Origin of the sequence: Wenzhouxiangella sp. AB-CW3, from assembly GCF_014725735.1 — a bacterium.
In the GTDB taxonomy this organism is placed as follows: Bacteria; Pseudomonadota; Gammaproteobacteria; order Xanthomonadales; family Wenzhouxiangellaceae; genus Wenzhouxiangella.
This window is the reverse complement of sequence record NZ_CP061368.1, coordinates 318,015-548,700: the sequence shown is the minus strand read 5'-3', so window position 1 is coordinate 548,700 and position 230,686 is coordinate 318,015. Positions and strand designations below refer to the sequence as shown.

The following is a 230,686-nucleotide window of genomic DNA, read 5'->3' as shown; positions in this document are numbered from 1 at the left end:
GTTGGCCGAGCGCGAGATCACGCCCTCGCGCCTGAACAGCGCCATGCGCGTGGCCAGACGGTCGCTGACCTTGTGCTCTCGACGCTCGTCCCAGAACGGCTCGCCATGGCGGCCATTGGCGTGATAGTGCAGCACGAGAAAGTCGCGGATGTATTCGAACTCCTCGCGGGTCTGGCGGTTGTATTCGTCGATCAGCGCCGGGGCAAAATCCTTGTCGGGGAACAGGGTCAACAAGCGGCTGATACCGGACTGAATCAGGTGGATGCTGGTCGACTCCAGCGGCTCCATGAAACCCGAGGCAAGACCCAGCGCGACACAGTTGCGATGCCAGAAACGCTTGCGATGGCCAGTGACGAAGCGCAGCGGGCGCGGCTCGGCCAGCGCCTCGCCTTCGAGATTGTCAAGCAGCACCCGGGTGGCCTCGTCCTCGCTCATGAAGCGACTGCAGTAGACATGGCCATTGCCGACACGATGTTGCAGTGGGATGCGCCACTGCCACCCGGCGGTTCTGGCCGTGGCCTGAGTGTAGGGGCGCATCGGTCCACCATGGGCGCAGGGCACCGCCACGGCACGGTCACAGGGCAGGTGTTCGGTCCAGTCCTCGTAACCGGCCTTCAATGCCTGTTCGATCAGCAGGCCCCGAAAGCCCGAGCAGTCGATGAACAGATCGGCGGAGACTTCCTGGCCACTATCCAGGCGCACCCGGTCGATATGCAGGCTTTCGCCATCGAGTTCGACAGCAATAATGCGTCCCTCGGTGCGTTGCACACCCTGGCGTTCGGCAAGTGTTCTGAGAAAGCATGCATACAACGAAGCATCGAAATGAAAGGCATAGTTGATACCACCCAGCGGCTCGGACTCGCCGGGACCAATGCGGGCAAAACAGTTGGCCATGGCCGCTCGCGTGTTGAGCGAGTAATCCCAGAGCTCGCCGGCCTGGCCTCCTTCCACTCCGCGCCGCCATATATGGTGGAAGGGCACGATACCCAGCCCGCGGCCGACATCGCCGAATGCATGCAGGTAGCTGCCTTCTCGATCGTGCCAACCGTTGAACTGGATGCCAAGTTTGAAACTGCCCTGGGTGGCGCGAATGAATTCATCTTCGTCGATACCCAGGTACTGGTTGATCAGGCGAATTTGCGGGATGGTGGCCTCGCCCACACCGACGATGCCGATCTGTTCCGACTCGACCAGCTCGATGTCCATCGAGCGGCCGAAGGTTCTGGCCAGCACCGCGGCAGCCATCCAGCCGGCAGTGCCGCCACCCACGATCAGAATCTTGCCAATAGATGTTTCAGTCATTGTCATGCATCCGGTCCATCACCCGGGACAAAAAAGCCCGCCCTGTTGCCGTTGAGCACCAAGGCGGGCACCGGGAGAGTCCACTTCGTGAACAAGATCTGATGGAGGTCAGAACCGGTATGAGGCACCCAGCATGAAGTTTCTTCCGAACCGCTGTCGATCAATCACCTGCCGCTGGTCGTCGCCTTCGAATGTGGTGAACGGCTCGTTGGTCAGGTTGTTACCCTGGAGAAAGACGCTCACCCCCTGGAAGGCGCCGCGATCGAACTCGTAGCTGACCTGTGCATCGAAGATGCTCTCCGACAGTGCGGAGCGGGTGACACGCGTTGCGCTCAGACCGAAGACTTCCGACAGGAACTCGTCGCGATAGCGATGTGATACGCGTGCCTCGAAACCGTTTCTTTCATAGAACAGGGTCGTGTTGACGACCCAGTCCGACAGGCCCGGCACGTCGATCGATTCCTCCGAGTCACCCAGGCGAACACTGGAATCGGTATAGGAGACGCTGAACACCGCGCCGAACCCATCCAGGGCCGGTGAGAACCTCGAAGCCTGCAATGCCGTGGTGAACTCTGCACCCCGGATGTAACCACTGCCACGGTTGGTCGGACCGGAGGTCAAACCGAGAGGAGTTCCAAGCTGTGCGGCCTGCTCGGGCGTCAGGAAGTCATCGATGAAGGCCGAGAAGTCGGTCATGAACGAATCATTCGGATTGATGAAATCGCTCAGGTCCTTGTAGTAGCCGGCCAGTGCGATGTACCCGGAGTCATCGGCAAAATACCGTTCCCAGGTCAAATCCAGCGTATCGGCCAGGGTCGGCCTGAGCGCAGGGTTACCGCCACCGGCACTGAAGAAGGATTGCTGTGGATCAGTGGACTCGAGGGCAGTGAAGTCGGTGTTGAGTGCCAAGCTGGCATTGAGCTGGTCCATGCGCGGACGGGCCATGACGCGGGAGGCACCGAGTCGGACAACCTGGTTGTCCGCCACATCAATACGCAGGTTGAGACTGGGCAGAATACGCCAGTAGTCATCGCCGTCCTCGACCGGAATGAACGAACCTTCGGCCACACCGGCACCGACCTCGGCGCCGGCAACACGAAAGCCGCTGGCGGTCTGGTCAGTATGCACCGCCTGCACGCCAACATTACCGGTCACCGGCATATCGCCCATCAGAGTATCGATGTTGAGCTTCAGGAAGGTCGTGAAGACGTCCTCGCGCACGTTCCAGTCCTGCGGCACGGCAAACGAGGACAACTCGACCGGTACTTGCTGGTAAACATTATCGACCAGATCACCCGGGTTCCAGGAGATCATTCCTGGAATACCGATGAAGTCGAGCGGAGTCGTGCCCACCATCGCGCCCTCCGGGATATCGGCGGAGTCCGCCCCACCCGGCGGCACCAGGAAGCTTTGCCCGATGGATCGCGACTTGTCGCGACGACCAAAGTCCACACCGACCAGGCCCTGGCTGAACGGCCCGGCATCAAAGGCGCGATCGAGCTGCAAACGTGCGCGGCCCAGCCAGTCGGTCGTGTCCGGGTTGTTGATAAAACCGGCCTGGGTCAGCGGATCCGGATCCGCCCCCGCGCCCCAACCCTGCGGATCGGTCAGCACGAACTGGTTGGGATCGGCGTAGTCGAGTGAGGGAGCGAACTGGACAACACCGCTGGGTGCAATGGAAAAGCCCAGCGTGTCCGGGGCGCCACTCAGGGTCGGCCCGGTGCCTGCGTACGACTCAAGCAACACGTCTTCGCGCTCGGCACGGGAGTAGCTGATGTCCGTTTCCATGCCCCAGCGCTGACCCAGCTCGTAGCGAACATTCCATCCGGCATTGAACAGCTCGGCCGAACGGTCATTGCGGTCGCTTCGCATGACGCCGTGAACGTCTTCGAATACACCATCGGTAATCAGGCCGTCGTCGACCGTGAAGCCGTCCTGAAGCTGAGCTGCCGACCAGAAGAGCGGGAACTCGATACCGCGCAGAATCTGTCTTTCCTTGAAATCGGAGTAAGAAACGTCAAGCGTGGTACTGAAAGCATCATTGGGCGCATACTCGAGCGTGCCCAACATCCCGAAGCGCTCCAGCTCATTGGATTGCACGAAGGGCTTCGCACCGCCCGGAACCAGGGTCTCACCATCACCGATATCGGGAAAACCCCAGGCCTCGAATCGCTCGACCTGGTTGGGGGTGGACTGAAAGGCAGCGCCGAATGTCACACCAAACGTGTTGTCGTCAAACTGGTCGATGTAGATCGCACTGGCACGATAGCCATCGCTGCTGCCGTCGGGATTGAAAGCGCTATCTTCGTTCCACTCGTAGCGGGCGTTGAGCGAGAACACACTCTCGCCGGCCGACAGCGGCCGGATGGTGCGCATGTCCACGGTGCCGGCCAGACCCTGGCCGATCAGGGTGGCATCCGGGGTCTTGTAAACCACCACCGAGCCGAGCAGCTCGGAAGGATACTGATCGAACTCAACCCCACGGTTGTCGCCCGTGGTGACCTGTTCACGACCGTTGAGCATGGCCGTCCCGAAGTCCGGGCCCAGGCCGCGAATGGAAATGGTCTGCGAACGTCCGTCGGTGCGTTGCGCCGTCAAGCCGGGCATTCGGGCAAGCGCCTCGGCGATACTGACATCGGGCAGCTTGCCGATGTCTTCGGCGTAAACAGCCTCGACTACCGAGGACTCCTGACGCTTGGTGGATATGGCACGCTCGACAGCGCTGCGAAAGCCGGTAACCACGATGACATCCTCGATGTCGGTGACTTCCTCTTCCGCATCCTCCTCTCCCTGCGAGAATGCCATTGGGGATGCGCTCAGGCCGGCTGCAAGCGCGAGATAGAGCGCACTGCGCCGCAATTGAAGTCTTGCCAGCTTTTCTTTCAACCCCTCGTTATCCCTGTTGCCGGACATCATCCGGGTAGCGTTGGTCTGGTTTGGTTTTCTCATGATTCGTGATCCCCGAAGGTTCGTGTAGTAGCTCTTTGTGACGCCCTGGCGCCAGGACGAGACTGCAGCATGACAGCCCTGAATTCCCTGCCGATGCTAGTCATTCGTCAGCCGAACCCACAATCTCTTGCAAACGTATACATAGCTGCATACGTTTGCAAAACGCCATGACCTGACGGAAACAACCACGCCCGAACGAGGAGCCTGAACATCTTCGATCTGAATACGTTTGCAAGGCATCGGCAACAGCATCGTTGGTGGTTAAGCTTTAGGCATGAATGACGAACCTGACCGGACAACGCTTGTCCGCAACGAATCCATGCAAGAGCAGGCAATGGGCAATAGTGACGACCAATGGTGGCGTGGCGGACTGTTCTATCAAGTCTACCCACGCAGTTTCCAGGACAGCAACGATGACGGCATTGGTGACCTTCCGGGTCTGATCTCGCGACTGGACTACATCGCCGATCTCGGTGTGGACGCGATCTGGATATCGCCCTTTTTCAAGTCGCCAATGATGGATTTCGGTTACGACGTGGCCGATTCGCGCGATGTCGATCCCATCTTCGGCACACTGCAGGATTTCGACGAACTGCTTGAGCAGGCCCACCAGCGCGGACTGAAAGTCATCATTGACCAGATTCCCAGCCATACTTCCAGTGAACACCCCTGGTTTATCGAAAGCCGGCAATCCCGAACCAACCCCAGGGCCGACTGGTATGTGTGGGCCGATCCGCGCGAAGACGGCACGCCACCGAACAACTGGCTATCGATCTTTGGCGGGGGTGCCTGGCAGTGGGACCCGCGACGCCGCCAATACTACCTGCACAACTTTCTTGCTTCGCAACCGGATCTAAATTTTCACAACCCCGAAGTAGTCGATGCCGTGCTCGACAATCTTCGCTTCTGGCTCGATCGCGGCGTGGATGGCTTCCGCCTGGATGCAATCAATTTCTGCTACCAGGACAGAAAGCTGCGCGACAATCCGGCCAAGCCGGCCCACCTGCGCACCGGGCGAGGTTTCTCGCCGGACAACCCCTACGCCTATCAGTTTCACTACTACAACAATACGCAGCCGGAGAACATCACTTTCATCGAACGCATCCGGCAGTTGCTCGATCAGTATCCCGGAGCCACCACGTTGGGAGAGATATCGTCGGAGGATTCGGTAGCCACCATGGCCGAGTACGCCGCGCCAGGGCGGCTGCACATGAGCTACAGTTTCGAACTGCTGACCGATGACTTCTCTGCATCGCATATCCGTGCAACCGTGGAACGGCTGGAAGCCGACATTGGCGACGGGTGGGCCTGCTGGGCCATTTCCAATCATGACGTGGAGCGTGTGATCAGCCGCTGGGGACGCCATGGCCAGTCAAAGGACTTCGCCCTCATGCTCACGGCCATGCTGTGCTCACTGCGCGGCTCGGCCTGCATCTACCAGGGCGAGGAACTGGGGCTGCCCGAAGCCGAGCTGCCCTACGAGGCACTGCAGGACCCCTACGGTCTCGCCTTCTGGCCGGACTTCAAGGGCCGCGACGGCTGTCGGACCCCCATTCCGTGGAATGCTTCGCCTCTGGCCGGTTTCAGCACGGCCGAACCGTGGCTGCCCATACCCGACAGTCACCGTCGGCTTGCCGTGGAGGATCAATCCAGCACCCCGGACTCCATACTCAACCGCTTTCGCAAACTGATTGCATGGCGACAACGCCAGCCTGCCCTGCGTGGCGGCAGCATCCGCTTTCTAGACACCCCCGAGCCAGTGCTGATGTTTCTGCGTGAATGCCGAGAACAACGGCTGCTGCTGGCCTTCAACCTCTCCGATCAGCCAGCCCTGATCAGGCAGCCCGGCACTCCAGAGCAACTCATCCAGCTTAACTGGCCGGGCCTGGCCAGGGGACGTCTGACAGGCGATGGCCGCATGGAACTGCCCGGACACAGCGCCGTCATCCTGGATGCGGCATTGCTCTGAGATCCGGCAGTCAAGTGCACCGCTTAAGGGTTGAGTAGAAGGCATATCAACCCGGTACTGTCCTTCCACCTTGCCGGCGCTTGTTAACAGGGAGTATGCTGATGGCATGAAGCCAGAACAAGCTGCCGATAGCCGGGTGGGGCTCTGGCGCGGGGGAGTGCTGCTTGCGCTGTTCGGCGTCTTCCTGCTGGATCTGCTGGTACCGCTTGGCATCGCCCACGCGGCGTTGTATGCACTGGTTGTGGTCCTGGCAGCACTTTCGGGGCGCACCGGGCTGATTCTCCTTGCCGCCGGAATCGCAACGATTCTCGGCCTGGCAGCGTTCTGGCTACAGTATCCACCGCAGCCAGGCATCCCCACCTCCTTCGTGGTTGTCAATCGCATCATCAGCATTGTGGCCGTCCTGGCCAGCGCCGGACTGGGCATGGCACTGGTCCGACGGGCCGAAGAATTACAGAAGACTCGGCATCGGGCCCACGAAGGCGAACATATGCGAGAAATGGCCGGGCGGGTGGCACGACTCGGCGCGTGGTCCATGGATCGATCAACGGGGCGAGTGTCCTGGACCCCGGAGGCTGCAGAAATTCACGACCAGTCCGTCGATGGCATGCCCGAGCTCGAACAGGGCATCGATTACTACGCTCCCGAGTTTCGCCATGACGTGCGGGAAACGCTGAGAAAATGTCTCGACGAGGGCGTTGGCTATGACCGTGAATGGCAGCTCCAGCTTGCTGACGGCCGCCGGCGCTGGGTGCGGGCCATTGGCGAACCCACTCGGGACTCGGAGGGGCGGATCGTGGGCGCACATGGCGCCCTTCAGGACATTGATCATCTCAAGCGTACCGAAGCCGAGGCTCAACTGACCCGAACCCGCTTGTGGCAGCTGGCCAATGCCATGCCAATGATGGTCTGGACCGCCGATACCGGCGGTCAACTGGAGTTTCAAAACCGATTCATCCTGGAGTACACCGGTGTCGGAAAAGCTGAGGCTCTCGTGGGGGATCGCTGGATCAAGCGCCTTCACCCGGACGACCGGCAGCCGGTGATTAAGTTATGGCAGCACTGCGTGGACACCGGATCACCCTACAGTACCGAGTTTCGCGTGCGGCGACATGATGGCCAGTACCGCTGGTTTCATGCCAGCGCATCTCCGATCAAGGGGCCCGATGGCGAGATTGATGCGTGGATCGGTGCCTGCATTGACGTCGAAGAGCAGCGGCGCCTGGCCGACCGGCTGGTTGAGACCCTGGAAACCATCAGTGATGTGTTCTACACCTTCGATCGGGATTGGCGATTTACCTACATCAATGCCAGTGGCGAGAGGCTCTCCGGCCTCAAGCGCGATCAACTGATTGGTGAAGTGCTATGGGATAAATTCCCCGATGTACAAGGCACGGATTTCGAGCATCGCTACCGCCACGCCATGGAGTCCGGAGAGGCAGTCCATTTCACCGAATACTATCCGGGGTTTGATGTCTGGCTCGAAACCAAGGCATTTCCGACCGAGGACGGCCTGGCCGTTTTCCTGCGTGACATCACCAGCCAGCGCCAGGCCGAAGACCGACTGCGTCAGGCCCAGCGACTGGAGGCTGTCGGCCAGTTGACGGGTGGGCTGGCACACGACTTCAACAACCTGTTGACCGTCATCGGCGGCAACGCCGAACTGGTCTCGGAGATGCTGGGAGAACACGATGATGCTCGTGAGCTGGTCAAGATGATCCTGGCCGCGGCAGAACGGGGTAGCGACCTGACCCGTCGACTGCTCGCCTTTGCCCGCAAACAGACGCTGGAGCCGGCAGCCACGGATATCAACCGCTTGATTGCCGATATGGAACCACTACTCAGACATACGCTGGGCGATCATATCGAGTCGGAATTCGCTCGCGCCGGGGGATTGTGGCGGGCACTGATCGACCCCGGACAGCTTGAGGATGCCTTGCTCAACCTGTGCCTGAATGCACGCGATGCCATGGTTGACGGTGGCCGCCTGACCATAGAAACCTACAACGCTCACCTCGACGCTGACTACTGCCGCAACCACGAGGAAGTCGACCCGGGTCAGTACGTCGCCATTGCCGTTTCTGACACCGGCCATGGCATGGACAAGGAAACCGCCAGCCGCGCGTTCGAACCCTTCTTTTCCGGCAAGACGGACAATCAGGGGACCGGACTGGGTCTTGCCATGGTGTTTGGCTTTGTCAAGCAATCAGGTGGTCACATCAAGATATACACCGAACCCGACCAGGGAACGACCGTCCGACTCTACCTGCCACGCACTCATCAGAACGTGCAACCGCATCAGGCCGACCCGATCGCAAAAGGTGGCGGGAAGGCCACCGTGATGCTGGTCGAGGACGATGAACTGGTGCGCGAGTATGCACGGCGTCAGCTCGAAGTACTGGGCTATGGCGTCATCGAGGCAGAAGATGGCCCGGATGCCCTTGAACGCCTTGAACAGGTCGAAAACGTCGATGTGCTTTTCACCGACGTTGTCATGCCGGGAGGAATGAGTGGACGCGACCTGGCCGAAGTGGCAATGGAAAAACACCCCGACGTAAAAGTACTGTATACATCCGGATACACCGAAAACGCCATCGTGCATCATGGCCGGCTCGACCCGGGCGTACACATGCTCTCGAAACCCTGGCGGCGAGATCAACTGGCTCGCGCCCTGCAGGAAGTGCTGTCAGACTAGCCCGAACGCTTTTCCATCTCGGCGGCAATCAGTCGGTCATTCTCCGCGCCCTGCCCCAGCTCCTTGATGATATTTCGAATGCTGTGGTCATCCTTGTCCTGGCTGAGCTTGAACACCGCATCCAGCCGGGTGACTTCAATCTCGAACCCGACAATGGCCTTGATGACCTTGTTCTTGAACGAAGCCGGCAGGTTGTCGTAGACGGTGGGAGACTGCTCGTTGCCTCCCTCGAAGTGAAGCGAACTTCTCTGCAGGATGGACTCGAGCCCGTCGCTGTCCACAAAGCGAATCACGCCGCGTGCGTGCACGCTCATGTAGTTCCAGGTCGAGGCAACGGCCGGGTTGCTGTACCAGGTCGCACTGACATAGGCGTGCGGACCGGTGAAAACAGCCAGTACATCACTGTTGAGGACAAAGGCCTCGTGGTGGTCGGTGTTTCTCATGAGGTGACCACTGAGCGTGGTGCGATCACCCTCCTGTTCCACCAGTAGCGGGACCTGGGTAGCAACAGGCACCCCGGCCGCACCGCAACCGGTCAGGAAAGCAAACGGATGACGCCTGACAAATGCCAGGACGGCACGCTCATCACGCTCTTTGTAGTGAGATACTGGGTACACGGTTCGGTTACCCCCGGGGCGGGCCAGAACAGGAGGGTCGAGCATAGCAGAGCCGTAGTCGTTGTCGACCGTCACACGCGGAAGGCCGAATCAGGGCTAGAATGCCGTTTGCCCATGGAACAGGAGCCCGAATTGTGACGAAACGCATTCTTTTGATGACTTTTCTTGCGCTTTTGCTGACATTTGCCACCAAGGTGTCCTCAGAAGCACGCCCCCTGGCCTACGACGATGTGTTCCTGCTCGAGGCCGTCAGCGACCCGCAGCCCGACCCGTCGGGCGAACGCGTGGCCTTCGTGCGTCACTGGCAGGACCGTCAGACAGATCGCGGCCGCTCCAGCCTCTGGCTGGCCGATGTCGAGACCGGCGAGATCCAGCCCCTGACCGATCGCGACAGCAACGCCGCCAGCCCGCGCTGGTCCCCCGACGGCAGTCGCATCGCCTACACAGCCGATGGCCAGGTGCGCATGCTGTGGCCTGAATCGGGGCGCGACTCGCGCATCAGCGAACTGCAACACACCCCCTCCAGCCTGGCCTGGTCGCCGGACGGACAGTGGCTGGCCTTCGTCATGTTCAAGCCCGCCGAAACTAGATCGCCGGTTCAACTGCCCGGCCGACCCGAGGGCGCCGACTGGGCCGAGCCGCCGATCTGGATTGAAGAGCCACAATACCGCGCGGATGGGCGCGGCTATCTCGACCCCGGCCATCGCCACGTCTACCTGCTTCCGGCCAGCGGCGGCAGCCCCATTCGCATCAGCGACGGCGACTACAACCACAATGCGCTTGCCTGGCACCCCGATGGCGACCGCCTGTTTGTCAGCGCCAATCGCCGTGACGAAGCGCATCGATTCCCGCGCAAGTCCAGCATCTACGAGATCGACATCGAAAGCCGTGAAATTACCGCCATCACCAGCGGCAACGATCCGGAAAACAATCCGCAGCCATCACCCGACGGTCGCCACCTGGCCTGGCTGGGATTTGAAGACAAGAAGCTCTCCCACCAGCCCAACCGTCTGTTTATCGCCGACATCGACGGCTCGAACGTTCGCAACCTGACCGAGGATCTCGACCGCGACATCGACCGCATCGCCTGGGACGGCGACAATGCCGTGCTCATCCAGTACGACCATCACGGCACCACCCGGCTGGCACGCCAGTCGCTCGACGGCAACCGCGAGGTACTCAGCGATCAACTGGGTGGCGAGTACTACAGCCGGCCCTACTCCTCCGGCCAGTTTGCGGTGGCCAACGGACTGATCGCCCATACCCATGCCAGCAGCTCACGGCCTTCCGAGCTGGCGGTACTGGCCGATGGAGAGACACGCGTAGTCACCGGCATCAACGATGATTTCCTCGCCAAGCGCACCATCGGCGAAGTCGAGAAATTCTGGTACACCTCGTCAGTCGACGGGCTGGACCTGCAGGGCTGGATCATCTACCCGCCAGGCTTCGACGCCGACAAGCAGTACCCGCTGATCCTCGAGATTCACGGTGGACCGTTTGCCACCTACGGTCACTGGTTTGCCATGGAACTGCAGCTAATGGCCGCGCAGGGTTACGTGGTGGTCTATCTCAATCCGCGTGGTTCGACCAGCTACGGCAAGGATTTCGCCAACGAGATTCACCACAACTATCCCAGCCACGACCACGACGACCTGATGGACGGCATCGACGAAGTCATCGCGCGCGGCTTCATCAACGAAGACGAGCAGTTCATCACCGGTGGCTCGGGTGGCGGTGTGCTCACCACCTGGGCGATCAGCCGCACCGACCGCTTCGCCGCGGCCGCCGCGGTCAACCCGGTGATCAACTGGTACAGCTTCGTGCTCAGCGCCGACTTCTACCACATGTTCACGCAGTACTGGTTCCCGGGCATGCCCTGGGAGATTCCCGAGCACTATCTGTCCTATTCGCCCATTCACCAGGTCGGCAACGTCAACACGCCCACCCTGCTGTTTACCGGCGAGGAAGACTGGCGCACGCCGATCTCGGAATCTGAGCAGTACTATCAGGCCCTGCAACTGCGCGGCGTGGACACCGCCAAGGTCAGGGTGCCCGGCGCCCCTCACAGCTTGCACGTGCGCCCAAGCTGGCTGATGGCCAAGCCCGCCCACGTGGTCTACTGGTTCGAGCGCTATCGCGAAGACTGAATCGCAGTCAGGCTTCTGCAAACCGGCCCGGATATCGGGCCGGTCCTGGCATCATCGCGCTTGCTTTCTCGAGGTTTTTCGAGAGGAGCGCCATATTGTTAACCCGGCAACCAAACAGGTTGCCGGGTTAATGCCCGGCCGGTACGGCCGGGGCCGAGAAGCGAAGGTATTTGCGGACATGCGCCGCAAATGCCGCGCAACGAATACCATAGGTATTTCGTTGCCGGTTTAATAATGAGGCCGGAACGGGAGCACCTGCAAATCTCATGACTTGCGGAAAGCTCCTCCCTAACCCTCTACAACGCAAGACCCGCCAATCCGCGACAGGCAGCGGCCCATCGCCGACCAACTTCGCAGCATTTCACCGAGGGAGTGCTGGCTGGCTCAGTCCTCGAACTCGCCAATCTGCTGGCGACGGCGGTTGACCCGTAGCTTGAACACGTCGGGCCGGGAGTAGTGACCGGACGGATCGAATTTCTGGCGTGCGCGACGCACGCGGGCATGATCGATTTCGGCGGTGAACACGCCGGATTGGTCGATTACAGGCTCGATCAACCAGTTGCCATCGGGACCGGCCAGGCAGGAACCGCCGCGCGCCCAGGGCATGTCCTCGGTGGCCTGCTTGAGTGTGGCGGCATGCGGCAGATCGTCCGGCCAGTCCTCGGCACGCATCAAGCCGGCCACGGACAGCACATAGCTGCGGCCCTCAAACGCCATGAAACGGGTGATCTCGCGGGTGTTGCGCGGGTTGCCCGGCCAGATCGCCACGTGCAGGTCTTCGCCCTGGGCCTGCAGCGAGGCGCGCGCCAGTGGCATCCAGTTTTCCCAGCAGTTGAGTGCGCCGACGGTGAAACGGCCGAGTGAATGGGTGCGAAGACCATGGCCATCGCCGGTGGCCCAGACCAGTCGTTCCTCGAAAGTGGGCATGAGCTTGCGCTGGGTGCTTTGAATACTGCCGTCCTTGCCGATGACCACGGCGCTGGCATAGACGCTTTCGCCGCGCGCGGCCGGCCGCTCGAGCACGCCCAGCACCACCATGACCGCGCAGCGGCGTGCCGCTTCGCAGACCCGGTCGAGATCGCCGGCCTGGATATCGACGGCCTGGTCGACGTAGTGGGCGTAGAGGTCGGCCTGCAACGTGCTGTCGAAGCGCGCCCCGTCGGTGCGATCGACCCAGAAAGGATAGCCGGGCACCAGGCATTCGCCGAACGCCACCAGCTCGGTGCCCGAAACGGCGGCCTGGTCGATCGCCTCGACCACCCGCTCGATCGTGGCCTTGCGGTCCAGCCAGACCGGCGCGATCTGCGCCGCTGCCACTATCAGTCGATCATTCATGTCCTGTCCTGACTAATGGGGAAAGCATTCACAGCGCTGGCATTCAATGCTATGCGCCAGTCTGCGCCATCTGAATGTGCAGTCCTCCGCGACGGTCCGTGCACAGGATCGAACGGGCCGCTCAAGCCGCCCGGCTGTCGAAACGGTAGACCATGATGACCGCATCCTCGCGGCCATCCCGAGCCGGGTAATATCCGGGCCTGCGCCCGATGACCCGAAATCCGTGCCGTCGATACAGATCCATGGCGGCCCGGTTCGACGGGCGCACCTCCAGGAACATGCGCGAGGCAGAAATCATGCGGGCATCGTCAACCATGTGCTCGAGCAGCTCACTGGCCAGGCCGGTGCGGCGCCGCTGCGGGTCGATGCAGAGATTCAGCAGATGCGCTTCATCAAGAGCGTGCGAAACAATGGCATACCCACGCACCACCTCATCCTCGGTCAGGACATGGCAGTGATAGCCAACCCGAAGGCAGTCGGAAAAAATGCCGCGGCTCCAGGGAAATGGATAGGAGGCCTGTTCAATGGTGTTTACCGCCGACAGGTCGGCACGGACCATGCGGCGTATTTCCCGGCGCGGTGACAGCACGGCAGCCATTTACCTGGCCAACCCGGGTGCGAGCACCTGCCAAAGGCGACGGCGCGCCGAAGCGCTTTCCGCCAGCTCAGCGAGCGCGGGTGCGACAATGATCTGCTCGGAGTCGACGGGACGTGGCGAGTCGCCAAACGCCAGCACATGGCGAATACCACGATCATCGAGCGCATGGATCGGGACACCGGCCGAGTCGGAAACCGCCCACTGACCGAAGCGCACCTGTTCCGGTCCGATGGTGGCGGTGATATCGGCCAGCAGTTTCTCGTGCGCGCCGGACCAGGGCTCACTCTGAACCAGCAACCACGGGCCACTGCCCGAAGACATGCGAATGCGCAGGTCCGCCCGCTGCCCGTCAGTTGTCGTGGCGACCTGACTGGCTGGCAACGGCCTATCGCGCCGTATCCACAGGTCGATGCCCATGGCGGCCAGACGTTGACGCGAATGTGGGCTACTGGCTCTCATCGGGACCCTCCCGGCGCCGCCGCCGTCGCTGCCGATAGCGTCCCCTGAACGTCACCACCGGCCCGGAGAACACGTAAACCAGGCCGATGGTCAGCAACACGGCGGGCAGATCGATAGCCAGCAGAACCAGCAGTACCAGCAGCACGAATATCCAGGCGATGGGAACCCGGTCGCGGGCCGGCCAGGCCTTGAAACTGAAATACCGCACCCGCGAGAACATCAGCGTGCCGAGCAGGATGGTGAGCACAAGAACGATCCAGGCCACCGTGTCCGGCTCGATTTCGCGACTGACCGAAAACCAGACCGCAGCCACGATGGTCCCGGCGGCCGCCGGGCTGGCCAACCCCTGGAAATAGGCCTTGTCGGCCACGCCGGCCTGGGTGTTGAACCGGGCCAGTCGAAGTGCGGCGCAGGCGCAGTAGAAAAAAGCCCCCAGCCAGCCGATGTTGGCGGCCATGGTGTCGACTTCGCCCAGGTCGGACAGGGCCCAGGTGTAGACCAGTACCGCGGGCGCCATGCCGAATGACACCATGTCGGACAGGCTGTCGTACTGCACCCCGAACTCGGACTGGGTGTTGGTCAGCCGCGCCACGCGACCATCCAGGCCATCAAGTACCCCGGCAATCAGGATGGCGATGCACGCCGCTACCGGCTGACCGTTAATGGCCGAGACGATGGCAAAAAAGCCTGCCATCAGGGCACCGGTTGTCAGTGCATTAGGCAGTAGAAAGGCGCCACGCGCGACACCATTGGGCGTTTTCTGTTCTTTCATCTGCGTGCCAGCGGTGTGGCCGGAAAAATCGACCTCAAAGCATATCACCCCACGCCCCGGACTTGCGGCAAGGACCGCCACAACAGCGCCGACCCCGAGTGGCGCGGGCTGGTATCATTCCCGGCTTCGTCCGTGCAAGCCGCTGAAGCCCATGAAAACCTCCGCCTTTCACATCGCCACCAAGCGTGAAGTCCCCGCCGACGCCGAAATCGTCAGCCATCAGCTGATGCTCAGGACCGGCATGATCCGCAAGCTGACCTCCGGCATCTACACCTGGACGCCGCTGGGGCTGAAGGTGCTGCGCCGGGTCGAGCAGGTGGTGCGCGAGGAGATGGATGCCTCCGGCTCGCTGGAAATGCTGATGCCGGCCATCCAGCCGGCCGAGCTGTGGCAGGAATCGGGGCGCTGGGACGACTTTGGCCCGCTGCTACTCAAGATCACCGACCGCGCCGGGCGCGAATTCGCCTATGGGCCGACCCATGAAGAGGTCATCACCGAGTTTGCCCGCGCCGATCTGCGCTCCTACAAGCAGTTGCCGATCTGTTTTTACCAGATCCAGAACAAGTTCCGCGACGAGATCCGTCCTCGCTTCGGCGTGATGCGCGCACGCGAATTCCTGATGAAGGACGGCTACTCCTTTCACATGGACGAGGAGTGTCTCGACCGCTTCTACCAGGTCATGTACGAGACTTACTCGAAGATCTTCAAGCGCCTGGGCCTGAAGTTCAAGGCGGTGGCGGCCGACTCCGGCGCCATCGGCGGCGCGGTCAGCCACGAGTTCCATGTGCTGGCCGATTCGGGTGAAGACCAGATCGCGCACGTGCCCGACGGCGAGTTCGCCGCCAACGTCGAACTGGCCGAGGCCGTGGCCACGGGCGAGCGCGCCGAACCGACCGAGGACATGCGCCTGGTCGATACGCCCGATGCGAAAACCATCGCCGACCTGGTCGACCAGTTTGATCTGCCGATCGAGAAGACCGTCAAGACACTGGTGGTCGAGGCCAGCGACGCCGTCGATGCCGATTTCGTCGCGCTGCTGGTGCGTGGCGACCACGAACTCAACGCCGTCAAAGCCGAGAAACTCGAGCAGGTGGCTGCGCCGCTACGCATGGCAACGGAAGAAGAAATCCGGGCCACCATCGGTGCCGGGCCCGGCAGCCTGGGACCGGTCAAGCTCCCCATCCCTTGCATTGTCGACCGCCAGGTCGCGGTGATGAGCGATTTCGGTGCCGGTGCCAATATCGACGACAAGCACTACTTCGGCATCAACTGGGGCCGTGACGTGGAATTGCCCGAAGTGGCCGATCTGAGAAACGTGGTTGCCGGCGATCCCTCGCCCGACGGCAAAGGCCGGCTCGAGCTGATCCGTGGTATCGAGGTCGGTCACATCTTCCAGCTCGGCCGCAAGTACTCCGAGGCCATGAACGCCGTGGTCATGGACCCCGACGGTCGCGGCACCCACCCGACCATGGGCTGCTACGGCATCGGCGTGTCACGCATCGTCGCCGCCGCCATCGAACAGAACCACGACGACAACGGCATCATCTGGCCCGAGTCCATGGCGCCGTTCGACGTGCTGATCCTGCCCCTGAATGCCCACAAGTCGCACCGCGTGCGCGAGCAGGCGGAAAAATACTATGACGAACTCCGCGCCAGCGGCCGGGAAGTACTGATGGACGACCGCCCGCTGCGCCCCGGCGTGATGTTCGCCGACGCCGAGCTGATCGGCATCCCGCACGTGCTGGTGGTCGGCGAACGCGGGCTGGACAACGGCACGGTGGAATATCGACAGCGCGGCGGTGAATCCCGCGATGTTGCGCTAAGCGAAGTGGGAGCGCTGTTTTCCGGGTGATGAACGATTTCGGGCCGGGGACGACCCCGGCCCGAAAGACTGCTTCCGGCAATCCGGACGCCACGATACCCGGCGTCACCTGAATGCCGTGGTCGGGCGCAATGATCAGAGACCACAGTCGGCCAGTCCGGCCGTGGCAGCAACACGCTCAAGCGCGTGAGTAGTCGAACCATCCTCACCGCTGACTTCCGCGGTTGCCTCGTCGCAGTCATCGAAAGTAAACGTCACTTCGCCCCAGTGCTGCAGATTGTCGGGAATGATGGGGGCGGAGAAATCGCCACCGTTGCCGTGCAACAGGTTGAACGTGACCGGTTCACCGGCACTGACATCCGCGATGACCTCCTCGGTCATCAGCCATAGCGGATTGCCGTCATTCCCGTAGCCGTAGAAGTAGCCGAACAGGCCATCGGGGGTGGCCACGAAGTTCCAGCCTTCACCGGCGGTGGCCGGGTCGTACCAGGCACCAGTCAGTCCGGCATGGGGCGTCACGCTGAACTCCACCAGCATGCTGATATCCGGATTTTCCGGGTCGGGCTGCATTGGGTTGGGCACCTCGGCCACCAGCGCGTAATCTCCCGGTGTCAGGTCGGCATGGAAGTAGGCAGTCAGTGGAAAGTCCTGCCCGGTCTCGGCATGCGGAAACAGGGACTGTGTACCCCCCAGGAAGGTCTGCGGGCCACGCTGACCACTGGCCGAGACCATCGCGCCGCGATCGGCGTAGTAGCCATCTTCGCCGACATCAAGGTAGTCCATCCAGTCATTGACCTCCTGGACAGTGGTGCCACCGTCGAGCCGGATCAGGTGAACGTCATGGCCAAGATTGTGGCCGTAGAGCATGTTGTCTTCGAATGTCACTTTAAATGTCGCCGGACCCGGCTGGATGTTTTCGCTTTCCAGCATCAAACCGTCGGTGGATGAAATGCTTACCTGGTAGTCGGCCTCGGGCTCAGACGACTCGCTTTCTTCATCAACGACGACGAAGCGCTTGAACATGCCGTGGCTGGTGTGGAAGACACCATCATCATCAAGAATGTAGCACTCGATGAAGTAGGTTCCGGGCTCCAGGTACACGGTTGTGCTGGAGGTGATTCCGCCAGCGGTCATTCCAGGCCCGCTGCTGTGCGTCGAGGCATAATCACCCCCATGCAAGGCGTCCATCAGGTTTGCAATGAATTCCTCAACATCGATTTCGCCGACAAAGTAGGGATCCCATTCTTGCTGAAAGGGCACGTACACGTTCTGGATGAACTCCTCAGCGGTCACATCGGACGTTTCTTCGGGCATGCGCAACAGCAACCCGAAATGCGTGGAGCTGGATTGATTCCGCAGATTGATCGTCGTCCAGCCCGCCGGGAGTTCCGTGTCGGAAAGCACGAACTCGTAGTGAGCTTCGGCATCGGCCAGGGGGGGATGGCGGGTGATCACTTCCAGCACGTTCGTATTAGTCGCACCGGGGTTTCCGTCCGACGCGGGATGGTGCCCGTCCGATGCACCAACCGGAGCACTTGCACCCCAGAACATGAGTGCCGCGAACAGCGAAAGACAGGTTGTACTACGAATTACTGTCATGGTCATTATCCTCCGTGGGATTGGCTCAAGCCGCTTACTCAGCGGTTGCCTTCAAGGCTAGGTCCGGGATATCGGTAAAGTCCTTACCAAAACGTCCCGAAGACATGAAACTTTTCGGAAAAGACCGTGCAGGCAGGCCTGGCAGCCCGCAACATGGCGGTTCCTGCCCGGTGTTACACTCGAATGCAGGATCCATCACGGTTGGGGTTTATGTGAGCGATCTGGAACGCGGTTTCCAACTGGAAGACTGGGAAGTTCATCCCCAGCAGAACCTGCTGACCGGGCCGGCCGGAGAAGCCCACCTGACCCCTCGCTGCATGGATGTTCTGGCATTGCTGGCCAAGCGTGCCGGCGAGGTGGTTGACCGCGACGAGTTCAGCGTAAGCATCTGGCACCCCGTCATCGTCAGCGACGCCACGCTGACCCGTCACATCTCGATGCTCCGAAAACTGCTCGGCGACGAGACCGATCAACCTAGGTTCATCGAGACCATTCCCAAGCGCGGCTATCGGCTGGTGGCGACGGTTCGGCCATTACCCGCGGCGCCCGATCAGGAGCAAGCAGAGCCGGCTGCGCCGCATGCTCCAGGCGATCGCACACTTCATGCCCAACGCCGCACCCGACTGCCCGCACTGCTCGTGCTGCTGCTAGCACTGGGTGTGGCGGGCATGCTGACTTTCCTGCCGCGCGAAGCCGAGATCGAAGCCCCGTTATCAATCGCGGTCCTGCCGTTCGAGGCGTTCGGCGTGGAGCACGAAGAAGTGCTGACCGACGGCCTGCACCACGACCTGCTCACGCGCCTGTCGCTCATCGACGAGCTGCGGGTCATTTCCAGGACCTCGGTCAAGCGCTACCGCGACTCCGTGCTCCCGATTACGGAGATTGCAGCCGAACTGGGGGTGCAGTGGGTCGTGGAAGGCGCGGTGCAGAGGGAAGGCGACGAGATCCAGGTCAATGCCCAGCTGATCGACGGAGCCAGCGATACCCACATCTGGGCAAGAACCTATCGACACGACCTGAATGCAGAGAACCTCTTTGCCATTCAAACCGACATCGTCGAGGACATCGCCGCATCCCTGGCCCCAAAACTCAGTACGGCCGAGAAGGAGCAGGACCATACGGCGCCGACCAGGAACCTGGCCGCCTACACCCTGACCCATCAGGGCCAGGCCTATCTCAGGGCCCAAGATGAAGAAGCGGCCGAACAGGCCCTGGCATTCTTTCGCAAGGCCATAGAACAGGATCCCGACTATGCACTGGCCTGGGTCGGCCTGGCCAATGCACTCGGCACACTGCATGACTATGGCTACCGCCCACTCGAGGAAGTCAAGCCCGAGGCCGAGGCCGCCATCCAGCGGGCAAAGGAACTGGACCCCAACCTTCCCGAAGTGCATGTGTCACTGGCCGGACTTTACGCTGCGCGCGGTAACAGGCCGAAGGCGAACCGATTCTTGCGGCGAGCCATCACGCTGGGTCCCAGCCATGCAAAAGCTCACAGTCACCTGAGCTGGAACTACCAGTTGACCGGCATGACTGTCGAGGCACTGGACAGCGCCCGTAAGGCCGTGGAACTCGACCCGTTTTCGCAGGAGGCACAGACCAACCTCGTCGGTGCCCTGATGGCCAATGGTCGCTACCCGGAAGCACTGCAACAGGCCCGTGACATGGAGGCACAAGCGCTGCCCTACCTCGACAATTTCTACAAGGGGCTGGTGCTCTACTTCAAGGGCCGATACCGCGACGCCATCGGCACACTGGAACCGATGGAGGTTGCCTGGGCCGGCGGCGGCACCCGGGCGGTCCGGGCACTGGCACATGTCGAGCTGGGAGAACGGCAACAGGCTCAAGCGCTGCATGATGAGCTGCTAGAACTCGACTACCATTTCTCCGCCGGACTGGTGCTGGCTGCCCTGGGCGAGATCGAGGCGGCGTTTGCCACCTTCGATCAGATCGAACAATGGGGCCACTGGCCTGCGCTGGCGATGAACCTCTACGGCGACGTGCTGATACCCGACGAACTGCTCGATGACGCGCGCTTCGAAGCACTGCAGTCCGATCTATGGCAACAGCAGGGCCTGGACGATGCGAGTCACCTCCCCGAAGCCTGACAGACATATGTGATCACTGGCGCGAGCAGGACCGGCTTGCTAGGATGCGTGATGCACATCACACCTTGAGGCTGGAGGGAGCATGGCCAGGCAACGGATCGTTTTCGAGAGGGACCGGCGTCGATTTCTCAAGCAGGCCACCATCGGGGCCGGGCTGGTCGCGGGCGGCCTGCTCCTGCCCGGCACGCTGGTGGCGAGCGGAAGAAATGGCAATGGTCAGGCACGTATCGTTGTCATCGGTGCCGGCATGGCCGGCCTGGCGGCGGCACGTGAACTGGAAGCCGCCGGGCACCGGGTCGATATCGTCGAGGCCCGCGACCGACCGGGCGGGCGCGTTCATACGCTGCGCGATCCCTTTTCCGATGGCCTGCATGCCGAAGCCGGCGCCGTTGCCCTGTCCTCCAGCTATACGGTGGCCAACCGCTATATCGACGAGCTGGGGCTGGAACGGGCCGACTGGGCCATGCCCGAGCTCAAGCCGCTCTTCCATCTGCGCGGAGAGCGGATCGTGCTCGATCCGTCCAATCCGCCCGAGTGGCCCTTTGAACTGACCGAAGAGGAGAGAAAGCTGGGGCCGCAGGGTGTCGTCGAGCGCTACATCCTCGAACACCTGCCCGAGGGCATCAGCGACGAGACCCGCTGGCGGGATGACCCCATGCTGGCACTCGACCAGATGACCCTGGCCGAGTTCATGCGTGAAAACGGGGCATCTGCAGGGGCCGTGGCGCTGGTCGGCGCCACGCAATGGTTCGGTGCTTTCATCGATTCCGGATCGATGCTGGCCTCTGCCATGTCCAGTTTCGGCCTGTTCGGCGCCGGCGCCCCGTTCCTGATCGCCGGCGGCAACGACCGCCTGCCGCGCGCCCTGGCCGAGCACATGCAGGGCAAGATTCACTACGGGCACGAGGCAATGGCCATCGAACAGGACGAATCCGGCGCAAGGGTCCATGCCCGGCACGGTGATGATGCCGTCACGTTCGAATGCGACCACATCGTGTGCACGGCGCCGGCACCGGTCGTTCGCGGATTCGATTTCAGCCCGGCCCTGCCCCGGGCCCAGCGCACGGCGATCGAGGGCATTGACTATGCCGACACCGTGCGCACCTATTTCGAGGTTGATCGGGGATTCTGGTATGACGAGGGCGTGGCGGGCACGGCGATGACCGACCTGCCGATCGAGGAAGTAGCCGTGCAGCCCTACTCGCGTGCCGGTAGTGCGGACACATCGGCCGTGCTCGAAAGTCACGTGCGAGGTGGCGGGTCGCAACCGCTCATCGACCGGGGAGACGGACTGGTCGACTACGTGCTCGGTCAGATCGAAAAGGTTCACCCGCAGGTTCGCGATCACGCCGGCGAGGGATTCCACCTGCACTGGGGCGGCGACCCCCATGCCCTTGGCGCCTACTCGGTACCCGCACCGGGCCAGATCAGCCGATACCTGCCGGCTCTTGGCCAGGCCCACGGACGGGTACACTTCGCCGGAGAGCACACCTCGATTCTCAGTGCCACCATCGAGGGCGCCCTGCGCTCGGGCGTTCGTGCAGCCGCCGAGGTGAACCAGGCCATGTCGCGCCAACATGCCCGGGCGTCCTGGTGAGCAGAGCCACGAGCAGGCAGGATGCTATTCTGAATGGCCCACGATCCCGGAAGCCGGGCCTACAACATGAACAGGCAAGATGACGATCACCGGACCCAGGTTACCCAGCTACTCGAGCGGCTGGGCAGTGGCTCCGGTTCGCTGGAGCGCCTGGCCGAGGTGGTCTACGAGGACATTCACCGGCTGGCCCATTTCCAACGCTACCAGATGCAGGCAGGCGAAACCCTGCGTACCACCGCGCTGGTCAATGAAGCTTTCCTGAAAGTCTTTCGAGAGGACGCCCAGTCATCCATCAGCAACCGTCAGCACCTGATGCGCCTGATGGCGATCGCCATTCGTCAGATTATCGTCGACCATGCCCGGCGCCACCTTGCACAGAAGCGCGGTGGCAATGCCATTCACATCGAGCTCGACGAGAGCCAGGTGGCGGCCAGCCACGAAGACGCGGCCCGCGTGCTGGACATGGAGGCTGCGATCGAGCGCCTGGGCGAGATGGATGAGCAGTTGAGCGTGCTGGTGTCCGCCCGCTTCTTTGCCGGCTATTCCACTGACGAACTGGCAGAACTGACCGGCGTGTCACGCAGAACGGTACAGCGTCAATTGCAACGCGCCAATGCCTGGCTCAGGTTTGAGCTCGATGGGGGTCGGTAGCTTCCACCGTGGCTGGTTGACCCGAATCGCGCATCCAGACATCGCGCTGCGGGAACGGGATCTCTATGCCTTCCCGGTTGAGCTCCTTGTATATCTGCATGTAGAGCTCGTGCGTAACCCGTCCGCGGTCGGCCGGGTGATCGACCCAGCAAAGCAGCTCGAAATCCAGGCTGGAATCGCCGAATCCTCGCATGCGAACTCGCGGGTCGGGGTCCTTGCAGACCGTGTCGTGTTCGCCAGCCACGCGCACCAGCAAGTCAACGACCTGATCGACGTCCGACCCATAGGCCACCCCAACTTTGAGCCGAATACGGAACTTGACCCAGCGCCCGCCCGACTCGTTGTAGATCTTGGCATTGGCCATCTCGGAGTTGGGCACGGTGATCTCGACATCATCGCGGGTGAGCAGGCGGGTCGAGCGAATGCCCACCTTGGTGATTTCGCCGCGGTCGCCGGTGTCCAGTACGATGTAGTCCCCCAGCTTGTAGGGTGCATCGGCAATGATGAAGAATCCGGCGAACAAGTTGGCCAGGGTGTCGCGGGCGGCAAAACCCACCGCAATGCCGATGACGCCGGCCGAGGCCAACCAGGCCGTGGCGTCGATATTCCACACCTGCAGCAGGGCATAGGCCGCGATGGCGATGATGATCACCGTCAGCACCAGGTCGAACAGCGGAATGGTGCGCTCCTCGACAATGGCGAAGCGGTCGCGCACCAGGCTGAGAATTTCCAGGCCGACGTGAGCCGCGCGCATGGCCGATTTCATCAACCGCAGAATCAGCAGGCTAAGCAGAATGCGAACAATGATCTGCTCGACACGCTCTGGCAGCCCCAGGACCTGGACGGCCAGGACCACGGCCAGGTAGGCCACTATCAAGGCGGCCACGTTGGCCGCAATACGCAGCAGCTTCTGATCCAGACTGGCACTGGTGCGAGAGGTCAGCCTGGCCCCGGAATGCAGCACGATGGCGCGGCCGATGATCGCCAGACCGACACCGACAATCACAATCGCCAGAGACAGCATCAAGGGGAACGCGGCCAGAAGATCCCAACTCCCCTCCAGCCATCCCGGCAGCCATTCCGGACTCTCGGTCAGCTGGATATCGTTTCCCTCGTTCATGCCTGCTCCCTCGGTCGGGCAATTGTTTTGCCGGATACGGATAAGTTAACGGAATTGGCGGGGGCTGCCAAATGGGGGGGGGTTAGTGTGAAGTGTGAAGGGGCGGGCTTGCGGATGGGGTGGGGGAGGTCCGGCCGGTCTGGCTTGCGGCGAGAGGAGGTGGTGTTGGGTGTTAGGTGTTAGGTGCCGACCCGACGCCAACTCACTGTTTCTTAACACTTAACACTTAACACTTAACACTTCACACTTCACACTTCACACTTCACACTTCACACTTCACTCTTCCCACTCACCCCCTTCCCCATTGCCCCAACCCTCCGATTTCCGGTACAATAGTCCGGATTTGCCCGCCAACCTTGGCGTGGCAAACCAAAAACACACGCTGGTCGGCACATGCGGCGGGGTTGTCCGGGCCTTGGGGTTGCGGATGGTCGCATGGGATCAGCGGAGGCCAAAACCCCGGACAATGCGCTTCTCCGATTCCACCCGTATTCGACGGGGTGGCGCTGCGTCCCTGGAAAAAGGAGCATTACCATGCCCAATGTCACCATGCGCCAGATGCTTGAAGCCGGCGTGCATTTCGGTCACCAGACCCGCTACTGGAACCCGAAGATGGAACCCTACATCTTTGGCGCCCGTGGCAAGATCCACATCATCAACCTCGAAGAAACCCTGCCGCTGCTCAAGGAATCGCTCGATTTCCTCAGCCGCATGGCCAGCCGTCGCGGCACGATCATGTTCGTCGGCACCAAGCGCGCAGCCAGCCAGTCAATTGCCGAGGAAGCCCAGCGCTGCGGCATGCCGTACGTTTCGCACCGCTGGCTTGGCGGCATGATGACCAACTTCCGTACCGTGCGTGGCTCCATCAACCGCCTCAAGGAACTGGAGGAGATGGAGACCGACGGCACCTTCGAGAAACTGGTCAAGAAGGAAGTTCTGGAACTGACGCGCGAGCGTGACAAGCTCGAGCGCAGCCTCGGCGGCATCAAGGACATGAATGCCCTGCCCGACGCGATGTTCGTCATCGATGTCGGCCACGAGGACATTGCCATCAAGGAAGCCCGCAAGCTGGGCATTCCCGTCGTGGCCGTGGTGGACACCAACCACAACCCCGACAAGATCGACTACGTGATCCCGGGCAACGACGATGCCATTCGCGCCATTCGTCTCTACGCCCAGTTGGCTGCCGATGCCATTCTGGAAGGCCGCGCCTCGGCCCCGCTGCCGGAAGACGGCAACGACGACGAGTTTGTCGAGCTCGACGAGGAAGGCAACCCGATCGAATCGAAGCCGGCCAGCAAGAAGACGGCCAAGAAGAAAACCACCAAGGCGACCAAGAAAACCGCCAAGAAGAAGGCTGCCGCCAAGCCGGCCGAGGGCAAGGATGAGGCCGAGGCCGAGCCCGCACCAGAAGCCGAAGCCGCTGCCGCCGACGAGACCGAAGCCAAGGCCGAGCCGGAAGCGGACGCTGCCCCCAAGAAGGTGAGCAAGAAGAAAGCCGCCAAAAAGAAGGCGACCAAGAAAAAAGCCGCCAAGAAAACCGCAGCCAAGTCCGATGACGGCGACGAGTCCTGATCCACCGAATCTGCAAGGAGCCCGAACAGCAATGAGCATTACTGCAGCACAAGTCAAGGAATTGCGTGAGCGCACCGGCGCCGGCATGATGGAGTGCAAGAAGGCGCTGGTCGAAACCGGCGGCGACATGGATGCCGCCATCGAACACCTGCGCAAGTCCGGCCTGGCCAAGGCCGACAAGAAGTCCGGACGGGTCGCGGCCGAGGGCGTTGTGGTCTCCGCATCGCGCGGTGACCAGGCCGTTCTGGTCGAGATCAACTGCGAAACCGACTTTGTCGCCAAGGACGACAACTTCCGCCGCTTCGCCGACCAGGTAGCCGAACTGGCGCTGGACCACGACGAGGTCGACGCGCTGCTCCAGGCCGACCTGGACGGCGGCCAGTCAGTGGAGGATACGCGTCAGCAGCTGGTGGCCAAGCTGGGTGAGAATATCCAGGTTCGTCGCATGGCCCACATGAAGTCCGATGGCGCCCTGGGTGCCTACATCCACGGTGGGCGCATCGGCGTGCTGGTCGGTGTTGAAGGTGCCGATGAAGCGCTGGCGCGCGACATTGCCATGCATGTCGCCGCGCTCAACCCGGCCTACCGCGACGCCGAGGATGTTCCGGCCGACGTGATCGAGAAAGAAAAGCAGGTCCTGGTGGCCCAGGCCGAAGACAGCGGCAAGCCCCCGGAAATCATCGAGAAGATGGTCACCGGACGGCTGAAGAAGCACCTGGCCGAAATCACCCTGACCGGACAGCCGTTCGTCAAGGACGGCGATGTCACGGTCGGCAAACTGCTCTCGGGCCAGGGCGCCAGCGTCTCCGGCTTTGTTCGCCTGGAGGTTGGTGAAGGCATCGAAAAGGAAGAAGCCGATTTTGCCGCCGAAGTGATGGAGCAGGCCCGCGGCAACTGAGCCGACAATGACTCCAACCACCCGGCACGCCTTGCAAGGAGACTGACAGTGAACGAGACCAACGGCTATAAACGCGTCCTCCTCAAGATCAGCGGCGAGGCCCTGCTGGGTGAACTCGACTACGGCATCGACCCCAAGGTCAGTTCGCGGATCGCCCGCGAAGTGGCCGAGGTGGTCGGTGCCGGCGTCCAGATCGGCGTAGTCATCGGGGGCGGCAACATCTTCCGAGGCAAGGGCCTGGCCGCTTCCGGCATCGATCGCATCACCGGCGATCACATGGGCATGCTGGCCACGGTCATGAATGCCCTGGGGCTTCAGGACGCACTGGAACGGGCCGGCGTAACCACCCGCGTCATGTCGGCCATTTCGGTGCGCGAGGTCTGCGAGGACTATATCCGCAGGCGCGCCGTGCGCCATCTTCAGAAAGGTCGCGCCGTCATCTTTGCTGCCGGCACCGGCAATCCGTTTTTCACCACCGACACGGCGGCCAGCCTGCGCGCCATCGAAATCGGCGCCGACCTGATGATCAAGGCCACCAAGGTTGACGGCATCTACACCGACGATCCGGTCAAGAATGCCGATGCCACGCGCTATGACCGCATTACCTACGACGAGGTCATCGAGCGCAAGCTCGAAGTCATGGACACGAACGCCATCGTGCTGTGCCGCGATCAGTCGATGCCGATTCGGATCGTCAACCTCAGTCGTGCCGGGGAGCTGGGCCGGGTCATTCGCGGCGAACACGTCGGCACGCTGGTCAGCTGAAGTCCGGGCCGGCTACAATCTGCGGCCAGTACCCGCTCCCAACTGACGCTGAACGCATATAACGAGGTGATTCATGCTCGATGACATCAAGAAAGACGCCGATGCACGCATGGGCAAAAGTGTGACCGCCCTGAAGTCGGAACTGGCCCGAATTCGCACCGGACGTGCTCATCCCAGCCTGCTGGAACATATCACCGTGGACTACTACGGGTCCGAGGTGCCACTCAACCAGGCTGCCAATGTCACTGTCGAGGATGCCCGCACCCTGAGCGTGGTGCCCTTCGACAGGTCCATGATCGGCAAGATCGAAAAGGCGATCATGACCTCCGATCTCGGCCTCAACCCCACTACCGCCGGCACCAATATTCGCGTGCCGCTGCCGGTGCTGACCGAGGAACGCCGCCAGGAGCTGGCCAAGGTCGTTCATGCCGAGGGGGAGCAGGCCAAGATCGCCATTCGCAACATCCGGCGTGACGCCAATACCCAGCTCAAGGACTTCCACAAGGACAAGGAGCTGACCGAGGACGATGTACGGCGCGGCGAGACTCTCATCCAGCAGATCACTGATCAGCACGTCGATGAAGTCGACAAGCTGGTTGCGGGCAAGGAACAGGAGTTGATGGAAATCTGATCGGTGAGCACTCCCGACCCATTGCCACATCACATCGCCATCATCATGGATGGCAACGGGCGCTGGGCGCTCCGCCAGGGGCGCCCGCGTACTGATGGGCACGAGGCCGGGAGTGATGCGCTGAAACGAACCATCGAATCAGCGCTCCGGCACGGCATTCCGTTGCTGACTGTATACGCTTTTTCCAGCGAGAACTGGCGGCGCCCGAGAAGCGAGGTTCGCAAACTGCTTGAGCTGTTCCTGCGCGCCCTGAACCGGGAGGTGCGGGAACTGAATGAAAACGGGGTGCGAATTCGCTTTGTAGGCAACCGGTCCGCCTTCAACCCGGCCTTGCGCGATGGCATGCTGCGGGCCGAAAAGCAGACCGCCGACAACCAGGCATTGTTGCTCAACGTGGCGGTGAACTACGGCGGCCATGATGACATCGCACGGGCCGCCCGCCACCTGGCCGCTGCCGTCGAGCGCGGAGAGCTGTCCAGCAGCCAGATCGATATAGAGCGCTTTGGTGCCGAGTTGGCCCTGGGCAAGCTGCCGGCGCCCGACCTGTTCATTCGCACTGGCGGCGAGCGTCGCCTGTCGAATTTCCTGCCCTGGGAACTGGCCTACACCGAACTGTATTTCACCGATGTACTCTGGCCCGACTTTGGCGTGGAACACTTCGAGGCAGCACTGGCCGACTTCGCCAACCGCGAACGCCGCTTCGGCGGACTGGGCCAGGTCCGCCATGCTTAAACAACGCATCGCCACCGCGTTGGTACTCGCGACGGTCGGTCTGGCCGCGCTGTTTTACCTGCCACCCGTCACCTTTGCCATTGCCGCCGCACTGCTTCTGGCTGGCGCAGGAGGCTGGGAGGCTGCCCGGCTAGCCGGACTGGATGGACCGGTTGCGCGCCTGGCCGTCGCCCTGGCCTTGTTGTCGGCATGCCTGGCCCTGTACCTGCTGCTGCCAGCCGAGCACACCCGGACCGTGCTGGCCATTGCAGCCTGCCTCTGGCTTGTCAACGCGGCCTGGCTGGCCAGACCCGCCCTGGCACGCGAAGGGGGCCGACCCGCCATCGCCGTCAAACTCATCGTTGTAGCCATCATGATGCCGGCGGCATGGCTGTCGCTGGCCTGGTTGCAGGCGAGCTCGCCCTGGCTGGTGGTCATGCTGCTGATCCTGATCGCCGCGGCCGATACCAGCGCCTATTTCACCGGTCGCCGGCTCGGTGGCCCCAAGCTGGCTCCCTCCATCAGCCCGGGCAAGACCTGGTCAGGCGCCATCGGCGGGCTGACCGGAGCCATGTTGCTGACGGCCGTCAGCGCGTGGCTGCTGCCCGACAACCCCTTCCATCCACTCACGGGCGCCTTGCTCGGCCTGGCACTCGGCGCCATCTCGATCGTCGGCGACCTGTTTGTCAGCCTGCTCAAGCGCCAGCGCGGCATCAAGGACACATCCAACCTGCTGCCGGGGCACGGTGGCATCCTGGACCGATTTGACAGCCTGACGGCTGCCCTTCCGTTTTTCGCCCTGGCCGTGATGCTCTGGGGCCACTGATTGACGACCTCATTGGCATCGCCCCCTTTTTCGAAGCGTCAGCCTTTAAAATACGCGACTGGCCGGGGAATTCCGGCCCAACCGCAGGAGTCTGAAACAACAGCATGATGGACATTCTCGGACCCATTCTGTGGCTGGTGGTCGCCCTTGGCATCCTGATCACCTTCCATGAATTCGGCCACTTCTGGGTGGCCCGGCGCTGCGGTGTGCGCGTACTGCGCTTTTCGGTCGGCTTTGGCCCGGCGCTGTGGTCGCGCACCGCCGGCAGCGGCACCGAGTATCGTATTGCCGCCATTCCCCTGGGTGGGTACGTCAAAATGCTTGACGAGCGCGAGGGGCCGGTGCCGGAACACGAGCGCCATCGGGCCTTCAACCGGCAATCTCTCGGTCAGCGTACCGCCATCGTCGCGGCGGGTCCGGTGTTCAACCTCATATTTGCCCTCGCCGCTTTCTGGCTGATGTTTGTCGTCGGCATTCCGGAGACACGGCCGGTGGTTGGACAGACCAGCGGCATTGCCGCTGAAGCCGGCCTGGAAGAGGGCGACCTGATCAAGCAGGTCGGCACCCGCAAGACCGAGACCTGGACCCACGTTCTGCTCGGCCTGATCCCGCCAGCGCTGGATCGTCGCCCGACCCCCTTATCGCTTGAGCGACCCGATGGTCAGCACCGTGATGTCATGCTGGAGCTGGGACAGCTCGGTGCGGATTTCGAGGAAGAGCGCGCGCTGGATCACATCGGCATTACCCCGTGGCAACCCGACCTCGCGCCGCTGATCGGCGAAGTGGCGCCCGACACGCCGGCCGAGCAGGCCGGCCTTCGGGCCGGCGACAGAATCGTCGCCATCGGGGGTGACAGCGTATCCGGGTGGCGCGACATTGCCCGACTCATTCCCGAACACGGCGTGGATGAATCCGGCCAGCCCCGCGAGATGACTGTGGACATCGAACGCAACGGCATTCGACTCGAGCACCGCATCCAGCCCGATATCAGCGGCGGGCGCCCGGTGATCGGCATTCAGGCCGGCGAACCGGATGCCGCGACCCAGGCCCTGATGGAGCGGGCCTTCACGATATTGCGTCACGACCCGGCCAGCGCCCTGGGAGAGGCTTTCGGCGAAACCTGGCGCCTGACCACGGCCACGCTGGGAATCCTGGGACGGATGATCACCGGCAACGCCAGCCTGTCGAATCTGGCCGGCCCGATCACCATCGCCCAGATGGCTCACTCCTCGGCCCTGCTGGGCTTTTCCAGATTCCTGTTTTTCCTGGGGTTAATCAGCCTGTCCCTGGCCATCATCAACCTGCTGCCCATCCCCATGCTGGATGGCGGCCACCTGATGTATTACCTTGTGGAGTTGATCAAGGGGTCGCCGGTATCCGAGCAAGCTCAGATAGCCGGTCAGTATATCGGCCTGATGCTGGTCATCGCGCTGATGAGTCTGGCGATATTTAACGACATCTTACGTCTGATCCCCTAAACTGCGCCATTTGGCCAGCCGCCCGTCATACCAACCAGAAGCACTTCCTACATTTATGAAACGATTGTTTCTCCTGCTACTGCTGATCGCCGTTTTCTCTGCCGCGCACGGCGAGAACTTTCAGATTTCCGACATTCGCGTCGAAGGACTGCAACGCATCTCCGAAGGCACGGTGTTCAGCTTCATCCCTGTCGAAGTAGGCGACACACTGACCTCGTCGCTGTCGCGCAGCACCATCCGCGACCTGTACCGGACCGGCTTTTTCGATGACATCAGCCTGAAGCGCGATGGCGAAGTGCTGGTCATCAGCGTCACCGAGCGACCCGCCATCACCCGGATCCAGATCGAGGGCAACCGCCAGATCAGCGACGACGACCTGATGCCAGCCCTGGCCAGCATCGGCATTGCCGAGGGCGAGATCTTCAACGAGATGGAGCTGGAGCGTGTTCGGCACGAGTTGATTCAACAGTATTTCAGCCGCGGCCACTATGCCGTGCGGGTCGAAACAAACGCCGAGCGCCTTGAACGCAACCGGGTGCGCCTGTCGATCGACATTCACGAAGGCAGCCAGGCTAGGATCCGGCACATCAACATCGTCGGCAACGAAACCTACAGCGAAAGTGAATTGCGCGAGGATTTCGAGTCACACACGACGCGTGGCCTGATGTTCTGGCGTGGACGCAACCAGTACACCCGCGAGAAGCTCTCTGGCGACATGGAAGTGCTGCGATCGTTCTATCTCGACCGCGGCTACATGGACTTTTCGATTGAATCCACCCAGGTCTCGGTCAGCCCGGACCGTCAGGACATCTTCGTCACTGCCAATATTCGCGAGGGCGAGGTCTACACCGTAAGCGACATCCAGGTCACCGGCGAGCTGGTGCTCGACGAGGAAATGCTGCGCCGCCTGATCACCCTGGAGGCCGGCGAAACCTTCTCGCGCCGCAAGATCGAACAGAGCATCGACAACATTACCGCCGTGCTGGCCAACATCGGTTACGCCTTCGCCGACGTCAACCCGGTGCCTTCCATCGACCGGGAGTCGCGGGAAGCGGAGATCAACTTCTACATCGATCCCGGCCATCGCGTATATGTCCGGCGCATCGAGTTTAGGGGCAACACCAACACCAAGGACGAGGTACTGCGGCGGGAAATGCGCCAGTTCGAAGGGGCATGGTTCTCGCAAAGCGCAGTGGACCGGTCGCGAATTCGCCTGCAGCGCCTGGGCTTCTTCGACAACGTCAACATCGAGACCCCGAAGGTCGAGGGCAGTGATGACGAGATCGACATTATCGTCAATGTCGAGGAAGTGCCTTCCGGAAGCTTCCAGATTGGACTCGGGTACTCTCAGTTGCAGGGCGTCATCGCCTCGATGTCTATCGAGCAGAACAACTTTCTCGGTACCGGCCGCCAGGTCGGTCTCAACCTGAGCCGTTCCAGCATTCTGACGCAGGTCGGCGTCAACTACACCAACCCCTACTACACCGACGACGGTGTTTCACGCGGCTTTTTCGCCCGCTACACCGAATTCGATCAGGGTCGCGCCAATATCTCGGCATTCAACACCAGCCAGGCCGCCGGCGGGGTGAACTTCGGATTTCCGGTCACCGAGATCGACTTTTTCCGTCTCGGCGCTTCGGCTTCGCGGGTGGAGATCAACATGCCGCGTCAGCTTGTGCCGGTCGACCCCGACGACCCCGACAGCCCGCTCGAGATGCGCATGCCGGCCACCCGCCCCCTGGGTATCACCCTGGACGAGGACGGCGACGGATTCCTGTCACGCAGCGAGCGCCGCCTGACCCTGTACCGTCTCGACGGCACATGGTCGCGCGACAGTCGCAATCATTTTCTCAATCCCACCCGCGGTTCGCTGCACCGGCTGGGTGCTGAAGTCAGCCTGCCGGGTAGTTCCCGGGAGTTCTACAAGCTCAACTATCGCTTCCGCCGTTACTGGCCCATCGGCAACCGGATGGCATTCAGCCTGCACGGCGATGTCGCCTATGGCGATGCCTACGACGACTGGGATGAACGCCTCGACATCGAGGAAATCGAACCGGAGCGTCACCCCAACGCGCGCGTCCAGTGTCAGGAAGACGAGATCGTGACTTCCGACCGCGGACTGCCGTTCTACGAGCACTTCTTCGGCGGCGGTGTGCGCGACATTCGTGGCTTCAATGACAACACCCTTGGTCCCAAGGACGAGTTCTGCCAGGCTGTCGGCGGCGACTTCAAGGTGACCGGCGGCCTCGAACTGGCGTTTCCGCTGCCCTTTGGCGATGCGGGCGGCACTCGCCTGGCCTGGTTCGTCGATGTCGGCAACGTCTATCGTGATTTCGACGATTTCGACGCCGACCGCTTGCGTGCCTCGACCGGTTTGTCCCTGAGCTGGCAAGCACCGGTCGGTCCGATTATCATCAACGTGGCCACGCCGCTGAAGCAACGTGACGGTGACGACACCCAGGTACTGCAGTTCGCCTTCGGCAGGACGTTCTGAAGCACCCTCGAAAAAGAGGCTGGACATGACCGGACCCGGACAGCAACAGCACCGGAAGAGCACAGCCGCCGGCCACCGGCCGGTGCGGCTGCTGGCCGGGCTGGTACTGTGCTGCTTGCTGTGGCTGCCTGCCATGGCCGACAGTGTGCGCATCGGTTATGTCGACATGAAACGCCTGTTCGACACCATGCCGCACCTGGTGGCCGCGCGCGAGGAGCTGGACCGGGAGTTCAGGCCACGCAACGAGGCGCTGCTCAGCGACGAGGCCGAACTCGAGCGCATGCAGCGTGAGCTGAGCGACAGTCCGGCGCTGGACGAGCAACAGCGCGTTCAGCGCGAACGCGAAATCAACAACATGCGCCGCTCCATCGAGCGCCGGCGCGAGGACCTGGTCGAGGAGATCCGTTTCCGGACCAACGCCAAGACCGAGGCCTTGCGCGAAACCATCGATGTTGCGGTGCGCGAAATCGCCCGCGAAGAGGGCTACGACCTGGTGCTGAGCAATCCGGTCGCCTACGCGTCCGACACAGTCGACATCACGAAGCAGGTACTCGAATGGCTGGAAGACGACTTCGGTTCCGGCGACAATCAGCGCGACCCCTAGTGGGCCATGCGGTTAATGAGGTAACACTCAGCCGTCGCACAAGTGTCGTGGGCAAGGCGCGCGAGCGCAGGACTGGCCGTCGCCAATTCAAGCGAGCGGAACACGTGCAGCGGCTCCACTCGCAAGGCTTCATTCGCTACGCGAAAGTCGCCATGCGGTTTCGCCTGCCCTGCCCACGGCACTTGTGCGACGGCTGAGTGTTACCTTATTAACCGCATGGCCCACTAGTCTGATCAGCTGCATGCCCACTTACTCCATCGCACAACTGGCCCGGCGTTTCGATCTGACGTTGCGCGGCGACCCCGACTACCGGATCAGCGGGCTGGCCACCCTGTCGGCCGCCGGCCCGGATGATGTCGGATTTCTCGCCAACGCAGCCTATGCCCGGGAACTGGGCAACTGCCGCGCCGGGGTTCTGATCCTGTCTGAACCCATGCTGGAGCGCTGGACGGGCAACGCATTGATCACCTCCAACCCCTATGCCGCCTGGGCCCGGATTGCCACGCTGATGTCGACACGGCCCAGCGAGCCTGCCGGCGTGCATGACAGCGCCTGGATCGACCCCGGGGCCGATATCCATACCGATGCCACCATCGGTCCGCAATGCAGTATCGGGCCGGGCTGTAGCATCGGCCCGGGAGCGGTTGTCGGACCGGGCTGCGTGCTCGAGGAAAATGTCAGGATGGGTGCGGGTTCGCGCCTGGTCGGGCGCGTCTTTCTGGGCCGGGACGTGAATCTGGGCGAACGCGTCATTGTCCACCCCGGCGCCGTCATTGGCGCCGACGGCTTCGGGCTGGCACTCGACAAGGGCCGGTGGCTGAAGGTGCCGCAAATGGGCAGCGTGCGCATTGGCGACGACTGCGAGATCGGCGCCAACACCACCATAGACCGGGGCGCCATCGAGGACACGGTTCTGGAAGAGGATGTCCGCCTGGATAACCAGGTCCAGATCGCGCACAATGTGCGCATCGGGGCGCATACCGCCATTGCCGGTTGCACGGGCATTGCCGGATCCACGCATATCGGTCGTCATTGCATGATTGCAGGAGCATGTGGCATTGGCGGCCACCTGAGCATCTGCGATCAGGTGATCGTCACCGCCATGAGCACCGTACTCGACTCGATTGATGAGCCGGGAGAGTACGGGTCCGGCATCCCGGCCCGCCCCCATTCAAAATGGAAGCGCATTCTCGTGCGCCTCGGTCAGCTCGACGACTGGGCGCGGCGCCTGCGCAAAATCGAAAACAACTGAATCAATCGCAGGGAAACCCCATGAACACAAGTAACGGCGTCGATGTCGAGAAGATTCTCGAACTGCTGCCTCATCGCTATCCCTTTCTCCTTGTCGACCGGGTACTGGATTACTCGCTGGATGACCCTCCCTCGATCAGGGCGCTGAAGAACGTCACCATCAACGAACCGTTCTTCCAAGGGCATTTTCCCGGTCATCCGGTCATGCCGGGCGTTTTGATTCTCGAGGCCATGGCCCAGGCCGCCGGCTGTCTTGCCCACATGGTTCGCGATGCCGGCAACCAAGAGAGCCAGCTCTACTACCTGGTCAAGATCGACAAGGCCCGCTTCAACCGCGTGGTGGTGCCCGGCGACCAGCTGGTATTCGAAGTGCGCCAGAAACGGCTGATGCGCAATATGGGGCTCTATGAAGCCATTGCGCTGGTCGATGGCCAGACGGCTTCCAGTGCCGAACTACTGTGTGCCGCCCGTCCCGATCCGACGCCATGATCCACGACACCGCCATCGTCGAGCAGGGTGCCCGGCTGGGCAGGAACGTGTCGATCGGCGCCTACAGCATCATCGGTTCACAGGTCGAGATCGGCGATGACTGCGAGATCGGCCCGCACGTGGTCATCTCCGGTCGCACACGTATCGGGCCTCGCAACCGTATCTACCAGTTTGCCTCTATTGGCGAGGCGCCCCAGGACAAGAAATACGCCGGTGAAGACACCTCGCTGGACATCGGCGCCGACAACACCATTCGCGAGTACGTGACCATCAACCGGGGAACGGCCAACGGCGGAGGCATCACCCGGGTCGGCGACGACAACCTGTTCATGGCCTACAGCCATATCGCCCACGACTGCCAGGTCGGATCACACATCGTCGGGGCCAACGGGGCCACCCTGGCCGGCCACGTCGAGGTCGGCGACTGGGTGATCTTCGCCGGTTTCTCCGGAGCCCACCAGTTCTGCCGCATCGGCGCGCATGCCTTTCTCGGCATGTATGGCGGCGTCAACCAGGATGTACCGGCCTATGTGATGGTGTCGGGCCAGCCGCCACGGCCAAGAGGCATCAATGCCGAAGGTCTGAAGCGCCGTGGGTTCGGAAAGCAGCAGATTCGTAACATTCGTGAAGCCTATCGCACACTTTACCGGCTGGGCCTGAGCCGGGATGAGGCCATCGAACGTCTGCAGGCACTGGTCGCCGAGCAACCCGAGCTGCAGCCGATGATCGATTCGGCACTCAACAGCCAGCGCGGACTGTTGCGCTGAGTCGCGTGACCATGGCCGAACGCCCCATCCGTCTCGTCCTTACGGCCGGCGAGTCCTCTGGCGATCAGCTGGGTGCTGACCTGGCCGACCATCTCAGGCGCCAGCATCCCGGCATTGAACTGGCCGGCATCGCCGGGCCTGCCATGCAGGCCGCCGGGGTCGAGCCCTGGCACGACCTCGATGTATTGGGGGTGATGGGACTGACCGAGGTACTCTCGCACCTGCCACGACTGATAAGGCTGCGGCGGAAATTGCGCCAGCGGATCCTGGACTGGCAACCCGATGCCTTTGTCGGCGTGGATGCTCCCGATTTCAATCTCGGACTGGCCCGCCAGCTTCGCAAGCGCGGGCTGAAGACCGTGCATTACGTATCCCCCACGGTGTGGGCCTGGCGCGCCGGACGCACCCGCGTGGTGGCCCGTTCGGTCGATCTGCTGCTCGCCCTGTTTCCGTTCGAGCCCGAGCTCTACGCACCCCATGGCCTCGATACCCGCTTTGTTGGTCACCCGGTGGCCGACCAGCTCAGCGACAGGCCCGGGCGCGAGGCCGCACGCAGCCAGCTCGGCCTGGCCCCGGACGATACCGTGGTGGCCCTGCTGCCCGGCAGCCGGCGCAGCGAGATCGAACGCCATGCCCGGCTCCTGAGCGATACCGCTGCCTGGATTCGCGCACGGCGCGAGTCGGCCCGGATCATCGTCTTCCTGGCCGATCGTCGACAGGAAGCCCTGTTTCGCGACCAGGCCGGAAACGACCTGGACCGCAACGGCATTGAGATCATTGCGGAACGCACCCGCACCGGCCTGATCGCCGCCGATGCCGCCTGCGTGGCATCGGGAACGGCCACCCTCGAGACCTTTCTGCTCGAATGTCCCGCCGTGGCCTATTACCGCCTGGCACCGGCCACCTACTGGATGATTCGTGGCCTGCGACTGATCCGGTCGCGCCACATCGCCATGCCCAACATTCTCTTCGGCGACGAGATCGTTCCCGAGTTCGTGCAGGCAGGCGCCTCTCCCGAAGCCCTCGGCAAGGCCGTCATCGACTGGCTGGACCAGCCACAACGGCGCGCGGGCTACCGCGACATCGCCCGCGGATTTCGCCACCAGCTGGCCGCGGGTGCCGGACAAAATGCCGCGCGCGCGGTGCTTGAGCTGGTGGGAGCCGGTCGTGGCCAGCTTGGCTGAGCCGTCAGGCCACCTGATTGCCGGAGTCGACGAGGCCGGGCGAGGCCCTCTGGCCGGACCGGTGGTGGCCGCTGCAGTCATGATCGACCCGGCCCGCCCCATCGAGGGCCTGGCCGATTCAAAGAAACTGACAGCCCGGCGCCGCGAGAAGCTGGCCGGAATCATCAGACAGAGTGCTGTGAGCGTGGGCATTGCCGTCATCGAGGCCGAAACCATCGACCGGCTCAACATCCTTCAGGCAACACTGGAAGGCATGCGTCAGGCGGTGGCCGCACTCTCGCCACAACCTGCCGGCATTCTGGTTGATGGCAACCAGGCACCCCGAGTCGACATGCCGGTCACCACCCTGGTCGGTGGCGACGGCATCGAGGACTGCATCGCCGCGGCCAGCATCATCGCCAAGGTCCATCGCGACGGCCTGATGCTGGCCTGGCATGAACGCTATCCGGAATATGGTTTTGCCCGCCACAAGGGCTACCCGACCGCCGCCCACCTCTCGGCCCTGCAACGCCTTGGGCCCTGCCCGGCCCATCGCCGCAGTTTCCGACCGGTCACGCAGCTTGCACTGCTGTAAGGTTCCGACGCGGTCCGATTCGGCGCGCTCAGCCGGTCCTGAATGCCCCGTTTGGGTTATCGCCATTGCCGGCGGCGACCGGTTCGACCGAATCCACCCGGGCCGCCGGCGGCCCCTGGTGCAGCCACTGCTCCAGCTCATCCAGGGCCGGGGGGCGGCCATGCGCCAGCACCTCGACCCGGCCATCGCTAAGGTTGACGGCATGGCCCGACAGTCCAAGGGGTTCGGCCTGTCTACGGGTCGATTCGCGAAAGAACACACCCTGGACCCGTCCCGAGATCAGCCAGCAGCGCGTTTCGGTATCAGCCATGATCCGCGATCCAGTCGGTAATCATCTCGCTGGTCACCGGTCCCAGCCAGGTATTGACGATCTCCCCGTCGGCATTGACAAGAAATGTCGTGGGCAAAGCGCGCGGCGCGCCCAGGTCCGAAGGCGGTTCGTAAGTATCCACGAGCAGAATGGGATAGCTAGCCGGGTAGTCTTCCAGGAAGCGCTCGAAGGTTTCCACCTCGGTATCCTCGTAGGCCAGCCCGAGTACGTAGATGTCATCACGACGGTCGTGCAGATTCGACAGATCGGGAATCTCCTTGCGGCAGGGCCGACACCAGGTCGCCCAGTAGTTCACCACGACCCAGTCGCCGCGGTAGTCCGACAGCTTGTGGGTGCTGCCATCCAGGGCCGGCAGTTCGAAATCGATGCCGGCAACGGCCACACCGGAAGCCATCAGGAGCAATCCGGCCAGGATCAGTGTCTTCATTGCTCATGTCCTCTCTCATAGGTCAGCAGAGACTTGATCGATCTCCGCATCAGGGGGCGACCGGCTTTATCCATGGGCAGCAGGCCCTCGATCAGGGCAAGATCCCAGTGGCTTTCCCGGGGCAAGCTGGACAGCTCGCCGACAGGCATTATGAACGATCCGGCCTGGTAGAGTTCCGCCAGGCTGATCTCATCGAGATCGGCCGACAGCAGCCAGTCGCCATCATCATCGCGGTGAATGAAGCCGGCCTCGTGAAAGTCCCCGAGAATCCGGCGCAACTGGTGGTCGGTGGCGGCCGGCTCGCGATTGAGCAGATCGCCGATCGACAGCGAGCGACCGCGACGCTGCGCCTGCCAGAAGTGCCCCAGCAGTCTGAGTGCCAGCAGCAATTCGTGGCGCGGGTTCCAGCGCCAGTCGGCCTTGCGGTAGTTGAAGGTGGTCAGCGCCGCGGCCACGCTGGCGCCGAGCAGCACCACGACCCAGGACAGGTAGATCCAGACCAGGAACAGCGGCACGGTGGCCAGGGCACCATAGAGGCGCTCATAGGTCGGGAAATTGGTGACATACCAGACAAACCCGCCCTTGGCGAACTCGAACAGCAGCGCAGATATCAGGGCACCGAACAGGGCATGGCGCCACAATACCCGCCGGTTGGGGACGACCGTGAAGATCAGGGTGAACCCGACCAGGGCAACGACAAACGGCATCATGCCCAGCACCATGTCCTGCATGGCTCCGCGCACGATCTCGGGGGCCAGTACCGGCAGCGCCGCCAGGTAGGAGGTCAGCACCAGGCTGCCGCCCATCAGCAGCGGCCCCAGCGTCAGGACCGCCCAGTAGATAATAAGCCTTGTGGCCGGACGACGGGGCGCACGCACCCGCCAGATGCGATTGAGGCTGCGCTCGATGGTCGACATCAGCAACACGGCCGTGGCGATGAGAAACACCGTACCGGCCCCGGTCAGGCCCGCGGTTCGCTGTACGAATTCGTTGAGATGCTCGCGCACGGTATCGCCGGCGGCCGGAACGAAATTGGCGAAGATGTAGGCCTCCAGTTCGTCGGCCCAGCGGTCGAAGACGGGAAAGGCGGAGATCACGCCGAGCATGACCGTCATCAGGGGCACCAGAGCGAGCAGGCTGGTGTAGCTGAGTGCGGCGGCCGATTCGAAGCTGCGATCTTCGCGAAAGTGCTGCCAGAGGTGCCGCGAAAACGCCCGATACCAGGCATGATCGAGCAGCGCACCAAGGAGACCTTGCGGTGACGACGTTGACACCCCCGCCGAACCCTTTAGGCTATTGTGCTGGTCCGATTGCGAGTGCGCCTGTTTCATGCCTGTCACCATCTTCCACAATCCACGCTGTTCCAAGAGCCGTCAGACCCTGGCGCTGCTGCGCGACCACGGTATCAAGCCCGACATCGTCGAGTACCTGAAAACACCACCCGAGCCGGCCGAACTCAAGCGTATCATTGATCGGCTCGGACTGACTGCCCGCCAGCTCCTGCGCACCGGCGAGCCCGAGTATCGTGACCAGGGCCTGGCCGACGAAACGCTTACCGAACAGTCAGTCATCGAGACCATGTGCCGGCATCCCCGCCTCATCCAGCGGCCCATCGTCATTGCCGGCGAACAGGCTCGCATCGGCCGCCCGCCCGAAGCAGTTGTCGATATCCTCCCATGATCGACATCCTGGTGCTGTTCCACTCCACCCACGGCAACACGCTGGCCATGGCCCGCGAGGTCTGCCGCGGCATCGATGGCGTCGATGGCTGCCAGGCGCGCCTGCGTACCGTGCCCCCGGTGACCTCGGCGATCGACCCCTCTCCCCGTCAGATCGACGAGCGCGCACCGGCCTTGGTCGAACGCAGCGATCTCGACGAATGTAGCGGACTGGTGCTGGGTAGCCCCACTCGCTTTGGCAACATGGCCGCCGCCCTCAAGCACTTCATCGATGGCACGGGCTCGGAATGGTTTTCCGGTACGCTGGCCGGCAAGCCGGCGGGTGTGTTCACCTCGACGGCAACGCTGCATGGCGGCCAGGAATCAACCCTGCTCAGCATGATGGTGCCGCTGCTGCATCACGGCATGATCCTGGTCGGCCTGCCCTACACCGAACCGGAGCTGACCACCACCCGATCGGGTGGCACGCCTTATGGCGCCAGCCATGTGGCCGGCCCGGATGCCGACCGGGCGCTCGATGATACCGAGCGGCACCTGTGCCGGGTACTGGGTCGGCGAGTGGCCAGCCTGGCCCGGAAGCTGAGGTCGACAATATGATGGCGCTATGGTGGTGCCGGGTCGCCCTGGTCGGCCTGATCGTGATTCAGCCGCTGTGGTTTGGCTGGATCGATCCCCCGGAGGTCATTGCGCCGATTGCAGCGGTCATCATCACCACGCTGCCCTTGCTGCTCGTTGCCCCTGGCGTCTGGCGGCTGAATCCACGCAGCCTGGTGATTGCCGGCGTGCTGCTGCTGTTTTATTTCTGCCTGGCCGTCATGGAGGCCTGGGTCAGCCCGGCCTCGCGCGCTCCGGCCATCGCCCAACTGCTGCTGATCGGCGTGTATTTCACTGCTCTTCCGGCTGTTCGACGTCGGCGGCGTCATAGCGACTGAGGCGGATCAGCGCATCCAGACGTTCCAGCCCCACATCCATCTCCGGGGCCTGCTGGCCCTGCTCGCGCAGCCCGGCCGGCAGCGTCATCCACTCCTCGCGCAAGTCGGCGAGGCGCTGCTTGCCGATACCGGGCACCTGCAGCATGCCGATGCCGCCGTCTCGCAACGAGCGCACGCGGTCGCGATTGATCAGGCCGGCATCGCCGGTGAGCTTGGCCCTTAGCGGCTGATGGTGACGAATCAGACGCGGATAGTGGATCTCGAGCAACCGGCGTAGCATGGCGGTGGAATCAGCCACCCGGGCCATGGCCAGCGCAAGCGGATCGGACTCTTCGGCCCTGACCGGTGCAGTCAGCGGCGCCGAAAGCTCGCGTTCCCTGCGGGCAGACAATGCAGTCAGTCGGGCCTGCACGCGGACTTCAAGGGCATCATCATCGACCTGTTCCAGTCGCTCGACGCGTTCACCGGTTACGAACCAGTCACGCCACTCCGCTCCCCGATCCCAGTTGGCAACCAGTTCCGACTCCGGCGTAGTGGGCGCGCTGACGAAGTAGGTCAGACGGTCGGGAATAAGACGGGGGCGTCGGTCAGGCAGCGAACTGGCAATCGACTCACCGATCAGCTCGCGCGGACAATCCTCATCCAGCAGGGCGGGGTCGGCGGCGGCAAACAGGTAGTGGCGACGCTCGGCAGCGGTCAGCCGATAGCGAAACACGGTCTCCGGGAGTTCGTCTTCATCGGCGGCAAACGTGCCATGCAGCTCGAAACTCAGGCGCCCGTCGTAGTTGGCCACCTGGCTGTCGCGCTGTCGTGCCGGACGCGAGGCGCGATCCACCCAGCGTACGGACTCGTAACAAAGCCCCATCTCCCCCATGCCGAGCTGATCGGCCAGCAGGTAGGCATTGGGGAAGAGGCCCAGCAGGGCACGGCTGACCGGCAGTTCGACACGCGCGCCACAGGTCATGGCGGTGTCGCAGGGTTCAACAACCAGGGTTTCCGGCCGGTAGGCCGTCGACTGAGTGGCTGTTCCGTCGAGATCGATATCGCCACCCGGACGGACCAGCTCTTGATAAAACTGCTCGTCCGCCTCGCTCAACAACTCATCAAGTGACTGCAGGGCGCTTTCATGCCGATCGAGCAGGCGTGTGACCGGATCGCGCCGCTCGGCGCCGTGACCGCTGAGACAATCCATCCACTCCTGGTGCATGGTGCCACGCTCGATCACGGCCTCGCGAACATCCGCCAGCGCCTCCTGCCAGCGGGAGGCAGCAAAGAAAACCGGCCGCTGCGGCACCCAGCGCAGCAGGTGCTCGACGACCAGTGACCACTCCAGCACATTGACCCACTCGGGGGGCTGGCACGGTGCCTCGAGCATCCAGCCCAGGTGACCATCCAGATAGGCAGCGCGCTGCCAACTCACCAGCCCGAGCTCGCGGCGCAGGAACTCCGGTGCGAAGGGGCCCTGGCGGCCGCCCGCCAGTTCCTCGGTTTGCAGACCGGCGTCCAGAAGATCGAGCAGGTCGCGCACACAGCGCTCGTAAGTCTCGCGCGGCATCGGCCCGATCAGCAGCGGATCCGGGTTGCAGGTCGAGGCCGTGGCGCGGATCTCGGCGCGCACGGGCTGATCCAGGTAAAAGCCCATGTCGGGCACAAACAAGGCCAACCGGGCATAGGCATCGGCCAGTTCATTCATGGCCCGGCTGGCTGCTGGTTCCGGGGGAACAAGGTACTCGGCGGCATCTTCCAGCAGGGCGAAGATCACCGGCAGGTCAGCGTCGATCTGGCGAAGCCCCCGCAGCTCCTCACTGCCCAGCGAGTCGAACCAGTCGCGCCAGCTCTCGGCCACATTACCGGGATCTTCGGCGGCCACCAGGCGGGCCAGGGCTTCGAAACTCAGCCAAGCCGTCTTCAGCGCATCGCCCTCGACCCAGGCATGGCGGGTACGGGTCAGGAGCATCCGGCTGATATGTCTATGACGCGCCGCTGCGTCCGCGATGTCACGAAGAGCTATGCTCTGGCCAGCCAGCTCCCGGGCCCGGCTGATGCTCTCTTCCGGGGCGTCATCGAGGCGGGAGGCGAGCTCATCCCAGAATGCATCAACCGCCGGCACCTGGCCATCGGATTCGACTTCATTCACGCGGCGGGCCAGCCGCCGCCAAGTCACCGGGGCGTTCAATGCCGCCACCTGCTCAAGCCGACCGATACGTCCCGATACCGGCTCGTCGAACCGGTGGGCCGTCGGCCGTCCCGGTTCGGGATCCGGAAACTCCCCGGTACTTCCACTCAGGTTGTGATCGCGCGACTGGACCAGCCAGGCAAATACTCCGTCGCCCAGTGGCGCCCAATGCCCCGGCACCTGCCGCGCCTGCCGGCCCAGCGACAGGGCACGGGCATCGATGTTGGAATCCCAATCCTGAAGCGCCTGCTCGTTGTCGCTGAGGGCAAGCCAGGCATCGGCGGCCACGGTCAGCCGTCGGGCTTCCGCAGCCGTGTCCGGGTGCCAGTGCAGCATGGCGATGCGCTCGATGTCAGGCGCCGAATGCGCCGCAACAGACAGCATCAGCAGACTCAATACCGGCAACAGGTGCCTGATCGGGGACAGGGTGATTTTCATGCCCGCTATACTACCCGAACGTTCTCGACCCACCACTTCGAACCTGAAGGCAGCCTACCTTGAATAAGCTCAATGTGCTGACCACCGGCGGCACCATCGACAAGATCTACTACGACGACAAGTCCGACTACCAGATCGGCGAGCCCGAGATCGGCCGCATCCTGCGAGCGATGAACGTGGCCTTTGACTGGGAGATCCGGGCCCTGCTCAGAAAGGACTCGCTGCATCTGAACGACAGTGATCGCGAGTTGATCCGTCAAGCCGTGCTGGCCAGCGAAGACCGCCACTTCCTGATCACGCATGGCACCGACAGCATGGTCGAGACAGCCGCCGCCCTGGGCGATGTCGGCGAGCGAGTGATCATCATGACCGGCGCCCTGAACCCGGCCCGTTTCATCGATTCCGACGCCGTGTTCAACATCGGCTGTGCCGTGGGGGCGGTACAGGCGCTGCCGCCCGGTGTGTGGATCGCCATGAACGGCCGGGTCTGGGATCCGCGGAAGGTGCGCAAGAATCGGTCGGCCAATCGGTTTGAGGCGGTTGATTGACGGGAGACCGGAGACGGGCCGACTTTGTCGGCCCTTTTTGGTTTCTGCGGGTATCCGCGTTGTCAGATTCTTACCTTTCCCATGCGGACGAAGGGCGGTTTGACCACGCGGGCCTTGAGGCGGCGGCCGCGTAGTTCGACTTCGACTTCCTCGAACTCGCCGGCCGGAATCCGTGCCAGAGCCACCGGGCACTCGGTGGTGGGGCCGAATGCTCCGCTGGTGACCTGACCTTCGCCGTTGTCGGTGTGCACCGTGCTGCCGGTTCTGGGGATGCCGCCGCGGCCCATGACCAGGCCCACCAGGCGACGCGGCACACCGTCGGCTTTCTGCTGCTCAAGCGCCTTGCGGCCAATGAACTGGCGATCGCCCGGGTCGAACGCCACCGTCCAGCCCAGGTTGGACTCCAGCGGCGTGGTCGAGGTATCCATGTCCTGGCCATACAGGTTGAGACCGGCTTCGAGGCGCAGGCTGTCACGCGCACCCAATCCGCAAGGCTGGACTCCAGCCTCGACGAGTTGTTGCCAGAAGCCTTCGGCTTCGGATTCCGGCATCAAGACCTCGAAGCCGTCCTCCCCGGTATAGCCGGTGCGGGCGACGAAGTAATCGCCATGACTGATGGCCCGAAATGGCTTGAGCGATTCGGCCGCCGCGGCATTGAGCACATCGATGACCCGTTCACGTGCTTCGGGCCCCTGCACCGCCACCATGGCCAGATCATCACGCTCGACGATGTCCACATCGAAGTCGCCAGCCTGCTCCCGCATCCAGGCGATATCCTGATCGCGCGTGGCGGCATTGACCACGGTCCGGTAGAAGTCGTCGGCGAGGTAATAGGTAATGAGGTCATCGAGCACCCCCCCCTGGTGATCGAGCATGCAGCCATACAGTGCCTGCCCGGTCTCACCCAGCTTGGCGATGTCGTTGGCCAGCAGATAACGGAGATAGTCGCGCGCACCCGCGCCCTGGATATCGACCACGGTCATGTGGGAAACATCGAACATGCCGGCAGCACGGCGCACGGCATGATGCTCCTCGATCTGCGAACCATAGTGAATCGGCAGTTCCCAGCCGGCGAAATCCACCATCTTGCCACCAGCGGCAACATGGGCATCATGAAGCGGAGTCTTGTTCGGCATGGCACTCTCGTTGTGTCGGAGGACGAATAGTCTAAAGGTTTAAGGCCACCAAATGCGCCACCTTTCACACCTAACACCTAACACCTAACACCTAACACGTCACACTTAACACTTTCCCCTTAAACGCCCCCTCACCTCAAAACCGACGCTCTTCGAATCAGCACCACAACGGGGATGGCGCCGAGGATGACCAGCACCAGCGATGGCACGGCCGCCATCTGCCATTGCCCTTCAGTGGTCAGCTCATAGATGCGAACGGCCAGGGTGTCCCAGCCGAACGGCCTGAGCAGCAGGGTGGCCGGCATTTCCTTGGCAATCTCGACCAGCGCCAGTAGAAAGGCGGTGACCAGCCCCGGCCACAACAGCGGCAGATTGACCCGAAGCAGGCGCTGGTAGCGGGGAACACCCAGGCTGCGCGCCACCTCGACATACTCGGGGCGGATGCGTGAGGCGACCCCGTCAAGTGGCCCCCAGGTCACGCGCAGGAAGCGAATCAGGTAGGCCAGGATCAGTGCCGTCAGCCCGCCGGCCAGGGCAGTACCCGCCCACTGGTCGAGATGAACGAAGGCCAGCATGATGGCCACGGCCAGCACGGTGCCGGGAATGGCATAGCCCACCGCTGCGACCTCGCCAAACAGGGTCTGGCGGCTGGATGTGCGATGCGTGGCAAACAGCAGGAGTATGCCGCCGAGCAGGACGGCCACGGCACCGACCAGCCCCAGGATCATGGTATTGCCGATGACCGTGAGCATGCCTGACGAAAGTATGCCGGGCAGGCCCGGCCAGGCCCAGACCAGCAACTGAATCAGGGGTACGATAACGGCCACCAGTACCACGCTGGCCTGAAACAGGGTGGCCGCCCATGCGCGTGCCCCACTGAGTCTGATTCGATGCCCGGTGGGACGGCGCTCGGGCTGTTCGCCGCCTGGCGATCGACTGAATCGCTCGGCCGCCAGCAACACCAGCACGAACAGCATCAGGATCGAGGCCAGTTGCACCGCGGCGGTGAGGTTGAACATGCCCAGCCAGGTGCGATAGATGGCCGTGGTGAAGCTATCGAAGCCATAGATGGCCACGGCACCGAAATCTGCCAGCGATTCCATCAGGGCCAGCGTCAGCCCGGCCACCAGCGCCGGTCTGGCCATGGGCAGGCTGATGCGAAGAAAGGTTCGCAAGGGTCCCTGGCCGAGGCTACGCGAGGCTTCGAACGCCGCCAGGCCACCACCGATGAACGAGGCCCGTGCCAGCAGGTAAACGTATGGATAAAAGGCCAGGATCAGAATGAGCAGCACACCGCCGGGCTCGCTCAGGGCTTTCAGCAGCCCGGGTGTGGCGTCAAACCAGGCGCGCCACTGGCTCTGCAGGGGGCCGCTGTAGTCGACCAGGCCAAGGTAGACAAAGGCCAGCACGTAGGTCGGAAACGCCAGCGGCAGCACCAGCAGCGGATCCAGAAGCCGGCGCAGCGGATACTCGCAACAGGCCGACAGCCAGGCCAGGGCAACGCCCAGTACGGCCACCCCGACACCCACCACCAGCAGCATCAGCACGGTATGACGCACCAGGGTGGGCATCAGGTGGGTTGACAGATGCGACCAGATATCCGGCTGCGGCTGCAGCCAGGCCGCCATCAGCATGAACAGCGGCAGCCCGACCAGGACCAGCAGGGGCCAGACCAGCCAGCGGCGATCGCCCTGAGGCCATCGCCATCGCGCTTGTGTTTCAGCGATAGCCGGCACGATCCATCAGACGCACGGCCTGGGCCTGACGCTCGCCGGCAACGGTCAGCGGCGTGTCATCGGCCTCGAAGCTGCCCCACTCGGCGACGACACCGCGCGGCGCGATGTCCGGACGGGCTGGAAACTCGAGATTGCGCTCGGCAAACTCCGCCTGGGCCTCTTCCGATGCCAGCCATTCCAGCAGGGCGCGTGCCTGATCCGGGCGTGGCGCATGGCGGGTAATGCCGGCACCCGAAACATTGACGTGAACGCCGGTGGACTCCTGGTTGGCCCAGAACAACGCCACCGGATAATCGGGATCGTCGACCAGCAACCGGCCCAGGTAATAGCTGTTGACGATGGCCACATCACACTGCCCGGCAGCCACCGCCTCGATGGTCTGGGTATCGGAAGAATAGGGATTGGTGGCCAGGTTGGCCACCCAGCCACGCACGATCTCCTCGGCACGCTCTTCGCCGTGGTGCTCGATCAGCAGCGCAACCAGCGACTGGTTGTAGACCTTGCGCGAGGTGCGCATGCACAGGCGACCGGCCCAGCGTTCGTCGGCCAGGTCTTCGAAGGTGGACAACTCGTCGCGATCCACGCGCTCGGGATGGTAGACAATAGTCCGAGCCCGCACCGACAGGCCGTACCAGCGACCCTGATCGTCGGCAAACATCGGTGGAATGCTGGATGCCAGCAGCTCGGACTCGGCCGGTTTGAGCAGGTCTCGCTGAGTCGCATGCCAGAGGTTACCAGCGTCAACGGTCATGAACACATCGGCCTGGGTGCGCGCGCCTTCTGCCGCCAGCCGCTCGATCAGCGAAGCTTCGTTATCGCTGGTGAAGTCCACCGAAACACCTGTTTGCGCGGTGTAGCGCTCGAACAGCGGCTCGATAAGGTACGGCTGCCTGGAGGTATAGACGACCACCCTGGCCTGCGATGTCTCAGACTCGCCAGGTGCGGAGGTGGAGGTATCGTTGCAAGCCACCACCAGCACGGTGCAAAGGGCCAGCAAAAGGGAAGAACGCATGGTGATCCGATCTGTGAGTAAAGTGATGATGAATTTTAACGATAACGATTTGCATTTGCAAATACTGTCGGGGAGCGAATCCGCAGACACTGCATCCGCTCGACAGACTTGGGTAGAATCCTGACCTAGACTCAGGGCCTTCTGCCGACTTGAAGCCAGACATGCGCTTGATGATTGCGACTTCCTCTCAGAGAACCGAATCCAGGCTGTTGCCAATCGCGCACCCGGGATTTGCAGCGCGGTGAGCGGCGATCCTGGCTCACCCGGCAGCAAGTTGTGGTCACAGTTTTTCGAGACCCTGATCCATTCGCTGCGCAATCTCCTGCCCATCGTGGTGGTGGTCTCGGTGTTTCAGTTTCTGGTGCTGCAACAGGTGCCCGAAGGACTGGGTACCATGGTGCTTGGCCTGGGTATCGTGGTGCTGGGCGTGGCCCTGTTTCTGCAGGGTCTGGAAATGGGTATCTTCCCGATCGGCCACAGCCTGTCGGATGAGTTCGCGGCCAAGGGTTCCCTGCCCTGGCTGATGATCTTCGGCTTCTTCATCGGCTTTTCGGCAGTCATCGCCGAACCGGCCCTGATTGCCGTGGCCGAGCAGGCCGAGTCCATCAGCGAAGGACGCATTGATCCGCTCGTCCTGCGCGTGCTGGTCGCCTCATCTGTCGGCGCGGTGGTTGCCGTCGGCGTGCTGCGCATCATCCTTGGCCTGCCATTGCACTGGATGATGATCGGCGGCTATCTGACTGTGGTGTTGGTGACCTTCTTTGCCCCGGAAGAGATCGTCGGCCTGGCCTACGATTCAGGCGGCGTGACCACCAATATCGTCACCGTGCCTCTGATTGCCGCGTTGGGCCTGGGCCTGGCCGCCTCGATTCGCGGCCGCAACCCGCTGACCGATGGATTCGGGCTGGTCGCCCTGGCCGTCATGGTGCCGATGATCACCGTGCAGCTCTACGGCGTGGTCGTGTTCACCTTCGGCGAGGGAGTGGCCGAGGTCGACAACGGCGTGGCGGGACTGGCCACGGAGGACGATGTCGATGTCCCGACTTCTGCAACCTCTCTGCTGGCCGACCTGGCCGGCATGGTGCGCGATGTCGTACCCATCATCCTGGTCATCCTGGTCTTTCAGTTTGCCGTGATACGCAAGCGCATTCCGCGCCTGCCCATGGTGGTGTTCGGATTTCTCCTGGTCATCGTCGGCCTGTATGCCTTTGTCGTCGGCCTCAAGCTCGGCCTGTTCCCGATCGGCGAGTCCATGGCCGAGCAGCTCATCGCCCATGACCGCATCATCTGGATCTATCTGTTCGCCTTTGCCATCGGCTTTGCCACCACCATGGCCGAACCTGCCCTGATCGCCGTGGGCAACAAGGCCGAGGAAGCCGCCAACGGGCGCATCCGCGGCAATATCATTCGCATCGTCGTCGCGCTGGGCGTGGCCGCCGGCATCACCATCGGCGTACACCGCATCATCAGCGGCGATTCGATTCACATGTACATCATCGCCGGCTACACGCTGGTCATCCTTCTCACGGCGCTGGCGCCGAAATACATCATTGCGCTGGCCTTCGACCTGGGCGGGGTCACGACCTCGGAGGTCACGGTCCCCCTGATTACCGCACTGGGTATCGGCCTGGCCACGCACATCGAAGGACGCAATATCCTGATTGACGGATTCGGGCTGATCGCATTTGCCTCGATCTTTCCGATCGTCAGTGTCATGCTCTACGCCATCTTTTCCGAACTCATCGCCAAGCGAGGTCGTTCATCATGAAATTCTCCGTACTGGTCGCCATTCTTGCCGAGGAAATGGAAGACAAGGCCATCGACATCGCCCGCGAAAGCGGCGCCGGTGCCGCCACCATTCTCAATGCCCGCGGCCTGACCGCCGACTCGAAAAAGACATTTTTCGGCCTCACCTACGAGGGTGCACAGTCGGTTGTGATGTTCGTGCTCGAGAAGAAACTCTCGGTAAGGGTGCTCAAGTGTCTGACGAAGGAACTGGATCTGGACAACGATGACCGCGGCATTGCCTTTACCATACCCCTTGAACATCTGGGCGGCATCGATACCCGCGAGGTGGAACAGTTTACTCAGAAGCTGGAAGACGAACTGTAAATTCTTTCAATCAGAGGCTTTCAACCATGAGCAATGAAGACTCCCGCCGGCTGGTCAATGAACTGATGATCAGCGACGTCATCACCATCGGCCCCATGGCCAACCTGCGCGAAGCCATGAAGATGATGCGCAAGCATCGCGTCAAGTCGCTGGTGGTCGAGAAACGCTCCGGCGGCGACGCCTGGGGCATTCTGACCTACACCACGCTGCTGAGAACCATCATTGCCGAGGAAGGCGATATCGACCTGCTCAATGTCTACGACATCGCCACCAAGCCGGCCCTGAGCGTCCCTGAATCACTGGAGGTACGTCACGCCGTCACTCTGATGCTTCAATTCGACATCAAGCGACTGCTCGTGACCTCCGACAATGAACTCAAGGGCATACTGACAATGAACGACATTGTCACGGCGATTCTGGAAAAACTGGACGAGGACCCGAGCTGATCAGTGCGCGCGGGCACCTGATCCGATCTCAAATTGCTTCACCCACGCCGGTAGCCGCCGCCCACACCGGCGTAGCGGCTGCGCTCGCCGAGACGGGCATGAATGCGCAGCAACTGATTGTACTTGGCGACCCGGTCGGACCGGCACAGAGAACCGGTCTTGATCTGGCCGGCGTCGGTGGCCACTGCCAGATCGGCAATCGTGACATCCTCGGTTTCGCCGGAGCGATGCGAAATGATGGTCCCGAAGCCCGCATCCCGGGCCATGTCAATGGCCTGCAACGTCTCGGTCAGTGTGCCGATCTGGTTGGGCTTGATGAGGATGGCGTTGCCGATCTTTTCGTCGATACCGCGCTTGAGAATGGAGGTGTTGGTCACGAAGAGGTCATCGCCGACCAGCTGTACCTGTCCACCAATGCGCTCGGTCAGGGCCCGCCAGCCTTCCCAGTCATCTTCGTCCATGCCGTCTTCGATGGAGATGATGGGGTAACGGCCAGCCAGCTCGGCCAGGTAGGCGGCAAAACCGGCCGAATCGAAGACCCGACCCTCGGCGTCGAGCACGTACTGACCTTCGCGGCAGAATTCGCTGGAAGCCACGTCCAGTGCCAGCGCAATCTCCTCGCCGGCCTTGTATCCAGCCTCGGCAATGGCGGTCATCAACAACTCCAGCGCGGCCTCGTTGGATGACAGATCGGGTGCAAAACCGCCCTCGTCACCCACGGCCGTGTTCAAGCCACGCTGACGCAGGATGGACTTGAGTGCATGAAAGACCTCCGTGCCCGCCTGCAAGGCCGATGGAAAGTCGGGCAGCCCCACCGGCATGATCATGAACTCCTGAATATCGACACGATTGTCGGCATGCGCGCCGCCATTGAGGATATTCATCATCGGCACCGGCAGGCTGGGCGTGTGCCCGGTCTGCTCGAGCAGGTGCTCCCACAACCACCGATTCTGGCCGTGGGCCGCAGCGTGGGCACAGGCCAGCGACACGCCCAGCAAGGCATTGGCACCCAGTTTCGACTTGTTGTCACTGCCATCAAGCTCGATGAGCCGCCGGTCAATGCCCTCCTGGTCGCTCACGTCGATGCCCAGGAGTGCATCGGCAATCGGACCGTTGACGTTGGCTACTGCCTGACTGACACCCTTGCCGAGGTAGCGATCCCCGCCGTCGCGCAGCTCGACGGCCTCGCGCGCGCCGGTCGAGGCACCGGACGGCACGGCCGCCCGCCCCAGGCAACCGCCGTCGGTATGCACTTCGGCCTCCAGTGTTGGGTTGCCGCGTGAGTCGAGAATTTCGATGGCTTGGATGTGGGTGATTTTCATGAGGTTCCTCACGTTGTTCGGAAAGTAAAGGAAAAAGGTGAAAGGTGAAAGGTGAAAGGATGACCGGAACCCAACTCCTTTCACCATTCACCTTTCACCTTTTACCGCATCGTCACTTGACGACCCTGTCTATCGCGACCAGGGTTTCCAGCAGCGCCTCCATCTCTGAAAGACGCATGGAGTTGGGACCATCGCACAAGGCTTCTTCCGGCTTCGGATGGGTTTCGCAGAAGATGCCGGCCACGCCCACTCCGACCGCGGCGCGGGCCAGCACCGGGATGAACTCGCGCGCCCCGCCCGAAGACTCGCCCTGTCCGCCCGGAAGCTGGACCGAGTGGGTGGCATCGAACACCACCGGGCATCCGGTCTCGCGCATGATCGCCAGTGAACGCATGTCGGCGACCAGGTTGTTGTAGCCGAACATGTAGCCGCGCTCGCAGACCATGAGCTGGTCATTGCCGGTCTCGCGCGCCTTCTCGACCACCTTGGTCATTTCCCAGGGTGACAGGAACTGGCCCTTCTTGAGATTGACCGGCTTGCCGCAACGCGCCACGTTCTGTATGAAGTTGGTCTGACGGCACAGAAACGCCGGCGTCTGGATCACGTCGACGACATCGGCAACCTCTCCCAGCGGCGTGTCTTCATGCACATCGGTGAGTACCGGCACGCCGACCTGCTCGCGCACCGCCTCAAGGATCTTCAGCCCGCCTTCAAGACCCGGGCCGCGGTAGCTCTTGACCGACGTACGGTTGGCCTTGTCGAACGAGCCCTTGAAGATGTAACAGACGCCCAGTCGGGCAGTGACCTCGGCAAGATGGCCGGCAACATCCAGGCAGAGTTGCTCCGATTCCAGCGTGTCCGGCCCGGCGATCAGAAACAGTGGGCGGTCCAGACCGACCTCGAAGTCGCACAACTTCATGCGCCCACCGCCCGGGCACCAGCCTTGCCTGCCTCATGCTGCGCCAGGGCGGCACGGATAAATCCGGTGAACAGTGGATGTCCTTCGCGCGGAGTCGAGGTGAACTCCGGGTGGAACTGGCAGGCCAGGAACCAGGGGTGATCAGGCAGCTCGACCATCTCGACGAGCATGCCGTCGACCGAGAAACCCGACAGCAGCATGCCGTTGTCGGTCAGTGCGTCGCGGTAGGCATTGTTGAACTCGTAGCGGTGGCGATGGCGTTCGAGAATCTCGTCCTTGCCATAGAGCTTGCGCGCTTGCGTGTTCGGTTGCAGCCGGCAACGCTGGGCACCCAGACGCATGGTCCCACCCAGATCGGCATTCTCGTCCCTGAGCTCGCGTTGCCCCTTCTCGTCCAGCCACTCGGTGATCAGGCCGATAATCGGATGCGGCGTTTCAGCATTGATCTCGGTTGAGCTGGCGCCCTCCAGGCCACACACGTTACGGGCAAATTCGACCACTGCGGCCTGCAGTCCGAGACAGATGCCCAAGTAGGGAATACCCTTCTCGCGGGCAAAGCGAATCGCTTCGATCTTGCCCTCGAAGCCGCGCTCGCCGAAACCACCCGGCACCAGGATGGCATCGACGTCTTCTAGCACGCCGGTGCCACTGCTTTCGATTTCCTCGGATTCAACCGGCTTGATACGCACCTTGACGCGATCGGCCAGGCCGCCGGAAGTCAGCGCTTCGTTGAGCGACTTGTAGGCATCGGCATGTTCGACGTACTTGCCGACCATGGCCACCGTGACTTCGTGCTCGGGGCGTGAAAGCGATTCGACCACTCGTTCCCAGTCCGAAAGATCTGGCGCGGAGGTCTTGAGCGCGAGCCGGTCGAGCACGATACGGTCCAGCCCCTGACGGTGATAGAACAGCGGGATCTTGTAGATCGAGTCGACATCCACCGCCGAGACCACAGCTTCCGGGGCGACGTTGGTAAACAGTGCGATCTTCTTGCGCTCCTCGTCGGAGAGCATGCGTTCGCAGCGACACAACAGCACATCGGGCTGGATACCGATGGATCGGAGCTCCTTGACCGAGTGCTGGGTGGGCTTGGTCTTGATCTCGTTGGCCGCGCGCAGGTACGGCACCAGCGTGAGGTGCATGTAAAGTGCCTGCTTGCCATACTCGAAACCAAGCTGACGGATGGCCTCGAGAAAGGGCAGCGATTCGATATCGCCGACCGTGCCGCCAATCTCGATCAGGGCCACGTCATAGCCCTCGACCGCCTGGTTGACCGAATCCTTGATTTCATCGGTGATATGCGGAATCACCTGCACGGTCGAGCCCAGGTAATCGCCGCGGCGCTCCTTGGCTATCACGTTGGCGTAGATGCGCCCGGTCGTGAAATTGTTGCGCTGGGTCATGCGCGTGCGCACATAGCGCTCGTAATGACCCAGATCGAGGTCGGTTTCGGCGCCGTCCTCGGTTACGAACACCTCGCCATGCTGAAACGGGCTCATGGTGCCCGGATCGACATTGATGTACGGGTCGAGTTTGAGCAGCGTGACCCTGAGGCCCCGGGCTTCGAGTATGGAGCCCAGCGATGCGGCCGCGATCCCCTTGCCCAGGGACGACACCACGCCGCCGGTAACGAAAATAAGAGAGGTCATGCCCGGAAGTCCAAGTTCAGTAAATCCGGGAGAGCATTCTACCCTATGCGTCCCTGTTCCAGCCAGATCAGGCTCGCGATTCGGCCGGTGACACCGTCACGACGAAACGAGTAGAAGGTTTCAGGCTCGCAGTGGGTACATCGGCCACAATCGTGCACCTGCACACTCTGGCGCCCCAGCCTTAGTGCCGCCAGTGCCTTGAGGTCGGCACGCCAGCGATCGCCGTCACCACGAAATCCCGCGGCCGCTGCCGGATCGCCGGCCAGCATGGCTGCACGAACCTCCTCGCCCACCTGGTAACAGTCAGCACAGATGGCCGGACCTATCCAGGCGTACAGCGTGTCTGACGGCACGGGCAGCATCGAGACCGCGCGTTCGAGCACACCGGCGGCCAGTCCACGCCAACCGGCATGAACGGCGGCCACGACGCTGCCGCCACGGTCGGCCATGAGCACCGGCAGGCAGTCGGCAGTCAGCACCGCCGCCACCTCGCCGGGCCGGTCGGTCCAGGCACCATCGGCCTCGATACCTTCATGCCAGTCGCCCACATGCACAACATCGGTGCCATGCACCTGTCTGAGCCAGGCCGGGGCGGCTGGCAATCGGCTTTGGAGCAAACTCCGATTCCTTTCCACACAGGCCGGGTCATCGCCGCTGTTGAAACCCAGATTGAGACTCGTCCAGGCGCCCGCGCTGAAACCGTCGCGGCGCGTCGTGGCACCCGCGACGACATGATCGACTACCGGCCAGTCAGGACGCAGCCATTCCATCCGAAGACTCCAGCAAGTCGACAAGGGCCTGCATGTCGGCCGGCAGTGGCGCGCTGGCATGCACGGTCTCTCCGCTGGCCGGATGCTCAAAGGCAATGGCGCAGGCATGCAGGGCCTGGCGCGAAAATTCACGCCACGCCTTGCGCTGCGCTTCATTCAGCCCCGCAGGCGCACCGCGCCGGCCATACATCGGATCGCCCACGATGGGGTGCTGAATATGCGCCATGTGCACGCGAATCTGGTGGGTACGGCCGGTCTCGAGCTCGACATCCAGCAGTGTGCCGCCCGCCAGCCGACGGGCGACGCGATAATGCGTAAGTGCACGGCGGCCATCATGGCGCACCACCTGCCGGCGCCGGTCGACCGGATGGCGGCCCAGGGGCTGGTCGACCGCCCCCCCCGCGACCATGTGGCCCCAGACCAGCGCCTGGTAGCGTCGTTTGATACTGCGCTTTTTCAGTGCAGCAACCAGGTACTTGTGCGCTCCGCTGGTGCGGGCAACCACCAGGCAACCGCTGGTGTCTTTGTCGAGCCGGTGCACGAGACCGGCGCGGGGCAATGGCGCCAGGGCCGGATCGAAATGCAGCAACGCATTGACCAGGGTGCCATCGGCATTGCCCGAACCGGGATGCACCACCAGCCCGGCCGGCTTGTTGACAACCAGGAACTCCGGGTCGTCAATGAGAATATCCAGCTCGATCTCCTCGGCCGCGATCTCGGCATGCGGCACCAGTTCGGCCGACAGGCTCACGACTTCGTGGCCGACCAGGGCATGGCGCGGCTTGACCTGCCGGCCATCGACGCGAATCTCGCCCGACTTGATCCAGCCGGCCAGTCGACTGCGGGAAAAATCCGACCACAACCCGGCCAGCGCCTGGTCCAGTCGCTGCCCGGCAACCTCTGGCGTCATGACGACCCGTCTCTCGATTCGTTCGGCTTGTTCGGTCATGGCCTTAACGTCCGCTTATCGGTCCAACTGGCATGATTTGCGCCCACGCGCCCTCCGGCATCCCGTATCATGCGCCCTATTATGCAGAATCAACCCGTCAAGACCCCTTCGATTCGCCTGGTCATTTTGGCCCTGATCGTGGCCACGGTGGCCCTGGCCGGCTGTGCCCGCGACACGCGCGACGACGACCGCGGCCCCGAGCAGATGTATGAGGAAGCCCACGAATTGCTGCAAAGGCGCAACTACACCCGGGCCATCCAGCATTACCGGCAACTGACCACACGCTACCCCTTTGGTCGACATGCCGAACAGGCCCAGCTCGACATGGCCTATGCCTTGTACCGTGCCCGCGAGCCCGAACATGCGATCGCCACGCTCAACCGTTTCATTCGCACCTACCCGACACACCCCAACGTTGATTATGCGTGGTATCTCCAGGGACTGGTGCACTACGACGAAACCATGGGCTTTTTGCGACGGGTATTCCCCGGCCAGGTGGTGGACCGCGACCAGACCAGTGCCCAGGAAGCATTTTCGATGTTCCAGGAACTGGTCCGACGCCACCCGCAGAGCCGGTACGTGGCCGACGCCCGCCAGCGCATGGTCTTTCTGAGAAACGTGATGGCCGAACATGACATCGTCGTCGGCGAGTATTATTTCCGGCGCGGTGCGTATATTGCCGCGCTCAACCGTGCCAAGTACGTCATCGAAAACTACCCGCAGGCGCCGGCCAACATCAATGCACTGGACCTGATGGCGCGTGCCTACAACCGGCTCGATCTGCCCGAGCTGGCCGCCGACACCCGCCGAACACTGGAACACAACTACGGCGATGTCGATATCGACGAAGAACACGAAAGCATGTGGCGACGAATCTGGCCCTTCGACTGAAATGAGTGCCGACAGGAACGGTCCGGGGGACAGCCCGGGCCGCTCACGGCACCAGCCCGACGCCATCGTCGCGCGGGTGAATTCGGTACTGGAGCAACACCTCAAGTGCCATGAGTGCAAAGCCACTCGCCTGCACCAGGCGCTGCAATACGCCGTTTTCAATGGCGGCAAGCGACTTCGCCCCCTGCTGGTCCACGCCGCCGGCCGGGCGCTGGACATTTCGCCGGAGCTGCTGGATGCGCCGGCCAGCGCTGTCGAGCTCATTCACTGTTATTCGCTGGTCCACGACGACCTGCCGGCCATGGATGACGATGACCTGCGGCGGGGCCGACCCACCCTGCACCTGGCATACGATGAAGCCACAGCCATCCTGACCGGTGACGCACTACAGGCCCTGGCTTTCCAGATACTGGGTGAACATCCCGCACTCGACCGGGCAGAAGCGGCGCGGGGGCGAATGATCGCCATCCTGTCGCGGGCCTGTGGCGTTGATGGCATGGCCGGCGGCCAGGCGCTGGACCTGTCCTACGAGGGGAAGCAGCCCGGCATTGCCGAACTGGAAGCCATGTATTGCCAGAAAACCGGTGCACTGATCCGGGCCGCCGTGACCATGCCGTGCGCGCTTCGCCCCGAACTGGAACAGACCGACGGCCGCACCCTGGCGCGGTTCGGCGACTGCATCGGGCTGGCATTCCAGATTCGCGATGATGTGCTCGATGTCGAGGGCAAGACAGAAGTCATCGGCAAACCCCAGGGGGCTGACCAGGCCCGAAACAAGCCCACCTGGCCGGCACTGAGAAGCGTGGAGGCGGCCAATCAACGCATTGATGAATTGGTCGACGAGGCGCGATCCTGCTTAGACCGGCTGGGTCACAACACCGATAGCCTGGCCTGGCTGGCCACACGCATGGTGAATCGGGAGTTTTGAGCTGCGGGTGAGGCGTCAGGCGTCGGACGTCAGACGACACACAATATCGAAGATCTCGTGCCCCTTGCGCTGGCCGCGTTGCTCGAAGTGCGTACTTGGTCGCCAGGACGGTCGCTGGCCGAAAGGTTCCCCTTCCAGCCGGAATACCGGAACGGCCGATAGTGCTTCCACCATCCACTCGGCATACGGCGCCCAGTCGGTGGCCAGATGCAGGATGCCGCCGTCGACCATGCGCGAGGCCAGCAACTCAAGAAACGGCGGCTGGATCAGGCGGCGCTTGTGGTGGCGTTTCTTGGGCCAGGGGTCCGGGAAGTAGATCCGCACCTCGTCCAGCGATTCCGGCAGGCACTGTTCGCGCAACACCTCCACGGCATCGCGCATGGCCACACGCACGTTGCCCAGCCCTTTCGATTCGACACTGCGCAACAAGCGCCCGACACCGGGCTCGTGCACCTCGATCCCGACGAAGTTCTTGTCCGGCTCATTGGCTGCCATCCAGGCCAGCGCCTGACCATTGCCGAATCCGATCTCGACGACCAGCGGCGCATCGCGTTCGAAAGCGGCGCGCAGATCCGCGCAGTCGGGTTCGATGCCATGGCTCGGCAGCAACTCTTCCAACGCACGCTGCTGACCCGGCGTCAATCGCCCGGGCCGGCGCACGAAACTGCGCACCCTGCGCCTGTGTTGCGACTCATTCACGACAAGATCACTCCGCCCGCGGCCCGTGACTCACCCTAGAAAAACGTCCCCTCAATCGGCGAAGAGGCCGAGGCAAAGCGCTTCTTGGGTATGCGCCCGGCAATATAAGCCTCTCGCCCGGCCTCGATGGCCAGTTTCATGGCGCGCGCCATGCGTACCGGATCAGTCGCGCCGGCGATGGCGGTATTCATCAAGACGCCATCACAACCCAGCTCCATGGCGATGGCCGCATCCGAAGCCGTGCCCACGCCGGCATCCACCAGGATCGGAACGCCGGCGTTCTCCACGATCTCGAGAATATTCCAGTGGTTCTGTATGCCCAGGCCCGAACCGATGGGCGCGGCCAGCGGCATGACCGCGACACAGCCCATGTCCTCGAAGCGACGTGCCAGAATCGGGTCGTCATTGGTGTAGACCATGACCTCGAAACCCTCGTCGATCAGGGTTTCGGCCGCCCGGATGGTTTCGACCACATCCGGAAACAGGGTGCGTTCGTCGCCCAGCACCTCCAGCTTGACCAGTGTGTGATCATCGAGCAGCTCACGCGCCAGCCGGCAAGTACGCACGGCATCGTCGGCATTGAAGCAGCCGGCGGTGTTGGGCAGGATGGTGTACTGATCCGGTGGCAGTACATCGAGCAGATTGGGCTCATCGGGGTCCTGCCCGATATTGCTTCTGCGGATCGCCACGGTGACGATCTCGGCCCCGGCCGCCTCTGTGGCCGCACGCGTCTGTTCGAGATCGGCGTACTTGCCGGTCCCGGTGAGAAGGCGCGAACGATACTCCCGGCCCGCAATCACCAGCGGTCGGTCCTGCTTCACTTCCGTCATTGCTTACTCAGCCTCCGCCAATGGCCTGAACGATTTCAATGTGATCCCCGTCGGCCAGCAACTCCTCGCCATGCCGGCTCTTGGGCACCAACTCCCCGTTGCGCTCGACCGCCACACGCTTTTCGCCGTAGCCCAGCTCCTCGAGCAACGCGGCCACGGTCAGGTTGTCAGCCGTTTCGCGGGGCTGTCCGTTGATTTGGATGTTCATGGGGGTATTGTAAGGAAATGGGGAGAGGGAAAGAGGGGAAGAGGGAAGACGGAAGACGGCAATGCGCGCACGCCCTACCGTCTCCCGTCTCCCGCTTTCCGTGCTTCGTCTATCCGGCGCGCAGCGCCCCAAACAGCCACTCGAAAACCGCCATGCGCATGAACACGCCCATGCGTACCTGATCGAGGATCAGTGAGCGGTTGCCGTCGGCGACTTCGGCGGCGATCTCGACACCGCGGTTGATCGGGCCCGGATGCATGACGACACAATTCCTTGCCGCCAGGTCGAGATGTTCGGTTCTCAGCCCCCATTCGGCGTGGTAGGCGGAAGGATCCGGCCACCCGGACTGGTCCATACGCTCATGTTGTATGCGCAGCATCATGATGACGTCGGCACCACGCACCGCCTCTGCCAGGCTGGCGCAATGAATGATGTCGGGTGCGCTGTCCGCATCGGGAAGAAGATCTGCAGGGCCGGCCAGGCGGATATCGTCGACACCCAGGCGCGGCCACAGCCGCAGGCCGGATGCGACCACACGCGAATGGCGCAGATCACCGACGATGGCCAGCCTGAGACCTTTCAGGTCGACTCCACGTGCCCGGAGCGTGGCGGCATCGAGCAGTGCCTGGGTGGGATGGGCGCGGCTGCCCTCGCCGGCGTTGACCAAATGCACGCCCGACGGCAATGTCGCGGCCAGCCGTGCATGCAAGCCCGCCTCGGCATGGCGCAACACCATGCAGTTCACGCCCATGGCGGCCAGCGTGGCCACCGTATCCTCCAGGCTTTCGCCCTTGGTAGTCGAGGCTTGCGCCATCTCGACATTGACCGGCTGCAACCCGACCCGGCCAGCGGCCAGCTCGAAAGAGACACGCGTGCGTGTGCTGGGCTCGAAGAACAGATGGGCCACGCTGCCCTTCAGGCGTTTGGCACCGGCACCGGCAGCCAGGGCACAGGCACGGTCGATCAGGACCTCGATATCCTGGTCTGTCAAGCGGTCGATATCGAGCAGGTGACGGGTTTGGTCATGCATGTTCGGCCATCCAGGACTCCAGGATCAAGGCTGCGGCCATGCTGTCTAGCAGGCGGGCATCGCGCTTGCGCGCACGGCCTTCCTTGCGCCGGCCGGCAAAGGCATCGGCCGCAGCCAGCGAGGTCATTCGTTCGTCGTGAAACTCGATTTGCAGGCCGGGCTGTCGTTCGGCCAGGTCGGCGGCGAAGTCGCGCACCTTCCGGGTCATGTCACTTTCGCCCCCCTCACCGGTCAGCGGGAGCCCGATCACCACGCACTCGGGGCGCCAGCGATTCAACACCGCTTCTATGCCGGCCAGCAGTGCCGATTGATCCGTATAGCGCACCGGCTCCAGGGGACGCGCCGAGCCGGTCAGGCTGTGGCCCAGCGCCACACCCACCTTGCGGGTTCCAAAATCAATGCCGATCAGCGCCCCCGATGCGCGTTCAGGCATGCCCGCCAACCGGTTGCAAGTTGGCGATGTCGATGCCCAGACTGGCCACGGCCTGCTCCCAACGATCATCAGGCGGGTGATCGAACAGAATATCGGCGCTGGCCATGACGTTGAGCCAGGCATTGTCGCGCATTTCGTCTTCCAGTTGCCCGGACCCCCAGCCGGCATACCCCAGGGCCACGAGGAATTTTTCAGGCCCCTCTCCTCGGGCAATGGACTCAAGCACATCTCTCGAAGTCGTGACCAGAATGCCCGATCCTACCGAGACGGTATTCTCCCACTGGCGATCCGCCGTGTGCAGGACAAAACCCCGTTCCGGATGCACCGGCCCGCCGCTGTAGACGGGAATGGCGCCCAGGGCCGGATCCTCGCAGGGAATATCGAGCTGCTCGAAGACATCCTCGAGCAGGAACTCCGAAAGCCGGTTGACCGTGATGCCCAGGGCGCCCTCTTCATTGTGCTGACACAAAAGGGTGACACCGTGGTTGAAGTTGGGATCTTCCAGCCCCGGCATCGCGATCAGGAATTGCTGTTCAAGATAGCTCACGGCCTTATTGTACCAAGCAAGGCGTGACCACAGCGGCGGCGCGAAGGCGGTCAGCGCCCGCCATGCAGGCGACCGGCCGGCGAGAACTGCCAGGTCCGCGTAATGGTCAGCACATCGACTTCCTGACGAATCGCTTCGGGCAAGGGCGCAAAAGGTGCCGACAGACGCACGATGCGCACCGCTGCTTCGTCGAGCACATCATGGCCGGAACTGCGCAGCACCCGAATCTGCTCGACGCTGCCGTCATGCAGCACGTCGACACTCAGCACCAGGCTGCCCGACAGGTTGTGCCGACGCGCCTGCTCAGGATAGTTCATATTGCCGATCCGTTCGACCTTGGCCACCCAGGAACGCATGTAGCCGGCGTAAAGATGCTCCTGGGTATTGGCAGAGATGAACTTGCGCCGCGGCCTTTCGGCGAAATCGCGCGCCTCGGCAAACCGGTCCGGCGTGGACCGCGCCATCGCGCGTGAAGCCTCGACCAGGCGCGTGGCATCGACCCGCTGGACATCCTCGAACTCTATTTCCTCGACCGGCGCGACCGTCTCTTCCGGCACCTCGACCTGGGCCACCTCCGGAAGCGAATCGGGCTCATCCTCCGGCGTGCTTTCCACCGCTTCCTGTTCCACGGCCTGTTCAGGCTCGTCGGCGCTGAATGGCAGCGGTTCGGCAGGCCGGTCGATCTCGGGCGCCTCACCGCCGCCGCGCTGCGTAGCCTGGGCCAGAAAGTCTGCCTCGTCCGGCGCTTCGTCCGTGGCCCAGTCCACCAGAATGACATCCAGGCTGGTCGGCACGCTGTCGGGGCGTGCGTCGAACACATCGAAGTGAACCAGCCCGATGACCGCGGCATGCAACGCCAGGGCCAGAGCAATGGCCATGGTCAGCGTGTCGGGGCCCGATGTGGACTGGCGGGCGGTCGTCATGGGTCGATCACATCGAAAAGGTCACTGATGATGTTGATATCGAAAGCCCGGTCCAGTTCCCGGACACAGGTCGGACTGGTGACATTGATCTCGGTCAGGCGTTCACCAATGATATCGAGTCCGGCGAACTCGATACCATGTTCGACAAGTACCGGCCCAACCCGTTCTGCAATCGCCCGATCGGAGGCAGCCAGCGGGCGACCCTCCCCGTGCCCGCCACGGGCCAGATTGCCGCGAAAGTCGCGCTCGCCGGGTATCCGTGCCAGCAGGTAGTCGACCGGCCGGCCATGAATCAGCAGGACGCGCTTGTCACCGTCTGCAATCTCCGGGAGATACTCCTGCGCCATGGCCAGACGCACACCCGCGGTCAGTGTTTCCACGATGACATTGAGATTGGGGTCCCCGGCTTCGACCAGGAAGATGCTGTGTCCGCCCATGCCGTCGAGCGGCTTGAGCACCGCCTTGCCTCGCCGCTCGACAAACGCCCGCAGGCTGGCCGGATCAAGCGACACCAGGGTTTCGGGAATCAGGTCGGGAAACCGGGCAATGGCCAGCTTCTCATTGAAATCGCGCAGCGCGGCCGGACGGTTGACCACCCGCGCACCGGCTCGTTCGGCATAGTCGAGCAGGTAGGTCGCATGCAGGTAGGCGGCGTCAACGGGTGGGTCAGCGCGCATCAGCACCAGGTCATCCGGACCCAGCGCCCGCTCCACCGGCCGGCCCAGCCGGTACCAGCCCTCGGCCTGATCGCGCACCGACACCGGCCACATGCGGGCCACGACCCGATCGCCTTCCAGGCCCAGGTGGTGCTCGTTGAGATACCACAGCTCATAGCCGCGCCGCTGACCTTCCAGCAGCATGGCAAAACTGGTGTCCTTGACCACGGAAATGGCAGCGATATCGTCCATGACGACGACGAGATTCTTGCGCATGCTGGCTCCCGGCTGATTCCGACCACGACCGCTTGCACCAGTGATGCCCCGTCCGGCCCGGAAAAATCCTTTTATCCCGATAACTTCTGTGGAACAATTCTACCGGATTGGCAAACACGCCAAAGATGGATTAACCTACGCTTACCACGACCAGACCAGCTATTTGCGGCAGGCAAGCATGAGTTCAGAAGAAAACACCGAAGGCGGCAAGGAAGGCGACATCGGCCTGGATGGACTGAAAGTGCTGTTGATCGACGACAGCCGCACCATCCGTCGTTCGGCCGAAACCATGCTCAGCCGCGAGGGTTGCGAGGTCATCACGGCCAACGATGGCTTCGAGGCCTTGTCACTGATTCACAAGCACGAGCCGAGCCTGATCTTCGTTGACATCATGATGCCGCGCCTGGATGGCTACCAGACCTGCGCCATTATCAAGAACAACGCACGTTTCAAGAGTGTCCCGGTGGTCATGCTGACCAGCAAGGACGGCCTGTTCGACAAGGCACGGGGCAGAATCGTCGGGTCCGACCACTACCTGACCAAGCCATTCACGCGCGATGAACTGCTGTCGGCGGTGCGCGAGCAGATCAGTCGCATGGAGGCGGCCTGATCCGTGGCCCAGCCAGGAGCACCAAGAGGGACGATGCAAGGGGAACAGGCACAACAAGCGGTAGCGGGAGACAACAGCCGACGACTGCTCGACCGGCTGTACGACTATGAGCAGCGCAGCCAGGCTCATGATGTCGGCGAAGCCTCTCGCAAACAGCAGATCAGCAACTGGGATGGCGTCGTGTTCCGACTCGGCGATCACTTTCTGACCTGCCGGATCGACCAGATCGAGGAAATCATCGCATTTCCGCACTACACCCAGATTCCAGGCGCCAAAGACTGGCTGCTCGGCCTGGCCAATGTGCGGGGCAACCTGGTTCCCATGTCGGACCTGGGCTGGTTTCTGTTTGGCAGCCGGACCCCGGTCACGGCCCGCACACGATTGATCGTGACCCGCATTCAAGGGCGGCTCGCCGGGCTCGTTGTCGACGAGGTGTTCGGTCAGCGCCATTTTCATACCGACGACCTGGAGCCCGAGACCAGCTGGAACGACACCCCGCTGGCCGGATTGGTGACCCACCAGTTCACCAGCAGCGAACGCACCTGGGGTGTACTCAAGCTCGGCGAACTACAGGCCAATAACGACTTTATCGACGGCGCAAGAAGGGACTGAATTTCACTCCGTCCGGTTGCAAACGGACGGCTCATCGGACAAGAAGGCAAGACGCGGCACGCCACCGGCCGGCTCCGAGCAGGATGGCGCCCGCAGCATTCAGAGGAAACAACGAGGTAACGGCATGAGTAGCGCGGCAACGCAATCGACCAGGCAGCGGGTATCAGGATTCCAGGTGCTGCTGTTCTTACTGCTGGTGCTCCTGCTGGGGCTGCTGGCTGGCAACTTCTACCTGCTCAACGAGCGCAACCAGCAGGAAACCCAGTACCTGGGGCTGACCACCGATATCCAGGTGCGCGCCCAGCAGCTGGCCAAGGCGGCCGGTGAAGCGGCCGTTGGCAACTTCGATGCATTCGATGAACTACGCGAAACGCGCGACATCATATCCGGCGCCATCCGCCAGCTGCGCCTCGGCGACCCCGACACCGCCCTGCCGCCCTCGCCGGAACCGGTCCACGAACCCCTGTCAACACTGGAAGAGCTGTGGTCAAGAATCGACGAGGACAGCAATCGCATCCTCGATCGTACCGACCTGGTCATTGAACTGGCTGACAGCGCTGCCGCCTTTTCCACGCTGATCCCGCAACTCCAGGCCCAGTCCGACGAAGTGGTCAGGCGCATGATCGAAACCGGGGCCCCCACGGTGCAGATCTACGTAGCTGGCCGGCAGCTGACACTGGCAGATCGCATGCTCCGCCGAGTTAACGACATTCTTGCCGGCGGCACCGGCGCCATTACCGCGGCCGATGCTTTCAGTCGCGATGCCGCGATGTTCGAACGCGTCCTGCAGGGACTGCTCGAAGGTGACGAAGAACTGAACCTGACGGCGGTACGCAGTCAGCGTATTCTCGAATCACTGGCAGAAGTTGTCCCGATCTTCGAGGAAGCCAGCTTTCACATTGACACCATTCTGGCCGCATCGACCGACCTGTTTGAAGTGCGCGAATCCGCCGACGAGATTTTCCTCGATTCCGAGGATCTGACCGAGCAGGCACGCAGCCTGGCCGACGAATACGCCACCCTGGGCGACGATGTACTGTGGCCTTCGCTGCTGGCCGGCCTGACGCTTGCTGCCGGTGCGCTGGCCGTGCTGATCCTGATCGGCTCCGGCGCCTACTTCAACCAGCGCCGCGCCGCGCGCCAGACCGCCCAGGTCAACCAGCGCAACCAGGAAGCCATTCTGCGACTGCTCGACGAAATGAGCTCGCTGGCCGAAGGTGACCTGACCGTGCAGGCCACGGTGACCGAAGACGTCACCGGGGCCATCGCCGACTCGGTCAACTACGCCGTCGAGGCCCTGCGCGACCTGGTTTCCGACGTCAACACAACAGCCCAGCAGGTGGCAGCCCAGGCCCAGGAAACACGGGCCACCACGACACAGCTGGCCGAAGCCAGCGAACACCAGGCCAAGGAAATCCGCTCGGCCACCGACACCATCAACGAAATGGCCCAGTCCTTTGACGACATGGCCAAGCGTTCCAGCGAGTCGGCCGACGTGGCCCAGAATTCGGTTGAAATCGCCAACCGCGGTGCCGACATGGTGCGCCAGACCATTTCCGGCATGGACAGCATTCGCGACCAGATCCAGGAGACCTCGAAGCGAATCAAGCGACTGGGTGAGTCCTCCCAGGAAATTGGCGATATCGTTGAACTGATTAACGGCATCTCCGAACAGACCAACGTACTGGCCCTGAATGCTGCCATTCAGGCGGCGTCGGCCGGTGGCGCCGGACGCGGTTTCGCGGTTGTGGCCGACGAAGTGCAGCGACTGGCCGAACGCGCCACCAACGCCACGCGCCGAATCGAGGCCCTGGTGCAAACCATTCAGGCCGACACCTCCGAGGCGGTCACCTCCATGGAACAGACCACCTCCCAGGTCGTTTCCGGTGCCCGACTGGCCGAGGACGCCGGTGATGCACTGGAATCGATCGAGAAGGTCTCGAACGACCTTGCCGGCCTGATTCAGGACATCTCCCGCCAGGCGCAGGAAGAGTCCAGCAATGCCACACGCATCGCCAAAATGATGAACAGCATTCGCGACATCTCGATCCAGACGACCGAAGGTACTGGCAAGACGGCCGAATCGGTCGCCAACCTTGCCGAGCTGGTACGTGAACTGCGTGACTCGGTGGCAGACTTCAAGCTGCCCGAAGAAGAAGAGAAGTGACCGCGACGCCCCGCTGAATGTGGCGGGGCGGCGGCACGACCTGAATCCATGAACACGGTAATTTCATGACCAGTTCGCACACCAGCCACCAGTCCCTGAAGTGGACCCGGCCGCTGATCGACGAGCTTTGCGGCGAAATCCAGCAAACGCTCGAACGATGGGCCGACGAAGACACCGACCGCTCCGATGTCGACCTGGCCGGTGCCGCTGACGCCGGTCGCAAGATTGCCGGCAGCCTGTCGGTACTGCAATACGACAGCGGCGAACTGCTCGGGGAGGCCCTGGCCCAGGTCATCGAGACCCTGGAACGCGGCGAGATTGCTTCCGATCAGGAAGAAGCCACCGTCACAGTGGTACTGGAAGCGACCGCCACCCTGCCAGACTATCTCGATTACCTCGAGAACACGCATCGCGATGCACCGACGGTGCTACTCCCCACGATCAATCGCCTGCGCGAACTGGTCGACATGCCGTTGCTTCAGGCCCAGGAGTTCTTCCAGCCGGACCTGGCCTCGGTCAGCCTGCCCGAGGGCGACCCGACCACGATCGAAGCCACCGATATCCGGCGCGCCTACCAGCATGCACTGCGTGGTTTTCTGGTCGACAATGAGAATCGGGAGGCGCTGGAAACCCTGCTTGCCGTTGGCCTGAAGATTCGCGACCAGGCCACACTACCCGACTCGCTGCGCCGGACCGGCTGGGCTTCAGCCGGACTGATCGCAAGCCTGCTGGCCGGGCGGGCCGAATCCGGGCCCGATAATGCACGCCTCTTTGCCCGCCTGGATGTGCTGCTCAAGCAGGCCGCCGAAGGAGAGCCGGTTGACACCGCGGCCGACCTGCTGACTCGCGACTTCCTCTACGAGGTCGCGCGTGCCGGGCGCGGCGAGGAAGACCTGGCCGCCGAGGTCCACGACGCATTTGCCCTGGACCAGCACGGCATTGGCGACGCCAGCCAAGACCCGCTGTTTCTTGCCGGTCAGAACCGGGCCCTGTTCGAAGCCGTTACCCAGGCGGCGCGGGAAGATCTGGCGCAGATCAAGGACACCCTGGGTTCCCAGCTTGAAGGGGCGACAGCCCCGGATGTGCTCGAACAACAGACGGTTCTGCTCGAATCCGTCGGCGAAAGCCTGTCCATGCTCGGGCTGGACAATCTGGCACGACGGATCAAGTCGCAGGCCAGCCGGCTGACGGAACTGAGCGCCGACCCCGATGACCCGGCCCTGCTCGCCGTGGCCCGTGAACTGCTGGTTGTCGAATCCCAGCTTGAAGACAGCGCCGGACTGGTGGCAACGGATGCTGAAGACGACACCGAAGCCGAAACGGCTACGACCTTGTTGCCCCCCTCGGAGCAGAAGCGCGTTCTGCGCCAGTTGCTGAGCGAGGCGCTTGAAGATCTCACGCACGCCAAGAGCCTGCTGGACGCCATCAATCGCGGCAAGGCCGATGCCGATGCAGCCAGCGAGGCCCATGACGCTCTCGAGCGCATTGGCGATGCCCTGCTGATGGCCGAACTCGACGACGGTGCACGCCTGGTGCATGCAGCACGACGGCTGGTCATGGAAGATTTCATCGACGGCGACGGCAGCCTCGATCAGCAACGCCTCGAGACCCTGGCCGAGGCGCTGACCGTTGCCGAGCTGTATCTGGAAAGCATGAGCGAGCTGGACCGCCAGGGCGGCGAGCATTTCGACAATGCCCGGCAGAGCCTGGCGGCGCTGGGATACTGGGACCCCGACGCATTGCCGATTTCCGATGAAGCGGACGTGACCGTCGAAGCGGCCGAACCCGACGAACCCGAGCAGGCCCCAGAAGCCCCTGAAGCACAGGAACAAGCTGCCGTCCCTGAGCCCACGGAACCGGCCGATCAGCCCGCTGCAAGCGAGTCAGAACCTGAGCCGGAGCCAGAACCCGAGCCGGCTTCGGAAGCCGCGCCGCCCAGCCTGCCAGCCGGCGAGTTCGACGACTTCGACATCGTCGAGATATTTCTCGAGGAATTCGACCAGGAATACGAAACCCTGCAGGAGATGCTCGAAAAGTGGCGCGGCGTGCCGCATGATGACGAAGTTCAGACCACCATTCGCCGCTCCTTCCATTCCCTCAAGGGATCGGGACGCATGGCCGGGGCCAGCGAGATCGGCGAATTCGCCTGGGATTTCGAGAACATGATGAACCAGGTGCTCGATGGCCGGGTCCAGCCCGACGAGCAGCTGATCGGGCTGATTGCCGAAGCAGTGACCGCCCTGCCGTCCATGCGTGCCCGGCTGTCAGGCAGTGGCGCAGGCGAAGACCACGACGAGGCAGCCTGCCAGCAACTGGCCGAACGCGCCCGGGCCGTAGCCGAGGGTCGCGCCGAGCCCGCACCCGCGACCGCCCCGACCCAGGCCACCGCCCCGGAGCTGGAAGGCATGGACCCGACACTGGTCGAGCTGATGGTCAAGGAGCTCTCGGAAAACCTCGAGCCGCTGGAAGACTGGCTCGCCGAGGCCGAGGAGAACGGCCTGCCGGGCATTATTGACGACCCGCTGGTACGGGCTGTGCACACCATGAAAGGCACGATGCGCCTGGCGCCCATTGGCAACGAGAGCGAAACCGCGCAACTCTGCGAGCAGTATCTCGAGGAGCTGGCCCATACCGGAGCGCCACCAACCGAGGCCGGCTACCAGGCAATCCAGGCCTGTCGTCACATCTTCCGTCGCCGGCTGGACCGTCTGCAGGGTGAATCAGTAGCCGATGAGACCTTCGAAACCTCGGCACTGGGCGAGGAGCTGCGTCGGCTGCATAACCTCGCTCATCGCGACAGCAGCACCACCCAGGATATCCCCTGGCTGGACGAGACAGAGGACACGTCGCTGTCTTCCGAGTTCGACGGCGTCACCGAATTTACCGGCAACGGCTCCGATGTCTTCGGTTTTGATGACGACGGCGAAGTCGACCGCAGCGACGACCAGAGAGAAACAGGCACGACAGCCAGCGAGGCGGAGGACGGCGAACAAGACGGTACTACCGACGCCGACGAAACCGCATCGCTGGACCTGTCCGAAGCGGATGACACGGAGCAGCCGGAAGCGGACGACGAGGCCCCTGCGGATATAGCGCCTGAGTCTAAGGCTGCCCCAGAACCTGAGCTTGAGCCGGAGTCCGAACTGGAGTCCGAACCGGAGTCCGAACCGGAGCCCGAACCGGAGCCCGAACCGGAACCCGAACCGGAGCCCGAGCCCGAGCCCGAGCCCGAACCCGAGCCGGAGCCCGAACCCGAGCCCGAGCCCGAACCCGAGCCCGAACCCGAGCCGGAGCCCGAGCCCGAGCCCGAACCTGAGCCCGAGCCGGAACCTGATCCAGCGGAAGTCGCTGCAGCTTTCTACGCCGGCCTCGACCAGGACCTGCTCGAAGCATTCATAGAAGAAGCCCAGGAAGTCCTCGAGCACACCGACGATTCACTGCAGCAATGGCGGGAGAGCCCGGATGACCGGGCGATGGTGACCGTCCTGCAGCGCAACCTGCACACCATCAAGGGCAGCTCTCGCATGGCCGGGATCGATGCCATCGGCAGCGTGGCCCATGTCATGGAGGAACTGCTGGAAGGAATCGCCGCCGGGCTCAAACAGGCCACACCCGAGCGAATCGATGCACTGGAGGTCGGATGCGATCACCTGCACGCGATGGTTGATGCCGTCGAGCAGCGCGTCCCGATGCCCGAGAAGTCCATGGCCGAGCTGTTCGAAGCCGGGGAACAGCCACTGCAACCCGAGGCCGCCGAGGAAATCGTCGAGCTGGCCGATGAAGCCGAGGACGAGGCCGAGGATACCGCGGCGCAGACCGGTCGAACCGAGAACCTCCGGGTGCCCATGGACCTGGTCGACAACCTGGTCAACTATGCCGGCGAGATCAGCATTTTCAGGTCTCGCCTGGAAGAACAGGTCACCGTGTTCCGCGGCAATGTGGCCGAAATCGACGAGACCGTACTGCGCCTGCGCGACCAGCTCCGCAAGCTGGAGATCGAAACCGAGGCCCAGATCCTGGCACGCTATGAGCGTGAGCACGGGCCGGCCGATGAAGCCTTCGATCCACTCGAACTTGACCGCTACTCCACCATCCAGCAGCTATCTCGTGCGCTGGGTGAGAGTGTGTCCGACCTGACCAGCCTGACCGGCATTCTTGACGATGCCACCCGTCAGTCCGAAACGCTGCTGATGCAGCAGTCAAGGGTCAACACCGAGTTGCAGGAAGGCCTGATGCAGGCCCGGATGGTGTCGTTCCACACCCTGCTGCCGCGACTGCGTCGCGTGGTACGCAATGCCGCACGTGAAGTGGGCAAGAAGGCCGAACTGGCCGTGCACGTCGAGGGCGAGGGCGAGCTGGACCGCAGCGTGCTGGACCGCATTACGGCCCCACTGGAACACCTGTTGCGCAATGCCGTCAGCCATGGCATCGAGGATGCAGACGAACGGACTGCATCGGGCAAGCCGGACACCGGAACGATCAACATCGATGTCTCGCGCCAGGCCACGGAACTGGTCATTCGCGTCATGGACGATGGTGCCGGGCTGGATCTCGAAGCCATCCGCCAGCGTGGCCTGCGCCAGGGCTTGATCAGCAACGCCGAAACCGACGATGACACCCTGGCCCAGCTGATCTTCCGGCCGGGCTTCAGTACCGCCAGCGAAGTCAGTGAACTGGCCGGGCGCGGTATTGGCATGGATGTCGTGGCCAACGAAGTCCGGCAGATCGGCGGCAGCGTCGATGCGCACACCGAAACCGGGCGTGGCGCTCGCTTCACCATCCGCATTCCGCTGTCACTGACCGTGATGCAGGCCATCATGGTCAGGGTGGCCGATCGCCAGTTCGCCATCCCGCTGCAGGCCGTGCGTGGGGTAACCCGCATGCTGGCCAGTGAATGGCAACGACAGATCGACTTTGACGACGCCAGCCAGGAATACGCCGGCGACGACTATCCATTGCTGGAACTGGAGCCGCAGCTCGGCTTCGACGCGGAGGAACTGCCCGAGGGCACCCTTTCGCTGCTCATGGTGGAAGCCGGCGAGCATCGCGCCGCCCTGCGCGTCAGCGAGCTCAAGGGCCACCGCGAGATCGTGATCAAGCCGGTCGGACCCCAGGTCAGCTCCATTACCGGAATCCTGGGCGGCACTATTACCGGCGACGGCCAGGTCGTGCCGATTCTCGACATGGGGCCGCTCATCCGGCACGCATTCGACGAGGAGCTGCTGCCCGGCCGCCGCCTGGAACACGAAGAAGCCGAGGAAATCAAGCGCACCCCGCTGGTCATGGTGGTCGACGACTCCATCACCATGCGCCGCGTGACCTCACGCGTGCTCGAACACCGTGGCCTCGAAGTCATCACCGCACGCGACGGGCTGGATGCCGTGGAGGCGATGTTCGATCGCGTCCCCGACCTGATCCTGCTGGATATCGAGATGCCCAGGATGGACGGCTACGAACTGGCAACGCATGTTCGAAATGATCCGCGCCTCAAGGATGTGCCGATGATCATGATCACTTCACGCAGCGGCGAGAAGCATCGCCAGCACGCCAGGGACCTGGGCGTGAACGGCTACATCATCAAGCCTTACCAGGAAGCCGGGTTGATCGAAAACGTCTTTGAGCAGCTTGGCCTGCCCGTGCCACAAGGATAATGCCCATGCAGGATGTCGAAATTCGCAGTGTTCTGGTGCCCCTGACGGAGCTGGACCTCTTGCTGCCCAATGCCACCGTGGCCGAGGTGGTGAACTACGCTGAACCCGAGCCGGTTCCGGGTGCGGCCGGTTGGTTGCTGGGCACGGTCTTGTGGCAGGGCTGGCAGGTACCATTGATCAGCTTTGTTCGCCTGGTTGATCAGAACCGCACGGAAGCCGTGAAGAACACGCGCATGTGCATTATCAAGAGTCTGATCAACAACGAACGAATGCCCTACTTCGCCATTCTGGCTCAAAGCCATCCGCGACTGGTGACCGTGACCGAGGACAACCTGGTTGAAACATCAACCGAAGGCAACCCGATCGGGGTTGCCGGCTATGTCACGGTTGATGGCCGCGAAGCGGCCATTCCCGACCTCGACCGCCTGGGTCACCTGATCGCCCACGCGGCGTTCGGGGCGTTGCCGTTAACGAGTTAACGGCGGTAAAAGGTGAAAGGTAAAAGGTAAGAGGTAAAAGGATAGAGAGAAAGGTGTGGCATCTGCCCCTTTCACCTTTCACCTTTCACCTTTCACCTTTCACCTTTCACCTTTCACCGTTACCCGCCTTTCAGCAACTTTTCCAGGTAGTGGATGTTGGTTCCGCCTTCGACGAAGCCGGAGTCTTTCAGCAGTCGCTGGTGCAGGGGAATATTGTTGACCACGCCGCGCAAGACCATTTCATCGAGTGCAACCCGCATGCGGGCGATGGCCGATGCGCGGTCCTCGCCATGGGTAATCAGCTTGCCGATCATCGAGTCGTAGTTCGGCGGCACGCTGTAGCCGTCGTAGATGTGGGAGTCGACCCGCACCCCCGGGCCACCGGGTGCGTGGAAGGCCTCGATGCGTCCCGGCTGGGGAATGAAGCGTTCCGGATCTTCGGCGTTGATTCGGCACTCGATGGCGTGACCCTGCATACGGACATCGTCTTGGGTGAAGGGTAGCGGCTCACCGGCGGCGGCCAGCATCTGGGCGCGAATCAAGTCCAGGCCGGTCACGCACTCGGTCACCGGGTGCTCGACCTGGATGCGGGTGTTCATTTCGATGAAGTAGAACTCGCCGTCCTCGTACAGGAACTCGAATGTGCCGGCACCCAGGTAGCCGATACGCTTGCAGGCATCGGTACAGATTCGTCCGATGCGCGTCCTCTCTTCATCGGTAATGCCCGGAGCCGGCGCTTCTTCGATGACCTTCTGGTGTCGACGCTGCATGGAGCAATCGCGCTCGCCCAAATGCACGGCATTGCCATGGGCATCGGCCAATACCTGGATTTCCACGTGGCGCGGGTTGGTCAGGTATTTCTCCATGTAGACGGTGTCATCGCCAAAACCGCTCTTGGCCTCCTGGCGAGTCAGGCTGATCGACCGGATGAGATCCTCCGGACGCTCGACCACGCGCATGCCACGACCACCGCCGCCGGCGGCGGCCTTGATCAGCACCGGGTAGCCGATTTCCTCGGCCAGGCGCCGCGTTCGCCGCTCGTCGCTGTCCAGCGGCCCGTTGGAACCGGGCACGCAGGGCACGCCGGCCTGACGCATGGCGTTGATCGCCGAGACCTTGTCGCCCATCAGGCGGATGGTTTCGGCCCGTGGACCAATGAAGGTAAACCCGGATTCCTCCACGCGTTCGGCAAAATCGGCATTCTCGGCCAGGAAACCGTATCCGGGATGCACGGCTTCGGCATCCGTCACTTCCATGGCCGCGATAATGGCCGGCACATTGAGGTAGCTCTGGGCCGCCGGAGCCGGGCCGATACAGACCGATTCGTCGGCCATGCCGACATGCTTGAGGTTGCGGTCAACCGTGGAGTGCACGGCAACCGTGCGAATCCCCATGGCCTGGCAGGCACGAAGTATGCGCAGTGCAATCTCGCCGCGATTGGCGATCAGAACCTTGCGGAATGCTTGCATGATCAGCCCTTCTCGATGACAAACAGCGGCTGGTCGAATTCGACCGGCTGACCATCCTCGGCCAGTACGGCCACCACCTTGCCGGAGAACTCCGCCTCGATCTGGTTGAACATCTTCATGGCTTCAACCAGGCACAGCGTATCCCCGGTCGATACCGTGCTGCCCACCCGCACAAACGGATCAGCCTCGGGGCTGGATGCCGAATAGAAAGTACCGACCATGGGCGAACGAACCACCTCGCCATCCGGCAGGGCCTCGCCATCATCGCCATCGGCGGCAGTGGGCGATGCCGGCGTCGGTGCCGGCGCCGAAGCAGGGGCGGCCGCCGGTGCATGGGCCGGCTGCTGCGGCGGCAGAGCGAAAGCCTGCGCGCCGGAAGGCTGGGGGTGCTGCCGGGTCAGACGCACCGACTCCTCACCTTCGTGAATCTCGATTTCGGCCAGTTCGGATTCTTCGAGCAACTCGATCAGCTTCTTGATTTTTCTCAGGTCCATTATCTTGATTACCCCGGGGATTCTGTTTTGTTGACAACCGCCTGCAGCGCCAGAAGATAGGAATCGGCACCAAAACCGGCGATGGTGCCGGCAGCCAGATCACTGATCAGCGAGCGATGCCGAAAGGTCTCGCGCGCCTGCGGATTGCTCAGATGAACTTCTACGAAAGGTCGGCCCGCCGCGGCCAGCGCATCCCTCAGCACCACAGAAGTATGCGTCAGCCCGGCCGGATTGATCAGGATCCAGTCGGTTCCATCCTGTGCCGAACGCTGGATTCTTTCGACCAGCTCATGTTCTGCATTGGACTGGAAACAGTCCAGATCGATGTCGCAGGCAGCCGCGAAGCGCGCCAGCCGGGCATTGATCTCCTCCAGTGTCGTGGGCCCGTAGATGTCGGGTTCACGAGTACCGAGCAGATTCAGATTCGGCCCGTGAACAACCAGCACGGCAGTCATGACATCTCCGACCTCTCAAAGCGTCGGAGTGTGCCCCAAATGCAGGCAAATGTCCACATGTTCGGGGAAAGACACTACAGGTTCCGGTCAGCCACCATCCTGCAGCCAGTCGGCGAGCACTTCGTCAAGCTCTTCGGCCGTCACCTCTCCATAGTGCTGCCACTGGATGGTGCCGCCGGCATCCACCAGCACCGTGTAGGGCAGGACACCGGCGGAATTACCCCAGGCGCGCTGCGTGCGCATGACGTCGGCCTCGCCGACCGCCACGGGGTAGTCGATGCCCAGTTCTTCGAGAAAGTCACGCACAGGATCGGGATCATCCAGGGCCAGGCCGACCACCGACAGTTCACCGGCATGCTGCTCACTGGCGGCCTGCAACACCGGCATTTCACGACGGCAGGGCGCACACCACGTGGCCCAGAAATTGACCAGCATGGGCAGGCCGTCGAAATCCGTGGCCTCAAGCCAGTCACCATCGAGCGTGGCATGACGGAAATCGGGCCGCGGGTCGCCGACCTCGGCCCCCTCGGTGCCGGGTGGCGGCGTGGGATCGCCACCCCGAGTCATCCAGGCCAGGGCGGCACCCAGCCCGAAGCCAATGATCGCGACCAGCATGAACAGTCGGAATGTTCTCATGAGCTGACCTCGTCGAGCAGACTGGAAAAGCGGTTGGGATTAAGGAAACCGAAAGTGCGGTGCTGCTGCAACTCCTCGCCATCAACAAAGAACAGGTAGGCCGGCGGGCCAATCAGGCCGAAGTGAGACAGAATCTCCTGGTGGTTGCTGGTGTAGTCGGTGACATCAACCTTGAGCAGGGTGAAGTCGGCCATGCGCCGGGCCACCTCCGGGTCCGGGAAGGTACGCCGCTCCATGCGCACGCAATCCACACACCAGTCGGCATAGAAATCAACGAAGACCGGGCGCGTCGACGACGCGATGGCGCCCTGCAACTCGTCCAGTGTTTCGACGTGCCGGAAACTGACTTCCGCCGCGGGCACCGCACCACCGCCGCCGGCCAGGTGGCCAAGCGGGCGGGTCCAGTCCCGACCGCCGGATGCGGCACCAATGAGCTGCAGAATACCCAGCACCAGCATGATCACGCCCAACGACTGCCACAGCTTCTTCCAGCCCGACGCCGAATCATCCAGCCGGGTCAGCGCACCCAGATAGATGCCACTGGCAATGGCCAGCATGCCCCACAGCATCATGGTCACGGCCGGAGGCACCACCCGCTCCAGCATCCACACCGCCAGGGCCAGCAGGCCGACGCCGAACACGGCCTTGACGGCGTTCATCCAGGCACCGGCCCGGGGCAGCAGACGACCGGCCGATGTTCCCCAGATCACCAGCGGAATGCCCATGCCCATGGCCATGGCAAACAGGGCCGCACCCCCCAGCATGGCATCACCGGTCTGACCGATGTAAATCAGCGCACCCATCAGCGCCGGCGCCACGCAGGGACCGACAATCAACGCCGACAGCGCGCCCATGATGGCCGCCCCCATCAGCGTGCCGCCCTCGGCCCGGTTGGACCATTCATTGAGCCGGGTCTGCCAGGATGCGGGCAGTTGCAGATCGTAGAAACCGAACATGGCCAGCGACAGCAGCACAAACAGGCCGGCGAATGACGACAGCACCGCCGGATGCTGGAAGACAGCCTGCAGGTTCTGGCCAAACAGACCGGCGACCACACCAAAGGCGGTGTAGACCAGGGCCATGGCCAGCACATAGACCAGCGACAGCCGGAAAGCCCGCCCGGTCGTCATGCGATCACCTTCCCCGGCAATCAGGCCCGACAGAATCGGCACCATGGGGAAAACGCAGGGTGTGAAGGCCAGCAGCAAACCGGCAATCAGAAACAGCGTCAGCGCCAGCGCCGGACGACCGGCCAGGGCCGCGGCCAGGCGGTCCTGCTCGGCCATGGCCACTTCGGGCGCGGGCTCATCTGCCGGGTCATCGGTTGGGGTACCGTCAACCCGCACACCGACGTCTGAAGGCGGCAGGTCGACCGTCATGCCGTGCGTGAGCGGCGGGAAGCAGACACCGCCTTCCCAGCAACCCTGGTAATCGACCTCCAGGGTCACGGCCTGCGCCGAGCCGGCGGGCCGGGTCAACTCCAGCGGAATCTCGACCTCGCCGAAATAAACCTCGGTTTCGCCAAAAAACTCGTCGACCTTGGCTTCGCCCGCCGGCAACAAGGCCTGAACAATGTCGATCTCGTCATCGGCGAGCCGGAAGGCAAACTGTTCGCGATACAGGTAATAGTCTGGCAGCGCGACGACTCGTACCAGAATGCGCCCGGCATCGACCGCGAATGCCTCGAATGAAAACGCTTCTTCGGCCGGCACCAGGCCCTCGGGTGCGCCCGAGAACAGATCACCCAGGCCGCCCTGGCTGGCCGGTGTCGTGGACGCGATATCCCTCGCCGAACCCGCGGGCGCGGTGTCGGCCCAGACCAGCTCGATCTGTTCGCGGTGGGGCGGGTAGCACACGCCGAGATCGGCGCAGCCCTGGGAGCGCACGTTGACCGTCAGATCCCCTCCGGCCGGTGCAGCCTTGACCGGAATCCGGATCTCGACGCGGTCACGATAGGTTTCGGTCTCGCCAAAGAACTCGTCGACAATCTGCTCGCCGGGTGGAATCGCCGCATCGTCCAGCTCCAGCCCCTCGCTCGCCGCCTCGAACTCGAAGGCGTGGCGATACATGTAGTAGCCCTCGGCGATGTCCCAGCCGACAACCAGCTCATCGCCTTCCTGGGCCCAGTCGATGGCGAAGGCCTCCTCGACCGGCAGCAGGTCGTCCGGGCCGATCTGCGCCTGGAGCGGTACCAGGGTGGCCGCGGCCAGGGCCAGTGCGGCCAGTCGCAGCAGGAAGCGGGCGGGCCGCTGCAATTCCTGTTTGGTCATTGAATCCAGTCTCTGATCCATTGAGTGTAGGCGTCCAGCCCATCGATAACCGGCAGCACCAGCAGCTCCGGAACCTCGTAGGGATGGTGGGCCACCAAGGCCTCGGACAAGGCCGGAACCTTCTCGCGGACGGTCTTGATCGTCAGCGGAATCTCGCGCTCATGCTCAATGCTCCCCTGCCAGGGATAAGTCGAGCGCGCCGGACTCCCGGCCGATACGCAGGCGGCCAGCCGTTGTTCGACCAGTACGGCGGCCAGTCGTTCAGCCGAATCCTCGTCGGGACAGGTCGTCAGCACCAGGCAGAGATCCTCGGACATGATCTGCTCCTCATCAGCTATGTCAGCAGGGAATCCAATCGCGAAGGGTAGCGCGAATGATTCGCGGAAGAAACAATCGCCCCGTCGGGAGAACGTCAAAAAATTGCGCCCCGGCCCTGCCCAAGCCTTGAAATGGCTGCCGGTGGGCTCCATTTGCCAGAGCGTGTCGGCGGTTCGCGAAAAGCCTGGCTTGACGCCAACCGCAGCAACCCAAGGATGCACCGCTAGCGACTGGTTTCGGTCGCCCGCGGCGCGCGACTTTTCATCACAAGACAACTGTTGTTAAGGGAGAAATACCCATGAAACTGCGTCCTTTGCATGATCGCGTCATCGTCAAGCGCGTGGAAGAAGAGCGCACCACTCCGGGCGGAATCGTCATTCCCGACAGCGCCACCGAGAAGCCCATCCGCGGCGAAGTGCTGGCCGTGGGCAACGGCAAGGTGCTGGAAAACGGCGAGCAGCGCGCCCTGGACGTGAAGGTCGGCGACAAGGTGCTGTTCGGCAAGTTCTCCGGCACCGAGGTCAAGGTCGAAGACGAAGAACTGCTGGTGATGCGCGAAGACGACATCATGGCCGTCATCGAGTCCTGATCACATCGCCTGCAATCACGAACGAATTTGAATTAGAGGATTTCGAACCATGAGTGCCAAAGAAGTACGTTTCTCCGAAGACGCCCGCAATCGCATTCTCAAGGGTGTTGATGTGCTGGCGCGTGCCGTCAGCGTGACCCTGGGCCCCAAGGGCCGCAATGTCGTGCTCGAAAAGAGCTTCGGCGCACCGACCATGACCAAGGACGGCGTGTCCGTGGCCAAGGAAATCGAGCTGGAAGACAAGTTCGAGAACATGGGTGCCCAGATGGTCAAGGAAGTGGCATCGCAGACTTCCGACGAAGCCGGCGACGGCACCACCACCGCCACCGTGCTGGCCCATGCCATGCTGCGTGAAGGCCTCAAGTCCGTGGCCGCCGGCATGAACCCGATGGACCTCAAGCGCGGCATCGACAAGGCCGTGCGTGCCGCCACCGAAGAACTCAAGAAGCTGTCCACGCCGTGCGACACCGACAAGGCCATCGCCCAGGTCGGCACCATCTCGGCCAATGCCGACGAAGAAATCGGCAAGATCATTGCCGAGGCCATGGGCAAGGTTGGCAAGGAAGGCGTGATCACGGTCGAGGAAGGCCAGTCGCTGCATAACGAACTCGACGTGGTCGAGGGCATGCAGTTCGATCGTGGCTACCTCTCGCCCTACTTCGTGACCGACCAGCAGACCATGCAGGTCGATCTCGACAACCCCTACATCCTGCTGCACGACAAGAAGATCTCCAACGTGCGCGAACTGCTGCCGGTGCTCGAAGAGGTGGCCAAGCAGTCGAAGAGCCTGCTGATCGTCGCCGAGGACATCGAGGGCGAGGCGCTGGCCACGCTGGTGGTCAACAACCTGCGTGGCACTGTAAAGGTCGCGGCCGTCAAGGCTCCGGGCTTTGGCGATCGTCGCAAGGCCATGCTCGAAGACATGGCAGTGCTGACCGGCGGCCAGGTCATCTCCGAAGACATCGGCCTGAGCCTGGAGAAGACCACCATCGACCAGCTCGGATCAGCCAAGAAGGTCCAGATCGACAAGGAAAACACCACCATCATCGACGGTGCCGGCGAAGCCTCGGCCATCGAAGGCCGGGTCGGCCAGATCCGCGCCCAGATCGAAGATGCCAGCTCCGACTACGACCGCGAAAAACTGCAGGAACGCGTGGCCAAGCTGGCCGGCGGCGTGGCCGTGATCAAGGTCGGTGCCGCCACCGAAGTCGAGATGAAGGAGAAGAAGGCCCGCGTCGAAGACGCCCTGCACGCCACCCGTGCAGCCGTCGAGGAAGGCGTGGTGCCTGGCGGTGGTACCGCCCTGATCCGTGCTTTGTCGGCCATCGAAGGCCTGACCGGCGACAACGATGACCAGTCTGTCGGCATCAAGCTCGCCCGTCGCGCCATGGAAGAGCCGCTGAGAAAGATCGTGTCCAACTCCGGAGGCGAGCCGTCGGTGATCCTGGCCGAAGTCAAGGCCGGCAAGGGCAACCATGGCTACAACGCCGCCAGCGGCGAGTTCGTCGACATGATCGAGGCCGGTATTCTCGACCCGACCAAGGTCACTCGCACCGCCCTGCAGAATGCCGGTTCCGTGGCCGGTCTGATGATCACCACCGAATGCGCCATCGCTGAACTTCCGAAGGAAGATGACGGCGGCGGTGCGCCGGATATGGGTGGTATGGGCGGTATGGGCGGAATGGGCGGCATGATGTAACCGCCGGGACCGAATCTCCTGGCCCCATGCGGCGTTGCGCGGCGGCTGGCGATGCTCACGTACCATCAAGGTACGCTCCGCTCCCCAGCCGCCCCGCGCCTTGCCTGGAACCAGGACCTTCTAGTCCCTATGCATGCGCCAATGGCAACGCCCGTATGCATCGAAACCCCGGCCGCTGTGCCGGGGTTTTCTTTTTTGGGCGACGTGCCGGGCTTGAGTGGGAGGGTTCGCTGAAGGCCTAGTGGGCCATGCGGTCAAATAGGTAACGCTCAGAGCCACTGCGCTGGCGCGAATCAAGGCGCGTTTCGCCGGGAATGGCAGCATCCTTGCCAAGAAACGCAACGCCGAGTCGCGCCAGCACAGTGACTCCCGAAGGGCCGTCGCACAAGCGCCGTGGGCAGGGCAGGCGAAACCGCATGGCGACTTTCGCGTAGCGAATGAAGCCTTGCGAGTGGAGCCGCTGCACGTGTTCCACTCGCTTGAATTGGCGACGGCCAGTCCTGCGCTCGCGCGCCTTGCCCACGACGCTTGTGCGACGGCTGAGCGTTACCTATTAACCCGGCACGAATGTAGATCGCATTCAGCCGCAGTGTGCGCTTCGGCAGCAAGGCAGCGCAACGCCGCTGTAGCACTCCTACAGCAAGTTTCGATAACGCAGTCTGCCGAAGCGCACACTGCGGCCTGACTTTTTAGAATCAGATAGTTAGGGGCTTCAATCAGGGCCCGACTCTGCGTTCTCGCTCTTGCCAAGGGGATCACCCTTGGCGGCGAGCGACGCCTTGATTCGGGCCCTGATTGAAGCCCTGAATGTGATCTACATTCGTGCCGGGTTAATAATTGACCGCATGGCCCACTAACCACCGCATTGAACTGAAGCGGAGCCTCCCGCTCAAGACCGGCCTCGAAGCCACAATCGCTCCGATCCTGTAGCGAGTGGACGCCGAGGGCCGTTCACGATCTTTGCCGTCGCGGGCATGCACTCTGGGCTATCCTTTCAGAAGCACCAGCACCCAGCGGTCAATCCATTGCCTGAATCCAGCAGTAGCGGTAGCGATTTCATCCAACCACCTCGTGGCGACAATCCCCGGGGGGAAGCTCGCAAGGTGGGAGTGGAACTGGAGTTGAGCGGCATCACGCCTGATCAGATGGCCAAAGCGGTCATGGCGACCGCCGGTGGTGAGATGAAGCGTTCCAGTCCGTTTGAAAGCACGGTCAGAGACACCACGCTGGGCGACTTCCGCATCGAACTGGATGCCGACATCCTCAAAAGCAGGGGCTATCAGAAACACCTTCAGGATCTGGGTATCGACATTGGCGAGGGCGAGACTCGCGAGAATCTGGAGCAAGTCATGTCGAAAGTGGCCGGGCTGGTGGTGCCGCTGGAACTGGTTGGGCCACCCATTCCCTGGACGCGTCTGCCCGAGCTCGATGCCATCCGCAAGGAACTGCATGAAGCCGGGGCTCGCGGCACCCATTCCTCGCCGTTCTATGCCTTCGGCCTGCACCTCAATATCGAAGTGGCCAGCGTTGAAGCCAACGACATCCTGTCACTGCTGCGCGCTTTTCTGCTTCGATACGAATGGTTGCTTGAGGCAGAGGATGTCGATTTTTCCCGACGCATCACGCCCTACGTTCAGCCCTACCCTGAAGACTATGTCCGGCATGTACTGGACCCCGACTATCAACCAGACCAGCGACGACTGATCGACGATTTTCTCGCCATGACGCCAACACGCAACCGGCCGCTTGACCTGCTGCCACTACTGGCCCACCTCGATGAGGACCGAGTGATGGACGCACCGGTGGAGCGGGACCTGATCAAGCCCAGACCGGCCTGGCACTACCGCCTGCCCAACTGCCTGATCGACGAAGCCGACTGGTCACTGGCCGTGCCCTGGAATCACTGGATGGCGGTGGAACAACTGGCCAACCAGCCCGACGAACTCGAGACCGAATGCAAGCACTACCTGGAAACCCCGGGCGGCCTCAAACGCTGGCTTGGTGAGCGGCTGCAACGCTTCTGGTCGTGAGCCATCGTCCCGTCATCGGCATTACCGGCCCCGACCGGGGCGGAACGGCAGCATGGCTGTTTACCGCCCGCGCCGTGCGCCGGGCCGGCGGTCGAGCGGTTCGCATACAACCAGGACAACCGCATCCGATTGACGGTCTGGACGGGCTGATCATTGGCGGTGGTGCCGATGTCAGCCCGGGCCTGTATGGACAATCACGCCGCCCCGAGCTGAAGGAGCTGAAGGACCGCGGTGCAAGCGGCTGGCGACGCACACTGGGCGTCATACTGTTCCCGCTCCTGTTTCTCGTTCGCAGACTGCTCACGACCAAGACCAGCGGCATCAACAGGGCGCGTGATGTACTGGAAAAGGATCTGATCAGCCGGGCCCTGGCCAACAGGGTGCCACTGATGGGCATCTGCCGGGGCATGCAGCTGATCAATGTAGTCACCGGCGGCAGCCTGTACCAGAATATCGAAGGGTTTTACGAGGAGTATCCTGCCATTCGCTCCGTTCTGCCACGCAAACAAGTCAATATTCTGCCAGCGACTCGCCTGGCCGCTATCACCGGCGTCGACACGCTTCATGTCAATGCCCTGCATTCACAGGCCATCGACAGGCTTGGAAAGGCCCTGCGGGTCAGTGCAGTCGAACCCAACGGCATTGTTCAGGCCATCGAGTCAGCCGATGACCGGTTCATCATCGGGGTGCAATGGCACCCGGAATACCTGCCGCAACGGCGCCGCCAGCGGGCCCTGTTCCGCGCGCTGGTCGGTGCCAGCAGCCGGAGTCGAACATGAAGCGCCCCGTGGAGCAACTGGACCTGGATGAACTGAGCAGGCTGTGCCGCTTTGTTGCCGAGGCCCGTCGACGCTTCCCCGATGCCCCTCACCCGGAGCAGCCAGTCGCCCCCCCGGGAGCCGATGAACTGGACAAAGATCCGGCAGCCGCCCTGCGTCGTTACCGGCAGCTTCAGGCCTGTCATATCCTGTGGCGCGACCTGCACGGGCATGATGATATCGCTACCACCGGCAAAGCCGTTTCCGCCTTGGCCACGGACTGTCTCAACCTGGCCACCGCAGCCGCCGAAGCACGCGTGCGGGAGCGGTTCGGCCGCCTGACCAACGAGGATGGACAGTCACTGAGACTGGCCATCATCGGGCTGGGCAAGCTCGGCGGCGATGAACTCAACTTCAACTCCGACATCGACCTCGTCTTCGCCCGCGACGGCAGCGGACGCAGCGATGGCCGACGTCCGCTCGATGCCTCGGACTGGATGCGCCGGGTCGCTCGCGAACTGATCGCCCTGCTCGACCCGGTCACGGCACAGGGACGGGTGTGGGTGGTCGATACCCGGCTGCGACCTTTCGGCGAAGCCGGGGCCCTGGTCTGGTCGCTCTCGGCCATGGAACAGTATTTCCTGAGCGAGGGCCGGACCTGGGAGCGTTATGCCTGGCTCAAGGCCGCACCCGTGGCCGGCGACCTAGAGACCGGCGGGGAGCTGATCGATGCGCTGCAGCCATTCATCTACCGGCGCTATCTCGATTACGGCATCTTCGAGAGCCTGCGAGAACTACACCGGCGCATTGATGCCAACAGTCGTGACCGCGAGGATGACATCAAGCGCGGCCCCGGCGGCATCCGGGAAATGGAGTTCTTGGTTCAGAGCCTGCAGATCCTGCGCGGTGGACGCGAACCCCGACTGCGCTGCACCGGCTTTCTGCCCGCGCTGGCAGCCAGTACGGAACTGGGCCTGATCGACAGCGAGTCCGGTCAGCGCATTCAGACTGCCTATGAATTCCTGCGCATTCTCGAGAACCGCCTGCAGGCCATGACCGGGCGTCAGGGACATCGACTGCCCTCGGGCTCAGACGAGCGCGAAAAGCTGGCACAACTGATGGGCTGCGCCAGCTGGACCGAACTGGTCGAGGAGATGGATGACCACCGCCAGGCGGTTCGAACGCTGTTTGCCGAACGCTTTCGCGAACCTGAGTCCGTGCCCGGGGCGGCCCGTGAGCTGTGGCCGGTTGCAGACGGTCTCGACGCCAGGCTCAAGCAGCTAGGGTTCGAGCAACCCGAACAGGCGTCAGCCGACCTCGAGCAGCTGCATGATGCACTGCGGCGGCGCCCGATCAGCGCCGAAGGACGCCAGCGACTGGACCGCCTCATGCCCGCATTGCTCGAAGAGGTATCCAAACACCGCCCGCCCGACCTGGCCCTGGACGACCTGCTGCGACTAATCGAGCAGATCGCGCGCCGCTCCGCCTACCTGTCGCTGCTCAGGGAGCGACCGCAAACCCTCAGCCGCCTGGTCCGGGTATTCAGGGCCAGCGACCGCGTGGCGGAATGGATCATCGACTCCCCCCAGTTGATCGACGACCTGCTCGACCCGGTCCATGGCCTGGACCTTCCCGCCGCCCCCGAACCACAGAAAGGCGACCAGGAAGCCAGTCTCTGGGCACTGGGAAGGTGGCGCCAGGCCGCCTTCCTGAAAACGGCCCTGGCCGAGATCGATGAGCGGCTGGATGTGGTCGATGTCGGCTGGCGCCTTAGCGAAGTGGCGGCGATGATCCTGCACAAGGTCCTTGACTTGATCGACCCCGACCATGCTCCCGCCGTGATCGGCTACGGCAACCTGGGCGCCCGGCAATTGCACTACGGGTCTGACCTCGACCTGGTATTTCTGCATCGCGAGGGCAGCGTGCCCGTACGCACCGTGCAACGCCTGATCAGTGCCATGCAGATGCCGCTGCCCGGCGGCCGGCTGTTCGAGATCGATACCCGGCTGCGTCCCAATGGCCGGGCCGGGATGCTGGTCAGCACCCTGGACAGCTTTTCCGAGTACCAGGTCAACAAGGCCTGGACCTGGGAGCATCAGGCGCTGATCCGCGCCCGCTGGATTGCCGGAGACGCTGGCCTGGAGGCCGACTTCGAGAACGTCCGTAGACAGGTTCTGATTCAGCCCCGTGAGCCGGAGACGGTGTCCCGGGAGCTGGCCGACATGAGGCAGCGCCAGCAGCGCCATCGGCGGGAATCGACCACGCGCAAGCTGCTCACGGACCTGCAGTTCATTGCCGAACTCGGGGTACTGCTCAAGGCTGCCGACCACCCGGACCTGACCGATGCCCGAACCACGCCCGAGCAGCTCGATTTGCTGGCACAAGCAGGCTGGATTACGCCCGACAGCGCGCGCGAGCTGGCCCGGGACTGGATGGCACTGATGCGCATGCGACACCGCAACTGGCTGCTGCGCGAGGCCAGCATGAGCGACATGAACGCCATGGAGGATCGGGTCAGGAAAGCCTGGGAGCAAGCATTCGGGCAGCCGGGTCCGGCATGAAGACCGCAGCGGGGCTGAGCGCAGAGCTTGTCGCCCGTCAGCGCGAGCTGGCCAGTGCAGTCGATCGAAACGACCGGCTGGCCTGGCCTCCGGCCCGGGTTGCGGCGGTCGATTGCGCGTTTCCAGAGCGGGGCCGACTGACCCGTGCGGCAGCAGTGGTGGTGCGCTTTCCGGATCTGGTCACGGAATCACAGGCCGTGGCCGAATGCCCGACCCGTCTGCCCTACACCCCCGGTCTGCTGTCGTTTCGGGAGTTGCCGGCCATTCTCGCGGCACTGGCTCGGTTACCCGCCACACCCGACGTGGTGCTGTGCGACGGCCAGGGGATTGCCCACCCGCGCCGTTTCGGAGTTGCCTGCCATCTGGGCGTGGAAACCGGATTGCCCAGCGTGGGCGTGGGCAAGAGTCGGCTATGCGGCGATCACCCCGGGCCTGGCAGGACCCGTGGCAGCGCCGTTGCCCTGATCGACCGCGGAGAGGAAATCGGAAAGGTGGTGCGCACCCGCACCGGGGTGCGACCACTGTATGTCTCGATCGGACACCGAGTCAGCCTGGATCGTGCGGTCGAACTGGTGCTGGCCTGCGCAACTCGGTACCGGCTGCCCGAACCGATCCGGGCAGCCGATCGGCTGGCAGCTCAGTCTTCCGCGACGTGCTCGCGGTAAGCGTCGGCGTCCATCAGCTCATCAAGCTCACCGGCATTGTCCAGGCGAATCGAGAACAGCCAGCCGTCGCCATAGGCATCGTTGTTGAGGATCTCCGGCGTATCGGCCAGCGCCTCATTGACGTCGATGATCTCTCCTGAAACCGGCGCATAGATGTCCGATGCCGCCTTGACCGACTCGACCACGGCACAGGCATCGCCCTTGCCGAAAGTCGCACCTTCATCAGGCAACTCGACAAAAACCAGGTCACCCAGCTGCTCCTGGGCATGATCGCTGATGCCAACCTTGACCACGCCCTCTTCTTCCTGGCTGACCCATTCATGACTTTCCGTAAAACGAAGATCGGAAGGTATCTCGCTCATGATCCGTCTCTTGAGAGTTTGGGAGATTCTAGCAGCAATGAACCGGCCTGCCGAGACCGAATCACCCCCGATCGATCAGCTCTGGGGCGTTGTGCAGACCCGGCGCCGCTGACGCAGGTTGAGCCAGTGACCGGCAATCAGCAGCACGCCACCCAGCGATGTCAGCACAGCCGCAGTGAGTCCATGCAGAACAGTCGCCTCGAGAACCGCGGCGGTTGCCACCAGGCCAAGCCCCATCCCCCCCGGTACCAGCATGCTTCGGTTGCGATGCAGGCGATAACCCAGCCCAAAGGCCAGGATGCTGAGTGGGACGATCACGGCCAGCAGGAACAGGTGGAAGGCCTCCTCACCGAGGAACCCGACCGACATCAACGGAGTCACCACCACCAGCACGGGCAGCAAAAGGCACTGCGCCAGACAGGCCGCCGACACGCAGATCGCGAGGCGATCCAGCGTGGCGCCGGGCCGCGCATCCGCTCTGGTTTTGAACACAGCAGCCATCCGTATCTCCCGACAGCGTCATCCGAAGCGATATGATATAACATTTGCACCCTGCCGTCAGGCCTTGCTGCGCAGAAACCGATAGCAAGCTCCGGCGCAAACGGCGGCTACAATACCGCCACGCTCGACTCGCTTCCCGCCCATGAAGCTTTCCCTGCCACCCATTCGACCGGCGCGACCCACATGGACCGATGGCACGCCGGCGTCGGTGCAGTATCACGACCACTATTTCAGTGCCGGGCAGGGTATGGCCGAAAGCGAGCAGGTCTTCATCCAGGCCAACCGTCTGCCCGAACGCTTCACCCGACTCGACAACGATGGTCTGTTCGTGATCGGAGAGACCGGCTTCGGCACCGGGCTGAACTGTCTGCTGGCTGCCCGGAGTTTCCGTCAGCACGCACCAGAACAGGCGCGGCTGCACCTGATCTCGACCGAACTGCACCCGCTCGGTCGCGATGACCTGGGCCGGTCTCTGGCCGCCTGGCCAGAGCTGAGCGAGTGGTCCGAGCGATTGCTGGCCGCCTACCCACCCCCGGCACCCGGCGCCCACGCAATCGTTCTGGGCGACGGGGTCACGCTGACGCTGATGCTCGGCGACGCCCTCACCCTGTTGCAACACCACGACCTGCAGGCCGACGCCTGGTTTCTCGACGGTTTCGCGCCAGCACGAAATCCGGCCATGTGGCAGCCGCCCCTGCTGACCACCATCGCCGAAAGATCCCGTCCGGGCGCGACTCTGGGTACGTTCACCGCGGCCGGTGCAGTGCGACGCGGCCTGGCCGACGCCGGCTTTATCGTCGAGCGACAGCCGGGCTTCGGGCGCAAGCGACACCGCCTGACCGGGCAAATGCCCGGAACCTGGACACCGGCCCGCTTCCGACGCGGCCTGGCCCTGGTGGCCGGTTCCGGACCGGCCGGTGCGACCACCGCCCGGGCACTGGCCGAGCGAGGCTGGCAGGTCACCATCGTCGATCCGGTCTTCGATGCCGACGTCCCCGTTCCCGCTCACCTGGCCGGCGTGCTTTATGCCACGGCCAGCGCCCACCTGCATGCGCAGAATCGCTTCTATCAGTCGGCACTGATCCGGGCCTGCGACTGGTTGCGACGACTTCGGTTTCCCGCACACGAGAGTCACGGCCGCCTTGAAGGTGTGATTCAGCACCTGAACGATCCACGCCTGCAAAGCAAGACCCTGGCGGCCGTCGAACAGGAAGCCTGGCCGCAGGAGATGCTGCGACAAGTCAATGAACACAGCGTATGCTTCAGCAACGGAGGGTACCTGCATCCACCGGCCTGGATCCGCCATCTGCTGGATCATCCCGCCATAGACTGCCTGCCCGGCCGGGTCGAAATGATGGACGGAAGCGGGACAATGCGCTTGTCGGATGGCCGGCTGCTGGAAGGCGATGCCATCGTGCTGTGCACTGCCAGCGCCACTGCCCGCCTGCCCGGCCTGGGCTGGCTGCCGCTGCGCACGGTACGCGGACAGGTCACTTTCTGTCGAGCCACGGCATCCAGTGCCGACTGGCGAACCCCCCACTGCCATTCCGGCTACCTGACACCCGCGCTGGAGGGCGTTCATTGTGTCGGCGCCACATTTGATCGCCTGCGCAGCGAACCCGTCATCGACCCGGCAGACGATCAAACCAATCTGGAGGAACTGGCCAGGGGGCTGCCCGGGCACTGGGCCGAACTGGGTGGTCATGACATCGAGGTGGTAGGCCAACTTGCCGGCCTGCGCTGCCAGTCCGTCGACACCCTGCCCCTGGTCGGCCCCATGCCCGATGCCACCTGCCAGCCTCACCGCCTGGAACCGCGCATCTGGCTCAACATCGCTCATGGCTCACGCGGCCTGACCCACACCCCGCTGTGCGCCGACCTGCTTGCCGATCAATTGAGCGCACTGCCCTCCTCGGTGGACAGCAGCATCATCGACACGCTGGCGCCAGAGCGCTTTGTCCTGCGCAATCGCCGCCGGGATCCCGACTGGCGCCCATGAACCCGCACGTCCGTGTCGGGCGTTTGATCGACATCAAGGACAGTTGTCTGTCGCGGGACTAGGCTGCGAACCTCCGGATTGCCGCACAACAACTCGAACCCCGGAGGGCTTCAGCCCTTGCCAACAGGAGATCATGCAATGACCCGCTCGGACCTGGAAAGCATTCGCCTCAACTTCGGGAGGGACTATGCCGATACGCTGCCGACCCTGGGCAAAAGCATGGCGCAGGTACTAGCCTACTTTGAAGCACCCCACATCTTTGGCGTGGGCGGCGATTTTGTGGCCAATATCATCTCCGCCCTGGAACACCACCTGCCGGTCATTGCCGGCAGCAACGAGATGCATGCCGGCTTCAGTGCCTGCGCGCAGGCCGAGATCAGCGGCATCGGCTTTTGCCTGACCACCTATACCGTCGGCAGCCTGCCCTGCCTCAGCGCCGCGGCGCTGGCCCGGACCGAAGGCCTGCCGGTGGTCTTCATCTCCGGCGCCCCCGGCGAGGGCGAAGTCGGACGCATGGCCCTGCATCACAGCGTCTGCCACGGCGGCAGTTGGGATCTCGACCACGATGCCGCCCTCAGGGCCTTTGGCGGGCTCAACATCCGGGCAGAACGCCTGCAGGGGCCGCGTCACCCCGGGCAGCCCAGCGTGGCCGGGGAACACTTCTTCGAGCTGGTCCGCCACGCCTTCCGAGAACGTGCCCCGGTCTTCATCGAGGTCCCCCGCGACCTGGTCAACCTGCCCACGCAGACGCTCAGCCTGCCGCCGCGTTCGCGTCTGGCCGAGGATGAACTGCTGCTCGACGGCACCGAACTGCTGGCCACCGAAGTGCAGAGAAAGCTCAAGCAGGCGCGCTCCCCCCTGGTGTTTGTCGGCGAACGCATCCGCCTCAACCGGGCCCTGCGCCAGCACATCGAATCCTTCTGCCAGGAACACGGCATCCCCTATGCCACCAACTGGTTCGGCAAGGGAGTCTTCGACGAGAACGATCCGCTCTTCCTGGGCAGCTACAACGGTGTGTTCTCCCAGCCCGATGCCCGCGACTATATCGAACGCCAGGCCGACTACATCCTTGAACTGGGCACCAGCATCCTGCCCCAGGACACCCCCACCGCCTTCGGCACCGGCACGTACCATGTCGAGCACTTCGACAACAAGACGGTCATCAAGGGCACCAGCCGCTGCGATGCCGATCTCAGCGCATTCATGAACGCGCTATCTGCACTCGATCTGCCACACTTCCAGTGCGCACCGAAAGCACCAGCACGGCGAGTACCCGAAGCCGGCGACGCGCTGGGGTTTCACAACCTGGCGGCCACGCTCAACGCCATTCAGGACCGGCACGAGACCGACTTCATCTACCTGCCGGAAGTCGGCAACTCCTTCTTCGCCAGCTTCGGTCTGCGACCACGCAAGAACGCGCTCGGACGAGCCTGGCTGTCAAACCCCTGGTACGCGGCCATGGGCACCACGCTGCCCTACGCAAGAGCCGTGGCCGAAACACTGCGTGCCCACTCGATCGGCGGCTGTCTGCCGGTCATGATTGTCGGCGATGGCGGTTTCCACTTCCAGCAAAACGAGCTGATCCACTTCCTCAAACAGGATCTCGACGCCATCCTCATCCTGATGCGAAACGAGCTGTTCCACCTCGGCAAGAGCTCCGACGCGCCCATCTACTACTGCTCCGACGAACGCTTCGACGCCATGGCCCTGGTGCAGGCATTCGGCGGCAGAGGCTGGCAATGTTCCAATGTCGAACAACTCCAGACCCGTTTCCAGGAATACCTCTCGGGTGAGCGCCGCGGCCTGGCCCTGATCGAAATCCCCGTCGACACGCACGACCAGCACCAGTCGCCCGAAATCCGCCTGCTCAACATCTACATCAAGAGCCGCAATGGTGACCCGGAAGCCATGCGTGAATGGGAGCGACTGACCCGTCCGGGTGCAAGCCGCGGAAGCGCTGAGTGATTCATTACAAACTTACCCTTCGGGCTGTCGCTGCGCTCCAGCGATCGTTATTTGTCGGGAGTTCGAATTGAGGCTGCGGACACGAAAACGCCCCATCCAACAATGGGGCACTTTCCTGAATCTGGTGCCGGCTGAGAGATTCGAACTCCCGACCTACTGATTACAAATCAGCCGCTCTACCAACTGAGCTAAGCCGGCGGTGGTCTGCGTCGCCTTGGGTGGCGAGGGTGGCTATTTTACTCGTTTCTCGGCCCGGGTGAGAAGTGGGATCTGAGGATAGCGGGCTCTTCGCCGTCGCCCCGGAAATCGCGCACCGCGCGATTATCCGGGGCCTCGCACGGTGAAGGCCGGCACGGCCCTGGAAAAACCCTGCGAAGCCTTGGGGGGGGGTTGTCGTCTGGCAGCCATTGCCACCTTTCAAACAATAATGTATTCTTGTTGCATGTTTTGAGTGCAGGAAGTTCCGAATGACCATTCGGCGTCAACCCAGCCAGTTGCTGTACATGATGCTGGCCTACGCCTGTGTGGGGGTGGGCGGCATCGGTGTGGTCGTTCCCCTGCTGCCAACGACTCCATTCCTGCTGGTGGCGGCCTGGGCGGCGACGCGTTCTTCGCCCCGGTTGCGTTGGTGGCTGTATCGCCATCCACGCTACGGGCCCTCGATTCGCGCCTGGCAGCGGCATCGCGCCATTCCGGCCGGGGCCAAACTGACGGCCTGCCTGTTGCTGGCTTTGAGTTGGATCACGCTCTGGGTTCTGGGTATTGACGGGCGGATACTGGCCGGTCTGACGCTCTTTTTCATGGCGGTGGCCACCTTCATTCTGTCCCGGCCCTCCCTGCCGGCCACCCGAACTGCATCCGCGCCGACATGTCGACCCAGTCCTTAGCATCCGACTCCACGACAACGTTCTCGCTGTGGGCCAGCCCATTTCGACCGTTCTTCCTGGCCACCGGGCTCTACGCGATCGCAGTGATCGCCTACTGGCTGGGTGCCTGGTTTGACGGCTGGCCGCTGCCGGAGAGCATGTCGCCCGTACAGTGGCACAGCCACGAAATGCTTTTTGGCATGGTGGCAGCCGCCATTGCCGGATTCCTGCTGACGGCCATGTGCAACTGGACCGGTGCTGCGCCGCTTTCGGGGCGCGGCCTGATGGCCCTGTTCGGGCTCTGGCTGGCCGGCAGAATGGCCATGTGGACGGCGGCCTGGCTGCCGGGGTGGCTGGTAGCTGCCATCGACCTGTCTTTCCTGCTGGCCGTGGCGGTCTACGCGGGACGCGTCATTCATGCCGCCGGCAATCGGCGCAACTATGCCCTGGTCGGTCTGATCGGGCTGCTCTGGCTGGCCAACCTGCTCTTCCATATCGGGGTCCTCGATGGCAGACCGGGCCTGATTCAACGCGCCGAGTGGGGCACGATAATGCTGGTCGTGGTGCTGATGGTCGTCATTGGCGGGCGCATTACGCCGGCCTTCACGCGCAACTGGCTGCTGCGCACCGGCAGACAGCCAACCGCGGTGAAATCATTCGGGGTCGTCGATTCGGCGTCCATGATCTCGGTGCTGGTCCTGCTGGCCATGATTCTGGCCGGCGCGCCCTGGGCCTGGACCGGGGCCATTGCACTCCTGGCCGGAGCCGCCAATGCGCTACGACTGGCCGGCTGGGCCGGCTGGCAGGTCCGCAGCGATCCCTTGATGTGGATGCTTCACCTGGGCTATGCCTGGATTCCGCTGGGTCTGCTCCTGATGGGATTCTCGCCCTGGATCGATGCCATCGGACCCTCAGCGTGGCTACATGCGCTGGGTACTGGCGCCATGGGAATTCTGATACTCGGCGTCATGACCCGCGTGTGCCTGGGGCATACCGGTCGCCCACTTGAACTGCCGGCCGTCATGGTTCCGGGCTACTGGCTGGTCATCGCCGCGGCAATCCTGAGGCTGGCCGGGGCACTGGAATGGTTGCCCTATCGACCCACCGTGATTGCCGCGGGGCTGGCCTGGATTGTGGCCTTCCTGATCTTCGTCATCGCCTACTGGCCGATTCTCAGCCAGCCGCGAGCCGACGGCAAACCGGGATAACCTGACATGCGCCTGACCCTGCACACCGACCTGGCGTTGCGCGTGCTGATCTACCTGGCACTGATCAGGCCCGAGCGCGCCACGATTCAGCAGATTGCCGAAACTTACGGCATCAGCCGCAACCATCTGATGAAGGTGGTCCACCAACTTGTCACCCTGGGTTACGTCCGCTCGACCCGGGGCGCCGGCGGCGGCATCGAGCTGGCCCGCGATCCGGGCAACATCCGCATTGGTCAGCTGGTCTCGCGGGTCGAATCGGATTTTCGCCTGGTTGAATGCTTCCGACCGGACAATGCCTGCGTCATCACGCCGGTCTGCCGCCTGCCGGGCATGCTCGACGAGGCCCTGACCCGATTCAGGGAAACCCTCGACCAGTACACCCTGGCCGACCTGACACGCCCCCGGGATCAAGCCGGCCTGAAACTGCACCTTCGTCTCTGAAATCCCATGCAGGCGCTCTCCGATGCGCCTGGCAGCGGTTACAATCCCGCGCCATGGAATTGATAGACATCGGGTGCAACCTCACCCACGACAGCTTTGGCAAGGATCGCGACGAGGTCATCGCCGGCGCACGAGACGTCGGCGTGACCCGGATGGTCGTCACCGGCGCATCCGAAGCGGGCAGCATCGAGGCGCTGAAACTGGCCCGGCGGCACGAGGGCGTTCTGTTCGCCACTGCGGGAGTACACCCTCACCTGGCGGCCGAATTCACCAGCGAGACCGAGAGCGTGCTGGCCGATCTACATACCGAACAACCCGTCGTGGCCGTCGGCGAATGCGGCCTGGATTATTTTCGCGACTTCTCGCCCCGCCCGGCGCAGAAGAAGGCCTTCGAGCGTCAGCTAGAGCTGGCCGTGGCCTGCGGCAAGCCCGTATTTCTTCACCAGCGCGACGCCCATGCCGACTTTCTGGCCATTCTGCGCGAATTCAGGCCGCACCTGTCTCACGTCGTGGTGCACTGCTTTACCGACACCCGTGAGGCCATGCTGGACTACCTGGCCCTGGACTGTCACATCGGCATCACCGGATGGATCTGCGACGAGCGCCGCGGCCACCACCTCAAGGAGTTCGTCGACGAGATCCCGGCAGACCGCCTGATGATCGAAACCGACGCGCCCTATCTGAAGCCGAGAAACCTGCGCCCCAAGGTGCGCACGCATCGCAACGAGCCCAGGTGGCTGCCTTGGATTGCCGGCACCGTGGCCGCGTGTCGTGGCGTGACGCCGCAGCAACTGGCCGCGCAAACCACGGCCTGCGCCCGGGAATTCTTCAGCTTGCCGGCTTGAAGAAACCGAAAAGCGCTCAGGCAGGGATGTCGCCCTGCCCCCTCCAGCGCCTAAAGGCCGCAGCTCAGGCGGCCGTGGCTGCGCGCTGCAGTGTGGCCAGGCGACGAGTCTGCATTTTCAGGCGGTACTCAAGTTCCTTGTAGCGCGTTCGGAAGGCGGTGCGGTGCCAGCGATCACGCAAGGCATGCTTGCCGGCCTGCACGCGTTCGGCCTGGATCGCCTGCCACTGGGCCACGGTCTCCTTGAATTGCTGGTATTCGCGTTCAAAGGCTTCTGCCCAGGTCTCATGCACCTGGCCGCTGGCCACTCGCGACTCCAGCTGCCGGAACAGCACCTGCAGGCGCGCGCGCCGAATCCTGAATGCAGGCACCCGCTTGAGCTCGTAGGCCAGACCGATCCAGGAACAGGCCGCGATCAGCCACTTGCCCGGATCGAATTGCCACCAGCGCACGCCGTTGCGGTAGTCGTACTGAAAGGCGTGGTGGAAGTTGTGGTAGCCCTCACCCCAGGTCAGCAGGGCAATGACGCCATTATCGCGCGCGGTGTTCTCATTGCTGTAAACCCGCTTGCCCCAGGTGTGAGCCAGCGAATTGATAAAGAAGGTGCAGTGCTGGGAGAAGGCCAGGCGGAAGGCACCGGCCAGCAGCACCATGCCGATCACCTCGCCGACAAGCAGCCCCAGCGCCACCGGCACACCGAGATTGAACAGCCAGGTCAGCGGCCAGTAAAGACGATGCTGCCACATGACAATGGGATCCTGCTCCAGGTCACGCACCTGATCGAAATCGATCTTGCTGGTGGGCCAGTCACGAATCATCCAGCCCATGTGCGCGTGCCAGAAACCCGACTTGATCGAATGCGGATCTTCATTCACATCATCGACGTGCCGATGATGAATCCGGTGACGGGCAGCCCAGACCAGAATCGAATTCTGCAGGGAAAACGTCCCGAACACGGCGAAAAACAGCCGCAGTGGCCAGGCCGCGCGGTAGGTGCGGTGCGACCACAGGCGGTGGTAGCCGGCAGTAATCGACAGCCCGGACAGCAGCAGCAGAACCCCGCAGGCCAGCCAGGCCCAGCCACTGAACCCGACCGCAAGCCCCCAAAGCGGAGCCGCAACCAGGCCCAGAAGATTGATGACAACGAAGAAAATGACGTTCGAGCGCACCAGCGGCGGCCGAACAGAAGAGTGAGAGCTGGATTGTTTCATGCAATCTTCGACCGACGACGAACCGGATAATTCAACGGCCCGTCGTCGGAACTGACCTCCTTGGTCGTACTACTTGAAAAAACGAATTGAAAGCGGGTAGCCCCATACCTCGCCTTCCGTGGCCTTGATGCCACCGATGATCGGAAAGACGATGCTGAGAAGGGCGAGGGCGGCCAGCAACAAGATTCCGATCCCGACTACGACCAGCACGAGGCTCACCACGGCATAAATCAGGGCACTGACGATCCAGTTGAACACCACATGACCATGCGGCACCAGACCGGGCAGGGAGTCCTTCTTGATCAGGTAAATGACCACCGGCACGATCAGGCCGGCCAGGGGCACGACCAGGCCGCTGAGCAGTGACAGGTGCAGGGCCATGGCCCAGTTTCGGGTCTCGCGGTCCTCGGGTTCGGCTGGCGTTTCGGTCTGGTTCTCATCCATGAGCTAGTCCTCCTTACTTTTGTAGCCGCCGGCAAAGCCGATGGCGGGTCCTCGCAGAGCGTACCGCAGCTGACCGGATTTAGCCAACCTTGTCAGGGTTTTTTCTCAGGCCGCTTCCAGCCCGAAATGCTGCGCTGGCGGGCTCGAGACAGGGTCAGCTGCCCGGCGGGCGCATCGCTGCTTATCACGCTGCCGGCGCCAATGGTGGCGCCGGCACCAATCTCGACCGGAGCCACCAGGCTGGTGTTCGAGCCGACAAAGGCGCGCTCGCCAATGATCGTCTGGTGCTTGTTGACCCCGTCATAGTTGCATGTGATGGTGCCGGCGCCGAGATTGACCGCTGCTCCCACCGCGGCATCGCCGACATAGCTCAGGTGGGAGGCCTTGGCCCCGGCTTCCAGTCGGGCATTCTTGGTTTCGACGAAATTGCCGATCTTGACGCCCTCGGCCAGCTCCGTGCCGGCTCGCAGGCGTGCAAACGGACCAACGCTGCACGCACCGCTTGTCTTTGCGCCCTCGATCACGCAGTACGGCTGCACCTCGGTGCCGGCGGCCAGTTCGCAGTCGCTGAGCACACTGCCGGGCCCCACGCTGACTCCATCACCCAGCCGGACGCGACCCTGCAACACGACATTGACGTCGATGAATACGTCGCGCCCCACTTCCACATCGCCACGCACCTGCACCGTATCGGGATCGGCCAGCGCCGCACCCTGCTCCAGCAGCGCCCGACGAGCACGCCGCTGGAACACAGCTTCCAGCGCAGCCATCTGCAACCGGTCGTTGGCTCCCATTAACTCGCTGGCGTCCCCGGCCACCACGGCCTCGACCCGACGGCCATCAGCGGCCGCCAGCCCCACGCAATCGGTCAGGTAGTATTCGCCCTGAGCGTTGTCGGCACCAACGCGGTCCAGCCACCCGGCCAGATCGCCCGCGCCAGCAACCAGCACGGCACTGTTGACCTCTCTAATGGTTCGTTCTTCATCACTGGCGTCCTTTTCCTCGCGGATTCCCCACACGGCATCGCCATCGCGCAGGATGCGGCCGTATCCTGTCGGATTGTCGGCCATGAAGCTCAAGACGGCCACATCGGCATCATTCTGAAGCAGGCCGGCCAGCGTGGCCGGGCGTACCAGCGGCATGTCGCCGGGCAGCACCAGCACTCGTGAACCGGGGTCGACGGCCGGCAAAGCCTGCATGGCGGCATGGCCGGTACCCAGACGCTGCGCCTGCACCGACCAGCGGATCGGCCGGTTGGCCAGCGCCTGCCGAACCTGGTCGGCACCCGCCCCCACGACCACGTGAATGGCTCGGGGCTCAAGTGCCTCGGCAGTATCGACCAAGTGGGACAACATCGGCCGCCCACCCACGTGCTGCAAGACCTTGGGCCGGTCCGAGTTCATGCGCCTGCCTTCACCGGCGGCAAGAATAATGACTTCAAGCATGGCGCTTTCGCCTCTGAGATGTTCGCAACGGGCAGAGTATAGCCGGCGATGATTTACCATGATGGTTTCCAGTCCTGCCGAGGCACATTCCAAGCCATGCTCGACCAACTGACTCTCGAGGATTTCACGCCGCTGATCGGGCAAACCATCGCGATTCGCTTTGGCGACAACCTTCACAATGCCGTTGTCGTTCAGTGCCAGCCAGGCTCCGGGGGGCGCCCCGGCAAACGCCAGCCTTTCAGCGTCATCGTGCGTTGCGGGGAACCGAATCGATACTGGCCGCAGGGCATCCACACCCTGGTGCACCCGGAAAACGGCGAACTGGAACTGTTTCTGGTGCCGATCGGTCCGGATGAGACCGGCATGCGCTACGAGATCACCTTTTCCTGACGAACGATTCCGGTCAGCAGACAAGGAGTTGACGGGCCGGCGCCAGCCGCTCGGCGGGCAAGCGCATGAACCAGTACACGCCGCGCTCATCCAGCAACTCGAAACCGAGCCGCTGATACCATCGTCGGGCCGGATTGAACGGCTCGACATGCAGGGTCACGGGCAGGCTGGCATCCATGGCCATGCGCACAACGGCTGCCAGCAACTGTCGGCCCAGGCCATGCCCGCGCCACTCGGGCAACAACAGGATGTCCATCAGGCGCAGTTCCCTTCCGGTTGTGTGCAGGTACAAGCGGCCGATGGGCTGGCCATCTTTTTCGACCACCAGAAAAGCGGCTCCAGGATAGTGTCTGCGGTAATGCGCCCGCTGGGCGCGAAACTGCTGGCCAACAAACTGCCGGACCTGCGCTTCCGGCCACTGGACGAGGGCCATCTCATCGGCCCGCGTGGTGCCGTACAGGGCTTCGAGAAACGTTTCATCGGCATCGCTTTCCGGGCGCAGCTTCAGCGTGGCGCTGTCGGTGAGTGCATTGACCCGTTGCCACGCGGTCCTGTTCATCAGTCACGAGGCGGAAACACACCCTGCAGGGCGATAGCAAAATAGCAGGTCAGGTACGGCTGCATGTTGTTGTGCGGCAAATTGCCACCGGCCGGGGCCAGCGCTTGTGACGCCATTGCGGTAAGCGATTCCCCTGATGACGGCTTGAACGAGGAGCCCGCACTGGGGCGGGCAATGGAGTTCCCGACCGGGGAGGTGCGGTTGGCAAGCATTCCCGTGGCCATCAGCGAATGGTCATGCTCCGGGAGTTCCGATTCGGTCAGCGTGACGGTTTCCGTCCCACCCGACTCGCCCAGGCTGCGTGAGGTCAGGCCTGGGCCCTGGCCCGGCTGCATCGGCACACATCCCTGCAAATCCGGCAACGCGAAATTCGACTTGCCGTTGCCGCCATAGGTAGTGCCCAGCAAGGCAAAAAGCGCGGTGTGCTGCGAAAGAGGCAGCAACTGCCCGTCGCACCATGCCCAACCTCTGGGCGCAAAGTTGAAAGGGAACATGCGAATTTCGGCGACAAATGGGTCGGCCATGGCGACTAGCTCCTCCAGCTCAGTTCTGAGACGGGAATATCCCGAACAGCGAAATGATGAAATTCACACACAGGAATGGCTGGACATTGTCATGCGGTTGCCCGCCTCCGACCGGGGTCACCGAGCCCGAAGCCATCGCTGCCTGCGGATTGCCACCATGAAAGTGGGACGTGGCCGATTGTTCCCCGAGCACGTTTCCACCGGGATTGGGGTCGTTGGCAACTTCCGCTGAAGCCAGTAGCGCATGGTTATGGCTTGGAATCTGGTTGGAAGTCAGCGTTACGGTCTCCGCACCGCCCGATTGAGCCAGCACGAAGTCGTTGCCTTGATGCAGGGGTATGCGGCCACGCAGATCGGGCAACGCAAAAGTCGTTTGCCCGTCACCGCCATAACTCGTGCCAATCAACTGAAACAATACTTCGTTCTCGGAAACGGGCAGCAGGCTGCCATCGCAGAACTTCCAGCCGGAGGGAGCAAAATTTCCTGCAAAAATACGGATCTCACCAATGTAGGGTTGCGTCATGGTGCCTGCTCCTAGTTCGGGCTCGGGAAAATGCCCTGCACGGCTATGCAGAAGGAAACCGTCAGGTACGGCTGCATGTTGAGGTGCGGTTGCGAATCTCCGGCATTGCTGATGGAGGCATCATTCATCGCCCCCAGTGAGCCAGGTGCAACGTAGGCATTGTCGGGCGCCTGGCGCGCGAACAGATTCCCAGTCGGCATCGACTGGTCAGCATCATCCGCCGTGGCCTGCAGCGTGTGATGATGGATCGGCATCTCGGATACGCTCAGCGCATGAGCCTGCTCGCCTCCACGTTCGCCCAGGGCATGCCCGTTGCCGACGTGAACCGGGGCGCGGCCGCGATAATCCGGCAGCGCAAAGTTGGTCTGACCATCGCCACCGAAAGTAGTGCCCAGCAGTGCAAACAGCGCCTGGTTCTGGTTGATGGGCAGCACCTGGCCGTTACACAAGGCCCAGCCCTTGGGCGGGAAACTGAAGCTCATCATGCGAATTTCGCTGAGAAACGGTTCCGACATTGCACGCTCTCCTTGATCGATTGCCCGCTGACGCCTGGTCAGGGTGTGTTGATCGGCCCCGGAATCAGGGTGATTTCCGGCGGCGCATAAACCGTGGCCGAATTGTTGTTCTCCATTTGGGTCTGTGCATCAGCGCCGTTCAACGTGTCAACCAGTTGCCCCTCCTCGTTCTGTTGAACTTCCTCGGTAAAGACCAAGTGTGCGCCATTGCCATCGAAATCGGGAGGTTCCCAACTACCGCCACCAACGCTGTTCTGGGCGATATTATCGCGAATATCCGCGCGCACCCGGGCCGGGCTTCCCTGGTCGTCGGCCGACACGAAGATAGCCGCCAAGGGGAATTCCGTGTCTGGCGCCATGGTATCGACATCGTTGTTGGTGATGGTGATATCGCTCTGGACAATCGGCAGGCCCGACGCGGTCGAGCCGCGGAAGGAAGCCTCTATGCCGCGCACGGCATTGTTCTCGTCCCAGATCTGGCGAAGGGTGTTGTCATTGATCAGCAACACCGCCTCGGTCTGCCCCTGGATCAAGACCCGGATACCATTGCCGCGAGCCCCCGAACTGGCGACCGCCGAATCACCAATGGTATTGCCGTCGATCGTGCCGGTGACCGAGCCGCCGGTCGAACTGCTCGAAGAGAACACATTGATGGCGTGCAGCGGGTCGGCAAGTTGCATGTCGTTGTCAAGCACAGACAGCGTCAGGTCAGCGGTGTTTTGTTGCGAGAAACTGGCGTGAATGCCGTTATTGCTGAAGATGTTGTTCGAGATCGTGAAATCGGCCAAGGTACTGCTGTCGCCCACGATCACCTCCAGCGCACGCTGGGGCGAATTATCCTCGAAGCTTGATCCGGCAATCGTGGCCGCGTTGGTCACCGCATCTCCGGCCATCTCGAACAAGAAGGAGTTGGCGCCGGTGGTGCCGCTGACTTCATTGAAGCTGCCGCCGCTGACGTTCATGGCGTCCAGGGTACCGGAGGTGTTGCGGATATGAACGTTGTTGCCGGCCGAACCGCTGATGTTGGTATCGGTGATGGTCAGCGTTCCGGTGACGCCTGGTACGCTGCCCGTTGGCGCACCGAACTGCAAGCCGTTCTCTCCGAACCCATCGCCGTTGTCGGTGAGATTGGCGCCAACCAGCGCGAAGTTGTGCACGCCCTGACCCCGGATACCGTCATTCCCGCTATTGAAAACATCCAGGTCATTCAGCTCGATCTCGGCGGTATCGAGCAGCAGCACGGAAACATCACCAGTATTCCGGATCAGTCCACCGCTGCCACTCGACCCGGTGCCGCGCAGGATCAAGCCACCGCTGGTCCCGGTCGTGTCCAGCAGAATGCCATGAGAGGGACCGTTGCTGCTGGTGCCGGCAGAGATACTGCGAAACTCCAGATGGTTGGCACCGATGGTGGTGTTGATCACCTCCAGGGCAGTGGCCGTCGTGGTGCTCAGGTTGTTGATCAGGCCGCCGTCGACCGCGGGATTGCACGGGTTGTCGTCACAGACCTCCACCGTGCCGTCTCCGCTGGCATGGAAAGCCACGCTATTGCCGGTGGAAAGATTCATGCCACCGGCAAAGCGTGTGGTCGTGCCCGGGTTGTCGGCAACCCGCACGCCCTGCTCGGTACTGTCCAGCGCGCCGCTCAGCGCCACCGTGCCGCCGCTCTTGTTCTGAACCAGCGCCGGGCGCCCGCCGGTGCCCGGCTGCAGGGTGCCGGAGTAGTTGACGTCGGCCGTTCCGCCATTGAGTTCCAGGGCAGCAGTGGTGGCGCCGCTGATCGCACCACCACCGAGATCTACCGTGCCGGCAACATCGGTCAGCAGGATTCCGTGCGTGCCGGTGGTGGCGCTGACCTGGTCAAAACCGGCGCCGGAAACGGTACCGTCATCCAGGTGCAGCCCCGAACCGCTGCCGGTAATGCTCACGCCCGAGACGGTCAGGGTTCCGAAGTCATCGCCGAATACTCCAAAGTCGTTGGTGTCGCCCACGTGCAGACCGTGGATGGCATTGCCGCTACCCAGGGCGATGCCATGACCACCGGCGTTGGCTATCACCGGTTCGGTCGAGACCGGCGGCAGCGGACTGTCATCCGGTGCGCCTTGGCCGGCATGGGTTTCAAGATTACCGACATCGGCATGACCAACCAGGGTCTGATTGTCCAGCAACGTAATGCCGCCGGTGTAGTCACCTGATCCGGTGTGAAGGAACAGCACCTCGCCGGCTGCAGCGGAGCTCGCCCCGGCCAGGCTGTTGAACGGCGAGGCAAGACGCCCGTCACCACCACTGGCAGCCGAGTTGTCGAAGTACCAGACCATCCCCTGCACATCGAAGGTCACGGTACCGGTTGCACTGCCAAAGCCGTTGCTGGCCGAATACTGGAATGACGCCGAGCCGTTGTGACCGGCCGCCGGACTGAAACTGAAGGTGCCGGTTGCGGCATTAACGGCCGCATCGCCGTTGGTGTCGCTGACCACCGAGATGGACAGGCTGTCGCCGCTGGTCAGACTGAACAGTGAGAAACCGCTGTCGTGGGCGGTGTCAACGTGGGTATTGCCCAACAGGGTTGCGGGGAAGTTGTGGTCGTTGGCCTCGGGTCGCTCGCCGATGGCCACCGACACCGTGGCGCAGTCGGGCGGATTGGCACCGTCGTCCAGGCAGTATTCAAACGTGTCAATGCCGGTGAAGCTTGCACTGGGTGGGATGTAGGAGAAGCCGCCGTCAGTACTCAGAGTGACGCTGCCGCCATTGGCGCTGGTCGGGGTCGGATTGGCAATGCTGGCCGCGGGGAAGCCCAGGGTGTCGTTGGTCAGTACCCCGTTGGCATCGGATACCACCAGTGTTGTGTCGATACTGCCATGGTAAGGCATGCTGCCCGGTGACGAGTCGGACGGGATGCCGCCACTGGGGTTGTCGTTGGCCTGTGGCGCCTCGGTTACGGTCAGTTCAAACGACTGGTCGTCATCTCCCATGGTGTTGGTGGCCGTCAATTCCAGGTTGTGGACCCCGCCGGTGCCGGCATCGGGCGTGCCGGACAGCGTGCCGTCGGCCGCCAGGCTGAGTCCGTCGGGCAACGTGCCGGAGGTGATGCTGAAGGTCGGGTCCGGGTGACCGTCAGCGGTCACGCTGAAGCTGCAGGTACTACCGGCCTCGCAGCTGTGATTGTCGGCCGAGGTGATGGACGGTACCTGGCCAACGTTGAGCGTGAAGGCCTGGGTGCCATCCGTGCCGATGCCGTTCGAGGCCGTCAGCTCCAGGTTGTAGGCGCCGCCGGTCCCCGCGTCGGGTGTGCCCGAAAAGGTGCCATCGGCCGCCAGGCTGAGCCCGTCGGGCAGTGAGCCGGACGTGATGCTGAAGGTCGGTTCGGGATGGCCGTCGGCCGTCACGGTAAAGGCGCAGGCACTGCCAATCTCGCAGTTGAGCGTGTCCGCCGAAGTAATGGTGGGTGCCTCGTTGACGGTGAGCGTGAAGGGTTGCTCGTCACTGTCGATGGAATTGGTGGCCGTCAATTCCAGGTTGTAGACCCCGCCGGTGCCGGCATCGGGTGTGCCGGACAGGGTGCCGTCGGCCGCCAGACTGAGTCCGTCGGGCAGTGTGCCGGAGGTGATGCTAAAGGTCGGGTCCGGGTGACCGTCGGCGGTCACGCTGAAGCTGCAGGTACTACCGGCCTCGCAGCTGTGATTGTCGGCCGAGGTGATCTCCGGTACCTCACCGACGGTGAGCGTGAAGGTCTGGGTATCGTCGCTGCCAATGCCATTGCCGGCCGTCAGGGTGAGGTTATAGGTACCGCCGGTACCGGCATCGGGCGTGCCGGACAGTTCACCGCTGTTGCTGTCCAGGCTCAGGCCTGCCGGCAGGCCGGGCAGGTCGAAGGTCGCGGCCGGATGACCGTCGGCTTCAAAGGTGAAACTGCAGGTGCTGCCCACTTCGCAGGCATGGTTGTCATCCGAGGTGATGGACGGGGCCTCGTTGACGGTCAGCGTAAAACTCTGTTGATCGCTGCCGACACTGTTGCTGGCCGTGGCAGTGAGGTTGTAGACACCGCCAGTACCATTGTCCGGGGTGCCACTGAGTTCTCCGGAACTGGAGTCCAGACTCAGCCCATCGGGCAGGTCGGGCAGGTCGAACTCGGGGTCGGGCAGGCCCGTCGCGGTCAGTGTGAAACTGCAAGTGCTGCCCACCTCGCAGCTGTGGCTGTCGGCCGAGGTGATCTCCGGGGCCTCGCCGACGGTGAGCGTGAAGGCCTGGGTGTCGTCACTGCCGATGCCGTTGCCGGCCGTCAGGGTAAGGTTATAGGTGCCGCCGGTACCGGCATCGGGCGTGCCGGACAGTTCACCGCTATTGCTGTCCAGGCTCAGGCCTGCCGGCAGGCCGGGCAGGTCGAAGGTCGCGGCCGGATGACCGTCGGCTTCAAAGGTGAAACTGCAGGTGCTGCCCACTTCACAGGCATGGTTGTCATCCGAGGTGATGGACGGGGCCTCGTTGACGGTCAGCGTAAAACTCTGCTCGTCGTCGCTGCCAATACCGTTGGCGGCCGTCACGGTCATCGTCCAGACACCACCGGTGCCTGCGTCCGGTGTGCCAGTCAGGCTTTCGTCCGCGGCATCGAAGCTGACGCCATCGGGCAAGTCGCCCTGTACAGTGATGACCGGCTCGGGATAGCCGGTGGCCGAAAAATCGAACTCGCAGGTCGTGCCCGCCTCGCAGGTGTGGCTGTCGTCTGAGGTGACCTCCGGCGCCTGGTTGACGGTGACCTCAACCCGCGCCTGATCATCGCCGGCAGGGTTTTCGGCCTGGTAGTAGAACTCGAACGGTCCGGTGTGGCCCGTCGGAGGCAGGAACGACAGACTGCCATCGGCCTGCACTTCCACGTTGCCGTCCGGGGCGATCGATACACTACTGCCGGCAGCGTGATCAGTGGCTGTCCCGCCCAGATCTCCCCCACCAAAACTGGCCACTTCCGGAGCCGGCACGCCACCATCGTTGGCCAGCAGCCCCGGAGCCGGTTGCTCAAAGAGCTGTCCGACCTCTGCCTGGTAGTCATCGTCAACGGCCTCCGGCGGACTCTGAACCTGAACGGTGACCGTGGCATCGCTGCTGCCACTGATGTTCTCCAGCCGGTACTCGAATGTGAAATCGCCCTCGAATCCGGTTTCCGCCTGAAATTCGAAGCTGCCGTCAGCCTGCACGCTCAGATTGCCGTCCGCTCCGACCGTGATACTGGTACCGGCGCCGTGGTCCGTCACTTCACCACCCAGACTGCCACCACCAAAACTGGCCAGTTCCGCGGCCGGGATGCCCAGGATGTCATTGTCCAGCAGGCCATCAGCCGCCGACACCGCCAGCAAGGATGTCTCCACGGTGACATAGTCGTCATCGGCTGCCTGCGGGGCGGTGGTGAACTGCAGTGCGGCATCAATGCGTACGCACAGGCGCTGGCCACCAGCGTCCCGACGGGCAAACAGGGCGCGGATATCAACCCCGTTTTCCGGGTCGCTGGCCGCCGTTTCGGCCAGCAGATCCTGCATGCTCCAGTTGAACACCTCGCCGTCGAGAACACAGGCTGCCCCGGCGGCTCCTCCAGCCACCAGGCAAGCCAGGGCGGCAAATGTGAGACGCCCCCGGCGATTGAGAATCAACAGGCCGGTCAGAAGCAGTAGCAGTGCCAGCACACCCAGGGCGACGGTTCCGGCCAGTGGAACAGGAATGGCCGGCAGTCCGTCCAGCACGATATCCTCACCACCCAGGCCGCTCATCAGCACCGAGTCATTGCCTGAATCATCCCTGGCAACCAGCGCCAGCCGCAGGTCGTTGAAGCGATCGGAATGCGACAGGGGCAGGTACGTCTCGATGACGTTGAAGCCGTCTAGTCCGTTGCCGATGCCAACCGGCCACTCCCCGGCATCCACCACCTCGGACGGCCCGAACTGATCGCCAGCCGGATCGATGCAATGGCGCCGCTCGACCCGCACCACGCGCGCCTGGTCACTGCCATCGGTTTCGACAAAGGTGCTGAGAATCGACTCGACGCCGTCAAAGGGGCCGGCCGGGGTGGAGACAGTGCAGCCGGTCGAGCTGCTGCCATCAAGGTCAACAAGCAGATCGAACTGCGATTCGACCGCGAACGCGGCAGCCCCATGAAGGGCAAGGAGTACGATTAGCAAACGGTAGGCCACTGCCGACGCTCCCTATGTCAGGCTCTGCCCCTTTTTACCCCTGCTGTTCAGGACACATACTCGGCCTGAAATTGATCATTGTCAAGAAAATCGCGGCCGGCTGTTGGTAGCACAAGATTTGTCCAGCCTCATGATTCTACCCAAGGAGGTCCATTAACCGAATCAGCACAGACACGTGCAAGTAAGGTGAAATCGCTTGAGAGCGTAGCGAGCGCGTGGCTGCCGGACGCCGGCAGGCGCGCGCAGTAGCTCTCAACCGATTTCGGGATTAAAGAAAGGCCCCGGGCGAGGGAGGACCCGGGGCCTGTAGTCGGATCCGGTTTGGGGACTGTAACCGAATCCTCATGACTCACCTAGGGAGGGAGGTGAGTCAAACCATGCGCATGGCGATAGTTCAGACCGGGCTTTCTCCGGAAAAGTTCCTAATGTTGCAAAAAATTTCGAATTTTTTTTGTTTTCCTTAAATATCAAAAGGTTAGTGCGCGCTTTCCCAGTCTTTCCCGGTGCCGGCATCGACTTCCAGGGTCACATCGAGGCGGGCAGCGGACTGCATGCGCTCGACCACGCCCGCAGTGACCGCCTCGAGCGCTCCGTTTTCGACCTCCAGCACCAGTTCATCATGCACTTGCATGACCAGTCGCGCGGGTACTTTTTCGCTCTGAATCCAGGCATCGACGTCGATCATGGCGCGCTTGATGATGTCGGCGGCCGTGCCCTGCATGGGCGCGTTGATGGCGGCGCGCTCGGCGGCCTGGCGACGGGCCGGGTTGCGCGAGCGGATCTCGTCGGCCCACAGCCGGCGCCCGAACAGGGTTTCGACGTAACCGTCCTCGCGTGCCTGTTTGCGGATACGGTCCATGAATTCCTTCACCCCGGGATAGCGCTCGAAGTAACGCTCGATATAGTGCTCGGCTTCCGAGCGCGGCAACTCGAGCTGGCGCGACAGGCCCCAGGCGCTCATGCCGTACATCAGGCCGAAGTTGATCGCCTTGGCCGCGCGGCGCTGCTCCGGCTCGACCTGGTCGATGTCCAGACCGAACACCTCCGCGGCGGTGGCCTGGTGAATGTCCTCGCCGTCGGCGAAGGCCTGGAGCAGGCGCTCGTCGCCGGACAGGTGGGCCATGATGCGCAACTCGATCTGCGAGTAGTCGGCCGCCAGCAAGGTGGTGCCTTCCGGTGCAATGAAGGCCTTGCGGATGCGCCGGCCCTCGGGTCTGCGAATGGGAATGTTCTGCAGGTTGGGGTCGGTCGAGGACAGCCGGCCGGTGGCGGCGATGGCCTGGTGGTAATGGGTGTGGACACGGCCGGTCTCGCGGTTGACCTTTCCAGGCAGACTGTCGGTGTAGGTGCTCTTGAGCTTGGCCAGGCCGCGATGTTCGAGGATCAGGCGCGGCAAGGCATGCTCGGCGGCCAGTTCCTGCAACACATCCTCGGCCGTCGACGGCTGCCCGCCCGGCGTCTTGCGCCGCGGTTCCAGCCCGAGCTTGTCGAACAGGATCTCGCGCAACTGCTTGGTCGAGCCCAGCTTGAATTCCTGCCCTGCTTCGGCATGCGCCTGTTCGATCAGTTCGTCCATGCGCTGTTCCAGCTCGCGACTCTGGGCGGCGAGCTGGTCGACGTCCAGCGCCACGCCGGTGCGCTCCATGCGCGCGAGCACGGGGATGAGCGGAATCTCCAGCTCCTCGTACACGCGCCGGGGGCCGTGGAGCGCCTCGAGTTTCGGCCACAGATGCCGGTGCAGGGCCAGGGTGACCTCGGCATCCTCGCCGGCATAGTCGGCCGCCGTGGCCACCGGCACCTGGTCGAAGGTGACCTGCTTCTTGCCCTTGCCGGCCACCGCCTCGAACGAGGTGGTCTGACGGCCAAGGTAGCGGGAGGCCAGCGAGTCCATGTCATGACGCGTGGCTGTGGAATGGTAGAGGTAGGACTCGAGCATGGTGTCGTGGGCCACACCGGCCAGGCTGACGCCGGCGCGGGCCAGCACGTTGAGGTCGTACTTGAGGTGCTGGCCGACCTTGGCGCGCCCGGCATCCTCGAGCACCGGGCGCAACGCCTCGACGGCCTCGTCGCGATCGAACTCGTTGTCCTGGTCGGCATGGGCCAATGGCACGTAGTAGGCCTTTCCGCTTTCGACGGCGAAGGCAAAGCCGACCAGGTCGGCTTCAAGCGCTTCCAGGCTGGTGGTCTCGGTGTCGAAGGCGATCAGTTCGGCCTGCTCCAACGTCTCGACCAGCGCCTTGAGGCCGGCGCGGGTGGTCACCGTTTCGACAACCAGCTCACTTTCCTCGATCTCATCGGCCTCGCTGTACTGCTTCAGCCAGGTGGCGAAGCCGAATCGCTTGAGCAGTTCGATCATGCGCGCCCTGTCCGGCCCGGCCGGCCGCAGTTCATCGAGCTCCAGCCCCAGTTCGACCTGTTCGTCCAGCGCCACCAGCTCGCGCGAGAGCGGGATGGTGTCGAGCGCGGCACGCAGGTTGTCGCCGATCTTGCCGCCGACCTCGTCGGCTCGCTCGATCAGCTCGTCCAGGCTGCCGAATTTGTTGAGCCACTTCGCCGCGGTCTTGGGTCCGACCTTCTCGACCCCGGGAATGTTGTCGGACGTGTCGCCGGTCAGCGCAAGCAGGTCGGCAATGCGTTCCGGGCCGACGCCGAATTTTTCCTCGACTGCGGCCGGATCGTAGCGCTTGTCCTGCATGGTGTCTTCGAGCACCACGCCCTCGTCGACCAGCTGGGCCAGGTCCTTGTCGCCCGACGAGATCAGCACATCGAGACCCTCGGCACGCGCGCGCCGGGTCAGCGTGGCGATCACGTCATCGGCCTCCACGCCCTCGATGACCAGACGCTTCAACCCCATGGCATCGACCAGCTTGTGCAGCGACTCGATCTGGCTCCGGAGCTCGTCGGGCATGGGCGGACGATTGGCCTTGTAGTCCTCAAAGGCCTCGTGCCGAAATGTCTTGCCCGGTGCGTCGAAGATCACCGCCACGCGCTCGGGATCATGCTGCTCGGTCAGCCGCCGGAGCATATTGGCCACGCCGAAGATGGCGCCGGTGGGCTGACCCTCGGCATTGGTCAGGCTGGGCAGGGCATGAAAGGCGCGGTAGAGATAGGACGAGCCATCGACCAGGCACAGTTGTGGCGACTTCGACATGGAATTCTGGAAGCATCGGTGTCGGGGACGGCTCATGATAACCAACCCGGTGAGGAAAACGTATGGAATGACAATTCCCCGAAATGGTCAAAACCGATAGACTGACATCATGACACCTCAGCCCGGAGACCCCCTATGTTCCGTCTGATTGCCCTGCTTGCGGCCTTGTCCATGACCGCGTCTACATATTCCGCCACGGGCGACGAACCACCCGAAAGCGATGCCGCTTCACCTCCACCCATTCCGGAGCATGAGCCACTACCGCCCAAGGTGCAGGATCCCGACGAGATGCTTGAACCCCAGGTGGTGATCCGGCGCGAAGATGACCGCATCATCGAGGAATACCATGCCGGAGGCGTGGTCTACATGATCCGCATCGTGCCTGCAGTCGGTCCCCCGTACTACCTGATCGACACCACCGGAGACGGAAATTTCGACTCTCGCCACGAACACATGGAGCCGGTGCGTCCGGCGCACTGGAAGATATTCGAGTGGTGAGGGGCCCGCACGGCGGGCCGGTTAAAGGTGAAAGGTTAAAGGAGCGAGTATTGGTGGACCGATGCAGAGGTCTTGAAAGCAGCGCGTGGCCCGGCGCGGCACGGTACGGTGTTGGCGTACGACAGCGAGCGAAACCCCTTTTACCTTTTACATTTTACCTTTTACCTCCTCAGCCAACTTCCTGAACTGCTCCATCGACAATGTCTCGGCACGAGCACCCGGGTCGATGCCGGCCGCCTTGATCTGTTCGGCATCCAGCAGGCCTTTCAGGCTGTTTCTCAGTGTCTTGCGGCGCTGGCCGAAGGCGCGGCGGGCGACTTCGGTGAATGCCGGCAAAAGCGTCCGATCCGACTCGGACAGTGCCCTGGGCGCCAGCCGGACAATGGCGGAATCCACCTTCGGTGGTGGCCGGAAGGCGCCCGGCGGAACGTTGAACAGGCGCGTCATGTCGCAATGAAACGCGGCCATCACCGAAAGCCGGCCATACTGGCGTGAACCTGGCCCGGCTACCATGCGGTCAACCACTTCCTTTTGCAGCATGAAATGCATGTCCGCAATATCGGCCTGGCTGTCGAACAGGTGAAACAGGATGGGCGTGGAGATGTTGTAGGGAAGATTGCCCACAATACGCACCGGCCGGTCCGGGGCCAGCTCGACCAAATCAACCGTGAGCACATCGGCCTGGATCACCGTCAAGCCATCGGGATGGCCGAGGCGCTCACCCAGGGTGGCCGCCAGATCGCGGTCGAGCTCGATTGCGGTCAGGGCCCTGACATGTTCCAGCAACGGCGCAGTCAGCACGCCTTCGCCCGGGCCAATCTCGATCAGGTGGTCATCGGGGCCCGGGGCGATGGCGCGCACCAGGCGGCTGACGATATTGGCGTCGTGCAGAAAATGCTGGCCGAAGCGCTTGCGCGGTCGATGCCGGTTCACGGCCCCGGTGCCATAAGCTGCCGGGCCAGCGCCACGGCGCTACTCAGGCTGCCACCATCGGCCCGGCCCGTGCCGGCCAGATCCAGTGCGGTGCCGTGATCGACCGAGGTCCGCACGAAAGGCAGGCCGAGGGTGACATTGACGGCATGCCCGAAGCCAACATGCTTGAGCACGGGCAGCCCCTGATCGTGGTACATCGCCACGACCGCATCATGCTGGCGCAGCTGGGTGGGCACAAAGGCGGTATCGGCCGGCAGCGGCCCACTGATCTGCATGCCGGCCGCGCGTGCCTGTTCCAGGACCGGCTCGATGATCTCGATTTCCTCGTCGCCCAGGTGCCCACCCTCACCGGCATGCGGATTGAGCCCGAGCACGGCGATGCGCGGCTCCTGGATACCGAAGCGCGCAAGCAGTTCTCCGTGCAGCAATTCGAGCGTGCGCCTGACGCGTCGCGCCGTGATCGCAGCCGGCACATCCTTTAAGGGCAAGTGAGTGGTGACCAAGGCTACCCGAACTCGTCCGGCGGCCAGCATCATGACGACATCGTCGACGCCGGCCTGTGCGGCCAGGTACTCCGTATGACCGGAAAACGCAATGCCGGCAGCATTGATCACACCCTTGTGCACCGGCCCCGTCACCAGCCCTCCTGCACGCTGCTCAAGGCACTCGCGCGCCGCCGTGTGCAGGCATTCCAGCACGTAGGCCGAGTTGTTCGGATCCAGTTGCCCGGGCTGTTCGGGCGCGCCCATGGTCACGGGCAGGCAACGAATGCCGCCGATGGCATCGGCGCTGACATCGGACAGCTCGACGATATCGGCGTCCAGATCGATCCGGGCCGCCGCACGACTCAGCAGCCCGGGGTCGGCCACCAGCACGATGGCCGGATCCTCGGCTGCCGCGCGCACCGCCAGCTCCGGGCCGATCCCGGCCGGTTCACCCGGGGTCAGCAGCAGCGAGGCAGGCACAAACTACAGCCTTACGTCGACGTAGGACTCGCCGCGCATTTGGCGCAGAAAGCGTTCGACCTCTTCCTCGGCACGCTGCTCGAACAGCATCTCGCGCGCCTGCGAACGCATGGCATCGGCGGTGCGATCGGCCTCGCGCACATCCTCGAACTTGACGATGTGCCAGCCGGACTGGCTGCGAAACGGCTCGGACACTTCGCCGGGCTCCATCCGATCGAGCATCTGCTGAATGCTGGAGCCATACTGGCCTGTCGGGAACCAGTTGAGCAAACCACCCAGATTGGCCGAGGTTTCGTCGGTCGAATAGCTTCGCGCCAGCTCGGCAAAATCCTCACCGTCGGCAATGCGCTCGTGCAGATCCCGGATACGCTGTTCAGCCTGCTCCGGCGAGACCAGTTCGGTCGGTTCGACCATGATGTGACGGGCGCGGTACTCCCGTACGATCACCTGGGAATGGTCACGCGTATCACGGACCTGCAGGATCACGAAACCGGCAGGAGTGCGAATCGGGCCGGCAATCGTGCCCGGCTCCTGGCCTTCGATCTCGTCGGCAAACATGGGTGGCAGCGCGTTGAGATTGCGCCAGCCGAGATCACCGCCTTCCAGTGCTTCGGCACCCTGCGAGTAGGTGATAGCCGCGGCAGCGAAGTCCATGCCGCCACGCAGCTGCCCAAGCACTTCCTCGGCTCGACCCTCCGCTTCACTGACTTCCGCCGGACTGGCTGCCTCGGGAACGTTGATCACGATCTGCGACAGCAGATACTCCCGGCCACCGAGTCGATCAGATGCCAACAACATGTCAATCTCGGTTTCGGTGATGTCATCCATCGACTGCGCCACACGCTGGCGCAAGCGAGAGCTGAGCATCTCCTGTCGTATCTCCTCGCGAAACTCCGAGAACTCGATGCCATCGGATTCCAGGGCCATGCGCAACTGCTCAATGGTCATGCCATTGTTCTGGGCGACATGGTTGAGAGCCTGATCGACATCCGAATCGGAAACACGAATACCCGTGGACTCGGCACGCAGCACCTCCAGACGGTTCATGATCAGACGTTCAAGCATCTGTTCCTCGACCACGCTGCGCGGCGGCAGCGACTCTCCACGCGCCTGCACCTGGCGCTCGAGGTGGGTAATGGCATCATCGAGTTCACTTTTCAGGATGACGTCCTCCTCGACCACCGCGACGATACGGTCGACTTCGCGTTCCTCGGCGTGACCCACCGAGATCAGCGCCAGCCCCATGGCCAGCAGGGGAATCGTCCGGATCGTGGCTAATTTCATTACGCTCATTGCTTCTCCGAAAATATCATTCATCGCTGGTCAGGGATGGTCCCTGAACAGCTCGTAGGGTGCGCGACCCAGGCTGGCCAGGCCCCGCAACTCCAGCTCCATGAACACCGAGGTGCGCCGATCGCCATCCCGGTCACGGACATAATCACGTGCCGTCAGGCGCAACGCCCAGCAGCAACTCTCGTATTCCACGCCGCCGAGAATCTCCAGCGGCTCGTTGTCTTCAAACGAATAGAGTAACCGACCGATCAGCTTCAGGCGCTCATTGACCGGATATCTGAAGCGCACATCGGCCTGATCGACCTGGTCACGGCGCATGCGGTAACCCAGCGCGGCCTGGCGCGCATCCTGTCCGCGGTAGGTCAGACCAACGCGCGCGACTTCGGTTTCATTGTTCAGGCTGTCCCACTGCAGGCCGGCCGACACCGCCAGGGCCTCGGCCGGTCGCCATACGGTTTCGGCCAGCGTCGAGGAGCGGCTGCCCTGCTCTTTCTCGCGTCCGGGCAACTGGACCCGGCGGTCGCTGAAGTGAACGATCTGGCCGACATGCCCTTCGAGCAGGCTGCGGCCATCGCTCGCCTCGATCAGGCGGGAGCTCAGGGCCAGCGCCAGCTGGTTGGCATCCCCCTGGCGATCGGCGCCGGTAAACCGGTTGTGATGAAACAGTTGACTGAATCCAAAAGTCAGTTCGCGCGTATCGAAGTCGGGCAGATCGGCCTGGTCGCGGTAGGGCACGTACAGGTAGTAGAGCCTGGGCTCCAGGGTCTGTATCCGATCGCTGCCGGCCGGACGCTCGAAGAACAGGCCGGCATCGAGGCTGGCGATGGGCAGGGTTCGATCAGGATTGCGGCGATGGTCGCCATCGAGCCGATAATGTGTGGTTCTGAGCGCCAGTTCCGGCTGCACGAAACTGCCCGGGGTCAGCCAGCGGTAGCGCAGGACAGGCCGAACATCCAGCCGCGTACCGGTGACCCCGACATCGCGGTCGAAATGCACCAGCTCGGAGTCCACCAGCCACTCCAGCCCATGGGCCATGGGGCGACCGGCCTGGAACTGAATTCTCGGCAGACGCCGGTAGGGCGCCCGCTCCGCGGCGACACTGTCGTCTAGGAGCTGAAAGTCATCGGCGCCAAGATCCAGGCGCCAGCCGGAACCGCGGCCACTAAGCGCCACCGAAGAGCGCAGGAACTGCACGGAGGACTCGACCAGATCATTGCCCAGATCAATGAAGTAGTCATCATCACTGGCCCTGCGCAGGTCGGCACGCGCGTTCCATCCAGGTGCCAGGCGCGCCCGGTAATCGAACTGGCCGAAGTAACGGGTCAGTCCGGCCCGACGGTCGTCGGGCAGAATCTCGAGATCGGCCTGCCCACGCTGGCTCGCGGTCAGAAAACGATACTCACTGTCGAGCATGACGCCACGGCGCTGAATCCAGCGCGGCGTCAGGGTGGCGTCCTGGTTGGGTGCAATGTTCCAGTACCAGGGCACGCTGAGATCAAGCCCGTCGCCGCCGGAAAACCCGATGCGGGGGTAGAGGAATCCGCTCTTGCGCTCGTCGTTAAGCGGGAAGCTCATGTAGGGGAGGTACATCATCGGCACACCCCGGAACTCGAGGCGGGCGTGACGGGCGGTCCCGACCCCCTCGGCCAGGGCCAGCTCGACGCGGGCCGCCCGCAGCTGCCAGTCGGGCTGGTCGGGGTCGCAGGTGGTAAACGCGAAACGTTCCAGGCGCGCCTGCCCGGGCTCGACCATGGCCACCGAATCGGCATGGCCGGACCCGTCATGGCCCACCAGGCGATAAATCACCTCGTCGAATCGCCCGGTGCCATCGGTCGCATCATAATAGGCGCGGGCCGCTTCGATCTGAATGAGCGAGTCGGTATAGCGCAGCCAGACGGGGATATCGACCAGGCGCGAGTCGGGATCAAAGCTCAGGGACTCGGTCTCCAGCAACTGGTCGAACTGCTTGAGACGCACCCCATCGCTGAAACGAACCGGCTCATCGCTCGGCGCGCTGTAGGCACCGGCCCGGATCTGTGCCTCGGACACCGATTCGCGGGCACCCTCGTCGGCGACGGCATGAGGCGGCTCGCACCAGTCCGGACGATCGACCGGCGTGACAGCCGGCAGCGACGCCGTCCACAACAGGCCTGAAACCACGACAATGGCAAAAATGCGGGTCAAGCGACCTTCCAGAACGGAAACAGCCAGGTATGGTCGCCGACAAACGCCCACGGATCAATCCTCTCCGGCAAGAAAACGGGCCCTGCGTGCCGCCGTCCATTCGGCCATTTCAGCCGCCTCGGTGTGCAGGCAGTGCAGGTCCCCGTCGCAGGTCTCGTCCAGTCGCCTGGCGAAAGCCTCGATGCCGGCTTCGTAGGTGGCCACACTGGCCAGGTGGGCGTTGTTGATCTCGCCATCCAGCCAGCGCGACTCCACCGGGCGATCATTTGCCGATGCAAATGCCCTGATGCGCTCGCGCAAGTCCTCGAACACGGCCTTTTTGTTGTCCGCCAGTGCCTCTTCCGGCCCACCCTCCTCGTAAAGCGCCTCCAGTTGCAGCCGCGCTTCGAGCAGCAGCTTGATGAACGCTGTGTGCAGTGCCAGCTCTTCTTCCCAGCGGGCCAGCCGCTGCTGCTCGCCACGCGAGCGTAACCAACGCCGCACGCCCTCTCGCTCGATCAGGCCGGCGTAGGCTTCGTTGAACGCGGTATCACCGCGCACGAATAGCTTTTCGTGCGCCAGCTCGTGAAAAATCAGCCCGACCAGCCAGACCTCGTCGCGGGCCAGCATGGTATTGAGCACCGGATCGGCAAACCAGCCCAGGGTGGAATAGGCCACGGCAGGCATCACCGCCACATCCAGACCCTGCTTTTCCAGTCGGTCGGCCTGCCGACGGGCCGAATCGTCCCGGAAGTACCCGCGGTAGGCCAGGCAGCCCACCAGTGGATAGCACCAAGTCTTCGGGTCCATGGAAAAGCGCGGCGTGGCAACCACGTTCCAGACGGCCGCATCGCGTTCCAGATCGGCATAATAGGTGTAGGAGCGACTGTCGGGCAGGCCGAGTTCGGTCACGGCGAAGGCGCGGGCCGCCAGGGCGACTTCAAGCTGTTCGCGCAGCGTCTCCGGGGTTTCGGGATCGGCCAGCACCTGCTCGATGGGCTGGCGCTTGCACAACATTTCCATCTGCCCGCGTGCCGCCTGCCCGTACCAGCCGACGGTCGCGCAGCCGCTCAGCCACAGAATGCAAAACGCAAGGAAGATCGACTTGGACAACAACTGGTATCTCGATGAAGAGTTCTGGCGCACGTTCGGCCCGCTGATGTTCAATGCCGATACCTTCGCCCGTGGCGAGGAGGAAATCGAATGCTTACTGAGTCTGCTCGACATGCCGCCGGTGCCGACGCTCGACCTGGGGGCCGGCCCCGGCCGTCACAGCCTGCCGTTGGCACGTTCAGGGTATCCGGTCACCGCCCTGGACACCAGCGCTTATCTGCTCGACCAATTGGGTGAATCGGCCAGCGATCTGCCCGTCGAGATCATGCGGGCCGACATGCGCGAGTTCGTCCGCGAGCAGGCCTTTGGACTCGTCCTGGTGATGTGGACCAGCTTCGGCTACTTTGAGAATGAAGCCGATCATGCCCGCGTGCTCGAAAACATGAGCGCCAGTCTCAGGCCGGGCGGCAGGCTGGTCCTTGACCTGGTCGGGCTGGAAACCCTGTGTCGCACCATGGAACCGGTGCACCTGACCGAATACGACGACGGCCGACTGCTCGTGGAACGGCCCGCGCTGATCGACCACATGACCCGACTGGACAACGAGTGGCTGCTGATCGATGGCGATACCATCCATCGCACGCATTTCTCGCATCGTGTCTGGTCGGCCGGGGAGATCAGCAGCCTGCTGAACAGCCACGGCTTCGACATTCTCGCCATCCACGGCGACTACCAGGGCGCCGACTACGATCTCGAAGCCGAGCGCATGATCGTGATCGCCCAACCGATTGAATCCACATGACCCTCAAAGGCCACCAACAATGACCAGGCGGCCGAAAACCGAACAGGAATGGCGCGAGCGGCTGACCGACGAGCAGTATCGCGTCACCCGGGAGGCTGGCACCGAAGCGCCGTTTTCCGGCGAGTACAACGACCACTACGAGCAAGGGGTGTATCACTGCGTGTGCTGCGACCACCCGCTGTTCGATTCCGGCTCCAAGTTCCAGTCCGGCTGCGGCTGGCCCAGCTTCCATTCCGAGCTCGACGAAGCCGGCATCGAACAACGCCTCGACACCTCCCACGGCATGCGCCGCATCGAGTTGCTGTGCGCCAACTGCCAGGCCCACCTCGGCCACATCTTCGATGACGGTCCGCCGCCCACCGGCAAGCGCTACTGCATCAACTCGGTGGCCCTGAGATTCGAACCGGAAGACTAGTGGCGCCGGCATCGTCCTGGTGGTACAAGAGCAGGGGAAGCGCACATGAAGGCTGACCGAAAATCCGGACAGAATCCGTATAAGTCAGGTAACAACCACAACAAACGCCGTGACACGTCCTGATTGCGAACGGATGGTCGCGGAATGAATTGAATCAACACGCACGATTTGCAGGAGGAAGATCAATGTACTGGAGAACCATTGCAGGAGTCTGCATGCTGGCATTCCTGACCGGCTGCCCCACGGCTGGCACCACCGGCCAGGTTCGGGACAGCGGCTCCGGGGCCAGCATGGCCGAGGCACGTGCCGCTCACTACGACGGCCCCCAGGCCCGCATCGCGGTGGCCCGTTTCGAGAACAAGGCCGGCAATACCGGCGGCTGGTGGAACCAGTCCATCGGTGATGGCATGGCGGACATGCTGACCACCGCCCTGTTCCAGACCAACCGCTTCATCGTGCTTGAGCGCGGTGCCATCGACGATGTCATGGCCGAACAGGACCTGGGCGCCAGCGGCCGTGTTCGCGGCGAAACCGCCGCGGCCATCGGTGAAATCGAGGGTGCCGAGCTGCTGGTCGTTGCCGCCGTCACCGAGTTTTCCGAGGACAGCGGTGGCACACGGGGTTCGGTCGGCGGCGGTCGCCTGGGCCGCGCACTGGGCAGTATTGCCGGGGGCACCAGTTCCGCTCACATGGCCATCGACCTGCGCATCATCGATACCGACACCAGCCGCATTCTTGCCGCCACCAGCGTCGAGGGCGAAGCCCGCGATTTCGACATCGGCGGCGCACTTTCGACCTACACCAGCCGCCACAGCCTGGGTGGCGCCCTGGAAACCTGGGAAAACACGCCCCGCGAGAAGGCCCTGCGTCAGGTCATCGGCAAGGCGGTCGAAGAAGTGGTCAGCCGGACGCCGCAGCAGTACTACCGTCACGGCGGACAGGCAACTGCCTCGGCCACCCAGACCGGTGGCTCACAGGCCAGCGCCAACAGCGATGACCGTGTCGTGATCACCGCCGGGTCGATCAACGTGCGCTCGGGTCCGTCTTCGGAAGGCTCGGTGGAGTTCACCCTGAGCTCAGGCGCCATCGTCAATGTCACCGCCCGTGCCGGTGAGTGGATGCAGATTGAGGATGACCAGGGCCGCACCGGCTGGGTGGCCGGCGAACACACCCTGGCCATCGAGTAGGATCCGAGCTACTCGAACTGGGCTTTCAGGCCCGGCAGCCACGGTTCAACCGACTGCCGGGCACGCTCGGTGGCATTGAGTGCCGTGTACTCGACCTGCTCCAGCGGCGATGAAGCCATCTCCCGGCCCAGGTACAGATCGAAGGTTTTCGCCTCGAGTTGCACGATCCAGGCCGTCTCGACCCGATTGTAGAAACTCAGCTCACGGCTTCCGGCCGGAAGTGCGCGCGCCACCACCAGGTAGCGAACCCCGGCTTCGGCGGCTGGTTCGGCCAGGCCGGACAAGTCGACTTCCTCGCCGTCAATGAAGCGCCGGTAATTCCCCATGAACTGCCGATCGACCAGCGGCGGACTGACCTCACGCAGCGACTGCTCGATTTCGTTGGCCATGGGATCAGCAATCACCGGGTCACCCACCCCGATGACCGCGATTCCGCGTGGACGCTCAGGCTGCTCCGTGGGTTCACTGACCGGGGCGGCCGGTGCTTCGGCAGCAGACCGCTCTCCCGCCGCCACTTGCGCCGATACCTCTTCATCCGCCTGCGGATCGACTTCAACAGGCGCGGGATCGTGATCATGAGCGTGCCGAGACTGTGCCGCGATCGATGATTCCGGGCTTTCGGTCGGCTCGTCGATCTGTTCGACAAGCTCATCCGACGGCGTGTCCTCGCGGACAGATCGGTCGGCTGGCATGTCCCCCGCTTCCTCGCCTCCAACATCGCCGGCAGGTGCCGTTTCATGCTCGGAGGATGCTTCGGCCATGGCCGGCAGGTCATCGGCCACCGCCGCCTGCTCGCTCGCGGCATCCTCATCATCGTTCCATAGCGCGGCCATGCGCTCCCAGTGCGCATCATCCAGTCGCGCCACACCCAGGGCCAGCATGGCCAGGGAAGCGGCCAGAACGCCCACCAGGGCATAGCGTCGTCCGCGTCCGCCCCTGGCTTCCTCCTCGACGGCAACAGTGGCCGGCGACTGGGCCGGCGATTCGCCAAGCTGATCGGTCGGCGCGCCCGGGGCGATCTCACGGGTCATGGCCGGCTCGGGTGTATTGGGGCCCGGCCGGTCCGATACCCGGGTTGCGGCCGGCTCCTGCGTTGGTTCACGCTCCACCGGCCCGGTATGGCCGGTCTTTAGCGGCGCCATGTCCTCAAGCAGGCTGCGGCAATCCGGGTAGCGCTGTTCCGGACGCACCGCCAGCATGCGGCACAGGATATCGATCACGCGCTCATCGACCTTGCCATCCAGTGCCGACAGGTCGGGAAAGTCAGATTGCATGTAGGTGGCCAAGGTAGCCTTGAGGCCGGTATCGCGCACCAGCCGGCTGCCGGTCAGCATCTCGTAGTAGACCAGTCCCAGCGCGAACAGGTCGCCACGACAATCGGGCCGCTGCCCGGACAGGCTTTCCGGGGGCAGGTAGCCCGGGGTTCCCATCAATGTCTCCGAGGCCTCGCCGGCTTCATCGGAGGGATTGGCCACGCAGGCAATACCGAAGTCGGTCAACACCGCACGCCCGCGCCGGTCCAGCATGATGTTGCCGGGCTTGATATCGCGGTGAACGATGTTCTCGGCAGCGGCCGCCGCCAGCGCCTCGGCCGACTGCTCGGTCACCCGCCGCGCCATTTCCGGGCTGCACTGCCCTTCGCGGGCGATAAAGTCGGCCAGCGACTCGCCATCGACGTATTCCATGACGAAATACGGCCGCCCGTCCTGCTCGTCGGCAATAAAAATCTGGGCGATATTGGGATGATTGAGTGCGGCCACGCTGCGCGCCTCACGCAGAAACCGCGCCACGACAATCTCGTCGCGACTGAGCTCATCGCTCAGGCACTTGATGGCAATGAATCGTTCGAGCTTGGGATCCAGCGCCTTGTAGACCACGCCCATCCCGCCGCGACCCAGCTCACTGATGATGTGGTACCGACCGAGCGTCTGCGCCATGTTTCCTGCCTCCTGAACGCGCCCGAAAGGACAACGCCGACTGCCTGTGTATCTGCCCAATATAGCGCACCTGCCGGGGTCTCCTCCACTCGCCGGCGCCAGAGTCTCGCGGCCGCTGTCGATGGCCGCAACTCGATTTCGTCGATTGACCCTTCGTCCGATCCCCCGTAGAGTGCCTGCAGCGTCAACACCCGGCCCTTTGAACCGTCCACTGGAGCAGTCCTTCCGGCACCACTCAGACTGTCACCCGCACGCCATGAACCAGCGCAGCACCCGTCACGAACACCGGCGCTCGGCATTAAGCCTGCGCGCACTGAGCCCGGCACCGCTGGATGCCGAGCACCGCCTGACAGAACGGGCGATCATCATCGGCCGTGATCCCGACCAGGCCGACCTGGTGTTGAGCGCGGGACGAGTATCGCGTCAGCATTGCCGCGTCGAGCCGAGCGAGCGAGGCTGGCGCATTGTGGACATGGACTCCACCAACGGCGTATACGTCAATGGTGTGTACATCGACAGCCGGCACGACTTGCAGCGCGGCGATCTGATCGGCCTGGGACGACCCAATCCACCCGACTTCGAGCTGGCCGCCAGCCAGGGTGGCCTGCGCAGCGTGACACTCAAACCCGGCCAACGCTGGCTCATCGGCCGGGCGCCGGATTGCGACGTCGCTCTGCCCGCCGATCCGACTGTCAGTCATCACCATGCCGAGTTGCAGCGCGTCGACGGCGAGCTGCACATTCGCGACCTTGGAAGTCTCAATGGCATCCGCATCGACGGTCGGCCCTGCCCCAGGCAGCATACCTGCCCGCTGAGCGACGAACAGTGGGTCGAGCTGGGCAGTAGCCGCATGTCGGTATTGCCGCTGGATGATGGCGGCGCCCTGGTCACCGTGGCCGACCGTCCGTCCGGGCTGCGGCTGCACTTGCAGGGACTCAGCGACCCCGGTATAGGGCCAGACCCCGTGGAGTCCACGGTGGAGGCCGGCAGTCTGGCTGGCATATCTCTGCAACGACCACGACAGGCCACGGCACTGCTCGCCATGATCGCCGGCCGTCGCCGGCCCGAACGGGGACAGATACTGCACGATGAGTTCCCGCCCGCCAGTGAACTGGCGGGACGCAGCCAGCGGGTCGGTTACGTTCCGGCAAGACCTGCACTGGAACCCCGCCTGACTGTATGGCAGCACCTGGACTACACATCGCGACTGCGGCTGCCGCCCGACATGCGTCGAGATCGGCGCGAGAATCTGCTGGCCACCAGCCTGGCGCAACTGGGCATGGAGGCGTTTCGAGACACTCGCCTGGACCGGCTCGATCCGGCCCACCGCCGCCTGGTGGCCATTGCAGCCGAACTGATCATCCGCCCTGCCCTGCTGTGCCTGGACCGGCCACTGGATGGGCTGGACGCGACCCAGCGCGGCCAGCTCATGCACCGACTGCGGCAGTTGACGCGAACCGGCACAACCGTTGTCCTGAGCGGCATCGAACGACTGGACCCGGCGCGACTCGACCACATCATCGAGCCGGCAAAGCAGGCTGACGCCGTCGATCCACCCCCGGCGGTGAATGGCACGGACCCCGATGCTGCTCGAAGCGCACGCCAGACCCTGCGCCTGCACAGAATCCGCACCCTGTTTGACCGCCAGTGCCGGCTCCGGCTACTCGATCCCGGCACCCTGGTGTTGTATCTGCTGCTGCCCATACTGCTGACCCTGGCCGCCAGCGCCCTGGCCCTGCCCTACCAGCCCCTTGCAACCATCATGCTGACCGTGGCCATGGCAACGACGCTGTTTACCGCAGCTCCGGAAATCGGCGCCGACCGGGAACGCCTGCGCGCGGAGGTCCACGGCGGCGTCCTGCCCCTGGAAGACCTGATTGCCCGCCTGTTGTTCGTATGGCTGGTTGCAGTCGGCCAGGTCGCGGTGGCCGGCGGCGGCATGGCATGGCTGTCGGGACTGGACACAAGCAGCGCGGTCGCACTATTGGGCGCCATGCTGGCCGTGGCCGTGGCCGGCTCGGCCCTGGGGCTGATGCTGGGGACCATTGACCCGACCCGTGCCCGACTGGTCATGCCGCTGGCTGCCGCCCTGGTCGTGCTGCAATGGATCGTTATCACCACGGTGGCACCGGATGAAGCCGTGAGCGGGTGGCTGTTTGGCCGCATCCGCGAGATATTGCCGGTCTACTGGGGCCTGGAACTAGAGACGATGCTTCTCGCCGGCACGGATCAGGAACCCCGCCGGGCCATTCGCGCCGCCGCCTTCCTGGTCGGTCAGATCGTCACCTGGTTGCTGATCGCGCGTGGCCTGCTCGGCCGACGGCTCAGTCGTCAGTCGTCACGTACACGCTGACCTCGCGGGTGGCGCGGAAAGTGATTTCCGGGTGGCGCTCCTCGGCCAGCTGCAGGTTGACGCGGGTCGGTGCCAGGTAGACCAACTGCCCGCCGCCATCCTCGGACAGGAACTGCTCGTTCTTGTTGCGGAATTTCTCCAGCGCCTTCTCGTCATCCGAACTCACCCAGCGGCAGGTGGCCACGTTGACCTGCTCGAACACGGCCTCGACGTTGTACTCGGCTTTCAGCCGGTAGGCGACCACTTCGAACTGCAGCACTCCGACCGCGCCCAGAACTAGGTCGTTGCCGAGCAGGGGCTTGAAGAACTGCGTCGCGCCTTCCTCTGACAACTGGGTCAGACCCTTGGTCAGAGCCTTGAGCTTGAGCGGGTCTTTCAATTGCACGCGCCGGAACAGTTCAGGCGCGAAGCTGGGAATGCCGGCGAATTGCAGCTTCTCGCCCTCGGTAAAGGTATCGCCGATGCCGATGGTGCCGTGGTTGTGCAGACCGACGATATCGCCGGGATAGGCATACTCGGCCGTGGCGCGTTCGTCGGCCATGAAGGTCAGCGCACCGTGGGTGCGCTGTTCCTTGCCCAGGCGCACGTGATGCAGTTTCATCCCCTTCTCGAACACGCCCGAACACACCCGCATGAAGGCCATGCGATCACGGTGGGCCGGGTCCATGTTGGCCTGCACCTTGAACACGAAGCCGGTGCACTTGTCCTCGGCCGGCTCCACCGCACGGCCCAGGGTGGCCCGCGCCTGCGGCGCCGGGGCGTGTTCGACGAATTCATCCAGCAGCGGGATGACGCCGAAATTGTTCAGCGCCGAACCGAAGAACACCGGCGTCTGCTTGCCCGCCAGATAACGCTCCAGGTCGAAATCGTGGCTCGCGCCCTGGACCAGTTCGATCTCGTCTCTGAGCTCGTCGGCCGTCTCGCCCAACGCTTCCCTCGCTTCCGGTGAGTCGATGCCGGAAATGATGCGCGGGTCCTGGCGCATGTAGTTCTTGCCCGACTCGTAGAGGTGAATCTCGTCGCGGATCAGGTGATAGATACCTTTCAGACGCCGTCCCATGCCGATCGGCCAGGTCACCGGCGCGCACTCGATGCCCAGCACCTCCTCGACCTCGTCGAGCAGCTCGATCGGCTCGCGGCCCTCGCGGTCGAGCTTGTTGATGAAGGTAAAGATCGGCGTGTCGCGCATGCGACAGACCTCCATCAGCTTGATGGTGCGCTCCTCCACACCCTTGGCGCAATCGATCACCATCAGGGCCGAGTCGACGGCGGTCAGCACCCGGTAAGTGTCCTCCGAGAAGTCCGCGTGACCGGGTGTATCGAGCAGGTTGACGATGCGCTCGTGGTAGGGAAACTGCATCACCGAGGAGGTAATCGAGATGCCGCGCTCCTTCTCCATCTCCATCCAGTCGGAAGTGGCATGGCGAGACGCCTTGCGCGACTTCACCGACCCGGCCAGCTGAATCGCCCCGCCGAACAGCAGGAACTTCTCGGTCAGCGTGGTCTTGCCGGCATCCGGGTGCGAGATGATGGCAAAAGTGCGTCTGCGCGCGATTTCATCGTCCAGTCGAGACATGATCAGGGCCGTCGGTCAAACTCATAATTGTAACTTGCGGGGCAGGCCATTTTGCACCAACCGCACAGCGAATGTTTCCCTCACAAACGCACTTCCTGATTTGCATATTCCAACATCGTCTTTCATTCTGTCCGGGATCCTGGGATCCTTGAACCGTGGACCGCATTTGCCAGCATTGGCGAGGTTGCCATGAAGGTTCTTAACCTACACCAGCGTGAACTGAACGCACCGGAGGAGGACGTAGCCCGCTTGTTGGACTCACTGGCCTCCGATGAAGATCTCTTGTGGCCGACAGAATGCTGGCCCCCATTGAAACTGGACGCTCCACTCGGAACAGGCGCAAGTGGCGGGCACGGCCCTGTCAGGTACTGGGTGGTGGAGTACAAAGCCGGAAGCCGAATCACCTTTCGGTTCACCGCACCCAGAGGATTCAACGGCCAGCATTCCTATCAGATCCAGACTAGCGGGAACGGCATCAGTGTGCTCAGTCATTGCTTGGAAATGAAGGCGACAGGTGGGGCGCTATTGAGCTGGCCCCTGATCTTCAGACCACTTCACGATGCCCTGATCGAAGACTCGCTAGCCAAGGCACAAGCCAGTCTCGGATTGAAACCCAGCGTTACACCGTGGTCGCTCTGGGTGCGTTTTCTGAGGTGGCTGATTTCCCGCGGCAGTGCGACAAAACAGCGCATCGCGAGTGAAGTGCCGTGACCGACAGGGCAATTGAGTCGCGGAGTACCGGCAACCCTGATCACCGCCTGTCGTGGCACATCACATTGATCGGACTGCTGATTGCATACAGCCCGCTGTATGTCATTAAGGTGCTGGAACACCTGGGCGCCTCCTGGCAACTGATTCAGGGCCCGCAAGCCGTACTCGTGGTGAACTGGCTTGCCGTGCTGGTGCTTTTTGTATTCATGTTCACTGTTGAAACGCGACCGTTGTCCTCGATTTCATTCAGGCGCCCGAATGCCGGCGACATACAGTGGGCTCTGATCTTCTGGGGAGTTTCCACCGGATTCTCAGGGTTCCTGCATTCGGTTCACCCACCGCCACCGTCCGAGGGGATGGACATTATGCTATCCCTGTCCCTGCCGGTTTTGGTTGCCATAATCCTCACGACTTCGATCAGCGAGGAAATACTTTTCAGAGGCTACTCGGTCGAGCGCCTGACCGAACTGACCCGAACGCCATGGTTGGCCATTGTCGTTAGCATGTTCCTCTTTGTCACACCTCATATCGTTTTCTTCGGCAGCCAGTGGCTTACATACCATGGGCTCACGGTTGCACTCATATATGTGCTCTATGTCTGGCGCCGAAACATCTGGGCATGCATGCTCATGCATTTGCTTGGGAACGCGATGATTCTTATCCCCGCGCTTGGTCTAGCCTCGGCCTGACAGAAATTCAACCGGAACCAACTGAAGATTCGGCCCACCTCGGGAGAGAAAGATGTATCGCATTCGCACACTCAGGGAAGGCGATGTCCAGTTGATTAGATCTCTGCTGGACGTGTTTGGAGCAGCATTCGACGAAGAGGAAGTCTATTGCCACAAGCAACCGGACGACAACTATCTCGGCACCCTACTAGCCAACGAATCTTTCATCGCTTTGGTTGCAATGGATGGCGACAAGGTTATCGGTGGAATAGCTGCCTATGAACTGAAGAAGTTCGAACAGGCACGTAGCGAGATTTATATCTATGACCTGGCAGTGGCCGAGGACTATCGCCGACAGGGAGTCGCCACCGCGCTGATCCGGAACACCGCGAAACTGGCCAGAGAAATTGGTGCACATAGCACCTTCGTGCAAGCGGATCGGAACGATCGGGCTCCCATCGCCCTTTACTCCAGACTCGGAGCGGCCGAAGAGGTGCTCCATTTCGATATTCGGATAGACGAACCCGCCAATCAATGACCACGTCGGGACCCCTCCCCTGGCGGACAGGAGGTCGCGATCGAAATTACTAATGACATGCATATGCCCACCGGCGAATTCTTCGTCGATGATTTTGATCCCGAAACGATCAAACTGTTGCCCTCGGACAGCTCATACCGACCTTCCTCAATGAAGACGAAGCCACTATCGTCTGGGAAGGCGACATGGACGGCTTCATCGAATCCGGTCGGCGAGATGTTTCGTCGACCGGATACGTTGATGGTCAGAGGACCGAAGCGGTACACTGTTGAACGCGCAATGAACAAAGTGTTGGCCACATGAATTCATCCCGCCTCTACTGGATTCTCCTTACCTGGATACTCGCGGTTCTCGCCAGTCCCGCACATACTCTCAGCCCACCGCCACCGCAGCCCGATGACGAATTGCTGCCGATGCTCTATTCGCTGCTCGACGGCGACAACTGGCACCGCAACGACGGCTGACTGGACGACGACGTGCACTGGTGCGAGTGGTACGGAGTGACCTGCAGCGAGGACGATTTCTGGGGCTACTACGAATTCCTGGCGCTGGAGCTGCCCGATAACAACCTCTCCGGCGAGGTGAACGAAGAGCTGGTCTGGCTGCTGCTCAAGCACCTACCGCCACGCGAACAGCTCGATCTGGCCAACAACGATATTGGCGGGGCGCTGCACCACTTTCCAATCCTCACCGGCAACGTCGATCTGTCCGGCAACCGCCTGGCCGGCCCGCTCCCGGCATTTGATCCGGACATCCACCCCCTGATCGACCAGCATCTGCTTTTGGCACGCAACCGGTTCGAGGGTGCCGTGCCAGAGAGCTGGAAGGAATTGCGACTGCGTCGACTCGACCTGTCCGACAATCTTCTGGACGACGGCTTTCTCCATGCCTTTCACGCCGTAAGCGATGTCGACAGCGGCAAAAGCCACCTTGACCTGGGCGGCAATCGCTTCAGCGGCGAGCTGACCTCCGCCATCTTCATCGCCGACCTCAACCCGAACGATCAGGGCAATGTCGGCGGCGGGCTGCGAATCTGCTTCAACGACTTCACCGTGGCCGATGACGACGTCGCTGAATGGATCGCCGGGCACCACGCCGGCGGGCCGGAGTTCGAGCAATGCCTGGGCCGCGAGCGTGCCGACATGACGGCCGACATCAGCGGCAGCTGGTTCAATCCCGACTTCGACGGCGAAGGCGTGGCCCTGCAACTGCTCGATACCGGCGCCCCGCTGCTCTACAGCTTCAGCTTCGACCGGCAGGGCCGGCAGCAATGGCTGTTCGAGGTCGGCCATGGCGCCCCGCAATCCTTCCAGTGGGAGCGGCTGATGGAAACCCGCGGCGACTTCGGCCAGGGCTTTCGTTTCGACGGCGACTACCCCCTGATGCGCGGCATGACCCGGATGCGGTTCGACCGCCTGGACAACGATCTGCTGCACGTGGAACGCAACTACTACGACATGGCCGCCTGCGGACCGTTGGAGTACGCCGACCCCGACCGTCCACCCACCATGCCCTGCCCACCCCCGCTCTACGCCGACCGCCTCGACTACGACCGCCTGACCGAATTGGCCGGCACGAGCTGCGACAACCAGACCGGTTACCAGCAGTATTCCGGCGCCTGGTACAACCCCGAACAGCCCGGAGAAGGCTTCGTCGTCGAGGTGCTGGAGGATGATCAGGCACTTGTCTACTGGTTCACCTACGCCGCCGACGGTTCGGGCTACCAAGCCTGGATGACGGGCGTCGGCCGCATCGGCCACCCGCCGCCGATCATCGGAACCCCGCCACCACCGCCTCCCGATACGCCACTGGAGGTCGAAACCCTGTGGCAGCCCATCGGCGCCACCTACGGCCCCGACTTCGACCCGACCGATGTCGAACGCATCGATTGGGGCTGGCTGGGCATCCAGTTTGACGACGCCGACTCCGGCCATGTCTACTTCGAAAGCCACCTGGAAGACTTCGGCACCGGCGACTTCCCCATCGAGCGCCTGGCCCGGCCGAAGCTGGCTGAGTGCGACTGACCGGCTTGTAGCAGTCATGACCTGCCGGAAATTTCATGATGGAGTGTAGACCGGGGTTGCATCCCCGGTTCAGCGAGTATTCATTGCAACCGCCTATGGTTTTGGTTCAAGATTCCAAAGAGTAGGGGCAATGTAGGGAGAAAGTGTATGAGCAATAGCAGGCACGGGATACACCGATTCAACCGGATAGTCACGATCGTCGCCATCGGGTTTTGCGCCGGGCCGCTGGCCGTGATGACAGCACAGGCCCTCAGCCCTCCGCCACCTTTACCCGTCGAAGCACTGGAAGATTTCTACGAGGCCATGAACGGCGACGACTGGCATCGCAATGACGGCTGGCTGGATGAAGAGGTGGATGTCTGTGACTGGTACGGCATCACCTGTGTCGTCGAAGGCATCCAGTTCGGGGGGTTCACCTGGGTGGGTGAGATCCGACTGTCAGACAACAACCTCAGTGGCGAACTGACCCCGGAGGTGATCGAACGCTTCAATCACCCGAACTGGTCCCCCGTCCCCAGCCGTCTACTGGACTTGTCCGGCAACGATATCTCCGGCAAACTGTCGATGCTTCTGGAACGCATCCCCGTGGTCAGGCTCGCCGACAACCAACTGACCGGTCCCTTACCAACAATCGGCGACAGCGACGACGATTTCGATCTTCATGAACTAGACCTCGCCGGCAACGCTTTTGAAGGCACGATCCCCGAAAACTGGGCGCAACTGAACCTCGACCACCTGGACCTGGGCGACAATCTTCTGGAAGGCGACATCGCACCGGCCGTGGCGGCCATGACGCTGGACGAGACCATTCACCTGCGCCTGGCCGGCAATCAGTTCACCGGCCCCATCCCCGAGGAACTGATGGCGCTCGATCCCCACCCGCTCGATGGCAGCCGCACCGGCCCGGTCGAAACCCTGTGGTCGGCCGCCTTCCCGCCCGGCCTGGACCTGTGCTGGAACGACTTCGAAACACCGGATGCCGAGCTAGCCGAGTTCATCGATGCCCATCACCACGGTGGTGGCCTGGAAAACTGCCAGCGCCAGCGCCTGGCCATGGACCCCACCGTCAGCGGTTCGTGGTTCGACCCGGAACGCGACGGCGAAGGCTTCGTCCACCACCTGCTGGAAAACGGCCAGGTATTGCAGTACTGGTTCACCTTCCCTCGCCAGGCCGACCAGCAGCAGGCCTGGCATTTCGGCGTGGCGCCGGCACGGGAGACCTCGGTACGCTTCGAGCACCTATACACCTCGACCGGTCGTTTCAACGACGGTCGAGATGACCTGGAAGCCTCGCCCTTCCGGCTCTCGGTCAACCCGGTCGGCAATCATCGCCAGACAATCGACTACAGCCGCTCCATCATCCGCGGCGGCAGCGTGTCCGGCCTGGTTTCTTACGGACTGGAATCGAACCGGGCCGACCATGTACCACTGACCCGCCTGGCCGGCTCTACCTGCGACAACCAGCGTCCGGATCAATGGCTGTCCGGCGCCTGGTACGACCCCGAACGCGACGGCGAGGGCTTCGTCGTCGAGGTCAACGAGGATGGCCGCGCCGTGGTGTACTGGTTTACTCATACCCCGGACGGGTCAGGCGAGCAGGCGTGGATGATGGGCACCGGGGAAATCAAGAGCGGGGTAATTAACATTCCGCCGCCTGGTCTTCCGACACATACAATCGTGATCGACAGCATGGCCCGGCCGACCGGAACCCGATTTGGAGCTGATTTCGAGCACGAGGACATCGTCTGGGAAGACTGGGGCAGGCTGGGTATTGAATTTTTCCGCGATCGAACCGGTCACGTCTACTGGGACAGCAACGACGACGGTTTCGGCAGCGGCGATCATCCAATCGAGCCACTGGCCCGACCAATGCTGGCCGAATGTGACTGAAACAATGCCTGGCCGGCCGCTGGAATTGACCCGCTGCGCCAGCCGGTCAGGGCCGGGAGGATGCACTGAGGGCCTCGCCACCGCGTTGAACCGAAGTGCATCCTCCCGGCCCTGACCGGCCTCGAAGCCAAAGTGTTGGCCAATTGCAAGACTGGGGTAAGGTATTGGGGCTGATTTGTAGTTCAGATGTTAGGGGGAAGGAGCTGGGAGATGATTGAAGCAAGTGCAAGAGCGATTCTGTTTTGTGCGGCCCTCACCTTGGCCGGGGCGGCAAGCGCACAGGTCTCGGAGACCGAGCGCGACGCGCTGATCGACCTATATCACGCCACCGGCGGTGAGGACTGGCACAACAACGAGGGCTGGCTGGGCGAAGAGGGCAGTGAGTGTGACTGGCATGGCGTCCACTGCTGGGGCGAGGCCGACAACGACGCTTACGTGAGCAACCTGCTTCTGCCCGGCAACGGGCTTGGCGGCGAGCTACCTGAGTCACTCGCCGGCCTCGAGCGCATCCGGAGGATCAACTTGCGCGCCAATCAGATCGGTGGCCCGGTGCCGCCGTCGCTGGCCGAATTGCCCGACCTGGACTGGCTGGACCTGGGCGGTAACCGCCTGACCGGGCCGGTGCCCGGAGCACTGCTCGACAGTCCGGGCGTAAACATCAACTTGAGAGACAACCAGCTCGACGGCTACACCGACCCCATTGCAACCCCGCAGGGGTCGATCAGTCTCGATCTGAGCGGCAACCCGATTGGCAGCCTGCCGCCGGCAAGCTGGCGCGACTCCGGTGCCCTGAGCGCACTGGAACTCAATCGCACCGCACTGAGCGGAGAGATCGATTTCGGCGATCGCCCCTGGCCAGGGCTGAGCCTCCTGTCTCTCGAGGGCAACACCATTAACAGCGTGACCCCTGGGATACTTCCGGATCTGCGCCACCTCTACCTTGCCGACAATGACATCAGGGGACCGTGGCCGGTCGACGGCCTGGAGATTCCCGAACTGCGCGTACTGGACTTGACGGGCAACGGACTTGAGTCGTCGCCGATCGGCCTTTCCGGACACCCCGCACTGGAGGAGTTGTACCTGGGCCGAAACACACTGCACGGGCAGGACCTAGCGCCGCTGTTTACCATCGAGACCCTGCGCACGGTCGAGCTGCACAAAAACCCGTTGCAGGCGTTGCCAAGCAGCTTGCCGAATGAGGCTTCCCCGCTGCTGCGCTTGAAGCTCGCCAGTGCCGCACTGGCCGGTGACCCGCCCGAGTGGTTCGGCGAGCTGTCACTGCGCAACCTGGACCTGTCCGGCAATCGCCTCGACGGCGATATCGAACCGTGGCTGACTGCAGTGCAAGACGAGCGCTGGGTAAGCCTCGACCTGTCACGCAACCGTTTCGAGGGCCCGGTACCCGAAGCCCTGATGGAGATCGATTTTGCCCACCGGAACCTGTCGTCCGGTCCGGGGCTGAACCTGTGCTGGAATCATTTCGACCAGCCCTTCGAGGCCGATATCGACGAGTTTCTGACGCAGGTTCACATTGCCGGTAACCCGTCGGACTGCAATGGCCGGGAGTTGGCCGACATCGACCTCTCCATCAGCGGCAGCTGGTACAACCCGGAGCGATCCGGCAAGGGCTACACGGTCATGCTGCTCGACAACGGCGAACTGTTGCACTACTGGTTCGGCTATCCACCGCATATCGACTTGAGGGTCGACCAGCAAATGTGGTCGTTCCAGGTTATCGAGCCGGCGGCCGAGGCCGCCATCCATCCGCCCTCGCTGGTCCCGTACGGCGGTCGCTTTGGCCACGGCCTGGGCGCGGGCAACATCTGGCCCTACGGGCAACGGCAACTCGAGATGGTCCACCGGACCGACGACTCCCTCAGCATACTTTCTGGCTGGCATGCCCAGGGACGGCACATCATTGTCGATCCCCCGCTACCGCCCATTCAGGAGCGTCTCGAACACGTTCGGCTGACCGAACTCGCCGGCACCACCTGCAACAACCAAAGCCCCTTCCAGGAATACTCCGGTGCCTGGTACAACCCGGATACCCCCGGGGAGGGGTTCATACTCGAAGTACTGCCCGACGATCGCGGCCTGGTCTACTGGTTCACATACGCTCCCGATGACTCCGGCCGCCAGGCCTGGATGATCGGCGACGGCTACTTCGAACCGAATTCCGACCCCATTATCGGTGTGCCGCCGCCGGGCACACCACTGGCCCGGCTCGAGATCGAACAACTCGTCCAGCCGGTCGGCACCGTACTGGGACCGAATTTCGACAGTGATGCGATCGACTACATCGACTGGGGAAGCCTGGTGCTGGAATTTGTTGTCGGCGACACCGCCAACGCTTACTGGAACAGCGGACTCGAAGCGTTCGACAGTGGTGGCTACTCACTTGAACGCCTGGCTCGGCCGATGCTGGCAGAGTGTGAGTGAATCGTGATTGGAAGAACGAGTCCGGGACCAGCCGAACGAATGCGCCAGCCGGGCACGGCCGAGCTTGAGGCCGAAAGGGACGATGGCATGCATTGGGTTCAGGATGGGCGGTGGATCGTTGGTTTTTGCAGGAGTTGAAGCATGAATCTGTGGCGTATTTTCAGTGGGCTGATGATACTGGTGCTGTGTTCGGTTCTCGGGCAGGCCGAGGCCCAGGTGACCGACGGTGAACGCGAGGCGCTGATCCGTCTGTATGACGCCACCGGTGGCGATCAGTGGAAACTCAGGATGGGCTGGCGTGGAGCCAGGGGGACCGAATGCCAGTGGTATGGCATCGTCTGCAATCCAGGCGACGGGGAAGTGCGCCATGTCACGCAAATCCTTTTGACCGACAATGGCTTGACCGGCAGTCTGCCGGCATCGTTAGGCGAACTGGAGCACCTGGATACACTTCGGCTTTCGCGCAATGCGCTGCAAGGTACGATGCCCGGAACCCTTTGGCACCTGAACCAGCTGCGTTCCCTTTCACTGGCCGAAAACAATCTGCTGGGACAAATACCGGGTGCCTTGCTGGATCACCCGATGCTCAGCCTCAACCTGTCCGGCAACCGCTTTTCAGGCTTTTCGGCACCGGGCTCGACACCCCACTGGCCCTCCGAGCCACGCAGCATGCAGCTGGCCGACAACCGCTTCCAGGAACTGCCTCCGGCGGCCTGGCGAGAGCATGGTCGGATCAAGCTCCTGGACCTGTCGGGGAATCAACTCGGTCCGATTCTGGACCTGGATGAGGCGCCATGGCCCGAGCTGGAAACCCTGCGGCTTTCTGGCAACGACATCGAGCAAGTGCATAACATGGCATCCAGCCTGCTGCCCGACCTCAGGATACTGGACTTGTCCGACAATCGAATCGAGCCCTGGCCGCTGGCCGATGCGACCTTCGAGAAGCTGGAGCAGTTGAAGCTGAATCTTAACAAGCTGAACGAGCTGCCCGACTCCCTGCTTGAACTCGAGCAACTCGAAACACTCAATCTGGGCAGCAATCAACTGGCCGGCGAGCTGCCGGAATGGTTCGCCGAGCTGTCGCTGCTCGGGCTTGGCCTGGGCAACAACGAACTCGAAGGTCCGATCGACCGCCTGTTCGCGGCCCTGGACGTGGACAGCATCGTACTGCCCCAACCGGATGGGCCGCCGGGCGTTTCAGATCGACTTCGCCTGCACGCGCACAACAATCCTTTCGACGGCAGCCTCCCCGATGACCTGGATTACCGCAAGTTCAACAGCCCCTACGGCCTGGCACCATCGGCCGTGTTCGGGCTGGACCTTTGTTTCACCGACGTCGAACTCCCGGCAGCGGAACTGCTGGATGAAATCAACCCCGTCCAGCGTGGCCACGACCTCGAGGCCTGCATCGGTCGCCAGCGCGTGTCGATGGACCTCGAAGCCGGGGGATCCTGGTTCGACCCGTCCCGCGCCGGCGAAGGCCTGACCCAGATGCTGCTGACCGATGGCCAGCTACTAACCTACTGGTTCACCTACGCCCCGGAGCAGGCAACGAGTACCGACCAGGAAGGTCAGACATGGATGCTCGCCATGGCCTCGCCGGGCGAGAGCTGGGTCGAGCACACCGGATTCCAGATTCCCCAAGGGGGTCGCTTCAGCATTGGCCTGGAAGGGCAACGGCCACAACCACAACGCTGGTCTGCGACCACACGCCAGGACCGCACGGCGGCCGACGAAATCCATTTTTCCTATCAGCTCAATCATGGCTCGCTGTGCATCGCCTGGGGTTGCTCTCACAACGTCAAGTCAGGCCGGCACGATCTCATGCCGCTCACCCGCCTGGCCGGCACCCGCTGCGACAACCAGCAACCCAACCAGGCACTTTCGGGTGCCTGGTACAACCCGGATGCCAATGGCGAAGGATTCATCGTCGAAGTGCTCGACAATGGCCGCGGCGTGGTTTACTGGTTCACCTCACTAGTGTCCGGTTAAAAGTGCTCTGAATCCCGAAAATCGCATGTTTTACAGCACATTACAAGCGGAAAAAGGTGTCCCCGATTTGAACGCGGAGTTCGCGGTGTATAACCAAGCCGATACCGTGCCCTCCGGAGTGGCAAATGAACATCGGCAAGACGCTTTTTGCTCAGATTATGGATTTCCTTCCCTGGAAGACTTTCCACCGCACCGTCGACCGATACGACGGCAACCGGCGAGTGCGAACTCTGAGCTGCGCCGAACAGTTCCGCTGTATGGCCTTTGCCCAGCTGACCTACCGCGAGAGCCTGCGGGACATCGAAGCCTGTCTCCAGGTTCAGTCTGCAAAGCTTTACCACATGGGCTTTCGCCAGCCGATTCGTCGAGCAACTCTTGCCGATGCAAACGAGTCGCGAGATTGGAGAATTTACGGCGACTATGCCCAGCATCTGATTGCACAAGCGAGAAGCCTCTATGTCGACGAATCCATAAGCTCGGGTCTTCCCGATACGGTTTACGCACTCGACTCAACCACCATCGACCTATGTCTGTCGATGTTCCCATGGGCACCATTTCGCACGGCAAAAGCGGCAGTCAAACTTCATACCCTGCTGGATCTGCGCGGATCGATTCCCAGCTTCATTCATATCTCCGACGGCAAGCTGCACGACGTCAATGTTCTAGACTTGCTGATTCCGGAGGCAGGTTCGTTTTACGTGATGGATCGGGCCTACCTGGACTATGCTCGACTATTCAATCTGGCCCAGGCCGGCGCCTTCTTTGTAATCCGGGCCAAATCAAACCTGGACTTCCGGCGGGTCTATTCTGCTGCTACAGATCGGCAAGCTGGGCTGATCTGCGACCAAACTATTGCGCTCTGCGGCCAGCGTCCAAGCAAGTACTATCCTCAACACTTGAGACGCATTCGCTTCAAGGACCCGGAAACCGGAAAGACCCTGGTATTTCTCACCAATCAGTTCCAACTCCCGGCTCTTACGATCTGCGCGTTGTACAAAAGCCGGTGGCAGGTCGAGCTGTTCTTCAAGTGGATCAAGCAAAATCTCCGTATCAAGTGCTTCTTCGGCCGATCGGAGAACGCAGTCAAGACACAAATTTGGATTGCTGTGTCGACCTATGTGCTGATCGCCATCATCAAAAAGCGTTTGGACCTCGATATTTCGCTGCACGCAATGCTACAGATTATCTCCATAACTGTATTTGAAAAAACACAGTTGAAACAGGCGGTTACGATCGACCGAAGCGATCTGGATCAGATCAAAGACGGTAACCAATTGAATCTATTCGGCTTTTAAACCGGACACTAGTGGGTTCACCTATCAACCCGATCGGTCCGGCCACCAGGCCTGGATGATGGGCGACGGTGATTTCGAGGGCACCACGCTCACTATCGAGAACCTTATTCAACCCACCGGCACCCGCTTCGGCCCCGACTTCGATCCCGACGAGGTCGAGTTCACCCACTGGGGCAGCCTGGTGATGGCATTCGACGATGACTTGAACGGCCACATCTGGTACGACAGCGTGAACGAGGATTACGGATCGGGCGACTATTCGATCGAACGGCTGGCGCGGCCGATGCTGGCGGAGTGTGAATAATCCCGCTTGGCTGGCTGGCTCGCTTGGTTGGACCAGGTTGACGAGGTCGGGCCACGGGATTGAGTGAGGGCTGGTCTGTCCCAGTCAGCCGTTCACGGGCTTTGTAGCAGCGTTCAACGCGCCTCAAGCCTGAGCCCCTGGCGCGGCGTCACGCCACTCCCGTTCGTGCCCCCGAACTCGAAGGGCACCGACACCAGCTCCATGTTGCGGTTTTTCTGGACAACGAAATGCAGATGCGGGCCGGTGGTGAAGCCGGTGTTGCCGGATTTGCCGATCAGCTGGCCACGCTCGACGCGCTGGCCTGGCGCCACGCGCACGCCCTCGTAGTCGAGATGCGCATAGACGGCCATAGTGCCGTCGTCGTGAAGGAGGCGCACGAAATTGGCGCGGTCGCCGTAGCGTTCCATATCCTCGCCGGCACCGTGGAAATAACGCGCCTGGTCCATGACCACACCCTCGCGGGCCGCATGCACGGGCGTGCCCACCGGCATGGCGATATCGACGGCGTGATAGTTCGAGGGCTGATCGTGGCTGAAACTTCCCCCGAACGCCTGGCCGATGCGAAAGCGGGCGCCCTGAGAAAACGGTGCCCGATAGGGCTGCCCGGGCCGATGGGCAGCATCCGGACGACCCGGCAGCGATTCGGTTTCCAGGCGATAAGACCAGGACCGGTAGCGATCAAACGGGCCGATGGTGACCAGCTCCCGGTCTTCCAGCGGCCCCAGAACAAAAGTGTGCGGCAGCATCGGCTGGGTCACGACATTGTCCTGCTCCCCCAGCGCCACCCGTACGGCCAGCGGCCCGTGGGTACGATTGCGAAACATCCAGACCGGCGACTCCGATGGCCCGTGCCGACGCACGTCGAGCATCTCCTCCGGCTCGGCCACCGCCCGCTGAATGGTGACCTCACGCTCGGTCTCGGGCTGACGGTCGGTGAAATGCGTGACGCCGTGTTCGTCTTCGTAGATGTAAATCGTCTGAGCCCAAGCCGGCGTCGAAACCAGAGTCAGCGAAAACAGCAGGAGCAGAATCAACGATGTTGCGAATGGGGGAAAGGTGGAAAGGTAAGAGGTAAAAGGGGGAAAACCGGCTATCGCCACGCTACGATGCCACCAGCCCTCATCGCCTTTTTTCCTTTCACCTTTCACCTTTCACCTTTCACCTTTCATCCGAATGCTTCAGCACTCAATCACATTCACTGCCAACCCCCCCCGCGACGTCTCCTTGTACTTCGACTTCATGTCACGCCCGGTGTCCCGCATGGTCTTGATGACCTTGTCGAGCGACACGCGGTGCTTGCCGTCGCCGGCCAGCGCCATGCGGGTGGCGTTGACGGCCTTGACCGAACCCATGGCGTTGCGCTCGATGCACGGAATCTGCACCAGGCCGGCGACCGGGTCGCAGGTCAGCCCCAGATTATGCTCCATGCCGATTTCGGCGGCGTTCTCGACCTGGCTCATGTCGCCGCCGCGAGCGGCGGTCAGGCCGCCGGCGGCCATGGAGCAGGCCACGCCCACTTCGCCCTGGCAGCCCACCTCGGCACCGGAAATGGAAGCGTTTTCCTTGTAGAGAATGCCAATGGCACCGGCAGTAAGCAGAAACTCCAGCACCCCTTCCTCGTTCGAGCCGGGCACGAATCGCCGGTAGTAGTGCAACACCGCCGGAATGATGCCCGCCGCCCCGTTGGTGGGCGCGGTGACCACCCGTCCACCGGCGGCATTCTCCTCGTTGACGGCCAGCGCGTAAAGGTTGATCCAGTCGAGCTGGTCGAGATCATCCTTTTCCGCGCGCTCGTTGAGCTTGCGGTAGAGCTCAGGGGCCCGGCGACTGACCTTCAGACCACCCGGGAGATACCCGCTCTGGCGAATGCCTCGATCGACACAGTCCTGCATCGCTTGCCAGATGGTCAGCAGGCCGTCGCGGACCTCGGCCTCGCTGCGCCAGGCCTTCTCGTTCTCCATCATCACCTCGGCGATGCGCAGGTCATTGTCGCGACAGATGGCCAGCAACTCGTCGCCGGAGGAAAACGGATATCGCATGGGGGTATCGTCGGCCACGATGCGATCAGCCGCGGCCTCGTCGGCATTGACCACGAAACCACCGCCAACAGAGTAGTACTCGCCCTGTAGCAGCTCATTGCCGTCGCCATCGAAAGCCGTGAAGCGCATGCCGTTGGGATGATGCGGCAGGGTCTCGCGCTTGTGAAAGACCAGATCCTTGCGCTCATTCACTTCGATTTCGTGCCGTCCGGCCAGGCGCAGCCGTCCACTCTTTTCGAATTCGGCCAGGCGCGCGGGGACGTGATCCGGGTCGACCTGGTCAGGCACTTCTCCCTCCAGTCCCAGGATCACGGCCTTGTCGGTGCCGTGGCCCCGGCCCGTATGACCCAGCGAACCGTAGAGGCCCACCTTGAGACGGGCCACTTTCTCCAGGCAGCCGGCCTCCTCGAGACGCTTCAGGAAGATGCCGGCGGCGCGCATCGGTCCCACCGTATGCGAACTGGACGGACCAATACCGATCTTGAACAGGTCAAAGATACTGACTGCCATGCGTTGCGATCCAGAAAGTGCTGTATGAAAGCGTCATTCTACGCGCACTCCGATCTGCCCGCGACTGGACCCGCAGCCGCTACAATGGAATACTTGGCCACCGCAAGAAAATCGGGTTGTACCCATGACGCTCAAGCTCTACACGCGGCCGGACTGCGGCCTCTGCGACAAGGCACAGGCACTGCTGGCCGAAGGCGGCTTCGGCAGCCGGTACGAACTGGTCGACATCGAAACCGATATTGAACTGCTCGAACGCTACGCCACCCAGATCCCGGTCCTGTTCAATCCTGATACGGGCGAGAAGCTGACCTGGCCCTTTACCGCCTCGCAGGTACGCGACCTGGTCGAAGACTGAACGCTCGAACGGTGACCCGGGTCATTTCGCATATCGACGCAGCCCGCTTCGAGCAGGCCCTGCTGGCCGGCATCGCCAATGTGTTTCGGCGGCGCGATCACATCAATGCCATCAATGTCTTTCCGGTGGCCGATAGCGACACCGGCACCAACCTGGCCTTCACCCTGGCCAGTGTGCGCAAGGTACTGCTCGACCGTGATCATCGCAGCCTGCCCGAACTGCTTTCCCAGATCGCCGATGCCGCCCTGGACGGTGCCCGCGGCAATTCCGGGGCGATCATGGCCCAATACTTTCAGGGCCTGAGCGATTGCAGCCGTGATTTTCAGGTGCTCGACTCGAATCGCTTTGCGCGGGTCTCCACGGCCGGCGCACGTTCGGCCTGGAGTGCCATGGCCGAACCCGTACCCGGCACCCTGCCGACCGTGCTGGAAGACTTCGCCGACGAGCTCAACCGGCTGGCCGCCGATGGCGTCGACGACATCCGCGAGATGTTTCGCCAGGGGCTCATGCGCGCCCACCGCTCGCTGGCCGCCACGCCCGAGCAGCTTGCCGTGCTCAAGGATGCTGGTGTGGTCGATGCCGGTGCCCAGGGGTTTGTCGACCTGCTCGATGGCGTCTGGCGTTACATGCGCAGTGGACAGATCCCCGAGGTCCCGGAAAGCGAACATCGCGAGGGCATGCAGCCGGTGGCCGCGGCCGGCAGTCACGGCGCCCCCGAACAGCATCGCTTCTGCACCGAATGCCTGATCGAAGGCGACGGCATCGATGTCGATCGCCTGCGCAAGCAACTCATGGAACAGGACGCCGACTCCCTAGTGGTCGCCGGCGGACACCGGCGGGCCCGGGTCCACATCCATACCGATCGTCCCGGGGAAGTCTTTCGCGTCTGCGGCGAGTTCGGCGAGATTCGCCAGCAGAAGGCCGACGACATGACCCGCCAGCACGGCCTGATGAACCATTCGGGCCAGGTCGCCATCGTCACCGATTCGGCCGCCGACCTGCCCGAAGAGGAGATCGACCGGCTCGGCATTCATGTCGTTCCCGTGCGGCTGAGTTTCGGCGACGAGGAGTTTCTCGACAAGCTCACCATGAGCCCGGCCGAGTTCTACAAGCGCCTCGCCGAAAGCGACACCCATCCGCGCACCTCCCAGCCGCCCCCGGCGGATTTCCGGCGCCAGTTCGAACTGCTCACCTCGCACGGACTGGATGTGCTGGGCGTGCAGCTGTCACGCCGCCTCAGCGGCACGCTGCAGGCCGCCGAGTCGGCAGCCGAGCGGGTCGACCCGGCGCGTGTCGAAATTGTCGACACTCGCAATGCGGCCTGCGGCCAGGCGCTGGCGGTGCTCTGGGCGGCCGAGGCGGCCGAGCGCGGCTGGGAACGGATTGCCATCCGCACCCGCCTGGAAGAAACCATCGGCCAGTTCAAGACCTTCGCACTGGCGCGAGACCTGTCCTGGGGCGTGCGCGGCGGACGGATCAAACCCTGGATGGAAAAACTGGCACGCCGGCTCGGACTCAACCCGGTACTGTCGGCCACCGCGGACGGTCGCCTGGGTGCGCGCGGCGTGATCGCCGGGCGTGGCCGTGCCGTCGAACGGTTCGGGCGCTACCTCATCAAACGCATGGAGGCCCGGAAAACCTATCGCATGATCATCAGTCACACCAACGCCGAGAGTGATGCCCGGCAACTTCGGCAACAAATCCTGGCCGCCCGTCCGCAGGTGGATGCCTGCTGGATCGTCGAGGCCAGTCCGGCGGTAGGCGCCCACGCCGGACCGGGCACCCTGATTGTCGGCATGCATCCCTGGCATCCCCCGGAGCGGCGCAATGCCTGAAGTGCTGATGGCCGTGGCCCTGGGCTACCTGCTCGGTTCGATTTCCGGCAGCCTGCTGCTGGGGCGGCTGCGCGACATCGACATCCGCCAGCTCGGATCGGGCAATGCCGGCGGCACCAACGCCTTGCGGACGGTCGGCTGGCGCTTTGCCCTGGGCGTGGTGCTGATCGACGTGGGCAAGGGAATCGTCGCCGCCGGGCTGGCGCCGGCTATCGTGGCTTTGGTCCTGCCGGTGAACATGGACTTGGCCAGTCTGGCGGCTGCAGCCGGGCTGGCCGCGGTACTCGGACATGTCTGGCCGGTCTACTTCCGGTTCCGTGGCGGCAAGGGAGCCGGCACCGCCGTGGGCGTTGTGGCCATCGTCGCACCCTGGTGCCTGGCGCCGCTTCTGCTGGTCTGGGTGGTCACGATACTTGGCACCGGCTATGTCGGCCTGGCCACCGTTCTGGCCGGGCTGAGCCTTGTTCCGGCGATGTGGCTGCTGGGACCAGACCCCGTGCCACCGGCGCTGGGCGGGCTGGCCATCGCCCTGGCGGTGTTGCTGATCTATACCCATCGCGGCAACCTGGCTCGCCTGCTCAGCGGCTCGGAACACCGCTTCGACAAGGTGCGTCTGATGCGCCGACGAAAGAACCACCGGTCGTCCAATGAGCCCTGAAATCCAGGAACTCTATATCCGCCTGGCCGACGGCCAGCGCCACAACGGCGCGGCACTGGCCGAGGAGCTGGGCATCAGCCGCGCCGCGGTGTGGAAACGCATACAGTCTTTGCGCCAGCTTGGCCTGGCCGTTGCCGGCACCGCCGGTGATGGCTACCGGCTCGACCAGGCCATCGAGTTGCTCGATCCGGCGCTGATCCGCGAGCACCTCGGGCCATCGCGCATCCAGCTTGAAGTGGTCGGCGCGGTCGATTCCACCAATTCCCGGCTGGCCGACAGCAGGAATGTGCATGCCCGCGCCATTGTCGCCGAGGCCCAGAAGGCCGGTCGCGGCCGGCGCGGTCGAGATTGGCAATCGCCGCCCGGTGGGCTGTACCTGTCTCTGGGCTGGGAGTTCTCATCGGGCCTGGCCGGCCTGGCCCCTCTGAGCCTGGTGGTGGGCCTGGCCGCGGCCAGCGCCATCCGCTCCCTCGGTATCGATGGCATTCGCGTCAAGTGGCCCAACGACCTGGTCATTGGCGATGCCAAGCTCGGCGGCTGCCTGGTCGAGGTCAACGGTGCCGCCGAAGGTCCGTGCCGGGCCATTATCGGCATCGGCATCAACTGCCACCGGCCAGCCGGCACTGCCCTGGATCAACCGGTTACTGGACTGTCCGAGCACACGAACGCTTCGATGCGCAACCGGCTGGCCGGAAGCATTCTGAGCCGTCTCGAAACCGATCTGCCACGCCTGGACCGTGACGGATTCGAGGCGTTTCTGCCTGCCTGGCAAGACTTTGATGCGCTGGCCGGACGAACCGTCGAGATCCGCCGGGCCGCCAATGAAGACTTCAGTGGCCGGGCCGAGGGCATCGATGGCCAGGGCCGGCTCCTGGTGCGTCGAGACCATCGGGTACAGGCACTTGGCAGTGGCGAGGTGAGTGTCCGTGGCCGCTGACTGGCTGATCGATCTTGGACACAGCCGCATCAAGTGGGCGCGACTGGACCCGGCCGGCCAGCCTGCTGGCTTTGGCAGCGTTGCCCTGGCCGATCGGGCGGAACTTGAGCCGGTGCTGTCCGCTGCCCCCAACAGCCACCTCTGGGTTTCAGCCCAGACACGGCCCGAAGCGGCCCGCTGGCTAGTAGCCCTGGCCGAGAGACACGGACTGGGTATGACGAAGTTAACCACCGGTGCCGCCGAACTGCCGATAAAACCGTCCTACGACAGCCTGGGATGCGACCGCTGGCTGGCCGTGCAATGGCCCTGGCACCAGGACCAGGCCGCCCTGTGCGTGATTGACTGTGGCACCGCCGTGACCATCGACATTGTCGATGCCACGGGAAAACATCGGGGGGGCTGGATCATGGCCGGCCTGGCCACCGCGCGCGAAAGCCTGTTCGACAAGGCACCCGGACTGCCACGATCGGGAGAGGCGGATACGGCCGACATTCCGGCATGCCACAGCGGCCAGGCCATTGCCCGGGGCACGCTGCTGCAACTGGTCGGAGGCATCGAACGTGCCGTTGACGCCACCTGCGCCACCCTGGGCACCCGACCCGGGATCTGGGTGACCGGCGGCGACTCAGCCGCTATCATGCCGCTGACCCGACTGCAGTTCGGCACCGATGAACATCTTGTTCTGCGGGGGCTGGCCATGGTTGCCCGACAATGCTGAGTAATGAGAACACAACACTCGTGATGCCCTGGCGCTGGATGGCGCTGGGCCTGCTGCTGCTCAACATCGCGGCGGGCTTCGGCTTTCTACTGTCCGACCCCGTGGTCGAGACGGATGCGCCCGACATGCCGCCCCTTGCCGCCGATGTCAATCAGCCCCCCCTGGTGTCGGAAGTCAGCCAGTTTGAGCCCGATGCCAGTCAGGCACCAGCCTGCTACAGCATCGGCCCCCTGCCCACGCTACTGGCCCAGCAGCGTGGCGAAGACCGGCTGCGTGCCTTTGTTTCAGACTTGCGATTGCGCCAGACCACGGCCGACCATGATCGCGGCTGGTGGGTTTATCTGTCGACCAGCAGCCGCTCCGAAGCGCTGCAGCTGACCCGAGAACTGGCCGAAGCGGACGTCGAGGACTACTACGTGGTCGCCGGCGGCGAAATGGAGAATGCCGTGTCTGTCGGGCTTTTCCAGAGCATCGAGAATGCACGTCGCCGCCAGGCCAGAATGCAGGAGCTGGGCTTCAATGCTCAGATGGAAGTGCGCCGGGAACGCATTCCACAGTTCTGGATCGACTACCGGGTCACCCCCGGGGACGAACCGCCCTGGCGCTTCATCCTGCGAGCCTCGCCCGGTGCCCAGCGCATGTCCATCCCCTGCTTTACCACCTCCGGGGATAACGCCACACGGGAACCATCGGCATGAGCCTGGAGTTCCGCCTGAGAGCGCGCATTTTCGCCAGCCCCGCCGGGCCCTGGCTGCGACTGATGCGGTTCGACCGGCCGATTGGCATTGCCCTGCTGCTGTGGCCAACCTGGTGGGGACTGTGGTTTGCCGCCGGCGGCGTGCCCAGCTTCCGGAACCTGGTCATTTTCACCCTCGGCGTGATCGTGATGCGCGCGGCCGGCTGCGTGATCAACGACTTTGCCGACCGCCGGCTTGACCCCCACGTCAGCCGCACCCGTGACCGGCCCATTCCGGCTGGCGAGATCACGCCGCGACAAGCGTTGCTGCTGTTCTTCGGGCTGCTGGCCATTGCCCTGGTCCTGGTGCTGCTGACCAACCGCCTGACCGTACTGATGGCCTTCTTCGGCGCCCTGCTGGCCGCCACCTACCCCTTTTTCAAACGCTTCACCCATTTTCCCCAGCTGGTACTGGGCGCCGCGTTCAGCTGGGCGATTCCCATGGCCTTTGCCGCCGAAGCCGGCACCGTGCCCGATCTGGCCTGGTGGCTGTTCGCAGTCAACTTCCTGTGGACGGTGATCTACGACACCCAGTACGCCATGGCCGACCGCGATGACGACCTGAAGGTGGGCGTGAAGTCCACGGCGATAGCCTTCGGTCGCGCCGATGTACCCATCCTGGGGGCGCTCATGGGCATCGTCACCGCCCTGCTGGTCATCATCGGACTGCATTTCATTCCGCACCCAGCCTGGTTCACCGCCGTGGCCATCACCTTCATGCTTTTCCAGATCCAGCTCTGGCGCATCCGTGATCGCGACCCGGCGGTATGCTTTCGCACCTTCCTGAGCAATCACTGGATCGGCCTGGTGATCTTCATCGGGGCGGCGCTTGGGGGCCATGCGGTCCAATAGGCAACGCTCAGGGGGTTACCATTAGCCCCCACAAGGCAAATCGCACTGGGAGATACCGTGATGTCGAGACATCGCAACGCACAGTGTCGCCGATTTGCCATTGGCTTGGCGCTGCTGGCACTGACCAGCGCGCATTGGGGGGCGGTCAGTGCCGGCGACAGCACGATTCATTCCGGGCACAGCGCCCTCTGGCATCAACCCGATCATGACGGCGAAGGTTGGGTACTCGAGATGGTCGAGCCCGACCGGGCGGTCCTGTACTGGTTTACCTACGACGACAACGGCGATCAACGCTGGCTGATTGGTGACGGTTTCGTCGAGACGGTTGATCACGGCCAGCAACTCCGCTTCCCCGAGCTGCGCACGACCTCAGGGGGTCGCTTCGGCCCGGGATTCGATCCCGACGAGGTCAGTGACCCGGTCGTCGGCGATGCCGTCATGCAGTTCGAGGACTGCGAGGTCGGCTCCATCCGCTATCGCGCCTTCGGCCATGAAGAAGAGCTCACCATTGCGCGCTTGACCCAGACCATGGGATCGGCGTGCGACGAGTCCGACCTGCCCATTCGCAGCGAAGCCGGACTGAGCGGGTCGTGGTTCGATCCCGACCATGCCGGAGAGGGCTTCATACTGCACTGGCTCGACCGCGACGAGGCGCTGATGCTCTGGTTCACCTATGCCCCCGACGGCGATCAGGCCTGGATGATGGGTACGGGCCTGGCAACGAACGGAGCAGTGGTATTCGATGATGTCCATCAGCCCATGGGCGGTCGATTCGGACAGGAACGCGACTCCTCCGAAGTATCCCGACCCGAGTGGGGCGAGCTCGTGTTCGAGCTCGAATGCAACAGCGGCCTGGTAAGCTACCAGTCCGACCTTCCCGGATACGGCGCTGGCGAACAGCAACTGGTTCGACTGAGTCAGCTCGAAGACATCGAGTGCCCGTTTCCCGTGACCGCCCATGCCCGACTCGATCAGGCCCAGTGGGACGATCAATTCGGCGTGGCCGGCATCGGCGGCAAGACCATTTTCAATCCGGCCGTCCTGGATTTCGAAGCACTGGACGATGATCGCCTGCTGGCCGTTGGAGACTTTGCCTGGCACGGCAATCAACGGCGAGAAGGAGCCATGGTGCTTGAATCCGACGGCTGGCAGGCGCCGGAAGGGCTGCCCGACCTGGAAATCACCGAAAGCATTACGGCTGCCGCATCGCACCCTGAACACGGCCTGGCGCTTGCCGTTCAGGAAAGCCTGCTGATGGAAGGCGAGGCCCATGGCGGACGAGTCATCCTGCAGAATGCCGACGGGGCGGTCCATACCATCTTTCTCTATGACGGGCTGATCCGGGAACTCGTGTGGTTCGAGGACCAACTTTGGCTGGGCGGGTATTTTGCTCCCAGCGACGAGGTCCCGATGCCTGCCGCGGCGACTTCGAATTCGCACATCACCAACCTGGCGGTCTGGAACGGGCAGGACACTGAACCGGCGCCTGACGGATCGCCCGATGGACCCGTCTATGCAATCAAGCGCGATCTTGACCAGCTCATCATCGGCGGGGACTTTTCCGCCATCGGCGATCAGCCGGCCAACCGCAGCGCAATGTGGGACGGGCAGGAGTGGGTGTCGATGGACTTGCCAGGCTCCGGTCGAATCCTGTCGGTCACAAGCGATAACGGCACACTGTATGCCAGCGGATACCGGCTGTCCGACGCCGAGGATGCTGTCGCACGTCACACCGGCGAGGGCTGGGAAAGCATCGGCAGCGGCTTTTACCTGGGGGACGTCGCTGGCGTGGTCAGCGACGTGCGCAAGTTCAACGGTTCGCTCTACGCGATCGGCTGCTTTGACCACCTCAATGCTCCCGCCAGCGACGGCGGCACTTCGGCACCGAACGGAATAGCCCGCTGGAATGGGGGTCGCTGGGAAGATCCGCAACCTGCACCCGACTTCGTGGGCACGGTGTACTGGACTTCGCTGGCTTGCGGCGGCGAGCCATCCCCACTGGTCGCCTGGGTGCTTCGCATGCAGCAGCTGGTCAAGCACCAGGGCCAGCTTTATGCCGGCGGTGCATTCGGAGGGCTCAGCGGAGTCGCCTCCCATGGCCTGATCGCATTCGATGGCGAGAAATTCAGGGCCCAGGGAGAAGCCGGACTGGGAACCTCGGGCCCGGTGACCAGCCTGGCGACCCGTGCCGACGGCGCCGGCGTCTATGCATATGGCCCGACGCATTTTGGCGGACAGCAAGCCCGGTCAGGCGTCGCACGACTGGTCGACAACACCTGGGAGCCCGTGGAACACCGGCTGCCGGAACCCGAAGACGGCTACTGGCTGGAATGCGGCGCTCCCGGTCAAGGCCTGGTCATGGATGGCCAGGACACCCTGTATCTTGGATGCACCATGCAGGCCGAAAGCCAGCCCGATGGCTGGAGCGCTCGACTGTTCCGACTGGGGCCGGATGGCTGGGAAGAGGTGCCGGGCACCGAGTCACTGCCCGGAATCAGCGCCATCACCGCCGATTCGGCCGGCACGATCTGGATTGCCGGCGGCGAACAAGTGGACCTGGATTCCGGCACCGGCTATATCGCACGAGTCATCGACGGCCAGGTCGAAGTTTTCGAGGACCATTTCGACGGCATGGTCTCGCGTCTGGACGTGGCCGCCGGAGCGGGCGCTTCATCGCTGGTGGCCGCCGGATCGTTTCAGTCCGTCGACGGCCTGACTGCCCGGCATGTCGCCTACTTCAACGGTGATCAATGGCAGGCCCTGGGCTCGGGCGTCAGCGACGTACCGAACGTCCTGCACTACGATGGAAACCGCATCCATGTCAGTGTTGCCTCTTCCGGACAGGGCGATGACCCCGATCGCCTGGTACTGGGGTACTGGGACGGCGAGGAATGGATCGAGCTGGCCACGGAAGAACGTGGATTCCCGGCCGTCGCCGCAGACACCGCGGCGCAGTTCTTCCATATCATCGGGGCCGGCGACCGCCTGTTTCTGGCCGGCAATGTTCATCCGGCCGATGATCAGGGGTCTCACCTGTTCGTGTACGAAGACGGCCGCTTCGAGCCCCTCGCCGGCGGCCTGACTGCGCTCATTGATGCCATGGCCCTGACCCCGGATGCCCTGCTCCTCGGGGGGCAGATCTACCAGGTCGATCCCGATGGCGAAGCGGCATCGTCGATCGGCATGGCACGCTTGCTGTGGCACTAGGCTCGCGCCACGACCCAGACGTCGATGCGGCTGACCCCGGCGCGCTTCAATACGCGGGCGCATTCGTCCAGGGTCGAACCCGTGGTCATCACGTCGTCGACCAGGGCAACGTGCCGTGCCGGCAGCCCTCGACGCAGGTGGAATGCGCCGCGCACATTGCCCGTACGCTTGTCCGCCGGCAACTCCGACTGGGCGGCCGTGGCGCGACGCCTCCCCAACAGCGCACGCCAGGGCAACCCCCCGAAATGACGCGAGAGGTCGGCGCACAACAACTCGGACTGATTGAAACCGCGCATCAGGCGTCGGCGCCAGTGCAAGGGAACCGGCACCATCAGATCCGGGCGGGGTGCTGCCTGCGCCGCCAGGCGGCGTGCCAGAAGCCCGGCCAGCACCCGACCGGCGGCCAGATCATGGCGAAACTTGTATCGCTGCACCAACCGCTCAATGCCGCCGCGGTAGGCAAAGCCGGCGAATGCCTGATCGAATGCCGGCAAATGCCGGATGCATCGCCCGCACAGGTCCACGCTCCGAACCAGCTCCAGGGCACAACGCCGGCACGATGCGCCCGGGACCGGCAAGTCCTGCTCGCAGTCCGCGCAGCAATCCAGTCCCGGTCGAGCCGACAACCCGCATACCACGCAGACCGGAGGCAGCACCAGGTACCCCAACCCCCGGGCAGCATGCCCCAATCCCGAAATCGAACCCCTTGGCACCATCAGCCCACTCCACCCGAATCACCTCGTACAGATTATCATCGGCCATGAATGAACGACGATCACCGCCATATCCGCCGGCACTTCGATGAGGTTGCAGGGCAGTACGACCGGCATGCCGCCGTCGCAGCCGAAACCGCCGCTCGCCTGATCGAACGGCTCGACGGTCTCCGCTTCAATCCTGCCAGGATTCTCGACCTGGGCTGTGGTACCGGCCAGGCTGCACGGCAGCTTCACCGTCGCTATCCCGATGCCCCCGTTCTGGCCATCGATGCATCGCGGGGCATGCTCAATCGCGCACGCCGGCAGCGCGGGCGCTGGCGACGACGCTTCGAGCTGCTGGCAGGCGATGCCGCAGCACTGCCCCTGAGCGACGACAGCATCGACCTGGTCTTCTGCAGCCTGGTGCTGGAATGGTGTCGCGATCCGGAGAAGGTACTCAGCGAACTGCGCCGCATCCTGCGCCCGGGAGGCCTGATGCTGATCGCCACCACCGGCCCCGACACGCATCGCGAACTGAAAGCGCTGATGACCAATAATCCTCAGGCCCTGGCCGGCAGCCATGTCATACACGCCATGCGGCTGGGTGACCTGCTGGTGCGCACCGGGTTCCAGGAACCGGTTGTTGACAGCGACTGGCTGACCACTACCCACATCAGCCGACAGGGCCTCATCAACGACCTGCACCATAGCGGCACCCGCCTGGTTTCCGGCACCGCCGCCGATCATCTGGACCAGGCATTCCCGGCCGACGGAAAAAACAGCGACGGCTTCGCACTGACCTGGGAAATCGTCTATGCATCGGCCTGGGCACCGGCCAGCGGCCAGCCCATTCGCCACGAAAAGACCGAAGTGGCCAGCGTACCGATCGCCGACATTCCAATCCGCCGGCGCGGAAAAGATCAGGGCTGACACCTGCAGCGAGCATGGTATTCTAGGGGGCTGAGACCCGAAACCGGAAGCTAAAGGCAAAGCCCATCATGTCAGAACAGCAGAAGCAGCTCGACGCCCACAACCAGGCAACCAGTGAATTCATCGAAGTGGCCAACAAGATGGTCAACGAACGCGGCTTCGACGCCAAACTGGTTTCCGCCGCCCTGATGGCCGCATCCGGCGTCTACGCCACCTTCATTGCCGCCGGCAATCAGGGTTTTCTTGCACCCGGCGGCGTCGACAAGGTCGCCACCATGTACAAGAACAACCTGAGCTACATCCAGAAGCGCAAAAAAGAAGAACTGGAAGCCCAGGGCCTCACACCCAAGCCAATGGCCGAAGCCCAGTCCCCCGACGAAGACAAGTCCTGAACCCCCACGGGCCCTTAGCTCAGCTGGTTAGAGCAGCCGACTCATAATCGGTAGGTCGTTGGTTCAAGTCCAACAGGGCCCACCACCTCTCCGTACACATCGAACGGTTTGTGGTTGGGGAAGCATAAATTGGCCGTTTTGGCCAGTTTATGGTCACCAGGGAAGCATAAAGTGGCCACCCCAACCACAGATTCCGAGCTCCGACCGTTCCGCCCGCCCCGAGTACCGGGGCGGGCTCATTCGTGAGACTAATCGAACCAATTCGGGGCGAACTCATCTGCGAATGGGGCATCCCCCCATTCCGGGCCCATTCCTGGGAAATCACTGGGCGGTTCGGGACCATCATATAGCCACTGGTCTGGCGGCGGTCCTCCTGCCCCAATCGCGAAATGTCGTCCACAGGGCGTTCTGCGCCATGCATACCATCGCCTCCCATCCTCGAAAACATGCATGGTAATTCCGGACGGTTTGGAAAGGCCGTGCATGGAAAAATCATCTCCAAGCCTTGCAAGCAGATCTGCCTTGTACCCCTGCGGCTCTCGCGAGTACCAGCCCGAATGGCAGGTGTAGAGCCAATTAAGTGCAGCAACCGTCTCCCGGAACTCCCGCTTGTCCAATGGACGACCTTCCCCGTCCACTTCCTCGGAACCGGCGAACCGAATGAGATTCTCTTGATACTCATTCTCCCGGCGAGTTTCCGAGAGTTTCTCGCTGACAATTTCCCGGCCCGCTCTGTAGGCTTGCCAGACTGACTTGGCTCTTGCAAGATGCACGATTCCTCCTTTCTCCGCCTCACGGATCCACTTGAGACGGATACCAAAGGCCAAAATCATTCCCAGACGAGACTTCCATGCGCCGCTCGATTCGTCCTGACTTTGGCTCACCCGCAGAAAAGCCATCTGGTATCCGCTGATCACTGCAAGAGCATAGATAAGGGGGAGGACCCACAAAGTCAGAAGAATCGGCCAGACGATCTGAAGGGCATGGAACCGAATATCAGCTTGCGCTGGAGCCATAAGAAGTTCGCGAATCGAGTAAACAATCAGAAAAGCTGCAAAAAGAATAAAAATCGTGCCAATAGTGGTCTTGACCATTCGAGAGTCATCATTTCGCTCTGAGACCACCAGCAAGACGGTAAGGATCACCAAGACGGGCTGCAAGATGAGCTCAACCCAGAAGGAGAACGTGGCTAGATTGACGAAGTACTCGACCAGAATCGTAATGCCGATCACACCTCCAACTATTTCTCCGAAAAAGCCACTCTTCGAAGCATCCGGAAACTTGGTGTCAATGGCCATCTATTTTGACCCACTTTTGGCCATTTATTTTGACCCACCGTGTGTCGTCTAGCTCGTGGTTTTCTGTTTCAAGCGATAGCTCTCTCCTCCCAGCATGAAGATGTGTGAGTGGTGGATGACGCGGTCAATGATCGGTACCGCCACGGCGTCATCGTGGAAGAAGGCTCCCCAGTTGCTGAAGTCCTTGTTGGTGGTCAGGATGATTGAGCGGTACTCATACAGGCTATTGATCAGCTGGAACAGGTTGTAGCGGGCTTGCCGGGTCATGGGCAGGTAGCCCAGCTCATCGATCACCAGCACATCGTACTTACCCAACTGTCTCAGCCGTTTTTTCAGTTCACCTTTCATCTCGGCCAGCTCCAGGTCTTCGACCAGCGCCAGTGCCGTGCGGAACAGCACCTTGTAGCCGGCTTCAATGGCCTTCAGAGCAATGCCGATGGCCAAGTGCGTTTTGCCCACCCCGGGCGGACCGATGAACACCAGGTTTTGGCGCTCATCGATGAAGCCGAAGTCCAGCAGGGCGCTGACCTGACGCTTGGTGATGGTGGTCTGGTGGCGGTAGTCGAACGCTTCTAGCGGCTTGTGCGCCGGCAGCTGTGCCTGTTTCAGGTGCCGGTCGATGCGGCGGCGGGTGCGCTCGGCCAGCTCGTGCTCGGCGATCTGCCGGGCAAGCTCCAGATAGGACAGCTCGTTGGCTTCGGCTTGGGCCAGCAGCTCACCCAGGTGCCCGGCGGTGGCGCTCAGGCGCAGGCTGCGGTACTGGGACTGGGTCTGTTCAAGCCGACTCATGGGTCACCTCCTGGCCACTGGAGCGGCCAACCTGAGCATAGGCTTGCAGGGCCGAGACAGGCATTCGGTCCTCAGGATCAGGCGTTGTGTTGGTATCGGGGGCTCGCCCGCGGTCTCGAGCTTGCTGCCACGCCTCCAGGTAGCGTTGCACGGTGCTGGCGGTCAACCGGGGCTGCTGAGTCAGTGTCTGCAGCAGTTCGGCGTCGACGGGTCCATGCCGGTTGAGCAGATCACGCAGGCCTGCCAGTTGGTCCTTGTAGATCCTCGGCGAGGTCACCTTGAGCAGGTGGCACAGCGTCTCGCCCTGACCGTCGGGCAGCTGTTGGCAGATGGCCGCTTCCAGATCCGCGATGCGCTGGGCCGGATCCCGGTAGTGGTGGTTGTTCTTGATCGTGCGGCCTTTCTCCAGACACAGCACGTGCTCAGCAATGTGCTCGCCGCTCTCCAGGTCATGGATATGCAGGTGCCCCTCCTGTTCAGAGACACCCACCTGGGCCCGCTGCCAGCGCAGGGGCACTGAGTACTTGTTGGCTTTCCACGAGATCAGCCCGGTTTTGTCGGCCCGGCGGGTCTCGTGGTCAGGGCGAGCCTGAAGCAGGCTTTGCGCCACAATGTAGGGACGCAGGTGTGCGCGCTCGTCGGCCTCGAAGTGGGCCCGCGGCTGGCGACCGGTGGCGCCGTGCTTGCGAACATTGGCCACGGCCTCCAACCAGCCTTGCAGGTGCTGGCACAGCGCCGTCTCGCTCTCGAAGCACTCCCCGTAAAGGGCGTCCTGCTTGACGTACTTGACCCCGGCCTCCACCTTGCCCTTGCTCTCGGGATCATAGCCCTCGCAGGCATGGATCCGGTAACCGGCAGTCGTGGCGTACTGGTGAAAGCGTTGATTGAGCGTCAGCTCTCGGTACCGCTCGTGGATCACCACGAGCTTGGTCTGATCGTATACACACTCCTCAGGCACACCACCAAAGTAGCGGAAGGCTTCGTCGTGAAGCTGGATGAACGCCTCGGTGTCCAGAGGCTGGAATCGCACCCCACGTACATCAGCCGTGAACAGGCCAGAACGAAGACCACGAAGTAGACCACCCGCTCCACCCTGCGATCATCACTCCGCGCAGCTCGCCGGGGTCAACCTGGCACTGAACGCCGGGTACGGCGTCAACCACCGGCTCGTAATAACGAGTCTGGCCGTTGGCGATTTGCTCCTTGAGTGCTCGCACGTAGCGGCGCAGGCTACGCTCAGAGGCTGGCAACTCGCCCACTTTCTCACGCAGTCGCCGAGCCAGCTTGATGGCGCTCAGCCGGGGATACGTCTTGAGCTGGTGGATGAGGAAATCTCGATACTCGTCCAGACGCTTGCTACGCGAGGGATCCTCCTGGGCCTGGCTGATCGCCATCTCGTTCAGTCTCAGGTACTTGCGAACCGTGTTACGGGCAATGCCCAGTTCCCGGCTGATCGCCCGGACCGATAGGCCCCGCCCCTGATCGTGTAATGCTTTGATTTTGTGAATCACAACCCACTCCTTCAATGATCTGTCCCGGCTTATTTGTCTGGCACGGGACGCTACAGTGTTTTGTGGCCAAAGCCACCCGGGGTGGGTCAAAATTGTTGGCCAATAGTGGGTCAGTTTAGTTGGCCATTAACACTTGGAAACCAGGACAATTCCTGCCGTAAAGACCCAGACAAAGGTGAGTTTCCCCAAGGCATTCTCCCAATAGCCAAGGACATTTGATGTCCAAATGAATCCGGCAATCCATGTCAAGTAGACCAACCAGATTGGAAGCACTTTTGGCCCGAGCGCGATTCTCAGCGCCTGAGCAATCTTTCTTCGGGCGCTGCTTATCTGGAGGCAGGCAATCGCCGCTACCACCACCCAGAAAAGCCCAGCCCACTCCCGACTACTCAGCTGAAAGCCATACTCATTCAACAGCGATGTGGCTTGACTAAAGGTAGACTCGATCAATGCGGCCCGACTCCAAAGGCACGTTTAGTACAGCTTTCGCTGAAAATCGACAAACACGTCTCGGATGCCCGCGACACTTCCAAGTTCCCGGACAGCGTCGCAGACGCTGTGGTACTTCAGGTCGATCAAGTGGGGCAGCTTGTCGGGGTCGAGCTCGGTGACGCCTCTCTCGACATAGTGATCCAGCACGAATTCAAGAAATTCCTTCTGGGGGTAGTCGATGCCGTCGAAGATCAGCGGACGGTGCGATTCGACGCGCTCGGCGCGGCTGATGGGTGGGCGGGCCCAGGCTATGTAAGCCAGCACGTCGAACAGGTCGCTGTTGGGGGCGTCGATCATTCTGGCGATCTCGCGCAGTTGCTCGATGCCGTATCCCTTTTCCTCCAGCCCTTCAAGTAGCGCCTTGCGGGTTTTCGGACGGCTCCAGAGCTCGCGCAGTTCGTCTTCGTTGCGGAACAGCGTCGGAAGTTCGCCGAACAGGCGTTCAACGAACTGCACGGCCGACATTGGCTTGCCTTCCGGGCTCCAGTAGCTGGTCGCGCTCATGTGTTGGATGGTTCTTTCCTTGCCATCCGCCAGCTTGATCCTCAGCTTTCTTCGCTTTAGGCAGATGCAGGGGCGCTGCCCGCATTCCGGGCAGGGTTCCGGTGCTTCCTTCTCGCACACGCAGGGTCTTTCGGCGCAAACCGGACAGGGTTTCGGCGGGTCGACGACGCAGGTACAGGGCTGGTTGTTGCATATCGAGCAGCGTTCCGGCTCGATCGGCTCGCCGTCCCACTCCGGGTCGTTGAAGTGCTCGTAGGCCTTCACGAAGTCGTAAATGGTGAAGTAATCCTTGCCGTCGTACAAGCGGGTGCCGCGGCCGATGATCTGCTTGAACTCGATCATCGAGTTGACCGGCCGCATCAGCACGATATTGCGTACATTGCGGGCATCCACGCCGGTCGAGAGCTTCTGCGAGGTGGTCAGGATGGTGGGAATGGTCTTCTCGTTGTCCTGGAATGTCCGCAGAAATCGTTCGCCCTCGGCGCCGTCGTTGGCGGTCACACGCACGCAGTAGTTCGGGTCGGATATCGGCTTGATCTGGTTGATCAGGTCGCGCACGGCCAGCGCATGCTCTTGCGTGGCGCAGAATACTAGCGTCTTCTCACGCGGATCGATCTTCTCCATAAACAATTTGATGCGATGGGCCTCGCGCGCCCTGATCTCGATGACGCGATTGAAATCGTCCTCGCGGTAGCGCCTACCGGTCTCGACCTCACCCTCGAGGATCTCGTCATCGTCGGTGTAGACGTACTCATCCAGGGTGGTAGCGATCTGCTGGACCTTGAACGGGGTGAGATAACCGTCGTTGATTCCGTCCTTGAGCGAGTAGGCGTAGACCGGCTCGCCGAAGTAAGCGTAGGTATCGGCGTTGTGTGTTCGCTTTGGCGTGGCGGTCAGGCCGAGCTGCACGGCCGGCGCGAAATACTCGAGGATGCCGCGCCAGTTGCTTTCGTCGTTGGCGCCGCCGCGGTGACACTCGTCGATCACGATGAAATCGAAAAAATCGGGCGGATAGTCGCCAAAATTCGGCGCCGGTCGGCTTTCTTCATCGGTTCCGGTCATGAAGGTCTGGAAGATGGTGAAGAAAACGCTGCCGTTCTTGGGTACGCGGCCCCGCTGGCGGATGATTTGCGGGTCGATGCGCACCAGCGCGTCTTCGGGAAAGGCGGAGAAATCGTTGAAGGCCTGATTGGCCAGGATATTTCTGTCGGCCAGAAACAGGATGCGAGGCCGTCGGGCAGGTTCGCCGGTCTCGCGCGCCGCTAGTGACCAGCGGGCATGAAACAGCTTCCAGGCGACCTGGAAGGCGATCGCGGTCTTGCCAGTGCCTGTGGCCAGGGTCAGGAGAATGCGGTCATTGCCATCGGCAATTGCCTCCAGGGCGCGGTTGATCGCATTGTGCTGGTAATAGCGCGGCTGCCAGGCCCCGCCCTTGTCCTCGAAGGGCTCGGCACCGAACCGCTCGCGCCACGGGTCAGGCTCCTTGAAAGTTTCTCCCCAAAGCGCATCCGGCGCCGGCCAGTCATCAACCGGGCCTTCCGCGCCGGTTTCCATGTCGACCCGGTAGATTTCCAGGCCATTGGTGGAATAGGCAAAACGTGCCTGTAACCGCTCGGCATAGCGCTTGGCCTGGGCCAGACCCTCGGTGGGCTGCAGATCCTGCTTCTTGGCCTCGATCACCGCCAGTTTCTGGCCGTGGTAGAACAGCACGTAGTCGGCGATATCCTGCTTGCCGCGCCGACCGGCGCCAATCAGCCGCCCCGGTGCGATCACCTCGCGCCCCACCCGGCTGCCGTCGACCACACCCCACCCGGCTTCGCGCAAGGCGGGGTCGATCAGCTCGGCCCGGGTTTCGGCTTCATTGAGTCTCGCTCGATTCACTACCCCCTGTCCCTCCTGTTCCAGGGTCCGCCGGCTGGCCAGTGCAGGGCTGTCGCCTCATCAGCGTCGACGGCCAATACGGTGCCGATGAAGTCTTTCAACTCCGCTAGCACATTAGCAAAATCTGGCTCGGCGGGCACCTCATCGCCCAGGCGCCGAAGAAACCCGCGCCATTGACCCTGCTTCTCTTGGGCAAAATCATCCTCGAAGAGCGGTGCCCTCGGGACCTGCGTATCACGCCGCTCGAATGTCGCAGTTATTGCTCGCAAAAGCGGTGCCGCTTCGAAGTTGAATTGCCGAGACAGCAGCCAGATATCGTAGAAATCCTTCATGCGGCTGTTGATAGCCCCCAGCGCCACCATGGCCTGGAACTTCTCCGCGATCGTGGATTCACGGCTATAGCACAGCAGCTCCGGAGCAGGCTGGCCCAGAAGCACTGGATAGCTTTGCCGCTGCGGTTCGGGCACCACTGCATCGCCAAAACCGATATCCACCTGCACTCTGGCCCGAGCCCGATCCAGTTCGGCCCAGCCGCGGATGCGCACACCCTCGTACTCGGCATCTTCGGTAATGACTTCGGCCTCCAGCGAGTCGCCATGAAAAGTCAGCCCGTCGTCCACTTCAAGGTCGGCATCCATGATTTCCCTAACTTGTCCCAGGAGCACGTCCAGGTCGTTGTCCGTCCGGCCGAGCATATCGATATCCATCGTGGGTCGCGCCTCCGGTGATTCCCACACCTGGAGCATCAGAGCACCTTTGAGCACGAAGCGATCTGCATGGGCCGACTGGCTCAATCGGTACAGAAAACGTTCCATCACATAGAACTGGAGCACCTCCTGAAACGGACGCCCCTGGTCACGAGCGAGATTCAGCAGGCGCTGCCGAACCGATGCGGCAATATTGGCCGTCAACCTGGCGCCTCCAGGTATGGGCGCATGATCTTCTCGACCCGGCAGATGCGGGCATACTTCAGGAGCAGGCCGTACGCCGGACTCCGGCGCTTTCGGTAGAGATCGAGCGCCTCGAGTACGACATCCATGCCCAGGCTGTTGCGAAAGGCAAAACAGTCGGCCAGGGTTTTCTCCGGGTCGTAGACCTTCAGTTCGATGCCGTCGATTGGGTGCCGCTCGATCCCACTGGTGAACCGACCTCCGGAGAAACGGTAGCCGCGCACCGGCGGGTAATCCTGGCGCGGCAGACGGGCATTGCGCTCGACGGCCAGGTCGATGCGGCGGGGAATCTGGGTGGTCAGGTCATGCCAGGCCAGCGCAGACACCAGGCAGAGCACGGCCCGGGGAAAGCGCGTGGCCACCGCGACCAGATCCGGGTCGGCGACCGGCGGCAGTTCGGTCAGGCGATACAGGCCGCGGCTGACCGGCTCGATCACGCCCTCGTCGCGCAGTTTGTAGAACTGGTAACGATTGAGTCCGAGTGCCAGCGCTTCGCTCAGGCGCAGTTGGCCGCCGTGGGCTCGAAACAGCGCCACGGGATCGTCGAAGCCATCAGTGCGTGAACGTTGAGCGGCCATCGCGAACCAGACAAACCGTCACCATTTGTCAATATCTGGTGACAGTTTGTCTGAATTCTTCCGGCTGGTCAAATCACTCAGACGGCCGCCGATTCGATCTCGTGCTCGGCGTGATCCGCGGTCAGTTCGCCAGAGAAGGCTTTTTGGAGGAGGGATTGCTTGAGTTCTTCAAGCGCCTTCAGCTTACTATCAATCATGTTTAGAGCTTGCTGCGAACTTTCCTGAAGCATTTCAAGTTCGGCCACATCACGCTTTTGAACATCCATGGGCGGCATAGCTCCCAGCTGCAGAGCACGAATATCACGCAGGTTAATATGCTGCACGGTTGCGCCCGTTGACTTCTCCATGAGTCTGCGCTGCACATCGGGATGGAGCAACAAATATGCCAAATACTTCGGCTTGACCATGTTTCTCTTAGGGCGGATGAGCACGGTTCTTTGCCCCAAACAGACCTTCTGATCTGCAGGGATGACACCGACGTTTCCAGCAGGCGCCTCACGAGCAAGAATCAAGTCACCACCCTCAGGCTTGGCACGCCTGGTCCACTGGTTATAAACCTCCTCCGAGACTCGTTTTACACCATCAAGCAGCAGAATTCCCTTGCCAATGTTCGGAGTGCGTATTGAAGGAAAACCCGTTTCTTGAGTTGGGGCAGTTTTGTGCTCACAATCGACAATCAGCTCCGTCACATCACTCAAGGTCTGAATTTCATCCGCTGATGCAATACTGGCTAATCGGCGATTCAGGCAGCTATCAAATAGCTTATCAGCCCAGGCTTTGGCCTTCTGGGTATTGGCGATGGCCGTTTCAATGCCCGCGAAGGCCTCGTCGAGAATGGTGACGATGCGTTTTTGTTCCTCCACCGGCGGTATCCAGCGCTCAATCGCGTAAACGTTGTTGCGATTGATCCCTGGCTTGACTCCAGTAGCAAGCCTGGGGAGATCAAGATGAACCAGCAAGTAGTATAGGAACTTCAAATCATACTGGCTTTCGTCGAAGGTTACAAAGTCACTAGTGTCCGGTTTAAAAGCCGAATAGATTCAATTGGTTACCGTCTTTGATCTGATCCAGATCGCTTCGGTCGATCGTAACCGCCTGTTTCAACTGTGTTTTTTCAAATACAGTTATGGAGATAATCTGTAGCATTGCGTGCAGCGAAATATCGAGGTCCAAACGCTTTTTGATGATGGCGATCAGCACATAGGTCGACACAGCAATCCAAATTTGTGTCTTGACTGCGTTCTCCGATCGGCCGAAGAAGCACTTGATACGGAGATTTTGCTTGATCCACTTGAAGAACAGCTCGACCTGCCACCGGCTTTTGTACAACGCGCAGATCGTAAGAGCCGGGAGTTGGAACTGATTGGTGAGAAATACCAGGGTCTTTCCGGTTTCCGGGTCCTTGAAGCGAATGCGTCTCAAGTGTTGAGGATAGTACTTGCTTGGACGCTGGCCGCAGAGCGCAATAGTTTGGTCGCAGATCAGCCCAGCTTGCCGATCTGTAGCAGCAGAATAGACCCGCCGGAAGTCCAGGTTTGATTTGGCCCGGATTACAAAGAAGGCGCCGGCCTGGGCCAGATTGAATAGTCGAGCATAGTCCAGGTAGGCCCGATCCATCACGTAAAACGAACCTGCCTCCGGAATCAGCAAGTCTAGAACATTGACGTCGTGCAGCTTGCCGTCGGAGATATGAATGAAGCTGGGAATCGATCCGCGCAGATCCAGCAGGGTATGAAGTTTGACTGCCGCTTTTGCCGTGCGAAATGGTGCCCATGGGAACATCGACAGACATAGGTCGATGGTGGTTGAGTCGAGTGCGTAAACCGTATCGGGAAGACCCGAGCTTATGGATTCGTCGACATAGAGGCTTCTCGCTTGTGCAATCAGATGCTGGGCATAGTCGCCGTAAATTCTCCAATCTCGCGACTCGTTTGCATCGGCAAGAGTTGCTCGACGAATCGGCTGGCGAAAGCCCATGTGGTAAAGCTTTGCAGACTGAACCTGGAGACAGGCTTCGATGTCCCGCAGGCTCTCGCGGTAGGTCAGCTGGGCAAAGGCCATACAGCGGAACTGTTCGGCGCAGCTCAGAGTTCGCACTCGCCGGTTGCCGTCGTATCGGTCGACGGTGCGGTGGAAAGTCTTCCAGGGAAGGAAATCCATAATCTGAGCAAAAAGCGTCTTGCCGATGTTCATTTGCCACTCCGGAGGGCACGGTATCGGCTTGGTTATACACCGCGAACTCCGCGTTCAAATCGGGGACACCTTTTTCCGCTTGTAATGTGCTGTAAAACATGCGATTTTCGGGATTCAGAGCACTTTTAACCGGACACTAGTGTTACAAAGTAAGTAACATCAAGGGGCCAAAAGCCACCATCAACAAGGTTTACTGCACCGGCAGTTCCTTTACGTCCAACGATGATGCTGCTCTTTGCGTGGAATGGGACATCGGTAAAACACTTGACCCCATTTGCACCAAAGACCGGATACTTACCTTGATTTTTACGCTTTTCCTTCGGTAGTGGCTTTCCGTACTCAAGCTTTAGCACATCTCCTAGAGTCTTAATCTGGCCCTGACCGTTAGTCACAACATCCCCCTGATCCCTTCCAGAATCTCCCGGCTCTGGACATCCAGTGCTTCGATTTCGTCGATGATTTCCTGCGGGTCGCGCAACGGGGCTTCTTCGGCCTTGTTGGGATTCTTGACCGACAGGTCCCACGTCTCGGTGTCGACCTGGTCGAAGGGCACGGTCCAGGACTGTTCGGAATCGGCAAAGGTTTTCTGCTTTTCGACGAAATCTTCCAGGTCGTCGTCGTTGAGCGGATTGGTCTTGCCCAAGCTGCGACCGGGATCGAGCTGGTAGTACCAGGTCTTTTGGGTTGGTGCGCCCTTCTCGAAGAACAGCACTACGGTCTTCACGCCCGCGCCCAGGAAGGTGCCGCCGGGGCAGTCGAGCACGGTGTGCAGGTTGCAGTTTTCCAGCAGTTCCTGGCGCAGGGCACGCGAGGCGTTGTCGGAATTGGACAGGAAGGTGTTTTTGATCACGATGGCGGCCCGCCCGCCGGCCTTCAAGTGCTTGATGAAGTGCTGCAGGAACAGAAACGCCGTCTCGCCGGTGCGGATTGGGAAATTCTGCTGGATCTCCTTGCGCTCCTTGCCGCCGAAAGGCGGATTGGCCAGGATGATGTCATAGCGATCCTTCTCCTGAACATCATCGAGATTCTCGGTCAGGGAATTGGTGTGGACGATGTTGGGCGCCTCGATGCCGTGCAGGATCATGTTCATGATGCCGATCACGTAGGGCAGGCTCTTCTTTTCCTTGCCGTGAAAGGTTCGCCGCTGCAGGGTATCGAGATCTTCGGTGGACAGTTTCGGTGGATTCTCGGCATCCGGTCCGTCAGGACCGTAACGCAGGTAATCGTAGGCCTCGCAAAGGAAGCCGGCCGATCCGACCGCGGCGTCGTAAATGCGCTCGCCGATCTCCGGTTGGATCACCCGGATCATGGCGCGAATCAGCGGACGCGGGGTGTAATACTCGCCACCGTTTCGCCCGGCATTGCCCATGTTGCGAATCTTGGCCTCGTACAGGTGCGAGAGCTCGTGCTTTTCCTTCTGCGAGCCAAAGCTGAGCGTGTCGACCAGTTCCAGCGCGTCGCGCAGGCTGTAGCCGCTGGTGAACTTGTTGCGGATTTCCGAAAAGATCTCGCCGATCTTGTACTCGATGGTATCGGTCTCGGCGGTGCGCTCGCGAAAGCCCTGCAGATAGGGAAACAGCTTGCCGTTGACGAATTCGATCAGATCGTCACCAGTGAGCGCTATGTCATGATCAAACTCGCTGTCTTCGTTCTTGGGCGCCGCCCAGCTTGACCAGCGATAAGGCGCTTCCAGCAGAAAGTCGTAAGACTTCCCACGCAGCTCAGCCTCCATGGATCGCTCTTTCTCCAGATCAGCCAGATACTTGAGAAACAGCATCCACGATGTCTGCTCGGTGTAGTCCAGTTCGGTGGCGCAACCGGCTTCCTGCCGAAGCACATTGTCGAGATTGCGAAACGTCTGTTCGAACACGGTTGTCGTGAATTCCTTTTTCTGCGGGACTTCAAACCGGCCAGAACAGCCGGGTCAGCGGGATCAGCGTACGGGTTTCCTGATCGGCGTTGTCGTAATTCTCGATGAGCGCCTGAACCAGGTCATCCAGATCCCACAGCATCAGCGGGATATTCGCACGATCGGCCTCGTAGCGGGCATCCTTTGTGAACCCGCCGGTAGAAACGAAAAGCCCCTTGTCGCTGGCGTGACGCCCCCCGACCAGGTTGCGGATATCCTTGCTGCCGATGGCCGTGCCGGACCGATGCTTCACCTCCACGATGATGCGCGGCGATTCGAAACCGAAACCGTCGGGTGAGGCCAGGATATCGACGCCCAGATCCGAGCCCTCGCGGGAAACCCGGGTCTTGTAGCCCATGGACCGGAGCACCCCGGCGACCAGGTGTTCCATCTGTCGATGCCCCAGGCGGTTGATCCGGTCCTTGATGATCTCCAGCGCCCGGCTCCGGTAGCCCTCGAGCAGTGCATCCTCGTCCTCGTCCTCGGCACTCTCCGCGCCTTCGTGTCCTGATGCTGGTGCCGGCTGACCTGACAAGGCCCCCAGAATCTCCTCGGCCACGTCATCCGGAATCCGAAAAAGAGTCAGCGTCGACCCGAGGGAATTGCGGGCACGGGCCGACAACACATCGCGATCGACCTCTCCCTTCCACTCTACGGAACGAAAATGCTGGAACTCAGCGACGATGCCGGGCTCGTGCTGGTAGTCGCTGGAAATTTCTCCAACGTGGTAGACGCGACGGCTTGAATCGTACGTGATCACCTTGTCTCCGGGCTGGATTTCGTCCCGGAAACGAATCCACTGGCTCGCCGCAGCCTGAAGCTTACCCGGCTTGAAGTCGGGGCGGAGCTGTTCCAGGGCGTCCAGAATGCCCTGCTTGTCCGAAAAACACGCCAGATCACCTATCGGAGAGGCACCCAACGCCACCACCCCCTTCTCCACGAACTCATCGGCCAATCGGCCACCTGAAGCCGAGCGCACCATCCAGAGCGTCATGATTTTTCCTAAGCTGATTATTCGGGGCAAAGCTTACCGCAGAACTCGGATCGGGCCCAATGCTCCCCGGTAGCCAGGGCCGTTCTTGATTCTGGGATCAGTCATCTCTTTGCGAATGGCTGAGACTCCTTGGGAGCGTTTTGGTAGACAGCGAGCGACGGCGAATTAATTCCGGGCAGATGCGCATTCGTTCAGTATTTCGACGAAGGCCTGCCAACAATGCAGGTTTTGCAGGGTCACCACGATGACTTCAGTCGACGAAACCCGACCAGCCGGTGATTGTCGTCGGTCTCCAGGCAGAAGGTGCCGTGGATGCCGGTGTGGGTGATGTGGTTGCGCAGGGCCATGGCCGGGAAGCGCAGGCGTCGGCCCTGGCGGTCGACAGCGAATACGGTGGCCGCCCTGCCCTGGTAGTAACTCAGGTAGGTTTCGGCACTGATGTCCAGGTCGAGGATGTAGCGCGGCATGGTGCCATCTTGCAACGAGTCTTCATCAATGACCAGTGAAGCATAGGCGTTCTTATCGGTCGAGATTACTAATGCGGTCAATCGGCTGACCGGCGGCATCATGCAGCGCCTGCCCGACCCTCTCGATGTCGCCGTAAAGTGGGCGATCCGTGGAAATGGCAGGCGAGTAGTCCCGCACCCAGTCGCGCAATGCCACAGTGGCTGGAGCGAAACCATCCGAGCCGACAAGATCAACCCCCTGGGCCATGGTGATGGCCGCGATGGACTGCAGCTCCCGGGTCTGGGTCAGCACCTCGGCAGTCTTGCGTGCGGCAATCGTGCCCATGGTGACCACGTCCTGGTTGTTGGCATTGGTGGGCACCGACTGGATGGAGGCCGGATGGGCCAGACTCCTCAGCTCGGCAACGATGGCAGAGGCCGTGACCTGCGCGCCCATCAGGCCGCTGTGCAGGCCGGTGCTCAGGCCCTGCAGGAAAGCAGGTAGTTCACCATTCTGATTTTCATCAGTCAGTCGAGCGACCATACGCTCGGAATGCACGGCTGTCTTGATGACTGCGTTGGTCAGGCTGTCGGCGGCAAAGGCGACATGTTGACCGTAGAAATTTCCGCCATGCAGCACGGCATCGGCTTCCGGATCGAACACAGGGTTGTCCGTGACCGAGTTGATCTCCCGATCAACGGTACTGTTGTGGAATTCGATGACATCCAGAACCGCCCCGAAGAGTTGGGGTGCACAACGGATGGTGTAGGGATCCTGCAGCAGTGACCGGCTGTCGTGGACGGGACTGGATTGCTCGACCGCGGACCGGAGATACCTCGGCTGACCAGGGATGAGACGCTGGCTGCCCGCAGCAAGCTTCAGCAGGCGTTCATGGGCTTCCTGCTGCCCCGAATGGGGACGCATGACGCCGAACGCAGGGTCCCAGGCCTCGAGCTGTCCCTGCAGGCACTCGGCATAGGCCACGGTGCAGCGAAGCGCAAGGTCAACACTACGCAGGGCAGCCTGTCCGTTCAATGCCGCGATCCCCGTCATGGCAGCCGTGCCGTTGACCAGCCCCAACGCATCCTTTGCTTCCGGCTTGAGCGGCTGCCAGCCCCGCTCGGTAATGGCCGATGCCGCCGGGCGGCGTTGTCCGTTGTCACAGACCTCGGCTTCGCCCATCAGGGCCAGGGCGATATGGGCCAGCGGCGTCAGGTCGCCGCTGGCCCCCACGGTCCCCCTGGCCGGAACGATCGGAACGATGTCTGCATTCAACCATGCAGCCAGCATCTCCAGGGTTTCGGGTCGGACGGCGGAGTAACCCTGGGCCAGGGTGTTCAGGCGCACTGCCATGATCGCCCGCACCGCGCGGCGCTCGAGCGGCGGGCCGGTGCCGCTGGCCAGGTGATAGATCAGGTTGCGTTGCAGTTCTCCCGATCGCGAAGGGTCGATATGACGCCCCGCCAGCGGGCCGTAGCCCGTGGTGACGCCGTAGATCAGTCGGCGCTGATCGATCAATTCGTCGAGACGATGTCGTTGTTGTCCCGCTGCAATTAGAATGCGCCGACCGATCTGAACCCGAGCGCCCTGGGCAATCTGTTCGATGTGGTTTGTCGAAAGAGGGGCACCGTCTACCCGAACGAGACTCAAGACGACAGGCTCCAGCCGCGTGTTTTGCCCGTAGCCGTGGCCGGCAATTCTCCGGCAAAAGTCCAGCGCATCGGGCGTTCGGCACTGTTGAGCTTCTCCTGTGCCCAGCGATGCAACACAGACTCCGCGTCGGTGGCACTGGCATTGGATACCAGAATGATCGAAGCAGTCAGGCGAGGCTCATCCCGGGTTGTGTCCAACTCCACACTACAACGTTCAACCAGGGGATGAGCAGTGATGCGGGCAGCCACATGTTCCGGACGCACATTCCTGCCGGCCACCTGAACCACCGTGTCCTTTCTGCCCATGGGCCGGAATTGACCATCGTTCTCGAACGCCAGCTCATCTTCGGGTTCAATCTCGATCAGTCGGCCATCCTTGCAGCAACGATGCAGCCTGCTTCCGGACCAGCTCCAGTAGTCAAACAGGGTATAAGGCTGTTCCGCATCGAATCGGTATCCAACGCCTGCAGTCTCCGTCGCACCGTATATGGCCAGCATGCGATCAAGGCCCAGACTCTTCATGTCTTGCACCAGCTCGGAAGGACAGGGCGAGGTCGATGTGACTGCCGAAACACCAGAAGGAATTTCCCGCCGCAAGCGTTTGATCTGGCGCCAGCGAAGAGGGAAACCAATCAGCCAGTCACCGGACTCGAGATGCCGGGGAGGAAGACCGGACAAGCACCCGTCCCGGTTGACCGGCAGTCCCAGATGCATTGGTAAAAGCACGGTGAACAGGAAACCGTAGATATGATGGGCGGGCACCAGGGAGACCATTCGTCGGACGCCGAGCACGAGATGAGTTAACTCCACTACTTCCTGCTCAAGATCGACCAGCCGATGGGACACTGTCTTGGCGTTGCCGGTCGTGCCAGAGGTGCGGAACGACACCATCCCGGTATCCCGAATGCCGTCGACGGCCAGCTCTGCCCACTCGGCTATGGATCGATAGCGAAGCAGGTAGTCGCCAGCCCCCGTTTCCTGCAGCCCGAACAACTCGGCGCAGCTCGTGGCCAACGAGACCATCTCGATGGAGTCAACGGGAAGCTCATCGCTACCGATGACGGTGGCTCCATTCCAACTGCCGGATGAAAGGTCAAGCCGACCGACACCTCGCATATCGGCCAGTTCATCCGTGATCAGACTGGCGATCACCGGGCGAAGCAGATGGGCATCAAGTTCCAAGTATCACCCCTTATGACAGGCAGTTGAAGCAATCACTGGCAGCAGTTCTGCTCTCTGAGTTCAGCGCCAATGATCTCCCAAAAGGCAGCGACCATGACTATTGAGACCAGCGTTGCTGGTTATTAATGCGGTCACGGCTTGACTGCATAGAACATCAGACTCGCTTGACGAACACCCAGTAGCTGTCACCTGACAGGCTGGTCTTCATGTGGACCTTGACCTTGGTCGGCTGCATTTCGTAATCGAAGACATACTCGAACATGGAGTTCAGGTTGCCATCCTTGACACCGTCTTCAAACCTGCCGCGAAACTCTCTGGAGTCCGTACATGGCGCTACATCCCTGAAGAAGTTCTTGCCGATCACGGCTTTTGGATCACGCCCGGTGATGTCTCCCTCGGCAGCGTTGTACTGAAGAATCGTTCCGGCGGCGTCCAACTGAATGGCACCGAAAGCGAGATCGTCGAGTTCACTGTCTTTCATCTTGGCCAGTGTGTTCTCGATATTGTCATTACCGAACTTGATGATTTCCATTCTTACCTCCTCAATGGCTGCGCCAACTCTTCAGGTCAGCAGAATTCAGGACGTCGAGGCGTCCCAATCGAGGCGGCAGTCTATCTACATGAAAGCTATCGAATGTGAAGGCGCAGATCACCTGGGGCCAAACGGAAAGGCACATCACAGTTTGCCTCCACAAGCGTGTCGGACACCCCGAAATCTGAGCCAAGGTACGCGGGAGGAAAAACCAGGGCCAGCCCGATTCAGGTCCTTTCTGAGCTGTGATAACCTCGAATTCCTGTCATATTCACAAGTCATCCAAACACCATGTTGAACCTGGATCTATCGGGCCGACGAGCCCTGATCTGCGGAGCCAGTCAGGGTATCGGTGCAGCGACCGCCTCGACTCTTGCAGACTGCGGCGCCACAGTCACCTTGCTGTCGCGCAACAAGGAGCGTCTTGCTGCCGTCCATCAGACTCTGCCGGGCGACGGGCACGATCTTCTTGCGCTGGACCTCGGAGACCCCGCGGCACTAGCCGACGGTCTGGAGAACCTGAGCGACAGGCACTACCACATTCTGATTCACAACTCCGGCGGACCACCAGCCGGGCGGGCCATCGATGCCCACCCGGACGAGTTCGAAGTCGGTTTTCACCAGCATCTCATCGCCGGTCAACGCCTGGCCCAGGCGCTGGTGCCGGGCATGCGCGAAGCCGGCTACGGGCGTATCGTCAACATCATTTCGACCTCGGTGAAAGAACCGATTCCCGGGCTGGGCGTGTCCAATACAGTTCGCGGCGCGGTGGCGGCCTGGGCCAAGACGCTGTCGCGTGAACTGGGCCCCGACGGCATCACGGTCAACAACGTCCTGCCCGGCTTTACCGAGACGCCGCGTCTGGACAGCCTGGTGGCCGGCAAGGCGAAGTCGCAGGACACCAGCGAAGACCAGGTACAGAAGACCATGCTTGCCGGCGTGCCGCTGGGCCGCTTCTGCAAGCCGGAAGAGACTGCCGCGGCCATCGCATTCTTGTGCTCACCGCTGGCCGGCTACATCACCGGAATCAACCTGCCGGTCGACGGCGGCCGGCTCGGCAGTCTGTAGATGCGCGTCGAGAACTACATCGGCGGCGAGTTTGCCCCGGCCCAAACCGGCAAGACTCTGCCGGTATTCGAGCCGGCCACCGGGGCGGAATACGCGACCGTCGCAGAATCCGGCCAGTACGATATCGGCCAGGCCATGGCGGCTGCCGAAAGTGCCTTCGGCGACTGGTCGGCGCTGCTGCCCGATGAGCGTGCGCACTGGCTCAACCGGCTGGCCGATGCCGTCGAGCGTCATGCCGACGAGCTAGCCCGCGCCGAGAGCATCGATACCGGCAAACCGCTGGCGCTCGCCGCCTCAGTCGATATCCCGCGGGTGGTCAGCAACCTGCGCTTCTTCGCCGCCTCGGCCAGCCAGTTCTTCAGCGAAGCGCACGACATGGGGCCGTCCGGCTTCAACTACACCCTGCGCCAACCGCTGGGCGTGGTCGGCGCCATCTCGCCGTGGAACCTGCCGCTTTATCTGATGAGCTGGAAGATCGCGCCGGCACTGGCCGCCGGCAACACGGTGGTGGCCAAGCCTTCCGAGGTCACGCCTGCCAGTGCCTGGATGCTGGCGCGCATTGCCGAAGAAATCGGCTTTCCGGCCGGCGTGCTCAACATCGTGCACGGTTCCGGCGACAGCGCCGGCAGGGCGCTGTCATCCCACCGCGCGCTCAAGGCGCTGACCTTCACCGGCTCGACCCGAGTCGGAGGGATGCTGGCCGCCGAACTCTCGCCGCGCTTCGTCAAGCTGGCGCTGGAAATGGGCGGCAAGAACCCGACGGTCGTGTTCGACGATGTCGATCTCGACGCCACGGCCGATGAAGTCGTGCGAGCGGCGTTTTCCAACCAGGGCCAGATCTGCCTTTGCGGCTCGCGCATCCTGGTGCAGGAAGACATCTACAAGACTTTCCGCGACAAGCTCATCGAGCGCACCGGCAAGCTGGTCGTCGGCGATCCACTGGAGACCGGCACCGACCAGGGCGCGGTGGTTTCGAAGGTCCAGTTCGACAAGGTCATGGGCCATATCGAGCAGGCTCGCGAGGCCGGCGGACAGGTTCTGGTCGGCGGAAAGCCCGGCCGACCGGGCGGGCGCTGCGACGACGGCTGGTTCATCGAACCGACCCTGATCGATGGCCTGGGACCGGAAGCCGACATCAACCAGGCCGAGGTGTTCGGCCCGGTGGCCACATTGATCCCCTTCATCGACGAAGAAGAAGCGCTGGCGATCGCCAACGGCGTCGACTACGGCCTGGCCGCGTCGGTCTGGACCCGCGACATCGACCGCGCTCACCGCATGGCCGCGCGCCTGGAGGCCGGCATCATCTGGATCAACTGCTGGATGAAACGCGACCTGAGAACCCCCTTCGGCGGCCACAAGGCCTCCGGCCTGGGCAAGGAAGGCGGCTTCGAGGCGATGCGGTTTTTTACCGAGCCGAAGAATGTGTGCGTGGCGATTGGCGATGACGGGAGACGGGAGACGGAAGACGGGAGACGTAAGATGGGAGACGTAAGACGGTGACCGTGATGGGATAAGTGCCCTTTTTTACCGCCTTCCATCTTCCGTCTCACGTCTTCCCCTTCACCCTAAAGAGCAATCAACAGAAAATGACACCATGAGCAACCAAGAGCACAGCACCGAAAACGCCCCACCCCCCGTCGGCGCCTACCCGCATTCACGACGCGCCGGGCCGTTCCTGTTTCTGTCCGGCGTCGGACCCCGTGCGCCGAAGGGAAAAGACATTCCCGGCGTGACGCTGAACGAGGAAGGAGAAGTGATCGCCTACGATGTCGCCGATCAGACTCGCTCGGTGTTTCGCAACGTCCGCGCCATTCTCGAAGCCTCGGGTGCGCGCTGGGAAGACCTGGTCGACGTGACCGTGTTCCTGACCGACATGAAACGCGACTTCGCCACCTTCAACCGTATCTACGCCGAACACTTCACCGACCACCGCCCCTGCCGCACCACGGTGGAGGTCGGGGCACTGCCCACGCCGATTGCAGTCGAGTTGAAGTGTGTTGCTTATTTGGGGGACGAGTGAATTTGAAGTGTGAAGTGTGAAGTGTGAAGTGTGAAGTGTGAAGTACGGCTTGCGGCTGGGGCTTGAGTAGGCTGGATTCTGTCGGGCTTACGGAAGGGGAAAAGCGTCAGGGGCCTGCACCCACCTCTTTGTTCTTTACACTTCACACTTTACACTGACCTCTTCACCAAGATGAAGAGGTCCACCATGTTGCCAAGCATGCCAATCGACTTCAAGCAATGGATCGAGGACAACCGCCACCTGCTGAAACCCCCGGTGGGCAACAAGATGATCTGGTCCGACGAGGACTTCATCGTCATGGTGGTGGGCGGACCGAACGAGCGCACTGACTACCATTACGACGAAGGCCCGGAATTCTTTTATCAGGTCGAGGGCGACATGCTGCTCAAGGTCATCGAGAACGGCCAGCCGAAGGACATCACCATCCGCGAGGGCGAGATCTTCCTGCTGCCGCCGAAAGTGCCGCATTCGCCGCAGCGGTTCGCCGATACCGTCGGCCTGGTCATCGAACGCAAACGCCTGCCGGAAGAGAAGGACGGCCTGATGTGGTTCTGCCCGGAATGCAATGCTTGCGTTTACGAGGAATACTTCGAGCTGAAGAACATCGAAAAGGATTTCCCGCCGGTGTTCGAACGCTTCTTCAGCAGCGAGGAGAATCGCACCTGTCCGCAGTGTGGGCATCTGCATCCGGAGAAATGAATATGCTCAAAATCGACATGCACTCCCACATCCTGCCGCGCGAGTGGCCGGATCTGAACGAGAAGTTCAACACCACCGGCTTCCCGACCATTCACCACGACACCGGCCGGGACGATAGCAAGGCCGAGATTCATAAGGACGGCAAGTTCTTCCGGGCGGTTGATCCCCTGAGCTGGGATATCGAGCAACGCATTGCCGACTACGGCGCCAAGGGCGTGCAGGTGCAGGTCGCCTGCACCGTGCCGGTGATGTTCAGCTACCACGCCGATCCCGAGCACGCGCTTTACCTGGGCCAGTATCTCAACGACCACCTGGCCGAGCAGTGCCGCGAACATCCGCGTCACCTGGCCGGCCTGGCCACCCTGCCGCTGCAGGCACCGGAACTGGCCGCACGCGAGCTGGAACGTTGTGTCAAGGAGCTGGGCCTCAGGGGCGTACAGATCGGCTCGCACATCAACAGCTGGAACCTGAATGACCCCGAGCTAGAGCCTGTATTTGCCGCGGCCAGCGACCTGGGCGCGGCCGTCCTGGTGCATCCCTGGGACATGATGGGCAAGGAATCGATGAACAAGTACTGGCTACCGTGGCTGGTGGGCATGCCGGCCGAGCAGTCGCGCGCGATCTGCTCGATGATCTTCGGCGGCGTGTTCGACCGTCACCCGAACATGCGAGTCCTGTTCGCCCATGGTGGTGGCAGCTTCCCGTTCACCATCGGCCGTATCGAGCACGGCTGGCGCATGCGCCCGGACCTGGTCGCGGTGGACAATCCCAACGGTGGCCCGCGCGACTACCTCGACCGCTTCTACCTCGACTCCTGCGTGCATGACCAGAAGGCACTGGAATACCTGCTCGAGCTGATGGGCCCGGAGCGCATCGCCATGGGCACGGACTACCCCTTCCCGCTGGGCGAACAGCAGCCCGGCAGCGGCATCGACAGTCTCGACCTGGACGAGCCCACGCGTGAACGGCTCTATCACGGCACGGCGCTGGAGTGGCTGGGGCTCGAGCGGGATCAATTCGCTTGAAGCTGTGGTTCGAACACCGGGGACAACGCTACCAGGCTGATGGGAATACCGGCATCAGCCTGGCCCTGCCGCTGGATTTTGCCGGAAGCCAACCCTCTTTCTACGGCGTTGAACCGGCCAGTGCCCAGGCGTTGGAAGCCGGTAACTTCGTCGGCGATACCGCGCGCGGCGGGTCGTGCAATGTCGAGCGTCTGGAGCTCACTCCCCACTGCCACGGCACCCACACCGAAAGCATTGCCCACCTCAGCCATGCCTTCACCGAACCACCCTGCCCGCCGGCCTGGATGGCCGCGCGCGTGGTCAGCGTGATGACCCACGTCTGCAAGCAGACCGGCGAGACCTATCCTCCGCCGGGCCAGGCCAATGAGAAGGTCATCAGCCGTGCCGACCTATCCGCTGCCGATATCGACACCCCGGCGCTGATCGTTCGCACCCGGCCCAACGATCCGGGCAAGCGGCAGCGACAATACCAGGGCGACAATCCGCATCCCTATTTCACCCTGGAAGCCATCGACTGGCTGCTGCATCGCGGCGTCGAACACCTGCTGGTCGACACTCCGTCCATCGACCGAGGCCAGGATGACGGCAGTCTGCCGGCCCATCGCCGCTTCTGGGCCCTGAACGAAGACCGCCAGCCGACGCAAGAGACCGTGGCCGAACGCACGGTCACCGAGTTCGTTTTTGTACCCGACGAGGTGCCCGACGGGCTGTACCTGCTGAACCTGCAGTTGCCGGACTGGTGTACGGATGCGGTGCCGAGTCGGCCGGTGGTGTTTCCGCTCGCCTGCCCGAAGAACCTCTGGGAGGAGGGGTAAGGGACGCTTTACGGGTTCAGGGTTCAGGGTTCAGGGTTCAGGGTTCAGGGTTCAGGGTTCAGGGTTCAGGGTTCAGGGTTCAGGGTTCAGGGTTCAGGGTTCAGGGTTCAGGGAAATCATGAAGCTGACGCTCAGAATCCGTTTCCGGGTGCCGGACGGATCTCTGCCTTTCACCTTTCGCCTCTTCGCCTCCCCCGCAGGGCATGCCAGCCTCCATTGGGAGGATTCGCTGAGGGCCTTGCCACCGCATCGAACTGAAGCGAATCCTCCCAATGGAGGCTGGCCTCGAAGCCACCACGAATATCAATCCTGAGACACGACCGCGTTCCACGCCCCGCTCTGCGTTAATCTTGTCCGGTCCATTCCTATTCCCGATCCATCCGGTATCCATGAACACACCCGAATTCACCAACCTGGAACAAGCCGCCGTATTGGCGCGCGAACTCGACCAGGCCGATCCGCTGGGCGGATGGCGCGAGCGATTTCATATTCCGCGCGACGACCGTGGCGGCGAGCAGGCCTACTTTTGCGGCAACTCGCTGGGGTTGCAGCCAAAAGCGACTCGTGCCGCGCTGGAGGCCGACCTGAACATGTGGGCCGAGCAGGCCGTCGAGGGGCATTTCGCGGGACCGCATCCGTGGATGCCGGCGCATGAGTTCCTGCGCGAGCCGCTGGCCCGCCTGGTCGGCGCGAAGCCGCACGAAGTCGTGGCCATGAACAGTCTTACCGTCAACCTGCACCTGATGATGGTGAGCTTCTATCGCCCCGAAGGCGTGCGCCGAAAGATTCTGATCGAGGCTGGGGCCTTTCCTTCCGACCGCCATGCCACCTGGTCGCAGGTCATCTTTCACGGTGGCGATCCCGAACACGATCTGATCGAGCTCGCCCCCGATCCCGACTCCGGCCTGCTTGATGACCGGCGCGTCATCGAGGCCATCGAGGCCCATGCCGGCGAGCTGGCCCTGGTGCTGCTGCCGGGCGTTCAGTACCGCACCGGGCAGTTGTTCGATATCGCCGGCATTACCGCAACTGCCCGCCGCCATGGTGTCCCCATCGGCTGGGATCTGGCCCACGCCGCCGGCAACGTACCCCTGAGACTGCATGAATGGGATTGTGACTTCGCCGCCTGGTGCCACTACAAGTACTGCAATTCCGGGCCTGGAGCCGTGGCCGGCTGTTTCGTGCATGAACGCCATGGCCGGGTCACCGACTTGAGAAAACTCCCGCGCTTTGCCGGCTGGTGGGGCCACGATGCCGGGTCGCGCTTTCGCATGGGGCCGGAGTTTCATGCCACCCCTGGTGCCGATGCCTGGCAGCTCAGCAACCCGCCCATCCTGGCCCTGACCCCGGTGCGCGTGGCCACCGAAATGTTTGCCGAGGCCGGCATGGACGCCCTGCGTGAGAAATCGGAGAAGATGACCGGGTTCCTCGAAGCCATGGTCCGGCGTTTGCTGGCCGAACACGTCCAGATCATCACCCCCGCCGACCCGGCCCGACGCGGCTGCCAGCTCTCGCTGCGCATCACTCATCCCGAACACTCCGGGCGCGAGGTCTTCGAGTACCTGACAGGCCAGGGCATCGTCGGCGACTGGCGCGAACCCGACGTGATCCGCGTCGCGCCAGTGCCGATGTATAGCCGTTACGATGATTGCCTGCGACTGGTCAGGGCGCTGATGGACAGCTTGTGAGGCTGGCGGATGTGTGAGGGAAGACGGGTAGAGGAATAGAGGATTAGAGGAGTAGAAGAAGAGAGGGTCAGAGGAACTTGCTTGGAGGTGGCGACCTGTCATTCTTGTCGGCTTTCCCTCTCCTCCTCTCCCCCTCTACCCCTCTTTCCAGATCAAGTACCGCATGAATCAGGAGTCGGTATAAACACATGACCATCGACCAACAACAACCCATCCACATCGCCGGGGCCGGGCTGGCCGGGTGTGTGCTGGCCTGCTACCTGGCGCGGCGGGGACTGGCCGTGGAGGTATTCGAAAAGCGCGCCGACATGCGGCGGCAGGCCGTCGAGCGCGGGCGCTCGATCAACCTGGCGCTGTCCGAACGCGGCATCGTGGCCCTGCGCGAGATCGGCGTGCTCGACGAGGTAATGAACATGGCACTGCCGATGCGCGGGCGCATGATCCACGACCGCGACGGCAATCAGTCTCTGCAACCCTACTCGACCCATGCCGACGAGGTCATCCACTCGGTCCATCGCGGCGAACTCAACCAGATCCTGATCGACGCGGCCGAAGCCGCCGGTGCGCGCTTTCACTTCGACAGCCCAATCGAATCGCTGGACCCGGCCAACGCCTTGTTGCAGCCGGCCGGGCGAGCGGCCATCGACCTGACCGGCTCCCCCCTGTTGGGCTGTGATGGTGCCGGCTCGGTCGTGCGCCAGGCGCTGGAATCGGGCGCGAACACCGACACCACCATCGACTGGCTGCCCCACGGCTACCAGGAATTCAATATTCCACCGGATGCCGACGGCGCACACCGGCTCGCGCCCGATGCCCTGCACATCTGGCCGCGCCACGAGTTCATGCTGATTGCCCTGCCCAATCCCGACGGCAGCTTTACCGCCACCCTGTTTCTGACCCACGAGGGAGACGAACGCTCGTTTGCCGCCATTGCCGATGCCGACGCCGCCGAGGCATTCTTCCAACAGGAATTTCCCGATTTCATGGACCTGGTCGGCGAGGACTTCGCCCGCCAGCACGCCGAGCACCCGGTCAGCCCTCTGGGCACGGTCCGCTGCCAACCCTGGCACCACGACCACATCGCCCTGGTCGGCGATGCCGCCCACGCCGTGGTGCCCTTCCACGGCCAGGGCATGAACTGCGCCTTCGAGGACTGCACCGAGCTCAACCGCCTGCTCGACAAGAACGTCGCCGACTGGCCCACCCTGCTGGCCGAATACGAAAGGCGGCGCAAGCCCAACGCCGATGCCATCGCCGACATGGCGCTGGAGAACTACATCGAAATGCGCGACAAGGTCGCCGACCCGACCTTTCAGCTGCAAAAACAGATCGAGGCCGAACTCTACACCCGCCTGCCCGAGCTGTATGTACCGCGCTACGCCATGGTCATGTTCCGCACCCTGCCCTACGCCGAGGCCCAGCGGCGCGGTCGCATACAGGCCGGAATCCTCGATGAGCTGACGCGGGAGGCCGGCTCCCTGGAGGAGGTTGATCTGGATGAGGGCGAACGACTGGTGCGGGAAAGGTTGGGGAAAGTAATAAGTGAAAGGTGAAAGGTGAAAGGTGAAGGTAAACGAGGAGACTAGAGACGGTTAACGGGATCGGGGAGCAGGGACAATACAAGTGCCGTCGCCCCGGAATTGCCGCAGGCAATATCCGGGGCCTCGCACGGTAGCCCATGGCACAGCTCCAAACAGAACCAATGCGTGCGGGGTCCCGGACATCGCCTGCGGCGATTCCGGGACGACAGGTGATCAGATTTCTGTGCGAACGTCAATCAATTCCGGGAAGAACTGCAATTCGAGCGCGCGCTTGAGAAAACTCACCCCGGACGATCCGCCGGTTCCGCGCTTGTGGCCGATGACGCGCTCGACGGTTTTCATGTGGCGGAAGCGCCAGAGATGAAAGCCCTCCTCGATATCGATCAGCTTCTCGGCCATCTCGTAGGCATCCCAGTGCGCCTCGCGATCGGTGTAGACCTGGCGAAACACCTCGGTGACACCCGGATCGGACTCGTAGGGTTCAGCCCAGTCGCGTTCAACCTTGTCGGCAGGCACCGGCAGACCGCGACGGGAAAGGTAGCGCAGGAACTCGTCGTAAAGGCTGGGCTGGTCGAGATAGTTCTTCAGCCAGGCATGAACTGAAGGCTCGTGGTCGAAGACCTTGAGCATGTCGGCATTCTTGTTACCCAGCAGAAACTCCAGCGCCCGATACTGTGGCGACTGAAAACCCGAGGCTCCACCGAGCACGCCGCGAAACTCGGCATACTCCGAGGGCGTGAGCGTTTCCAGTACCGCCCATTGCTCGAACAACTGGCGCTGGATCTGCTTGACGCGGGCAAGGATCTTGAAACAGGGCTCAAGCTCGTCGGAGCGAACATGGTTCACTGCCGCACCCAGCTCGTGCAACAGCAGCTTCATCCACAACTCCGAGGTCTGGTGCTGGACGATGAACAGCATCTCGTCATGGTGCGCCGGGTTCGACAGCGGCTGCTGGGCCGAGAGCAGGCGTTCCAGCCCGAGGTAGCCCGAGTAGGTCAGACGGTCTTTCAGGTCGGTTTCGATGCCTGCTTCCAGGTCTCGACGATTGGCCATGCCAGTGGTCCTCTTTTGGGTGTGATATCTACGAATGCAGTTGCATGATATTAACCCGGCACGAATGTAGATCGCATTCAGGGCTTCAATCAGGGCATGGCCTCCGCCCGCTCATGTCGACGTCGCAACTGATCCTTCCAGTGCTGGACACGAACGCGCTCCTTGATCAGCTCGATAGCCTCCACTGTCATCTTCGTGCCGATATCGCCAAGCTCGGGGTGGTCGTCGAGGATGGCATCGATGATGACCGAGACACTTTCGTCGACCAGGCGGTTGTTCTCGGCGGCACTGACATCGCGAACAGTGCGGTCGAAGACCTCGTAAACGATGTCGTTGATCGACTGCTGAAGCTGGCCGACCACGGCACGCCCGAGCATGGGTACGCGCTCGAGATTGCGAATCCCGGCATTGGCGCGCACCGCGTCGCCAATAACCGAGTCGACGTACTCCCGTATCGTGTCCTGGTGCTGCTGGTAGCTGTTCTGCGCGATCAGGCCGATTCGACGCGACAGGTGCTCGACCAGCAACTCGCGCTGCGGGGCGATAACCTCGGTGATCACCTTGCGGGTAATCGGCGTTTCATCCTCGACTTCGCGCCTGACGTCGTCGAGAGTGCGGATCATGACCCGGTCGGAAACCTCGTCGATAAAGGCATTGAAGTAGAACTCGAAGAAGCGATAGATGCGCGTCTCGGTCATGTCGATCACGCCCATCTTCTGCAGTCGCACAAGTAGCGAGACGATCCGTAACAGCCGCAGCATTCTCAGCGAACCGATGGGGATGCAACCGACCAGGTCGTACCAGCGCATGAAAGGGTAGAAATACCAGCGCGGATAAATGCGCTTGCGTACTGACATCACCCACTGAAAGCAGAATTCGGCCAGAAAGATGGCGACGAATATCAGGTCGTAGTAGAGAAAATGCTGATGCACCCGCTCGTCGTAAAACGCGTTGAATGCGGGCGAGAAGCCTTCGAGCAACTGCTGCATGGCCACGGTGCCATAGAGCGTGTCGAAGACGATGAAAACCAGGTTGATGCTGACCAGTACGACCATGAACAGGTCCAGCATCAGCCAGGAAGTCTGCCGGGTTTCCCGGAGTTTGTTTCGATCGAATCGAATCGGCATGGCGCAGCACCTGTTTCTGGAGTGATCTGGACTGATTCTGCCACCAAGTGCAGTAACCACGCAGCCATTCTTCACCATTCGGACGATGGCTCAGAAACTCTCGCGTGATATCGTGATCTACAGGTGGGATACGGAGGCCATCCACGCATGTCAACCCGGAAAGGCAGGTCAGGTTTTCCATGGCGCAGGACAATCGGCCTGGTCGTGGCCGTTGCCATACTGGGCGGAATAGCCAAGTGGCTGTGGTGGACTGAACATCATCCGGAACAAGAGCGCGAATTGCGGCTGCAGGTGCAGGAACAGTTGCACGATTGGTTTCCGGAGCAAATGGCACTGCCCGACGAGCTCTTTGGATTCATCCCGCGCTCGCAACGCCATGACGACTCGCGGCCACCCGACGTGCTGCTGCTACACGGGCTCGACGAACCTGGCGGCATCTGGGATGAACTGGCCAACGCATTCGACGAGGCCGGCATCAACGCATGGGAATTCCGTTATCCCAACGACCAGGCCATCGACCACAGCACCGACCTGCTGGCCGAGCACTGGCCGGAACTGGACAGCGACCACGAACTGATTCTTATCGGCCACAGCATGGGCGGACTGGTGATCCGGGATTTCATCACCCGCTGGCGCCATCCGGCCGATGCCGATGCCCGGGTCGATGGGCCTGCGGTGGCGGGCGTCATCCTGGTAGGCACCCCCAACCAGGGCTCGGAATGGGCGCGACTGCGCGCCTGGCTGGAACTGAGGGAATGGATCAGCGACATCCGCGAGCGGCGCTTTTCACTTTTCGCCGCCCTGCGCGACGGCACCGGTGCGGCCAAAATCGATCTTCGTCCCGACAGCCGCTTCCTGGGCGAACTCAACGAGCGCGACTGGCCGGATTGGGTGGAGATGAAGATCATTGGCGGAGTGCTGGCCGAGCCCACCCCCGCCATGACCGAAAGCGTGTCCGCCTTGGTCGAACAATTCGGCCGCGAGGGAGTTGTCGAAGAGTTGCTGGAGCGCTGGGATGATATCGGTGCCGGGCTGGGCGACGGCGTGGTGCCGGTCGAATCACTCGCCCTGCCCGACCAGCCCGAGCCGCTGGTCCTCGATGCTTCGCATCGCGGCCTGCTGGTGCCGATGCCACTCACCGAAGGCGAGCCACCTGCCATCGAGCCGGTCGTCAAGACCGTGCTCGAATGGCAAGGTGAGAACTGAACCTAAGAACTGAATTTCAGGAGTCGTTTTCCTCGAGCTGGCGGCGACGGCGTTCTTCGACTTCCTGCAGTTCGTCGCGCACTTCCTCGGCCCGATCAATCGATTCCTCGTAATGCTCGAAGTAGCGTTCCTCGGCGTCGCCGGAGTCTCCGCAGGCGCCAAGCAGCGCGAGCAGCGCAACACAAAGCATTGCACGTTGCATCATTCTCGACCTCCAATGTGTGTTTGCACCAACCTCCACTCTACACGGTGATGGTCTGACCGTAGATACGGGACGGCCTCAGGCTTGCCGGGATTCGAGCTCTTCCCAGCGCTCATAGGCCCGGTCCAGCTCAGCCTGCAGCGATTCGACCTCGCCGGTCAGGCGGGTGATGGCCTCGGCATCCTGACGAAAAAAATCCGGGTCGTTCATGCGCTCGGTCAGCTCGGCCATGCGTACTTCCAACGCCTCGACCTCGCCGGGCAACTGCTCGAGCTCGCGGGCCAGTTTGTAGCTGAGCTTGGCCGGCTTGTTTGCCCTGTTGGTTCTTGGCGCGGGCCGGGGATCCGGCTGTGACTCGGGCTTGACCGGTTCATCCGCATCATTCCGGGGACGCTGGCGCAGCCAGTCGCTGTAGCCGCCGACGTATTCGCCGATCTGGCCGTCACCCTCCATCACCAGGCTGGCGGTGATGACGTTGTCGAGAAAATCGCGGTCGTGGCTGACCAGCAGCAGGGTACCGGTGTAGTCGGCCAATACGTCCTCGAGCAGCTCAAGGGTCTCGACGTCGAGATCGTTGGTGGGCTCGTCCATGATGAGCAGGTTGGAGGGGCGGGCAAACAACCGGGCCAGCAGCAGCCGGTTGCGCTCACCACCCGACAGACGAGTGATCGGCGCGCGCGCCCTTTCGGGGGTAAACAGGAAATCCTGCAGGTAGCCGATGACATGTTTTCTGCGCCCGTTGAGTTCGATGAACTCCCGGCCTTCGGCAACATTCTCGGCCGCGTTCCAGTCCTCGCGCAGCACCGAACGGTGCTGGTCGAAATATGCAATTTCCAGCCCGGTCCCCAGCCGGACCTCGCCTTGATCCGGTTGAAGCTGGCCGAGCATAAGTTTGAGCAGCGTGGATTTGCCACTTCCATTCGGGCCGATCAGCCCAATGCGGTCCCCGCGGAAAATGGTGGTCGAGAAGTCCCTGACCATGGCCCGGCCATCCCAGGCAAACGAGATGTTCTTGGCCTGAATCACCTTGCGACCCGACTGACCCGCACTGGCGGCTTCCATGCGCACATTACCCTGACGTTCGCGCCGTTGCGCGCGTTCGGCACGCATGGCCTTGAGGGCACGCACGCGGCCCTCGTTGCGGGTGCGCCTGGCCTTGATGCCCTGGCGAATCCAGACCTCCTCCTCGGCCAGGCGCTTGTCGAAGCGCTGGTTCTCCAGCGCCTCGGCATGGGCGCGCTCCTCGACTCGTCTGAGGTAATTGTCCCAGTCGCCCGGCCAGGACGTCACCTGACCACGGTCGATTTCGACGATGCGCGTGGCCAGCGAGCGCAGGAAGCGGCGATCGTGAGTCACGAAGACCAACGTGCCGGCAAAACTCCGGAGCATGTCTTCCAGCCACTCGATGGCCTCGATGTCGAGGTGGTTGGTCGGTTCGTCGAGCAGCAGGACATCGGGCTGGCGCACCAGCGCCTGGCCGAGCAGGACACGGCGCTTCATGCCGCCGGAGAGCTGGTCAAACGGCACTTCACCGTCCAGGCCAAGGTGGTCGATCACGCGCTCGACCTGGGCATCCAGGTCCCATCCACCGGCCGTCTCGATGCGGGATTGCAGCGCGGCCAGGGTCTCCGGGTCAAATTCACCCTGACTGACACGGTGATACTCGGCCAGCCACTCACCCAGCTCGCCAGCGCCGGCAATCACCTGGTCGAATACCGTGCCACCGGCCGACTCGGGCACTTCCTGCTGCAACCGTGCAACACGAACACCCGGCCCGTAGACGATCTGCCCGTCATCGGGATGAATATCGCCGGCCATCAGTTTCAGCAGGGTCGACTTGCCCGCGCCATTGCGACCCACCAAGGCAATGCGCTCATCCGTGCCAACGTCGAGTTCGGCTTTTTCGAGCAGCAACGGCCCGCCGATACTGAAATCGAGGGCACGAATGGAAATGAGAGACATGGAGGCGTCAACGCCCCCTGGCGATCAGTCGCGAGAGCACACGATCACTCATTGAGCGTAAAACCCACCTTGATCGTGACCTGCCAGTGTTCGACATCGCCTTCGGTAATATGACCACGCGTATCGATGACCTCGAACCAGCGCATGTTGCGCACCGTCTTCGAGGCCCGCTTGATGGCATTGCGGATGGCCTGCTCCAGGCTCTCGGTGGATGAGCCGGTCAGTTCGATATGCTTATAGATGTGGTCGGACATGGTCTTGGCTCCGCAGCTTAAGAAAGGGCGCTTGAGGATAACGGCTGGTGGGGGAGACTGTCCATGTCGGATGTTAAGGGGCAGCGGGTGGCATCCGACCGAGCGCTGTGAAGTGTGGGAGTAGGTTTATTGGCAGAACTCATTGTTCGCCGAGCATGTAATCAATGGCCAGCGTCGCCAGAGCCCGAACGCCGGTTTTCATGCCGTCCTCGTCGATGTAAAAGTCTGGCGTGTGATGAGGCGCCATTTCTTCCGGGTCGGCATCGGGGGGCATGCCACCGACGAAGAAATACAGCCCCGGCACCTGCTGCTGGAAAAACGAGAAATCCTCGGCACCGGTGATGGCATCGACAACCTTGGCCTGATCACCGCCAACGCGCTCGAGGCTGGGCGCCATGCGCGCGGTCAGCTCCGGGTCGTTGTAGGTGACCGGGTAGCCGCGCTCGATCTCGACATCCGCTGTCGCGCCCTGGCTGGCGACGATATGTTCCACGGTGCGGCGGATGTCTTCATGAATCTTGTCCTGCATCTCGGTATCCAGCGTGCGGATGGTGCCGATGAGTTCCGCCGACTCGGGAATGATGTTGTTGCGCACACCCGATCGGATGCGACCGACAGAGATCACGGCAGCCTCCTTGGTCAACTCGGTCTGGCGGCTGACGATCATGTTCAGCCCGATGATGACCTGGGCGGCCACGCTGATCGGATCGACACCGGTCCAGGGCGTTGAGCCATGGGTCTGCTCGCCATGGATGGTGATGGTGAACTGATCGGAAGCGGCCATGATGCCGCCGGGGCGATAGCCGATCTGACCGACCGGCGCCAGCGACCAGATATGCTGGCCGAAAATCACGTCGACATCGGGGTCTCTAAGCACGCCCTCTTCCACCATCATCTCGGCACCACCGTCCTCGCCCGGCGGGGTGCCCTCCTCGGCCGGCTGGAAGATGAACTTGATGGTGCCGGGCAACTCATCGCGGCGAGCAGCGAATATCTCGACCACGCCCATGAGCATGGCCATGTGGGTGTCGTGGCCACAGGCATGCGATACCGGCACCTCTTCGCCGAGATACTCGCCGGTCACGCCATCGGGCGAAAACGGCAGGCCCGCGCGGGAAGGCACCGGCAGTGCATCCATGTCGGCCCGCAGCCCCACCACCGGACCCGGCCGCCCCCCTTCGAGAACTCCAACCACACCGGTGTGGGCTATGCCGGTCTGCACCTCCAGATCCAGATCGCGCAGGAATTCCTCGATGTAGGCGGCTGTCTCGAATTCACGGTTGGACAATTCCGGATTGGCGTGAAAATGCCGGCGCCATTCGACGACGCGATCAAACAGCACCTCGCTCTGCTCGTCGATCCAGTCATGCCAGTCCGCAGTCTCGGCACGCAGTTCCAGCGCCCACGACCCGGCCAGCAGCAACAGCACGGCGGAAGATACAGACAGACAACGGTTCACGGCGTTTCTCCGGGAATGAATGGATGCATCCCGGCATTCTTGACCGATCACGAGATCAATTCAAGGCCCAGGTCAGCAGACTTGGCAATCCTCTACGGGAAGCCCGGCCGCGATCCAGCCCGATCCGTATTCGCTGCCCAGCATACCCCCGGCGACATGCTATTTGCCAATGGCCGCGCGCGCTGCCGCATCGACCAGTGGCGAGGCATCATCAATGGCCCGCTGAATGCAGGTGGCCGTCGAAGGAGAGCCGCGAGGAAACATTTCGGTCAGCAACTCGCAGATTTCGGTGGCCATTTCGCCAATGCGATCCTGCAACTCGAACAGGTCAGTGGTGCGGGTCAGATCCAGATCGCCGTAATACACGTAGTCGCTACGCTCTGCCGTCTCGACCACGTAGCGCCCGGAGCCACGAGAACTGCGTGTCACGCGCGGAGCTACCACGCGAATCCGATCGACCACTTCGTCGGTCTCCGGCTCGGAGGCAACAACCGGCACTGGGACAGATGAAGTCAACACTATCAGGAAAGCCGTCGATATTACGGCCAGAAGCAATTTTCCAGACATGGCAAGTCACTCCTCGAGAATGGAAACGCCCAATCCGTTGCTTGCAGAGTGACATGCCCTGACAGCCGGGACGTTGACCGGCATCAAGCCAACGGCAAGAACTCAGGCGAGAAGTCGCGTCGGCCAGCCTTGGTGGCCATGCGATAATGACGTATCGTTCGTCATCGACCAGCCCGCATGTCTCAAGCTGCAGAACTGCGCTTCGTGCAACTGGGTGCGCTCGCCTTGCGCATTCACCGCCTCGACCCGCCGGCCATCTGCGCCGAGCTGCTGGAGCGCCGCCGGCAGGCGCCCGGAATGCTGGCTGATGCCGCCCTGTTGCTGGACCTGCCTGATATTGATCCGGCGCCCGTCGAGGAGATTCGAGAGCTGCTTTCCGCCCTCCAGTCGCAAGGATTCATTGTTGCCGGCCTGACCGCCGGCAAAACAGCCAGCAAGCTGGAGGGCATGATCGAGCTGCCCGTGATCGGGCGCCAGACCGAACCCCGGGAAAGCGAGCGGCAGCAGAAAAGTGCCCCCGGCGAGGACTCGTCCGCAAGCACTTTGTGCATTGACCGTCCGGTACGCTCCGGCCAGCAGGTTTATGCCCGTGGCGGCGACCTGGTGGTCGTGGGTAACGTGGGCGCCGGCGCCGAACTGGTTGCCGATGGCTCCATCCACGTCTATGGATGTCTTCGCGGACGCGCCCTGGCCGGCGCCCGGGGCAATCGCTCGGCCCGCGTCTACAGCCTGGACTTCCGGGCCGAACTGGTTTCGGTGGCCGGGACCTACAAGGTATTTGAACGCCTCCCCGAGAATCTCTCGGGCCAACCGGTTCAGGCCTGGCTCGACGGTGAGCAGATTCAACTGGCAACGCTGATCGAAGCCTGAGCCCAGCCGGTTCACCGCCCGACGCGGCCATTGATGCACTCGTTGAGTGGGGTAGAATGCCGGGTCGGCTGCCAGCCAGCGGCGGCCCTGCTCAACACTGCCCTGATCAATACTGGAGGATCCGCAGTTGTCTGAAATCATCGTCATTACTTCGGGCAAGGGGGGAGTCGGCAAGACCACCACCAGTGCCAGCATTGCCACCGGCCTGGCGCAGCGCGGCAAGCGCGTGGCCGTGATCGATTTCGATGTCGGTCTGCGCAATCTTGACCTGGTCATGGGCTGCGAACGGCGCGTGGTCTACGATTTCGTCAACGTGATCCAGGGCGATTGCAGTCTCAAGCAGGCCCTGATCAAGGACAAGCGCAACGATTCACTTTTCATCCTGGCCGCCTCGCAGACGCGCGACAAGGATGCGCTGACCGAGACCGGGGTGGAGCAGGTCCTTGATGAGTTGCGCAAGGATTTCGACTACATCGTCTGCGATTCGCCGGCTGGCATCGAGCGCGGCGCTCATCTGGCCATGTATTTCGCCGACCGCGCCATCGTGGTGGTCAACCCCGAAGTCAGCTCGGTGCGCGACTCCGATCGCGTGCTCGGCATCATGGCCAGCAAGTCGCGCCGGGCCGAACGTGGAGAAGACCCCGTCGGCGAGCACCTGCTCATCACCCGCTACTCGCCTGATCGTGTAGCCGAAGGCGACATGATGGGCGTGGACGATATCGAGGAAATTCTCGGGCTGCCGGTGCTCGGTGTCATTCCCGAATCGGACATGGTGCTGCAATCGTCCAACTCGGGGGTCCCGGTCATACTCGATGATCAGGCACCGGCCGGCCAGGCCTATGCCGATGCCGTGGCCCGGCTGCTGGGCGAGGAACGGCCGATGCGATATGTCGAAGTCGACCGCAAGGGTATCTTCAAGCGACTGTTCGGGAGCTGATCATGGGACTGCTGGACTTCATGCGCAAGCGCAAGCCGGCTTCGGCCAGCGTGGCCAAGGAACGCCTGCTCATCCTGGTGGCCCAGGAGCGGGCCCAGCGCGGCGGGCCCGACTACCTGCCGTTGCTGCAACGCGAGCTGCTGGAAGTGATCCGCAAGTACGTCAATGTCGATGACGAGGCTGTGCAGGTCCGCCTGGACAAGGAAGGCGAGCAGGACGTGCTGGAACTCAATGTCGTCCTGCCCGAAACCGATGCCGACGACTGAATTTCTGCGCATGCTGACCCTGGGCACCTTGCTTGGCGTGGCCGCCCCGGCCATGATCGCCTCCGACTCGGCCGGTCTGCTCAACAGCGAGCGGATCGAGCAGAAGTTCGGCAGTTACGGCATTGAAGTGCTCGATCAGACCGGAGAGGTCCGGGTCGCCACTCTTCACAGTCGCGAAGCAGTCGGTACCGTTACCCGGACCTTTGCCGTGACCCGGTTTCACGATCCAGTCGACCCCCGTCTGGCCGAAGCACACCAGCGCATCCGCGACGGCGCCTCGATTGGCGCTACCCTGGCCGGTGACGGCTGGGAGGTTGGCCGCGAACACATCTGGACCGGTGAACTGCCCGCAGGCAGCCGGCTGGAACCACTCATGGGGGAAGCCCCCGGCACGCGCCTGGCCGTTCATGTCTTCGACCTGACCGCACGACGGGGCGGAGAAGCACTGCTTTACGCGACCATTGCCGAGGTTCATCACCCTGATCACCTGGATCAGACCGCACTGGAAGACCTCTTCGGCCAGCATGAAGCCGCCACCGACCGTTCAGCACAACTGCTGCACCATGTCCTGGCTCAAATGGGAACAGCCCGGCAGTAGGCGGTTCTGGGCCGCATGACGCTCAGTTGCCCGAAGAATCCACGCTGCTCAGATGCCGGACCGGCCTGGCCGGCGGCGCCGCGGGCCGCCACTGCATCATTCTGTCCGCCTCATACAGCAACCTGTCGGGATCCTCTTCGGCGTTCACGTCGGGGAACTGGACCACGAAACGCAGATCCATGCGCACCGACATACTGGCCAGACGCATGCTGGAACCACCAATGCGCTGCCTGATGCGACGAACCAGCACCCGCGCACCCTCGCGACCGGTACCCATGAGTATGATGCTCAGTCGATCCGGGGCCGTGCGGTGCACGCCGTCTTCGTGCCTGAGCACGTGCACCAGGCTGCGGTGGAGATTGCGCATGACGGCATCGGCCCAGGACTGGCCGTAACGCTCACAGGTGTGTTCATAGCTTTGCAGTTGCAGATGCATCAGCGCCAGATCAAGCTGCTGTCGCTGATGGAAGCTCAAGGCCTGCTGCAGACGAAACAGGTAGGCAGAAGGTTCCTGCCCGGGCTCGTGCAACAAGTCCCTGGCGCGCACGGTCGGAACCGTCGAGTCGCCATCGGTGTCGCTGCTGGCCGGCCAGGAACTGCCAAGCTCCAGCGCATGACGCAGGTCGTCCGGACTGAAGGGTTTGGGAATGAAATCGGTTGCCCCGGCATCGATGGCGCGCTCCCTGGCCGCCGCCTCCTCCTGGCTGGTGACGACCAGCACGGGAAGCCCGCGAATGCGCCGGTCTGGACAGGCCCGTATGCGGCGAATCAGCTCATGACCGTCCATCACAGGCATCATCAGGTCGGTGAACACCAACCCGATCTCCGGGTCCAGATGCAGACGATCCCAGGCATCACGACCATCCTCGGCCAGCACAAGATCGCAATACCCGTCCAGAAAGCGATCACCGGCGTAGCGCATCAACCGGGAATCGTCAACGAACAGCACACGCGGGGGTGCCAGTGAACGATCGATAGCAGTAACCATAAATCTGCCAGCCCCAGAGTGAAAAAAGATGCGAACCGGACCCCTGATTGTGCGCCACTCGGGCACAAGGTTCAAGCGAAGCCCCCGCGGCCGTGCGATACTGTCGACAAACAACACCATCGAAAATGATGTCATCGTGAACCACCCTAGGCTACACCGCGAGGAGATTGCCAACACCCTGACCCATGGCATTGGCGTGATTCTGGCCATAGGTGGCGGTGCCGCACTGATCACGCTGGCTGCGATCTATGCCGGGGCACGCGAAGTGGTCAGCGTCTCCGTGTTCGTTGCTTCGCTGGTGCTGCTCTACAGCGCATCGACGCTTTACCACGCCGCGCGCCATCCTCGCGTCAGGTCACGGCTCAAAGTGCTTGATCATTGCGCAATCTTTCTGCTCATTGCCGGCACCTATACGCCGTTCACCGTGGTCGCGCTGCAGGGCAGCTGGGGCTGGTCGCTGTTCGGGGTGATCTGGGGAATGGCCTTGCTGGGCATCATCTTCAAGCTTTTCTTCACCGGCCGTTTCAAGGCCTTGTCAACCGCGACCTATGTCGGCATGGGGTGGCTGGTCCTGGTGGCCTTTGTGCCCCTGGTGCAGGCACTCACGCCAGCAGCCCTGGCCTGGCTCATTGCCGGCGGCATACTCTACACGGCCGGGACGGTGTTCTACCACAACGAGCGCATCCCCTACAGCCATGCGGTCTGGCACCTGTTCGTTCTCGGTGGCAGTATTTGTCACTTTGCCGCCGTCGCCGCCCAGATCCTGCCGCGGGGCATGACCTGAATCACTGCGGATCAGAATCGCGCAAGACCCAGAAAAACAGCCCGAGAAAAATCGGTGGCAGGCTGCACAGCATGATCAGCAGGCCGGCGCCGGTTGACCACGGGCCAAAAGTGAGCGCTCCACCAACCAGCACCAGCGCCAGTCCGATCAGAAACAAGGCTTTCATGACCTGAATTCTACCCGTTTCGGGTGCCGGCCGGATGAGATTTGCGTGGGAGACAGCTTGATTCATGCCCCGCTCGTTCAGCCGGACTTCAGCCTGTCTGGTGTATAACGTGTGCTATCGAACCGCCCACAGTGCCGATGTCCGGCCCGGAGGCTACACCATGAAAATCCTTCAAGGCATGACCGTATCTTTGCTTCTCATCATGGGGATCAGTCTGTCCGTCCACTCTCAATCGGCGCAGGCTGACGCCTTTACCCAGGCCGAGCTCGACCAGATGCTCGCACCCGTGGCGCTCTACCCCGACACGGTGTTGTCACATGTGCTGATTGCAGCCACCTATCCACTGGAAGTGGTTCAGGCCGCGCGCTGGTCGCGCCACAATCCGAACCTGCGCGGTGAAGAAGCAGTGGCCGCCGTCGAGCACAAGGACTGGGATCCCAGCGTCAAGGCGCTGGTCGCATTCCCGGAATTGATCGCGCGCATGGACGAGGATCTGGAATGGACGCAGCGTCTCGGCGATGCCTTCCTGATGCAGGAAGAGGAAGTTGTCGACACGGTTCAGTACCTGCGCTCGGAAGCCTATGCCCAGGGGCATCTACGCTCAAACGAGCATGTCCGCGTGGTTCGCGAGACGCAATACATCTATATCGAGCCGGCCCGCACTCGCGTGGTGTACGTGCCCTACTACGATCCGCGCGTGGTCTACACCCGCTGGCGCTGGGCCAGCCATCCGCCGGTGTACTGGCGTCATCCGCCGGCCTACCGCAGCAGCGTGGTGTTTTACTGGGGCCCGGCCTACCGCGTGGCACCGACGTTCTACTTCAGCTCCTTCCACTGGTCACGCCGCCAGGTGGTCAGCGTGCACCATCATCATCACTATCATTATCACCGTCATGTCCATACCCACCGGCACTTCAGCTCCGGCCGGGAGATCGCGCGCTACAGCAACGCACGCCGCTGGCAGCACAACCCCGTGCACCGACGCGGGGTGAGTTATAGACCCGGCGTGGATCAACGGCGCTTCGTCCAGTCGCAGCGCAACGAGGCCAGGTCCGCTTCGATGCGCACGGCGACGCCTCGCGCCACCGCCCCCCAGCGGGCACGCACACTGAGCCAGCAGCGCCAGTGGGCCGACCAGCAGCGCTCGGCCGCCCCCCTGCGCGAACGGGCACAGGCCCGCGCCCAGACACAATCCCGCAGTTCCGGCACAAGCCAGTTGCAACGGGGCGAACGCCAGCGCGGTCAAAACCAGGCGAGAACGGACCATCGTGCCGCAACGCAACGGTCGAGCAGCCCGCGAAGTGAAGCATTGAACCGAGCGGACAGTCGGAACCAACGGCAGGCACAGACGACTCGAACGGAAAACACCCGGCAATCCGCGCCGAGGCGCAACGAGTCAACATCTCGCACGGGCTCGGCGCGCACCACCGAGCAAGGCCAGCGCCAGGCCAACCCGGCGCGTCAGGCCAGCGACAGCCAGTCCCGCAGCACGGGCAGGGAGCCCTCGTTGTCGCGCTCGTCATCACAATCGACCTCACGCTCCGATACCCAGGCCCGCAACCACAGCCGCCAATCGGCACCGGCGCGCGCTTCAAGCCATCGCTCCGAGAGCACCACACGTGGCACATCTCGGCCAGCCTCTAGCCCGTCGTCCCAGCCTGCCAGCTCGAGATCCGCGCCACGCCAGTCGCGCTCGTCCGCGCCAGCCTCGCGCAGCCAGTCGAGTGGATCACCAGCATCGTCACGCTCAAGCACACCGCCTTCGCGCAGTACGACCAGCCGCAGCGCGGGACCGAGGACTTCGTCATCATCGGGCAACCGTCAGGCCAGGGCGGCTGCAGCGCCCTCGCGCAGCTCCAGTGTTCAACGTCGCTCGAACCGACCTTCGCGACACGACGACTGAGAAAGTTCGGCCCGCAGCGGCGCCGGGCCTCACACATTCAATCCGGGGCCATCCCGGGACGGCCCCGGGCAAACTTCAGAACTCCTGGCAGCTGGCGCCGTCGGGCAATGTCAGGCGGGTGGCCACGAACTCGCCACTGCCATATTCGGGCGAGTCGAACTGGAAGCGTCCGGTCATGCAGTCATCGAAACGAAGGGTCAACTCTCCCCATGTTTCGAAATCCTCGCCCGGCGGCGGGGTGAGAAAGTCGGCTGCCTCATTGGGGCCAGCCACGTGAATCAGTTCCATGGTGACGGCATCGTCGCCCCACTCGAAATCGGTCACGCCGGTCAGCCAGATCGGCTGGCCATTGCTGAAATCGTACCAGTAGACAACCATCACCGGCCCCTGCTCAGTGGAGGCATCGTTGGTAACCTCGACATTGAAGCCGACGCCGGCTCGCTCGGGATCGAACCACGATGCCGTGTGCAGAGGCATGATGGGAAAGCCGTCAACCTGCACGGCGCGCCGAATCAGAGGTGGACGCACCGGAACCTCCCGCATACCGCCTGTTGCAAGCGCCCTGAGTGCATTGATGCGTTCTACCGTACCCATGCCCTCGATCACCTCTCCGAAAACGGCGTAACCCGGCTCCGAGCTGCTTCCGTCGAGGCCATCGTTGTCGCCGGTGTTGATATAGAACTGCGCATTGGCCGAATCCGGGTCACTGGTTCGCGCCATGCCGATCGTGCCGCGCCGATTGGACAGACCATTGTCCGATTCGTTGACGATGTCGTTGAAAAGGGGTTCCTGATACTCGAGACTCGCGTTGAAGCCCCCTGCCTGGATGACGAAATCCCCGACCACGCGGTGGAAGATCAGCCCGTCGTAGAACCCGGCATCCACATAGTCAAGAAAGTTCTCTGTCGTGACGGGCGCGTTGACCTCATCGAGTTCGAGAATGATCGGACCCAGTTCGGTATCGAACCACACCCGCGGCGATTGCGCCAGGGCGGCAGTACTGGCCAGCAGAAGGGTTAACGTTAGGGAAATCAGTCGCATGACACCATCCAGTCGGTAGTAAGGGGACGTTCATGTTAACCCGCCCTCAGCCGCGCCGCGAGTCCACCTGCACAGGCCGGTTGCCGCAGTCAACTCGGTCTTGCAAAGGAGCGCGATCGCTCCCAAGTCTTCCCCCGCTGCTAATGGCAGTTCTCCGTTCACGTTTCCCGGAAACCTGCCATTCCGTATGTCATTGCTTGTCTATCGGATCGATCAGCGAGGAGTATTGCGTATGGATGCTGCCAGAGACCTTTATCCCACACGACAACCACGGCCAAAGATCATGTTCGATCGCCGTGACCCGGTCATCTATGGCACAGAGCAGGACGGCCCGCTCGATCACGAGCAGCTCGAATGCTACCGTCAGGATGGCTTTCTGTTCTTTCCGGCCTTCTTCACCAGCCGGGAACTGAAGCGCTACATTCGGGAACTCGGGCGCCTGTGTGCCGACCCCGCAATGGTCGGGCGAGAAGATGTGATTACCGAACCCGACAGCAAGAAGATTCGCTCGATTTTCCGCGTACACCATCACTCCGGAGTGTTTGCCGACCTGTGCCGCCATCCGCGTGTTCTCCCGATGGCCGAACAATTGCTCGGAAGCCCGGTCTACGTGCACCAGTCACGCATCAACTACAAGCCCGGCTTCAAGGGCAAGGGCTTCAACTGGCACTCGGATTTCGAGACCTGGCATGCCGAGGATGGCATGCCGGGCATGAGAGCAGTGAGCTGCTCGATCATCCTGACCGACAACGACGAATTCAACGGCCCGTTGATGCTGATACCCGGGTCGCATCGTTACTTCGTCCCATGTGCCGGCCCGACCCCCGAGAACCATTACAAGGAGTCACTGAAGCACCAACAGTTCGGTGTCCCTGACAATGGCAGCCTCGAGCGCCTGATCAGGGCGGGTGGACTACGGTCGGCGACCGGTCCAGCCGGTTCGCTGCTGCTGTTTGACTGCAACTTGCTGCATGGCTCCAACGCCAACATGTCGCCAAGACCGCGCAGCAACGTCTTCTTTGTCTACAACAGCGTGTTCAACACGCCACATCGGCCGTTTTCCGGCACCATGCGGCGCCCTGAGTTCCTCTCCGAGCGCGAAGACTTCGGTCCGCTTGAGGTCGCCGCCTGAAGCCGACAAGAACTGACCGGAAACGCCGGCGATAGCTTATTCGCCGGCGTACTCCTCAACTAGGTCAAGGATGGTTTCGAGAATTTCCTGGCCACGCTCCCCGGCCTGGTCGACGTAAATGTCGCGCACGCCCATGCTCAGCTCGCGGAACACCTCTCGCTCCTCATCGGTCAGCTCGACGAACTCGGTGCCGCCGGCATCGAGAATGACCTGCAGCCTTTCCTCGTTGTAGCGAATCTGCTCACGATCGATCCACTCGACCATCTCGTCGCGTGTCTGTTCGATCATTTCACGCTTTTCGTCTGACAGGCCGTCCCACCACTGCCGGCTGGCAGCCACGGTGGCGACAAACTGAGCATGGCGGCCCGAGGTCAGGTAGTCCTGCTCCTCGTAGAAGCTCATTTCCTCGATGGCGAAAATCGGGTTGACCTGACCGTCGATCTGTCCGAGCTGCAGGCCGCTGTAGACCTCGGCATAGGGCATGGGCGTGGGGTTGGCGCCATAGGCTTCGTAGGAGGAAACCAGGATCGGCGAGGTCATGGTGCGAATGCGGAAGTCCTCGAAATCTTCGGGGGTGCGCAACGGCTTGTCACCACTCCAGACCATCCAGCCTTCCTGCACGATGGCCAGCAGTTCCAGGTCCTCGTCGCGATAAGGTGCATGAAACAGCTCGTGCAACCGCGGATCGGACAGCACCTGGCGATTGATCTCGCTGTCGTCGGATAAAACGAAGTGCAACGTGAAAACCCCGACCTCCGGAATGGCATCGGCCAGATGACCGGGCGAAGCAAAAGCCAGCTCCAGCGCGCCGGATTGCATCATCTCCGTGATCTGGGACGATGTCCCGATGGCGCCGTACGGATAGATTTCGATATTGATCCTGCCATCCGAGCGTTCGTTCAGGCGGCGGGCAAACTCCTGTGCGTAGGCATCCTGCACACTGCCCTCGATTTCTTCCAGGGCAAACCGCCAGGTCACGGATTCCGGCTCGGGCGGCGGTGCCGGCTCATCCACGGCGGTGTCGTCTTCCGGTTCGGCACAGCCGACCAGGGTCAGAATCAGGACCAGGAACAGTCCGGTCGTCAAGCGCATGATGTGTTTCATCGCACTCTCTCCGCAAGCAGTCGTGATTGGATTCACTCATGACCATAACACAGGCCACGGGCCCCGCCGCTCGGACCGTCGTTTTCCCGACGAATCTCCCCCCGGGTTGTCGAGGCGCCTGCACAAAGCTATGGTTAGGTCTGACCCAGCAGCACAGGCCCGATGACTCCAATTCTGCCATCCAGCGGCACGCGCTGGCGCAGCGCCGTAAAAGCCGGCTTTGCATGGCTGGATGACGGCCTGGGCTGGTTCGAGCGCAGTGCCTTGGTGACCTGTATTCTCGCCATGGCGGCCATTTCGGTGGCCAATGTCATTTCGCGCAACACGCTGGGTTCCAGCATTCAGTTCGCCCACGATGTCAGTCAGATCCTGCTGGTGATCGTGACCTTCATGGGCATCGGCATCGGTGCTCGCGAGGCACGCCACATCCGTGTCTCGGCCATTCACGACCTGCTGCCCCAGCGTGCGCGCAAGGTTCTACTGATTTTCGTGAGCCTGACGACCAGTGCCCTGCTGTTCGCTCTGGCCGGCTATGGACGGGACTATGCCCAGTCGACCCAGCGCAGCTGCCGGGTGCTGCCCGAACATGTCGAGTTCGTCGGCCTGAGCGTCCCGGTCGGGGCCATGCCGACGAGCGTGGCCATTGTCATGGTGCTGATCGGCCTGATTCTGGCGGGCCACGGCGTACGGCTGACTCATCACCACGGCGGACGCTGGCTGCGACAACTTGGGCCGGTCATGCGTCCCCTTGCGCTGGGCACAGCCCTGGTGGCGGGGTTCCTGCTGGCCGCCTGGCTGTTCTCGCTGTTTCTGGAGTTGGTGGCCAATCGCGAGGGCCGCTGTCGCGTGACCTCTTCGACCGGCTTTCCGGTCTACCTGGTTCACATGCTGGTACCGCTGGGCTTCCTGCTCGGCTCGATCCAGTTTGCCCTGGCCGGCATTCGCAACCTGATCGGTCGCGACAACTACCTATCCTGGTATCGACGCGACGAGTATGAAAGCGCCGCCCAATCCGCCGGACAGTCCAGTCTGGGCGAAGCACGGGAGAGACAGGTCGATGGTTGAGTTTTTCGAGTGGATCGGACTGTCGGGGCTGGACACCACGACCGTGGCAATGATTGCCGGCGCCATCATGATCGTGCTGCTGCTCATGGGCTACCCGATGATGGTGCCGCTGATCGTCGGCGCGCTGATACTGATGTTCGCCAGCTTCTCCACGGTCAACCCCGCCACCCTGGTCCAGCAGATGATCGGCGGCGTCGAACAGACTGTGCTGGTGGCGGTCCCCATGTTCATCCTGGCCGCCGACATCATGATCAAGGGTCATACCGCGGACCGCCTGCTTGACCTGGTCAGCAAATTTTTCGGCCATATTCGCGGCGGCCTGCCCGTCACCACGGCGGTGTCCTGCACGCTGTTCGGCGCGGTCTCGGGTTCTACCCAGGCAACCGTGGTAGCCATGGGCAAGCCGCTTAGACCCCGGCTGCTGGAAGCCGGCTACAGCGACCGCTTTTCCATGGCCCTGATCATCAACGCCAGTGACATTGCTTTGCTGATTCCGCCATCGATCGGCATGATTATCTATGGCGTGGTCTCGGGCACCTCGGTGGGGGATCTATTCATTGCCGGCATCGGACCGGGCGTGATGATCCTGGTGCTGATGGCGCTCTATTGCTACGCCATTTCGGTCTGGAAAGGGATTCCCGTGCTGCCGAAAGCCGACTGGCGGGCCCGCCTGAAAGCCATACGGCGCGCGTTGCTGGCCTTCGGATTTCCGGTCATTATTATCGGCGGCATCTACACCGGCACCTTCAGCCCCACCGAGGCGGCATCCATATCGGTTGCCTACGCCCTGCTGCTGGAAATGGTCATCTACCGCCAGGTCAAGCTGCCCGATCTGCCTGGGATCGCCCTGTCGACTGGCCTGATTACCGCGGTGGTATTCATCCTGGTGGCCGCCGGCATGGCCTTTTCCTGGATCATTTCCTTTGCCCAGATCCCGGGGCTGCTGCTCGGTGACGTGCTGGCCACCGCCGCCGAGCACCCCTACCGCGTGCTGGTCCTGATTGCCGTGGCCTACTTCATCGGCTGCATGTTCGTCGATCCCATCGTCGTGATCCTGGTGCTCACGCCGATTTTCGCGCCGGCCATTACTGCGGCCGGACTCGACCCGGTGCACGTCGGCACCATCATCGTGCTGCAGGCGGCAATCGGATCGGCCACGCCACCATTCGGCTGCGACATCTTTACCGCCGTGGCCATATTTCGAAGGCCCTACATGGAGATCATCCAGGGCACACCGCCGTTCATCATCATTCTGCTGTGCTCGACCGCGCTACTGATCCTGTTTCCGCAGATCGCGCTATTCCTGCCCGATCTGATGCGTTGAGCGCAGGATCAGTCGGCCGACAACTCAGGGCTGCTTCGATGCCCGGTGGCCTGTTCGTAGGCATAGGCCATGGCCAACAGATCCGGCTCGCTCCAGGCGCGGCCGAAAAAGGATATCCCGAGCGGCAATCCGTCTATCAGGCCCATGGGCACAGAAATGATGGGATAGCCGGCCCGCGCCGAAGGCGAGGAACTCGACACCGAGAAGTTGTCGCCCAGGGTCAGGTCGGTCATCCAGGCCGGAGAGCCGGTGGGTGCCACGATGGCGTCCAGCTCATGCTCATCCATGACCCGATCGATGCCTTGCTCGCGGCTGAATTCCAGCATGGTGGACAGCGCCTCCCGGTATTCTTCCGATTCCAGGCCCTCGGTTTCTGCGGCCCTGAAGATCAGCGAACGATCAAAGCGGGCGATTTCCGCCGGCTCTTCCCGGACCCTGGCCACCAGGTCGTCGAAATCGGCCAGCGCCGCATCCTCGCCCAGCGAGGCAAAATACTGGTCCAGACCGAAGCGGAATTCGTGGAGCAGCACGGTCAGCGATTCGGCATTGATGTTGCGACTGGAAATCTGCTCGATCTCGATGACCTCGGCACCGGCTTCCTCGAGGGCGGCAACAGCCTGGTGAGTCATCGCGTCGACGCGGTAATGAGACCCCAGGGGTTCGGTCCACAGGCCAATCCGCCGGCCCTTCAGCCCGTCAGCATCGAGATACTGCGTGTAGTCATCACGTACATGGGCCCCGGCGGCGGCGGTGAAAAGATCGCCCGGATCGATCCGGGCCAGCGGGCCGAGCAGCGCGGCGGCATCGGCCACGGTGCGGGTCATCGGGCCGGCACTGTCGGTGGTGTGCGAAATCGGGATGATGCCACTGCGACTCCACAGCCCGACGGTAGGCTTCATGCCGACCACGCCATTGGCATTGGCCGGACAGACAATGGAGCCGTTGGTCTCGGTGCCGATGGTCACTGCCGCCAGTCCCGCTGCCGCGGCAACACCGGAACCTGAACTCGACCCGCAGGGATTGCGGTCGGGATCGTAGGGATTGCGAACCTGGCCGCCCAGCCGGCTCCAGCCGCTGGAGGAAAAGCTGGAGTGGAAATTGGCCCACTCGCTCAGGTTGGTCTTGCCCAGGATGATGGCGCCGGCCTCGCGCAGGCGCTTGACGATGAAAGCGTCTTTGGGCGGCACCGATTCGGCCAGAAACACCGAACCAGCGGTGGTGGGCATGTCATGCGTGTCGATATTGTCCTTGAGCAGCACCGGAATGCCATGCAGCGGCCCACGGTGCTCGCCGGCAGCCAGTTCCCGGTCCAGGGCTTCGGCGGTCTCCAGCGCGTCGTCGCTGACCGTCAGCACGGAGTTCAGTCGCGGGCCGTTGCGATCATAGGCCTCAATGCGTGTCAGGTAGGCGCGCGTCACGTCCACGATGGTGAAATCACCCTCTTCATAGCCGCGTTGCAGATCGGCCACCGACAGCTCGGCAACGTCGGGCAGGTCACCGGCCTGAAGGCCCGTGGACAGAAAAAGAAAAGCGAACAATATCTTGCGTGGCATGGCTGGCATGTCTCCGGCACTCGGCACCAATTGTCAAGTCTAACCCCACTGCAACGGCGGTTGGGGCCGGCGACACGCCGATCTGCGACAATAGAGTCGTCTGCCGGGTTTTGAAGAGGAAGCGCATGAACGTCGACATTGCCATCATCGGGGCCGGACCTGCCGGTCTGAGCCTGGCGCGGGCGCTGGGCGACAAGCAGCTGGAAGTGGCCGTGGTTGATCCAGCCGAAGCAGCCGCGCTGTCCAGCCCGGACCACGATGGGCGCGAGATTGCCCTGACCCATGCCTCGCGTGCCATTCTGGAGCGCCTGGATATCTGGTCGCGCTTTGCAACCGACGACATCAGCGATCTCACCGATGCCTGGGTGTTCGACGGCGAATCGGACCAGCCCATGCGCATCACCCATGGCGACGGCGGTGCCGACCAGCTCGGCTGGCTGATCTCGAACCACCATATCCGCCAGGCGGCATGGCAGGCGGCGCGTGAGGTCCGGGGCATCCACTGGCTCACGGGCCGGAGGGTGGAGACCACCCGGCCGAAAGCCAATGTCCGTGAGCTCGTACTCTCCGATGGCACGGTACTCAATGCCCGCTTGGTGGTGGCCGCCGACGGGCGCTTTTCCGGCAGCCGGCGCTCAGCCGGCATCGGTGCACGCATGCGCGATTACGGCAAGTCCATGCTGGTCGCGCGCATGCAGCTTGAGCGGGATCATGAGCACGTAGCCTGGGAATGGTTCGGCGAGGATCGCACCCTGGCATTGCTGCCGCTAAACGGCCCGTATGCCTCGGCCGTCATCACCCTGCCGCACGAACGCATTGGCGAACTGCAAGCCATGGACGTGGATTCTTTCAACCAGCAGGTGACCGAACTGTACCGACATCGGCTGGGGTCGATGGAGCTGGTCAGCGAACGTCATGTCTACCCGCTGGTAGGCGTCTGGCCCGATCGCCTCACCGCCGAGCGTTTTGCCTGCCTGGGCGATGCCGCCGTGGGCATGCACCCGGTCACGGCCCACGGCTTCAACCTGGGGCTGACCGGCGTGGACCTGCTGGTCGAGGAAATCGGCAAGGCCAGGATTCGGGACGGCGACGTCGCCAGCCCGCGTCGGCTGGCGGCCTACGCGGCCCGGCATCGCGCCCACAGCCTGCCGCTGTATGCGGCCACCGCCACCGTCGTCGGCCTCTATACCAGCACACTACCGCCAGCACGCCTGCTGCGCCGTGCCGTTTTGCAGACAGCCAACCGGCTGCCCCCCCTGCGCCGCGCCATCGCCCGGCAACTGACCGGCACCGGAGGGCTGTTCGAGCGACTGATCACACGCTGAACAAGCCGGATTGGCGTGCTCGGCACGAAGACCGCATCGCCACGCTGGCAGTTTTGGGGCAGAATCCTCGTTTGTTCTGTTGTAGCCACTTCGGGAAGACGCACATGAACCCTGCAGGCAAGCTGGCCACTCTGGCCATCGTGTTGCTGTTCACCATCAGCGCCCATGCCGCCGAAGATGTCGCCGGCTCCGGCGATCATCCGCTGGTCGAGCGGGTGGCTGGCTCATATATCGGCACGTTTGATCGCACCGACTACGACGAAGTGCGCTTTCCGGCCGGGCCACTGGTGGATGATGAACTCGAGGCCGTCGAGGTACGCGAGGGCGAGCACCTGGTGCTGAGCTATTACTTCGAGGATGACGACACCAGCCCGCTGCGCATCTTCCGCAACTACGAACAGGCACTGGCCGCGGCGGGCTTCGAAACCCTCTACAGCGACGGCGGCGACGACCTGGGCTGGCGTCAGGGCCGGGGGTTTATTGGTGCCACCGACCTGTTCAGCCGCGGAGATCGGCGCTGCTGTCGCCCCCTTACCAGCGGCGACATCGGCATGCGCTACCTGCTGGCAGAACATGTTGCCGAGGGCGTGACGGTATCGGTGCTGACCTTCGAGGCCGCCTTCAATCTCGGCCCGGTCGCGCTGGTCGATGTCGTCACCGCCGAAGAAATGGAAGTCGGCATGGATCATGCCCCGATAAGCGCCGATGAGATGCAGGCCGGCCTGGTGGCCGACGGCCGGGTCGCCGTCCAGAACATCCTGTTTGCCTTCGATTCCGACGAGATCCTGCCGGAATCGGCCGAATCACTGACTGCCATTGCCGAACTGATGAACGAACAAACAGACTTGAACCTGCTGGTTGTCGGTCACACCGACTATGTTGGCGACTTCGATTACAACCTGCGTCTGTCCATGGAGCGGGCCAGTTCGGTGGTCGACCACCTGGCCGACAAACACGGCATTTCGCGTGATCGACTCCGCTCCGCCGGTGCCGGCATGATGTCACCCATAACCACCAACACCACCGAAGAGGGACAGGCGCTCAACCGACGCGTGGAACTGGTCCAGATGCCCGAATGAACGTAAACCAGTGACATGGCTCGACTGAAAATCGACCTTCATCCGATCTTCAACCGCGGTCGCCAGATCGACGAGGCGCTGGAAGAAGCGTTCGACGAAGCCGAGCGCAAGCGCATCAAGACCATCGAAATCATCCCCGGCAAGGGCTCGGGGCAGTTGAAAAAGCGGGTGCTGAGGTTTCTCGAACAGGGCAGGATCAAGTCACGCTATCACCGCGTCGAGAAGGACTCGAAAAATTTCGGCCGCGTGTTCGTGCATTTCAAGCACTGATCATTCAATCCGGGTAATTCACTTCAGGCAGTGATTCAAACCCGGGCCGTGCAAACAGAAAGCCCTGAAACAGGTGAACACCGAGATCGGCCAGGCAATCCAGTTCATCACGGGTTTCCACCCCTTCGGCAATCACGCCAACGTCGAGCTCATGGAACATGCCCATCAGGCCGCGCACGATGGCCTGACGAGTCCGATCCTGATGAACATCACGCACCAACAGCATATCGAGTTTGACGAAATCGGGCACGAAATCAGCCAGGAGGTTCAGCCCGGCATAGCCGGCACCGAAATCATCGATGGCCGTCAGGAAGCCGCGTTGCTGATAATGCAGCATGATGTTGCGCAGGTGCTCCTGATCGACCACCTTCTCGGCCTCGGTAACCTCGAAAATGATGCGATCAAGCGGCAGACCGAACTCCGCGGCCGCGCTGAGCGTGGTCTGAATGCATGCCTCGGGCCGGTAGACTGCATTGGGCATGAAATTGATGCTCAGCCGTGCCGGCACTTCCAGACGTGCCGCAAGCTCGATGGCGCGAACACGGCATGTCTGGTCGAACCGGTAGAGGTTGCTCTCGTCGACGCGCTCGAATATCGCACCGGCTGGCTCACCTTCCTCGCCGCGCACCAGAGCCTCGTGGGCAAACACCGTGTCGTTCTCCAGGTCGACAATCGGCTGAAACGCCATCGACAACCCGAAATCCAGCTCCGACATTCCACTGCAGCGACTGCACCCGCCTCGACTCATGATTGATCGATCGCCTGCATGATATTCAGTATCAAAAATATACGTTGGGCAGGAGAGGCATGCAACTCAGGCGGACCGGCGGCGGAACAGGTATTCCTGCATGCCGCCGCCGAGCAGCATGGTGCGCTCGTGTTCAAAACCCGGCATGCGCTGCTCAAGATCGCGCGCGCTGTAGCGCGGCGCCGCTATTTCATTGTCATCGACGGTTGTGACTTCCAGCAGCCCCGGGCCAACGGGATTGAACGCCGGAGGGCTGGCCGGCATGGTTCGCGCCGAGTACTCGATCAGGGCATGCAGCCGCGCTCCGGGTCGAAAACGCGGCGTCAGCTCGGCCAGCAGCATTCCGATCTGCTCGGTTGACAAATAATTGAGCAGATTCCAGCACAGAAAGAGATCGACCGACTCCCCCCTGGCCGGCGGCATACTGGTCCGGATCAACGCCTGAAACTCCTCGGCCTCAATCTGATCGAGCCGATGCGGCGCGCCGACTTCCAGGGCCATGACATCCAGCCGGCATCGGTAGTCGCTGAAAATCGATACGGTTCCCGAACGCACGACCCCCAGGTCGAACACAACGTGGCGCTGCTCGTCATTCAGCCCGGCGATCACGGATTCAAGCAGCGGCGCGCGCAGCTCCGCCGGCTCCAATTCATCAACCTGTTGTGCGCCTGCGGCAGTCATCACTCAGCCGGCCAGCCCGGCGCTCACGCCTTTGGCGCAGCGTTGTCGGATGCCTTCGGGTTGCCTCCGGCCGGCTGGCCGTTCGGCTTCGCCGCCGGCTTGTCCGGGGCTGCTGCACCATGTCGCGATGCCGACTTGCCAGCGGCAAAAACCTTGTCCAGCGCCTCGCTGTCCGGGTCCATGTCGATGCTGCCGTTGAAGCGGGCACCATCTTCCAGGCTGACGCGTGGCGACACGATGGTGCCCTTGATCCGTGCGCTCTGACGGATCACGACCCGCTCGGAAGCGATCAGGTGGCCATCCATGTTGCCGTCGACAAAAATGGTGTGAGCATGAATATCGGCCTGTACATCCCCCTGTTGACCGATCGTCACGCTGTGCTGCTTCAGCTCCACAGCCCCCTTGACCCGGCCTTCGATGACCAGGTCCTCGTCGCCGCGCAGCGTACCGTCGATCTGGATGGATGGGCCAATGACAGCCGTCCTGGAGGAGGCTGCATGTGCATTGGGGGCTTGCTTCTGGGATGATTCGGCCTTGCGGCTCTCCGGCGCCGGAGGACGCGCATCGGACTGTTCTCGCTTGTTAAACATGGGTAGACTTCTTGGGTTTAGGGGGACGTTCAACCTACCCGTGGCGGGGCAGGATGGTCAAGACCCGAAAACGAGACGCTCATCACACTCGAGACGAGCAACCCGGGCGACTTGGCCGTGCCGGGCGCCGAAGCACGAAATACCTCACTCCAGATCGAGGAAGCTTCTGAGTTGCTCCGAACGGGTCGGATGGCGCAGCTTTCTGAGCGCCTTGGCCTCTATCTGCCGAATGCGCTCGCGGGTGACGTCGAACTGCTTGCCGACTTCCTCGAGCGTGTGGTCGGTATTCATGTCGATGCCAAAGCGCATGCGCAGCACCTTGGCTTCTCGAGGCGTCAATCCGGAAAGCACCTTCTGCACGGTATCGGTCAGACCCGTGGTGGTGGCGGTATCGATGGGCGAGAGGATGTTGGCATCCTCGATGAAATCGCCCAGGTGCGAGTCCTCGTCATCGCCGATCGGAGTCTCCATCGAAATCGGCTCCTTGGCAATCTTGAGCACCTTGCGCACCTTGTCTTCGGGCATTTCCATGCGTACCGCCAGCTCTTCCGGGGTCGGTTCGCGCCCCATCTCCTGCAGCATCTGACGCGAGATGCGATTGAGCTTGTTGATCGTTTCGATCATATGCACCGGGATACGGATGGTGCGGGCCTGGTCGGCAATCGAGCGGGTGATGGCCTGGCGGATCCACCAGGTGGCATAGGTCGAGAACTTGTAGCCGCGACGGTATTCGAACTTGTCGACCGCTTTCATCAGGCCAATGTTGCCTTCCTGGATCAGGTCAAGGAACTGAAGGCCACGATTGGTGTATTTTTTGGCAATCGAAATGACCAGGCGCAGGTTGGCTTCCACCATTTCCTTCTTGGCCCGGCGTGCCTTGGCCTCGCCGATGGACATTTCGCGGTTGATCTCGAGCAATTGTCCGACCGGAATGCGCTGGTCGCGCTCGAATCGGGCCAGCTTGGCCTGAAGCTCGGCAATCTCGTCTTCGTAGTCACGCAGGGTCTTGGCCCAGTCGCTGCGACGACGCAGCAGGCCGGCCAGCCATTCGGGGTCGGAGGCATTGTCACGGAAGCTGGTGATGAATTCCTTGCGCGGCATGCCGGCGCGCTCGACGCAAACCGCCATGATGGCGCGCTCGATATCGCGCACCCGCGCCACGTGCAGCCGCATGCGCAAAATCAGCATGTCGAAAAGGCGCGGCGGCAGCTTCAGGCGCAGAAACTGCTCGGAAATACTGTCCTTGGTTTCACCGGCTTTCTTGCCCGAGGCGCCGTAGCGGTCGTAGAGCTTGACGAAATGCTGGTGCAGCTTTTCCAGCTCGTCGAAGAATTGCGTGACCTGTTCGGGGTCGGGCAATGTGTTGACCGTGGGGGCCGGCTTGTCCTCGTCCTCTTCTTCGTCGTCTTCATCGATATATTCGGCTTCCTCGGCCACCGCCGCTTCCATGGTGTCCTCGGAGATCAAATCCATCTCGGCCAGCAATTCGGGATTGATGAAACCGCTGATGAGCTCGTTGAGGCGAAGATTGCCTTCCTTCCAGGCCTCGACCTCTTCCAGCAGCACCTCGACCGTGCCGGGAAAGCGCGAAAGAGCCATGTTGACCTGGTTCAGACCGTCCTCGATCCGCTTGGCGATATCGATTTCGTCATCGCGGGTCAGCAGCGATACCGAACCCATCTCGCGCATGTACATGCGCACCGGGTCGGTGGTGCGGCCCAACTCGCTTTCGACCGCGGCCAGTGCCGCCTCGGCATCCTGCTGGGCGGCCTCATCATCGGCATCGGTGCTGGCTGAGTCGTTGAGAATCAGCGCATCGGCATCTTCAGGCGCTTCCTCGAACACCTTGATGCCCATGTCGTTGATCATGTTGACGATGTCCTCGATCTGCTCGGGATCGACGATATCGCCGGGCAGGTGGTCATTGACCTGGGCGTAGGTCAACCACTGGCCCTGCTCACGTCCTTTCTGGATCAGCTGCTTGAGCTGAGAGGGTCGCGGTGAGTTGTCCATGTCGCTTGCTTCGGCTTTGCTCATAACTCTTCGTCCATGCGCTGGCCAAGCAGCCTGCGCAGTTCTCTGGTTCTAATTTCATCCAGCCCCCCTTCTCTCAGCTGCGCCTGCTGGAGTTCGCGGACTCGGGTCTGTATCTGTTGACGACGTATTCTGGCCAGGGTTTGCGCCAATGCCGCCGACATTGCCATCTCTCTCTCTTCAGGCGTGGCCTGTTGCTCAATCACTTCGCGACCGGCCAGGCGGGCCAGCCACTGGCTTTCCGGGCGCTCTCTCCAACTCTCGAGAAGCTTAGCTGGAGAAAAATGGGGCCTTGAGCGGCAAAAGTCAATCAGTTCGCGCAAGAAATCGACGCCGCGCAGGCCACCCGGCCCGTCCAGCGCATCCTCGGGCACATCCCTGGCCAGGGCGGGATGCTGCACAATCAGTGCCACCGCGTACTGCACGGGCGTCAATGGCCGATCCGCATCCAAGCCACGCGGCTGTCTCCTCGGGGTGTTCGACGCCGGTTGCGCTCCGGAGGTTCCACCGTGCCCGGCACGCTTTTCCAGCTCGTGTCGCATCAGATCGGCGAATGCCCCGGTCGGGATCTTGTCGAGGTAGGGTTGCGCCATCGCCACCATGCGGGCACGGCCATCGATACTCGTCATATCGACCTCCTCGGCCAGATGATCGAAAAAGAATGACGACAGGGGTCGTGCCTGATCGACCCGCTCGGCCAGCTCGGCCTGGCCGCGCGAACGAACCAGAGAATCCGGATCCTCTCCCTCGGGCAGGAACAGAAAGCGCACCTCGCGATTGTCGCGCATGACCGGCAGTGCCGCCTCCAGGCCGCGCCAGGCTGCCTGTCGTCCGGCCCGGTCGCCGTCGAAGCAGAACACCACCACCGGCGAGGCCCGAAACATCAACTCCATGTGATCGCCCGTCACCGAGGTCCCCAGCGTTGCCACCGCATTGTCGAAACCATACTGAAACAGCGCCGCACAGTCCATGTAACCCTCGACCACCAGCAGCCGCTTCGGCAGACCACCGCGTCGCACCTGGTAGAGCCGGTAGAGCTCGCGCCCCTTGTGGAAGACCGGCGTTTCCGGGGAATTCATGTATTTCGGCCCGCGTTCGCCGAGCGCCCGCCCACCGAACGCGATGACCCGACCGCGACGATCATGAATCGGAAACATGACCCGGTCGCGAAACTTGTCGGTGGCACGCTGTTGCTTGCGCGTGATCAGGCCGGCCTGCTCGAGCTCGTCGAGACGGAAGCCCTGCGCGGTCAGCTCGTCGGCCAGCGCCTGCCAGGCATCGGGGGCATAGCCAATGCCGAATTCATCCACCGTCGCCTTGTCAAAGCCGCGACCTTTCAGATAGTTGCGTGCCGGCTCGCTGGCACCCAGCTGCCGACGAAACCAGGCCTGCGCGGCACCCAGCGCTTCATAAAGGCGATCATTCTTGCGTACCGGTGCATGCCCGCCCTCTCGCGGCACCTCGAGCCCGGCTCGCGCGGCCAGCTCCTCGATGGCGGCGGGAAACTCCAGGCCGTCGTACTCCATCACGAAACCGATCACCGTCCCATGCGCACCGCAACCAAAGCAGTGGTAGAACTGCTTGTCGGAACTGACGGTAAACGAAGGCGTCTTTTCGTCGTGGAAGGGGCAACGGGCCTTGAATTCACCGCGACCGGCCGGTTTCAGATCCACCCGGGAGCCGACGACCTCGACAATATCGCTGCGCTCGATAAGGGTTTCAATGAAACTTTCGGGGATGCGACCGGCCACCGGCCTAGTCTATCGGGATCAGCCCTGGCCGGCCAGCCGGCCACGCACCTGCGCGGAGACCTTGCCCATGTCGGCCCGGCCCTGGACGCGGCTCTTGATCAGGCCCATGACCTTGCCCATGTCAGCCATCGAGCCGGCATCAACCTCGGAGATGGCCTCGTCGATCAATTCGGCCAGCGCCTCTTCTGACAGGGGCTCGGGGAGGTAATCCTGGAGAATGACAATCTCGGCTTCTTCGGCTTCGGCCAGCTCCGGACGATCGCCGGCGCGGTACTGCTCGGCAGACTCTCGACGCTGCTTGATCATTTTCTCGACCACGGCCAGCACCTGGGCCTCGTCGAGCTCGATGCGCTCGTCGACCTCGCGCTGCTTGATCGCAGCTGTCACCATGCGCAACAGCTTCAGGCGCGGCTTGTCGCCGGCCCGCATGGCCTGCTTGACGTCGTCGTTGATGCGCTGCCGTAAAGACATGATGGTCAGAGATGCCTTGATCCGGACTGGCGGGACGCCGGAAGGCGGCGTTCGGGCACCAGGCCGGCTACAATGGGGGCTGTTCAGTAGAGCCGGCGACGGTTGACGCGTTCGCGCGACAGCTTGCGCAGGTGGCGCTTGACGGCAGCGGCCTTCTTGCGCTTGCGCTCCTGGGTCGGCTTCTCGTAGAACTCGCGACGGCGGGCTTCGGCGACCACGCCGGCTTTTTCGCACGAGCGCTTGAAGCGACGCAGGGCGTACTCGAACGGCTCGTTTTCCTTGACCTTGACGCTGGGCATTAAAATCGTGTCCCGTAATTGGTGGAAAGTCGACCATTATAACCCGGTAATCTGGAAACGTGCAAAACATACTTGGCATCGAAACCTCCTGTGACGAGACCGGCGTGGCCGTGTTCAACCCGGATCGCGGCATCGTCGCCGACCTGGTCTACACCCAGGCCGATCATGCCGCCTATGGCGGTGTGGTGCCCGAACTCGCCTCACGAGATCATGTCCGCAAGCTACCGGCCATGATCCGCGAAGTGCTCGAACGGGCCAGCCTCCAACCACGGCAGCTCGACGGAATCGCTTACACCGCCGGCCCGGGGCTGGCCGGAGCCCTGTTGGTCGGCGCGTCCACCGCCGTGGGCATGGCCGCCGGACTGGGCAAGCCGGCCATTGCCGTGCATCACATGGAAGGACACCTGCTCTCTCCACTACTGGCCAGCCCGGCGCCGGAATTTCCGTTCGTGGCCCTGCTGGTTTCGGGCGGGCACACCATGCTGGTGGCTGTCGAGGGCTTCGGTCGCTATCGGCTGCTGGGAGAAACCCTGGACGATGCCGCCGGCGAGGCCTTCGACAAGACCGCGCGCCTGATGCAACTGGGCTACCCGGGCGGCCCGGAGGTCGCACGCCTGGCCGAAAACGGCGATCCGGCCCGATTCGAGTTTCCACGCCCCATGACCAACCGCCCGGGACTGGATTTCAGCTTTTCCGGGCTGAAAACACACACCCGGCAACTGGTCGCCGAGGTTCAACCCCGCGACTACCCCCATATCGCCGCCGGCTTCGAGCAGGCCGTGGTCGACACCCTGGCCATCAAATGCCGCCGCGCCCTGAAGGAAACGCGCATGAAACGCCTGGTCATCGCCGGCGGCGTCAGCGCCAACCGACGCCTGCGCGAAAAGCTCGACCGCACGCTACCCGGCCAGGTGTATTATCCCGACCTGAAACTCTGCACCGACAACGGCGCCATGATCGCCTACGCCGGCTGGCACCGACGCGCCGAGGCAACCGCGGACGGAAAAATCGCGGTTCGGCCGAGGTGGCCAATCGACAAGCTTTAAGAGTGTGAAGGTTTAAGTGTGAAGTGTGAAGGGGCGGGCGTTAGTTGCGGTTTGGAGGGTAGTCAGCAGTGGTTGCTTTCGGGGAGCGTTTGGTGGGAGTGTCAGGTGTTAGAGTGTTTAGGTGTTAAGTGTTAGGTGTTATGGAAAACAACGACTTACCCCAACCACCTCAAACCCCTCCCCTTCACACTTCACACTTCACACTTCACACTTCACACTTCACACCTAACACCTCACACCTAACACTCAACTCCCCCATGGACATCGTCTTCATCAAAGATCTCGAAATCGAGACCATCATCGGCATCTACGACTGGGAGCGCAAGATTCGCCAGGTGGTGTGTCTGAACCTGGAAATGAGCGCGGATATTCGACGTGCGGCGGCCACTGATCGTATCGAGGACACGCTCGATTACAAGGCGGTGGCCAAGCGGCTGATCGGTTTTGTCGAGAAAAGCAGCTTCGGGTTGGTCGAGACCCTGGGCGAGCGTTGCGCCGAGATCGTGCTGGATGAGTTTCCGGTCGACTGGGTGAAACTGAGACTGGACAAGCCAGGTGCTGTACGGGGCTCGAAGTCAGTGGGCATCATCATCGAGCGTGGACGCAAGCCATGACAGCGCGCGCCTATCTCGGTTTGGGTAGCAATCGTGACGCCAAACGGAACATCGCCGCCGGCATTCAGGCGCTCAGCCAGGCTTTCATGGCGGTCGAGGTCTCGCCGGTCTACCGCTCTGCGGCCGTGGGCTTCGAAGGTTCGGACTTTCTCAACTGTGCGGCGGTCATCGAAACCACCATGGCCCTGGGCGAACTCAAGCAGTGGCTGGTCGACCTTGAGGATCAACATGGCCGCGACCGCAGTCAGCCGAAGTTCTCCGACCGTACGCTTGATATCGACATACTGCTCTACGATGATCGGGTCGGCGTGCATGATGGACTGGAACTGCCTCGTGACGAGATCCTCAAGTACGCCCATGTGCTCAAACCGCTGGCCGACCTGGCGCCAGAGCTCAGGCACCCGGTCACCGGCCTGAGTTTCTCGGAGCACTGGGAACGGTTCGAAGGCGAGCGGTCTCTGAGCGAGGTGCGACTACGCTAGTGGGCCATGCGGTTAATAAGGTAACGCTCAGCCGTCGCACAAGCGTCGTGGGCAAGGCGCGCGAGCGCAGGACTGGCCGTAGCCAATTCAAGCGAGCGGAACACGTGCAGCGGCTCCACTCGCAAGGCTTCATTCGCTACGCGAAAGTCGCCATGCGGTTTCACCTGCCCTGCCCACGGCGCTTGTGCGACGGCTGAGCGTTACCCTATTAACCGCATGGCCCACTAGTTAGTTGTAAGTTGTTAGTTGTCAGTTGCAGGTCGACTTCGGCCGGCGCGGCGAGCGTTGCAGCAGATTGCCTGCGAAACCGTCCGGAGCCGAAAGGCTTTCGGCACGCGTTTGACTGTCAGGTTCCGACTGACAACTTGCAACCTACAACCAACCAAGGCGGAGAAATCAATGAGCCACAGCATCGACCACCCCACCACCGACAATGCCCTGCTGCTGATCGTCGACGTCCAGGGCAAACTGGCGCGCCTGATGCATGAATCGGACGCCATGATTCGCCAGCAACAGATTCTGATCGAGGGATGCCGGCTACTGGATGTGCCCGTCATCTGGGCCGAGCAGCTTCCCGACAAGCTCGGCCCAACCGTCCCGGAACTGACCGACCGGCTCGAAGGCCTGACACCTTCGGCCAAGTCCAGTTTTGGCTGCTGGGGCGACGCCGACCTGCGCGAGGCCATACATGCCAGCGGGCGCGACCGCATCCTGCTGGCCGGGATCGAAGCCCATGTCTGCGTCTGGCAAACCGCAGCCGCGCTGCGCCGAGAAGACTTCCAGGTTCACCTGGTGACCGATGCAGTGTCCTCGCGCTCGGCCCATAACCGCGACATCGGCATCCGCCGCATGGCCGCCGTCGGCGCACACCTGAGCTGCGTGGAGATGGTGCTGTTCGAGTTGATGATCGACGCGAACCACCCACGCTTCCGCGAGGTGACGGGGCTGTTGCGGTAAACGGTGAAAGGTGAAAAGTAAAAGGTAAAAGGAGGGGTTGAGACGCGGCTTCGGTTTTTGATGGTGGCCAATGGCAAGGCCAAGTCATTGATCGGCAAGCTCGGAAGACCGGCATCAAGTCAAGCCCCCTTTCACCTTTCACCTTTCACATCACATATTCAACAACCGCCCCCCGTCCACTGCCAGCACCTGGCCGGTGATGTAGGGGGCATCCAGGGCCAGGAAGGCCACCGCACCGGCGATATCTTCCGGCCGGCCCGGGCGTTGCATGGGAATGCGGTCGAGAATTTCGGCCTCGGCCTCCGGCGACTGATCGTGCTCTGGCCAAAGGATGGCGCCCGGGGCGACGGCATTGACCCGGATATCGGGAGCCAGCTCCCTGGCCAGCGATCGGGTCTGCATCACCAGGCCGGCCTTGGCCTGGCTGTAGATGGCATGACGCTGCATGGGCACCAGTGCATGGATGTCGACCAGGTTGACGATGGCGCCGTCGCGTCGGGACAGATGCGGAGCGCAGGCCTGTGACAGAAAGAACGGGGCCCTGAGGTTGCTGGCCATCAGCTCGTCCCAGTGGGCTTGCGTGGCCTGGTCGACGGGCGTGGGGTAGAAGGCCGAGGCATTGTTGACCAGCACATCGATTCCCCCGAAAGCATCCAGTGCGCCTGTGACGATCCGCTCCGGGGCCGCGGAGTCGGCCAGGTCGACCTGTACCACCCGCGCCGAGTCTGCACGAACGTCGTTGAGGCGGGCGGCCAGCGCGTCGGCCTCCGCACGTGAACCGCGGCAATGGATGACGACATTGTGACCGCGAGCGTGCAAACGACCGGCAATTGCTGCACCGATGCGCCGTGCCGCGCCGGTTACAATCGCCACCGGTGCCCTGCCGTTGTCTTTCGATGTCATCTCGCCCTCCATCATTTACGCTGCCGGAACCGCCGCCCGAACTGGCCGACCTGAGCCGGCAATTGTGCACCAGGATCATCAAGGAAATCGAAACCGGCGGGCCGATGCCGTTCGATCGCTACATGGCCATGGCACTGTACGAGCCGGGGCTGGGCTATTACGTCAATGGACTGCAAAAGTTTGGGACTGCAGGCGATTTCGTGACTGCACCGGAACAGGGCCCGCTGTTTGCCCAAGCCCTGGCACGCCAGCTCGACGAGGTGGCAACAAAACTGGACTCGGAATGGGTGCTGCTCGAGCCCGGCGCCGGATCCGGCGCACTGGCCCGCGACCTGCTGGAAGGGCTCACCCACCCCCCGGCACGCTACCTGATCCTGGAACCCAGCGCCGCCCTGCGTGAGGTCCAGGCAGAAACCCTGGCCGATTTGCCCGAGTCATTGCGCCGACGCATCAAGTGGATCGATCAGCCGCCGGAACAACCCTTCGATGGCGTGATCCTGGCCAACGAAGTACTCGATGCCTTGCCGGCAAAACGCTTCGTGTACGAATCGGGCGAGTTCAGGGAATTGTGTATCCAGCATGCCGATGGGCGCCTGGCCTGGACCACTACCCGGTCGTCTCCGCGGCTGGCCCGGGCGCTGGACGCACTGGAACGCAATCTATCCCGGCCGCTGCCGGACGGCTACCAGAGCGAGCTCTGCGTAGACCTGCCCGCGTGGCTGGAGACGATCAGCACCCCGCTGGCACGCGGCATGATCCTGCTGATCGACTACGGTTACCCACGCCAGGAGTACTACCACCCCGACCGTTCAGCCGGCACACTGGTCTGCCACTACCGCCATCGTGCCCATTTCGACCCGTTCGTGTGGCCGGGACTGACCGACCTGTCGGTTTTCGTCGACTTCACCGCCACCGCCGAGGCGGCCCACACTTGCGGACTGAAAGTGGCCGGTTACACCACCCAGGCGGGGTTCCTGCTCTCATTGGGCATCGCCGAGTCCGTAGAGCATATCGATGATCCACAACAACGCCTCCGACACGCCGCCGAAATCAAACGCCTGACGCTGCCCGGCGAAATGGGCGAAAAATTCAAGGTCATAGCGCTTGTTCGCGACTTCGACCACCCCCTGAGCGGGTTCGGAATGATGAGTCACCTTCACAGGTTGTAGTCAGGTGAAAGGTAACGGGTGAAAGGTAAAAGATAAAAGGAAGGGGATGCGGCGCGGCTTTGGCTTTTGAACGTGGCCAATGGTAAGGCCACGTCATTGGCCAGCAGACTCGGAGAACCGACACCAAGCCAAGCCCCCTTTCACGTTTCACGTTTCACGTTTTACCTTTCACCTACCCCCCATTAGACCCGCCACTCTAAACCCAACCCCTATCATGGTCAGTGCCCCGATCCCGGACCCGCTCATGACCAGATCTTTCGACTACATCATCGTTGGCGCCGGCTCCGCCGGCTGCGTGCTGGCCAATCGCCTGAGTGCCGATCCGACGGTGGAAGTGCTGTTGCTCGAAGCCGGACCGCGCGACTGGAACCCCTTCATCCACATGCCCGCCGGGCTGGCCAAGCTGGTCAACTTCAAGTCGCTGAACTGGAACTATTCGACCGAACCGGAGCCGGGTCTCAACAATCGCCGGCTTTACTGGCCACGCGGCCGTGTGCTGGGCGGGTCAAGCTCGATCAATGCCATGTGCTACTCGCGCGGGCATCGCACCGACTACGACGACTGGACTCATGCCGGTGCCGACGGTTGGTCGTGGGAGCAGGTCCTGCCCTATTTCATCCGTTCAGAAGACCAGGGGCGCGGCCCGTCATCGTTGCACGGCGTCGGGGGCCCGCTCAGCGTTCAGGATCTCAGTCATGTCAATCCGCTGAGCGACGTCTTCATCCAGGCGGCCGAACAGGCCGGTTTTGCACGCAATCGCGATTTCAACGGCCCGGCTCAACGCGGCTTCGGCCTTTACCAGGTCACTCAGCGCGATGGCCGTCGTTGCAGCGCGGCGGCCGCCTACCTGAAACCGGTGCGGAAGCGCAGAAACCTGACTGTCATTACCGGGGCTCTGACACTGGGCCTGGAACTGCAATCCGGTGGTCGGGTCAGCGGCGTGCGCTTTCGCAAGCATGGCATCCGGCGCACGGCCCGGGCGCGCCGTGAAGTGCTGCTGTCGGCCGGCGCCATCAATTCGCCGCAACTGCTGATGCTCTCGGGCATCGGACCGGCTGATGTGCTGCAAAAGGCCGATATTCCCGTCATTCATGAACTCCCGGAGGTGGGACGCAACCTGCAGGACCATCTTGATATCTGCACGCTGACACGCTGCTCGCAGCCGGTTACCTACGACCAGATCAACGAACTGATGGTCGGACTGCGCTATTTCATGCATCGCCAGGGAGAGGGCACATCCAATATCGCCGAGGCGGGCGGATTCCTGGTCAGTGGCCGCAGCCGCGATGACCGCCCGGACATTCAGATGCACTTCGTACCAGCCCTGCTCGACGACCATGGCCGCAACCGCCTGCCGGGGGACGGCTACACACTCCACGCCTGCCCATTGCGCCCTGAAAGCCGGGGCCGGATCGAGCTGCACAGCAACGACCCACGTCAGCCACCGTCCATCATTGCCAACTACCTCAGCGAGCCGGCAGACCTGGAAATGATGCTGGAATGCGTGCGCCTGTCGCGCGATATTCTGAGCCAGCCTGCCTTCCGGCCCTTCCGCGCCCACGAGATTTTCCCGGGCAGCGAGGTCGCTGATCGCGACAGCCTGATCGAATTCGTTCGTGCCAAGGCCGAAACCATTTACCATCCGGTCGGCACCTGCCGCATGGGCAGCGACCCGCACTCGGTGGTCGACCCGCAACTGCGTGTGCGTGGCATCGAGGGTCTGCGGGTGATCGACGCCTCGGTGATGCCGACTCTGGTGGGCGGCAACACCAACGCCCCGACCATCATGATTGCCGAAAAGGCGGCCGACCTGATTCTGGGCCACACGGCCGGGGAAGACCGGCAATAGGTCGATCCGGTCTGCTCTACCGGGCTTCCTGGTCCGCCTCCTCCGACGCCTGCTCCAGCATCGGGATGGGGACATGAAGCAGACCGCAGATGACCCGCAGCAAGTCCATTTCATCAGGGATGACCTGCCCATCATCCAGCACGCAGCAAGCCATGGCGTCGACCAGGCGCTTCTTCTCTGAGGGTTTCAGCCGGTCCACCGAATTCAGGGCCGCATCCAGCCGCCCGGTCCAGTCATCGGTATTCGGCAGTTCGGACGGCATGTCCAGTTCGACCTGCGCCAGGGCCGACTCCAGCGCCGACTGAACCGCCTCGGGCCGGTCGGGGTGCCCGTGCCAGGCCAGAATGACCAGCAGATCGATGACTTCCGGCTTGAGCGCGGTGAGTTTCCTGTTGCCGGACTGACGCACCCGTCCTGGCTGCAGGGCATCCTGGATCTGACGATTGGTCAGGCGTGCCAACGCGTACTCGAATACGTCCATGCGTCCATCAGCGGCCACCAGGGCTTCCACCAGCCGCATCAGTTCGAGCAACTCTCTCTCCGGCCGGCGCCGCAAGGATGGAAACGCCATTTCCAGCAGCGGCAAACGCTGCTCATGGGGCAAGTCGGGTACGCTCTGCCGCAAGGCACGCACCTGGCCCTCGCTTTCGCTGCCCAGGCTGCGGACGACTGCCAGCAATTGTTCCTCGCGCACGTCGGGATCATCCGATAGCAGGAGATAGCAGATCACCTCCTGCGCCCACTCGTCTGAATGGGCAGCACGCTCGAGCTGACGCGGTATGGCCGCGACCAGGGCGGCGGCCAGAAATACCTGGCTGAGTCCCGGCTGGCCTATCTTCTCCGAGAGGCGGTCGGCGTCCAATGTCAGCCCACCGGGCCCGCGTTCTGGCGTTTCTTCACGCGCAGCCTCCTCGGCCTCGGCCGCCCGGGCTTGCGAATGCCGGTCCATGCGCCGGGCAATGCGCTCGATGTCGTCGGGCTGAAACGATGGGTCGATGGCGCGAATTCGGTCCTCGAGGGGGGGATGCGTGGCAAACATCTGGTAGCCCATGGCCTGACCGAACATCATGTGCCCGACTTCTTCGGCGTCGGTAGTCAGGTAAGAGCCGGCATACAGCGCCTTGATCTTCTTGAGTGCGCCGGCAATGCCGTCGGGGTGGCGGGTGAACTGCACGGCCGAGGCATCAGCCAGGAACTCGCGCTGACGCGATACGGCGGCACGAATCCAGCGTCCGAAGAACAGGCCGATATAGCCGATGATGACAATCACCAGACCGATCATCACGGCTCCCCCCGCACCGCGACTGTCACGCGCGAAACGGGCGGAAAACAGCATTCGCCGGCCAAGTATGGCGATGACCAGAATGCCGAACAGAAAACCAATCAGGCGAATGTTGAGCCGCATGTCGCCATTGAGAATATGACTGAACTCATGGGCGATCACGCCCTGCAGCTCATGCCTGTCGAGATTCTCCAGCGCACCCCGGGTCACGGCCACCGCAGCATCGGCCGGCGAATAGCCGGCAGCAAAGGCATTGATGCCCTGTTCGTGTTCGAGCACGTAGATCTCGGGCACGGGTACTCCCGAGGCAATGGCCATTTCCTCGACCACGTTGCGCAAACGTCGGCGCAGCGGGTCGCTGGTATCGTGATCGACCAGCGTACCCCCCAACTGGCGAGCCACCTCTCCACCGCCACTGCGCATCTGCATGGTGCGCACCAGGCTGGCCAGTAGGATGGTTCCACCAGTGAAAATGGTCACCCCGACAAGCAGCTCAGGATCCGGCCCGACGGTAAACAGCACCACGGCATTGGCCGCCAGCACGATCCCCAGCACGGCCAGGCCGAACAGAAATACCAGCAGACCGGTCTGACGCCGGGCCCGGTCTTGGTGCTCGAAGAAGTTCATCTCACGTTCCAGTAGGCAGCAAGGGGGTCTAGGTGTGAAGTGTTAAGTGTTAAGTGTTAAGTGTTAAGTGTTAAGTGTTAAGGGGAGGAGTTTGAGGTGGCTGTAGTTGCACCTTGATTAAGTCATTGTTTTATAACACCTAACACCTAACACATAACACCCAACGCAAGCGCGTTCCGGAAGCAACATCCTCAGACTGCCCTCCAAACCACAACTAACGCCCGCCCTTCACACTCAACCCTTCCCTCAACCAAAATCCACCTTCACCGCTTCGCGCTTCTCCGGTGCGTCGATTTCGAGCAGTTCTGCCGGCTTGAAACTGAACATGTTGGCGATGATGTTGCTGGGGAAGCTCTCGCGCAGGATGTTGTAATTCATCACCGCGTCGTTGAAGGCCTGGCGGGCGAAGGCTACCTTGTTTTCCGTGCTGGTCAGCTCTTCGGACAACTGCATCATGTTCTGGTTGGCCTTGAGGTCCGGATAGTTCTCCGACAGGGCAAACAACCTTCCCAGGGCGCCCGACAGTCCCTGTTCGGCTTCCGACAGTTTGCGCATGCCATCCGGATCGGTCGGATCGGATGCAGTCTGCCGCAACTGCTGCTGGGCACCGTTGCGGGCCTGGATCACGGCTTCAAGCGTCTCGCGCTCATGGCTCATGTATCGCCGGGCGACTTCGACCAGGTTGGGAATCAGGTCGTGACGGCGATTGAGCTGCACGTCGATCTGGGCGAAGGCGTTCTTGTAGCGGTTACGACCGGCGACCAGCCGGTTGTACAGAACAATCGAGAAGACCACCGCGATAACGATGATCGCCAATACAATCCATTCCATTGCGACATTCTCCCTGGCAACAACGTCTTCAGAGTGTACCTGCAATCACGGCCGGATTCAGCGCTTGCGTCCACCGGCTATGGCCAGGTCCAGCAACATGCCGATCAGTCGGCTCTCCACCAGCGGCCAGCGCAGAAAGTGTGCTTCCTCGGGCAATCGCGCCTCTTCCGGACTGGAGCGCAGGTAGGGCGACTGCAACCAGGCAATGCGGGTGGCGTACTCGCACCACTCTTCCGGGTCGGTCAGCACCTGACTGCAACGCGCATCGACCAGCAGAATCGAACACAGGCGCGGTTCGGAGGTGGTGGCATTGATCAGTTGCACGCCCCAGCGTCGACACAGGCGGTGCAGCACCCGACGCGTGGGCGCTTCGGCCAGTACGGCAATGGCCATGCCCTCGAGCAGACGGGTTCGCGGCAGTGCCGGCTTGCCAAGCGATTGCGGAAACAGGGGTAGCCGCACCATAAAGCGGCTGCCCGGATAACAACTGTCCAGCAGCTCCAGTTGCCCGTCCATGGCATTGACCAGACGTCGGCAGATGGCCAGACCCAGACCCGACCCGCTGTGTGACCGCGTGATGGACGCGTCGAGCTGCGTAAACGGTTCAAACAATCGGTCACGATCCCGGGCGCTGATTCCGGAGCCCGAGTCACTGACCGTGAGGCGCAGCATGCCCTTCGCATCGAGCTCGGCATTGAGTTCAATTCCACCGAAGTTGGTGAACTTGACGGCATTGCTGAGCAGGTTGCCCAGCACCTGGGAAATGCGATCGGCATCGCCGATGGCCATGATCGGCAACGTGGATGCCATGCGCAGGCGCAAATCCAGTCCCTTGCGGGCGGCATTGGGCGCGTGCAGATCGATGACCTGCTCGAGCATGGCCGTCAGTTCAAAGGGCTGTGGGTGCAGGCTCAGGCGACCAGCCTCGATGCGCGAGATGTCGAGTACATCGTCGATGATGCGCTGCAACTGCAAGCCGGACTGCCTTAGTGTATTGAGAATCCCCTGCTGCGCGGGATCGTTTTCTGATTCGTATAGCAGCTCGACCATGCCCAGCACACCGTGCAGGGGGGTACGGATTTCGTGACTCATGGTCGCCAGGAATTCGGACTTGGCCGCACTGGCCTGCTCTGCACTCACCGCCAGGGCCCGGACTTGTTCCAGCAGGGCGGCATTGCGCAGTGCCTGTCCGCACATCTCCCGCAACAGGTTGACCCGCTCGATGCCTGCGGGCACAAACCCGGCCGCACCGGCACCGATCAGCACCTGACCTAAGACTTCGCCCTCGCTTTCCAGCGAGACGGCCATGGAGGTCTCGCCGTCAGCAGCATTGAGTCGACTTCGCCATTCCTCACGGCTGATCCCTTCGTCCGCTTGACCGACCGGGATCACTTGGCGGGGCAGATGCTCCTGTGTCAGGCCGACCCACGCGACGCGTCCACCGGTGACTTCCAGCATCTCCTCGCCAATGGTAGTCGCCAGCCTTTGCGGATCCAGATTGCGATTTAGGCGCTCGATGACCTGGCGCTGCTCCTCGGCCTGCACCCGCTTCTGTCGTACCTCGCGCATTTCACGACGCCGACGACGGGCATTGGAATAGCTTTTCCAGCCGGCACCCACACCGGTCAAACCCAGTATCGCGTAGGCCGACAGCGCCCAGCCACTCAGCCACGGGGGCTGCCGAATCGACAGTTCGACGGCATCTCCCGTTTCGTTCCAGTGGCCATCGGCCGCTGCCGCCCGGACCTGAAAACGGTAATCGCCGGGCGGCAAGTTGCTGTAGTGAAAGCGTGTCTGACCCACCAGTTCCAGCCACTTGTCATCCCACCCCTCCAGCCGAACACGATAGCGATTCTGGTCAAACGACAGGTAGGACAGCGCGGTGTAGTCGACGTAAAAGCTGTTCTCGTTGTGAGACAGCATGATCCTTTCGCGTTGCTCACGATCAGGAGACAGGGCGTGGAAACGGCCCCCAACGCTCACGCCACGCACGTAAATCGGGGGCTCTACCCGGGTTCCGCCCACCAGGTCGGTATCCACCACGACCAGGCCGCCCGTACCACCCAGCACCAGGCGGCCGTCGGCCAGCCAGGTAATGGCCCGACGACGAAGCTCGCTGACTGCCAGCCCATCGGCGCGGGTAAACTCACGGAAATGTCCAGTATCAGGATCCAGGTGGACCAGGCCACTGGATCGAGCCAGCCAGATCGAGTCATCTTCCTGTCGAAGGATCCTGAGGACACGCCCCGGACGCAAGTGCCCGGCCATTTCAAACCGGTCGGTCTGTTCAAGCGCGTGACCATTCCGACGCCAGCGTTTGAGGTGGGTTTCGGTAGCCGCCCATAACTCCTCCCCGTGCCAGCCACCGGCGAGAAAGGGGGGGCGTGAGGGCTCAACCTGACGGACGAAGCCATCTTCTTCCAGCCGGTAGATACCTCCGCCGGCAAGCGCCCACCACTGTCCATCCGGGCCTGACTCCAGCGCTACCGGACGCCCCTCCGGCCAATGATAACGACCTTCACCCTCTCCCCAGAAGTGCTCCCGTTCACCCGTTTCGGTATTCAGCCGGATCAAACCGACATCAATGGTTCCCACCCAGACATGTGCCTCACCATCGGGCAAGGCGAAGCTGGGTGTGCCGCCATCCACGGTTTCACGGTCGATAAGGCGCTCCGACGTGCCGTCAGCATGGATACGGTCAACAAATTGGAGGGATGTTGCCAGCATGGTGTCCTGTTCAACATGCAGATCGGCAACGGGTGCGGCCATCTCTTCGAGTTCCGGATTGTCCAGGTACTCGCCCAGGCTCTGGACACTGCCGGTATTCAGGTCCAGCACGCGCATGCTCTCCCGCGACCTGCCACCCATCCAGAGCCGGTTGGCCTCGGGCAGCTCGGTCAGCGCAAAAACGACATCGAGGTCCAGTGCCGACTCACGTCCGGGCACTGACTGATAGCGCCTGAAGGCTTCATGCCCCGGAGCCAGGTACGCGACTCCGTGTCGTGGAATACCCATCCAGGTACCCCCCTCACGGTCGACCATCACGCTCATCAAGGTGGAGCTTGGCAAGCCGTCGTTCAGTCCCTGAATGGCGCTGATCAAGCTTGGGGTTGCACCGTTGCGGGGCAGGCGATACAGGCCGGCGTAGCTGGACACGAGAATGTCGGCATCGTCCGGGGCGAGGGTGAAGTCCGTGATAACACCCGCGGCGCGCAGCACTTTCTCCGGTTCGTCATGCGATTCCCGAATCCTGTAAAGGCGCGAACGATCGTTGTAATAGACCTCACCATCAAGCACGCGCACGGTCAGGATGGTACCCCCTTCCGACGATGGTGCCACCTTGCGGAATCGATCCTCTTCGCCGGGGGTGATCACGTTGACCTGTTCTGTCTGCGCCAGCCAGATTCGGCAGTCATCACCACGGTCCAGGCTGACCTGAAAGCCGTCCGGATGGAGTCCGGACTCCTCGGTCTGGGGAAAGTGCTGCAACTCGCCGGTGTCCGGGCGGAAGCGCACCACTCCCCCCTGCATCAGGGCCATCCACATGTCGCCCTGACAGTCCTCGACCATGCTCCAGACATTGGAGTCGGGCAAAGACCCCCCTCTGGCCTTGGGCGCAAGATGGCGCTTCTGCAGGAGGTCAGGGCCGATCTGGACCACGCCCTGCCCGGAGACCGCGGCCCAGACCGTGCCGTCGCTGTGGGCGGCCAGCGTCATGATATTGCGCCCGGGCAATGGATCGTCGCTGTCCGGATCGGCACCCAGAATATTCAACCGATCGCCTTCATGGCGAACCAGGCCGCTTTGCGTGCCGATCCAGACATAACCATGAGCATCCTGGATAACCGCCTCGACCATGCTGTCGGGCAGCCCGTCGGACACCGAAATCGATCGCACCACCGGACCGAGGTCGTGGGCTGCTGTTGACGCGGTTGCCAGGATAAGCAACAGCATCGCCAGCCACCAGGTCAGGATGGCGGGTTGATATCGCACGTCATTGCAAGCCACCGATTTCATCTGCGGCCCGATATTATCACAGGGCGCAGACGCTTCAGTCCGGGTCCGACCAGGGGAGCGAGACCGAAACGCCGGGCCGGTCAATAGTTCTGCCAGTGATCCGGTTGGCGGTAGCCCAGCCTGTCGGCCAGGTGCTTGAGCAAGCCGCTCATGTCTTCGCCCTGTGCAACCGACAGCGCCTCATGCAATCTGGCCAGTGCATCGGCAGGATCGGTGAGCAGCCTGTCAACAGGCACGTCGATGATACTGATCGGCAGCGCATCACGCAGATGCCCCAGCACGTCCAGGTCATGGCGCCAGGCATCGAGCATGTCCTGGATCCGTTGGTAACCAGCCAACTGCCATTGCATCCGGAGATAGTGCTCGGTGGCAGTCGGACGAATATAGGCCGCACCGGGAAACAGGCGAGCAATCTGTGCCAGATCGGCTGCCTGCACAAAGGCCGGCTCCACGGGCCGGCGCCCCCTGGGCTGGTGACGCAGGTATCGCCGTCGGGCCAGATGCAGCAACGCCGGGTCGGCCCTGCCAAAACGGCGGACATCCACTGGCAGCTCCAGACACTCCAGGCGCCCGGACCATTCGGCCTCGGGCATCACACCCAGGCCCGGCATCCGGGCAAGCGCGGCAAGCATCAGGTCGCGCCCTTCGTAAGGCCACCCACCGACAAACACCGGATTGGAACCGTCACCATCGGATGGCAAACCCTCCCAGTCCTCGGCCAGTACGGGGGCCAGCGCCTCTTCGACATCTCCGCGCCACTCCAGATAAGCCGGTTCGCCCAGTACGGGCTGCCGCCAGGCCGCATGCTCCATCAGTTCGGTGGCCGCCTGGTAGTCGCCAGCACGGTCCAGCAGGTCCACACGCAGGTTCTGGGTCCGGGCACGCACCTGCTCATCCAGCTTCTTGCGCTCCAGCAGATGACCGAGGACACGCTCCCCGGCTTCGGGCAAATTCACATCGCGCAGCAGTTGCGCGGCCTCCCAGCACATCGTCTCACTGGCCTGGCGCTGCTCGGCCAGACAGGCCACTGCATCGGCCACCGATTCCGGATCGTTCCTTTCCACACCAATCCGGCCGACCAGCAGACGCGCCCGAAGCTGCAAATCGGGGTCGTCTTCTTCAAGCAAGGACTCCGCCCTATCCAGGGCTGTGCCGTGGTCTTCAATCAGCTCGGCACGGCTGGCTTCCAGCCAGGACCTGAGCGACGGAAGTGTTCGACCGACTCGCCCGGCCAACCGGGCCAGGCCGTCGGCATCACCTTGTGCGACGAGGAGATCGGAAAGGTGGATCAACAGGGCCTGATCACTCGGAGCCGGCTCATACACATCGATCAGCGCATTGACCTCGGCCAGCCGTCCGACCTGGGCCAGGCTGATGGCCAACCCCGGCAACAGCTCCCCAAGCTCGGCCCCGGCCGCACGGGCGCGCTCGAAAGCGGACACCGCATCATGATGGCGACCCTGATGCTGCAACAACTCCGCATGGACAATGTGCGTCTCCAGGCGCCCACCATCCAGCGACAGCGCATTACCCAGGCAACGCTCGGCAAAGTCAAACATTCCCCTGGCCATGAACACCTGCGCCATGACCAGTTGTGCGCGGACATCCGTCGGCGCGAGCTGTACGGCTCGCGAGGCGTATTCGTTGGCCTGATCCAGCTCGGCGGCATCCAGGTGCAGGGACGCCAGACTCAACAGCGCGGGTACATGGTTCTCGTCGGCGCGCAAGGCGGTGCGGAATCCGGCCCGGGCCTGCTTCCGGTGGCCCTCGACCAGGTCCATGCGCGCTCTCAGGGTGTGGGCCGCCGCGTGCCCCGGGTTCAGCGACACGCACTCGGACAGATGCGCCCGGGCCTGCTCGATCTCGCCGCCAGCAGCCAGCATACGGGCGAGATTGAAGCGTGCCTCGACATGCTCGGCCGCACCGTTCAGCACACGCTCCAGCCGCGCTCGGGCTTCCTGAAACCGGCCCTGTTGCTCATCGCACAGCGCCAGCAGAAAATGCAATTCAGGGTCATCGGGGGCATCAATCAAGCCATCGATACACAGATCGGTGGCATCGACAATTCGACCCTCAACATAGAACTGACGAACACGGTCTAGAACCGCTGAAGGAGCTTGCATGGGTTACTCCAGGCAATCCCTGGGGGGAGAGAGCGGCGCAGCCCGGGGCTGCGCCGCCATCATCATTACTCTTGGGTTTCGGCTTCCGGCTCGACCGGCTCTTCGCGGCGGCGGCGGTCTTCCTCAAGCAGCCGCTCGCACTCCTCGCTCAGGCGCCTTCCGCCAAGCTGCTGCGCGCGACAGGCTGTCAGCAGGCGGTCCTCGGCGGCCTCGGCCAGACGCTCCTGCTGCTCCTGCTCAAGCTGGGCCTGGCGCCGTTCCGTGGTATTGATCGCCTCGATATAGGAGCGCCATTCATTGGCCTGCCGCTGGGCAATCGGGAAACGGGCAGCTTCGGCAAATGCCTCGTCGGCACTCATTCGCTGGTCACGATCACCCGGACCGGCCTGATTGAGCCTGGAATTGCCGAGCAGCAACCAGGCTTCGCCGAGCTTGTCAGAGTCCAGTCCACCCTGATCGATGGCGGCAGCAAACGCTTCTTCGGCATCTTCATTGTTCTCGGATGCCATCAGCGCCTGACCGAGACGGAAAAAGAGCCGACCATCATCGGAAAGTTCGGCGGCCTCTCGCAGGACCGGAATCGAACGACGGTGTTCGCGTGCCTGACTCAGCATTTGCGAGAGCATCTGCAGGTTATCGACATTACGCTCCACGCGCCCTGCTTCCATTTCCTTCTCCAGGAGATTAGCACCGCGGTGAGGGTTGTCGAAGTTGGAGTAGTACTGGGCCAGCATGACAATGTCACTCTCGTCGCTGAGCATGTCATTGACATAGGCTGCTTCCATGATGGCGAACGCCCGGAACATGTCATCCTGCTCCATATAAAGCGAAGCAAGCTGGCGCCAGTAAGGCAACTCCTCAGGCCAGTGTTGCACCATCTCCGCCATCAATTCGGTACGCTCCTCGGTACGCTCCAGATTCGACAGCAGGACATTCTTCAGGTCGTAGTAGCGACGCGTTGGCTCGTCGACCAACTCCATGGCCGTGCTGATCGGCTCCAGCGCATCTTCGTAGTTCTCGAGGTTGTAATTGGCGGCTGCAATCATGAACCACGTGGAGTGGGTAATCTCTACCCCTTCAGTCCCGATCCACTCGTCGAAGAACTCCAGCGACTCCTCGAAGCGCTCGGTCATGAAGTAGAGCTGCCCCAGGTTGAGCCGCATCTGGTTCTGTGTCTCTGAAGGCAGGGCATCGAGTCGCAACACGGTACGAAAATCGTCGATCGCTTCATCCAGCATGTCGAGGTTGACATGGGCCGAACCACGAATCTGAAGCACAGAGGCACGGTCGAAGGGTGTCATGGCATCGCCCCGCCGATCCATGAGCCGATTGAGCAGCCTCAGAGCCTCGTCGTAGTTGTCCTCCTCCATCTCTTCATAGGCATCGAGCAGATCACCCGCTACCTGGGGATTCAGAGTTTCAGCCCAGACCAGCGAGGCCGTCATCATCAGGCCCATGCACAGCGTGCAGGCCGCCAGGAGCCGTGCCTGTACGGTAGAAAACAAGTTCACCCTATTCCTCCAGTGCAAAATCGATCGCGGTGCGGACACCTGTTCTTGGTTGTTGTACCCCGTCGACGACGCGCGGATTGTATCTCCAGCGTTGCACCGCTCGCATTGCCGCGCGGTTGAAGCATGGGTTGGTCGTGTCCAGAACCCGAGGATCGACCACGTTACCCTCTGGCGTGACGTCGAATTCGACCATCACGGTTTCCACGTCCTGTGCCCGACCAATGCACTGCGTTGGATACTGTGGCGGAATCCGCACCAGTGGCTGCGCATCTCGGTCCGGATCGAAGCCGGTGCCGATTTCGACATCCACGCCGGTCAGATCGGGCAAGGCGCCCATCTGAACATCCATGGTGGGCCGGAAGTCGGTATCGGTCACCATGGGCGGCGGCGGCGGTGGCTGATCCAACACTGGCCGCTGGAAATCCTCCACACGCTGATCGGCCCGATCCTCGATCTGTCGAGTGACGTTGATCTCGATCGCAGTTTCATCGCCGAGATCAACATCCTGGCGCTGGGTAATCACGGTGGCAAGAAGCAAAAACAGCCCGACCGTGACGATCACGGCGCCTGGGATCCCGCCTAGCAGTCTAAGAATTGTACTCATGATCTTCTAATGGATACGGCAACAACGTCATCTACGCCGGCAGCACGAATCTGGTCTAGCACCTCGACGAGGTACTCGCTGTGTGCGCCGCCATCTGATTGGACAACGGCACTGCCGCGGGGGTTCTCCCGCCGCAAGCGTTCAACCGCGGACCGCACCCCCTCAAGGGGCACCTCCTGGCGATTGATCCAGATTTCGTTATTGGAGTTGATCGCCACCAGAATGGACACCAGCCGCTGTTCTTCGGCCGTATCGGCATCCGGCCGGTTGACTGTAATACCCGGCTCCGAAATGAACGTCGCGGTGACAATGAAGAAAATCAGCATGATGAAGACGATGTCGAGCAACGGTGTGACGTTGACATCACCCTCGTCACCTGCACCTGATCTTCTGTTACGTCTAATCATAGTTCAATCAACCCGTTATTGGCGCTCCTGGATAGCCACCGCCGGGTCTACACCCGCCTGACGCGACTGGTCCAGCACCAGTACAGTTGTTTCGACACGCGCATCCGGGGCTGCGTTCAACAGGACCACACCCTCGGGATTCTCCGCCCTGAATGCTTCGACCACCGGCGTGACCGAGCGCGGATCAATGGTCCGGGCATCGTCCACCATGACAAAGCCGTCACTGCGCACACTGAGTACCAGCGTGGGCGGTGGCCGGGTGATCTCGTCAGGGGGATCGTCCTGTGGAGTCTGCAGACCGATACCGATCTCGTCCAGGAAGGTCGCTGTCACGATGAAAAAGATCAGCAGGATGAATACGATATCGAGCAGCGGCGTGATATTCACTTCCGCCTCGTCCATGTCCGACCCGGTCATTCGGCGCGTTGCACCGTAGGCCATGGCCGCCTCGACATCCAGCTCCTCGGCCATGCGCGTGGTCAGCACATCGTTACGCCGCTCCAGGTAACTGATGGAAAACACCCCGGTCAGCGACACGGCCAGTCCGGTCATGGTCGGGATCGTGGCCCGGGAGATCCCTTCCGCCATCAGGCGGGCATTTGAGGCTCCCGTTTCCACGATCACCTGGAAGACCTGGATCATGCCGGTCACGGTACCCAGCAGGCCAAGCAGCGGCGTGATCAGGATCAGGGCCTTGATCACGTTCATGAAACGCTCGTTCTCGACCCGGACCTCGGAGATCAGCCGCTCACGAAAAGCGTAGGATTCCCAGCTGCGGTGATCGCTGATTTCCTGCCAGCGCCGGTTCTGCTTCTTGCGCAGTCGCGGGCCGGCAAACCAGAAATACAGCGTACGCTCACTGATCAGCAGCCACATCAGGGCCGTGCTGCACAGCAAGGCGACCACCACGGGGCCGCCAGCATCGAGATAGTTCCCGATGATGGCGACCACGTTGGCCGGATTCAGCAGTTCAAGTAGCACAGTTCTCTCGCCTCAGGTACGAACGGCATCACTTCTTGTCGTCGCCGGCATCGGCCACGAAACTGACCGACTGCTCTTCCAGGACCTGCGACAGGCGTCGCGATGCCCCGGCAGCGAAGGCATGCAGCAGCAGCAATGGTACCGCCGCAATCAGACCCAGCACCGTGGTGATCAGGGCCTGGGAGATACCGCCGGCCATCAGCTGCGGATCGCCCGTACCAAACAGGGTAATGGCCTGGAAGGTGACAATCATGCCGATCACCGTACCGAGCAGACCCATCAGGGGGGCGACGGCAGCGAGAACCTTGACCAGGTTCAGGCCGCGTTCAAGCTTCGGAATCTCCTTGAGGACGGCGTCGTCCAGATGCAACTGCAGCGTCTCCAGGTCCTCATGCCGGTGCTCGTTGTAAGCCAGCATGATGCGGCCAAGCGGATTGTTTTCCGAAGGCGTTGAAGACTTCATCTGCTTGCGGACCCGAATCGAGGTCACAGTCAGGACAACCCAGCGGTAGACGGCCAGCAGAATACCGAAAATTGCTACCACGATAATGGCGTAGCCAATCCACTGACCCTGGTCGATGCGCTCACGGATCGTCGGGGTCTCGATCACCAGCCCGAGCAGGGTGCCCAGGGAGGGGTCGATCATGCCGCGAACCACGCCGTCGTCAGTATGGTTGAAAACACGCTGGGCGGCCCGCACGGCGCCACCACCGGGCTGGCGGGGCAGATAGCGCAGGGTGCCAGCCTCGTAGGTCATGAAGCCGCGATCAGTGAAGGCGGTAAACGGCCCGACACGCACCACGGTCTCATCGACCGAGGTGTTGTCAGCACGAATCACCGGTGCTTCGTAGCGCACCACGCGACCCTGCTCGGTCGCCTGGTCCAGCATGGTGAACCAGAGACCTTCGAGCTCATCGATGGTCGGCAGCGTTCCGGCCTGGGCCATGCGGGAGAGTCCTTCTCCACGCCCCGGCTTCTGGGAAGAGATCAACGATTCCTCGAGCTCTTCATTGAGGTCGGCAGCCGCGGCACGGGCTACACCAAACAGCTCGCCAAACTCGCCCTGGCGCTCGGTCAGCTGGGCGCGCAGCTCTTCGAGCTCGCGATCAAGCTCGTTACGCAGGTTTTCGAGACGGCTGGCCTCTTCTTCGGCGGCCTGCACCTCGTTGCGTACCCGGTTCAGCTCGGCTTCGCGATCGACCTGCTCCTGGCGAAAGCGCTCTTCACGCTCACGGTTCTCTGCGGCCACCTGATCGCGCTCGGTCTGCATGGCCCGCAGCACGTCTGCAAGCGTTTGCGGCTGGGCCTGCAAGGCGGGTGCAAAGGCGCCCAGCGCCAGCACCGAGGCGGCCACGACCGCGACCAGTCGGTTGGAAGTCTTGGAGGTCATATCATCCCTGCCCTCGGAGGTTGCATTCAGTTTAATGTGTCGTGTGTTGATCATCCGTTCCACCTCCGTTATTCGGCGTCGCGCGGCGCGGTCACCGGAATGAACATCAGGTCCGGCGGAATGCGCTCACGGGCAATTCGCGAGGCGGTTCTGATGTCATCGAGGTAGGCGCGGTCGAGATCGACCCAGCCACCGGCCGAAGCATCGTAGCGTTTGATGACTTCGTTATCGTCGGTGCGGAAGATCAGCGACACACGGCCGATGCGGAGGAACTCGACATTCTCGTAGAGCCGCCCGTCGACTTCGATATCGCCACGGTAGCCTTCGATGGTGCGGCCATACTCGTTCTCGATCTGGTAAGCCTCGATCACCATGCGATAGCGCTGGGCGGGAGAACGATCGGGATCGTCCATGGCGTTCTGCAGGCGCTCGACGCGCTCGCGGCGCTCTTCCAGCAGGAAGGGGACGTCGGCCTCGACGAGGCGACCCAGCGCGTCGACCATGTCCTCCATCAGCGGCTGCACGGCGCGCTGGAGGCTGGCGATGTTGTTGATGTCGTTGCGCAGCGATTCCTGCTCGCGGCGCTGCGACTCAACCTGGCGCTCCTGGGAAGCGTTGTAGCGGTTGAGCTGCTCGAGCTGGTTCAGGTTCGCCCGGTACTCGCTCAGCAGCTCCTGGGTACGCTGATCGAGCTCGTCGATGCGCTCCTGAGACTCGCGGGTACCCTCAGCGGCCTGACGGCTGGTCTCGAGCACCGGCTCGATCTCCTGCGTGTAGACGCTGAAGCTCGTCAGCAGAAAAAGACCGCCGGCGATGGAAGCGCCGAGGCCGAAAGCTTGTCGTTTGGTCAGTATCTTCATGCCCAGTTCATCACGTGTTTTGGATTGGGTGATTCGTCGGCTCCGCCCTGCGCGAAACCGGAAAGGCACACATTCTACGCACGTCCGAGGCGCCAACGCAAGCGCCCGTGCGTTTTTCTCTGAAACGCCCTGATGACAGGGGCTAAGGCGGCATCAGATGGGCGAACGGAGACCGGAGCGGCGGAACCGGACCTTTGATTTGGGGGCGGAACTTCAGCTCCAGGGGAGGCGGCTCTCATCCTGGCTGGGGGCGATTCACGCAAGTGACGAGCCAAGGGCTGCACTTGCTCTACGCGCAGTCGTCAAAAAAGTGGCCCGGCAGTGCCGGGCCATGAATTGCAAACCAAGATTTGGAGCGTCTGACCTTCCCCGGCCGGCGGCCGGGGAAGGGGTTACAGACCGGTTTAGAAACGGTGGGTCAGACCGATGTTGTAGCTGCGACCGAACTCCCAGCGAGCAACGCCTCGCTCAAGAGGACCAGGCAACTTGTCGAACAGGTTGGTCACACGAGCCCGCAACACCGTACCGGTCGGCAGGGTGTAGTTGACCGCCAGGTTGGCCCTGGTCTGGCTCGGAATGTGAGTGTACGGATTGCCATCCTGATCGAGGTACTGCACGTCGCTGGTCTGGAAGTTGTCGCGACGGCCCCGGCCGTGATAGGAAATATCCAGCAGGGTGGTCAGGTCACCAAGCGTGTGCCGGAGACGCAAATCTCCACGCCAGTCCGGACTGTTGTGCTGCCCGGTGATGTCGCTGAAGTCGAAGCCTGTATTTGAAGTGGCATTCTTCTTCTGGTTGTAAGCGCGCAGGTTGACATGCAGGCGACCGGCATAGGTATCACCGAACAGTCCGCCCAGCCCCGGCAGGTCGTTGACATCGGTATCGTAACGAATGTCGTAGGACACGGCACGGAACTCGCGCATCGCGGCATTCACGTAGCCCGAGGTAAAGGCATCGGTCGTCGGCACCTGGAAGTCCG

201 protein-coding genes, 2 tRNA genes and 1 pseudogene (2 of these 204 only partly in view) are annotated in these 230,686 nt (G+C 62.5%); 100 read left to right on the top strand and 104 right to left on the bottom strand.

The annotated features are described in order from the left end of the window. Both IC757_RS02330 and IC757_RS02325 read right to left on the bottom strand, forming a co-directional pair. Nucleotides 1-1,302 carry the 5' portion of a tryptophan halogenase family protein gene (locus IC757_RS02330; protein WP_190975797.1) on the bottom strand. 207 nt of this gene lie to the left of the window's left edge, so the window shows 1,302 of its 1,509 coding nt (coding positions 1-1,302); the start codon lies at nt 1,300-1,302; its stop codon lies beyond the left edge, outside the window. Between the two features lie 108 nt (nt 1,303-1,410). Next, nucleotides 1,411-4,251, bottom strand: coding sequence for a TonB-dependent receptor (locus tag IC757_RS02325; protein ID WP_223846219.1), 2,841 nt, complete (start codon nt 4,249-4,251; stop codon nt 1,411-1,413). Between the two features lie 274 nt (nt 4,252-4,525). On the opposite strand from IC757_RS02325, the gene IC757_RS02320 reads away from it, so the two are divergent. Both IC757_RS02320 and IC757_RS02315 read left to right on the top strand, forming a co-directional pair. Continuing rightward, nucleotides 4,526-6,220: an alpha-glucosidase family protein gene (locus IC757_RS02320; protein ID WP_223846218.1), complete on the top strand. Its 1,695-nt coding sequence runs from the start codon at nt 4,526-4,528 to the stop codon at nt 6,218-6,220. A 106-nt stretch (nt 6,221-6,326) separates the two neighbouring features. Then, on the top strand, nt 6,327-8,915 hold the full coding sequence (locus IC757_RS02315; protein ID WP_190975796.1) for a PAS domain S-box protein: 2,589 nt from the start codon (nt 6,327-6,329) through the stop codon (nt 8,913-8,915). Here IC757_RS02315 and IC757_RS02310 read toward each other — a convergent pair. Next, nucleotides 8,912-9,532, bottom strand: coding sequence for an FMN-binding negative transcriptional regulator (locus tag IC757_RS02310; RefSeq protein ID WP_190975795.1), 621 nt, complete (start codon nt 9,530-9,532; stop codon nt 8,912-8,914). The genes IC757_RS02315 and IC757_RS02310 overlap by 4 nt on opposite strands. Before the next feature lie 134 nt (nt 9,533-9,666). Here IC757_RS02310 and IC757_RS02305 point away from each other — a divergent pair, with 134 nt between their 5' ends. After that, complete coding sequence (locus IC757_RS02305) at nt 9,667-11,679, top strand: alpha/beta hydrolase family protein (protein WP_223846217.1); 2,013 nt, start codon at nt 9,667-9,669, stop codon at nt 11,677-11,679. A 384-nt stretch (nt 11,680-12,063) separates the two neighbouring features. Here IC757_RS02305 and IC757_RS02300 read toward each other — a convergent pair whose 3' ends face one another. From IC757_RS02300 to pssA, 4 genes are all read right to left on the bottom strand, one after another. After that, nucleotides 12,064-13,014, bottom strand: a complete 951-nt coding sequence (locus IC757_RS02300) for a carbon-nitrogen hydrolase family protein (protein WP_190975794.1) — start codon at nt 13,012-13,014, stop codon at nt 12,064-12,066. 121 nt (nt 13,015-13,135) lie between these two features. Continuing rightward, nucleotides 13,136-13,612, bottom strand: coding sequence for a ribosomal protein S18-alanine N-acetyltransferase (gene rimI / locus IC757_RS02295; RefSeq protein WP_190975793.1), 477 nt, complete (start codon nt 13,610-13,612; stop codon nt 13,136-13,138). Continuing rightward, on the bottom strand, nt 13,613-14,071 hold the full coding sequence (locus IC757_RS02290; protein WP_190975792.1) for a DNA polymerase III subunit psi: 459 nt from the start codon (nt 14,069-14,071) through the stop codon (nt 13,613-13,615). Further along, nucleotides 14,058-14,843, bottom strand: a complete 786-nt coding sequence (gene pssA, locus IC757_RS02285) for a CDP-diacylglycerol--serine O-phosphatidyltransferase (RefSeq protein ID WP_190975791.1) — start codon at nt 14,841-14,843, stop codon at nt 14,058-14,060. The genes IC757_RS02290 and pssA overlap by 14 nt, the downstream gene beginning before the upstream one ends. 151 nt (nt 14,844-14,994) lie before the next feature. Here pssA and IC757_RS02280 point away from each other — a divergent pair, with 151 nt between their 5' ends. Continuing rightward, a complete protein-coding gene (locus IC757_RS02280; RefSeq protein ID WP_190975790.1) occupies nt 14,995-16,695 on the top strand; it encodes a proline--tRNA ligase in 1,701 nt (566 codons plus the stop codon). A gap of 105 nt (nt 16,696-16,800) precedes the next feature. Here the strand turns inward: IC757_RS02280 and IC757_RS02275 are convergent, their stop codons facing one another. Next, entirely contained in the window at nt 16,801-18,264 is a 1,464-nt protein-coding gene (locus tag IC757_RS02275) for a hypothetical protein (RefSeq protein WP_190975789.1), read from the bottom strand. Nucleotides 18,265-18,476: 212 nt separating this feature from the next. Between IC757_RS02275 and IC757_RS02270 the strand changes: the two genes are divergently transcribed. The 3 genes from IC757_RS02270 to IC757_RS02260 all read left to right on the top strand — a co-directional run bounded on the left by IC757_RS02270 (nt 18,477) and on the right by IC757_RS02260 (nt 22,620). Next, a complete protein-coding gene (locus IC757_RS02270) occupies nt 18,477-20,372 on the top strand; it encodes a winged helix-turn-helix domain-containing protein (RefSeq protein WP_190975788.1) in 1,896 nt (631 codons plus the stop codon). 82 nt (nt 20,373-20,454) lie between these two features. Beyond that, the gene (locus IC757_RS02265) at nt 20,455-21,969 is read left to right on the top strand and encodes a flavin monoamine oxidase family protein (RefSeq protein ID WP_190975787.1); all 1,515 of its coding nucleotides are present in this window, start codon (nt 20,455-20,457) and stop codon (nt 21,967-21,969) included. Between the two features lie 33 nt (nt 21,970-22,002). Continuing rightward, nucleotides 22,003-22,620: an ECF-type sigma factor gene (locus tag IC757_RS02260; RefSeq protein WP_190975786.1), complete on the top strand. Its 618-nt coding sequence runs from the start codon at nt 22,003-22,005 to the stop codon at nt 22,618-22,620. On the opposite strand, the gene IC757_RS02255 is transcribed toward IC757_RS02260, so the two are convergent. Continuing rightward, a complete protein-coding gene (locus IC757_RS02255) occupies nt 22,592-23,740 on the bottom strand; it encodes a mechanosensitive ion channel family protein (RefSeq protein ID WP_190975785.1) in 1,149 nt (382 codons plus the stop codon). The two genes, IC757_RS02260 and IC757_RS02255, sit on opposite strands and share 29 nt — an antisense overlap. Before the next feature lie 534 nt (nt 23,741-24,274). On the opposite strand from IC757_RS02255, the gene rpsB reads away from it, so the two are divergent. The 14 genes from rpsB (at nt 24,275) to IC757_RS02185 (ending at nt 37,987) form a co-directional block, all read left to right on the top strand. Further along, nucleotides 24,275-25,315, top strand: coding sequence for a 30S ribosomal protein S2 (rpsB, locus tag IC757_RS02250; RefSeq protein ID WP_190975784.1), 1,041 nt, complete (start codon nt 24,275-24,277; stop codon nt 25,313-25,315). Nucleotides 25,316-25,346: 31 nt separating this feature from the next. Continuing rightward, nucleotides 25,347-26,213, top strand: coding sequence for a translation elongation factor Ts (tsf, locus tag IC757_RS02245; RefSeq protein WP_190975783.1), 867 nt, complete (start codon nt 25,347-25,349; stop codon nt 26,211-26,213). A 42-nt stretch (nt 26,214-26,255) separates the two neighbouring features. Continuing rightward, a complete protein-coding gene (gene pyrH, locus IC757_RS02240; RefSeq protein WP_223846326.1) occupies nt 26,256-26,978 on the top strand; it encodes a UMP kinase in 723 nt (240 codons plus the stop codon). Nucleotides 26,979-27,051: 73 nt separating this feature from the next. After that, on the top strand, nt 27,052-27,609 hold the full coding sequence (frr, locus tag IC757_RS02235) for a ribosome recycling factor (RefSeq protein WP_190975781.1): 558 nt from the start codon (nt 27,052-27,054) through the stop codon (nt 27,607-27,609). A 3-nt stretch (nt 27,610-27,612) separates the two neighbouring features. Further along, on the top strand, nt 27,613-28,341 hold the full coding sequence (uppS, locus tag IC757_RS02230) for a polyprenyl diphosphate synthase (RefSeq protein WP_190975780.1): 729 nt from the start codon (nt 27,613-27,615) through the stop codon (nt 28,339-28,341). Next, nucleotides 28,334-29,146, top strand: coding sequence for a phosphatidate cytidylyltransferase (locus IC757_RS02225; RefSeq protein ID WP_190975779.1), 813 nt, complete (start codon nt 28,334-28,336; stop codon nt 29,144-29,146). Before uppS ends, IC757_RS02225 begins: the two co-directional genes overlap by 8 nt. A 104-nt stretch (nt 29,147-29,250) precedes the next feature. Further along, complete coding sequence (rseP, locus tag IC757_RS02220) at nt 29,251-30,624, top strand: RIP metalloprotease RseP (RefSeq protein ID WP_190975778.1); 1,374 nt, start codon at nt 29,251-29,253, stop codon at nt 30,622-30,624. Between the two features lie 55 nt (nt 30,625-30,679). Continuing rightward, nucleotides 30,680-33,118, top strand: coding sequence for an outer membrane protein assembly factor BamA (bamA, locus tag IC757_RS02215; RefSeq protein WP_190975777.1), 2,439 nt, complete (start codon nt 30,680-30,682; stop codon nt 33,116-33,118). Between the two features lie 25 nt (nt 33,119-33,143). After that, the gene (locus IC757_RS02210; protein WP_190975776.1) at nt 33,144-33,722 is read left to right on the top strand and encodes an OmpH family outer membrane protein; all 579 of its coding nucleotides are present in this window, start codon (nt 33,144-33,146) and stop codon (nt 33,720-33,722) included. A gap of 241 nt (nt 33,723-33,963) precedes the next feature. Continuing rightward, nucleotides 33,964-34,974, top strand: coding sequence for a UDP-3-O-(3-hydroxymyristoyl)glucosamine N-acyltransferase (gene lpxD, locus IC757_RS02205; protein ID WP_190975775.1), 1,011 nt, complete (start codon nt 33,964-33,966; stop codon nt 34,972-34,974). Between the two features lie 20 nt (nt 34,975-34,994). After that, nucleotides 34,995-35,462 carry a 3-hydroxyacyl-ACP dehydratase FabZ gene (gene fabZ, locus IC757_RS02200; protein ID WP_190975774.1) on the top strand — a complete coding sequence of 156 codons (468 nt, stop codon included), beginning with the start codon at nt 34,995-34,997 and terminating at the stop codon, nt 35,460-35,462. Continuing rightward, complete coding sequence (gene lpxA, locus IC757_RS02195; RefSeq protein ID WP_190975773.1) at nt 35,459-36,229, top strand: acyl-ACP--UDP-N-acetylglucosamine O-acyltransferase; 771 nt, start codon at nt 35,459-35,461, stop codon at nt 36,227-36,229. Before fabZ ends, lpxA begins: the two co-directional genes overlap by 4 nt. Nucleotides 36,230-36,240: 11 nt before the next feature. Next, a complete protein-coding gene (lpxB, locus tag IC757_RS02190) occupies nt 36,241-37,413 on the top strand; it encodes a lipid-A-disaccharide synthase (RefSeq protein WP_190975772.1) in 1,173 nt (390 codons plus the stop codon). Beyond that, nucleotides 37,397-37,987: a ribonuclease HII gene (locus IC757_RS02185; protein ID WP_223846216.1), complete on the top strand. Its 591-nt coding sequence runs from the start codon at nt 37,397-37,399 to the stop codon at nt 37,985-37,987. The genes lpxB and IC757_RS02185 overlap by 17 nt, the downstream gene beginning before the upstream one ends. Nucleotides 37,988-38,015: 28 nt before the next feature. Here IC757_RS02185 and IC757_RS02180 read toward each other — a convergent pair whose 3' ends face one another. From IC757_RS02180 to IC757_RS02170, 3 genes are read right to left on the bottom strand one after another with little or no spacing between them, the layout of a single operon-like run. Next, nucleotides 38,016-38,297 carry an acylphosphatase gene (locus tag IC757_RS02180; RefSeq protein ID WP_190975770.1) on the bottom strand — a complete coding sequence of 94 codons (282 nt, stop codon included), beginning with the start codon at nt 38,295-38,297 and terminating at the stop codon, nt 38,016-38,018. Next, a complete protein-coding gene (locus tag IC757_RS02175; protein WP_190975769.1) occupies nt 38,290-38,745 on the bottom strand; it encodes a TlpA family protein disulfide reductase in 456 nt (151 codons plus the stop codon). The genes IC757_RS02180 and IC757_RS02175 overlap by 8 nt, the downstream gene beginning before the upstream one ends. Beyond that, on the bottom strand, nt 38,742-40,076 hold the full coding sequence (locus tag IC757_RS02170) for a virulence factor BrkB family protein (protein ID WP_190975768.1): 1,335 nt from the start codon (nt 40,074-40,076) through the stop codon (nt 38,742-38,744). Before IC757_RS02170 ends, IC757_RS02175 begins: the two co-directional genes overlap by 4 nt. Between IC757_RS02170 and arsC the strand changes: the two genes are divergently transcribed. The 3 genes from arsC to IC757_RS02155 are packed head-to-tail and all read left to right on the top strand — an operon-like array spanning nt 40,075 to nt 41,356. Next, the gene (gene arsC / locus IC757_RS02165; protein ID WP_190975767.1) at nt 40,075-40,425 is read left to right on the top strand and encodes an arsenate reductase (glutaredoxin); all 351 of its coding nucleotides are present in this window, start codon (nt 40,075-40,077) and stop codon (nt 40,423-40,425) included. The genes IC757_RS02170 and arsC overlap by 2 nt on opposite strands. Beyond that, nucleotides 40,422-41,021, top strand: a complete 600-nt coding sequence (gene wrbA, locus IC757_RS02160; RefSeq protein WP_190975766.1) for an NAD(P)H:quinone oxidoreductase — start codon at nt 40,422-40,424, stop codon at nt 41,019-41,021. The genes arsC and wrbA overlap by 4 nt, the downstream gene beginning before the upstream one ends. Next, entirely contained in the window at nt 41,018-41,356 is a 339-nt protein-coding gene (locus tag IC757_RS02155; RefSeq protein ID WP_190975765.1) for a DUF2069 domain-containing protein, read from the top strand. The genes wrbA and IC757_RS02155 overlap by 4 nt, the downstream gene beginning before the upstream one ends. On the opposite strand, the gene IC757_RS02150 is transcribed toward IC757_RS02155, so the two are convergent. Then, the gene (locus tag IC757_RS02150; RefSeq protein WP_190975764.1) at nt 41,310-43,970 is read right to left on the bottom strand and encodes a hypothetical protein; all 2,661 of its coding nucleotides are present in this window, start codon (nt 43,968-43,970) and stop codon (nt 41,310-41,312) included. The two genes, IC757_RS02155 and IC757_RS02150, sit on opposite strands and share 47 nt — an antisense overlap. 59 nt (nt 43,971-44,029) lie before the next feature. On the opposite strand from IC757_RS02150, the gene IC757_RS02145 reads away from it, so the two are divergent. After that, entirely contained in the window at nt 44,030-44,518 is a 489-nt protein-coding gene (locus IC757_RS02145) for an asparaginase domain-containing protein (RefSeq protein WP_190975763.1), read from the top strand. A gap of 62 nt (nt 44,519-44,580) precedes the next feature. On the opposite strand, the gene gcvT is transcribed toward IC757_RS02145, so the two are convergent. From gcvT to IC757_RS02130, 3 genes are all read right to left on the bottom strand, one after another. Next, nucleotides 44,581-45,654 (bottom strand): glycine cleavage system aminomethyltransferase GcvT, encoded by a 1,074-nt coding sequence (gene gcvT / locus IC757_RS02140; protein WP_190975762.1) that lies wholly within the window; start codon nt 45,652-45,654, stop codon nt 44,581-44,583. 131 nt (nt 45,655-45,785) lie between these two features. Continuing rightward, nucleotides 45,786-47,390 (bottom strand): ABC transporter permease, encoded by a 1,605-nt coding sequence (locus tag IC757_RS02135; protein ID WP_223846215.1) that lies wholly within the window; start codon nt 47,388-47,390, stop codon nt 45,786-45,788. Continuing rightward, complete coding sequence (locus tag IC757_RS02130) at nt 47,374-48,402, bottom strand: extracellular solute-binding protein (RefSeq protein ID WP_190975761.1); 1,029 nt, start codon at nt 48,400-48,402, stop codon at nt 47,374-47,376. The genes IC757_RS02135 and IC757_RS02130 overlap by 17 nt, the downstream gene beginning before the upstream one ends. A 241-nt stretch (nt 48,403-48,643) precedes the next feature. Here IC757_RS02130 and IC757_RS02125 point away from each other — a divergent pair, with 241 nt between their 5' ends. The 3 genes from IC757_RS02125 to IC757_RS02115 are packed head-to-tail and all read left to right on the top strand — an operon-like array spanning nt 48,644 to nt 50,960. Beyond that, on the top strand, nt 48,644-50,170 hold the full coding sequence (locus IC757_RS02125; RefSeq protein WP_411913466.1) for a DUF1538 domain-containing protein: 1,527 nt from the start codon (nt 48,644-48,646) through the stop codon (nt 50,168-50,170). After that, on the top strand, nt 50,167-50,514 hold the full coding sequence (locus IC757_RS02120; protein WP_190975760.1) for a transcriptional regulator: 348 nt from the start codon (nt 50,167-50,169) through the stop codon (nt 50,512-50,514). Before IC757_RS02125 ends, IC757_RS02120 begins: the two co-directional genes overlap by 4 nt. Nucleotides 50,515-50,540: 26 nt before the next feature. Continuing rightward, nucleotides 50,541-50,960, top strand: a complete 420-nt coding sequence (locus IC757_RS02115; RefSeq protein ID WP_190975759.1) for a CBS domain-containing protein — start codon at nt 50,541-50,543, stop codon at nt 50,958-50,960. A gap of 38 nt (nt 50,961-50,998) precedes the next feature. On the opposite strand, the gene eno is transcribed toward IC757_RS02115, so the two are convergent. The 5 genes from eno to rluD all read right to left on the bottom strand — a co-directional run bounded on the left by eno (nt 50,999) and on the right by rluD (nt 56,569). Next, complete coding sequence (gene eno / locus IC757_RS02110; protein WP_190975758.1) at nt 50,999-52,282, bottom strand: phosphopyruvate hydratase; 1,284 nt, start codon at nt 52,280-52,282, stop codon at nt 50,999-51,001. Nucleotides 52,283-52,394: 112 nt separating this feature from the next. Continuing rightward, nucleotides 52,395-53,201, bottom strand: a complete 807-nt coding sequence (gene kdsA / locus IC757_RS02105; protein ID WP_190975757.1) for a 3-deoxy-8-phosphooctulonate synthase — start codon at nt 53,199-53,201, stop codon at nt 52,395-52,397. Beyond that, nucleotides 53,198-54,850: a CTP synthase gene (locus tag IC757_RS02100; protein ID WP_190975756.1), complete on the bottom strand. Its 1,653-nt coding sequence runs from the start codon at nt 54,848-54,850 to the stop codon at nt 53,198-53,200. Before IC757_RS02100 ends, kdsA begins: the two co-directional genes overlap by 4 nt. A gap of 38 nt (nt 54,851-54,888) precedes the next feature. After that, nucleotides 54,889-55,620, bottom strand: coding sequence for a peptidoglycan editing factor PgeF (gene pgeF / locus IC757_RS02095; protein ID WP_190975755.1), 732 nt, complete (start codon nt 55,618-55,620; stop codon nt 54,889-54,891). Next, on the bottom strand, nt 55,601-56,569 hold the full coding sequence (gene rluD, locus IC757_RS02090) for a 23S rRNA pseudouridine(1911/1915/1917) synthase RluD (RefSeq protein ID WP_190975754.1): 969 nt from the start codon (nt 56,567-56,569) through the stop codon (nt 55,601-55,603). The genes pgeF and rluD overlap by 20 nt, the downstream gene beginning before the upstream one ends. An 81-nt stretch (nt 56,570-56,650) precedes the next feature. Here rluD and IC757_RS02085 point away from each other — a divergent pair, with 81 nt between their 5' ends. Next, nucleotides 56,651-57,460 carry an outer membrane protein assembly factor BamD gene (locus IC757_RS02085; RefSeq protein ID WP_223846214.1) on the top strand — a complete coding sequence of 270 codons (810 nt, stop codon included), beginning with the start codon at nt 56,651-56,653 and terminating at the stop codon, nt 57,458-57,460. 1 nt (nt 57,461) lies between these two features. Beyond that, nucleotides 57,462-58,388 (top strand): polyprenyl synthetase family protein, encoded by a 927-nt coding sequence (locus IC757_RS02080; protein WP_190975752.1) that lies wholly within the window; start codon nt 57,462-57,464, stop codon nt 58,386-58,388. Nucleotides 58,389-58,403: 15 nt separating this feature from the next. On the opposite strand, the gene trmB is transcribed toward IC757_RS02080, so the two are convergent. The 8 genes from trmB to gshB form a co-directional block, all read right to left on the bottom strand. Next, nucleotides 58,404-59,087, bottom strand: a complete 684-nt coding sequence (gene trmB, locus IC757_RS02075; protein WP_190975751.1) for a tRNA (guanosine(46)-N7)-methyltransferase TrmB — start codon at nt 59,085-59,087, stop codon at nt 58,404-58,406. Nucleotides 59,088-59,122: 35 nt separating this feature from the next. Beyond that, nucleotides 59,123-59,917, bottom strand: coding sequence for a thiazole synthase (locus tag IC757_RS02070; RefSeq protein WP_190975750.1), 795 nt, complete (start codon nt 59,915-59,917; stop codon nt 59,123-59,125). Nucleotides 59,918-59,924: 7 nt separating this feature from the next. After that, the gene (gene thiS / locus IC757_RS02065) at nt 59,925-60,125 is read right to left on the bottom strand and encodes a sulfur carrier protein ThiS (RefSeq protein ID WP_190975749.1); all 201 of its coding nucleotides are present in this window, start codon (nt 60,123-60,125) and stop codon (nt 59,925-59,927) included. Between the two features lie 109 nt (nt 60,126-60,234). Continuing rightward, nucleotides 60,235-61,155, bottom strand: a complete 921-nt coding sequence (locus IC757_RS02060) for an aspartate carbamoyltransferase catalytic subunit (protein WP_190975748.1) — start codon at nt 61,153-61,155, stop codon at nt 60,235-60,237. Further along, nucleotides 61,148-61,588 (bottom strand): Holliday junction resolvase RuvX, encoded by a 441-nt coding sequence (gene ruvX / locus IC757_RS02055; RefSeq protein ID WP_190975747.1) that lies wholly within the window; start codon nt 61,586-61,588, stop codon nt 61,148-61,150. Before ruvX ends, IC757_RS02060 begins: the two co-directional genes overlap by 8 nt. Then, on the bottom strand, nt 61,581-62,102 hold the full coding sequence (locus IC757_RS02050) for a YqgE/AlgH family protein (protein ID WP_190976902.1): 522 nt from the start codon (nt 62,100-62,102) through the stop codon (nt 61,581-61,583). Before IC757_RS02050 ends, ruvX begins: the two co-directional genes overlap by 8 nt. A gap of 83 nt (nt 62,103-62,185) precedes the next feature. Continuing rightward, nucleotides 62,186-63,058, bottom strand: coding sequence for an energy transducer TonB (locus tag IC757_RS02045; protein WP_190975746.1), 873 nt, complete (start codon nt 63,056-63,058; stop codon nt 62,186-62,188). Continuing rightward, entirely contained in the window at nt 63,055-63,990 is a 936-nt protein-coding gene (gene gshB, locus IC757_RS02040; RefSeq protein WP_190975745.1) for a glutathione synthase, read from the bottom strand. The genes IC757_RS02045 and gshB overlap by 4 nt, the downstream gene beginning before the upstream one ends. A 178-nt stretch (nt 63,991-64,168) precedes the next feature. Here gshB and IC757_RS02035 point away from each other — a divergent pair, with 178 nt between their 5' ends. From IC757_RS02035 to IC757_RS02015, 5 genes are all read left to right on the top strand, one after another. Beyond that, nucleotides 64,169-64,600: a response regulator gene (locus tag IC757_RS02035; protein WP_190975744.1), complete on the top strand. Its 432-nt coding sequence runs from the start codon at nt 64,169-64,171 to the stop codon at nt 64,598-64,600. Between the two features lie 33 nt (nt 64,601-64,633). Continuing rightward, on the top strand, nt 64,634-65,212 hold the full coding sequence (locus IC757_RS02030) for a chemotaxis protein CheW (protein ID WP_190975743.1): 579 nt from the start codon (nt 64,634-64,636) through the stop codon (nt 65,210-65,212). Between the two features lie 124 nt (nt 65,213-65,336). Next, nucleotides 65,337-67,379 (top strand): methyl-accepting chemotaxis protein, encoded by a 2,043-nt coding sequence (locus tag IC757_RS02025; RefSeq protein ID WP_190975742.1) that lies wholly within the window; start codon nt 65,337-65,339, stop codon nt 67,377-67,379. Nucleotides 67,380-67,444: 65 nt separating this feature from the next. Further along, nucleotides 67,445-73,030: an Hpt domain-containing protein gene (locus IC757_RS02020; protein ID WP_190975741.1), complete on the top strand. Its 5,586-nt coding sequence runs from the start codon at nt 67,445-67,447 to the stop codon at nt 73,028-73,030. A gap of 5 nt (nt 73,031-73,035) precedes the next feature. Further along, the gene (locus IC757_RS02015) at nt 73,036-73,509 is read left to right on the top strand and encodes a chemotaxis protein CheW (RefSeq protein ID WP_190975740.1); all 474 of its coding nucleotides are present in this window, start codon (nt 73,036-73,038) and stop codon (nt 73,507-73,509) included. Nucleotides 73,510-73,628: 119 nt separating this feature from the next. On the opposite strand, the gene accC is transcribed toward IC757_RS02015, so the two are convergent. The 6 genes from accC to cutA form a co-directional block, all read right to left on the bottom strand. After that, on the bottom strand, nt 73,629-74,978 hold the full coding sequence (accC, locus tag IC757_RS02010) for an acetyl-CoA carboxylase biotin carboxylase subunit (protein ID WP_190975739.1): 1,350 nt from the start codon (nt 74,976-74,978) through the stop codon (nt 73,629-73,631). Nucleotides 74,979-74,980: 2 nt separating this feature from the next. Further along, entirely contained in the window at nt 74,981-75,472 is a 492-nt protein-coding gene (gene accB, locus IC757_RS02005) for an acetyl-CoA carboxylase biotin carboxyl carrier protein (protein WP_190975738.1), read from the bottom strand. 8 nt (nt 75,473-75,480) lie between these two features. Further along, nucleotides 75,481-75,927 (bottom strand): type II 3-dehydroquinate dehydratase, encoded by a 447-nt coding sequence (gene aroQ, locus IC757_RS02000; protein ID WP_190975737.1) that lies wholly within the window; start codon nt 75,925-75,927, stop codon nt 75,481-75,483. Nucleotides 75,928-76,014: 87 nt separating this feature from the next. After that, nucleotides 76,015-76,563, bottom strand: a complete 549-nt coding sequence (locus tag IC757_RS01995; RefSeq protein ID WP_190975736.1) for a TlpA family protein disulfide reductase — start codon at nt 76,561-76,563, stop codon at nt 76,015-76,017. After that, nucleotides 76,560-78,833, bottom strand: coding sequence for a protein-disulfide reductase DsbD (dsbD, locus tag IC757_RS01990; RefSeq protein ID WP_190975735.1), 2,274 nt, complete (start codon nt 78,831-78,833; stop codon nt 76,560-76,562). Before dsbD ends, IC757_RS01995 begins: the two co-directional genes overlap by 4 nt. Next, nucleotides 78,830-79,150 carry a divalent-cation tolerance protein CutA gene (gene cutA / locus IC757_RS01985; protein WP_190975734.1) on the bottom strand — a complete coding sequence of 107 codons (321 nt, stop codon included), beginning with the start codon at nt 79,148-79,150 and terminating at the stop codon, nt 78,830-78,832. The genes dsbD and cutA overlap by 4 nt, the downstream gene beginning before the upstream one ends. A gap of 299 nt (nt 79,151-79,449) precedes the next feature. On the opposite strand from cutA, the gene groES reads away from it, so the two are divergent. Both groES and groL read left to right on the top strand, forming a co-directional pair. After that, nucleotides 79,450-79,740, top strand: coding sequence for a co-chaperone GroES (gene groES, locus IC757_RS01980; RefSeq protein WP_190975733.1), 291 nt, complete (start codon nt 79,450-79,452; stop codon nt 79,738-79,740). Nucleotides 79,741-79,789: 49 nt separating this feature from the next. Then, complete coding sequence (groL, locus tag IC757_RS01975) at nt 79,790-81,439, top strand: chaperonin GroEL (RefSeq protein ID WP_190975732.1); 1,650 nt, start codon at nt 79,790-79,792, stop codon at nt 81,437-81,439. Between the two features lie 238 nt (nt 81,440-81,677). Here the strand turns inward: groL and IC757_RS01970 are convergent, their stop codons facing one another. After that, entirely contained in the window at nt 81,678-81,905 is a 228-nt protein-coding gene (locus tag IC757_RS01970) for a hypothetical protein (protein WP_190975731.1), read from the bottom strand. 637 nt (nt 81,906-82,542) lie between these two features. Here IC757_RS01970 and IC757_RS01965 point away from each other — a divergent pair. From IC757_RS01965 to nfi, 4 genes are read left to right on the top strand one after another with little or no spacing between them, the layout of a single operon-like run. Further along, a complete protein-coding gene (locus IC757_RS01965; RefSeq protein ID WP_223846212.1) occupies nt 82,543-83,469 on the top strand; it encodes an amidoligase family protein in 927 nt (308 codons plus the stop codon). Continuing rightward, a complete protein-coding gene (locus IC757_RS01960; RefSeq protein WP_190975729.1) occupies nt 83,466-84,248 on the top strand; it encodes a gamma-glutamyl-gamma-aminobutyrate hydrolase family protein in 783 nt (260 codons plus the stop codon). Before IC757_RS01965 ends, IC757_RS01960 begins: the two co-directional genes overlap by 4 nt. Then, nucleotides 84,245-86,788 (top strand): bifunctional [glutamate--ammonia ligase]-adenylyl-L-tyrosine phosphorylase/[glutamate--ammonia-ligase] adenylyltransferase, encoded by a 2,544-nt coding sequence (gene glnE / locus IC757_RS01955; protein ID WP_190975728.1) that lies wholly within the window; start codon nt 84,245-84,247, stop codon nt 86,786-86,788. Before IC757_RS01960 ends, glnE begins: the two co-directional genes overlap by 4 nt. After that, nucleotides 86,785-87,453: a deoxyribonuclease V gene (gene nfi / locus IC757_RS01950; RefSeq protein ID WP_190975727.1), complete on the top strand. Its 669-nt coding sequence runs from the start codon at nt 86,785-86,787 to the stop codon at nt 87,451-87,453. Before glnE ends, nfi begins: the two co-directional genes overlap by 4 nt. Here the strand turns inward: nfi and gcvH are convergent. Both gcvH and IC757_RS01940 read right to left on the bottom strand, forming a co-directional pair. Continuing rightward, on the bottom strand, nt 87,426-87,815 hold the full coding sequence (gcvH, locus tag IC757_RS01945) for a glycine cleavage system protein GcvH (protein ID WP_190975726.1): 390 nt from the start codon (nt 87,813-87,815) through the stop codon (nt 87,426-87,428). The two genes, nfi and gcvH, sit on opposite strands and share 28 nt — an antisense overlap. A gap of 75 nt (nt 87,816-87,890) precedes the next feature. Beyond that, a complete protein-coding gene (locus tag IC757_RS01940; RefSeq protein ID WP_190975725.1) occupies nt 87,891-88,316 on the bottom strand; it encodes a MerC domain-containing protein in 426 nt (141 codons plus the stop codon). A gap of 142 nt (nt 88,317-88,458) precedes the next feature. Here IC757_RS01940 and mnmC point away from each other — a divergent pair, with 142 nt between their 5' ends. Together mnmC and IC757_RS01930 are read left to right on the top strand one after the other, a co-directional pair. After that, nucleotides 88,459-90,315: a bifunctional tRNA (5-methylaminomethyl-2-thiouridine)(34)-methyltransferase MnmD/FAD-dependent 5-carboxymethylaminomethyl-2-thiouridine(34) oxidoreductase MnmC gene (gene mnmC, locus IC757_RS01935; protein ID WP_190975724.1), complete on the top strand. Its 1,857-nt coding sequence runs from the start codon at nt 88,459-88,461 to the stop codon at nt 90,313-90,315. A gap of 138 nt (nt 90,316-90,453) precedes the next feature. After that, entirely contained in the window at nt 90,454-92,280 is a 1,827-nt protein-coding gene (locus IC757_RS01930) for a thiamine pyrophosphate-binding protein (RefSeq protein ID WP_223846211.1), read from the top strand. A 122-nt stretch (nt 92,281-92,402) separates the two neighbouring features. Here IC757_RS01930 and IC757_RS01925 read toward each other — a convergent pair. Next, nucleotides 92,403-92,478, bottom strand: a tRNA-Thr gene (locus tag IC757_RS01925). 269 nt (nt 92,479-92,747) lie between these two features. Here IC757_RS01925 and IC757_RS01920 point away from each other — a divergent pair. The 4 genes from IC757_RS01920 to IC757_RS01905 are packed head-to-tail and all read left to right on the top strand — an operon-like array spanning nt 92,748 to nt 95,640. Next, nucleotides 92,748-93,167: a YbaN family protein gene (locus IC757_RS01920; protein WP_190975723.1), complete on the top strand. Its 420-nt coding sequence runs from the start codon at nt 92,748-92,750 to the stop codon at nt 93,165-93,167. After that, nucleotides 93,149-94,354, top strand: coding sequence for an NnrS family protein (locus IC757_RS01915; RefSeq protein ID WP_190975722.1), 1,206 nt, complete (start codon nt 93,149-93,151; stop codon nt 94,352-94,354). The genes IC757_RS01920 and IC757_RS01915 overlap by 19 nt, the downstream gene beginning before the upstream one ends. A 6-nt stretch (nt 94,355-94,360) precedes the next feature. Continuing rightward, nucleotides 94,361-94,795, top strand: a complete 435-nt coding sequence (locus IC757_RS01910) for an RrF2 family transcriptional regulator (RefSeq protein WP_190975721.1) — start codon at nt 94,361-94,363, stop codon at nt 94,793-94,795. 53 nt (nt 94,796-94,848) lie between these two features. Next, nucleotides 94,849-95,640, top strand: a complete 792-nt coding sequence (locus IC757_RS01905; RefSeq protein WP_190975720.1) for a TatD family hydrolase — start codon at nt 94,849-94,851, stop codon at nt 95,638-95,640. A 64-nt stretch (nt 95,641-95,704) separates the two neighbouring features. Here the strand turns inward: IC757_RS01905 and IC757_RS01900 are convergent, their stop codons facing one another. The 3 genes from IC757_RS01900 to glmU form a co-directional block, all read right to left on the bottom strand. Continuing rightward, a complete protein-coding gene (locus tag IC757_RS01900) occupies nt 95,705-96,850 on the bottom strand; it encodes a fatty acid desaturase (protein WP_190975719.1) in 1,146 nt (381 codons plus the stop codon). Nucleotides 96,851-96,919: 69 nt separating this feature from the next. Beyond that, nucleotides 96,920-97,294: a DUF4870 domain-containing protein gene (locus IC757_RS01895; protein ID WP_190975718.1), complete on the bottom strand. Its 375-nt coding sequence runs from the start codon at nt 97,292-97,294 to the stop codon at nt 96,920-96,922. Nucleotides 97,295-97,386: 92 nt separating this feature from the next. After that, on the bottom strand, nt 97,387-98,739 hold the full coding sequence (gene glmU / locus IC757_RS01890) for a bifunctional UDP-N-acetylglucosamine diphosphorylase/glucosamine-1-phosphate N-acetyltransferase GlmU (protein ID WP_190975717.1): 1,353 nt from the start codon (nt 98,737-98,739) through the stop codon (nt 97,387-97,389). A 96-nt stretch (nt 98,740-98,835) separates the two neighbouring features. Here glmU and IC757_RS01885 point away from each other — a divergent pair, with 96 nt between their 5' ends. Next, entirely contained in the window at nt 98,836-99,129 is a 294-nt protein-coding gene (locus IC757_RS01885) for a DUF6916 family protein (RefSeq protein WP_190975716.1), read from the top strand. A 13-nt stretch (nt 99,130-99,142) separates the two neighbouring features. Here the strand turns inward: IC757_RS01885 and IC757_RS01880 are convergent, their stop codons facing one another. From IC757_RS01880 to polA, 6 genes are all read right to left on the bottom strand, one after another. After that, nucleotides 99,143-99,688: a GNAT family N-acetyltransferase gene (locus tag IC757_RS01880; protein WP_190975715.1), complete on the bottom strand. Its 546-nt coding sequence runs from the start codon at nt 99,686-99,688 to the stop codon at nt 99,143-99,145. Then, complete coding sequence (locus IC757_RS01875) at nt 99,688-100,212, bottom strand: phage tail protein (protein WP_190975714.1); 525 nt, start codon at nt 100,210-100,212, stop codon at nt 99,688-99,690. The genes IC757_RS01880 and IC757_RS01875 overlap by 1 nt, the downstream gene beginning before the upstream one ends. Before the next feature lie 19 nt (nt 100,213-100,231). Then, entirely contained in the window at nt 100,232-100,735 is a 504-nt protein-coding gene (locus IC757_RS01870; RefSeq protein ID WP_190975713.1) for a phage tail protein, read from the bottom strand. 11 nt (nt 100,736-100,746) lie between these two features. After that, complete coding sequence (locus tag IC757_RS01865) at nt 100,747-101,250, bottom strand: phage tail protein (RefSeq protein ID WP_190975712.1); 504 nt, start codon at nt 101,248-101,250, stop codon at nt 100,747-100,749. A gap of 38 nt (nt 101,251-101,288) precedes the next feature. Further along, nucleotides 101,289-107,426 (bottom strand): putative Ig domain-containing protein, encoded by a 6,138-nt coding sequence (locus IC757_RS01860; protein ID WP_190975711.1) that lies wholly within the window; start codon nt 107,424-107,426, stop codon nt 101,289-101,291. A 475-nt stretch (nt 107,427-107,901) separates the two neighbouring features. Next, the gene (polA, locus tag IC757_RS01855; RefSeq protein WP_190975710.1) at nt 107,902-110,577 is read right to left on the bottom strand and encodes a DNA polymerase I; all 2,676 of its coding nucleotides are present in this window, start codon (nt 110,575-110,577) and stop codon (nt 107,902-107,904) included. A 135-nt stretch (nt 110,578-110,712) separates the two neighbouring features. Here polA and IC757_RS01850 point away from each other — a divergent pair, with 135 nt between their 5' ends. Further along, on the top strand, nt 110,713-111,075 hold the full coding sequence (locus IC757_RS01850) for a DUF2782 domain-containing protein (RefSeq protein WP_190975709.1): 363 nt from the start codon (nt 110,713-110,715) through the stop codon (nt 111,073-111,075). Nucleotides 111,076-111,222: 147 nt separating this feature from the next. On the opposite strand, the gene rsmA is transcribed toward IC757_RS01850, so the two are convergent. The 5 genes from rsmA to IC757_RS01825 are packed head-to-tail and all read right to left on the bottom strand — an operon-like array spanning nt 111,223 to nt 117,542. Beyond that, nucleotides 111,223-112,008 (bottom strand): 16S rRNA (adenine(1518)-N(6)/adenine(1519)-N(6))-dimethyltransferase RsmA, encoded by a 786-nt coding sequence (rsmA, locus tag IC757_RS01845; RefSeq protein ID WP_190975708.1) that lies wholly within the window; start codon nt 112,006-112,008, stop codon nt 111,223-111,225. Continuing rightward, nucleotides 112,005-112,973 carry a 4-hydroxythreonine-4-phosphate dehydrogenase PdxA gene (pdxA, locus tag IC757_RS01840; protein WP_190975707.1) on the bottom strand — a complete coding sequence of 323 codons (969 nt, stop codon included), beginning with the start codon at nt 112,971-112,973 and terminating at the stop codon, nt 112,005-112,007. Before pdxA ends, rsmA begins: the two co-directional genes overlap by 4 nt. Nucleotides 112,974-112,976: 3 nt before the next feature. Then, nucleotides 112,977-114,257 (bottom strand): peptidylprolyl isomerase, encoded by a 1,281-nt coding sequence (locus tag IC757_RS01835; protein ID WP_190975706.1) that lies wholly within the window; start codon nt 114,255-114,257, stop codon nt 112,977-112,979. Between the two features lie 39 nt (nt 114,258-114,296). After that, nucleotides 114,297-116,450, bottom strand: coding sequence for an LPS-assembly protein LptD (locus IC757_RS01830; protein WP_190975705.1), 2,154 nt, complete (start codon nt 116,448-116,450; stop codon nt 114,297-114,299). Between the two features lie 54 nt (nt 116,451-116,504). Next, nucleotides 116,505-117,542: an aminopeptidase gene (locus IC757_RS01825; RefSeq protein WP_190975704.1), complete on the bottom strand. Its 1,038-nt coding sequence runs from the start codon at nt 117,540-117,542 to the stop codon at nt 116,505-116,507. On the opposite strand from IC757_RS01825, the gene IC757_RS01820 reads away from it, so the two are divergent. From IC757_RS01820 to IC757_RS01810, 3 genes are all read left to right on the top strand, one after another. After that, complete coding sequence (locus IC757_RS01820; RefSeq protein ID WP_190975703.1) at nt 117,535-118,284, top strand: class I SAM-dependent methyltransferase; 750 nt, start codon at nt 117,535-117,537, stop codon at nt 118,282-118,284. The genes IC757_RS01825 and IC757_RS01820 overlap by 8 nt on opposite strands. 19 nt (nt 118,285-118,303) lie before the next feature. Further along, the gene (msrB, locus tag IC757_RS01815) at nt 118,304-118,699 is read left to right on the top strand and encodes a peptide-methionine (R)-S-oxide reductase MsrB (RefSeq protein ID WP_190975702.1); all 396 of its coding nucleotides are present in this window, start codon (nt 118,304-118,306) and stop codon (nt 118,697-118,699) included. Nucleotides 118,700-118,884: 185 nt separating this feature from the next. Then, nucleotides 118,885-119,886 (top strand): CsgG/HfaB family protein, encoded by a 1,002-nt coding sequence (locus tag IC757_RS01810; RefSeq protein ID WP_190975701.1) that lies wholly within the window; start codon nt 118,885-118,887, stop codon nt 119,884-119,886. Between the two features lie 8 nt (nt 119,887-119,894). On the opposite strand, the gene IC757_RS01805 is transcribed toward IC757_RS01810, so the two are convergent. After that, a complete protein-coding gene (locus IC757_RS01805; RefSeq protein WP_190975700.1) occupies nt 119,895-121,823 on the bottom strand; it encodes a serine/threonine-protein kinase in 1,929 nt (642 codons plus the stop codon). Nucleotides 121,824-122,079: 256 nt separating this feature from the next. On the opposite strand from IC757_RS01805, the gene IC757_RS01800 reads away from it, so the two are divergent. Beyond that, nucleotides 122,080-124,176, top strand: coding sequence for an FHA domain-containing protein (locus IC757_RS01800; protein ID WP_190975699.1), 2,097 nt, complete (start codon nt 122,080-122,082; stop codon nt 124,174-124,176). Here IC757_RS01800 and IC757_RS01795 read toward each other — a convergent pair. Then, complete coding sequence (locus tag IC757_RS01795) at nt 124,148-125,752, bottom strand: peptide chain release factor 3 (RefSeq protein ID WP_190975698.1); 1,605 nt, start codon at nt 125,750-125,752, stop codon at nt 124,148-124,150. The two genes, IC757_RS01800 and IC757_RS01795, sit on opposite strands and share 29 nt — an antisense overlap. 707 nt (nt 125,753-126,459) lie before the next feature. Here IC757_RS01795 and IC757_RS01790 point away from each other — a divergent pair. The 9 genes from IC757_RS01790 to IC757_RS01750 all read left to right on the top strand — a co-directional run bounded on the left by IC757_RS01790 (nt 126,460) and on the right by IC757_RS01750 (nt 137,613). Further along, entirely contained in the window at nt 126,460-127,152 is a 693-nt protein-coding gene (locus IC757_RS01790; RefSeq protein WP_190975697.1) for a CPBP family intramembrane glutamic endopeptidase, read from the top strand. Nucleotides 127,153-127,204: 52 nt separating this feature from the next. After that, a complete protein-coding gene (locus IC757_RS01785; protein ID WP_190975696.1) occupies nt 127,205-127,669 on the top strand; it encodes an AAC(3)-I family aminoglycoside N-acetyltransferase in 465 nt (154 codons plus the stop codon). A gap of 299 nt (nt 127,670-127,968) precedes the next feature. Then, a complete protein-coding gene (locus IC757_RS01780) occupies nt 127,969-128,133 on the top strand; it encodes a hypothetical protein (RefSeq protein ID WP_190975695.1) in 165 nt (54 codons plus the stop codon). A 36-nt stretch (nt 128,134-128,169) separates the two neighbouring features. Continuing rightward, nucleotides 128,170-129,693 carry a hypothetical protein gene (locus IC757_RS01775; protein WP_190975694.1) on the top strand — a complete coding sequence of 508 codons (1,524 nt, stop codon included), beginning with the start codon at nt 128,170-128,172 and terminating at the stop codon, nt 129,691-129,693. A gap of 147 nt (nt 129,694-129,840) precedes the next feature. Then, on the top strand, nt 129,841-131,583 hold the full coding sequence (locus IC757_RS01770; protein ID WP_190975693.1) for a hypothetical protein: 1,743 nt from the start codon (nt 129,841-129,843) through the stop codon (nt 131,581-131,583). Between the two features lie 210 nt (nt 131,584-131,793). Continuing rightward, nucleotides 131,794-134,022, top strand: coding sequence for a hypothetical protein (locus IC757_RS01765; protein WP_190975692.1), 2,229 nt, complete (start codon nt 131,794-131,796; stop codon nt 134,020-134,022). Between the two features lie 141 nt (nt 134,023-134,163). Then, nucleotides 134,164-136,014 (top strand): leucine-rich repeat domain-containing protein, encoded by a 1,851-nt coding sequence (locus IC757_RS01760; RefSeq protein WP_190975691.1) that lies wholly within the window; start codon nt 134,164-134,166, stop codon nt 136,012-136,014. A 125-nt stretch (nt 136,015-136,139) separates the two neighbouring features. Further along, entirely contained in the window at nt 136,140-137,309 is a 1,170-nt protein-coding gene (locus IC757_RS01755; RefSeq protein WP_190974041.1) for an IS4 family transposase, read from the top strand. A 55-nt stretch (nt 137,310-137,364) separates the two neighbouring features. Then, on the top strand, nt 137,365-137,613 hold the full coding sequence (locus IC757_RS01750; protein WP_190975690.1) for a hypothetical protein: 249 nt from the start codon (nt 137,365-137,367) through the stop codon (nt 137,611-137,613). A 113-nt stretch (nt 137,614-137,726) separates the two neighbouring features. Here the strand turns inward: IC757_RS01750 and IC757_RS01745 are convergent, their stop codons facing one another. Together IC757_RS01745 and IC757_RS01740 are read right to left on the bottom strand one after the other, a co-directional pair. After that, nucleotides 137,727-138,647: a peptidoglycan DD-metalloendopeptidase family protein gene (locus IC757_RS01745; protein ID WP_190975689.1), complete on the bottom strand. Its 921-nt coding sequence runs from the start codon at nt 138,645-138,647 to the stop codon at nt 137,727-137,729. Nucleotides 138,648-138,791: 144 nt separating this feature from the next. Further along, nucleotides 138,792-140,162, bottom strand: coding sequence for an L-serine ammonia-lyase (locus IC757_RS01740; protein WP_190975688.1), 1,371 nt, complete (start codon nt 140,160-140,162; stop codon nt 138,792-138,794). Between the two features lie 124 nt (nt 140,163-140,286). On the opposite strand from IC757_RS01740, the gene IC757_RS01735 reads away from it, so the two are divergent. Genes IC757_RS01735 through IC757_RS01700 form a run of 8 tightly spaced genes read left to right on the top strand, consistent with a single transcriptional unit; the run spans nt 140,287 to nt 149,460 of the window. Next, nucleotides 140,287-140,517: a glutaredoxin family protein gene (locus tag IC757_RS01735; protein WP_190975687.1), complete on the top strand. Its 231-nt coding sequence runs from the start codon at nt 140,287-140,289 to the stop codon at nt 140,515-140,517. Nucleotides 140,518-140,528: 11 nt separating this feature from the next. Beyond that, on the top strand, nt 140,529-142,352 hold the full coding sequence (locus IC757_RS01730) for a DegV family protein (protein ID WP_190975686.1): 1,824 nt from the start codon (nt 140,529-140,531) through the stop codon (nt 142,350-142,352). After that, a complete protein-coding gene (gene plsY / locus IC757_RS01725; RefSeq protein ID WP_190975685.1) occupies nt 142,345-143,010 on the top strand; it encodes a glycerol-3-phosphate 1-O-acyltransferase PlsY in 666 nt (221 codons plus the stop codon). The genes IC757_RS01730 and plsY overlap by 8 nt, the downstream gene beginning before the upstream one ends. Further along, nucleotides 143,000-143,947, top strand: coding sequence for a biotin--[acetyl-CoA-carboxylase] ligase (locus tag IC757_RS01720; protein WP_190975684.1), 948 nt, complete (start codon nt 143,000-143,002; stop codon nt 143,945-143,947). Before plsY ends, IC757_RS01720 begins: the two co-directional genes overlap by 11 nt. Next, a complete protein-coding gene (locus tag IC757_RS01715; protein ID WP_190975683.1) occupies nt 143,937-144,665 on the top strand; it encodes a type III pantothenate kinase in 729 nt (242 codons plus the stop codon). The genes IC757_RS01720 and IC757_RS01715 overlap by 11 nt, the downstream gene beginning before the upstream one ends. 23 nt (nt 144,666-144,688) lie before the next feature. Next, nucleotides 144,689-145,363: an SPOR domain-containing protein gene (locus IC757_RS01710; RefSeq protein ID WP_411913474.1), complete on the top strand. Its 675-nt coding sequence runs from the start codon at nt 144,689-144,691 to the stop codon at nt 145,361-145,363. After that, a complete protein-coding gene (ubiA, locus tag IC757_RS01705) occupies nt 145,360-146,253 on the top strand; it encodes a 4-hydroxybenzoate octaprenyltransferase (RefSeq protein ID WP_190975681.1) in 894 nt (297 codons plus the stop codon). Before IC757_RS01710 ends, ubiA begins: the two co-directional genes overlap by 4 nt. A gap of 60 nt (nt 146,254-146,313) precedes the next feature. Beyond that, entirely contained in the window at nt 146,314-149,460 is a 3,147-nt protein-coding gene (locus IC757_RS01700; protein ID WP_190975680.1) for a hypothetical protein, read from the top strand. Here the strand turns inward: IC757_RS01700 and IC757_RS01695 are convergent. Beyond that, nucleotides 149,457-150,176: a ComF family protein gene (locus tag IC757_RS01695; RefSeq protein ID WP_190975679.1), complete on the bottom strand. Its 720-nt coding sequence runs from the start codon at nt 150,174-150,176 to the stop codon at nt 149,457-149,459. The two genes, IC757_RS01700 and IC757_RS01695, sit on opposite strands and share 4 nt — an antisense overlap. Before the next feature lie 48 nt (nt 150,177-150,224). On the opposite strand from IC757_RS01695, the gene IC757_RS01690 reads away from it, so the two are divergent. The 3 genes from IC757_RS01690 to IC757_RS01680 all read left to right on the top strand — a co-directional run bounded on the left by IC757_RS01690 (nt 150,225) and on the right by IC757_RS01680 (nt 151,562). Beyond that, nucleotides 150,225-151,085: a methyltransferase domain-containing protein gene (locus tag IC757_RS01690; RefSeq protein ID WP_190975678.1), complete on the top strand. Its 861-nt coding sequence runs from the start codon at nt 150,225-150,227 to the stop codon at nt 151,083-151,085. A 68-nt stretch (nt 151,086-151,153) separates the two neighbouring features. Then, a complete protein-coding gene (locus tag IC757_RS01685) occupies nt 151,154-151,477 on the top strand; it encodes a DUF3144 domain-containing protein (protein WP_190975677.1) in 324 nt (107 codons plus the stop codon). An 8-nt stretch (nt 151,478-151,485) separates the two neighbouring features. Beyond that, nucleotides 151,486-151,562: transfer RNA gene (locus IC757_RS01680), tRNA-Ile, on the top strand. A 163-nt stretch (nt 151,563-151,725) separates the two neighbouring features. Here the strand turns inward: IC757_RS01680 and IC757_RS01675 are convergent. The 15 genes and pseudogenes from IC757_RS01675 to pyp form a co-directional block, all read right to left on the bottom strand. Further along, nucleotides 151,726-152,775 (bottom strand): hypothetical protein, encoded by a 1,050-nt coding sequence (locus IC757_RS01675; protein ID WP_190975676.1) that lies wholly within the window; start codon nt 152,773-152,775, stop codon nt 151,726-151,728. Between the two features lie 48 nt (nt 152,776-152,823). Further along, on the bottom strand, nt 152,824-153,564 hold the full coding sequence (gene istB, locus IC757_RS01670) for an IS21-like element helper ATPase IstB (RefSeq protein WP_190974040.1): 741 nt from the start codon (nt 153,562-153,564) through the stop codon (nt 152,824-152,826). Beyond that, nucleotides 153,551-155,075 (bottom strand): annotated as a pseudogene (istA, locus tag IC757_RS01665) (IS21 family transposase). Before istA ends, istB begins: the two are co-directional and overlap by 14 nt. 474 nt (nt 155,076-155,549) lie before the next feature. Continuing rightward, nucleotides 155,550-157,952 carry an EcoAI/FtnUII family type I restriction enzme subunit R gene (hsdR, locus tag IC757_RS01660; protein ID WP_190975675.1) on the bottom strand — a complete coding sequence of 801 codons (2,403 nt, stop codon included), beginning with the start codon at nt 157,950-157,952 and terminating at the stop codon, nt 155,550-155,552. Beyond that, nucleotides 157,952-158,863, bottom strand: coding sequence for a nucleotidyl transferase AbiEii/AbiGii toxin family protein (locus IC757_RS01655; protein ID WP_190975674.1), 912 nt, complete (start codon nt 158,861-158,863; stop codon nt 157,952-157,954). The genes hsdR and IC757_RS01655 overlap by 1 nt, the downstream gene beginning before the upstream one ends. After that, nucleotides 158,860-159,480 (bottom strand): type IV toxin-antitoxin system AbiEi family antitoxin domain-containing protein, encoded by a 621-nt coding sequence (locus IC757_RS01650; RefSeq protein WP_190975673.1) that lies wholly within the window; start codon nt 159,478-159,480, stop codon nt 158,860-158,862. Before IC757_RS01650 ends, IC757_RS01655 begins: the two co-directional genes overlap by 4 nt. Nucleotides 159,481-159,557: 77 nt before the next feature. After that, nucleotides 159,558-160,439: a restriction endonuclease subunit S gene (locus tag IC757_RS01645; RefSeq protein WP_223846210.1), complete on the bottom strand. Its 882-nt coding sequence runs from the start codon at nt 160,437-160,439 to the stop codon at nt 159,558-159,560. Between the two features lie 64 nt (nt 160,440-160,503). Beyond that, nucleotides 160,504-161,673, bottom strand: a complete 1,170-nt coding sequence (locus IC757_RS01640) for an IS4 family transposase (protein ID WP_190974041.1) — start codon at nt 161,671-161,673, stop codon at nt 160,504-160,506. A 125-nt stretch (nt 161,674-161,798) separates the two neighbouring features. Then, the gene (locus IC757_RS16955) at nt 161,799-162,065 is read right to left on the bottom strand and encodes a restriction endonuclease subunit S (RefSeq protein WP_190975672.1); all 267 of its coding nucleotides are present in this window, start codon (nt 162,063-162,065) and stop codon (nt 161,799-161,801) included. Further along, a complete protein-coding gene (locus IC757_RS01630; RefSeq protein ID WP_190975671.1) occupies nt 162,062-163,543 on the bottom strand; it encodes an N-6 DNA methylase in 1,482 nt (493 codons plus the stop codon). Before IC757_RS01630 ends, IC757_RS16955 begins: the two co-directional genes overlap by 4 nt. A 31-nt stretch (nt 163,544-163,574) precedes the next feature. Further along, on the bottom strand, nt 163,575-164,576 hold the full coding sequence (locus tag IC757_RS01625; protein ID WP_223846209.1) for a restriction endonuclease: 1,002 nt from the start codon (nt 164,574-164,576) through the stop codon (nt 163,575-163,577). Between the two features lie 236 nt (nt 164,577-164,812). Beyond that, on the bottom strand, nt 164,813-165,124 hold the full coding sequence (locus IC757_RS01620; protein ID WP_223846208.1) for a DUF2835 domain-containing protein: 312 nt from the start codon (nt 165,122-165,124) through the stop codon (nt 164,813-164,815). Then, nucleotides 165,096-166,673, bottom strand: coding sequence for a histidine ammonia-lyase (gene hutH / locus IC757_RS01615; protein ID WP_190975670.1), 1,578 nt, complete (start codon nt 166,671-166,673; stop codon nt 165,096-165,098). Before hutH ends, IC757_RS01620 begins: the two co-directional genes overlap by 29 nt. Next, entirely contained in the window at nt 166,670-167,857 is a 1,188-nt protein-coding gene (locus IC757_RS01610) for an AMP-binding protein (RefSeq protein WP_190975669.1), read from the bottom strand. Before IC757_RS01610 ends, hutH begins: the two co-directional genes overlap by 4 nt. A gap of 154 nt (nt 167,858-168,011) precedes the next feature. Then, nucleotides 168,012-168,389, bottom strand: a complete 378-nt coding sequence (gene pyp, locus IC757_RS01605; RefSeq protein ID WP_190975668.1) for a photoactive yellow protein — start codon at nt 168,387-168,389, stop codon at nt 168,012-168,014. 291 nt (nt 168,390-168,680) lie between these two features. On the opposite strand from pyp, the gene IC757_RS01600 reads away from it, so the two are divergent. The 8 genes from IC757_RS01600 (at nt 168,681) to IC757_RS01565 (ending at nt 177,257) form a co-directional block, all read left to right on the top strand. After that, nucleotides 168,681-169,457, top strand: a complete 777-nt coding sequence (locus tag IC757_RS01600) for an SDR family oxidoreductase (RefSeq protein WP_223846207.1) — start codon at nt 168,681-168,683, stop codon at nt 169,455-169,457. After that, the gene (locus tag IC757_RS01595) at nt 169,458-170,957 is read left to right on the top strand and encodes an aldehyde dehydrogenase (protein ID WP_190975667.1); all 1,500 of its coding nucleotides are present in this window, start codon (nt 169,458-169,460) and stop codon (nt 170,955-170,957) included. It begins immediately after the preceding gene. A gap of 94 nt (nt 170,958-171,051) precedes the next feature. Next, a complete protein-coding gene (locus IC757_RS01590) occupies nt 171,052-171,477 on the top strand; it encodes a RidA family protein (protein ID WP_190975666.1) in 426 nt (141 codons plus the stop codon). A gap of 186 nt (nt 171,478-171,663) precedes the next feature. After that, nucleotides 171,664-172,176 carry a 3-hydroxyanthranilate 3,4-dioxygenase gene (locus IC757_RS01585; RefSeq protein ID WP_190975665.1) on the top strand — a complete coding sequence of 171 codons (513 nt, stop codon included), beginning with the start codon at nt 171,664-171,666 and terminating at the stop codon, nt 172,174-172,176. Continuing rightward, complete coding sequence (locus IC757_RS01580) at nt 172,173-173,201, top strand: amidohydrolase family protein (RefSeq protein WP_223846206.1); 1,029 nt, start codon at nt 172,173-172,175, stop codon at nt 173,199-173,201. Before IC757_RS01585 ends, IC757_RS01580 begins: the two co-directional genes overlap by 4 nt. Then, nucleotides 173,198-174,016, top strand: a complete 819-nt coding sequence (locus tag IC757_RS01575) for a cyclase family protein (protein WP_190975664.1) — start codon at nt 173,198-173,200, stop codon at nt 174,014-174,016. Before IC757_RS01580 ends, IC757_RS01575 begins: the two co-directional genes overlap by 4 nt. A 389-nt stretch (nt 174,017-174,405) precedes the next feature. Continuing rightward, nucleotides 174,406-175,704, top strand: coding sequence for a kynureninase (gene kynU, locus IC757_RS01570; RefSeq protein ID WP_190975663.1), 1,299 nt, complete (start codon nt 174,406-174,408; stop codon nt 175,702-175,704). A gap of 188 nt (nt 175,705-175,892) precedes the next feature. After that, the gene (locus IC757_RS01565; RefSeq protein ID WP_190975662.1) at nt 175,893-177,257 is read left to right on the top strand and encodes an FAD-dependent oxidoreductase; all 1,365 of its coding nucleotides are present in this window, start codon (nt 175,893-175,895) and stop codon (nt 177,255-177,257) included. Between the two features lie 201 nt (nt 177,258-177,458). On the opposite strand, the gene kynA is transcribed toward IC757_RS01565, so the two are convergent. Together kynA and IC757_RS01555 are read right to left on the bottom strand one after the other, a co-directional pair. Then, nucleotides 177,459-178,298: a tryptophan 2,3-dioxygenase gene (gene kynA, locus IC757_RS01560; RefSeq protein WP_190975661.1), complete on the bottom strand. Its 840-nt coding sequence runs from the start codon at nt 178,296-178,298 to the stop codon at nt 177,459-177,461. Between the two features lie 89 nt (nt 178,299-178,387). Next, nucleotides 178,388-179,425: an ion transporter gene (locus tag IC757_RS01555; protein ID WP_190975660.1), complete on the bottom strand. Its 1,038-nt coding sequence runs from the start codon at nt 179,423-179,425 to the stop codon at nt 178,388-178,390. A gap of 147 nt (nt 179,426-179,572) precedes the next feature. Here IC757_RS01555 and IC757_RS01550 point away from each other — a divergent pair, with 147 nt between their 5' ends. Further along, nucleotides 179,573-180,631 (top strand): alpha/beta fold hydrolase, encoded by a 1,059-nt coding sequence (locus IC757_RS01550; RefSeq protein ID WP_190975659.1) that lies wholly within the window; start codon nt 179,573-179,575, stop codon nt 180,629-180,631. Between the two features lie 16 nt (nt 180,632-180,647). Here IC757_RS01550 and IC757_RS01545 read toward each other — a convergent pair whose 3' ends face one another. From IC757_RS01545 to IC757_RS01525, 5 genes are all read right to left on the bottom strand, one after another. Continuing rightward, nucleotides 180,648-180,836, bottom strand: a complete 189-nt coding sequence (locus IC757_RS01545; protein WP_190975658.1) for a hypothetical protein — start codon at nt 180,834-180,836, stop codon at nt 180,648-180,650. Nucleotides 180,837-180,911: 75 nt separating this feature from the next. Next, nucleotides 180,912-182,795, bottom strand: a complete 1,884-nt coding sequence (locus tag IC757_RS01540; protein ID WP_190975657.1) for an ATP-binding cassette domain-containing protein — start codon at nt 182,793-182,795, stop codon at nt 180,912-180,914. 44 nt (nt 182,796-182,839) lie between these two features. Continuing rightward, a complete protein-coding gene (locus tag IC757_RS01535; protein WP_190975656.1) occupies nt 182,840-183,049 on the bottom strand; it encodes a dodecin in 210 nt (69 codons plus the stop codon). Nucleotides 183,050-183,188: 139 nt separating this feature from the next. Further along, complete coding sequence (locus tag IC757_RS01530; RefSeq protein ID WP_223846205.1) at nt 183,189-184,508, bottom strand: amidohydrolase; 1,320 nt, start codon at nt 184,506-184,508, stop codon at nt 183,189-183,191. Nucleotides 184,509-184,667: 159 nt separating this feature from the next. Then, nucleotides 184,668-185,075 carry a UrcA family protein gene (locus tag IC757_RS01525; protein ID WP_190975655.1) on the bottom strand — a complete coding sequence of 136 codons (408 nt, stop codon included), beginning with the start codon at nt 185,073-185,075 and terminating at the stop codon, nt 184,668-184,670. 177 nt (nt 185,076-185,252) lie between these two features. Here IC757_RS01525 and minC point away from each other — a divergent pair, with 177 nt between their 5' ends. The 4 genes from minC to IC757_RS01505 all read left to right on the top strand — a co-directional run bounded on the left by minC (nt 185,253) and on the right by IC757_RS01505 (nt 187,746). Next, the gene (gene minC, locus IC757_RS01520) at nt 185,253-185,945 is read left to right on the top strand and encodes a septum site-determining protein MinC (RefSeq protein WP_190975654.1); all 693 of its coding nucleotides are present in this window, start codon (nt 185,253-185,255) and stop codon (nt 185,943-185,945) included. A gap of 127 nt (nt 185,946-186,072) precedes the next feature. Next, the gene (gene minD / locus IC757_RS01515; RefSeq protein WP_190975653.1) at nt 186,073-186,882 is read left to right on the top strand and encodes a septum site-determining protein MinD; all 810 of its coding nucleotides are present in this window, start codon (nt 186,073-186,075) and stop codon (nt 186,880-186,882) included. Nucleotides 186,883-186,884: 2 nt separating this feature from the next. Beyond that, entirely contained in the window at nt 186,885-187,148 is a 264-nt protein-coding gene (gene minE, locus IC757_RS01510) for a cell division topological specificity factor MinE (RefSeq protein WP_190975652.1), read from the top strand. Beyond that, nucleotides 187,135-187,746 (top strand): hypothetical protein, encoded by a 612-nt coding sequence (locus tag IC757_RS01505; RefSeq protein WP_190975651.1) that lies wholly within the window; start codon nt 187,135-187,137, stop codon nt 187,744-187,746. The genes minE and IC757_RS01505 overlap by 14 nt, the downstream gene beginning before the upstream one ends. 22 nt (nt 187,747-187,768) lie before the next feature. Here the strand turns inward: IC757_RS01505 and IC757_RS01500 are convergent, their stop codons facing one another. Then, nucleotides 187,769-188,734 carry a response regulator gene (locus IC757_RS01500; RefSeq protein ID WP_190975650.1) on the bottom strand — a complete coding sequence of 322 codons (966 nt, stop codon included), beginning with the start codon at nt 188,732-188,734 and terminating at the stop codon, nt 187,769-187,771. Nucleotides 188,735-188,870: 136 nt separating this feature from the next. On the opposite strand from IC757_RS01500, the gene trhA reads away from it, so the two are divergent. Further along, nucleotides 188,871-189,518 (top strand): PAQR family membrane homeostasis protein TrhA, encoded by a 648-nt coding sequence (trhA, locus tag IC757_RS01495; RefSeq protein WP_223846204.1) that lies wholly within the window; start codon nt 188,871-188,873, stop codon nt 189,516-189,518. Between the two features lies 1 nt (nt 189,519). On the opposite strand, the gene IC757_RS01490 is transcribed toward trhA, so the two are convergent. Then, nucleotides 189,520-189,684, bottom strand: a complete 165-nt coding sequence (locus IC757_RS01490) for a hypothetical protein (RefSeq protein WP_190975648.1) — start codon at nt 189,682-189,684, stop codon at nt 189,520-189,522. Between the two features lie 160 nt (nt 189,685-189,844). Between IC757_RS01490 and IC757_RS01485 the strand changes: the two genes are divergently transcribed. Continuing rightward, nucleotides 189,845-191,587, top strand: coding sequence for a DUF3300 domain-containing protein (locus tag IC757_RS01485; protein WP_190975647.1), 1,743 nt, complete (start codon nt 189,845-189,847; stop codon nt 191,585-191,587). Nucleotides 191,588-191,662: 75 nt separating this feature from the next. Here IC757_RS01485 and IC757_RS01480 read toward each other — a convergent pair whose 3' ends face one another. Then, entirely contained in the window at nt 191,663-192,628 is a 966-nt protein-coding gene (locus tag IC757_RS01480; protein WP_190975646.1) for a peptidylprolyl isomerase, read from the bottom strand. A gap of 283 nt (nt 192,629-192,911) precedes the next feature. Between IC757_RS01480 and thpD the strand changes: the two genes are divergently transcribed. Beyond that, on the top strand, nt 192,912-193,760 hold the full coding sequence (gene thpD / locus IC757_RS01475) for an ectoine hydroxylase (protein WP_223846203.1): 849 nt from the start codon (nt 192,912-192,914) through the stop codon (nt 193,758-193,760). A gap of 36 nt (nt 193,761-193,796) precedes the next feature. Here the strand turns inward: thpD and dctP are convergent, their stop codons facing one another. Continuing rightward, a complete protein-coding gene (dctP, locus tag IC757_RS01470) occupies nt 193,797-194,864 on the bottom strand; it encodes a TRAP transporter substrate-binding protein DctP (protein ID WP_190975644.1) in 1,068 nt (355 codons plus the stop codon). Nucleotides 194,865-195,026: 162 nt separating this feature from the next. Between dctP and IC757_RS01465 the strand changes: the two genes are divergently transcribed. Together IC757_RS01465 and IC757_RS01460 are read left to right on the top strand one after the other, a co-directional pair. Next, on the top strand, nt 195,027-195,929 hold the full coding sequence (locus IC757_RS01465) for a TRAP transporter small permease (RefSeq protein WP_190975643.1): 903 nt from the start codon (nt 195,027-195,029) through the stop codon (nt 195,927-195,929). Next, complete coding sequence (locus IC757_RS01460; protein ID WP_223846202.1) at nt 195,922-197,253, top strand: TRAP transporter large permease; 1,332 nt, start codon at nt 195,922-195,924, stop codon at nt 197,251-197,253. Before IC757_RS01465 ends, IC757_RS01460 begins: the two co-directional genes overlap by 8 nt. A gap of 8 nt (nt 197,254-197,261) precedes the next feature. Here IC757_RS01460 and IC757_RS01455 read toward each other — a convergent pair whose 3' ends face one another. Continuing rightward, nucleotides 197,262-198,806 (bottom strand): amidase, encoded by a 1,545-nt coding sequence (locus IC757_RS01455; RefSeq protein ID WP_190975642.1) that lies wholly within the window; start codon nt 198,804-198,806, stop codon nt 197,262-197,264. A gap of 125 nt (nt 198,807-198,931) precedes the next feature. Between IC757_RS01455 and ubiM the strand changes: the two genes are divergently transcribed. From ubiM to IC757_RS01440, 3 genes are all read left to right on the top strand, one after another. Next, nucleotides 198,932-200,131 carry a 5-demethoxyubiquinol-8 5-hydroxylase UbiM gene (gene ubiM, locus IC757_RS01450; RefSeq protein ID WP_190975641.1) on the top strand — a complete coding sequence of 400 codons (1,200 nt, stop codon included), beginning with the start codon at nt 198,932-198,934 and terminating at the stop codon, nt 200,129-200,131. Between the two features lie 104 nt (nt 200,132-200,235). Beyond that, nucleotides 200,236-201,210, top strand: a complete 975-nt coding sequence (locus IC757_RS01445; protein ID WP_223846201.1) for an OmpA family protein — start codon at nt 200,236-200,238, stop codon at nt 201,208-201,210. Between the two features lie 15 nt (nt 201,211-201,225). Continuing rightward, entirely contained in the window at nt 201,226-201,480 is a 255-nt protein-coding gene (locus IC757_RS01440; RefSeq protein WP_190975640.1) for a Smr/MutS family protein, read from the top strand. Between the two features lie 4 nt (nt 201,481-201,484). Here IC757_RS01440 and IC757_RS01435 read toward each other — a convergent pair whose 3' ends face one another. The 7 genes from IC757_RS01435 to rpsU form a co-directional block, all read right to left on the bottom strand. Continuing rightward, complete coding sequence (locus IC757_RS01435) at nt 201,485-202,195, bottom strand: EAL domain-containing protein (protein WP_223846200.1); 711 nt, start codon at nt 202,193-202,195, stop codon at nt 201,485-201,487. Between the two features lie 99 nt (nt 202,196-202,294). Continuing rightward, on the bottom strand, nt 202,295-202,909 hold the full coding sequence (locus tag IC757_RS01430) for a hypothetical protein (RefSeq protein WP_190975638.1): 615 nt from the start codon (nt 202,907-202,909) through the stop codon (nt 202,295-202,297). Nucleotides 202,910-202,932: 23 nt separating this feature from the next. Beyond that, entirely contained in the window at nt 202,933-203,499 is a 567-nt protein-coding gene (locus IC757_RS01425) for a polymer-forming cytoskeletal protein (RefSeq protein WP_190975637.1), read from the bottom strand. Nucleotides 203,500-203,643: 144 nt separating this feature from the next. Continuing rightward, nucleotides 203,644-205,512 (bottom strand): RNA polymerase sigma factor RpoD, encoded by a 1,869-nt coding sequence (rpoD, locus tag IC757_RS01420; protein WP_411913473.1) that lies wholly within the window; start codon nt 205,510-205,512, stop codon nt 203,644-203,646. A 20-nt stretch (nt 205,513-205,532) separates the two neighbouring features. Continuing rightward, on the bottom strand, nt 205,533-207,284 hold the full coding sequence (dnaG, locus tag IC757_RS01415) for a DNA primase (RefSeq protein WP_190975635.1): 1,752 nt from the start codon (nt 207,282-207,284) through the stop codon (nt 205,533-205,535). Between the two features lie 18 nt (nt 207,285-207,302). Then, a complete protein-coding gene (locus IC757_RS01410) occupies nt 207,303-207,755 on the bottom strand; it encodes a GatB/YqeY domain-containing protein (RefSeq protein ID WP_190975634.1) in 453 nt (150 codons plus the stop codon). Nucleotides 207,756-207,838: 83 nt separating this feature from the next. Further along, the gene (gene rpsU, locus IC757_RS01405) at nt 207,839-208,054 is read right to left on the bottom strand and encodes a 30S ribosomal protein S21 (RefSeq protein WP_190975633.1); all 216 of its coding nucleotides are present in this window, start codon (nt 208,052-208,054) and stop codon (nt 207,839-207,841) included. Between the two features lie 59 nt (nt 208,055-208,113). Between rpsU and tsaD the strand changes: the two genes are divergently transcribed. From tsaD to IC757_RS01385, 4 genes are all read left to right on the top strand, one after another. Next, nucleotides 208,114-209,100, top strand: a complete 987-nt coding sequence (tsaD, locus tag IC757_RS01400; RefSeq protein ID WP_190975632.1) for a tRNA (adenosine(37)-N6)-threonylcarbamoyltransferase complex transferase subunit TsaD — start codon at nt 208,114-208,116, stop codon at nt 209,098-209,100. A 257-nt stretch (nt 209,101-209,357) separates the two neighbouring features. Next, nucleotides 209,358-209,714, top strand: a complete 357-nt coding sequence (folB, locus tag IC757_RS01395; RefSeq protein WP_190975631.1) for a dihydroneopterin aldolase — start codon at nt 209,358-209,360, stop codon at nt 209,712-209,714. Beyond that, complete coding sequence (gene folK / locus IC757_RS01390) at nt 209,711-210,196, top strand: 2-amino-4-hydroxy-6-hydroxymethyldihydropteridine diphosphokinase (protein WP_190975630.1); 486 nt, start codon at nt 209,711-209,713, stop codon at nt 210,194-210,196. The genes folB and folK overlap by 4 nt, the downstream gene beginning before the upstream one ends. Nucleotides 210,197-210,595: 399 nt before the next feature. Then, complete coding sequence (locus IC757_RS01385) at nt 210,596-211,153, top strand: hydrolase (RefSeq protein ID WP_190975629.1); 558 nt, start codon at nt 210,596-210,598, stop codon at nt 211,151-211,153. A 150-nt stretch (nt 211,154-211,303) separates the two neighbouring features. Here IC757_RS01385 and IC757_RS01380 read toward each other — a convergent pair whose 3' ends face one another. Continuing rightward, the gene (locus tag IC757_RS01380) at nt 211,304-212,056 is read right to left on the bottom strand and encodes a pteridine reductase (RefSeq protein WP_411913465.1); all 753 of its coding nucleotides are present in this window, start codon (nt 212,054-212,056) and stop codon (nt 211,304-211,306) included. Here IC757_RS01380 and IC757_RS01375 point away from each other — a divergent pair. Both IC757_RS01375 and IC757_RS01370 read left to right on the top strand, forming a co-directional pair. Beyond that, nucleotides 212,050-213,225: a class I SAM-dependent methyltransferase gene (locus IC757_RS01375; RefSeq protein ID WP_190975627.1), complete on the top strand. Its 1,176-nt coding sequence runs from the start codon at nt 212,050-212,052 to the stop codon at nt 213,223-213,225. The two genes, IC757_RS01380 and IC757_RS01375, sit on opposite strands and share 7 nt — an antisense overlap. Before the next feature lie 244 nt (nt 213,226-213,469). After that, nucleotides 213,470-215,074, top strand: coding sequence for a GMC family oxidoreductase (locus IC757_RS01370; protein WP_190975626.1), 1,605 nt, complete (start codon nt 213,470-213,472; stop codon nt 215,072-215,074). 16 nt (nt 215,075-215,090) lie between these two features. On the opposite strand, the gene IC757_RS01365 is transcribed toward IC757_RS01370, so the two are convergent. The 11 genes from IC757_RS01365 to IC757_RS01315 form a co-directional block, all read right to left on the bottom strand. Then, nucleotides 215,091-216,983 carry a M48 family metallopeptidase gene (locus tag IC757_RS01365; protein ID WP_190975625.1) on the bottom strand — a complete coding sequence of 631 codons (1,893 nt, stop codon included), beginning with the start codon at nt 216,981-216,983 and terminating at the stop codon, nt 215,091-215,093. Nucleotides 216,984-217,229: 246 nt separating this feature from the next. Then, nucleotides 217,230-217,814, bottom strand: coding sequence for a LemA family protein (locus IC757_RS01360; RefSeq protein ID WP_190975624.1), 585 nt, complete (start codon nt 217,812-217,814; stop codon nt 217,230-217,232). Between the two features lie 57 nt (nt 217,815-217,871). Then, nucleotides 217,872-221,807 carry a hybrid sensor histidine kinase/response regulator gene (locus tag IC757_RS01355; RefSeq protein ID WP_190975623.1) on the bottom strand — a complete coding sequence of 1,312 codons (3,936 nt, stop codon included), beginning with the start codon at nt 221,805-221,807 and terminating at the stop codon, nt 217,872-217,874. Between the two features lie 104 nt (nt 221,808-221,911). After that, nucleotides 221,912-223,954, bottom strand: coding sequence for a tetratricopeptide repeat protein (locus tag IC757_RS01350; protein WP_190975622.1), 2,043 nt, complete (start codon nt 223,952-223,954; stop codon nt 221,912-221,914). Between the two features lie 65 nt (nt 223,955-224,019). Next, a complete protein-coding gene (locus IC757_RS01345; protein ID WP_190975621.1) occupies nt 224,020-225,465 on the bottom strand; it encodes a tetratricopeptide repeat protein in 1,446 nt (481 codons plus the stop codon). Between the two features lies 1 nt (nt 225,466). Next, on the bottom strand, nt 225,467-226,069 hold the full coding sequence (locus IC757_RS01340) for an energy transducer TonB (RefSeq protein WP_190975620.1): 603 nt from the start codon (nt 226,067-226,069) through the stop codon (nt 225,467-225,469). Further along, nucleotides 226,066-226,476 (bottom strand): ExbD/TolR family protein, encoded by a 411-nt coding sequence (locus IC757_RS01335; RefSeq protein ID WP_190975619.1) that lies wholly within the window; start codon nt 226,474-226,476, stop codon nt 226,066-226,068. Before IC757_RS01335 ends, IC757_RS01340 begins: the two co-directional genes overlap by 4 nt. Before the next feature lie 15 nt (nt 226,477-226,491). Further along, nucleotides 226,492-227,457 carry a biopolymer transporter ExbD gene (locus IC757_RS01330; RefSeq protein ID WP_190975618.1) on the bottom strand — a complete coding sequence of 322 codons (966 nt, stop codon included), beginning with the start codon at nt 227,455-227,457 and terminating at the stop codon, nt 226,492-226,494. A 28-nt stretch (nt 227,458-227,485) separates the two neighbouring features. Next, nucleotides 227,486-228,847: a MotA/TolQ/ExbB proton channel family protein gene (locus IC757_RS01325; protein ID WP_190975617.1), complete on the bottom strand. Its 1,362-nt coding sequence runs from the start codon at nt 228,845-228,847 to the stop codon at nt 227,486-227,488. Nucleotides 228,848-228,915: 68 nt separating this feature from the next. Beyond that, on the bottom strand, nt 228,916-229,707 hold the full coding sequence (locus IC757_RS01320; RefSeq protein ID WP_190975616.1) for a DUF3450 domain-containing protein: 792 nt from the start codon (nt 229,705-229,707) through the stop codon (nt 228,916-228,918). A 404-nt stretch (nt 229,708-230,111) separates the two neighbouring features. Then, a protein-coding gene (locus IC757_RS01315; RefSeq protein WP_190975615.1) for a TonB-dependent receptor domain-containing protein crosses the window boundary here: on the bottom strand, nt 230,112-230,686 show its final stretch. The gene runs 2,515 nt beyond the window's last position; the window shows 575 of its 3,090 coding nt (coding positions 2,516-3,090); the start codon falls outside the window, past its right edge; it ends in the stop codon at nt 230,112-230,114.

Excerpts from the sequence above, each read along its gene's own strand:
- IC757_RS02180 (WP_190975770.1), bottom strand. The coding sequence starts at position 38,297 with ATGGCTGATACCGAAACGCGCTGCTGGCTGATCTCGGGACGGGTCCAG.
- rpsU (WP_190975633.1), bottom strand. The coding sequence starts at position 208,054 with ATGCCCAGCGTCAAGGTCAAGGAAAACGAGCCGTTCGAGTACGCCCTG.
- IC757_RS01710 (WP_411913474.1), top strand. The coding sequence starts at position 144,689 with ATGCCCTGGCGCTGGATGGCGCTGGGCCTGCTGCTGCTCAACATCGCG.
- glmU (WP_190975717.1), bottom strand. The coding sequence starts at position 98,739 with ATGCTTGAAGTCATTATTCTTGCCGCCGGTGAAGGCAGGCGCATGAAC.
- IC757_RS01465 (WP_190975643.1), top strand. The coding sequence starts at position 195,027 with ATGACTCCAATTCTGCCATCCAGCGGCACGCGCTGGCGCAGCGCCGTA.
- kynU (WP_190975663.1), top strand. The coding sequence starts at position 174,406 with ATGAACACACCCGAATTCACCAACCTGGAACAAGCCGCCGTATTGGCG.
- IC757_RS01460 (WP_223846202.1), top strand. The coding sequence starts at position 195,922 with ATGGTTGAGTTTTTCGAGTGGATCGGACTGTCGGGGCTGGACACCACG.
- IC757_RS01690 (WP_190975678.1), top strand. The coding sequence starts at position 150,225 with ATGAACGACGATCACCGCCATATCCGCCGGCACTTCGATGAGGTTGCA.
- IC757_RS01435 (WP_223846200.1), bottom strand. The coding sequence starts at position 202,195 with ATGTCGGAGCTGGATTTCGGGTTGTCGATGGCGTTTCAGCCGATTGTC.
- polA (WP_190975710.1), bottom strand. The coding sequence starts at position 110,577 with ATGTCGAAGTCGCCACAACTGTGCCTGGTCGATGGCTCGTCCTATCTC.
- IC757_RS01685 (WP_190975677.1), top strand. The coding sequence starts at position 151,154 with ATGTCAGAACAGCAGAAGCAGCTCGACGCCCACAACCAGGCAACCAGT.
- IC757_RS01875 (WP_190975714.1), bottom strand. The coding sequence starts at position 100,212 with ATGGCCGACCCATTTGTCGCCGAAATTCGCATGTTCCCTTTCAACTTT.
- IC757_RS02045 (WP_190975746.1), bottom strand. The coding sequence starts at position 63,058 with ATGACGACCGCCCGCCAGTCCACATCGGGCCCCGACACGCTGACCATG.
- IC757_RS01350 (WP_190975622.1), bottom strand. The coding sequence starts at position 223,954 with ATGCAAGCTCCTTCAGCGGTTCTAGACCGTGTTCGTCAGTTCTATGTT.
- IC757_RS01930 (WP_223846211.1), top strand. The coding sequence starts at position 90,454 with ATGACCCGCTCGGACCTGGAAAGCATTCGCCTCAACTTCGGGAGGGAC.
- IC757_RS02015 (WP_190975740.1), top strand. The coding sequence starts at position 73,036 with ATGCAGGATGTCGAAATTCGCAGTGTTCTGGTGCCCCTGACGGAGCTG.
- IC757_RS01590 (WP_190975666.1), top strand. The coding sequence starts at position 171,052 with ATGAGCAACCAAGAGCACAGCACCGAAAACGCCCCACCCCCCGTCGGC.
- IC757_RS02100 (WP_190975756.1), bottom strand. The coding sequence starts at position 54,850 with ATGACCTCTCTTATTTTCGTTACCGGCGGCGTGGTGTCGTCCCTGGGC.
- arsC (WP_190975767.1), top strand. The coding sequence starts at position 40,075 with ATGCCTGTCACCATCTTCCACAATCCACGCTGTTCCAAGAGCCGTCAG.
- IC757_RS02030 (WP_190975743.1), top strand. The coding sequence starts at position 64,634 with ATGCAAGGGGAACAGGCACAACAAGCGGTAGCGGGAGACAACAGCCGA.
- ubiA (WP_190975681.1), top strand. The coding sequence starts at position 145,360 with ATGAGCCTGGAGTTCCGCCTGAGAGCGCGCATTTTCGCCAGCCCCGCC.
- IC757_RS02175 (WP_190975769.1), bottom strand. The coding sequence starts at position 38,745 with ATGAAGACACTGATCCTGGCCGGATTGCTCCTGATGGCTTCCGGTGTG.
- IC757_RS01900 (WP_190975719.1), bottom strand. The coding sequence starts at position 96,850 with ATGAAACAATCCAGCTCTCACTCTTCTGTTCGGCCGCCGCTGGTGCGC.
- IC757_RS01485 (WP_190975647.1), top strand. The coding sequence starts at position 189,845 with ATGAAAATCCTTCAAGGCATGACCGTATCTTTGCTTCTCATCATGGGG.
- IC757_RS01550 (WP_190975659.1), top strand. The coding sequence starts at position 179,573 with ATGTCAACCCGGAAAGGCAGGTCAGGTTTTCCATGGCGCAGGACAATC.
- IC757_RS01785 (WP_190975696.1), top strand. The coding sequence starts at position 127,205 with ATGTATCGCATTCGCACACTCAGGGAAGGCGATGTCCAGTTGATTAGA.
- IC757_RS02275 (WP_190975789.1), bottom strand. The coding sequence starts at position 18,264 with ATGACAGTAATTCGTAGTACAACCTGTCTTTCGCTGTTCGCGGCACTC.
- IC757_RS01375 (WP_190975627.1), top strand. The coding sequence starts at position 212,050 with ATGTCATCTCGCCCTCCATCATTTACGCTGCCGGAACCGCCGCCCGAA.
- IC757_RS01490 (WP_190975648.1), bottom strand. The coding sequence starts at position 189,684 with ATGAAAGCCTTGTTTCTGATCGGACTGGCGCTGGTGCTGGTTGGTGGA.
- pssA (WP_190975791.1), bottom strand. The coding sequence starts at position 14,843 with ATGAAAGAACAGAAAACGCCCAATGGTGTCGCGCGTGGCGCCTTTCTA.
- IC757_RS01920 (WP_190975723.1), top strand. The coding sequence starts at position 92,748 with ATGACCATTCGGCGTCAACCCAGCCAGTTGCTGTACATGATGCTGGCC.
- IC757_RS02120 (WP_190975760.1), top strand. The coding sequence starts at position 50,167 with ATGAAATTCTCCGTACTGGTCGCCATTCTTGCCGAGGAAATGGAAGAC.
- IC757_RS01810 (WP_190975701.1), top strand. The coding sequence starts at position 118,885 with ATGTACTGGAGAACCATTGCAGGAGTCTGCATGCTGGCATTCCTGACC.
- IC757_RS01585 (WP_190975665.1), top strand. The coding sequence starts at position 171,664 with ATGTTGCCAAGCATGCCAATCGACTTCAAGCAATGGATCGAGGACAAC.
- thiS (WP_190975749.1), bottom strand. The coding sequence starts at position 60,125 with ATGAACATCCAAATCAACGGACAGCCCCGCGAAACGGCTGACAACCTG.
- IC757_RS01760 (WP_190975691.1), top strand. The coding sequence starts at position 134,164 with ATGAATCTGTGGCGTATTTTCAGTGGGCTGATGATACTGGTGCTGTGT.
- IC757_RS02315 (WP_190975796.1), top strand. The coding sequence starts at position 6,327 with ATGAAGCCAGAACAAGCTGCCGATAGCCGGGTGGGGCTCTGGCGCGGG.
- IC757_RS01365 (WP_190975625.1), bottom strand. The coding sequence starts at position 216,983 with ATGAACTTCTTCGAGCACCAAGACCGGGCCCGGCGTCAGACCGGTCTG.
- IC757_RS01445 (WP_223846201.1), top strand. The coding sequence starts at position 200,236 with ATGAACCCTGCAGGCAAGCTGGCCACTCTGGCCATCGTGTTGCTGTTC.
- IC757_RS02070 (WP_190975750.1), bottom strand. The coding sequence starts at position 59,917 with ATGACGGAAGTGAAGCAGGACCGACCGCTGGTGATTGCGGGCCGGGAG.
- IC757_RS01910 (WP_190975721.1), top strand. The coding sequence starts at position 94,361 with ATGCGCCTGACCCTGCACACCGACCTGGCGTTGCGCGTGCTGATCTAC.
- IC757_RS02155 (WP_190975765.1), top strand. The coding sequence starts at position 41,018 with ATGATGGCGCTATGGTGGTGCCGGGTCGCCCTGGTCGGCCTGATCGTG.
- IC757_RS01740 (WP_190975688.1), bottom strand. The coding sequence starts at position 140,162 with ATGGCAGTCAGTATCTTTGACCTGTTCAAGATCGGTATTGGTCCGTCC.
- IC757_RS02035 (WP_190975744.1), top strand. The coding sequence starts at position 64,169 with ATGAGTTCAGAAGAAAACACCGAAGGCGGCAAGGAAGGCGACATCGGC.
- IC757_RS01625 (WP_223846209.1), bottom strand. The coding sequence starts at position 164,576 with ATGACGCTCTGGATGGTGCGCTCGGCTTCAGGTGGCCGATTGGCCGAT.
- IC757_RS01695 (WP_190975679.1), bottom strand. The coding sequence starts at position 150,176 with ATGGTGCCAAGGGGTTCGATTTCGGGATTGGGGCATGCTGCCCGGGGG.
- IC757_RS01720 (WP_190975684.1), top strand. The coding sequence starts at position 143,000 with ATGAGCCCTGAAATCCAGGAACTCTATATCCGCCTGGCCGACGGCCAG.
- IC757_RS01600 (WP_223846207.1), top strand. The coding sequence starts at position 168,681 with ATGTTGAACCTGGATCTATCGGGCCGACGAGCCCTGATCTGCGGAGCC.
- IC757_RS01535 (WP_190975656.1), bottom strand. The coding sequence starts at position 183,049 with ATGTCCGACCACATCTATAAGCATATCGAACTGACCGGCTCATCCACC.
- IC757_RS02280 (WP_190975790.1), top strand. The coding sequence starts at position 14,995 with ATGAAAACCTCCGCCTTTCACATCGCCACCAAGCGTGAAGTCCCCGCC.
- folK (WP_190975630.1), top strand. The coding sequence starts at position 209,711 with ATGACAGCGCGCGCCTATCTCGGTTTGGGTAGCAATCGTGACGCCAAA.
- IC757_RS01480 (WP_190975646.1), bottom strand. The coding sequence starts at position 192,628 with ATGCGACTGATTTCCCTAACGTTAACCCTTCTGCTGGCCAGTACTGCC.
- aroQ (WP_190975737.1), bottom strand. The coding sequence starts at position 75,927 with ATGACTGCCGTGCTGGTTGTTCACGGGCCGAATCTGAATCTGCTCGGT.
- IC757_RS01835 (WP_190975706.1), bottom strand. The coding sequence starts at position 114,257 with ATGAAATTAGCCACGATCCGGACGATTCCCCTGCTGGCCATGGGGCTG.
- IC757_RS01525 (WP_190975655.1), bottom strand. The coding sequence starts at position 185,075 with ATGTCTGGAAAATTGCTTCTGGCCGTAATATCGACGGCTTTCCTGATA.
- rseP (WP_190975778.1), top strand. The coding sequence starts at position 29,251 with ATGATGGACATTCTCGGACCCATTCTGTGGCTGGTGGTCGCCCTTGGC.
- IC757_RS02300 (WP_190975794.1), bottom strand. The coding sequence starts at position 13,014 with ATGAATGATCGACTGATAGTGGCAGCGGCGCAGATCGCGCCGGTCTGG.
- lpxA (WP_190975773.1), top strand. The coding sequence starts at position 35,459 with ATGATCCACGACACCGCCATCGTCGAGCAGGGTGCCCGGCTGGGCAGG.
- IC757_RS01995 (WP_190975736.1), bottom strand. The coding sequence starts at position 76,563 with ATGAGAACATTCCGACTGTTCATGCTGGTCGCGATCATTGGCTTCGGG.
- IC757_RS02225 (WP_190975779.1), top strand. The coding sequence starts at position 28,334 with ATGCTTAAACAACGCATCGCCACCGCGTTGGTACTCGCGACGGTCGGT.
- IC757_RS01870 (WP_190975713.1), bottom strand. The coding sequence starts at position 100,735 with ATGACGCAACCCTACATTGGTGAGATCCGTATTTTTGCAGGAAATTTT.
- IC757_RS01565 (WP_190975662.1), top strand. The coding sequence starts at position 175,893 with ATGACCATCGACCAACAACAACCCATCCACATCGCCGGGGCCGGGCTG.
- IC757_RS01880 (WP_190975715.1), bottom strand. The coding sequence starts at position 99,688 with ATGAACAGGACCGCGTGGCAACGGGTCAATGCACTCACCGACAGCGCC.
- IC757_RS02170 (WP_190975768.1), bottom strand. The coding sequence starts at position 40,076 with ATGAAACAGGCGCACTCGCAATCGGACCAGCACAATAGCCTAAAGGGT.
- IC757_RS01335 (WP_190975619.1), bottom strand. The coding sequence starts at position 226,476 with ATGATTAGACGTAACAGAAGATCAGGTGCAGGTGACGAGGGTGATGTC.
- IC757_RS01320 (WP_190975616.1), bottom strand. The coding sequence starts at position 229,707 with ATGAAGATACTGACCAAACGACAAGCTTTCGGCCTCGGCGCTTCCATC.
- frr (WP_190975781.1), top strand. The coding sequence starts at position 27,052 with ATGCTCGATGACATCAAGAAAGACGCCGATGCACGCATGGGCAAAAGT.
- msrB (WP_190975702.1), top strand. The coding sequence starts at position 118,304 with ATGACCAGGCGGCCGAAAACCGAACAGGAATGGCGCGAGCGGCTGACC.
- IC757_RS01795 (WP_190975698.1), bottom strand. The coding sequence starts at position 125,752 with ATGTCTCGACTGGACGATGAAATCGCGCGCAGACGCACTTTTGCCATC.
- accB (WP_190975738.1), bottom strand. The coding sequence starts at position 75,472 with ATGGACCTGAGAAAAATCAAGAAGCTGATCGAGTTGCTCGAAGAATCC.
- pgeF (WP_190975755.1), bottom strand. The coding sequence starts at position 55,620 with ATGGAATGGCTGCGTCCTGACTGGCCGGTAGTCGATCATGTCGTCGCG.
- eno (WP_190975758.1), bottom strand. The coding sequence starts at position 52,282 with ATGAAAATCACCCACATCCAAGCCATCGAAATTCTCGACTCACGCGGC.
- glnE (WP_190975728.1), top strand. The coding sequence starts at position 84,245 with ATGAAGCGCCCCGTGGAGCAACTGGACCTGGATGAACTGAGCAGGCTG.
- rpoD (WP_411913473.1), bottom strand. The coding sequence starts at position 205,512 with ATGGACAACTCACCGCGACCCTCTCAGCTCAAGCAGCTGATCCAGAAA.
- pyp (WP_190975668.1), bottom strand. The coding sequence starts at position 168,389 with ATGGAAATCATCAAGTTCGGTAATGACAATATCGAGAACACACTGGCC.
- gcvT (WP_190975762.1), bottom strand. The coding sequence starts at position 45,654 with ATGCCGAACAAGACTCCGCTTCATGATGCCCATGTTGCCGCTGGTGGC.
- IC757_RS02290 (WP_190975792.1), bottom strand. The coding sequence starts at position 14,071 with ATGAGAGCCAGTAGCCCACATTCGCGTCAACGTCTGGCCGCCATGGGC.
- IC757_RS01770 (WP_190975693.1), top strand. The coding sequence starts at position 129,841 with ATGAGCAATAGCAGGCACGGGATACACCGATTCAACCGGATAGTCACG.
- IC757_RS02260 (WP_190975786.1), top strand. The coding sequence starts at position 22,003 with ATGGCCCACGATCCCGGAAGCCGGGCCTACAACATGAACAGGCAAGAT.
- gcvH (WP_190975726.1), bottom strand. The coding sequence starts at position 87,815 with ATGAGCGAGATACCTTCCGATCTTCGTTTTACGGAAAGTCATGAATGG.
- istB (WP_190974040.1), bottom strand. The coding sequence starts at position 153,564 with ATGAGTCGGCTTGAACAGACCCAGTCCCAGTACCGCAGCCTGCGCCTG.
- IC757_RS01430 (WP_190975638.1), bottom strand. The coding sequence starts at position 202,909 with ATGACTGCCGCAGGCGCACAACAGGTTGATGAATTGGAGCCGGCGGAG.
- IC757_RS01370 (WP_190975626.1), top strand. The coding sequence starts at position 213,470 with ATGACCAGATCTTTCGACTACATCATCGTTGGCGCCGGCTCCGCCGGC.
- IC757_RS01640 (WP_190974041.1), bottom strand. The coding sequence starts at position 161,673 with ATGAACATCGGCAAGACGCTTTTTGCTCAGATTATGGATTTCCTTCCC.
- dsbD (WP_190975735.1), bottom strand. The coding sequence starts at position 78,833 with ATGACCAAACAGGAATTGCAGCGGCCCGCCCGCTTCCTGCTGCGACTG.
- IC757_RS02085 (WP_223846214.1), top strand. The coding sequence starts at position 56,651 with ATGCAGAATCAACCCGTCAAGACCCCTTCGATTCGCCTGGTCATTTTG.
- cutA (WP_190975734.1), bottom strand. The coding sequence starts at position 79,150 with ATGTCCGAGGATCTCTGCCTGGTGCTGACGACCTGTCCCGACGAGGAT.
- IC757_RS02050 (WP_190976902.1), bottom strand. The coding sequence starts at position 62,102 with ATGCCGGGGCTGGAAGATCCCAACTTCAACCACGGTGTCACCCTTTTG.
- IC757_RS01580 (WP_223846206.1), top strand. The coding sequence starts at position 172,173 with ATGAATATGCTCAAAATCGACATGCACTCCCACATCCTGCCGCGCGAG.
- IC757_RS01755 (WP_190974041.1), top strand. The coding sequence starts at position 136,140 with ATGAACATCGGCAAGACGCTTTTTGCTCAGATTATGGATTTCCTTCCC.
- IC757_RS01455 (WP_190975642.1), bottom strand. The coding sequence starts at position 198,806 with ATGCCACGCAAGATATTGTTCGCTTTTCTTTTTCTGTCCACGGGCCTT.
- IC757_RS01340 (WP_190975620.1), bottom strand. The coding sequence starts at position 226,069 with ATGAGTACAATTCTTAGACTGCTAGGCGGGATCCCAGGCGCCGTGATC.
- IC757_RS01410 (WP_190975634.1), bottom strand. The coding sequence starts at position 207,755 with ATGTCTTTACGGCAGCGCATCAACGACGACGTCAAGCAGGCCATGCGG.
- plsY (WP_190975685.1), top strand. The coding sequence starts at position 142,345 with ATGCCTGAAGTGCTGATGGCCGTGGCCCTGGGCTACCTGCTCGGTTCG.
- wrbA (WP_190975766.1), top strand. The coding sequence starts at position 40,422 with ATGATCGACATCCTGGTGCTGTTCCACTCCACCCACGGCAACACGCTG.
- IC757_RS01765 (WP_190975692.1), top strand. The coding sequence starts at position 131,794 with ATGATTGAAGCAAGTGCAAGAGCGATTCTGTTTTGTGCGGCCCTCACC.
- IC757_RS01735 (WP_190975687.1), top strand. The coding sequence starts at position 140,287 with ATGACGCTCAAGCTCTACACGCGGCCGGACTGCGGCCTCTGCGACAAG.
- IC757_RS01800 (WP_190975699.1), top strand. The coding sequence starts at position 122,080 with ATGAACCAGCGCAGCACCCGTCACGAACACCGGCGCTCGGCATTAAGC.
- IC757_RS02265 (WP_190975787.1), top strand. The coding sequence starts at position 20,455 with ATGGCCAGGCAACGGATCGTTTTCGAGAGGGACCGGCGTCGATTTCTC.
- dctP (WP_190975644.1), bottom strand. The coding sequence starts at position 194,864 with ATGAAACACATCATGCGCTTGACGACCGGACTGTTCCTGGTCCTGATT.
- IC757_RS02325 (WP_223846219.1), bottom strand. The coding sequence starts at position 4,251 with ATGAGAAAACCAAACCAGACCAACGCTACCCGGATGATGTCCGGCAAC.
- IC757_RS01700 (WP_190975680.1), top strand. The coding sequence starts at position 146,314 with ATGTCGAGACATCGCAACGCACAGTGTCGCCGATTTGCCATTGGCTTG.
- IC757_RS01780 (WP_190975695.1), top strand. The coding sequence starts at position 127,969 with ATGAATTCATCCCGCCTCTACTGGATTCTCCTTACCTGGATACTCGCG.
- IC757_RS01500 (WP_190975650.1), bottom strand. The coding sequence starts at position 188,734 with ATGGTTACTGCTATCGATCGTTCACTGGCACCCCCGCGTGTGCTGTTC.
- IC757_RS01325 (WP_190975617.1), bottom strand. The coding sequence starts at position 228,847 with ATGACCTCCAAGACTTCCAACCGACTGGTCGCGGTCGTGGCCGCCTCG.
- bamA (WP_190975777.1), top strand. The coding sequence starts at position 30,680 with ATGAAACGATTGTTTCTCCTGCTACTGCTGATCGCCGTTTTCTCTGCC.
- groES (WP_190975733.1), top strand. The coding sequence starts at position 79,450 with ATGAAACTGCGTCCTTTGCATGATCGCGTCATCGTCAAGCGCGTGGAA.
- IC757_RS02150 (WP_190975764.1), bottom strand. The coding sequence starts at position 43,970 with ATGAAAATCACCCTGTCCCCGATCAGGCACCTGTTGCCGGTATTGAGT.
- IC757_RS01940 (WP_190975725.1), bottom strand. The coding sequence starts at position 88,316 with ATGGCTGCTGTGTTCAAAACCAGAGCGGATGCGCGGCCCGGCGCCACG.
- minC (WP_190975654.1), top strand. The coding sequence starts at position 185,253 with ATGTCTCAAGCTGCAGAACTGCGCTTCGTGCAACTGGGTGCGCTCGCC.
- IC757_RS01545 (WP_190975658.1), bottom strand. The coding sequence starts at position 180,836 with ATGATGCAACGTGCAATGCTTTGTGTTGCGCTGCTCGCGCTGCTTGGC.
- tsf (WP_190975783.1), top strand. The coding sequence starts at position 25,347 with ATGAGCATTACTGCAGCACAAGTCAAGGAATTGCGTGAGCGCACCGGC.
- rluD (WP_190975754.1), bottom strand. The coding sequence starts at position 56,569 with ATGACCGAACAAGCCGAACGAATCGAGAGACGGGTCGTCATGACGCCA.
- ubiM (WP_190975641.1), top strand. The coding sequence starts at position 198,932 with ATGAACGTCGACATTGCCATCATCGGGGCCGGACCTGCCGGTCTGAGC.
- IC757_RS01805 (WP_190975700.1), bottom strand. The coding sequence starts at position 121,823 with ATGGCGCAGACGCTCGGTCGGTACCACATCATCAGTGAGCTGGGTCGC.
- IC757_RS02255 (WP_190975785.1), bottom strand. The coding sequence starts at position 23,740 with ATGAACGAGGGAAACGATATCCAGCTGACCGAGAGTCCGGAATGGCTG.
- folB (WP_190975631.1), top strand. The coding sequence starts at position 209,358 with ATGGACATCGTCTTCATCAAAGATCTCGAAATCGAGACCATCATCGGC.
- IC757_RS01915 (WP_190975722.1), top strand. The coding sequence starts at position 93,149 with ATGTCGACCCAGTCCTTAGCATCCGACTCCACGACAACGTTCTCGCTG.
- mnmC (WP_190975724.1), top strand. The coding sequence starts at position 88,459 with ATGAAGCTTTCCCTGCCACCCATTCGACCGGCGCGACCCACATGGACC.
- IC757_RS01595 (WP_190975667.1), top strand. The coding sequence starts at position 169,458 with ATGCGCGTCGAGAACTACATCGGCGGCGAGTTTGCCCCGGCCCAAACC.
- groL (WP_190975732.1), top strand. The coding sequence starts at position 79,790 with ATGAGTGCCAAAGAAGTACGTTTCTCCGAAGACGCCCGCAATCGCATT.
- IC757_RS01885 (WP_190975716.1), top strand. The coding sequence starts at position 98,836 with ATGCTCGACCAACTGACTCTCGAGGATTTCACGCCGCTGATCGGGCAA.
- IC757_RS01905 (WP_190975720.1), top strand. The coding sequence starts at position 94,849 with ATGGAATTGATAGACATCGGGTGCAACCTCACCCACGACAGCTTTGGC.
- IC757_RS01380 (WP_411913465.1), bottom strand. The coding sequence starts at position 212,056 with ATGACATCGAAAGACAACGGCAGGGCACCGGTGGCGATTGTAACCGGC.
- IC757_RS01865 (WP_190975712.1), bottom strand. The coding sequence starts at position 101,250 with ATGTCGGAACCGTTTCTCAGCGAAATTCGCATGATGAGCTTCAGTTTC.
- IC757_RS01650 (WP_190975673.1), bottom strand. The coding sequence starts at position 159,480 with ATGGCCGCTCAACGTTCACGCACTGATGGCTTCGACGATCCCGTGGCG.
- IC757_RS01360 (WP_190975624.1), bottom strand. The coding sequence starts at position 217,814 with ATGGAATGGATTGTATTGGCGATCATCGTTATCGCGGTGGTCTTCTCG.
- IC757_RS02020 (WP_190975741.1), top strand. The coding sequence starts at position 67,445 with ATGACCAGTTCGCACACCAGCCACCAGTCCCTGAAGTGGACCCGGCCG.
- IC757_RS02060 (WP_190975748.1), bottom strand. The coding sequence starts at position 61,155 with ATGCATGACCAAACCCGTCACCTGCTCGATATCGACCGCTTGACAGAC.
- gshB (WP_190975745.1), bottom strand. The coding sequence starts at position 63,990 with ATGCGCAAGAATCTCGTCGTCGTCATGGACGATATCGCTGCCATTTCC.
- IC757_RS01850 (WP_190975709.1), top strand. The coding sequence starts at position 110,713 with ATGTTCCGTCTGATTGCCCTGCTTGCGGCCTTGTCCATGACCGCGTCT.
- IC757_RS01540 (WP_190975657.1), bottom strand. The coding sequence starts at position 182,795 with ATGTCTCTCATTTCCATTCGTGCCCTCGATTTCAGTATCGGCGGGCCG.
- IC757_RS02025 (WP_190975742.1), top strand. The coding sequence starts at position 65,337 with ATGAGTAGCGCGGCAACGCAATCGACCAGGCAGCGGGTATCAGGATTC.
- IC757_RS01425 (WP_190975637.1), bottom strand. The coding sequence starts at position 203,499 with ATGTTTAACAAGCGAGAACAGTCCGATGCGCGTCCTCCGGCGCCGGAG.
- IC757_RS02210 (WP_190975776.1), top strand. The coding sequence starts at position 33,144 with ATGACCGGACCCGGACAGCAACAGCACCGGAAGAGCACAGCCGCCGGC.
- IC757_RS01385 (WP_190975629.1), top strand. The coding sequence starts at position 210,596 with ATGAGCCACAGCATCGACCACCCCACCACCGACAATGCCCTGCTGCTG.
- accC (WP_190975739.1), bottom strand. The coding sequence starts at position 74,978 with ATGCAAGCATTCCGCAAGGTTCTGATCGCCAATCGCGGCGAGATTGCA.
- IC757_RS01555 (WP_190975660.1), bottom strand. The coding sequence starts at position 179,425 with ATGCCGATTCGATTCGATCGAAACAAACTCCGGGAAACCCGGCAGACT.
- thpD (WP_223846203.1), top strand. The coding sequence starts at position 192,912 with ATGTTCGATCGCCGTGACCCGGTCATCTATGGCACAGAGCAGGACGGC.
- IC757_RS02080 (WP_190975752.1), top strand. The coding sequence starts at position 57,462 with ATGAGTGCCGACAGGAACGGTCCGGGGGACAGCCCGGGCCGCTCACGG.
- nfi (WP_190975727.1), top strand. The coding sequence starts at position 86,785 with ATGAAGACCGCAGCGGGGCTGAGCGCAGAGCTTGTCGCCCGTCAGCGC.
- IC757_RS02115 (WP_190975759.1), top strand. The coding sequence starts at position 50,541 with ATGAGCAATGAAGACTCCCGCCGGCTGGTCAATGAACTGATGATCAGC.
- IC757_RS02130 (WP_190975761.1), bottom strand. The coding sequence starts at position 48,402 with ATGCGTTCTTCCCTTTTGCTGGCCCTTTGCACCGTGCTGGTGGTGGCT.
- rimI (WP_190975793.1), bottom strand. The coding sequence starts at position 13,612 with ATGGCTGCCGTGCTGTCACCGCGCCGGGAAATACGCCGCATGGTCCGT.
- IC757_RS01895 (WP_190975718.1), bottom strand. The coding sequence starts at position 97,294 with ATGGATGAGAACCAGACCGAAACGCCAGCCGAACCCGAGGACCGCGAG.
- fabZ (WP_190975774.1), top strand. The coding sequence starts at position 34,995 with ATGAACACAAGTAACGGCGTCGATGTCGAGAAGATTCTCGAACTGCTG.
- minE (WP_190975652.1), top strand. The coding sequence starts at position 186,885 with ATGGGACTGCTGGACTTCATGCGCAAGCGCAAGCCGGCTTCGGCCAGC.
- lpxD (WP_190975775.1), top strand. The coding sequence starts at position 33,964 with ATGCCCACTTACTCCATCGCACAACTGGCCCGGCGTTTCGATCTGACG.
- kdsA (WP_190975757.1), bottom strand. The coding sequence starts at position 53,201 with ATGAAGTTGTGCGACTTCGAGGTCGGTCTGGACCGCCCACTGTTTCTG.
- IC757_RS01505 (WP_190975651.1), top strand. The coding sequence starts at position 187,135 with ATGCCGACGACTGAATTTCTGCGCATGCTGACCCTGGGCACCTTGCTT.
- rpsB (WP_190975784.1), top strand. The coding sequence starts at position 24,275 with ATGCCCAATGTCACCATGCGCCAGATGCTTGAAGCCGGCGTGCATTTC.
- IC757_RS02320 (WP_223846218.1), top strand. The coding sequence starts at position 4,526 with ATGAATGACGAACCTGACCGGACAACGCTTGTCCGCAACGAATCCATG.
- lpxB (WP_190975772.1), top strand. The coding sequence starts at position 36,241 with ATGGCCGAACGCCCCATCCGTCTCGTCCTTACGGCCGGCGAGTCCTCT.
- IC757_RS01750 (WP_190975690.1), top strand. The coding sequence starts at position 137,365 with ATGATGGGCGACGGTGATTTCGAGGGCACCACGCTCACTATCGAGAAC.
- kynA (WP_190975661.1), bottom strand. The coding sequence starts at position 178,298 with ATGGCCAATCGTCGAGACCTGGAAGCAGGCATCGAAACCGACCTGAAA.
- ruvX (WP_190975747.1), bottom strand. The coding sequence starts at position 61,588 with ATGCCTGAACGCGCATCGGGGGCGCTGATCGGCATTGATTTTGGAACC.
- IC757_RS01440 (WP_190975640.1), top strand. The coding sequence starts at position 201,226 with ATGGCTCGACTGAAAATCGACCTTCATCCGATCTTCAACCGCGGTCGC.
- IC757_RS01675 (WP_190975676.1), bottom strand. The coding sequence starts at position 152,775 with ATGGCCATTGACACCAAGTTTCCGGATGCTTCGAAGAGTGGCTTTTTC.